Below are 164863 nucleotides of genomic sequence, written 5' to 3'. Positions count from 1 at the left end.
GAGCTTGCTTCAATATCGACAGGATTTGGCTGTCACTAAATTTTGATTTCTTCATGCAGAATCTCCTTGCACATACATTACGAGAAAATTCTACTTTTGGCATCAACTATTTTGTGGGCGGATTACCTATCAACACGTAAAACAAATACGATTGAGATTCAGTGTGATAAAGTTGTTTCATTGAAGAAGATGGAAGAAGAAACTAAGCCCTCTGATTCAATTAATTGAGAAAGGGATGCGACAATCAATAATTCTCCTCAGTTCTTTTGATTATGTCTTTTGGTTTTAAAACCCCATGACTTAGAAAGAATAAAAAAATCCAGGATTGCTGAGCTAAAATACTGACTATTGACACAGAGAATCATGTAGCATGACACTATAAAGCACTCAAATTATCAGAAAAGAAACCAAAATGACCAATAAAATTCGCGGTAAAGTAAAATGGTTTAATGAAGGCAAGGGCTTTGGCTTTATTGAAAGTAGTGGCAAGGATTATTTTGTCCATTTCAGTGCTATACAAAGTAGCGGTTTTAAAACCCTTCCCGAAGGGGCAACCGTTCTATTTAAAGTAGGCAAAGGACAAAAAGGGCCGCAAGCAGAGGACGTTGAACTCGTTAAATAATTAAATAACCAAATCAAGGAGGAAGGAAGGTGAACAAACGAATTGCTTTAGTAACGGGAGGAACTGGTGGCATTGGAACAGCCATATGTCAAGAAATGCAAAACCTCAATTATCAAGTGATTGCTTGCTACTTCAAACATGGCCATCACGAATTAGCAAGAGAATGGCAGAAAAAACAATCCATGCAAGGATTTGATATCGACATTGCCTATGCGGATATTTCTTCCTTCAATGATTGTGAAAAATTAACGGATTTGGTGATAGAGAAGTACGGCAAAATTGACGTTCTAGTTAATAATGCAGGCATTACTCATGATGCCAGCTTGAAAAAAATGACACCGGAACAATGGCAAGAAGTCATTAATGCTAATTTAAATAGCGTTTTTAATATGACGAAAACCGTATTATCCAACATGCTGGATAATGGTTATGGGCGTATTATCACAATCTCCTCCATTAATGGGCGCAAAGGGCAGTTCGGACAATGTAATTATGCCGCCAGTAAATCGGCGTTATATGGTTTTACCAAAAGCCTGGCGCAAGAAGTCGCAAAGAAAGGAATTACCGTGAACACGGTCTCCCCTGGCTACATTAATACGGAGATGCTTGCCGCGATGAGGGATGATGTTTTAGAAGCCATTGTCGCTCAAATTCCTGTGGGGCGATTAGGCAAACCTCAGGAAATTGCTCGGGTCGTTGCTTTTCTTGCTGATGAACAAAGTGGCTTTATCACGGGTGCTAACTTTGATATCAATGGTGGACAATACATGTAATTACTAAATGACCAAGAATACTTTTAAAGAAAAAATGACTTTTGGTTTATTAGCCCTTAATATTGTAGCCGCTATCCACATAAAGAGTCTGACCAGTGATGGAGGCGGCTTTATCGGATACCAAAAATGAGGCTGTTTCACCAATGTCCTCTATTGTAACCAGTTGATGCAAGGGCGCTTCCTTTGCTGCCTGTTCCATCAGCGTATCAAAATCAGCTAAACCTGAGGCTGCACGAGTGCTTATTGGCCCTGGAGAAATGGCATTGACTCGAATCTTTTTACTGCCAAGTTCCATGGCGAGATAGCGTACTGAGGTTTCCAAAGCCGCTTTAACAGGCCCCATGAGATTGTAATTTTTGACCACTTTTTCGGCACCATAATAACTCATGGTTATGATACTCCCTCCATCGACCATCAGTGGTTCAGCGGCTTTTGCCAATCGGATGAGCGAATGACAAGAAATATCCATCGCCATCATGAAGCCGTCTTTCGAGCAATCGACAACACGACCTTGTAAATCAGTTTTTGGTGCAAAGGCAATCGCATGGATAACAAAATCAAGACGACCCCAGCGGTCTTTTATTTTCTGAAATAGGGCATCAAATTGTTCCTTATCCGTCACGTCCAAAGGCATAACAATAGGAGATGACACTTTTTCAGCCAAAGGCTGTACATAGCCCCTGGTTTTCTCATTTTGATAGGTGATTGCCAATTCGCTGCCCGCTTCATGCAATGCTTTAGTACAACCCCATGCGATGGAGTACTCATTGGCAATTCCAACAATCAATCCTTTTTTATTCTCCATCAGCTTTTACTCCCGTTTGACGCTCAAGAAGTGACATGGCATGAATTGCCATCATGCGCTCTTCGTTAGCTGTAACAACCCGTGTTTCAAAAGGTTTAAGAAATTTCAAATGACGCAAGATAGTGTTTCGCACAAAGGCTGAGTTCTCACCAATACCGCCCGTAAACACGATGGCATCCATCCCACCCAGGGTTACTGCCATCATCCCCATGAATTGGGCAGCTTTAAGGCAGAAATAATCTAATGCAAATTGTGCCCTTGTATCCTCACTGTCTTGCAAGATTTTCACATCATTGCTTAAGCCTGATAAGCCAAGAAGTCCAGATTCATTATAAAGAAGACGCTCAACCTCATCGGTAGATAAGCCTAAATGACGCATCATAAACGTTACAGCGCCGGCATCAAGGTTCCCACAACGAGTTCCCATGGGTAATCCATCCAAGGCAGTCATGCCCATCGTCGTATCAATACTTACTCCATTACGCATCGCACACAAACTTGCTCCATTGCCAAGATGGGCCGCAATAAGCCGTCCCTCAACTAATGAAGGCTCATACCGCCGCAAGGTGTGAACAATCCATTCATACGATAATCCATGAAACCCATAACGACGAACACCTTGTTCCCTTATCTTTTGTGGCAATGCATACTCGGTGAACAAAGCCTTATGATGGGCATGAAACGCTGTATCAAAACAAGCAATTTGAAGTGCCTCTGGTTTCAGGGTACTGATGAATTCAATGGCTTTGAGATTATGGGGTTGGTGTAAAGGAGCCAATGGAGCTAATGCCCATAATTTCTGCATGACGTGTGGATTGACTATCACACTGTTTTTAAAGAGAGTCCCGCCATGGACAATGCGATGAGCAACTGCAGTCACCTGCCATTGTTCACTCAAAACCTCAATCCAGTTCAAAATAAGACGTAAGGCTTCTTCATGCGTACACTCATCAGAAAGGCTTTTTTTATCAACCTCTGTATTGCCGAGATTTGGTATTGCACCGATCGCTGTAAATGAAGGCTTGTTACCAATATCAGATACTTTCCCTTGAACCAACAGTTGTGGGTTTAATTGTCTTGAAAAAAGCTGAAATTTGACACTGGAAGAGCCTGCATTAATCACAAGGATACTGGCTTCTTGTACTTGGGTCATTTGATTCGTCCTTCCTTTCGAGCTGCCGCCAGTTTAACAGCCAGGGAGCAAGAGAAGAGCCTCGTTCTAAGTGAGTCGGCTCGGCTCACCAGAATGAATGGAACACGAGCACCCAAAACAATTCCGGCAGCATCCGCATGGCCTAAAAAAGTCAATTGCTTGGCCAAAATATTCCCGGACTCGATTTCAGGAACCAAAAGAATATCCGGATCGCCTGCCACAGAAGAAATAATCCCTTTTTCTTTGGCTGCCTCCTTGTTAATCGCATTATCAAAAGCCAAGGGACCGTCAAGAATGCCATCATTTATCTGTCCTCGGTCAGCCATTTTGCATAAAATAGAGGCATCGACAGTGGCTTGCATCTTAGGGTTGACGGTTTCGATGGCGGCAAGGATGGCTACTTTGGGCTTCTTGTCCTCGCCAAACAATACTCGCCAAAGATTAATGGCATTTTGGCAAATGTCCGCTTTGTCGGTGGCAGTAGGGGCAATATTAATCGCAGCATCTGTAATGATGAGTGGTTTGTGGTACGAAGGGATATCCATGACGTAGGCGTGACTCACACGATGTTGCGTGCGTAAGCCCGAGGCGGTGGGTACAATAGCCCCCATTAATTCATGAGTGCTTAATGAGCCTTTCATGATGGCATCAATCTCGCCGGAAGCTGCCAATTCGGCAGCCTTGCTTGCTGCGGCATCGCTGTGTTCTGTATCAATCGTTTCCCACTGTGATAAATCAATACTTGCTTCCAAAGCTGCAGTTTTCATCTTGACCAAAGGGCCAATTAAAATGGGAATAATGAGTCCTGCGTTTACCGCATCGTTCACCGCTTCCATGACACTCATACTAACCGGATGCACAATGGCCGTGCGAACAGCGCCCATACAGCGACACGCTTTGATTATCGCCTCGAAGCGATCGTGGTTATGTATTTCTATAGACGGTAAATGAGTTCGTGCAACCCGTACTTTTTTCGTTGGCGCAAGCACGGTTGCTAAGCCCTCGATGACCGTTTCTCCGTGCTGATTCACACCCTTGCAATTAAAAATCACACGGGGCTTATTGGCACCCTTATCCTTGACGATGATGGTGATGGTGAGCGTATCCCCTAAACGCACTGGCTTTTTAAATTGAATGTCCTGTTTAAGATAAATGGTGCCTGGACCAGGTATAATAGTACCAAGAAGTGTTGAAATCAGCGAGCCAGACCACATGCCATGACCCACAATACCATGAAAAATATCGCTTTGGGCAAACACCGGATCCATATGAGCAGGATTCACATCACCCGACATGGCAGCAAATAAATTGATGTCGTCTTGAGTGAGTGTTTTACTTAGACTCGCCTGCCGGCCTACCGTAAGCTCATCAAAAGTCACATTCTCAAGAAACTCCTTGTCCATTTTTCTTCCCTTTTATTTCTGCAGTACATAAGTACCTGGTGCAGCGGGTAGTGAGGCATTTATGACCAACGCAGGAACGCGTTTTTTGGTGGACTGTTGCACTAACCAATCATGCCATTCTTGCCACCAGGAGTCTTCTTGTTTTTCTGCAATCGCGAGCCAACTCTCAGGATTGAGATAAGCATCACCTTTCTTGCTCTCATGAACCCGATAAGAACGCCCCGGATGACCCGGTTCACTCACAATCCCTGCATTATGTCCGCCACCGGTGAGGACGAAGGTAATGTCACCCTCCGTCATCAGGTGGATTTTATAAACAGACTGCCAAGGCGCCACATGGTCTTTTTCAGTACTGACTGCAAAGACGGGCAACTGAATGTTTTCAGCAGCCACCGGCTTTCCTTCCACGGTATAACGGCCTTCTGCAAAATCATTGTTTAAAAACAGTTTTTCAAGGTATTCGCTGTGCATTTTATAAGGCATCCGCGTGGCATCCGCATTCCAAGCGGTTAAGTCAATCATCCCACGCCGCATCCCGTGCATGTAGTCTTGAACCATTTTGGACCAAATTAAATCGTAGGCACGCAACATTTGAAAGGAACCGGCCATTTGTTTGGTATCAAGATACCCTTGTTCTCCCATCATGTTTTTAAGGAAAGCCACTTGGCTTTCAGTAACAAAAAGCATTAATTCCCCGGCTTCAGTAAAATCCCCTTGGGCTGCAAGAAGGGTGAGGCTATTTAAGCGTTCATCCTTATCTCTACTCATCGCGGCCGCCGTAATCATGGCTAGTGTGCCACCTAAACAATAGCCCATCAGATTAATTTTTGTTTGAGGCAGAGTGGCTGATACCGCATCAATCGCAGCCATGGCGCCTTGGCGATAATAATCATCCATTCCTAAATCACGATCCTCTTTGTCGGGGTTACGCCAAGAAATGATGAATACGGTATGGCCTTGCCTTACGAGCCACTTCACCAAGGAATTATGAGGCGATAAATCCAAAATATAATATTTCATAATCCAGGCAGGGAGAACCAGTATGGGCTCTTTATACACGGTTTTAGTCAGAGCTTCGTATTGAATCAATTCGATTAAATGATTTTGAAACACCACTCGTCCTGGGGTAATCGCCACGTCTTTGCCCGGGATAAAATGTTCAGAGCCTGTAGGTGGTGCGCCCGTTAGCTTTTCTAAGGAGTCTTCCATAGCGATTTGGCTGCCTTGAATGAGATTAAGTCCCCCAGTGCGAATGGCTTCATGAAACAAATCAGGGTTAGACCAAACACAATTGGAAGGGGACAGGGCATCAAGATATTGGCGTGCCCAGAATGAAACGGTGCGTTCCACTTGGCTGGGTAGCCCAGGAACTTTGGTTGTGGCACGTCGCCACCAATCCTCTACCTGCAAAAATCCTTCCGCATATAAGCGCCAAGGCATAGGCTGCCAACTGTCTTTTTTGAAACGTACGTCTTTGCCACCAGCAGCACGATCGACACAAATGATATTATTAATGCAATCATTAGCATGAAAGACAGGATAAAAGGCCAGTTCCCATAATACTTCTGGAGATTGTGCCAATTGCCAAAGCCATGTGGAATAGGACGAGCCTAGCGCTGCAGGACTTATCCCCGCAGTCCATTTAGCAAGGTTTGCTTGAAATAACTGACCGAAAAAAGCAAAGGCATTATCAGTAGCGTCTGCATCACTGGGTGCACAACAAGAATCTAAACCTTCTGAAGATTCTTCCTGCTGAGTTAATAGGATTTTCTTGGGACAGCATTGCTTTTCTAGTCCATTCATGGCCTATATCCTTGGCATTATATAAGTAGATAATCAATCAGATACATACAATAATAGCAGAATATTTAACCTACCCATTCAGTTCAGGGGATATCTATTCTTGTATGGGGATGCTAAATAATGACACTTTGAGGAACTTTAGCTATTTCTTTCCTTGCTTGGTAGTAATGATCACTTTCTTGACTATGGACTATAGTCAATGGTTTATTAAGCCATTTAAATACCTTAAAGCAATTTATTGCAATAGCGGATTAATTATTTTAAGCAGATTATTACCACCTATCAAAAACAAGAGGAAGAAGTAGCCGAAAATATGATAGCAGGTGACAAGTGACTTTAGCTCGCAAATCAGGTATGCATCTTAGCCATCACTATGCAAAATGGTGAATTTATTTTACTCAATTGAAAGCGACATTAATTTTATATTTTTACAATTAATACTTTTATTCGTAATCAAAGTAAGTAATAGTCTTATATGGGTATGTTAAAAGCACGCTAAATAAAAGGAATTATAGATATGAAAATTGTTTATTTAATAATTAGCTTTATGATTCTTCTTTTGAATTCGGGCTGTGGAGGATTACGTCAAGTAAATGAAGATGCGAAAAATGTTAACTTGTATTTTTCCTATCCTACAGGAAATTGCCGTTTCTTAGGGATTATTAAAAATCCAAATGTACATGAAGTTATGGATATCCGCTCCTCTTTAAAAGATCTAGAAAAAGATGATAATAATTTTTTAAAAAATGAAGGCGCGAAGTTAGGAGCAAATGTTATCGTTCTTGTAACACATACACCAAGGGAATTTCATAAGAGATATGTAAGGGGATCAAAAAACTTAACAACTATTAATATCCATTCCGTAATAGCTAATGCATATTATTGTCCCTATGTGAAAATTGACCAATTACAACAAAGAAATTTAGAAATTAAGCAAACTCCATTATTTGAAAATGATGACCTGCAGATAAATTATTAAAAAATCCAGGGTCCTATCTGGTAACAGGACTACATTACTGTAGCCCCGTCCCATAAGAACGGAGCATGCGACTTTAGCCGCACTCCGCTCAAGCCTTCGCAAGGCCAACTTTGGTTGACCCAACCATCCAGTCTACTTCATTTGATGATAATAAGGAGGTTGATGCTTTATCCCTTGTTTCTAGCCGCTATAGTTTCAAGTAGCGCTGGCGCTTCTTAAAATATTCTGTATAGGCTGGAACATAGGGTGTTGCCTCTACCCTTATTTTGGTATGTCTTCTAATAGCAACAGAACTCATTAAAAATAAATCCATATAGGTGCTTTTGCTATCTTTATTTGGGTTTCTCGCAGTAAATATCCAATCTCGTGCACCCTGAGAGCGAAAGTACTTCTTTTCCCTCCATGCTGTACTTTTTCTCGGGCGTCTACGATGAACCAATCTCCACAAGGCTTGGTGTATTTGATGATCGATAAATCCAAACGTCTTTTTATCAGAATCGGTTTGGCCTTGTATTCCGGCAAGCCATTTATAAACCAGATATAACGGTCCATGTAACCAAACAATTCCATGCACAGGTATCTGATTTAACTGAGGCAACGAGTAATGTAAGGTTACCCTTCATCGGTAAAATAAATTTTAAACATAAGGCCATCTGTTACAAGGCCATTTTAATCCTTTCCTTATCTCTAGAAAAACTGCTTCATTTTATTTTTCATTGAGATAAATGATTATAATCCCGTTAAAAATAAAAACAGTAATAGCATCCGCCTCATACACATCCTTATTACGGTACCGTGCATCCATTTTTTAATTAAAAATCCCTGCCACACACTCTAATGCAACGTAAAGGAAACACCATGCAAAAAAATCGCTCCTAAGATGAGGAAAATGAATAGGGCGATGACAAATCGCAAATGCCTCTTTTTTCTAAAGAGAAACATGAGGCCAATTAACAGAATAACAAATACACCCAAAACGCCTATAAACCATGCATTGAGTTCCATTATTCATCCCTGAGTAGATTATAAAATCCCTTGTTATCCATTTTGGTGTATATGGCCACCATCACCACCAAAACCACCCTCATAAGCTCCTTCAGGATGAGTCTCGGCAGGGGTTGTTTTATTACAAGACATTAAACCGCATCCTAAAATGAGTAAGCCAATAAAAACAAAAATTGTTTTAAATCCGATAGGGTTCATTTACATCTCCATTTCCACAAATAAAAATCGTTGCATCGGTCATCATAACATACTGAATCCTATGATGTCCTGCTTAACGAAACCCTAAATGAATCTCTCCAGAGGCATGATAGGAAACAACCTCTTACCATTTTAACTGGTGTTTTTATTTTGAAAATTCAACAATCGCAAACCATTCGCAACAACAATGAGACTTGCTCCCATATCGGCAAAAACCGCCATCCAAAGTGTCGCCAACCCAGCCAAAGCCAAGATGAAAAAAACAACCTTGATAGCAATCGATAAACTGATATTTTGACGTAGCACCCGAGCTGTTTTATGACTTAAATCGATAAAAAAAGACAGCATCGCTAAATTATCGTTCATCAGGGCCACATCCGCTGTTTCAAGTGCGGTATCAGTCCCTTTTCCCATCGCGAAACTAATCGTTGCCTTTGCAAGTGCAGGGGCATCATTAATGCCATCACCAACCATACCCACGGTGTGGTAATGAGCCAACAGGGCGTTCATGGCATTCAGCTTCTCTGTAGGCAAGATATTGGCATTGACTTCATCAATTCCCACCTCTTTGGCAATAGCGGCAGCGGTGACGGCATTATCTCCAGTTAACATGGCTGTTTTGATGCCACGTTGATGCAAGGATTGGATGGCTAATTGGCTGGTTGAACGAAGGGTATCCGCTACTGCAAAAATAGCCAACACGGTTGTGTCATTACTTAAAATAACTGTGGTCTTTCCTTCTTGCTCTAACTGAGCAAGTTGTTTTTCGATACCGGAATTACACACCCCATTGTCTTCAGCCAGCTGATGATTCCCAACAAAATACTGCTCATTATTGACGCTCCCCATGACGCCCCGACCAGGAATTGCTTCAAACCGACTCACCGTCAATAACGACCCCGTTGGTTGTTCTTCTCGCCAGTATTCGACCAAAGCGTGGGCAACAGGATGTTCGGAGTGACTGTCTAAACTGGCTGCCAAGAGCAGTAAATCACCTTTGGTTTGCGTGCTTTCATAGGCAATAAAATCCGTGACCACCGGCTTTCCTTCAGTCAGTGTTCCCGTTTTATCCAGCGCAATGAGTTTTAACTGATAGCCGATTTCTAAATAACTTCCGCCCTTGATAAGAAGTCCGTGATGAGCTGCCGCTGCCAAGCCACTTACTACGGTCACAGGCGTTGAAATAACCAACGCACAAGGGCAAGCGATTACAAGCAAGGTGAGTGCCTTATACAGCCAATCATAAAAAGGATACCCCAATGCAATTGGTGGAATCAGAGCAACGGCTACTGCAATGAGCACCATGATTGGCGTGTAATATTTGGCGAACTCATCAACAAATCGCTGGGTTGGTGCCCGCTCTGCTTGTGCTTGTTCTATTGCTTTGCCAATTTTAGCCAACAGGGTATCGCCTGATTCTTTGGTCACCTTCACTTCAAAGGAGCCTCGCTCATTGAGCGTACCGGCAAACACACTGTCTCCTGTTTGTTTGCTCACAGGCATCGACTCACCAGTAATGGGCGCTTGATTAACGCTACTTTGGCCACTCACAATAACGCCGTCCAAGGCAATCCGCTCACCTGGCTTAACCAGGATAATTGCACCTGACTTGATGTTCTCGACCGCTAATTTTTGCCATTTTCCTTCCGTCGTTTTGACGGTTGCTTCATCCGGTGCAATCTGCATCAGGCTTCGAATGGCTAATCGTGCTTTATCCAATGAGTAGCGTTCAATACGCTCAGCCAATGCAAATAACACGGTGACCATCGCCGCTTCCGGCCATTCGCCGATGAGTATGGCACCTGTTATTGCAATCATCATCAAGCTGTTGATATTCAAGGCTTTCGTGCGCAGAGCAAGCCAACCCTTTTTGAAGGTAGGCGGTCCACTTATGGCCATAGCCACTAATGCCAATGCCGCTACCCAAACTGACTTCTCGGTCCCAAATAAATAGGAGAGCACTTCCGAGAAAAGAGCCAACAATCCAGCTACAGCAAGCCACCACCAAGAAAAATCATTGGCCTCTTTTGGGCTATCACTTTTAGTGCTGCTTTTGGTGCGAACACTCATGCCCAATGCTTCAATTTGTCTCTGGAGTGGCTCAATCGTATTTAAACGATGATGAATCGTCACTTCTTCGGCAATGAAGTTAAAATCCATCTTTTCGATTTCCGGAATTGTTTGTAATTGTCGCCTAATTAATTGCTCTTCAGCAGGACAATCAAGCCCTGCAACAAAAAAGGTCGTTAAGGTTAAAGGTGTTGTCATAATGATTTCCCACATTGACTGCAATGACGTATCTAAGCAGTGTTTATTTTCTTAGTGAGGTAATTTATTGATTACATTGCACTCAATACTCTCTCGAGTCGTTCCTTCACTTCAAGAGCAATATGATTTATCTCCGAATTGCTGACTAATTCCAATACTGCTTTAGGATCCATAAATTCAACATATACGTTGCCAAGGTTATCTTGACGTACGACTACATTACAAGGTAGAAGCAAACCTATAGAGGGTTCCTTAGCTAAAGCATGATGAGCAAATTGAGGATTGCATGCACCAAGAATTTGATAAGGAGGCATATCTTGATTTAACTTTTTTTTCAGCGTTGCTGATACATCTATAGTGGTCAGGACTCCAAATCCTTCTTTTTGAAGCCCTTCTGTAACTTTTTTTACTGTATCGTCAAAAGAATATAATACTTTTTTTCCAAATCCATATTTAATATGTTCCATTTTTTAATCCTCGATTTTTTATAAATTACTAAGATAATTCTAATTATTAACTCTAAAACACTCAGATATTACAAACTGTGTATCTCTCAGCATAAATTAGGTTTCCTCGCCTGATTTCTTCATCAATGGCTTTTTACGTCGCTCATGAAACACATAATACAAACCAGGCAATACCAACAAAGTCAGGAAAGTCGAAGAAATAATACCGCCAATCACCACCGTGGCTAAAGGCCGTTGCACTTCAGAGCCTGTACCGGTCGCTAATGCCATTGGTACAAAGCCCAAAGAAGCCACTAAGGCTGTCATTAATACCGGACGAAGACGCGCCAGTGAGCCTTGCAATACCGCGTCTTTTAAATACATTTTTTTTTGCTCGTGTAGTTTATTGATAAAAGTAATCATTACCAAGCCGTTTAGCACCGCAACTCCTGATAAGGCAATAAACCCGACTCCCGCGGAAATGGATAAGGGGATCCCCCGTAACCATAAGGCGAGTACACCGCCTGTTAATGCTAAAGGAATGCCGCTAAACACCAAAAGCGCATCTCTTACTCTACCAAAGCTCATAAACAGCAGTAGGAAAATGCCCAATAAGGTAATAGGCACTACAATTTGTAGTCGTTGAGAGGCCGATTGCAATTGTTCAAATTGCCCACCCCAGGTTATCCAATACCCACTGGGTATTTTGACATTTTGCTCAATGCGTTGTTTGGCCTCATTGACAAACGAACTTAAATCACGATTTCTTACGTTCGCACTGACGACCACGCGACGTTTACCGCTTTCGCGACTGATTTGATTAGGGCTCTCGCTTCTCACCATTTTCGCCACTTCATTCAGAGGAATGAAATGGCGCTCACCGTCTTTAGCAGGAGGCAAAGGAATAAAGATTTGTCGTAATACATTCGGATCGGAGCGCAATGATTCAGGTAGGCGTACAATTAAATCAAAACGTTTATCTCCCTCAAAAAGCTCCCCACCTTTTTTGCCGCCTGTAGCAATCACAATCGCATCTTGCACACTACCTATTTGTAAACCGTAACGGGCGAGCATATCGCGATTAATCGCAATGGTTAAAAGCGGCAAGCCACTGACTTGCTCGACCTTGACATCTGCAGCCCCGGGTACCTTTTTTAATTGCGCACTTATCGATTCAGCTATTTCTAGCAAGGTATCCATGTCATCGCCGAATACCTTCACCGCCACATCGCTTCGCACCCCAGAAATAAGTTCATTAAAACGCATTTGAATCGGCTGGGTAAACTCATAATTATTACCAGGAATTTGTTGTACCGCCTGTTCAATTTCCTGCACTAACTCTTGCTTGGTTTTTTTGGGATTGGGCCACTCTTTTCGAGGTTTTAAGATAATAAAAGTATCTGCCACGTTCGGTGGCATGGGATCGGTGGCTACCTCTGCCGTTCCAAGTTTTGCAAACACGTTTTTGACTTCAGGAAATTGCCGCACCCGTTCTTCCACCAAATCTTGCATGGCCAGGGCTTGAGTCAAACTGGTGCCTGGAATGCGCATCGCATGCATCGCAATATCGCCTTCATCCAGGCTTGGAATAAATTCCCCACCTAAGCGATAAGCAAGGAGCAAACTGATGACCACTAAAACCACTGCCGCACTAATGACCCATCGCCTTGCATGAAAACTACGGCGTAACACTTTAGCATAGACTTTTGACAGGTGATGCACGAGCCAATTTTCTTTTTCCTGGACACGTCCTCGAAGAAAAATTGCAACGGCTGCAGGAATAAACGTCAATGCAAAAAGCATGGAGGCCAACAAGGCGATGATGACGGTTTGAGCCATCGGTAAAAACATTTTTCCTTCCACACCCGTTAACGTTAAAATCGGCAAATAAACCACCGTAATAATGAACACGCCAAAGATGCTGGGCCTTATGACTTCGGTGGTCGCATAGGCAATCACTTTTAAGCGCTCTTCCAGATTTAAAACTCGCTGCAGTGCATGCTGTTGCTCACCTAAATGTTTAATGCAGTTTTCAACGATAATGACCGCACCATCCACAATCAAACCAAAATCAAGTGCTCCTAAACTCATTAAATTGGCACTGATTTGATTACTCACCATGCCGGTGATGGTGAGTAACATGGATAAAGGAATGACCATCGCCGTAATAAGGGCGGCCCTAATATTTCCCAAAAATAAAAATAAAATGACACAAACTAATAAGGCGCCTTCAAGAAGATTGTTCTTCACCGTATTAATCGTGGCATTCACCAGCAAGGTTCGATTATACACCGTGACTGCTTCAACACCTTGAGGCAAGGATTTGTTAATGTCTTTCATTTTGGCGGCCACGCGCTCAGAAACGGTTCGGCTGTTTTCTCCCATCAACATAAACACCGTGCCTAAAACCACTTCTTTACTGTTCTCTGTTGCAGCGCCTGTACGCAACTCTTTACCTAAAGCAACATCTGCCACATCACGGATACGAACCGGTGTGCCTTCAAAACTGGCAATCACAATATTTTCAATGTCCGGAATATTTTTTACTTGACCGGGCACGCGAATTAAGTTTTGCTCCCCATTGGTTTCAATGTAACCTGCGCCCACATTGGCATTATTGCGCGTAAGCGCTTCTACCACATCGTTCAAACTTAAACGATAGCGAACCAGTTTCATGGGATCGGGCGTAATATGAAATTGCTTTTCATAACCACCAATGGTATTGACCTCCGCAACGCCTTCCACATTTCGTAGTTGAGGCTTAATAATCCAATCCTGAATGGTACGAAGTTCAGTGGGATTGTAACGCTGGGACACAGGCACATTAGGTTTATTGGTGACAGTATACATAAAAATCTCACCAAGACCTGTCGATATGGGGCCTAGAGTGGTTTCCGCTTCGGGCGGTAGTTTATCCCTAACCTCTTGCAAACGTTCATTAATTAACTGACGCGCAAAATAAATATTCGTGCCGTCTTTAAAGACCACCGTGACTTGCGATAACCCATAACGCGACAAAGAACGCGTATAATCGAGATTAGGTAGCCCACTCATCGCTAACTCAATAGGAAAAGTAATGCGTTGCTCCACCTCAAAGGGCGAATAGCCTGAAGCTTGAGTATTAATTTGCACTTGCACGTTGGTAATATCAGGAACGGCATCAATGGGCAAACGTTGAAAGTTGTAGACGCCGAGCGCTGCAATCACCAAGGTGAATAAAAGAACAAACCAACGATGTTTTAGAGAAAAGCGAATAATTTTTTCAAGCATCTCAATCCTTAGTGCTCATGGCTCGCGCCTTCCTTGCCTAACTCAGCCTTCATAAAAAAGCTGTTTTTACTGACATAACGCTGGCCAGCATCAAGCCCTGACACCACTTCTGCCCATTGGTCGTCTTTTTCACCTAAAGTAACGGGTGTCGCTTCAAAATAATCCCCTTGCTGGACAAAAACCACCTCTTGTTTATCCATGCGCTGGATGGCCGAAAGAAGGACCGCCACTGGTACTTTTTTTTCTTTAATGGTAATGGCCGCATTCACATACATTCCTGGTAACCAGACTCGTGGTTCGTTAGATAAAACCGCACGTGCTAACGTGGTTTGACTGTCTTCGATGCCTAAAGGTGCAATGTAAGAAATCGTGCTGGTGGACTTTGGTTGTCCTTCATCGCCCGTGACAGTCACTTCCATCCCTTGCTTCACAAGAGGGGACTCTTTGCGATACAAGGTAAAATCGGCCCACACCGTGGCTAAATTGGCCACCTCATAAATGGGTTTGGTGTTTTGAGCCAACTCGCCATTCGTTGCATATTTTTGCACAATAGTCCCAGTCATTGGGGCAGTAATGCTGTAGTTTTGCAAACTCTCATTGCTTTCAATGGTGACTAATACGTCTCCTTTAGTGACTTCATCACCGAGATTTTTAGTCATTGATTTAATGATGCCCGAATAGCGTGCATAAATAGGAGTTAGGGTGTCGCGATTAGGAACAATTTTTCCGACCACCTTTAATTGGGTCTTAATGGTTTGGCTCTGAGCTGTAGCAATTTGAATGTCAGCCGCTTTTAGAATGCCTGATACTATTTTTACGCGACCTTCATAGCTTGAGTAACGCCAATTGTAACGTGTTCCATTAAGCTCTAATTGCACCGTCACATCAAAAGAATGAGGTTCTCGAATCACTTGATTGCTTTGTAAAAAATGCTCAACAGGAATAAAGGTAATCTCTTCTTTTTTGTCATTGAAGCGGAGCAATTGAACCGTTAAATGGGCCTTATCGGGTGAAATCAACTCTCCATTTTGATAAAGATAAGCACGAAAATGAGGAGGCATCCCTCGTTCAAATATTAACAGCTCAAGGGCTATGTTCCCTTCTTTTAGCAAACGTCCCCCATTGGGCCCTTTTTCCATGGTGTCTTGGTGATTGTTTTCCTCAACCGCATGAGTATCTCCACTTGCCCATAATGAAAAGGAACTTAAACCAAATAAAAGAATCAGTAATGGAATCGGGAGAATGAATAACTTTAGAAATTTCATTGACTCTCCTTAACAGGATTTAATCCTAAAAGCCCTACCAGCTGAATTAGTGCTTTATGATAATCCGCATGGGCTTGCTGGTAATGACGCTCTTCTTCATACAAGGTATTGAGTGCTGTGAATAACTCAATATACGTGTAACGCCCCATTTGATAACCCTCTTGCGCGAGTGTTATTGATTTACGTGCTAAAGGTAATAGTGAATCGGTGACTAAACTCGCTTCATAGTGACTTTGCTGGGCTTGTAAAAAGGCATTGTACACATTTTGACGCACATCAAGTCGCGTTCCTTGAAAGTCATGGGACGTTTGCGTGTATTGCGCCTCTGCAGTCAGGATTTTGCCTTGATTTCTATTGTAAACTGGCACTTCCGCAAAAGCGGACATCACGGCAGCATTACTGCCGTCATCAGAAAAATGACGGCCACCGAGTTGTATGTTTAAATCCGGCCAAACGGACTTTTTTACTGCCGTAATCGTCGCACGCTTGGCTTGCAATTGCAGTTGCATTTGCAGGAGCTGCGGGCTTTGAGGTAAGTGTTTTAATAATTTGGGCCAATTAAGTGAAATGCCCGGCAAGCCCTTATCCACCAAGGGTCTATCTATTCTTAGCCCGTCACCTAATGACCGAGCCAGTTTGGCTCGTTGGAACAACGCGTCACGTGCCGCTTTATTTTCCTGAATTCGAGCCTCACCCAACCGTATTTGGGCTAATCGCAAGTCCAATTCAGACCCAGCACCTGCCTTAACCCGTCGTTCAATGGCTGCCACAATGTCTAGATTCAGTCGAATTAGTTTTTTCGTCACGCGATGCCATTGCTCCGCATACAGCGCGTCCACGTAAGCTACCCCAACCGCCACATACAGGGTGGCCTTTTGCACTTTAATCTGGGCAAGAGATGCTAAGTAATCCGCATAAGTTGCTTTTTTTAGATACTGAAGGCGATGCCCCAAAGGAATGGGTTGAGTGGCGGAAAAAGTTGTTTCTGCTGCTTCATAACTACTATAACTACCTGAACCACCAAAATTTTCGGCAGTTAAAGTTAATTGCGGATTGGGATAAAGACCGCTTTGAATAAAAACCCCGCGCATCGCTTGGGCTCTATCGATTTCTGCTTGCAATTCAGGGTTATTTCGGTAAGCAATATCTAATGCTTGCTTAAACGTTAGTGGAGCAGCAGCCATCACTTCATTACAAAGGAAGTGTATTAATAGAATAATGGCTAAACCGATGTAACGCATCCCTCACCTTTTAAAAAATACCATGCCCAGTATCACTTATTTAGTGTATCCTGATTTGCTTTAAGAGAATACCCTCTGTACCCTATAGAATGGCAAAAATTAGCTTAATAATTCACTGGAATCATTGAATTTCTTTTATGCAGTGAATAATTAACAGCTCTATCCAGGTGATGATTCGATGCGGATTCTTTTTTTAGGTGATGTATTTCTCGTGTTGGCCAGTATAGTGGAGGCCAAACCATTGATTATTGGGGTAGACGACACGCCCCCTTTGCTATAAATGCCGATAAAGGCCATTTCTTTGGTTTTGATATAGAGCTTATGATCAAAGTAACATGATTTCAAAAAACCATTAGTGTATCCATGAAGAAAACACGTCTCTCTGGATTCAATAAATTTTGGTTAAATTCACTTTAATGGCGCCCAGGACCGTGCACATGGGGATGGTAACCTCCAAATCGTCCTTTTCTTGGCTCTTTATTTTGGCTTTCTTTGGAGTCGACCGACGCACAAGAAGAGCATAAAGAGATAACGAATAAGAGAATGAAAAAAAGACTTGTTTTTAATGAGCGTATATGGCACATAAATAGATACCTCCTGCCAAAAATATTTAAGTATTTAGGTTAAGTCAACGTTAATTAATAGAGATTTTAATGCTCATCACTATCTTTCTAGTTTCGCTTATTTTTCAATGACATTCCATAGCCATGCCCTATGAATGGTGCACGATAACAGTATTGTTTTTTGTGTGTAATGGACGTTTAATCAATATTTTATTCGTGAGTGATTTTACCAGTATTAGCATCTATCTTTAATTCAACTTTTTATCTTCTTTGCCAAATTACATTCTTCACAGTGTTATCCGCCGTAGCCTCAGCGCATTGATAATAACGGATACAGAAGAAAGCGCCATAGCAAGTGCAGCGATGATTGGACTTAATAGTAAGCCTGTGAATGGATACAAGATTCCTGCAGCCAAAGGTACACCCAAGATGTTATAAATAAAAGCAAAGAAGAGATTCTGGCGTATATTACTCATGGTCCCTTCTGATAAACGACGAGCCTTGACAATACCACGCAAATCCCCATGCAATAATGTAATACCAGCACTCTCAATAGCCACATCAGTCCCTGTTCCCATGGCAATACCAATATCAGCTCGTGCCAGTGCCGGTGCGTCATTCACCCCATCTCCTGCCATTGCAACAGTGAGTCCTTTATCCTTTAATTCACTTATAATACGGCTTTTATCCTCAGGCATGATTTCAGCCACTACCTTTTTTATGCCAAGTGTACCTGCCACAGCTTCTGCTGTTTTTTTACTATCCCCTGTCAGCATGTAAATTTCAATGCCACTTTGTTGAAGTGAGTGGATGGTTTCAGGGGTTGTTGATTTAATTGGATCTTCCACTACCAAAAGGGCTACTGTTTTATCATCGATAGCCATAAACATCACAGAGGCACCTTTGGCACGGAGCGCATCTGCTTTTGTAAAAAGAGAAGTATTATCGTTCCCATGCTCTTGCATTAATTTGATATTACCAATGGCAACACGATGACCATTTACTTTACCCACTACTCCTTTCCCAGTTGGGGCGTCAAAATTTTGGACTGGTTCAAGAGCCAACTGTTTTTCCTTTGCAGCCCTCACGATGGCTTTGGCAAGCGGATGTTCGCTTTGATGTTCAAGTGATGCCGCTAGCGCTAATGCCTCTTCCTCATTTAAGCCTTGATCAGATACAATCTGCGTCAATTTGGGGTGCCCTTCAGTGAGTGTTCCTGTTTTATCTACAACAAGCGTGTTCACCTTTTCCATTCGCTCAAGCGCTTCCGCGTTTTTAATCAATACACCAGTCTGAGCACCTTTCCCTACTCCTACCATGATAGACATCGGAGTTGCCAAGCCCAAGGCACAGGGACAAGCGATGATTAATACAGATACAGCAGCAATTAAGCCATAGCTAAGTGATGGTTGCGGCCCCAACAATGCCCACAAAATAAAAGAAAGCATGGCAATTAAAATCACGGCAGGCACAAACCATCCAGATACAGTATCTGCTAAACGTTGAATAGGGGCGCGGCTTCGTTGAGCATCACTCACCATCTGAACAATACGTGAAAGCATGGTGTCACTACCAACGTGAAGTGCTTTCATAACAAAACTACCCGTCTGGTTAATTGTCGCACCAATAACTTTAGCACCTGCTTCTTTAGTAACCGGAATAGGTTCTCCAGTCACCATAGATTCATCTACAAAACTTCGGCCTTCCTGTACCTCACCATCTACCGGTATCTTTTCACCAGGGCGAACACGCAGCAAATCGCCAACATTAATCTTATCCAGAGATACTTCCTCTTCACTCTCATCTTCTTTTATACGATGCGCACTGTCAGGTGCTAATTTCAATAAAGCACGGATAGCACTGCCTGTCTGCTCTCTTGCTTTTAATTCCAGCACTTGTCCTAATAAGACAAGGGTCGTAATAACAGCTGCGGCTTCAAAATACACAGCGACTACCCCTTCTGGACTTCGAAAAGTCATGGGAAATACCCCGGGCAGAAGTACTGCCACCATACTATAAACCCATGCTACCCCAATACCCATAGCTATTAGAGTAAACATATTCAATTGACGTGTTTTAAGAGTTTGCCAGCCACGTTGAAAAAATGGCCAACCACACCAAAACACAACAGGTGTAGCAAATAGCAGTTGAATCCAGTTTGAAACACTGGCAGATATAAAGTTTTGCAACAAATGTCCGCCCATCTCCAATACCACAACAGGTAAAGTAAGAATTACTGCCATCCAAAATCGACGCCTCATATCGAGGTATTCAGGATTTGTTTCTTCTTCGGCTGTCACTGTTTCCGGCTCTAAGGCCATACCACAAAGAGGGCAAATCCCGGGATTAGTCTGACGTACTTCAGGATGCATGGGGCAAGTATAGATGATTACACCCTCTGTTTTGGAGGAAGCATTGCGTGACTTCTGTACTCTATGTTCCTGATGACAACAAGCGTCCTCTTTTCCAGTATTTGTATGCTTTTGTTGATGATGGTCGTGTTTCATTGATCACCTATTCGTATTAGTAGTTTCACTTAAGCAGAGAACACGTTTCAATGCCCACCGCCATGGCCACCGTGGCCACCAGCACCGTGTCCCCCATAGCCTCCATCAACCTCCTGTGAACTATGCTTTCTCAACCCATCACAGGAGCTCAAAAAGAGTGTTGCCCCAACTAACCCAATAAAAACAATAAATGCCATAGTTATTTTAAAAATTGACATCTGATACTCCTTGAAAATAAATGTTGGTCCACTTATCCTTTTAAAGCCTTTACCAAATTGTGTTTTACTAACTCATCCACAACCAAATCACTCACATCAATGGCATTGGTTATATGATTTACCGTGTTACAAGTAATGATTTGCATACCTTCCATTTCCGATAATAGGGAATAGGCATCTTCTGCAAAAAGCGCATGCACACCAATGCAAGTCACTGACTTAACCCCTAAATCTTGCAAATGCTTCACCGTTTCCACCATGGTTCTGGCCGTGGAGATGATGTCATCGACTAATACTGGGGTAGAGGAGTGAAGCTTCGGAATATTGGGTACTGAAATAGCCACCTCTTTATCACCCCGTCTCTTTTTTTCCAAAATCACATAGGGAAAATCGCCCTTTTCTGCAATGTCGGCAACCCATTGCTCACTTTCCATATCAGGGCCTATAAGCACTGGTTTAATAACATGAGCCTTAATCCATCTCGCTATATTTGAAGTAGCATGTAAGACAAAAGTAGGAATGGAGTAGACTTCATCTAAAGAGTTATAACGATGCAAATGGGGGTCAATGGTTATGAGCCAATCAAATGAAGTAGAGAGTAACTCAGCAAAATAACGCGAGGTAATCCCTTCACCCTGATGAAAACGTTTATCTTGACGTAAATACGGAAGATAAGGGGCAATCAAACCAATTTTTTTAGCTCCTAATTCTTTGGCTGTTTTAGCAAAAAACAACAAAGGTAGTATTTTTTCATCGGGTCGGTTTAAGCTATCCACTACAATGAGGCTGTGATTTTTAACTTCCGAATTAATTTTTACGTACCACTCCGTGTCTGGAAAACGATGCAACGTGGCATCACCCACCTCCACTTGAAGCGCTTTTTTTAAGTGTCTACTGATTTCTGAAGCATCAAATAATGAAAATAAAATGGGCTTCAAGGCTTCTCTCCCAGAACAATGGTATTTTGTTTATCGCGAATAAAATCGCGAGCATAAGTCATCTCTCCTGAAGACTCTGAATGGATGGTGAACAAAGGCTGTCCTTTTTCAACTTGGTCGCCAATATGAACATGCAAATCAACCCCTGCTGATTTAGACTTAGGGGCCCCTGCAAGCTTGGCAATTTTTGCGAGCATTCGATTGTCAATGAGAGATACTTTACCTGCTTTCTCAGCACCAATAGGGTTAGTAAAACGTGCCGCCGTCAATTCCCGCATGCCTCCTTGTGCCTCACAAATCGCCTGAAATTTTTTAAACGCTTCGCCGCTATCTAATAATTGTTTGGCTATCGATTGACCTGAGCCAGGTTGTACTGTTGATGAAAATTCCAGTACTGCTCCTGCAAGAGTTAATGATTTTTCGCGCAAATCCTTTGGGGCATGAAGCAATCCTTGTAATACCGCCAACACATCGCGTGCTTCCAGGGAAGGGCCAATACCATTTCCTATCGGTTGTGCGCCATCAGTAATTAAAGTATGGACCACAAGGCCTAACTGTTTTCCTACTTCTTCAAGGGATTGCTTAAGAAGTAAAGCCCTGGACTTATTCCTGACTTTTGCGGTAGGTCCCACTGGAATATCAATAACGGCATGGGTTGCTCCTGTAGCAATTTTTTTAGAAAGGATTGAGGCGACCAATTGACCTTCACTATCTAACTCAAGAGCACGCTCCACCCGAATAAGCACATCATCGGCAGGGCTTAAGCTCACAGCACCTCCCCAAACGATACAACCGTTTTCCTTTTCAACCACGTGACACATAGCCTTTGGGCTCAGTGACACCGGTGCTAAAGTTTCCATTGTATCTGCAGTACCTGCTGGAGAAGTAATTGCCCGTGAAGAGGTTTTTGGGATAGTTAACCCAAAAGCAGCTACAATGGGAACCACAACAAGGGTGGTGCGATTTCCTGGCAAACCACCAACACAATGCTTGTCTACAATCAAAGGAGATGACCAGGATAAGCGATCGCCACTGTCAATCATGGCTTTTGTAAGTTTCATGATTTCAGTATTGCTTAAACGTTCTGCGGCACTGGCCGCTAAAAAAGCAGAAATTTGCAAATCAGAAAGACGACCACTTAAAACGTCATCCACGATGGCTTTGATTTGTTTAAAAGAGAGTTCATTACCATAAATCTTCGTATGCACATAACTTAATGATTCCAGAGGTTTAGGATGGGATAATTGGATTTCATCCCCTTCTTTAGCATTTAAAGAATCCCAGGCATAGTGTGACAAGCTGGCTTCCCCGGGCTTAAGCAGCTCTGAGGTAACGACATTAAGCGTTGCGATAATGGAGCGTTTTCCAAGGGTCACTTGAATACGTGTCTGCACTTCAAAGCCTTCTGCATGACACACATGACAATCCTCTCGCATGTAAATAATGGCTTCATGATACGTCTTGATGCCTAAATATTTTAAACGCAAGGCATGACCCACTTCTTTTGTCACGACAAATCCTCCACATGCTGGTAAGAAGGAATCATGCAGGTGAAACCAAATTGCTGTTCAATCTTGTCTTTGAGCGATTGTGCACTGTGAGGTTCACCATGAGTGATAAAGACTTTTTTGGGTGGCCGAATAAAGTGCTTTAGCCAACCTAACAGCTCCTGATAATCGGCATGCGCAGAAGTACTGCTCATGACAACGACCTTGGCACGTATAGGAATCATACTACCATGAATTTTGACCTCACGTTCCCCATTGACAATCCTGGCACCACGAGTGCCTCCTGCTTGAAAGCCGGTAAAAAGAAGGGTGCTCTTAGGATCAGGGGCAAAGGCTTTCAAATGATGCACAATACGACCACCTTGGGCCATCCCACTGGCGGCTATAATGATTTGAGGCATTTTATGACGATCGAGTTCTTTTGACTCCTCAGGGGTATTGATATAAGTAGCTGCGTTACATAAGCCATGGCATTGTTCCTCATTTAAACGATGATCCTCTTTATAAGTGCAGAGCAAATGGGTCGCATTGATGGCCATTGGGCTGTCTAAAAACACTGGAACGTCTTTGTGAATCTCTCCTTTTTGTTTCAGTTGATAAATAAAATAAAGAAGACTTTGCGCACGCCCTACGGCAAAGGCTGGAATGACGACAGAACCCCCTCGTTTGATGGTTGTATTAATCACTTGCCCCATTTGCGGCAACGGATCAGTTGCATCATGCAATCGGTCGCCATAAGTGGATTCCATGATCAGATAATCCGCTTCTTGAATGGGGGTTGGTGCCTTCATGACCGGATCATAAGGTCGACCAACATCCCCGCTAAACAAAAGGGAACACTTGCTTGTTTTTATTTTGATCATCGCGGCACCCACGATGTGTCCTGCACGATGAAATTCGAAGCTAAATCCATTAAATAATTGGTGCGGCGCATTAAAATCAACGGTTTCAAAATGTTTTAATGCCGTTCTCGCGTCTTTTTCGGTATAAAGAGGAAGCGCTGGCTTATGTTTCGAGAAACCATATTTATTGGCTAATCGTGCTTCTTCTTCCTGAAGATGACCACTATCCGGTAATAAAATAGCACACAATGCTTTTGTGCCGGGTGTTGCATAGATTTTTCCTTGAAATCCATTTTTTACTAATAGGGGCAAATAACCGGTGTGGTCAATATGCGCATGAGTGATAATCACAGCATCAATATCGCGCGGGTCAATAGGCAATGAAGCCCAGTTACGTAATCGTAATTCTTTATACCCTTGAAAAAGACCACAATCGATGAGAATTTTTTTAGAATCGATGGTCAAAAGGTATTTTGAACCAGTAACGGTTTGGGTTGCCCCTAAGAACGTTAATTTCATCTTGCCTCCATTAGACTTCCTTGTTTTTTCAAATCCACTTGCCAGCGCCACATCACATAAACCACGGGAATCACAATTAAAGTCAGCAATAGTGCTGAAAAAATCCCACCCACCATGGGAGCCGCGAGGCGTTTCATCACATCAGCACCAATACCTGTCGCCCACATCACCGGTAACAAACCCAGTATATTCGCAAGCCCTGCCATCGCCATAGGGCGAATACGCGATACGGCGCATTGCTGCACCGTTTGAATCAAGTCCGGCAAGGTTTTGAGTAATCCTTTTTCTTTTTGCTCGTTGTAATCAGAATCAAGGTAAGCGAGCATCACCGCACTCGTTTCAGCAGCCACTCCAGCAAGTGCAATCATCCCAACCCAGACCGCGATACTCATGTTGTACCCTAATAGAAGGAGCAGCAAAAATCCGCCAAGTAGAGCAAAGGGTACACCTAGCATCACCATCAATGTCTCAGTGATGGTGCGGAAGGTAAAGTAAAACAAAATAAAAATAATGGCTAAGGTGAGTGGTACAAAAATTTTAAGTCGTTCATACACGCGTTGCATGAATTCGTATTGACCTGACCAGGCAAGCGTGTAGCCCGGGGGTAATGTGACTTTTGCCTTGACCACTTGCTTTAACTCTTCCACGTAGCTTCCAATGTCTCGTCCGCTAATATCAATGAACACATAACCTGCTAACATCGCATTCTCATCGCGAACCATGGCAGGACCTGAACGAAAGGTTAAAGTCACCAATTGAGCAATAGGTATTTCAGCACCACTGGGTGTTTTCACTAAAATACGATTGATCTTATCCGGATCATCGCGTAATTCTCGCAAATAACGCACATTAACAGGATAACGTTCACGGCCTTCAATTGTGGTCGCTATGTTTTCACCACCCACGGCTGATTCGATGATACGATTGACATCCATAATGGTTAAACCATAGCGCGCAAGCTCGTCTCGATGGATGTCAAAATCAAGAAAATACCCTCCAGCCACCCGTTCCGCATACACCGTACTTGTCCCCGGTACTTCTTTGGCTACCATTTCGATTTCTTTGCCAATGGCTTCAATTTTTTTAATGTCAGGACCAAAAACTTTAATCCCTACAGCGGTTCGAATTCCTGTGGTGAGCATGTCATTACGCGCTTTAATGGGCATAGTCCAGGCATTGCTCACACCGGGAAATTGCAAGGCTTTGTCCATCTCAGCGACCAGGCTTTCATAGGTCACGCTTTTGCGCCAAAATTTCTTAGGCTTAAGTTCAACAATCACTTCCATCATGCTAAAAGGAGAAGGATCGGTTGACGTATTAGCCCGTCCCGTTTTTCCAAACACATAAGCCACTTCCGGGAATGATTTTAATTTCTTATCCATTTCCTGGAGCAGTTCTGTGGCTTGTGTGACCGATATGCCAGGTAAAGTAACAGGCATATATAAAATCGTACCTTCATACAGAGGCGGCATGAATTCTGAGCCAATGAGTTTATAGAGGGGAACCGTGGCTAATGCTGCTACCACAGCAATCGCTACTACAACACCACGGTAATGCAGTGCTAATTTCAAAACTGGTGCGTACATTTTTTGCATCACGCGGGTAATGGGATGTTTTTGCTCGGGGATGATACGCCCACGCACCAAAATAGGTAATAACATGGGGATTAAAGTAATGGCCAGCAAAGCACTCATAAAAATGGCTAAATTTTTTGTATAGGCCAAGGGTGAGAATAACCGTCCTTCTTGGGCCTCCAGGGTAAAAACCGGCATAAACGATATGGCAATAACCACTAATGATGCAAAAATGGCAGGGCCTACTTCTTTCGCTGAATCAATCAACACTTTGTTGCGATCGCCGGGACTTCCTTTTGCTTCCCAATCGGCTAACCGTTTGTGTGCGTTATCGACCATGATAATGGCCGCATCCACCATATCCCCAACCGCCACAATGATGCCGCCAATGGACATGATATTAAGGCCAATATTGAAAAAATAAATGGGAATAAACGAAATCAAAATAGCAAGCGGCAAAGTAATAATTGGAATCAAAGCGGAACGAAAATGCCCCAAGAAAACAATGATTAATAACCCAACCACCACAAGTTCTTCAATCAAATTCCAGTTGGCCGTTGAAATGGCTTCTCGAATCAGATTACTGCGGTCATACACATTGACCATTTTTATTCCTTCTGGAATGGCAGTAGCCAATTCTTTGAGCTTATCCTTGATTCGACCAATCACTTCCAAAACGTCTTCCCCAAAACGCATGATGACGATGCCACCAACGGTTTCGCCTTGACCATTTAAATCGACCACACCACGACGCATGTCTGAGCCTAGCTGCACGGTTGCCACATCTCGTAATAAAATCGGCGTCCCATTGGCATTCGTACCAATGGCTATTTTTTCAATATCATCTGTCGACGTGATATAGCCTCGTCCACGAACCATGTACTCTGTCCCTGAAAATTCAATGACACGCCCACCAGTATCATTATTGCTCATACGAATTTTTTCAATAATTTGGGGTACAGAAAGTTTATAGGAAAGTACTTTGACGGGATCTAAATTAATTTGATACTGCTTAACAAAACCACCCACGGTGGCGACCTCTGATACACCAGGTATAGCTCTTAACCAATAACTTAAATACCAATCTTGAAAAGTGCGTAAATCGGCCAGATTATGCTTCCCGCTTTCATCCACTAAGGCGTATTGATAAATCCAACCGACTGGTGTGGCATCAGGGCCTAATTGAGGGGTCACGCCTTCAGGCAGTTTTCCACTCAATTGGCTCATGTATTCTAAGACACGTGAGCGCGCCCAATAAATATCGGTTCCGTCCTTAAAAATGATATAAACGTAAGAAAAACCAAAATCAGAAAAACCGCGAACTGCTACAACGTTCGGTGCGGATAACAATGCCGTTACAATGGGGTAAGTGACTTGATCTTCCACCAGATCCGGTGCTCTGCCCATCCATGTGGTATACACAATCACTTGCGTATCTGAAATATCAGGCAAAGCATCCATGCGAGTATTTTTTAAACCCCACCAACCGCCCAAGGAGAACCCCACGACAAATAGCAACACGATAAATCGATTGTTTGCGCAGAATTCAATTATTTTCTCAACCATGTAAATCCTTTTATCGTATTAATGCTGCATACCACCCATCGCAGCCTTTAACTGACTTTCAGAGTCAATGAGGAAGTTAGCAGAGGTAATAATGTTATCTCCCTCTTTGATGCCTTGTACCACCTCGATCAAATCACCAGCACGCACACCCAATGTCACATTGCGCCACTCAATTTTTCCATCCCCATGATAAATAAACACCACGGCACGCTCACCCGTTATCAAAACAGCATTTTTGGACACTACAAGTCGCTTGCCTAAAGGAATTTTTAAGTCAATATTGGCGTACATCCCCGGTTTTAATTGATCCTTGGCATTATCCACCACAAAACGAACCTTGGCGGTACGAGTTTTCATATCGACCGTTGGATAAATAAAATCAAGTTTGGCTTTAAACAATTGATTAGGCAAATACGACAAGGTGACATCCGCTGTTTGATCGAGTTTAATATAAGGTAATTCATACTCATAAATGTCGCCTAAAATCCACAAACGAGATAAATCGGCTATGGTATACAGTTCATCTTCTGGTTTGATTCGCATGCCGACTAATGCCATTTTATGAGTAACCGTTCCATTAATTGGAGAATTAATGGTCATCGTATTGGTAATTTTACCGCTTTTTGTCAAATGCTCGATTTCCTTCTCAGAAATTCCCCACAGCAAAAGTCTTTGTTTGGCTGCCTCAAAAGACGCCTGAGAGCCTGATATAATTGAAGTGTTTTTGTTTTTACCAAGAATTTTTTTGGCTTGTAAAGCCAATAAATATTCTTGTTGAGTAGAAACCAGATCAGGACTATAAACAGTAAATAAAGCTTGATTTTTTTTGACTTTCTCTCCGGTAAAATTGACGAATAATTTTTCTATCCAACCATCAAAACGCACATGAATATGGGCAACCAACCGTTCATCTGCTTCAACATAACCCACCGTACGAATCGTTTTTTCAATCCATTGGCTTTTTACCGGCTCCGATGTAATGCCTATGGCTTGTAAGCGAACTGGGTCTATCATGATTAAATTGTCCGAGGTGGATTTTTTCATATCCATCTTGTCATGAGTACTTGTTGTTGATTGCGCAATACCTATTTGAACGGCGATCAATAACACAATAAATAAGACGATTGGCTTTCTAGACTTCATGTGAGCTTCCCTGTAATTTCTTCTATCTGCGTGATGGCTTTTTCGTGATTTGCCAACTCATTATGCAATTCAATTTCATTTTCTTGTAACGTCAGCAGGTTATTAAGCAAGGTTAAAAAATCCACTTTACCAACTCCATAATTGGCTTGTGATGAATTAAACGTTAGTGTGGCCAAAGGAATGATGGAGCCTTGGATCAATTCAATTAACTTTGCAGAACGCTGTTCCACTAAAAAAGCGTTTTTGACCTGGAAAAGAAGCGCTTGATAGGTGGTGTGCAAATCTTCTACTTCAGCATTGTAACGAGAAAGGGATTCTCGCAAGCCATTATTTTGCTTCTCCATAAAATACAAAGGAATAGTGGCTTTCAAGTTGACCATATATCCGTCATTATTCGTTACTGTGTTATGTAATTTTCCTCCTTCAATTTCAACATCAGGAAAATAATTCATTTTACTTAATTTAACCGTTTGGCGTCGTTGCTCAACGCTTCGTTCGCGTGCTTTTAATTGTGGAGAGCGCTGTTTGATGAGGTTATTGAGAAATGCCAAATTATGACGATGATGGGTTACAGATAACTGCGATGGGGTATGAATTGCAATATCCAAGGGTCGATTTAAAAGACGGTTAATATCCGCCTCAAGCGATTCCCGCTCTTGTTTTAAGATAACCAAACGCATATCCAGGCGAGCGATTTCGGTCTGTGCCCGAAAAATATCTTGTTGCGGAACTTTTCCCACGCTGTAATTCACTTGAGCACTTTTTTCAAGCTCTTGCAGAAGCAGTAGGGTTTTTTGCAGGATTTCAATTGATTTATTAACCGAATAAAGGTTGTAATAGATACGCTTTAATTGGGCAATAACAACCAGGCACGTGGCCTGGAAGTCCGCGGCAGCCCGTTTTGCCTTCTCGACTGCTATTTTCCCACGAACTGCCAGCTTCCCTGGAAATGGAATTTCCTGACTTGCACCAATCATTTGTAGCCGCATGGGATCAATATTCATCGGGGAACCAACACTGACTTTAGGATCAGGGAGTGAACGGGCTTGGGGTGCAACACGATTGGCAGCGATCCAGCGCGCATGAGCCGCCTTAATTTGTGGGTTATTTCCCTTAGCCTCTTCAATCAGCTTCTCTAAAACTGGTAATGGCGCAGCATGGCTTAAAGAGAAAACAGGGTAATTGATCAAGCTGGTAATCAGGATGACCCAGAAGCCTTTTTTAAAATTAAAACGCCTCATGAGGTGAATTCCTTAATTTAATCATTTTCTTCAATTCCAAAATCAGTAAAGGGATGGTTCCTAAGACTATCCAAAGCAAGCATTCAGATAAAGTCACTGGACTAATTCCAAAAAGACGTTGCAAAAAAGGGACATGATGAATGAAGATCTGCAACGCAAAACTAATGCTGACAATAAAAAACAAGCGCATGTTTGAAAACAGCCCTACTTGCCATATGGTCTTGGTTTGACTACGAGCCCCAAAGGCTCTTAATAATTCTGCAGTCACTAAAACAGAAAAAGCAGCGTCCTGAGCCTGTATCAAATCCGCATTGACTAAATATTCGTAAGCAAATACACCAAAGGTGACCAGTGCCGTTAAACAACCTATAAAAGATACCTGCTTGAAAAATGAAAAATTCATCAGAGATTGTTGTGATGATCTTGGCGGACGTTTAAGAATTCCAGGCTCAGCCGGATCGGTTGCCAAAGCCAATGCCGGCAAACCATCCGTCACTAAATTTATCCATAACAATTGGATTGGCAATAGTGGTAAGGGCCAGCCGATTAAAAGAACACTAAAAACAACCAGCAGTTCACCCATATTTCCCGCTAATAAATAAGCAAGCGTTTTGGCAATATTGTCATAAATTGTCCGCCCTTCTTCAATCCCATCGACAATAGAGGTAAAGTTATTATCCATGAGAATAATATCGGCAGATTCTTTAGTCACTTCAGTGCCTGTGAGCCCCATTGCGATACCAACCGAAGCTTCTTTTAGTGCCGGTGCATCGTTTACACCATCACCAGTCATTGCAACCACCATGTGATGTTTTTTCCAGGCACGAACGATTTTTAATTTATGTTCAGCAGTAACGCGAGCATAAACAGCAATCTGTTTCACACACGCCATAAAGTCATCATCAGACATCTTATCCAGTTCATTACCTGTCATCAGGCGATCGCCTGGATTCAGTATCTCTAATTCACGAGCAATTGCTTTGGCGGTATCGGGGTGATCGCCTGTGATCATGACTGGTTTAATGCCTGCCATTTTACAACGCTTAACCGATGCTTTTGCATCAGCATGCGGCGGATCCTGGAGTCCTATGAGTCCTAGTAAAACAAGATTATTTTCAATGTCTTCATCAGCAGCCTCCAATAATGAAGAATCGCATTGCCGTTGTGCAAAGGCCAAGATTCGCAATGCTTCACTGGCCATCAATTGACAGGATTGTTGCATACGGGCACGTTCTTTAGGGGTTAATTTTTTGATGCCCTCTCGAGTCAAAATATGGCTACAGCGTTCGAAAATCACTTCAGGTGCCCCTTTGACAAACGCAGTCAGTTGCTCTGCTTGCCTACGGATTATCGTCATACGTTTTCGTTCTGAATCGAAAGGCAATTCTCGTATGCGAGGAAAAGTCGACTCCAGAATATCACGCCAAATATCTCCTTTGGCAGCCGCTACTAATAGTGCAATTTCTGTTGGGTCCCCAACAGTGGATAGTTGTCCTTGTTGCAAACGAATTTCTGCATTGTTACACGCCGAAGCGGCGCTCAAAACAGTCTGTAACAAATTATCTTTGGCGACATCACTCTCTTGACCTTGGGAAATAAAATGACCATCCAAGTGATATCCTTCACCTATGATACTGTACACTTCCTCTGCGGTAATGAGTTTACGGGCTGTCATCTCACCCACTGTTAATGTCCCGGTTTTATCCGTACAAATGACTTGGAGACAACCCAGAGTTTCCACAGCTGACATACGCCTTACCAAGACAGCACGTCGTACCATGCGTTGAACACCTAAGGCTAAAGCAACAGTGACTACCGCAGGTAAACCCTCAGGAATAGCCGCTACAGCCAGACTAACGGAGCTCATAAACAATTCAAAAAATGGAATACGACGTAACCAACCGAGAATAAAAATCAGTAGGACAATGGAAAAACAAAGCCATAATAGCCGGGAACCCACATGATTAAGCCTTTTTTGTAATGGGGATTCATCACGAGAAGCCTCATTCAACATGGTCGCAATACGTCCCATTTCGGTACTCATACCGGTTGCGACTACAATGGCTCGACCTGTACCATTCGCCACGGATGTTCCCATAAAGACCATGTTTTTGCGCTCAGCCAGCGGTGTTTCAGCACTATAAAAATTGAGATTTTTTTCAATAGGCAATGATTCACCGGTTAAAGGGGCTTCCTCCGTCTTTAAGGAAGACAGCTCAAAAAGACGAGCATCAGCTGTAACTAAATCTCCTCCTTCAAAAAGAAGAATATCGCCTGGCACTATATCGGAAGTAGTGATTATCCTGGCATGACCATCCCGAATTACCCTGGCTTTAGGGGAAGCCAATTTTTGCAACGCTAAAATAGCACGATCAGCTCGAAATTCGATAATAAAGCCGATAATGGCATTCAAAACCACAATGGCAAAAATGGCAATGGCATCTACTGTTTCACCAAGTAAAAATGAAATGACTACAGCGCCTAAAAGAACCCAGGTGACTAAACTGTTTACTTGTTGGAAAAGAATTTTCAAAAAAGAAGTTTTTTTCTGTTTGACCAATACATTAGCGCCAGACTCTTCTAAGCGTCGTTGTGCTTCTTCCTCAGTTAAACCAACTGATAAATCAGTTTTAAGTACTTTGGCCACTTCTTGGGGCTTCTTGTCATGCCAAATCTGCGTCATTGTCCATCCTTTGAATCTGCTCACCTATTATTCATGTGAGTTTAATTTCCCTAAAAATTCAAACGCCTAAGTTGGTATTATAAGAGAATCAATACTCATGACAAACCCTTACAATTCAGTCTAAAGCCCCTGATGTTAACGACCACTGCCACCTCCATGGCCTTGCGCGACATGAATATTTTAATTCTTTGTACTATCGTTGGCAGCTCCACTGTTTGTACAAACAGCAAGTAATAAACAGCAGGCTAAAATAAACCAATGACTTTGTTTTATGATGATTTTTATCCATGATTTTAAAAGGAAATAATTAAAATATAGACTGTCATTCAATCACCAGTCAAAATAAATAGCTCTAATTGATTGAACGGATAACATCAAACTCTTCTTCCCAATCCAAAAGATAGACTAGATTATTTTGTGCATGATTACTATTTTTTGGGTGAAAACAGAGAGCTTTTTCTTTTTCCTCTTCGGCTCTTGCTTCAGGAAAATACTCCAAGATCTCCATATCACTCATGATAGTTCCATCGATAAATAGATTACCTAATAATAACTTAAAATAAAGTGAATTATCTTAAGCATATCTAATTTTTCTTATACTTTAATTCGCTAAACTGATTTAAGCAATTGAATGAGATGTTGTATAAACTCTAAAAAAAACAGTAATCATATAAAGCGGTTAATTGAAACCTAGGTAGTTAGTGTTTATCTACGATATAATGATACAGAACGGTTGAGTGTCCTTGGAGCCAAAATTATTGTGAAAAAATTTATCATTGCCCTCATTGGTTTGCTATTAAGCAATTCGTATTATGGAATTGCTATTGCTGGAAATTCACATCATCATGCGATGAAAAATCCCTCAAAAAATTCATCGAAGTCACAGCAAAGTGCTACCATGCGATTATCAATTCAGAGGATAATTGAAAAAAAGGATAAGAAACTAGTCTTCCTCAAGTTATCTAAAACAACAAATAATAACCCAGTTACCCTAAACGATCTTGTTGAGGCACATACACAAAAGATTCATTTATTGATTATTGATGACAATCTCATGGACTACAGCCATGTTCATCCAGTTGAAACAACGACACCCGGTGTTTACCAATTTGAGTGGCAGCCTATCCTCAAAAATGCTTCTTATCGTGCATGGGCCGATCTATTGCCTGCGAATACAAAAATTCAGGAATATATTATTGCTGATTTTCCATCTCCTAAAAACATTAAGGGATTAGGAGGTCATATTGATCACCAGCCTTTATTTGAAAGCACTGTTGATGGCTATCAGTTCAAATTATCTTTTGATAAAACACCATTACAAGTGGGGCAACCAGCCATGGGTAAAATAGATATTGTTGATGCCAAGGGAAACCCAGTTCATACGTTAGAACCAATTATGGGTGCCTATGCTCACATCGTTGGTTTTAATGAAGACTTTAAAACCGTTACCCACGTTCATCCTATGTGGAAAGAACCCCAAAATAAGGCTGAACGTGGAGGACCCGAATTACAATTTCATATTGAGCCCAATAAAGCGGGATTTATTAAATTGTTCACCCAAGTACAAATTAATGGGAAAACACTTTTTGCCCCGTTTGGAATCCCAGTAAAAAATACAATGCAATATTAGATCCGCAATACTGGATACATCACTTGAATCACGAATCCATTCATCTCATATTGAACAAATAAAACTGGAGAAACCATCCATTGGCATGGTGGGTTAATTTTCTGGTAGTTGATTGATTTTCAATTTCATTGAATAGATATCAGATGACTTATCTTTGTGGCTTAAAGGTAAAGGAACTCTTACTTTATAAAGTTCTCCCCCATTTACTAAAACAAAAGCCTGCCCCTTTGGCAAAGAAATAATATCCTCTACTCCAATCATAGGCACAGAAGAAGTTTGTACTCTGTCCTCATTGGTTGTATTAAAATAAACCCCATCTTCCCCATGAGGTGTATCATTAACCATAGAAACTTGGGTATGTCCAATAACTCCAACTTGAGGCAGCACTTTAACCAGTAAATTGGCTGTTTCTTCATTTTTAACACGCAGCATAATTAGGGTATTAAAATTTCCCTCGGATACTTCTGCTTTAGCCCTGGAACCCAGTGCAACTTCCATATCTTGAATAGTTTGAGCGTAAGCGGTCACTTGAAAACCAGCACCGCCCGCTTTATTGAGAATCTTCACAAAAGAATCCTGGATAATCTCTGACAGCTCATCACAATGCAGATTCAATATATAACGAGCATTGGGTTCCTTGTAAATTTTACCAGCTGTAGAAACCAGATCTGACAAAAAAGCTTTACCCACTGCTTGGGCAATATTAGGATTAGTTAAACTATCTAAACCAATATAAAGCACTTTCTTATTTTTAATCACATCCATCAGCTCAATGTCACCTGCTTTGGCCTTTGACGATAGAATTTTTGAAGCATTACTTTTATTGATTTCAGACAATACAGGGCCGACGCTGGCTGTGATTTTTTCATAGTAGTGTTTATCCATAATAGCTGCATCATAAAGGTCTATCAGGATTTGGTCGTGAAGCGCTTCGGCATTGTTGCTTTTGATGGTTTTGTTGATGTGGTCTTTGACATATTGAATGACTGCCTGGTGGCGTTCCATAGGGGATTTGGTTTTATTGTTTTTACCAATCTTGCTGTCATGTTCCTCTATAATAGCTTCAATCTCTTGATGATATTTGGGATAGTGATTGGGTAGAATGGTGTCGGCATATGTCATCAATAGTTGATCTAATCGACTGATATAAAAGGCTATGGATTGGTAGGTAATGGGTTGTTTCATTTCTTCAAGACAAATGGCAACGATATTAACATATTTCCATGCAAAGGCTGCAAATTGCTTCCCTTCACCTTCTGCGGATATTGCATCGGTGATTCGTGTAGCCACTTCACTGATTTGGTCGAAATTTTTGAGAGGATTATATCGTGCGGATTTCTCTGGAAAGCCTAAGTGAACGATTTTGAAATCTTCTGTTCTGCCTGATACCTTACAGGCAGCCATCATGTCTCTAACCAAGTCCTGGTCGCCTTTAGGGTCTACAACAATAACGGCATCACCGTTTCGGATGTCCTGGTTAATCAGAATACTGGCTAATCGAGTTTTGCCGACTCTGGTAGTACCAACCACAAAAGTATGACCTACACGTACATCTTGAGGAATGTAAACTGGTTTATCTTCTTCTCCAACTCCGTGAAGGAAAGGACTTCCTCCGACGGGAGGATCGGGTCTGAATGGATTTAACTTGGAGCGGTTGTTAAGCCATTTTGCTAATCGAGTGTGTTCATGGTTTTGGCAGAATTGTCTGGCCAGCTGATAGCTATAGCTCCTTTGCATGAACTTTTCATTTTTGACCTGTTTGATTTGATGCAGCTTTTGGGTATGGCTTGGTCGCCAGCGGAAACCTTTACCTAGAAATAGCCAGTTTTTGGATAAAGGAATTTCTGTGGTGGATAGGGCATAGGTTGGCATGGCTAAAAGTCTGTGCTGATATCGCTTAACCTTTATTGCTTGCCATGCTCTAAAGACACCAGGGATTGATAGTGTAATCGCTGCATATAGACTCATTGTTTGCGTAAGCAAGAACAGATGTGGTTGGCTATAAGCGAGTAGAGCCAAAGACAAACAGGTAATCGCTGACCAGGCTTCGGTTGGTTCCCGAAATAGGTTATTAATAGGATATTCGCTCATAACATTCTCCAAATCATCAGTGCATCAATAAATAAGAAAATAGCCAGTAGATACCAGCGGACTTTGAGGGCTGTTTTGAGTTGTTCGGATGAGAGTTGATTATTAATCTGTATGCGTGTGACCAGCTTTGGCCATAACAAAATCAAAGCCAGATAAAGTAGTCCATGTAAGCCTAGAAACAACGGTTGTATATTAGCGAATGTATGTTGCCAACGAGTAAGAATATTTGTATTGATAATCCAAGGAGCAATTATCAATAAACCAATGATTGGTAAAATGGCTTGAATCAGTACTATAATGAATGAACGGATGTAATGTTTAATCATAGGGATAGCTCCAAATGAGAAAGGTATTTCGCTTGTTGGCGGTAGTTCTTGATGCCCTTGTTGGCGTAGCCGAGGATAAACCTGCTAAACGCTATTTGACTGTTTATGAGGCTCAAGAAAAATTTGATAAGGGCTTGATTAGTATTCGTGAATACAATGAATCCCTTGAGTCTAAATAAGGTCTTCATCGAAGACCTCCTGATATCACTTTAACGCCTGTTTTAGCTACCTGCATACCTGATTGACTTACGTTATCGCTATGGCGTTCAGTACCGCTGACTAAATCCATAAGACCTGCACCAGCGTCACCGCCAAAATGACTAGATAATCTGAGTAACAAAACGGGTGCTACAAAGTAAAACATTACAGCCATATTCTTCATGGCCGAAATAGCATCGTTTTCCCCTAATGGATCAAGCACAGAGCGTTCGAGAAATCCGACCAGATGCCAGAGGTATTGAAGAAAGATAGCCATAACAAACAAGGCGCACAGACTGCCCAACGCTCTTGGACTATAGCAACTTAAGGACAATACCATTGGCGTTAAAATGATTAAAAAGAACATGAAAAACGCTTGCATGACGGGCAGGGTTTGCATGATTGCTTCTCTTTTTAATGGGGTGGATGTCCATGATTTTGTCCATTGTCCGACATTGACCAGGCTATGGGTAATGGCAGATGCGACCTTTCCATTGTTATTATCCATGAGGTTTTGCACAGAACTGGTCTGCATGTCTTTGCTTTCTTGCAAGAGCATTTTCGCAATAAAATCTTCTGCGCTGATGTCTGCTTTCCAGGCTTTTGGGTGTTTCACTTTATATTGGCGAACTCTATCGAGCATGGCGTAGTAATTTAGATGCTTGTTAAAAACACTGGCCTGATTAGAGACTTCAACCAGGTCAGTTTTGATTTTGTTCCACCATTGCTGACAGCTTGGATATCCATCTTCTGGCAATCGTTCGGGTGGAATATCGCCACGATTAGCTGCTTTTTCAAGATTGCGATTTGGGGCTTGATGAAAGGTAAATCCTGACACGGGTTGGCGAGCGTGAAGTTTGCTGTAATACATCTTTTGCAGAATTTTAGAACCCATCCAGTTTAAATCATCTTCACCACCATAGCGTTTGAGCATAGGATCTAACTCACTGGCTTCATGCTTTTCACTATTGAATTGAGTTCTTGCTTCAATAAAACATTGCCTATGAAAATCCAATGCTTGTTTGCGAACGCTTTGGGGTAGATAGGTTGATACCAAATCGCCTTGAATAGATTGCAAACTATCGGTGCAACCCGTTACCTTCATAAGGCTGTAAGTGAAGCTCGACATGAAATTCTGGATAATGGCAAAGCCTATAGGAATTTTGACCTGGTTAGTCAGTAGATCTGCAAAGGCTTCATCATAAGTTGTGCCGCTGTCGCCAATGACCGCAGTCGTTGGGTTCTTTAGTCCACATAGGGGTTTAAATTGTAAGGCTTTGGTTTCCAATGGTACGCAAGGATAGACAAATAAACTGCATATCAGGAAAGTGACTGCCAATTCATAAAGGAAATTATTTAAAGCATGTTCCACAGCATAAAAAGCGCCAGCTGGATTAAGCACATTTTTAAGAAAGCGATAGCCAATGGCCAAAAAGCCAAGATATAACAGCCCTGTTTGCCACAGGGCGTTAAATAGAACCTCATACTGTTGCCAGCCTAGATAGGTGGTGTAGAGGGATAAAGGGTTAAAGACGATCATGATTAAGCTCCTTTATTTTCTTTGACGTAGATTGCACCATTTTTTACTGTTGGCTGTTCATGATCCTGGCCTGGGATATTTTGGTTTTGTGCTTGGTGGCGAATGTCCATGATGGTTCCCAAAGTCTCATTCATCATTTTTTTGCGGACATCGTTTTCAAATGACAATGAGTGAATGTCATCATCCAGTTTTTTCAGTGCAAAAAGGACCATGTTCATAGCAGGTTTTAAGTTTTGTACTTCTTGTACTTGCAGTCCTGCTTGTAAAATACGACGCATCATTAAGGCTTTATCCAACATGTTTTGGACAGCAATTTCCTCAGCTAACTTCGAGACAGTGAGCATCTGTTCTTCACGAGGTAAATGTTGAATTGTGATAATGACTTCATCAGTAATCAGTAAATTGGAGGCGCTGACTTTATGCAGATTTTCTTCGGTCAGTGTCCATGTACCATTGACTAAATTCCATAAGGCTTTGGCAATGTTCTGACTACAGGTATTAGCGTTCGCACAGCTTTGCAATAAGGCTGATAAGCCTATCCCTGCTTTAGCATCGTGATTTTGTTTGTTTTCACTGCTGCTGACTTGAATATCACCTAGAACCTTAACTGCCCAATTGGCAGCATCAGTAGGCGTTGGCCAGCTTAGTGTCATAGGGATTTTAGTACTTGGTTTCTCCAAGGAATTTAAAGGTTTTCTCTCCAAAAGAATGTTGTACCCAGCAATGACTACATCATTAATCACCTTAATGGGGCGTTGGAATTTACCGCCAGCATTGCCTTTATCGCTGCCTATCCAGGGTAGACCGTATTCATCTCGTTTTTGGGCAATACTTTTTGACGTTTCGGTCACATCGACGTTTTCCTTCTTAGCCCGTTTGGCAGCATCGAGCCATCCCTGACTATCTGATACTGATAAGATGCCTTCCATAGGAGATTGGTTTTGTTCCAATGCTTGTTTGACTTCCTGACAATCTTTAACTTTGAGGGTAAATTCATTTTGCGCGCTAGATGCAGCATTTTGTAGAACATTGTATAAAGCAGGCATGGACTGTTGTAGCTTATAAAGCGGAAATCCTGCGACAGAGCCTTTCAAATTATCAATTACACCGCCAGGGATATTTAATGCTGATTTCTTTAAATCCTGAAAAGTATTGGTAATGGATACCACAGGATTAAAACCGCTACAGGAAAAGCCCATACGGCCATCTATATCTGCACCAATAACCAGTGTTTGATCTTTATTGACGGGTGGAATAAATAAATTAGATGTTCCTCCTAATTCGTAATAGTAATCAGATTGGCTAGGCATAAAGCTGCCAGCTTGGATCAGAGAGGGGATTAGTAAACTAAGTAGTAGTGATTTCTTCATGGCATCGTCCTATCGTTTTTGAGGTTGTTCTACTTTGGGAAAGGTTAAAAAGTTCACGAGTTTGCCTTCGTGCTGGATACAGCCGCGGTATTTACGCCAGAGGACAAATACATAATTACCATTACCCGCTTTGTCATCTTCTGTACCAAAGTCCTGTGCATCCCCTGGGTGAATATTTCGGTTAATGGGGTAGATTTCCTGCCAGATGACCTTGGTGTTTCTGGGGTCATAAATGGCATTAGCTACTACACAGTTTCTCCCACAGGAATTACGAGTTGATTTGGTGACATGTAAGGGATTTTTATTGGTGACGATATCCGCTGCGTGCATGGCCGCTACAACTGAGGCTCTATAGTTATAGGGCTGAGTCACTCGCATTAATCTTGGAATTTCAGAACCCCAATTTTGGGTGAATGTGCCAATGTCATGATTAATTAATAGGTATGGATGAGTTCCCATATACAACAACTCAGCGGCTTCTGTTCTATCCATGACTGCATCAGCTTCGGCAAGATAATAAGGAACACCAAAACCTGTTTCAGGTCTATGTGACAGGTAAGGGATACGATAGAAAGCAGCAGGGCTGCCAATAACATCAACGATACGGGTGCGTTCATCATTAATATGAAGATCGGTGGTTTGGCCGCTGTCATTGCCAAAACCTAATTCAGAACCAGTCGCAGCTTTATAAGCTTGTTGATACAGTGTTCTTGCTGCTTTATTTTCGTAAAGCGTTCGTGCCTCAAGCCAGGGATTTTCTTCTGGCTTATTGCTGACAGTAATGATTAGATCAGGCAAGAATTGCTCAACCGCGGGCGTGACTTCAAGCCTGGGCGGTAGACGGCCTACAGCCCAGGTACAAGAACCAATCACTTTATAATGGCTGTTTTGAAATAGCTTTTGCAAGACCCGTGTGGCTATGATGAAGGTGTTCACTGGGTGAGGAGGGCTAGTGCTTTCTAAAGCAAAGGACAAGTTAGTCATAAAAATAAGTCCTATTGTGAATAGCAGTTTTAGGTTGTTCGAGTTTTTTAGCCATGATTTCGGCTGCTTCAAGTACATCATGTTCTTTCTCCAGAAGGTGACGTTGAGCTTTTTCTGATTTTTCGGTCATTAACAGTGCTAGTAGGTAGCGAGGTGGAATGACGCGAAACAAACCCTGATAACGTGACCCTAATAAAACCGCTTCTGCATACAAGCCTTTTTGCGAATCAATATCTCTGATTAATGTTTCCTGCTGTGGTGTTAGGGATTTAAAGCGTTTTACGTCAGTGATTTCTTTTTCATCTAGTCCCAATAAAATCCAGGTTTCAATCAACGATAAAATTTTGGTGGCCTTTTCTGAATTCATGTCCGTGACGTTTTGGGTAATAGCAACCAGCCAAAGACCGAGCTTTCTTGCTACTTTGGCAATCAGTAAACAAACGGTCACAACAGAAGGGATTTGAAATTGCAAATGGGATTCATCAATAAAGAGAAAGGTTGGTCTGTTATCGTTTTGAGTAGCTTCTGCCATAGCCAGTATTCTTGGCAATAATGAAACCATTACCAAGGCCAGCTTTCCGGTATCATCCTTAATGGCTGAAATATCAACATGAAAAATATCAAAGTCACCTAAAGGCTCTGTCGACACATTAAAAAAACGAGATTTGGCACTGTTAATCACATAACTGTTAAGTCGATCGTGCATATCAAGGATGCGGTCTTTTTTGCGAGCAACTGTTTCTCTATCAAGTCGTCGTTTAAAAGCACTTACAATATGCTCAGTGAGCATTTGCGGTATGTCATTGTTAAAGGACGTTAAAATCGCATCACTTAACACTTCGATTAATAGAGTTTCATCAGCCAAAGTAAATTGTTCTTCTTCCAAAGCATTAGCCTCAGTAATCATGGTACGTAAAGCTAAAGCAAGCTCGGCCAGATAGGAGCGGTGACCATCACCACAGACCACGTCTTCTGAATTAGCAGGTTCTTGAAGGTTGCTCTTTAATTCCATGATTTTTTGAGCAATTAAGGTAGCCTGCTTTGTACTTAAATTATCTGTGATTTCGGGAATAGCTTTATATGCTTCACAAAATGGATTTAATGGGACTGCTTCATCTTTCTTATTGCTTAGTAATAACTGTTTGGTCTTTTTACCGTGCGCTTTGGCGTGAATGAGTATCCTGTCAAAAGAGTTCCCCATTTCAAAAAGCACTATTCGGGCATTTTTCATGGCTAATAAAGATTGAATCATCCAACCCGTTAAAACCGACTTGCCACCACCAGAGTTTGCAAAAATAGCGCAATGAGAATTTTGGCTAACAAAATCATGATGCAGTAAGTCAAAAAAAACAGGTTCACCCAAACGATTGAAAAAGGGGAAACAAGGTAAATGCCTTGCACCTTGGTTGCGTCCATAGACCGGAAGCAGTGCTGCCAGCTCAGTGGCATACATCAGACGATCAAAACATAAATATTTACGGGCATAGTGGGGATCAAAATTAAAGGGCAGAGCATTGAGCCAGGAATTTAGAGGATGGAGATCATAGTTGGAATGAATCAAGGGCATTTTGGCATCGTTGAAAATCGCGTGCAGATTTTTTTCTATGATTTGAGCTTGTTGCTCATCTTCAGCTTGATAGAAAATGGCCTGATTAACCCAGAACAATCGATTGCCCATACTTAACTCATTACGGGCTGTCCTAATATCATCTCGGACTTCCTGAGGTTTTAGACTGGTTCCTACGATTCCTTTTTCCAATCGCGTTAAATGGGAATCAAGATTTTCATCATGACTAAAGACGACTTGGATTGTGTAGATGCTTCCTTCTGGCAAGGTATCTAAAAGTGCGTATCGATGTTTGGGATTAGCTTGCTGTCTTTCTCGTGAGACTAATCCAATGATAGGCGCTTCTTTTAACCCGTCAACATACAGAATTCTTTGTTTGTTTCCTTCAAAAACAAACCCATCTTCATCGCTTACAGGTGGCGTAAAGAATACATTTTGCGCTAGGTTAAATCCTGCTGGTATGGGATTCGGATAAGGGTATTGTTCTAATATCTCGTCAGCTGATTTGGGATTAAACCAACGTATCCACCACTGGTAATAATCTTGCCCTTTGAGGCGTTTGATTTCCAGCCCTGGTGAGCGCAGTTTGGTTTCAATCTGACTAATGACTTCTTGATGTTCGAGAAGAATTTGCTCTCGGGGTAGATTGGTTTGGTGTAATTGTCTATAAAACAAAACTCTGATTCTTCGTCTTCGTCCACGGTAGGGTGCGCCTGTTTTGGGATCAATAAATAAGCCTTCGGGTCGGGTCATTTTATTGTAAAGATCGTGCAGGCGTTTTAAATAATCTTGCGTTAATGGACTGTCTCTAAATTGTTGGGGGATTTGGGTTTTAATATGAGTAATAACGGGATCAAGGCAATATTCGTCTTGAACAAACATCTGCATGACCCAAGGATCAACGGCATGTAGTGGAACTACGGATGCAAAGGTATCCCGAATTTTATGAAATACCGCTTGTAAATACTCAGAGGAGGCTGCTTCTGCCTGAATATCACCTAATTCAAATCCTGAGCCTAGACTTTTGCCATCGGCAAATAAAAAGACCTGCTCTTGTTCATTAAAATCAACAATAGTCAATCTATCGGCAAAAGAAGGTAAAGGATTGGCGTAACGCTTTTTAACAGCTTGTTCTTTTATAGCTTGGGGATTCATTTCTCCAAGCAACCAGTTAGATAATCGTTTCATCATGTCTCCTTAATACAGTTCTGATGCCAAGGCATACTGGTTTTGCTTGTAAAGGAAAAAGCGAGTCGTGTAGGCAGGCTTGATGATTTGTTCATCACCCAATTGCGCCACATGCGCAAAAACATGGATAGGCACTTCGGGGTTAGGCAGTTGCTTAAATTCTTCTCCCGAATCATCAAGACGCATCTGTTGGTAAACAGGCTTTTGTATTGGTTGTTGCAGGCTCTGCTGATACAATTGGCTGACTGTTAAGCCCTGCTCAGGAATGGCGTTTTGCGACATCCTGGCAGTGGAACAAGCGCTTAATGCCAGACTAGCGCAAAGCATTATCAAAGTTTTTTTGTTGATGGTAACCATAATCTAATACCCTCCCTTGGTGTTCTTTATCAATGGCTATGGTTTGGCTGAAATGTAAACTGAGTTGATTAGGGACAAACCCTGTATGGCCGCGGATACTTGCAGGAACAAAGACCATATCGAAGCTGCCCTGGATTCTTTTCTCAAGCCAGTCAGTAATCTTTTGGCTGCCTTCGTTGATTGCGCCACCAGCAGCAAAGTGTGCTAAGTCGCCTGTAGGTGTGGCAATGGCAGAACCTCCGTCTGCCTGATAACTCATTTGCCATTTAGATAGGGCATTTCCTGCACCTTGAATACCGCCAGCTGCCATGAAGGCTGTTAATACTCTAGGGGCATTGGTGATGTATTGTCCTTTGATACAAGGATTACCGAATTGCGTGGTCAGGTAACCAATGCTGTCGTTATTCACCAGCTCTGCGGAGCTTTTCATTTGTTCTTGGCCGACATTCACAAAATGCCCATCCTCAAAGACAAATAAGGCTGAGGTGACATAGGCACGAACACAGCTGATGTTATCGAGAAAGGAACCAACGCCAATCGAATAACCGCTGATTTTCATACCAGTGATTTCTTCGGGTAGTTGCATCCCATTGGCTGTCATTAAATCCCCTCGACTGACAATTGCTGTGAAGGGAAATAAAGGCTGCATGAGTTTGCCTTCAACAGGAACTTCGCCGATTAAAGCTGATAAGAGCGTGATTTTGCTGAAATCGCTGCCAGCTGGAATAGTATAGAATGGCGTTTTTGTTGGACCTTCTTCCTTGATAGGGGATTCATGTTCATTGAAGATTTTGCTTTCAGTTGGGGCTTTATCTAGCAAGGTATCTAAATCTTTGATTTGACCTGTTAAGGGCACTGGTTTTCCTTCCATTGGATAAGATTGTGATTGATGTTCAGTCAGTGCAGTCAGTTGTTCTTTAAGCGCTTGTAACTCATCTTGCAGTGTATGGCTGGCTTCTTGTTTGGGTTGTTTTAATTGTTTTTGCAGCGATTTATTCTCTTTGTGCATTTGATCTAATTTCTTTTCTGTTTCTAATAATCGCGCGGAAACATCACGAATATTGTCATTGAATTGGCTTGCTATAGCTTCGCCAAAATTATTAGGATTGGGCGTGTTGTTGTTAACCGGTGCGCTATGACGGCTATTAATAAGAATCATAATGACCGCAAAAACCACCGAGCCTGCCAGAATTTTAATGCCATTGTTTTTATTCATCGGCTGTACCTCGCTTGTTGAGTTAAAGCTGCTGCAAAAGGCTGATCAGAGACTAAAAAGACAGTGGTGCTTTGATGCTGGTTGCGTGCTGGCAATTCATTTTTGGGATAGAAGCTCGCGGTTTGCCAATGCCCCATCAGTTTGGTGAATGGCAGCTTTATAGGTTGATTCAGCAAATTTTTTAAATCGACTGCGGTGACGTAAAGATTGCCGCCACGCCATGAAGCCAGAGGATGAGCTTCAATGCTTGCACCATAAAACAAAGGGATGGTTTTATTGGTTTGCATAGGTGAGCGGTAAATTCCCTCTGGAATTTCTCTGACCCGTTCAGGCGAATACAAGGCTTGAATGGCAAAACGGGTTAATTGAATAGCGTTGTATTCATATTGACTGGCTCCTGCATTAAGGTTGATTTTGGGATCATCTATCAGAATCTCAATCGGCGTGGTGTTGATTGCTTTCTCATTGGCATTAAGATTAAGAATAACCACTTCGCCTTCAGGCAATAACTGGACAATCAAGCGAGAATCTTTGAATGATTCTTTGGCTTTAAGATACAAGCTACCTTTGACTTTCAGAATATCGAGGCTGGCACTGAGTTGTTGATCAATCACCTTAATGGCTTGGGGAAACTGGACTAACCGCTCTTTATTGATCGGTAATTCAATTGTTAAAGGAACTTTTTCCCAAACCAGGTGTTCACTTTGCAGGGCATGGCTTAGGTGCATCACAGCAAAGCACAGAGCGAATAAGCTAATTTTAATGAGTTTCATGGTGTTCCTCCGTGTCGACCAGTAAATCTTGTAAACGTTCTTCAGGACGGGTATAGCCATCCAGAGCTAATTGAAAAGGGTTGTGAAGACGCGACAGGTTGAGCTTGACCACACGAAGGTGATAAGCCACTACTTTGTCAGCAATGACCATGGCAGAGTTGTCTTTGAGCCTTTGCGTAATGCGTAGTATCAGCTTGACTTCCCAGGTATCGGGACCAATTTTTTTAATGTCTTGCGGTTCCATAAAGCGATAGAGACTTGCTACTTGAGTGCGGTCAAAGAGTTGAGCGTTTTTATAAGCTGCCAGGGTTTCACGAAGTAACTGCTCATGCCGTGATGTGAAGTAATAATGAAAGGCTTTAATGTTTAGGTTGAATTCTTCTTTGCCTTTATTAGACCAGCTGTAGAGTGTCGGCATTAAGGAAGTCACATATCCTTGCACGTATTCATTCGGTATTTCGCTTGCCTTCATTAAACCGCCATTAGCAGCCATATTAGGACTAAGCCAGAATTCATAGCGTTTGGGCATGATCATCAGGTTAATAATTAATGCTAAGATGATGATTGATAACACACCGATAAAAGCCAGTAATAAACGATTGTGATGTTGTAGGCTGTCGATTTTTTTCCAGTAGTTAAACATGCGGCTCTCCAACAGATTTATTCTTTTGCCAAGTTCCCTGGTAATGAATCCAAGGTGAATGTTTGAGCCTTAATCGCACCATCCACTGAATCGTTTTCTTCATCACATAACCATAGGGCTTACCTGCTTTGATGCGGGAAACTCCTTTAGGCCACACAGTAATAGACAGAATGAATCCAATCACAAAACCGATGCAGCCAGAGGCCAGCGGAAACTCAACCATTGCTCCTAAGAGAACGAAGAACAGGGTAGTTGCTGGGGTTGTGGTGATAACAATCCAAAATAATTCACGAAGACTTAAACCTTTCCAGGCTGGGAAGTCGTGTGACAGATGGCGCGAAGAAGGCTGACTCATATTTCACCTCCTATATTTTGAACTTGGTAATCATGGTGTAACCCACATAACCAGAAGCAATGCTAATGGCTAAATAGGTGATGCCCATTACGGCAAAAGTACCGAAGGCCACCATGGATCCTTCGTTCTTTTTAGACTCTTCAATACCGTGTTGTACCGTGGTAATGAATTTAATAAAGGTCACAACAGCGGTAATGAAGAGCAATAAACCCAGACCTTGTTTGACGTAATTCCCTGTCACGGTCATCATGCTTTTAGAGCCGTCCCCGATGTTGTCCGCGTCGGAAATTTTAGGGAACCAGTTATCTGCCAATAGCACAGGGGCATATAAGATATTTACTACTCCAAGGCAGATTGAGCGAAGCATTGTTTTCATGTTGTCTCCTTAACAAATAAAACTAAAATGAAGATCATCAGACCAATCACTAATCTGATGAGCCGAGAACCCAGACGCAGTAAGTATCCATGTTGTTGTTTTTCCTCTGCGTCCATCATGTGGTTGACAGACCACATCACCGCTAATATCACCAGGGCTATGGCAATAAAGCGGATACTGCCGGAAAAGACTTGTGCCGATATGTTATTGCTTGCTTGTTTAAAGGTGGTGGCAAACATTCTGGCTATTTCGTCTTTACTCATTAGGGTTTCCTCACAAAGTCCATTTCCAAGGCCTTGATCTTGCGTGGTGCAATGATTGGTTGATTGATGTAATCAATCAGGCCATTGCGAATATTCAGTAAATCTTCTCTTAAACCTGCATGATATTGGCCTTGGACATCTTCAAATCCTTCAATTTGTAATTGGATACGGGTATTGGGGGTTATCTGTGTTTGTGCTTCATCAAGCAGGGGCATGATGGCGTTAATCTGGTTAATGATGCGCACCAGCGTTTCATTTAAATCAGGGTTATTCGCCCAGCTGTGTAGGCTTATCATCATAAAGGTCAAACAAAGCAATCGTTTCATGGTTTCTCCCTATAAATACTTTTTAAAGCGACTGGCCGTCATGGCCACCATTAATCCCATCAATAAACTGATAGGAACAAAGACATAAGCAGGGGTGATGCTGACAGGCAGGGCAAGCCAGAGCATGAGTAAAATCACAAGTCCCTTTTTTAAATAGTGGTTAAGTCTGTGGAATAAATAAGAGGATTCACGGCCTAAGCAAGCGGTGCGTATTGCTCTTTGGTTAAGACCATCAACTAGACCTGCAACCATAGTCAGGGCAAATAAAGGCATGGCAGCGAATAAAATAATAAGTTTGATTAATAGACATTGACTGCTTAATAAAACCAGCTGGAAAAACTGTTGTGATTTTTCGAGTAAGTCTGCTGCAAATTCATTAATCGCTAATTTGTTTAAATAGGGAATAGTCAGCGTCCAGCTAGGTTTGGCATCTAAGGGTAGGGCTGCCAATAGTGAACCTTGATAAACAGGGGTGATGGCTTCTCGTTGAGTATTTACAAGGACATTGACCTTATCAAAGGCAAATGGATAGCCATGAAGCATCCATTGACTTACAGCCCAGATAAGCAACGCTAACCAACCCAAGAAAAGAACTAAAGTCAGCTGCATAGTCATTTGTCTGGAATATTGTTTTACTGCCATACAGCCCCCTCAGCAATGATTAAGGGGTAATGTTGTTCACGGATGTAATTCAGCAATGGATCAACATTGACGGGTAATAGTGGCAATTTAAACTTTTCTTGCAGAGCTACAATGGTTTCAAAGTCATTCACATTGGTGATGAACCCAGTGGCTTGCATGGATTTTAATTGCTCTTGATGTTGTTCTAACCATTTGATGGATTCTCTATCCGCGCCTATGACAAATAGAGCCATGTTTAACAGATTGGTATCCAATTTTTTGCGGCTTACTTTGCCAACAGTGGCTTTGCTCTTTGCTGGTACGCCAATAGGGCTAGACAGATTAAGTCTTAATGACGCATCACTTTGTGACAGCGTTAAAGGAATCACATTCATGCTATGAACATTTAAAGCGACCAACAGCAAGAGCAAAATCCTAATCATTAAAATCTCCCTAAATCGACGACTTGCGAAGTTTTGCCTTTTGCCAGTAAGAGCAAGGGTGTTTGTTTCTTGTCGAGTTTTAAGCCCTCATACTGTTGGCTACCTGGGTTCAAGGTGATTTGTTGACTGGTCACCAAATGGATAGGGATTTGATGTCTGTTAGCCCAAAGTTGGATAGCGCTATTGTCCATATCCAGAAAGAGAAGATTGAGCTTGGTGTTTGGTGTACGGCTAATAGCATCGACCAGTTGCAGTACAATGGTGGTTACAGCGTCATCGGCTCTTATAAAGAAATAGAGCGTTTCACTTTCTTTTAATTGAATGGGTTGATGTGCATAGGGAGAGTAAGGAGATGGATCAAAATCACCGACTACAGGCACATCTTTAAACAGTTGGTTATAGGCTTTGTAAAAGGCATTATTCCAGGCTATGTTTTGCGCGACCTTTTGGGCTTCTTGAAGGGCAGCAAGTTCGGCGAAATGAGCTCGTTCAGCGTCATTCTTGGCATTTAGTCCAAGAATATCAACGGGTGTCATACGTAGGTCTTTGTAGTAAATACCACTTCTGCTTTGTATTAATTGCAGATAGCGTTTTTCTTCTGCCTCACTTAATCCCCATGCTTTGGCTTCCTGTTTTTGTAAGTCGTTAAGTTGAAAATCTTTGTCTTCAATAACTTCATCATGAAATTCGGCCAGACCTGCTTTCGTCAACGCATTATCAGCACTGAGCATAGGTGGTGTGGCAATACCTGGGATATACAAACCGGCAATTGCCTGTTGACCCAGGAGTAACCCGATTGCCAGTGTGGACAGCTTAAGCATGGCTCACCTCTTGTTGACTTAGATGAACCCGCAGATGCGCATTGTCAGCATTTTCAAATTCTATGGTTTGCTTCGCAAAGTCGATCTCAAAGACAGTCCATCCTGCCAAGGAATCGCCTTTTTCCAACGCTTGGGTTTTGTAGTGGTAGGAAACAGAGGCAACAGAAACTTCTTGGATACTGTCTATGCTTAATACTTTAAACGGTAGTTGATTTGCAGGAAGCATTTTGACAGGTTGCTTTTTCTCATCCAGATGGCGTAATAAATCAGTAATGCCTTCAAGCTGTTTCTTAATTGCGATTTGTTCAGTTGTAAACATTTCACCTAATTGGTGTTCATCTTTATTTTGTATTTGTTGAATGAACGCTCCCAATTGTTTTATGTTTTTGGTAATAGGCGATAAATCCGGTTGTTCAACAGGTTGATTGAGTTGTTTTTGTATAGTGGTTAATCGCTCATCCAGCGTATTAAATTTATTGTTCTCAATAGAGGGTTGGCTTTTTAAACAAATGAATACGACCAACAATCCGTTTAACAAAAGAAGACTAAGCCATTTGGCATCAAAATACTTTTTCATCCTGCTCTCCTTGCTATCAGACTAAAATTGATTTCTCTTAACAGGTCATCCTGCTTGAGATTGAATAGATGCTGACCGACCAATACCGTCAATCCATCGGTAATCGTTAAAGGTCCTAAATTTCTACTAACCTGTGGTAGTGGTTGTTGAAATACTTGTTGTAGGCTTTCGCTTTGTTTTTCTTTTGGAGCAAGGTGATACCCTGAATAACGAAGCCAGTAATTCACTGCTTCTCCTATAGTTTGTATGGATGCAGGAAAATGAATCTGTTGAACAGTTTTCAATGGATTTATCTGAGCTGCCAAAGGTTGATTGTTGAGCGTGGCATAGCGACCGACTTGGGTTATATTAGCTGCCTGAGCATTTAGGCTACATAAAACAAAACTACAAAGCAGAAATTTTCTAAGCATGATTGCCTCCTGATTCTGTGGATTTATCCCTTAATTTTTGAGCCAGGGCATGTTGTTCCATTGCTTTTTGGATAAAGACCTCTTTACGTTCAACATCAATATGTTTGGGAGCATCTATACCTAATTTGATTAGTCCTTCCTTTTCAGAGATAAGAAGTACTTTGATTCTGCCTTTATCAATGTAAATTGCTTCGCCCATACGACGGATTAGAATTAGCATGATGTTTTCTCCTTAGCTTCTTTGAAGAGGTAGTCTTTCATTTGGTCGATATGAAGTTGGACGATTTTGGGATCGGTAGGGATATGCGGTTCAGTTTTTTGTTTTAACACTTCTTGACGGGCTTGGATGCCTTTTTGGATGTTGGTGCAGTACTCATAAAAAATCGGCAGACAAGGAGGAACAGCCAGCTTTTTCTTTATTTGTTCTAAAGCAAGTTTCAACACTTGATTGTCAAATTCTTTCAAGCCTTCTGACCATTCACGTTTTGAGACCTCGAGAAAATTAGTGTTGCTGTAAGTTGAGACCCACAGATAGCCATAAATTGCTGCAAGGCGCATAAACAGTGTATCCATTCTCTTATCGTACTCTGGAGTTGTCGAATGAGAGGACATTGCTTCCTGACTCTGGGGGTTCATCAAAGTCGAAATCGAAGTTTGCATCTTTGCAGGATTCAGTAAGGATATCTGTTGCTGATTTTTTTCGAGAACGCGCTTGATTGGCTTCATTTTGCTGCTCCTCTTGGGTTTTTAAGGTAAGTAATTCATCGTTCCAACATTTGCGTGAAAGCCAGGTGGCTGGGTATTTCCAGTTTGGCAGCCACTCGCCGAAAAACTCCATTTCCTCACGGTTATTAATTTGGGCTTGCAAGCCTGTTAGTATTTGTTCAATCAACTGTTCATCTGGTTGCAGATAACCAAACTCACGCCAGGCTTTAGTTCGGTCTTGTTTTAAAGGATAAAGAGACCAAAATTTTTCAAATTGCTGCTGTAAAAAAATAAAACGATCTTTGGAGTTATGAGGTGTGTCGGGTTTTGTGTTTTGCGCTGTGTTGGGTTTTTGATATTTTTTGTCGTAACTTGATGATTTAATATTATTTTTATCGTTCGGGTTTGTGCTGGGTTGAAGTGTCGGGTTTGTGTCGGGTTTATTTTGAACAGACAAATCCGAATTGGCTAATAAGCATTTTAAAATGAGTTGTTTACCAATAGATTTGATCTCCACTAACCCAGCGCGCTCAAGCGCATAGATGATACGGCGTAATTGCGGACGACTAGGGCTACCTGAATGTTCAAAACCTTGGTGGGGTTCAACATAGAGGGCTTCAGCAAGCTGTTGATAGCTGATTTTACGCTTAACACCTACCAGAAAGGTATTACGGTCCATATACGGACGAATCCCCAGCAAATAGGCTGATTGCTGGATATAAGGTAACCCCATCAGAGCTGATAATTCATCGGTATTAACAAACAAAAATCCCATTTTTCTATTTCATCCCTTCAAAAGCACCATCAAAAAACAGCGCTTGCACTATCAAATGATTTCAATTAGTATCAATCAATAACACGAAGTGTGTTGTTGATAACCCATTGTAAATAAGCACTTTTTAGTGTCAATGGGGTATTTCCGTTTGATAGCAAATGAACCTAAATGAACATGAAAAAAATTATTGGCAGTAGGATTGCACAGGCAAGAAGGGCGAATGGATTGACGATTAAGGTTTTGGCTGATAGGACAGGATTTGGGGCTGCCAGGATTGGGAATTGGGAGCAGGGAACCAGGAGTCCTGGGCCGGAAGAGGCTAAGAGCTTGTCTAAGGAATTGCAGGTTGCGGCTTCTTGGTTGCTTTGTTTGACAGATGACCCATTAGGTGAACGAGTTGAAAAGAGCATAATTGCCAACACAAAATACGAGTAAATGTTTTCACAAGAGCTTATTTTGAAAGATCAAGAACAAATATTTTAGTTTTATCAGAAATATCTTTATAACATTCATTGAGTTTATTTTTCATTTCTTGTAGAGATTGAGGACGTTTTCTTTTCCAAGCTTTTGGGAGTTTAGATGTGGTTTTATTTCCAAACCATAATACTAAATAAACACCAAATCCGTTGGCATGATAATCTGTTGAATAATTTTGTAGTTGATCTATTGCGGCAGACCATAGATCAGTATGCCATTGACCTTTTATTTCTATTGGCACATCTAATAAATTATAAGTACTAAGAAGATCACATCGTTTATCATCAGATCTAGCGCCCTCTACGTGCGCGCGTGCATTATATTTTTCAAGATGCGGTGTTAGTGCTGATGCTATTAGATCACGACAATAATTTTCTTTATGTGGGTTTTCGTTATCCCAATAAAATTTAAAATCACTTGTTTCACTACCTTTGAGTCTTAACTGTAATATTTCTAATTGGTCAATTAGTAAGGCTTGTAAATCCTTGTGTCCGGTGGGTTCTTTGCTCAGTAAGATATTTTGTACATCTTGTAATGAAAAATATTTTTTATAGCTTTCTGATTTATGCTTTTTATTCTCAGTTAACGCATGTTTAAGTTCATCGCAATATTGACATAAATCGTTTTTGTTAATGAGATCAGAAATTAAATCTTGTGCTTCTTGCGTTGTAATTAAAGAAAGTTCAGTTATACATCCTTTAATAAGTCTGGATGCATCCCACGGATGTTGATTTCCTTCCCAACTGCCAGTGGGGTATGGCACCGGTGGCCATATTGAACCAAATTTCAAAATAAAAAAATATAATTGCTGTGCATTCATCTTTGGCCAATAAGTTGAAATTTTCTTATCAACGAAGATAAACTCACTTAATACCCAAATACTTATTTTATCTTCTGAAGTATATTGATTGAGTATTTCAAAATGAGATTCAAAGTCCAGAAGAAAACAAGTGCTTATCCAAATATCCCGTTGAGGGCATTTATCAAATTCTTGCTTACTAATTTGTTCTCGAATTAACTTAATAACATCATTAGGTGAGTAACAAATAGCTATGGTAAGGACTGTTTTCAAGCTATCATAAGCTAATTTTTGGTAATTATTAAGCCATTTTAAAGCTACTTTTCCTGCTATATCCTGGAATAAACTGTCAGTTTGAATTCGATATAATCCAGGAACATATCTTTCTTCAGAATATAAATAAGGTTCTATCGTTTCATAAATAAAATTTTCTTTTGACAATGAGTCTTTGAAAAGAATAAATTCAAGCTCTTTTTGTACAGAAGAGGATATATCATTGCTTTTGAAGCTAGCTCCCCAATGACAAGCAGCTAGAGCTGAATGAGCAATATTTAATGGAATTTCGTCTAACTTTTCATTGCGAGATAAAATAATATCGCAGTATGCTAAAAGAATAGCCTCAAAGGGGGAAATCAAGTTTTGATTAATACGTAGTTGTATTATCTCATGGACGGTTGGTATGTTATTTTCTTCAATAGCTGAACAGATTCCATTTATTGCTAGTGGTAAGAGCTCTATACCTAAAAGTTCAACTACACGTTTTTTCGGTTCATTTCCCTGAATATCACTAAACCAACCTAAATAAGCTTTCGCTATTTGATTTAAGCCATTTATATGTTTTCCTGAAACTAACTGATCTCTAATTTCATGATATTGTTGGTGTCTTTCTATTACTTTTTTCTTTTGTCTACTACGATGAGCTGCTTGCTTTTTTTCATATTGTTCAATTTCTTTTTTTCCATTAGCTCTTTGCAGTTCTATATCATGTATATGTTTTTTTAAATTTATATTTAGAATGGCTTGATCCTGAGCATGTTTCAAAGCAGCACCAGTAAAAGGCTGATAGGCAAATATCCAACGAACTAGTTCTTTCCATTTTAATTCGTTATCCGACGTATGCAGTCCCATAATATTATCGAGATGAAATATTATGTCTTCCTCTATTACCCATAACCATGTATGACTTAAACAGAATATTAGCCAGAGTTTATCTGGCTTTGAGCTTTTAATTGCAACTGATTGAAGAGATCTACGATAATCAGTATTTTCAGACAAATATTTAGTAATTTCATCATACTCATTATGATGCCGAGAAGCATTTGTTTCAATTATGCTTAACCAAGTCCATAATTCTTGAGGTACAGGTTTAGAAATTCGTTTCATTCTCTCTTGAGTAAACTGTAATACTAATCTCTTTATTTTGTTTTGAATTTTTTCATTTTTTTCTGATGATGCTGAGCCTAATTCCTTCAGAAAAGATCGGATACATCCTTCAATTTGTTCAATAGACAATTGTTCGAATAATTTATAACCTAAAGCTATCAAAGATATTTGTTTATCTTCAGCTGATTTTTTTAATATTTCTAAGAAAATTTCTGAAATTTTGTCTGAATTATACAGTTTGGTAGCAACTCTAAATATATCTAAAATGAGATATAGAGAATTAATTTCGTCATGGTGATGTAATTTATCAGATATTATTATCCAATTGGGTTCTATCGTACATTTTTTTAAAGCTGTTACAACAGCTTCTCTTTCTACAAGAGTTACAGTTTGTTCTAATAAAATAGATATGAGCTCATCTTTTATACTATCAATAAAATTAGGAGATGCGGTATGTTCAATGGATTGAATAATTAAATAAGATAATTGAAACGGCGTATCTTTAGTATGTAAAATACTTAAAACATCGTCTCGCAACTCAGGTCTTAACAGACCGTCTCCCACGCTGATATGCCAATCTTCGGCTCGGAAATAGGGATCGTCCTTTGCAATTTTTTGTAAAGACTTCAGAAGAAATTTTAACTGTTCTGTAGTTAAAATTGTGGGATCACTATATTTTAAGAATCCGTAAGGATCTCGGTTAATAAAACTATTCCTTTCTGGCTGACAAAAAACTGCAAGCCAAGCATGGAGTCCTCTAAGAGCAGAAGGAACTATATATCTATCACCATAAAGCAACGCTTCTAGACGTCGTATAGATAATTTATTATTTAACTTATTGCCGAGCCATTTTGCAGCTAAAAATTCTGCTACTGTTCTATGGCATGGCACTAAAATATTATTAGAATCTGAACGGAATAACATTGTTGATAAGATATGTTGCATTAATTCATTAGAACTATTCTCATCGAAAAATTCTTCAATTTTAGGTGCAGATAAATCTTTATTATTAATAGATACGCCTATTTTTCCTGAAAGCAAAAGTTGAGCACAAATACAACCAGCTGTTTCAATTAGCTTATGGATATTTGGAGGTGTTTTAATAGATGCATGAATTTCACTATGTTCCTCAAGAAGAGTCAAACAAGCATTTTCATACAAATCTAATTTAGAGCTCGGCCATCCACCATTTTGTTGATGTGCTTTTAAAAATAATGACAAATTATTAGGATTTCTTAGTAAATCTACAACACCTCGTTTTTGAGCTTCTATAAAAAAGTCGTTACCATCTATTTCTTTACCTTCGTTGTTAATGAACTCTATAATTTCTCGGTCATTTAAGGATAATAAATGCCCAAGAATTGGTTTTTTATTCCATCTGTTTTGAATGATTTTACTATTTACCGCATCCTTCCAGTCAGCAGTGCGACATGCCAATATAAAGTTTGGGCTATGATGATGCGAGATTTTTGATAAAATATTATCGGATATAAGCTCTTTTTTATATACTGTTACCTCATCAATTCCATCAATGATAATTTTAGAGGGCTTAGAAACTGCTTCGATTGCTGGAGATAACATTATGGATACTGCATCATAACAGATAGAATTTGTTCTTTCTTTGAATTCTCTTAATAGAGTAGACTTCCCACTGCCAGGCTCACCTAGTAGGATTAAAGGACCATCCATAGCAAAAAAATCCGCATCAGAGCAAATTTTTTTCTTGTCTGAATCATCAATAATTTCTATTCGTCTTGGAATATAGTTCATTCAGTGCTCTCTGTCTTGGCTTTGTAGGCTCTTAATTTTGGGTATATTTTATCTATAACATGCTCATATCACCACCCAAGCGATGATTGAATAATATAATAGGTTTTGTCAGCTTTAACCAATGAATGTACCAATATAAAAAATAATGGGGGGAGTGTGCAAATTTAGCATATGTAATCGTTAAACTATTTTATGCAGGTAACTGAGAGTATTTTTGTCTATTATTAGAATGCTTCACATACATAGTAATAAAAGCACTAGCCACCAAAGTAAATACTAATATAGAAGGCGATGATGCAATACCTGTTTTTTTAACCAGTATTAAAGAAACTAACGGAGCAAGTCCAGCTGATAAACTTGCAGCAGTTGAATATAAAATTGATAAAACAGTGCATCGTAACTTAATCGGAAACATTTCAGCTAACATCACCGGTACTGTTGCATAATAAGCTCCAGCAGGAATTGCAATTAATGCTTGTCCTAATAAGAGCTCATAAATATCATGGTGCGATAAAACATAAAAAAATGGCTGGGAAAGAATCAATAAACCAACACTAGCAAAGATCACAATTTTTTCTCGATTGATTTTATCAGATAGTTTTCCAACTAAAGGAAATACAGCTAATAAAACAATTAATGAAAGTATATTTGATAGGATAATTTCATGATCCTGAAAATGACTATATAAATGGGCTTGCATAGGACCATAAATGTAAATCTGGAAAGTCGTTGTTACTCCTAGGCAACTTAAAACAAATACATAAAGAGATTGAATTTTATTGTCCTTGATGTAGTTGACTGATTCTGAAAGTAGACTCTTAAATTTAGGTTTTGGCCTGTCTGCATAGTACATGATGTACTCCATACTCTCAGGAATACACAACCGGATATACAAGCCAATGGAAGAACCTAGTAGTGCAAGGACAAAAGGTACACGCCAGACTAGCCAATCGTGTTCAGGATAGTGATTGGTAAAATAAGTAACTAATAATGCTACCAATGATGCTACGAGCATTCCTGACATGGCACCAAACGAAGCCCAGCTGCCCGAGTAGCCTTTTTTGGAGGCTTCTGCATTTTCAACCAGATAAGCTGAAGAATTTAGATATTCTGCACCACAGGAGAAGCTCTGAATAACTCTTAACACTAATAAGGTTATAACAGAAAAAGTACCTATGGTGCTGTGTGGGGGGATAAACCCGATAAGGGTTGTTGACACGCCCATCGTTAAGATGGACGCTGCAAGGATAATTTTTCTGCCATAGATATCGGATAATAAGCCCATTATCATAGCCCCAATAGGTCTGGCTAGATATCCAGCAAAGAAAGTAAGAAATACTAGAAATAAACCCTTTGAAGCATCACCAATTAGGTATTTGGCAATGTAGACTGAGAGTAGGCCGCAAATGGCCATATCAAAAGATTCTATTAAATTGCCTAGTGTGCCTGCCAGTATGATTCGGGTTTGATGCTTCATAGGATTATCCTTTACTTTGCATTGCCGATAGAGTGGTTAGTGAGTCCTGATCTTCTACTCGGTCTAAAAATAAAAATCCATTCAGGTGATCAATTTCATGCTGAAGAATACGGGCTTCCAAGCCGGAAGCTTTTTTGGTAATTCTATTTCCATCTATGTCAAAGCCTGAATATTCAATTTCCATGGCTCTTGGAACCTCTCCCATTAATTCACCGCAATTAAGGCATCCCTCGTAGCCAGTTTGAATTTCTTGGGACAGGATTTTTAATGCAGGATTAATTAATGCAGTATCGGGGATCGGGTATTCTGGTTTTCTCCGTTTGGTATAATTAGTACCAAATACAATAACTCGTTTGCTGATGCCAATTTGGGGAGCAGCTACCCCTACGGCACCTTTGTCAGCCATAATGCCGAACATAGTCTTAATCAGCTCTTTTAACCAACTGCTACCAAATTCTGATTCTTTAATTGGCTCAGCGGTTTGTCTTAAAATAGGATCGTTTTTATCCAGGAGTGTGTTCATAGTTCACCTGATTGTTGATGATTAATGTGAGTTTGGGCTTAGTCTTCATGCAGGACTGTTTGTCTGGTAAAGTTAAATACTCTTGAATTTGCCTTAACGCAAACTTGCCCATGGCTAACAGTTTTTCGCAATGAATGGAGCTTTTGTTTTGGATATAGGGATTTATTCGTTTTAATCCAAATGAAAAGATTGCTCTATGAGAATCATATTCAGTGGGGATGGAAATACCTGTGATGAGTCCAGGTTCTATCTGTTTGTATTTTGTAATTGCTTCTATACAGCCTATATGAGGAAGTTCGCTCCATAATTTCGGTTGATCCTGGCTGATGAACTCTGGTTGATAGCAACCATCAAATAGCCAGAGACTTTTCTCAATTAAATTTTGCTCTATAGCTGGGTTGGAGGACATGAAAAAGATCTGTCCTGCTTGATTGATGAGGGCAATGGAAGCATAGTCTGTTTCTACTTGCCCGAGTACGTCAGAGAACACTTTTCGCATGGTGATATAATGTTCAAAGAGAAAATCTTTTGCTTTAGGGTGAAGCCTTACTTCAACAGCTGTTACATCCATATCTACAAACTTCTTAAACGGCATGACTGTGCTTTTTTCTTTGTTCTTCGTAGGAAGAAATGGAACCAATGGCCAAGTCAATGATTTTTAGTAAATTATTTTCCGATGTGTCAATTGCACGTACTTCTTTGATTAATCCTAACACAAAATCGGCGTAATCGTCATTACTTCCATGAGAAACAGGGTATAAATGATGGCTTTGCTTCAAGATGTAATGAAGTAGTGTTTCATCGACTTCATTTTTCTTAGGAGCTGCATGTCCTTCCTCACCAAATAATAGCCAGCCTGGGTTTACATGAAGATGATGAGCTAATTGTTTAACTTTCTCATAATCAGGTAGAGCATCACCTCTTATATAGCGACGGCAGATTTGTTCTGATGCACCTGTAAATTCTGCTAGGGCTTTAATACAGATCCCATTAGGTGAACGAGATGCAGTATGTCCTTTATCTTTGAGGGTATGGATCAAGCGATTTGCAAACGATTGATAGGGTCCCTTACTCATAAAATTATCCTTTTAATCGAACGTCGTAAAAAAATTATCATATAAAACGGTATCATTCAATATCATATCGTATCTTAATTTAAATTTCTTAAAAATACATATTGATAATTATTTTAATATCGTTTTAATATTAGTTTCGATAAATGATACTTAATGTTCATTTTGCGCGATTTGGACTTTATTACACATGTTTTACAGGAGTATATCGCATGTTTTACGATCAAAAGATCACCATCTATAAGGGTATTATTCAGTATCTACTGGATTCAACCAATTATTCTCTACAACGAATCGCTAATTTATCAAACTCCCCAATTGCTCATTTGCAGTTAATCTACCAGCACAATCGTTTACCTAAAGAAAGTAAGGTTGAATTGAATTTGCTGAAGCTGTTTATCACAGTCATTGATATGGAACACAAGGGTGAATGGAAGGCTCGTTTACAACTTAAATAACAGAGGGATTTGGAGAATCAATGATGCAACCAGTTAATGATCTATTTACACAACAGATTCTGTTTATCAATGACGTAGAAGTCATTATCGGAAAGGACCGATTGACTTTACGCCGTTGGTGGAGTGAAGGGAAATTTCCCAAGCCAGTAAAATTACATGGCAGAACTTTAGCCTGGCATAAAGACGTGATTGATAACTGGATTAATCAATATGTCAGATAAATCCATTTTCATTGCCTGAAGTGGTCAATGACTGCTTTAGACAATGATTAATTTCTAAAGGTTTATAAGTAATACTTATCATCCCCTTTTTCTAAAATGACTTTAAAACCGCAAGTGTGAGAGATGTTGAGGAAGTTACTAAGCTTTACATCTTCTTGCTCACCGGAGCGAATTTTTTGAATTACAGTTGGAGAAAGCCCTGCTTTTTCGGCCAGTTTTCTCACGGTCATTTTGCCATTCTTCATGAGTGCTTTGATGATTTCAGATAATAGAAACTCATCATATTCTTTTTCAAATTGTTCACGAAAAAGAGGGTCCTGCATTTCTCGTTCAAAAGTAGATAAATGTTTCTTAGTCATAATAATCACCTGTTTTTACTCTACTGGTATATTGATCCATAACCTTTAAGGCTTTTTCCTTTTCGGTTAAAGGTAACTTATCCTGCTTCTTCCTAAAGGCATTAGTTAAAATTATTTTTCTGTCTTCAAAAAAGAAACATAAAAATCTATCTGGCTTAGGTTTGAAGGCATAAATTTTGTCTCCTTCATGTCTAAACTTGGTTTTATCGTGAATGATACCGGCATCGCCCATTCTCTTTAATAGCTTCAACAACTGAATGCGTTCGTCTTTATTCAAAGAATAATAATATTCTTGAGATTGGCTATGCTTCTTTTCGTCAAAGTACCATTCAATCGTAAACTTTTCGCCTTGATAGGCAATATATTCAATATCTCTATTCATTATAATTGTACCACTATAGTTGCACAAATTCAAATTTGTTTATTGTTAGTTCTTCTATCAGGCTACTCCATTTATCTAAAGCCTCTTTGCGCTGGTACAGCATTTCGTCTTTGTTATAAGTCGCCATGATCTTAGGCATTTTATGTCCAAGACATTTTTCTATAACTACTGGGTCGATTCGCAATGTTTCTCCAAGCTGAGTGGCAAAAGTGCGTCTGAGATCATGGGCAGTCCATTGTGGGATACCTACTCGTTTTTGTATGCGTTGAATAGCTTTAGATATCGATTTATCGCCTAGTGGGGAATCATCATCGACCCCAGCTAAAACAAAATTAGATAAGCTGATTTCTTTTATTTCCAACAGAAGTTTTTTAGTAAGCTCGCTCAGATGAATCTTCATGCTAAGTCCGATTTTATTATTCTCGGGAGGAATAATCCAAAGAGATTTCTCGAAATTAAATTCAGACCATTTTGCTAGTCTTAGTTCACCAGTCCTTGCACCAGTTAATAATATGATTTTAATGGCGTTTTTAATCTGAATTGACATCGAGTGATTATCACTATCCAAAAATAGCCATATTTTTTTTATTTCATCAAGATCGAGATTGCGATCACGAGGTTTTTCTACTCCACCTATGTCTCTTGCTCGAATATTTATGGCTGGATTAATTGTAATTTCTCCTCGACTTACCGCGTAATTAAATACTTGTTTCAAGGTACTAAGCACTTTATTGGCGTGAACAGGGGAGCCTCTTTGAACTATATTATCCAAGGCCTTTGCTATGTCTCGAGGCTGTATTTTTTCAATTTCTAATGTTCCTAATAGAGGGATAATGTCAGCATCAATTTGTTGTTTAATCTGTTGAGGTTGCTTACGGTGTTTAACAATATAATTGTTGTACCAATCAGAAATTAACGTTTTCACATTATTATTTTTTTGGAGCAATTTTTTTTGGATAATGTCTTCTGGGTCTTGGTCAGACTGCCTTATCTCCCATAAATCATTAAAGGCTTTTCTAGCTTCAGCAACACCCATTACTGGGAAATTACCAATAGTGAGCCATTTCTCTTTACCGCCAAATTTATAACGGTAGAACCAGGTTTTCGTACCTTTAGGAGAAACCCTTAAACAAAAGCCATTACCCTCAGTAATATGGTAACGATTTTTTTCGGCACTTAAATTTGCAATTTTGTTATGAGTAAACTTTTCCATAATTATGCTCTTATTAGGATATCAGAAATTGGCTACACTTCTGGCTACACTTTTTTGTTTGCTTGTATGAAATCAATTTATATCATTTGAAATATTGAAATGCAAATAATCCTTTATTTAAAAGGATGTTATGGTTATAATTGAATTTGTTTGAAATTAAATGAAATTGGTTGTCACTAGCATGGGGTGCTAGTGGTCGAAGGTTCAAATCCTTCCGTCCCGACCAAGCTCAGTAAGGGTTTTATAAAAATCTCCAAACCCCTTCAGAAATATTTGGTACCAGTTTTGGTACCGATTGTAAAATGATACCAAATCATTTTTTGAGGATGTGATTACTCATGAAAAAACAATTCTTCGATTTCAACGATTAGAATAGCCTTTTTAATCATTTATTTTATTTATTAATTGAGATTGAAGTAAGTCAAAAAGAAAACCTCAGTTAAACCATTCTTTCCGTAAACTACCATATAACATTTGAATTTTTTTGGAAGGATAAATTCGCCTAAAGATTCTTACATTTCCATTTTGACCGATCTTTTCTATATTTAAATAATGAAAGGAAAATAATCATGGCATTAGAAAAGAATAATATATATTGCAGAGATTTTATTTTTTCAATGTAGAGTGAAGAATATTTAGTATTAAAATTTAAATACAAGGAACGTATAATGAGCAAAGCTCGATCTTTTTCTGTTTACCTTCTAAAAGATGGATATGATGTCACCAATGCTTTAAAAGAAGATCATAAATTGCTTTCTAATATTACTGCAAATAAGTTACCTGAAAAATATAAACTTTATTTACTGGACAGTCATCCTTCCGAGCCCTGGTGGAAATCATACTTTGGAATAAATCAACATCTCGAGCAAGAGCTAAAGGGGGCTATTATTTTTATCCCTGTAGAAAATAGAAATTTTGCTCTAACTTTTGGTCATGTTGCACATAATTTTAAAGATACAGCTTATGAATATGATTTTGGTTTAAGAGTTACACTTAATTGTTTAGATCCATTAAAACTTAAAAGTTTAGACTCTCTCCAACCTAGCAATACCCTCAGACAAAGATCACAATTACCAATTGGTTCTGATTTAACTTACTTTGATTTCGATCAAAATAGTTCGATTTTGAAATCATTGACTGGTATGGTAAAAGATAAATATAAGTCATTATTTAAGCATGCAACGGGATCTAGTAACTTAAGAATCAGTTCAGACGTAAGTCCTGAGGGTTTACATGATCTTTGCACTAGCCTGTTACAGCTTTATAAGAGCGAAGAATTTATAAAAGAATTCCCAAATATACAAAATATAGCTCCTTTAAAAGATCCAGAAGAAATTGAGTTTTTAAATCAAAAGCTTATAGCCGCTATTAAAAACAAAGATGAGAATATAATACTTACAATCCCCGATATTATTAACTATACGGATGCACTATTTGCAGCTTTTAGTGGTGCTGGAAAGAGTTTGGTGTATTCAGATGTATTTATAAATCAATATTATGAATATCTTGGATTATCACAATTTGATGTAAATAATCTGAGTATTGATATTTTAAAAAAGCATCGTTTGGTCCTTACTAATGAGGATGGTACTCCACGAGGTGAACATCCAAGTATTTTAAAGTGTATATTATTTAATTTTACCCATGCTGATAAAACCTATCATCTATGTGAAGGAAATTGGTATTTAGTGAGTAATGATTTTCTCGAAAAGCTCACGGTGACTATTGATCCAATTTGTGCAGACACCACGCTTATTACTTATGATCATGACAATGAGGAAGCGTTTAATGCTGCATGTGAAAATTTTTCGATAAAAAGATTATGCCTAGATAGAAAAAATATTTCTTTACAGGGGCAGCACGAAGTTGAACCATGTGATATTTTAGAAATAATAGATAATCTCTTTATAATGTATCATGTTAAAAGAAATACGATTTCCGCCCAACTTAGTCATCTCTTTAATCAAGGTTTAAACTCTATCCAATTAATTTTTGATGAAGAAAAGGTCTTTGAAAACTTAAAGTTATTAATCATAGAAAAACTTCCGAAAGAAGAACTTCCTTATAAATCAGTTAAAGATCTGAAATTTAAAATTTCTTATCAAATCATTACTAAAAAAAATAAAAATGGAAAGACATCAAATTTGCCGTTGTTTTCTCGCATAAGCTTTTATAGAGCCATAAAAAGTTTACGACGTATGAGCATTGATACAGAGCTTTGTTTTATTACTGATGAACGAAAAATAACTTCTGAAAAGAAAAAGTTAAAACGTAAATCTATGAAGCAAGCATAGCCCTGGTAGGCGAAGCCGTAATCCCTGAATTCAAGGTTAATTACCATTTATTGCCATAAATTTACTTCCCGCATTACGTTCTGCTAATGCGTGCTAGACTTGCTGATAATGGATAGATGCTTCAAATTAATATTTTATTTTCATTTTAATATCAATTTATTCAATTGTGAGGTGGGACGGTGTGCTTTTCAGTCCAGCCTACGCTTGCTATTGCTTCGGTGGGTTATAGAGTCATTGCAATACCAATAAATTCTCATTCTGACGTATTTGTCAAAGAATTATCTCTAATCTCATTGAATTTAGAAATCGCCTGCTTTCCATATTTTATTGCTACCTCCAAAAATTCCCTATATGAAGTAATTTTTAATAATTCATTAGGAATTTTGACATTGTCTTTGGATAAAATATTAGATAAAGCAATATTAGATAATGGAAGAACAGGTAGAGGAATATTATTATTAATTCGAGCCCACGGTGTAAAAAGCACAAATAGAAGTTGTCCAAGATCATCATACTGGCTTTTTAGATTAAAGTAGTTTTGTTTACCTATCTCTGAAAGTGAATCAAACCAATCTGGTAAAAAAGGTTCCGAGTATGTGAAAAAAGGATCTAATTGACGATCCATTTCCCTAATCATATATCTATCAAACCATTGTTTTTCGAAATCATTTTGGAAATCCTCCCATGACCTTAGAAGGACATTCGTGTTTTTAACTGCTTGAAAGGCTCCCAATTGAAAACCTTTTTTGGAAATGATGTAACCTGTATTTGCCCCGTAATCATTCATAACAGTTCGAAAAGAATGTATAGTATCCTGAGGAATTTTCTTATTCCAAAATTTACACTCACATAAGACTGTAATTTTTCGATTGTTTATTAATTCTTCTCCATAAACATCGATTTCTACTTTATTTCTTGCAGTTTCAATCTTTTTTTCAGTTTCAACATTTATAAATCCACATTGATTCAATATTATTGCTACTTGAGCTTGCAAATCTTTCCAGCTCCTAGGATTTTTAGAAGTTATCAATGTTGTCCTCATGTGAGTAATTTTAATTGAGTTTTATCATATAAGTGTAGATTGTTTATTATCAAACAATCTACACTTGCTTGCTATGTAAAAACAATGTACTAACTGATGTAGTTATCCTATGGATAGGTGCTGTCTTGTTGAAGAATTTATTCAAAAAATAATTAATTCTTTATTTCATTTTTAGTAAATATTTCGAGTGGAAGTTTGCATTTGCTTTTTTTCTTCAAGCATACTCTCTAATTGAGGCATAAGATTTATAAAATTTTTTGGAAAATACACAAATTTAACATTATTATCGCGTTCAGTTCGCCTTAAGTCTTTCACCAGTTCATCAATCTGATATTTAAATTGTTCAACCTCAGGTTTTCTAGCCTTAGCTGAATCGATAGAAACGTGATAGTTATTTTCTGTATTTGTAAAAACAAAAACTACGGGGGCTACAGGAATAGAATTGTTTCCACGATGGATTTTAACATAATTTAAAGATTCAACTACTGCTTTATAATCAGAATGTAATGCAGAAAATAGCTTTCCTTCACTAGAAAAAGATTCTACTACATCCTTATATATTTCATTAAAATTATTATCTGCTATAAGAAATCCTGCTTTTCCTTTATTGCCTTTAACAAAAATATAAATTCTATTAATATTACCGTTCATAGTAGTTCCTTCTAACGGTCATAATATTATTATAGTATTTGTATTTGCATTGAATAAATGCTAACCATCTTTTATATGTAAGAAACAGTATAATTCAAACAACCATATAAAGGTTCAATAAAATCACAGACGCGCAATTATGCCGCGCTTGAAAAATTAAAAAATAATACATATCAAATATAAAAGAAGTAAGGAGTCTTTAACATAGAATGATCTACACACACACCTTTCGCTTGATAAAAATATGCATCATATCCATCTGATAAATAATGATTTTTTACAAAAATACATGGGGTTGGCAGCAAAAAATAGCGGTGAATGTATGGTGAATTAGGTGATGCAAGAAAGATCCAGTGTTTTTCTGAGATAAATATACCGCCTTCATCACTTATTCATCATGAGTTCACCATGAAATGAAGAGCATAGAAACTTTTATTAATGAGTTAATAGTGAGGTGACACCACCAAATGATAGTGGCATTCATTCTTCTAGATCATAAAACACATTGCTATTGCTGCACCGAATTGTTCCTAAATGCAGTTGATTCTGTTTAGTCACTTATACTTACTAAAATTCCAACATTTATATCTTTTCTGTGGATAACTTTTAAAGAAAATTTTTTAAAACAAACAATATATATATAAATAATAAAGTTCTGAGTTATGAGGTGGGTCGGCCTACACGATTATAGGCATGACGGGTTTTACAATGCATGTTGAAAACTCCTATATTTTAAAAGGCCAAAACTGTGGCGGGTTTGTGGCGGCTTGAGGGTTCGGCCTAGGGTCGGCCTGTTTTGGAAAAGATTGATGCCCTTCGGCTAAAAGGCATTTTAAAATAAGATGCCGTGTTGTGGATTTGATTTCAATCAAACCTGCACGTTCTAACGATTTAACCGCTCGCTTTACCTGTTGCTGGCTCGGGCTGCCTGTTTTTACACCTGCAATAGGGGCAACGTATAACGCCTCTCGCAGTGATTGATAACTTATTCTACGCTTTATCCCAACTATATGAGTTTCTCTGTCCATATAGGGACGAATGCCCATGAGATAAGCTAAACGTTGAATATAAGGTAATTCCATAAGCGCTTCAAGTTCTTGAGCATTTACAAATAAAAAATGCATTTTCATTCTTCCTAAAAAATTTTTTGATATTTTGATAGATGTACTTATTTTGATTCGGTATGCAAATTAATCCATTGTTCGATAACATCTGTTTGCCATACTAATACAGTGTCATTAAGCTTCGTTGGTTTAGGAAACTTACCGGCAGACCACCATCTTCTTAATGTCAGTCTATTTCGTCCAATAATTTGTTCTACGTCTTTAATAAAGAGTAATTTTTGTTTGAAGGGTTTATTTTTTGTATGTTCCATATAGTAACTCCATAATAGGCTGCAAACGTTTTGTTGTAGGATGCCGTTGATTTCCAAATTCTCGCTCGTTAACTTACTCGTTTTGTGTTAAGTTTAAGAGGTAAAACGCATTAAATTACACGTATCGTGCAATTAATATTGAATATAACACCTTTCGTGTAACAATCAAGTATCAATCAGAGTTTTTTCAATTTTGGTGAATTTATTGTAATGAGCATTAGAGAAAAGATTGGGAAACGTATTCATGAGGCACGTAAAGCCAAAGGCTTAACCAGGCAGGCTTTAGCTGATTTAACTGATGATATAAAACCCTCTCGCATAAATAATTGGGAGCACGGCACAAGGATGCCGGGACCCGAAGAAATTACGCAGTTAGCGCAAGCTTTAGAAGTATCCCCATCTTTTCTCATGGGGTTATCCGATAAACGAGATGGTGATTTTGGCATAAATTCTAGAATAGGGACATTAATACCATTACTCGACTCCAAACAAGCTAGGGATCCGAGCTCTCATATCCAAAGGATAAAAGAACAGTTTTACTCGGATAAAATAACTTTTGTTCTTGTTGGCTCAGAGATTGCCAATCAGATGGATGAAAATGCTTTTGCCTTAAAAATGCGAGATGACAGCATGATCCCAGAAATGAGAATTGATGACATACAAATAGTCGACCCTTCCGTTTCGCCCAATCCTGGTGATTTTGTTGTTGCCAAAATAAGTGGCAAACAGGACGTCATTATTTGTCAGTATAAAAAGCTATCCTATACTTCACCTGAGTTTGAATTACTTACCTTAAATGATAACTGGCCGAATATTACTGTTAATGAAAGTGAGCAAGCTGAAATAGTTGGTACAATTATTCAAATTATTCGGACGTATCGTCAGTAGGGCGGCATTTTCAATTATAAGTGTGACGGGATTTTACCTTGCATATTGAATATCCCTTGATTTTAGTAGGCCGGAAGTGTGGCGGGTTTATGATGGCTTTCTGCGACGGGTATATGGCGCCTTTCAGCTGATGACTCTAGCCGCACTCTAGCCGTGACTCTAGCCGCAAATTGCTCATTAGAGTGTGTTCGTCTTGTTATTTAGTTTAGAGATATTAAGAGAAAGGATCGCAGTATTCAATAAGTTGAGTTGTTGCAAATTTTGCAACAACTGTCCCTCAATTTTAACTCATTTTTGATGTCTACTGCTTTGCAAGCACTAGATGCTGTCCTTAAAAGCAAGCAATCTTTATGAAAATTTGCTTACTTTTGAGTATCACCCCTGATTTAGCGAAACAAATGGGTGGAATACTTATTTTAAAATAAACCCAGCAAACTTTATTGGGTTTATTTGTTAAAATAACGAAACTCAAACAACTAGAATTAAACATTAGAAATTACTGATTACTTACATGAACTATTTCCAAAATGGAAACAGTTGCTCCAGTCAAATATAAGTTCCTTTTAAAAAAAATTGTATCAGACAAATGCTAATCACTTATTTATAAGTGGAGAGGTTTTGTCTGATTAAGAAATTTTCAATTTGGCATAGGCAAGCATTTACTCTTTATTAGAGGTTATTAGAGATTAAAATCCACTATTAATTTTTTTCTTTAATAATCATTCAGATATATAAGTTTATTAATATTATAAAACAGAGTTTCCACGATTTTGGCTACACCAATGGGGTCAGGCCTTGAATATTGAATTTAAAGATTTTTATTAATCTTATAGTTGCAATTCAAAATTCAAGGCCTGACCTACAAGTGAAATAAAAAACATTTTATTCAATCTATTTGTAAGATGGTTGATGTAGGAAAGACTACACTTTATAAATATATTAATAAATAGGAATAATAGGAATGGATAAGATTCAAACTGAATCAGTAAAGCCTGGTACTTCTGAAACGACACCAATCCTTTTAGACCAAACATCCACTACTGCTTTATATTTTCATGCCGCTCTACATGATGGTGGCATAAGAGGACATTTTTATCGTTTTAAAAAAGCAAAAGATGAAAATCTTGAACGAATAACTGAAAAAGACTTCAAGTCACTTAAGCTTCATGAAGGCGTGCATATTGAATTAGGAAGTGAGCAAATAGGCAAACTATATTCCGAACTTGGAAAAAGAAGAGCAATACAGGCACAGAAAGGATTTGAGTACGGAGAAAATGAATATATTGTGATATCTAAAAATGATAAATCACCAATCACAGAGGAAAATTTAAGAGTAGTAATAGAACAAATTTTAGAACGAAATAATTCCGATGCGCTTTGGGATTTTCTTAAAGATTTTGATCAAGAAAAAGCCGATCAAATAACAGCTAATCATATATATTGCAAAAGAAAAAAAATAATAGATGAGCTAAAGGAAAGAATAGATAGAGATTACTCTGAAACTATAGGAGAGGAATCCTGGCAAAGGTGGATTTATAGGCATAACTGGTTATTTGGTGTTAACTACCAAACACCAATTGAAAAACAAAAGATCAATCTTGTTGGCAGCATGCCGGATTATTTATTTCCAACAATTGATAATTTTGTAGATATATTGGAAATTAAGCTACCTAAATTTGACGTTATTGAACAAGATAAAAGCCACCCTGGTTCTTGGATATGGTCCAAAGATAGTAATAAGGCTATTGGCCAAGTAGTTAATTATCTAAATGATATCGAACGTCTACGATATGAAATTGAGAAATTGATAAAGAAATATTCTGGAAAAGATATTATTTTTTTGAAGCCAAGAGCTTTTATTCTTATAGGAAAAAGTGATGATTGGCCACCAGAGAAAAAAGAAGGATTAAAAAAATTAAACTATGCTTTACATGGAATAGAAGTAATAACATATACTGATTTGATCAACAGGGGAGAGGTATTTATTAATGTACCACTTGATTTATAGATAATAGTAGATTTTTTTAGGTGTCCCAAGTACCCACACCAATGGGGTCAGGCCTTGAATTTTGAATTTAAAGGTTTTTATTAGTTATAGTTGCAATTCAAAATTTAAGGCCTGACCCTGAGGTATTCTCGACATGTTCCAATTCAATCGGAAATCCTAAAGCCTTCGTACAAAAACAATGGTTCAATTTTAGTTTTCATGGAATTTTTCCTCACTTAGCAATTATCACTGCTATTAGTACAGTAACTAGGACCATTGATTCACACTACTCCACTTTTTAGGCATCTCACTTTGATTAGTTAAAGCATCTGCCAGAGGATAAAGAAAAGATTGAATTCTATTTATAATATCCTGAAAGTGCATCGGTACATGTTCTTGGTTTAATCGTCTTGCAAAGGCAGTCCATTGAGTTTGTTTGGACTCTATAAATTGTTCTGAGAATGCTTCAATTTCAATAGGTAGCGTGGTGTTGCGGTTCTCAAACGTTAGGCGAATCGCCTCTGCGAGTTCAGTTCCATTGAAATCGAATTGCCTGGATAACATCCAAATATCATAAAAGTCTTTCATCCGACTATTAATGCTACCTAGTTTTATCATCGCTTCAAATTTTTCTGCAATGACTGTTTCTCGGCTATAGGCTAGAAGCTCTGGGGCTGGAAGATCAAGGATAGTTGGCATCAATGATTTTTCTGGAGTTGGATAAACAATATCACCAAAACCGATATCAATTTGCATATGAATTTTTGCCGTATCTAGATTACCTTTAAAGAGTACTCTTATCCCATGATAATCAGCATCTTCTTTAATTCGCTCTGCTTTTAACGAGGTTGCGTCAAAGCATAGTCCATCCTCTGTTGCGTCTACTGAAAGTATCTCTCTCATTTGTTGAATGACATTTTCCGTATCGTTACTTGTTTTCCCCAGCATATCAATATCCATGGTTGGTCTTGATTCCGGGGCATTCCATAGTCTTAGCATCAAAGCACCTTTTAAGATGAATCTATTTTTATGTTGAGACAACGACAGACGATAAAGAAATCGCTCCATTGCATAATATTGTAGGACTTCATTAAATGGTTTGTGGTTGGCTTTTGAATGATTTAATAAGCGTTGCCGGATCGACGCCGCGCTATTTTTTGGAGATTTCATATTATTGCTTCCAGGTAGGGTGTAATCGCCCGTTCGACTTTACAAATTTTGGCATATTTAAGGATCTTCTTCAGATCAAATTGTTTTCGTCCGCGGTAAAGCTTTATTGCTTCCAGTACAATGTCCATACCTATTTTGTTTCTATATTTAAAACAGTCAACAATTGTTTTTTCAGGAGAGTAAATTTTTATATTAATCTCATCAATTATGTGTACTTCAATTCCTGATTGGTAGGCTTGCTCTGAGAAGCGATAGGCTTGGGTAGGAGGATAATCAATAGAAGGGAGATGTGCTCCCCTCGGTACTGCCACTGAAATAATATGTGGAATTTGAGTTGTTAGCTCGTGATATGAGAGAGCAGATATGAGACAAATAACTGCATTAGGTACGCGAAGGCTTACTGCAACCAGATCCTGATTACTCAGTGGGGGCAGATTAGTGAGTCGAAAAAGCCCTCTACTAATTTGTTCTATAATGCCTTTATCCCTCAGAGAATAAAGCATATAACGGGTAATGCCATGCTTTATGGCATCGCTCATCTTTAGTTGCCCACCATGTTGATAGAAAATTTCTTCAGGATTTTTATTTGCCACAATCAGACAAATCCTCACCATTTATTTATAATTGATTAGATTATGTCTGATTTTTTGAGGTTAAGCAAATTGAGGTATCATTATAAATAGGTATAATTTATACCAATTTTATACCTATTCTATACTTATTTGCGTTATACAGGCTCAGAACTCCTTTGCTCTAATTCAATGGGGAAATGAAAGGCATTCGTTTGGGGTTGGATCAAATCCTTAATTAGGTTGGTCCATTGTTCAAGTGCTTCTTTTCTTTGTGGAAGCATTTCATTCTTATTATAAGTAGCCATAATCTTTGGCATTTTATGCCCCAAACATTTTTCAATTACTACTGGATCTATATTCAACGTCTGTCCCAATTGGGTTGCAAAGGTTCGCCGCAGATCATGTGCTGTCCAATGAGGAATGCCTACTCGGGCTTGAATTCTGCTAACTGCTCTGGCAATGGCTTTATCGGTTAATGGCTCTTCGTCATTAAGACCTGGAATGACAAAGGAGAACTCGCTCTCAGCTTTTAATAATTCAAATAAAGATTGAGTGGGCGGTGTTAAATGAATTTTCATAACCAACGCATTTTTGGTATGACTTGCTGGGATTATCCAGAGTGATTGCTCGAAATTAATTTCACTCCATTTTGCTAATCTTAATTCACTTGAGCGAACACCTGTGAGTAGGATAATTTTTAAAGCGGTGCGAATTTGCAATGACATACGGCTACTATCGCTGTCTAAGAAAAGCCATAAGGTTTTAATTTCCTCTAGGGTTAAAAACCGTTCGCGTGGCTTTTCAATACCACCAATATCACGAGATCGAATTGTTGCAGCAGGATTGATTGTCATTTCACCACGGCTCACTGCATAGTTGAATGCTTGTTTGAGCGTACTTAAAACTTTGTTTGCATGAATAGGGGAGCCACGGTTCACAATTTTATCTAATGCATTAGTAATATCTCGAGGTTGGATTTTTTCCAGTTCCATATCACCAAGCAAAGGAATAATATCCGCATCGATTTGTTGTTTTGCTTGTTTGGGTTGCTTGCGGTGTTTTTCAATGTAGTTGGTGTACCAAGAGAGAATTAAGGATTTTACTGTCTTTTTATATTTTTGTTTTTCTTGTTTGCTGTGCTCAATGGGATTAATGCCATTTTCCTTCATGGATTGAGCTTTTAAGAAGAGTTCTCGTGCTTGTTTGATGCTAATCGCGGGGTATTTACCTAGACTCATTTTGCAACGTTTGCCGTTAAGGGTAAATCGATAGAACCATGATTTGTTTCCGGTGGGTGTTACTCGAACTCCTAGACCCGTTGCTTCAATTTTTTCGACCCATTCTTTTTCTGCTTTAAGATTTTTAATGAAGGTGTCTGTAAATTTCATGGAGTTCCTCAAACTTTTTTTGGTACCAGTTTTGGTACCACTTTTTGTGTTCTTAAGTGAAATGAGTTGATATCAATTAAAATCTATAATATGGAAATAACATTGTATTTACAAGGACTAAATGAGTTTTTTGAAATGATTTGATACGGGTTAAAATCGAAAAAGAATAGAATGGGGTGCTAGTGGTCGAAGGTTCAAATCCTTCCGTCCCGACCAAGCCCAGTAAGGGTTTTAAAAGTTTTTCTCCCTCCTCGAAAGATTTTAATGGGTACTTTAGTGGGTACTTAGAATAAAATGTTGATTCCCATAACGGCCACAATCATGGCAGTAGAGCTTATATGCTTTAGATCTTAATATACTGCGACGATGACCTATTAAATCATGATGCACCTGACGCACCTAAGAAGATTTCTTGCGAACGCGCTTACTGTGACAGTGGCTACAACGGGCTTAGCGGTTATACGATATATCTAATAACAATGGTTGATATCCACTCAATTTTACTATGGAAAATCCAGGTAAATTTAAAATAAGATTGTACTTAGGCACTTTAATCTCCTTTTGATCGCTAAATCAAGAACTTAGTTTAGACTAATTTGATTAAAGTGCCCCCTTAATTGGTGTAGAGCCATTAGGCTTGCCTAAAATCTTCTGTTGTCCCATTTGACTTACTAAACCGCCACATTCTAACTACTTCATCTTTCCAGGAACATTGAATCAGATTTAAAGTTTGACTATCATGCACCATGTCTGATTAGAGGTGTAAAAATGCTGGAACTACTCGAAAAAAAGAACTTTTTTTTGCTTTGTGACATGCTTGACCATAAAGATTTAAATACACTGAAACTAGTCAGCCGTTTCTTAAATAAATCAGTTACAGAGTATAACCATTTATCAGGATTTCTAAAATTAATTGAGCAATACCAGCAGGAAAATCCGACAGTTTTAATCGATTTATTACAAAAAAAGCTAATTCATCCTGAACTGATTAGCAGCCTTATGGTACGTTTAATCGATACTTATCCTGAAACTAATACACCGCGTTTAACCTACCATGGATTAACCTTAGTTGATTCATTAAGTCCTCAATCTTTACTGGGTCTTCATCGCTCATCGGTTATGATTTACCCTTTTCCAGCGCCTAAAGTTGCAGCAATGATGATCTACTATGCAAAGGTCCAGGACGAAGAATATATTGTATTTATCAAAAGCAAGCGCCGTAGTGATGGAATTTCTAAAGAGTTAGCCTTGCCAGGCGGGAATTTAAATGTCATCGGGCCCTTTGGAGCGGAGCAAGGAGTAAGTCGTGTAGAGGATAAAATACGCGATGAAGCAGAAGAACAAATTATGAAAGGGAATTCTTCAGCTTATCAAACCCTGCAAACCAGTCCATCTAGAAATTCTTTACCCTTACAGCCAGAACGATATCATCAGAGTTTGAAAGACTGTGCCAAAACTGAAGGAGTTGAGGAAACTGGAATAAATATCACAGAGAGCATAAAGGAGAGTGCGCTGTTTGTTTGTCAAAAGGAATATCTTAGCCGAAGTCGACGCATGCATTTAATTTTACATTATTTTGTTACCGATTGTGGTTCTTTTGATCACGAAGAGGATTTGCCGAATCTTCTGCCACAAGATGAATACGAAGTTGAGTCAGCACAATGGATCAAGGTCGGTGATATTACAGTGTCCACTTGTCCTAAGGATTTTTCTGGTGTCACATTTCAACTGAGCTATCAAGATAACTCCATTGCAAAACCGCATCTTGATGGCTTAAACCAATCATTACGATTTATCAGGGATAAGGAAATACAGCGGCGCTCTAGGGGTTGTTATTCTGGAATGGAATCCTTGTATCACACAAGTAAACAAGCCGATTTTAAATTTTTAGAGCCCTTTGTTCATAATGGGGCTTGTGAGTTTGATGAAATTCAGACAGCAAATCATATCAAACTCTGCAATCAAATAGAGAACCTGGTGAAAATCAAAAAAGATTGTTCAGACAGTATGATAAAAAAAGGCTTAATAGGATTTGGACTTTTTGCCCTGGGTGCTGCAAGCGTTTTGATAACACAACATATACAAAACAATGGCCTCAATCTAGGAAGTCGGTCCTAATTAAATACTCTCCGAGTAATTTTACAGTAACTGGGTTTTCTTTTCTCTGGTGTAGACCTAATATATTCAAAAACTGAAATATCAACCTCACCGTTTAAAAAACAAGAAATAGTTTATGTTATTGGTGGCTGATTTATCAGAAATTAATTTTAAAACGCAATTCCAGAAATTCAGTGATGATTATTTCAGAGATAAAAAATCACCACCTATTCCCAAAAAGGAATGCGCTAAATGCCAATTTAGAACACTTCATGAAGATGAAACAAGTGTTTTTTTAATTGGCGCCTTATATTTTCATGCTATATTGCTTCAAAATTTCCTCTTCTTGTGACAGGTCCTTTGCCAAATAACCAACTGTGCTGAGGAAACCGGGTGGAAGCGGTATATAAGAGCTCACAGCAGCGGGATTTTCTGATTTAGCTATATCCACTCGATTTTGCTCTTCTTCCACAAGTCTTTTCTTAGTTAGTGAATTTTGAGAAAAAAAACCAAACTTAGATGATGTTGTTTGTGCCAAACTTTCTTGACTTACCTTTTTAGGGTTATGAGCGAGTATTTGTTCTAGATTAAATCTAGGAATAATGAGCTCTCCATCTCTCCAAGAAATAGCCCCACTCTTTATAACAGCTTGCTTATCTTCCATGCTCACTAGATTACCTTTAAAAATATAATTGGACATAAGAAAATCGCTTAGACGTATGTAATCGCTAGAAGAAAATTGTGAGTTAGTCTCACTTCTGTTATTAAATCCTTCGTTGGTCGGCATTTTAAAATCAGTTTCCCCAGAGGTTTGGTCTATTTTTCTTCTCTTTGCTGAGGGATTTTGAGTGTCACTGTACTTTTTTTGAAAGGTAGATCTTCTTTGCCAAAAAATTTCTTTTCCAGACACCATAACGGTTCCATCAGCGTAAATTGTAGCATTACGCAAGGCTTTTGTAGGCACTACTTCTCTATTGTTTTCAAAAAGATATTGACGTTTCAAAAAGGCCCCTTTACTAATCGGATTTTCGGTGCCGATTCTAAAGTACTGAAATACTTTTAATTCCCTAAGTTGTAAAACCGTTGGATTATCAGCATAATCCAATGGCCTCTTATGGGAGGCTCTATCGGAGTGTTGAATAATGGGTTTACCTCCAACTGTAATAGTCCCATCTGGGAATAAGAAGGCATTGCGCAAAGAATGTCTATTAATAAAAGATTTATTATCGCTGCCTTCAAAAACATAGTTACGTTTTAGAAACGCATCAACAGTAATTTGATAGCCTCGAATTTTAATTGTATCGTACAATGATAAATCATTAATTTTTATGTACGCTCCGTCAGCAGTCAGATGTTGCGGGTGTAAGGTTGAGTCATATCTAGGTGTATTGGACAGAAATAATTTTGTTTGCATAGAAATACTTAAATTGAGTTTTAAATTTGGACTCTTGTGTCATTCAAAACACTCTGTCCCCAAAAGTTTTTGCGGTAACCCTCTTCGGGTAAAGTGAGTGGCAGTACGCAATGCTTGTTTCCGGTCGTTTATACCATATTTCTCCTGCATATTGTTTATTGTAAATTTCTAATTTGGAAACATTTGCTTTCTTAAATACGGCATACGTCCCATTTATAATTTAATCAGTGCTTAATGAAATACATTTGATCCACCTTAAATGGCACGATGAGCTTCCTGTTATCTATGAAAAAAATGGGGTCAGGGCTTGAATTTTGCACACCAATGAGGGTCAGGCCTTGAATTTTGAATTAAGGTTTTTATTAGTTTATAGTTGCAATTCAAAATTCAAGGCCTGACCCTGAGGTACTATCATTCTTACGAATATATAGGTCTGAGTTTTTAGATATGATTTCAGCAATATATTGATTTAATTCATGAGGTGAGTAAATGAAAGCAATTGATATTGATTTGGTTTGAGCCTCATAAATTAAATCCTCGCGAGATGGATTCATTATTTTTTACTCCTTAAGAATTAGAGCTTCGTAGCTATATACCTGCAAAACTCACTATAGACATACTGATAATCTTATTTTAATAAATAATATGTCTATGACATGTCAGTTTTGGAATTAACTAATGCAGATTTAATACTCAAAAAATCATGCCGCCCCACTTACATTATAGCCAACTCAAAGCCTTTTTATAGAAAATAATTGGTAAACACCTTCTGTAACATTTACTTATGGAGGTAACTGGTTGATCATATAACTGATGATTTGTTAAGAGCTTTAGCTAATCAATTAGAAATAGAATCAAATCAATCAAGCTATCATAATTGCTTGTCTTGCATGCGCTGCAGAACAGTCTTTGCTTGGGTTCTGATGTTTTTTTGTTTTTCGGCCCCAAACTTATCCCACGTTGCAAACACATAAGCCATACGTTGATTTCCACGCAGTTTGCTTTCATTGCGCGCTAGAAAATCCCAATAAAGCGCATTAAATGGACAGGCCGTGTCACCAGTTATTTCATTGGGGCTGTATCTACATGTTTCGCAATAATTACTCATGCGTTGTATGTATTTTCCACTAGCAGCATAGGGTTTGCTTGCCATGATACCCCCATCACCAAATAATGCCATGCCAAGAGTATTAGGCATTTCCACCCATTCATATGCGTCCGAGTAAACCGCAAGATACCATTCCTGCACTTGGCGAACATCCAGACCTGCAAGCAATGCGAAGTTACCAGTAATCATAAGACGCTGAATATGATGAGAGTATGCATGGTCTCTTGTATGGCGAACTGCTTCGCTGATACACACCATATTTGTTTCTTCACCCCAATAAAAATCGGGTAACGATAATGTTGCATTAAAATAATTAAGATCTGCATAAGCTGGCATATGGTGCCAATAAATACCCCGCACATATTCTCTCCAGCCAAGGATCTGTCGTATAAATCCCTCCACTGCATTGAGCGGTGCTTTGTTTGCATGATATGCCTTTTCTGCTTTCTGGCATATTTCCAACGGTAATAATAAGCCAGCGTTAAGATAGGATGAAATCAGCGAATGGTACAGATAAGGCTCTCCCAACATCATTGCATCCTGATAATCGCCAAAATAGGGAAGTACTTTGTCGATAAAATGTTCCAGTTCCATCAGTGCTTGAGGACGTGTAACGGCATAGTGGAAGGGAGTAAGAGTACCAAAATGATGTGCAAATCGCTTTTCAACCAGTTTTAGAATTTCCTCGGTAATCTCTGATTTTTTATGGGTTAAACGTTTTGGAATAGTCATGCCAGATTGGGGTGGCTTACGGTTTTCTTTGTCATAATTCCACTCACCACCAACTGGTTTGCCATCTGGATCCATCAGTATGTGATATTTTTTACGCATCTCACGGTAGAAAAACTCCATGCGAAACTGCTTTTTATCCGCTGCCCATATACTAAATGCAGTGTGGTTGCATAAAAAGCGATCATCCTCTAAAATCTCAACGGGAATACCCAGCAAGCCTTCCCATTGGGCCATCATCTCAAGTACTCTCCATTCGCCTGGTTCGGTGAGAATGATTTTTTGCGGTTTGAGCTCGTTGGCTGCGCGGGCGATTTCACCATTAAAACTTCCCGTATTAGCCGGATCATCTAATGTAATGTATCGCACTTTAAAACCTTGCTCTTGAAGTGTCTCAGCAAAGTGGCGCATAGCGGTAAATAAAAAAGCAATTTTCTTTGGGTGATGTGGGACATAAGTGGCTTCTGTTATCACCTCACACAAAAAAATAACATCACTGTGTTTATCTGCTCCTTTTAAGCTTGCGAGCGATTCACTAAGCTGGTCAGCAAGAATAAGCCTAAGTATTGACAATTAATTAACCCCATGTAGCGATGACAAAGAATGGCTGAATAGAAGTATCTTACAACAAACCTGCATAAAAAGTTAAAAATCATGCAGCGTTAATCTTGTAGGCACTGAGAATTGAGATTTTTTTCAAAATAAATTTGGGTCATTTTTATAAAAGCTTGAGAAGCTGAGTCAAGTGTTTTATTTTTAGCAGTAATGATCTACCAATTTTGGTCAGCACATATATAGGGTCAGGCCTTGAATTTTGAATTTTATGGTTGTTATTGGCTCATAGGTGCAATGCAAAATTCAAGGCCTGACCCCTATGTGTTACAAAATTCAAGGCCTGACCCCTATGTGTTAGCGCTCCATCAGGATTCATCGCTTTATTGACTGGTTGGTTTACATCTGAAGTAGGTAGACAGCCTTGGGTAGTCTACGGGTTAGTGAAAACTCATGATGTTGTATCACAGGTCTCTCCGAAACAGGTTCTAAATGGATTTATGGTTATTATTATTACATATGGCCTAATTTTTGGTATCGGTTATTTGAGCTTTTTCTTTAGGATGATAAAAAAAGGGCCGGTTATGAAATCAAGAAAATTAGCCAATAACTCAGCACAACAAGAGAGGCATTATGGATAGCCCAACACTTACAGTATATATTCTCATCTTTACACTTTTAATTTATTTAATTCAAGACGGTCGAGCTTTAATGTTATGTGTGTTTGCGCCATTTAATACAAAAAAAACCGCGTAAGTTATTTAACGATATCCTGCCTAGCTGGGATGCAAATCAAACATGGCTTGTTTTTACAATTGCCGGGCTATATGGCGGTTTCCCAATTTTTTTTGGTCAATTAATGAGCCAACATTACTCATTCTTCTTTGTTCTGTTACTGTTGTTGATTTTACGCGGCGCATCTATTGAGTTTTATATCAAAAGCTCCAAATTTAAATATTTTTGGCTATTTTCGTTATCTATATCATCACTTCTGATTCTCGCCTGTCATATTGTTCTCTGCACTATTTTAATTAGTCCTTCTTATTTCTCAATAGTAGCATTATTCGTCATTGCAGCGTTTATTTTATGGTTTAACTTCACTCAAGCCTATTGTTTTTTATTTTTTCTTAATCATTACGACAGATTGAGCCTTGTGCTTGGTCTTTTCCTTACCTCAACAATTTTAATGAATGTGTTTGATGTTTCGGTTTGGCAAAATCATTTAACATCTTTAATCTTCTTATTTGGTGTGGCATTTTTAATAAGCTTTTTAACGCTGTCAATTTTTACTTATTCACCCAGATGGTTTAGTAAAATATTGTTATATTACCTTTTTGTAAGCAATGCATTTTTTATCATACAAAAGCTAATCCCCGACCTAATAATGCTAGATTATGGTGAACTAACAAGTATTACAAAAAATTCATCCTATCTAATGATTAACGCATTTTCAATTGTTCTTCTGCCTCTGGTTGCATTAGGTTTAGCGAAGATGAAAATTGTTTTTTCTAAAAACCATGATGAGATCTCATATTAATTATTTAAATGTGATTCAACAGCTTTTCAGATGGCATCCGCATTAAGTCGCTAATTTATAAAACGATAGGGTAAGAAGGAATAAAATGTTACGGCATTCATTAGAATCACAAATGCCACGATTCATCAAGTGTTTTATTGGTGGCTTTTCTATCAATTATTCCAGGCTGATTGGTTAAAAAAGCGTTTAAAGCCCATCTAATGACTGGAAATGCCAACTGTTCCCAAGGTATTTTGTTCTTCTTAAACAAAAGTACCTCACTACTCTCAACACTACTTTTAAACTCTGGCTTTGACATAGTGGCAGCATAAATAATATGAATTTGATTAATGCCTGTCAAAGAGTAGGTTCCGATAAGATGAGAAATATCTATTTCGACAAAGGCTTCTTCATAAGCCTCTCGCTGGGCACCTTCCTCTAAAGACTCACCATTTTCTAAAAAGCCAGCAGGATAAGTCCATAAACCCAACTGCGGTTCAATAGCACGCTTGCATAATAAAAATTTATCTTCAAACGTTGTCACTGCACCAACAACAATTTTGGGGTTTTCGTAATGAACAGTTTGACAGTAATTACAAACTTTTCTAACCCTTGTGTCATTGTGCGGGGTTGAAAAAACGATTGATTGATGTCCACATTGACTGCAAAATTCGGTGTTTGAATCGTGCTCTTTTATCATTTAAATTCAACCTTACAGTAGCCATTTTTTTTAAACCGATATGTTGCAAAAATTTTATAAACTCGATTCATCAGAGGTTTTAAAACAGGTAAAGATGCTATTTTAGCAAGATAACGCCAGCCTCGTAATTCCTTCCAAACAATAATAAATGCATCGAGGGATGTGTGCATGGTCCCATGTTCGTCTTCAACGTGAAAAAACATTAATCCGTTTCTAAGGCTAAATCCTCTTTGAGTTAAAGGATTTGAATCTAAAGTAATATCGCACCATGTAAATTTATCAGAAGGTGCAATTTTTTTATAGTAAGCAATCTCTTTACTGCATAGACTGCATTTACCATCATAAAAAACGGTTATCAAAAAATTTCTTCTTATATTCTAGTTGTATAAATCCTATTATAGCAAACTGCTCCTTGGGGGTTAAAAAATAATTTAACTGGGATTGTGACATTGCATAAAACTAACCACTAGCCTATTATTACAGCGGCATGTTATTAAAATTGTTTTTAATTATAAGGATAGTAAAATGAACTCTTTTAGAAAGTTATTTTTAGTGGCTATGGTTTCCTTATTTAGCTTGGTGGCAAATGCAGGTACTACTGTAGTTGACATCGCCGTGGGCAATAAGGACTTTTCAACTCTTGTTTCTTTATTGAAGAAAGCTGATTTAGTTAAAGCTTTAGAAGGCGCTGGTCCTTTTACAGTTTTTGCTCCAACTAATGAGGCATTTGCAGCCGTTCCTAAGGCCGATCTAGACGCACTTTTAGCTGATCCCGAAAAATTAAAGGCTGTATTGCTCTATCATGTGGTTAGTGGAGACATTACCTCTGATAAAATTAAACCAGGTATGGTTAAAACACTTAGTGGGCAGGATGTCGATATTACTGTTAAAGATGGGAAAGTATATGTAAATAATGCTGAAGTTGTAAAAGCGGATGTTAAGGCTTCAAACGGTGTTATTCATGTTGTTAATCAAGTATTGCTGCCCAAAGAGTAACTCCTGAAAGACGGCGCTCATTTAGGAGCGCCATTTTGATACAAGACTTAGCTTATATTGACTTGATTTTTCGCCAAACAACTATACATGACGCCTAAGTTACTCTTTTAATCAGAGTTATTTGCAATGCTTTGTTGGTAAGCGCTCAATAAAATGACCTGGTTAGGAATGCAAGCGATCTATTGATCCGCTTAAACTTCAGTGAACAATCAAGTGCGGTGGGCTACGCTACAAAGCTGTTTGACAATCAGAAAATAAGCTGTCAAATTTAACTTCGATAAAAAACAGAGGCATGAATCCAATGGAACTTTCCTTAGAAAAAATTTTAAATAATGAGCCGTTCAGCCTGAGCTTCCTTAAAATCTTGTTAGAAAATAGTTACGACTCAATCATAATAACCGATTGTACAGAAGATACATTGATCATTTATGCGAATAAAGCATTCAGCAGACTAACTGGATATGAATCTTCGGAAGTAATAGGAAAATCGCCAAAAATATTGCAAGGTTCAGATACCGATAGGAACGTTATTGCTGATTTAACTGATTCCTTAAAAAATAATTCTCCCTTCGAAGGTCAGGCAATTAATTATAGAAAAGATGGCACTTCTTTCATCATGAACTGGCGTGTACTGCCTTTGAAGATAGATAACCAAACAAAAGCTTGGATTGCCATACAGCGAGAAATAGGCTCTTCTGATGGCGTTGTTGTATAAATGGGTTTGGTAACTATTTTGGCATGGTTCAAAAACCAAATATTTTAGTGAACACTAAGCGTGAAAAATACTGCCCGAACGAGTTAGACTTCGGGCTTTAACTTGGCTAGGCAGCTTGAAGGAGTCCCCAAAGAATTCATTTTGTTAAGTACACTGCAACCAATCATGGCCTCTTATTTTTGTCTTTCAAAATCTCTGGTATGCATCGTATTGCCAGTATTTTTTGATAAAGCATTGCAATCTCAGATGGATTTCTCTTTCCACATTGCCTTTGTTCTTTGGAAACTTCTTTGGCATAATCAACTATTGAAATTCACAGGTCACGCATCCATAATTTTTCTTCCTAATGCATTAAACAAGCTACTCTCCATTCAATCCTAGGCACAGCGAGGAGAATGATGCGCTAGAAATATTTTAGTTTTAAACGAGATGATTTGAACGCGTATTTTTTTTTTGTCTGTTATCAAAGGATTTAATTTATGAAATTATCTATTGCCATAGTGGGCGCAGGTTTATCAGGATTAACAATTGCAAATGTTATTGGCGACCATGCTGAAGTTACTGTTTTTGAGAAAGCCAGGGGCGTTGGTGGGCGCATGTCTACCCGATACGCCGACGAATTTTATTTTGATAATGGTGCACAGTTTTTCACTGTACGCAACAAACATTTTAAACAATTTCTCGCTCCGCATTTTTCTTCTGGTTTGGTACAAGAATGGCAAGGGAAAGTTGTAACTTTTGAAAAGGGCAAGAAGATGACTGACCGGATATGGTTCGAGCCGCACTATGTCGTCACGCCTGGAATGAACAATCTTTGTAAAAAACTGGCTGAAGATATAAAGATTAATCTTAATTGTGATATTGCGCCTCTTGGTGAAAAAAGTAAGCAAGGCTGGGAGTTGTTCGATAAAAATGGAAGTGGATTGGGTTACTATGATTGGGTTATTTCAACAGCACCACCTGTGCAAACGATACATCTTTTTGATAAATTTTTGCCTCAGGACTCGATCTTAAACCAGAGTAAATTTTTGGCTTGTTATTCTCTCATGTTTGGATTTCATAAAAAATGGGGGCATTCATGGATGGCTGCAAATATTTTGAATAGTCCTTTGGAATGGATCGCCGTTAACTCCACTAAGCCAGGGCGCAACCACAATCTAACAACATTGGTTGTGCATTCCAGTAATAGGTGGGCACAAGCGCATGTAGATGATGATTTGGACAAAACAGAGTGTTTTTTACGTGATGAACTGCAGCAAATTTTAAAATTTGATATAAGCGATCCGGACTATTTTTCCTTGCATCGATGGCGCTATGCTTTGCTGGATAAGCTAAATGGTGACAAAACAAAAAATGAATCTTATTTTGATAAGGTCTTACAATTGGCATCTGTCGGTGATTGGTGCAGCAGGTCACGCATAGAAGATACGTGGCTTAATGCACATGAGCTGGCCCTTAGAATAGTTTGCAATTTAACTAAATAAATTTGAGAGCATTAAAGCCCGTGTCACAAAAATTATATAGACGTTAGTTTCATGGCTCTTCAAGATAACTCTATATCAACTGAACCCATGATGGGTATATGAAATATCATGAGTAGCACGCCGTAATGAAAAGCAGCAAAATAACAACTATCGTCGCGTTAAGACGCAAGTGAAAAAACCATAATGGAATAACTTTGTTGCGATAAAGTTCCAGATCAAGGATAAGCAGATACACCAATGGGGTCAGGCCTTGAACACCAATGGGGTCAGGCCTTGAATTTTGAATTTAAAGATATTTATTAATCTTTTAGTTTCAATTCAAAACTCAAGGCCTGACCCTACTTATTTTGTGCAGAATAGGATAAACCTGTGGTAAATCCCCCTGAGTTAGTTATCAATTATTAAGATCAACCAAATCTTTCTCTTTTAAAATTACCAATGGTATTAAAAAAAGACATAGGAACACTATATTTAGAACAATATTCATCACCAATCCGGATGCATATGAGCCCAATGAATCAGTAAGGAACCAAATTATTAAAGCTGACAACATAATCTTACGTATAGACTCATTAAATATTTTTGGATGAGAAAGGCAAAACATCATCCAGCCCCAACCAATCATGACACCTCCAAGGACGGCATTTAATGCTCGGGATGTTGAATCAAAGTCGATGTTTGAGGCATATGAGTTTAAGAGATTAAAAAGTTCTCTCCAAAAAAAGTCAGTCGTAGGGTAACTTGCAAGTAAGCTTGTTATACCAGTCATTATGGTAAAGATGCATGCTAATCTAAGCCAAAGAAGGTAAAAATTCATAGTGAAGTTGTCGATAAGTTGGTTATTTAAAATTAATTATAGTAGGAACTTGAAGCCAACAGCCATGTGGGTATATTTATTTATATTGTTTTTAAAGGATTAGGTGTCCCAAAACCCAATGTTTTTGCACATTAAATCGATTAATTAGACACGGATGTCTATTAACTCTTAAAAAGTGAAATTGTAGATCTTGCAATGTCAACAAATCCATCTCTCTAATTTATGAATTAGAAGATAACTGTTAATTTGGTATAATTAAATTTCAAACTGATTTATTGCTTCATCACGTTTCTTTAAATGCTCCTGAAGTAACTCTCCTTCTCCAGGTGAAATGGAATTATGGATAAGAAACTATTACCAAGACATGCTGCTGGCTCATTTGAATTAGAGGGGGTACTGGGGGTATTACAGGAATGTGTTCCTGTAATGATTTCTTGGAGATGTACAAGGTTGATAAGACCTATCGTGTTCAATCTCCCGAGAGTATTGACCCTGAACAGACAAATCCCAATGCAATGTGGGTTATCATGCCTATAAGTGATGTAGGCTCGCAGAGTCCAATAGTTTCACGCATTCTTTTACAAGGAAGTGAAATTCTTAAAGCAGCTTGGTTTGAAAAAGAGATTGATAAGGATGGAGTTATATCTTTGCTGCATTCTTGCAAGGAAGATCTTTTGGTTTGTGATCAAATTGCTAAAAGGGTAAGGGCCGAAGTAAATAAAATAACATTAAAGCTACAAACTCAAGGCGTAACTTCTGAAAAAGGTCGTGCTCTTAATCCATTTCCTCACGTGCAAAATTTAACAAGCGAGTGTGATAGCTTTTTAATAAAAGCGAAACGAGTTGTAAAGCATATATGTACGTTACCTTTTATTTTTTTGAACTTTCAAGAGAAGATAATAATTTCGACCATCTTATTGTTTCACTATCATCCGTGCTTGATAACGACTCTGTTTTCTTAAAAGAGTTTATTCTTCCAAACGCTCCTTATATTAGGCGAATCATCGAGTTACGAAATTTTCAAGAACATCCAAAAAAACACAAAAAAACAATAATTGAAAATTTCAGGTTGACTCCAAATAATAAAACTATTGTAGTTCCGCAATGGAATATAACAGGGGAAGAACCATATCCAATAACAGAGGAAATGGAGGCAATTGTAAATTCTTTACTGGAAGTGGCTGAAATAATGTTTATCAATGTCGTAATCCATAACATTAAGAAAGAAATTCCTTTTGTGATTGAGAGAATACCGGATGCTGATATAAATCTGGACGCTCCAATAAAATTTAGACTTTCGATTGATATAAATAAGATTTCCTTGCCCAAATAGGTACTTTTTTGATAGTCAAATTTTTTCGCTTATTCATTGATCTTGATTAATTGTTCGTAAATCTAAAAATAACCTAACTTAGAAATAACTACATATATAGGGTCACATATATAGGGTCACACATATATAGGGTCACACATATATAGGGTCACACATATATAGGGTCACACATATATAGGGTCACACATATATAGGGTCAGGCCTTGAATTTTGAATTTTATGGTTGTTATTGGCTCATAGGTGCAATGCAAAATTCAAGGCCTGACCCCTATGTGATCGGGAGTTTACGCGATGAGTAGGTAGCCTATTGAAATATAGGATTTTTTTTTTTCTATATGCTATTTTAAACGTTTATCAAAACCCCAAAAGGAAAAGAATAATGATTAGATTAAGGACGACTCTTATTGCCGTTTTGGCTGTGGCAAGTGCGCCAATAATAGCAAGTCCCCAACCCTTTGCTCAGGAAAAAGTCAAAACAAACCGTTACTGGTTCCCTAAAAAATTAGATTTAAGCCCCTTGCGGCAGCACAATGCCACTTCTAACCCGATGGGGGAACAATTTAATTATGCTGAAGCGTTCAATACACTAGACCTGCAGGAGGTTAAAAAAGACTTAGCCAATATGATGACCACTTCTCAAGAGTGGTGGCCAGCCGACTATGGTAATTATGGCCCGTTAATTATCCGCATGGCCTGGCACAGTGCTGGAACCTATCGCATCTATGATGGTCGGGGCGGAGCCGGCGGCGGCCAGCAACGATTTGCTCCGTTAAACAGTTGGCCGGATAATGCAAACTTGGATAAAGCTCGGCGGCTTTTGTGGCCTATTAAGCAAAAATATGGAGCTAAAATATCATGGGCGGATTTAATGATATTAGCGGGTAACGTCGCTATGGAGCAAATGGGGTTCAAAACACTAGGCTTTGCCGGTGGGCGCATTGACGATTGGGAACCTGAATTGGTCAATTGGGGTGTTGAAGGTAAATGGCTGGCCAGCAATCGAGAAACGAAAGACGGTAAACTGCAAGAACCATTTGCAGCAACGGTCATGGGACTTATCTATGTTAATCCTGAAGGCCCTAATGGCAAGCCAGACCCAGTCGCTGCTGCAAAAAATATCCGCATTACTTTTGGGCGTATGGCAATGAATGATGAAGAAACGGTTGCACTCATTGCCGGGGGGCACGCATTTGGAAAAGTTCATGGTGCTGCACCTGGTGCTAAACACGTTGGACCAGCCCCTGAAAACGCTCCTATTCAAGCACAACAATTTGGCTGGAAAAACTCATACAAAACTGGGAAAGGCCCGGATACAATCACCAGTGGCTTAGAAGGGGCTTGGACCGTGACCCCTGATAAATGGAGCCATAATTATTTACAAAATCTCTTCACTTTTAACTGGGTTCAAACTAAAAGCCCAGGCGGGCTAACCCAATGGAAGCCTGATAATAAAGCAGCTGAAAACTTAGTTCCCGATGCTTTTGATCCGAACAAAAGACATGCGCCCATGATGTTGACTACGGATCTGGCGTTAAAATTTGATCCGAAGTATAAGAAAATTGCTGAGCGCTTTAAAGATAATCCAAAAGAATTTGACGAAGCCTTTGCAAAAGCCTGGTTTAAGTTAACTCACCGCGATATGGGGCCTCGCTCCCGCTATCTTGGTTCTGAAGTGCCTAAAGAAATCTTTATCTGGCAAGACCCAGTGCCACCAGTGGATTATACTTTAGTGGATAGTAACGACGTCAAGGCGCTTAAAGTAGAAATCATGAAAACCGGTCTGACCATCCCTGAGCTAGTAAGAACGGCATGGGCATCGGCTTCCACCTTCCGAGGGACAGATATGCGCGGAGGGGCAAATGGTGCAAGACTTCGCTTAGAACCGCAAAAAAATTGGGCGGTTAACAATCCACAAGAGCTTGCAAAAGTGCTCTCAAAGCTGGAGGAAGTGCAGCAAAACTTCAACAAAGCACAAACCAATAATAAAAAAATATCTTTAGCCGACCTCATTGTCCTTGGTGGTGCGGTGGCAATTGAACAAGCAGCCAAAGACTCCGATCAAACCCTGGTTGTACCTTTTTATCCCGGCAGAACGGATGCTAGTCAGGAGCAAACCGATGTAGAGTCTTTTACCTGGTTAAAACCAGAAGCGGATGGCTTCCGTAACTATTACACCAGCGAAACCAAAACTTCACCAGAGGAAATGCTGGTTGACAAAGCCAGCATGCTCAATCTGACCATACCTGAAATGACTGTGTTGGTTGGGGGCATGCGCGTACTCAATGCAAACTACGATCAGTCAGAGTATGGAGTATTGACCAAGAAACCTGGCACTTTGAGCAATGATTTTTTTGTGAATTTATTGGATATGTCAACGGTATGGAAGCCCTCATCCTCCAAAGGCCAATTCGAAGGTCACGACCGCAAAACGGATAAGGTCAAATGGAAAGCTACCGCTGTGGATCTGGTTTTTGGCTCAGACTCAGAACTCAGAGCCGTTGCTGAAGTCTACGCGACTCAGGACAGTCAGAAAAAATTCCTCAAAGACTTTGTAAAGGCTTGGTCTAAAGTCATGACCTTAGATCGATATGATCTAAAAAACAAAGGCTAGTCACTGCATATATAGGGTCAGGCCTTGAGTTTTGAATTTTATGGTTTTTATTGGCTCATAGGTGCAATGCAAAATTCAAGGCCTGACCCCTATGTGGTAATACTATGTGGTATATAAAAAGTCAAAAAGCCTAGACCTAACCCCTATGTGTGACCCCCTATGTGGTAATATAACGAAATAAAATCGATAATTGTGACACTGTAAATACTAGGTAACTCAAATCTTTGCACCCACATAACTTTATTCGATGAGGTTAACTTATTCAATAAACGTATGTAAATTACCCCGATTTATTAGAGTTGTTGATTTTCCTGTGGGTGACGGAGTAGGGTAGTGAGTAAATAACCCCCCCCTTTTTTATTCGAAGGATGAGGACAAAGGAATGTCCCAAAATAATGTTTTTAAGTCATTATGAATTTGACGATATATAATTAAGAATGAACCTACATGGTCTTTGCGCTGGAGCCACCTTAACTTAAAGGTTACAGATGGAAAATGTTCGTAGATTTAAATTTTCAATAAGTTCGCAGCATTTAAGTAACTTATTTTCATTTTATCTTCATCGTTCAATTGTACTGAATCCAACCATTTACTTGCTTTCAAATTATCTTCATAAGGATAGTCAACTGAAAACATTATTCTATCTGTACTCACGGTAGAAATTGCATGCATCAAAGAAGGAGTATCAAAAAAACCGCTTGTTGTTAGGAAGATATTAGTATTGAGATACTCTGTAATTGTTTTTTTACATTCAATTTTTTCACGCCAACCTTCTTCCTTTAGTCGATGATCAAGTCGCCAAGCCCAAAATGCAAGCATTTCCCCCATGTGACCAATGATAATTTTAAGGTTAGGATACCTATCGAAAAGTCCTGATAGCATTAAGCGCAAAACATGTTCAGCTGTTTCAATATGAAATCCCCATGCTGAGCCATGTAATGCTGCGTAAGGTGAATATGTAGCTATTCTTTCTTCAGGGATTCCTCTAGGGTGTATATAAACTGGAATGTTATTGCTATGAATGTATCCCCAAAACTCATCAAAAGCTTTTTCATCAAGATATTTTGCCGGTGTATAGTTACTACTATCATAACCATTTATAAGGCAACCAACGATTTCTTTAGCACCTTGAATGCGTTCAAGTTCTTTGATTGCAAGTTCTGGTGCATAAGTAGGTAGGCATGCAAAGGCGCGAAATCTATCAGGGGATTTATTAACGCAGTCTATTAAATAATCATTCCACTTTTGGGCGCAAGATTCTAATTGCGCTGCTATCGCTAATGATTGTAATCCTGGAGTGGTTACAGAAAGCACTGAGAGGGCAATTCCAGCTTCATCCATACTCTCAATTCTTAGTTCATGAATATCTTTTAAACGAGCTAAGTTTTGACTAAATTCGAAATGGCTTTTGTGTTCTAAAATTAAATCTCGGCCTGGGACAACAATCGCCTCCTCTAAAGCAATCTTTTTCATTTTTAATCTCTTCCCTTGAGGATATAAAAATAAGTTTAGCCTAATTTAGGAGTACAATTAACAATTTTTATAGCGCTTTGTGTGTTCCCAGCAAATGCTCTGATGAATTTGCTGATATTTACGTTATTATTTATGCTTTTAAATTAATAATTAATTTCCGGGTAAACATCAGGATCGGACGCTGGGCTTACTGCCTAGCCTATGCTTACCAAAACAAAAAAACATTAATTGCTAAACCGGTATAGGAACAAAATAATCATCAGATATCGGGGCTAAAGTTATCTACCTTCTGATTCTCCGGTAATTTCTCAAGTATTTGATTAAACAGCTCCAGGTGTTTCTTAATCACATTTTTATAAAGCCTGGAAGTAGTCAATGCGCCAATATCAGTCTCAGTTAATTTCATTTCTTTTGGTCTGTCTTCAAGCTTATCTTGCATATCTAAAGCATAAATCAGTTTATTTACTGCTGCTATTTTTTGTTCAGCACTATAGCCAAATTTAAGCGTAATTATCTTTGTACGATGATGAGCTGCAAAATCGTGACTCCCTGCTTCGGACATGCGCTTAAAAACATAATCTTGCAAATCTGCTTTAAATTTTTCCTTTGCCTGGCTAGAAATAGAGGGTCGATCGGTTTGGGGTAGGGATGTCTGAGGTGGGCCTTCTGTCTGAGATGCGTTTACTCTGGCCTCTACAGCAAGCTCTTGAGAATCGTTTAGGTGGACATTAGTATCTTCCTGTTCTTTTTTCTGTTTCTTTCCAGTGGTTGAATCCTGCTCAACTCTTTCTTCTTTAGGTGAATGCACTTTATCTAGTAATCTTTTTGCAGCGTAAGCAAGATAGATGTTATAACTGGTCTCATCGTTATCAATAAACAACATTGCGTCCCGTTTTTCACAAGCCTCGTCACAACCTCGCAACCATTTCTCACTAAAAGCATCAAATTTATCAATTAGATTCTGATTGAGTTCAGCGGTCTTACGATCCCCTAACAAACGCGCTCTTATTCTTGATTCCAGCAATAATTGTTGCAGATCATGAGGGGTTGGTTGATCTGAGGAAATCTCCATTTTTCTTCCCATAAGCATTTGGTAAAATTTTATAAATTTATCATTTTGTGAGTATTGCATAATATTGGGTGGCGGAATAAAAACATAATTTAGCTTATTGTTTTCATCATAAAGCGGAATTCTTAAACTGTCTTCAAAGAGTGCTTTACCATTACCCTGCAATAATTTTTTGAGATATAAAACACAAAGGGCACCGGAATGGCTTTGATCCACCTGCTGTTGAGGGGGGCGGCCCTTATCAGAGAGCAAGTCTGCTCTAGGAGAGAAAAAGGTAGCCGCGTTTAATCCTTTATCTGTATGATCTAATATTTCCTTTGGAAGTTTGTCGAACCCCCATTCTACTGGTTTAATAATTTCATGTTTGGTAATTATAACGGCTTCAAAATGTACATTGCTCCTTTGGCTACGCACATTGTTTGTAAATACATATCCAACCATCTCATCTTCACCAAGGGACTTTTGGATATCGAGCATTTCATCGATTGCTTGCTCTTTTGTTAAGCAACAAGTGTGCATTTTAGAGGCAAAGTCTGATCTTAAACGTTTTATTCTTCCTTCTAATTTGGCTTTAGCTTGAGCAGATAAATTTGTTTGGCAAAAATTCTCAATCTCAAGTATTTGTTCTGATTTTAGATCTTCCTTTAATCTGTTATTTTCCAGAAATCCTTTAGATTTCAGAAAACTATAAAGCTCATTTAGCTCTTTAGTTAAAAGGTGTGCATGTGACTTTGACTTATCAGAATCACTGAATTCGCATATTTTTAAAAAATTATAGTATGGAAACGTTTTAGCGGTAACTGCATCAAGTTGAGCAGCAAAACCCTTGATATTAGCTTGTAGGACAGGCGTATTAAAATCTCCATTTCTTATCAAACGGATCCCAAGTTTGTTTCTATAATAAGCAAAAATCTCCCCCAGCTTTACATAATCAAGGGAGGTTTCATGCGCATCAAAACTCGGGATTGCTCCAATTGGCGAAGCCTGGAATTGTGCCTTTCGTTTAGATTTTTCTCTCATGATAACTCCGTGGAAAGAAATACTTTGGAATAAGATGATTTTTTGGATCATCCGAATTTTGGATTTATGATAATTAGTATAGTATTTCTAATCGAAGTTCGAGCAACACGTATGCACTATGAGCAAATATTGATGTTCAAAAATTTAAATGATGGCTGTGAATAAAATCAGTTTCAAAAAATGGAATACCTGAGGACGACACTATATTTGAGTTGGGCAAAAACTTGTTCTCCCATAAGTTTCTCTTAAAATTAAACAAAGCTTAGCAAGCGTAGGTTGATCTGAAGATTTTTTGATAATTCACTAAGATTGTTAGGCAAGGAACCAAATTAGAAAAGATCTATGAGGGCATTCAATTGCCTTTATTTTGAATTAAACTTAGTTCTAAAGTGATAATAACTCTAACATAAGGCATTAATTTTTATGGCTGAAGAATTCAAGACAACGAAAGAGATTCATTAAGGGGCGTCCTATTTATAAAGATGGGGATTTGCATTTGGTGAAAAAGATAATAGTTTCTCTCCGAAAAATTAATAAGAATCAGTTCTAGTCTGCTAAACTATCCCAAAGAAGATCTGGACTCAACCATAGGAGCATCCAGAATTTTTTTAAATTCGGGAACTAAAGAGAGCAATTCACGAATTTTTTTGAAATTATCATTTGTAGCGTTTTCAAATGTATCCAGAATGTTTAAAACATAAAAATTATCTTCTCTATCTCTATCATGGGCTTTAATTAAACCTTTAATTTCTCTAATTTTTTCAGAAATATGCTCTATGTCGTGAGAATCAATCTGCTCTACAATCGCTTTGATACTTTGCACTACATCAGGAGTTGTGTTGTCCTTATTGTTAAGTATAGGGCTATTCAGTACATTGAGGACAGCGAGAATATTCTGGTCCCGTTCGTTAGCGGGTATTTTTATAATATTCATGTGGCATTTTAGCTCCAATTGCTTTTTATGCTCAGTAGGAGCAGAGATTCGTTTAATATGTTCTTCCATACAATGTTCTAAAATTTCATTTCTTTCATATCTTGCTTTTTCAAGGGCACTTTTATCTCCCACTATGAGATGGGGATCTGCGCCATTTCTTAATAAACTATTTAATGCATTCGTATTATTAGTAGTTTCTATTAATATATTCAAAGGGGATATATAACCCCAATCTCCTTCAATAATTTGATTGACTGAATTTTTTTCAAAAACAGTTTTTCCATATAAATTGGCTAATTCGGTTTTATCTAAAACAGAATCAAAGTAATTGCTCAAACGTGCAAATTCAAAAGGATCAATTTCATTGAAATTCTTTTCTTCAACTGTTTTATAAAACGCATGTGCTTGCGCTTCTTTTGCATTATTTTTAATATCAATGTCACTGGGGTAATGAGTATATTGAGGACGGGTTTTTAAATCGAGAATGCTCACCCTGTCAAACTCAAAAAAAGTATTTATTTCTGGAGGCGCTCTAAAAAAAAGTTGTTTATAAATTTCTTTTGCTGCTTCAATTTGTCCGCTTTGACTTCTTAAATTGAATTCTCTGGGAATGGTTTCTTTCCCTGTTTGCTTGTCATAATTTGAATCAAATAGATATAAAGTCCCATTCTTGATTCCAGCAGAAACTACATGATTATGACAGTGAAGGGCCATTCCTTTTTCCAGGCTCTCCAATTGACCCAATAAAAAAGCAAGAGAATTGATGGTAAATTGTCCTTGATAAAATTTTTCCTCGCTTAATGTGTCTACATAAGTATGCCACATCTTTTGATGTCGACTAAAAAAATCAGGCACTGTTATTAATTCTTTTGGTAATTCGATATCGTCAATAGATAATGGCTCTTCAGATAAGAGCTGTTTTTCTCGAAGTATCTGCTCTCTTACGGCCAGTTTTGAATTAGCTACTTGTCGTTTTTCATGATTCAATTTTTCTCGATCCATTTGATACATTCTGGTTAGTGAAATGGCAACTTCAAATTTTGATTTTAACCCTTCACTTAATTGTTCAACGGAACAATCCCAATAAACAATGTCTGAGAATAATTCATAATATTTATTCTCTTTATTTTTTAGCCATAACTCTAACCAAATTGCAGACAGTCCATTACAATGGCCTTCGTTTAGGGCGTCAATAATAGCTGTAATATCCTCTTCCTTGTAGTCATCGGGTTTAAGCTGATTTTGTATTTTTAAATATACAATAAATTGATTTAAAATATGCGCTTGCCTCCAGGACGGCCCAAAAACTCGAGCGGCAGCTTCTCTGAATTGGGAGCTTTCAACATCAGCAACGCATTGATAGGGTATTTTACCCTCTTTATTTCTTATAGCATAACTGGCGGCGAAACCTCTTTCATAAGCTTGGCTTGCTCTCATGAGCGATAGATTTCCTGACTTTATCAGATGATGGAATAGTGTATTCCCCTCATCATCAACTAACTTGGGTAATTCTTTTATATGTTTATTTTTTGCTAGAATATCTTGAAGCTTGTCAGCATCTTGTTTTTTTATTAATTCAACAATTTCTTTATAAAGTTCCTCATGCGCCATAACTCGTACCAACCAGAAGGATAACACTCGCGAAATATATTTTTTAAATCGATGAGCATTTTTTAAACAAAAATTAATTTAAATATAGATAGACAACGCTCTATGTGCAAGTAACTAGCACCATCCCTTAATGTCCATGAAGAATTAATGGCATATGTTTATTGATGCTAAATGCTGTTATTTCCATTTTGGACTAAATTAATTTCTAAAATTACTCTTTCTCAGATTAGATTATTTAAATACAATCTGCCCGCTAATATTTATTCTTCGAAAACTTAGTCATTGAAAAGCTGTCACAGCTCAAGAATTATAGCGCAAGAAATGCCCTAACAACCTCACATCATCGAGAGTTTCAATTCAATATATAGATGAATTTAATAGATTTGGAGAAAAAACATGTTTTTTAAAAAAGAGACTAACGCATTATCAACTAAAGTTGAAATTCAGGGTAAATGGACTCCCTTTCCAACATACTATAATCTCCCCAACAAAAAAGTGTTACACGTCTTTAAGGATTATGAGAAAAAGAAAGTAATCCTTAAAATCTTTTTAGCTACAAATCTGGAGACAGCAATTTGTGAAAAGGATTTTGATGACTGTTTTTATCGCTTTAACTTATTGGGTATCTTTCAAGATGGTTCTATCTTAGTCAAATTAAACCAACAACTCATAAAAATTTCTGCTGAGGACTTGAGTATTATTTCATCCCAAGAATGCCCTTTTAGCCGAAATTTGGTAGGATTGCTAGATAATGATAATTTTTTTGTGATTGATTTCGTCGAGCATAAGCGCCCCTATTTTTTATTCATTTATGGCTGGCATGAAGATAAGTTTATCCCAGTACATCAAGAAGAACTGAAAACGCAACCTAAGAAGAATCTTGGGTATTATGATACGGGAGAATTTACCAATGTAACCTCTTTGGGACAAAATCGTTATTGCTGTCATATTCATAATTCGAATCCATTTGAATTTACGCTATTAATTCTAGAAATTAATTCCCAAACTAATAAAGTTAAAGAATTAAATCAAATTCAATTGGGAGCACCTGATACTCAGGGAGAAATATATCTTTTAGGAGGAAAGTATCTTGTCTTTCCTAATGGGTACCTGCTTACCTATTATCCACACCACGATGGTCTCCAAATATGGGATCCTGTAGCTGGATCGTGTATCAAACAATGGAATTGGGGTGACCTTGATCTACCAAATAATTTTAATCTTCGAAATATAAAGATGGCGGTTTTTCCGGATTCAATACACTTATTAATCCATATAAATAATAACTTATTTTTATTTAATACCCATAATTTAACAATGCAAATCATTAAGGACGCCGGTGAAGTAGAGAAATTCCTTGAACTTCATATATTGACAGGTGGTGACGCTATGGTGGCTTTTAGAAAAGGCGATGAACTTAATGTCTCATCCTTTGTTTTGCCGCAAATAAAACATGAGAGAGATGCCTTTGTCGACAGTCAACTTTTTTTTAGATTGGCAGCTCGTCGAGCAAATATCCCCAGAGAATTGGTTGATTTGATTCTTTTACAAACGATCACTCCCGATGCGAAACATCTATTAGCGACAAAGTTAACTGATATAACAGAAATCGAAAAAGAACAATGTTCACTAACAGAAAGCTACAAATATTAAAAGGATAATGACGTTTGGTATCTTAGCAAGTTGTTTGATACTCTGGCAGGACCATAGCATGAGCCGCATTGTGTAGTTCAGTCATTGCTTTAGCTGCTCTTTCTTCCACTGCTTCTTTAGAGACCTCATCAGGCAAAAGAAAGGTATTACTAACCCAGACGCCAAAATCTTGATTCATCTGCACATAAGGACGTAGTAACTGGTTATATTTATTAAAGGCATGAGCATAGTTATCTCTAGCTGCTTGTAATTCCCCTGCTAAAATATAAGCGCCCACTAAGGCTAAACTTGTTCCTTGGCCGGACAAAGGTGAGGCGCAATAACCAGAATCACCAAGGAGGGCAACTCTTCCTTTAGTCCACGACTTCATTTTTACTTGCATTATCGCATCAAAATAAAAATCATTACTTTGTTCCATAAGGTCAAGTATTTTATTTGATTCCCAGCCTAGATCCCTAAAGGTAGTGCGAAGAAATTCTTTCTGTTCCTGTTCATCGCGAATATCATTTAATTGGTGATTAGAACGAAACATAAAACCAGCATGCGCCCTAGTTGGGGTCCGATCGTTACTTAGATGGATAAGTTTTTGATCCAATTCAAAAAGAAGCTCACTCTTATTTAAATTAAGATAATTAGGTATGCTACATACACTAATATATGAACCAAGAGAAACCAAGTTATATTCTTCTTTAGAGAAAATCATTCGTCGGGTGGATGAATGTAAGCCATCAGCTCCTATTACTAAGTCGTAGTGTTCAGTAAGGCCGCCATTGAAGATAACTTTTAACCCGTCTTTTTGCTGTTCTATTTGCTCTACAGTTCGATCATAATAACAAGGAATGTCTTTAATTAACTGCATTAAGATCTCAATTAAGTCGCCGCGAACAAGCTCAACCTCATCTTCTTTTCTAAAACCAAACTTTGCCCCTTCTTCTTGATGCAGGATATCGCCCTGGACATTTACATAACAGCCATTTTGTAACTGAGTCCGTTTCGCATAAATCTCTTCATATATGCCCATCTTTTTAACTAAACTCGTGGCAATTCCACGAATGTCGATCGCGTAACCACCTTTTCTCATAGAAGAATTTTTTTCAATTAGTGTGGGTGAGAAGCCAAATTTTTTTAGCCAGTAGCATACAGCAGGGCCGGCGACACCGGCGCCAATTACTAGGATTTTTTGTATTTTGGACATGGGTTTTTCGTTAAACTATAATTTTGTATGATAATTGATCGTAGTGATAAAGACAATTCAAGGAATTTGTGCTTTCCAATATCTTCTTCGGCATTATCTTGTGCAGGAAGTAGCAAGAATAGGTCGGGCTAAGGCTCGACCTATTCTTAGTACATTAGCAATGTTTTCACCATAATCTTATCTATTTAAATAGCTATAAACATTTGCTAAGTCTGGCGGTAATTCATATTGTACTGGTTCTGATTTTAGCCATTTATTACTGAAAAAACTTAAATTGGATTTTACAAATTCATAAGCATTAGATACTGCCTTCTTACCGATCTCATAAATTCCCAAGGGGTTGGTGAGTTGTATCATACTATCAATAAAAATCGCATGAAAAATCGACTGCGCATCCGGCTTCTTATTTTTTCTTAATAAACGTTCCAGGCTGTTTTGAGCGGAATTGATAAACAGAATATTAAATACTCCTAAACCAATAGAGGAAAAACTTTCATCGAGTAAATTAACAATTAGAGACATTGTGTTAGTAGTTACTAAGAGCCCGGCTATATATCTAGTTAATTGCACGTACACCGCATTTTGGAATGCAATTTTAATTCTGCTACTCTCAATTTCAGATATAAGTCTGTAGGTATTAAATAGAAATAATAAGTCATGCTCTTCTTTTAACGAATTACTGATTATTTCATTAAGTGTTTGATAATAGGTTGCCATATCACCAGGCCAGAAGAAATCCAAAGTTCTTTCTCGTGGAGGAGGGTGCCTCAAAAAATTTGTCTTGTATTCACTTATAAATTGACGATTAGGCAAAAGTCTAAGAGCTGGAACAGTTTGCTCTAGAGCTTGGATCTGAGTTCCTAGTGGATTATTAGTTATTTCCCCTTTGAAACTTCTTAATTGCCAATTGAATTTGTTTTCTGTATCAATCTTGGCAAGAACCTCATTATCATCAATAAGAGTATTAATATCATTACTTGTCAGCAACTTGCTTACTAAATCTTCCCTAGTAACATTTTCGTGAGAGAGTTCGATTTTACTTGATAATTTAAGTGCATAATAATAGCCTTTTCGCCTTGATAAAGGGCAAGAAGAAAGCTTTCTCAGAGTTTCCTCATCGCTAATATAGAAGTAAATGTCTTTTTCCTCCTTATTCTGCTTAGGAACTTTTATTAAAAGAGCATTTTCTTCGGTTAGTGGTTCGAAAGAGATTGGGCATTTATTAGTGTATGGCATGGATTATTTCTTCTTATTAAAATTTTCCGAATTCTTAGTTAAACTCTTTACTCGAAGTTTCTCTATCTCTAGATATCGGGTGAGGCAGTCATTAGAGAATTTTAAATCCTTCCTTATTACAAAGATTAATTGTAGTAACACTGCTGCTGCTGTTGTGCAATAGTATATTCCTCTTCCTCATCGCTGTAATACGATTGGATTTCTGTAGGCTGGTTATGTCTATCCTTTTCTTTGTAATAAGCTCTTTCCAACAAACGAAATTGCTCACGTTCTATTTCTAATCTTGTTTGATCGCTCTGAGATTCTCTATGACGTTCATTATTTGTGTCGTTTTTTGTAGAAACATATAAATTCATCTGACTCAACATAGTTTGAGTGCTATCTGGGTACATCCCTGCTTCTTGTTGCAATGCAAATTTGGCTTCTAGAAACAATTCTTTCCATGCTATCAGAGCTTCTTTCATAAGAGGTAAGCGATCGTCTAATTTTGATAGTCTACTGATAATTTCAGTGGCTTTTAGATGTGACCGAGAGCCTAATTTCCAAACTCCAGCACGCAAAGCTGTATCATGGCTTAAGGCTAAAAGATACAAGAGATCAACTCCATTATACTTATCTAACGAAGTTAACTTATGATGTGCTATGAAATCTATAAAATCTTGCCCTAAGAGTATGTCTTTTCTTGTCGTTAAAAGAGAATGCTTGTATTGCGAAGAAAAAATAATAGGGGCAACAGCCTGATAATGAGCACTTTTTCCCGCTGATTTTTCATCCAGGGGAAATGAATGAGATATCAATTCATCCATGGAATTTGTCACATGGATCTGGGCATTTTTTTTATAGAAAAAAGGCATTTGTTTTCCTTTTAAAGAGCGAGAGTGAAATCTAGCATAAATACTCATTTACATAAAAATAGAATATTTGTATTTAGGTTATATAATATTTTTATAATCTTATTGCATGATCTATGAAGGCATGCGATTTCAAAAAGTTTTCAGCCCCGTGTTTCTATTTTTCTCAGCAAGCGTAGGTCTTGCTTATCCTGGAGCGGTTCGCATCTTATAAAGTTTTTTGGCTCAAAGGAAAGGGCCATTTATTAGAGCAACCCTTTTTTAGGGAAATCGTTGCCAGGAAACTCTTGCTGCTGGATTATATTTGAAATATGTTGTTGCTCAAGAAAAAAAGTTTTTTTAATGTAATTAGGATGTAAATCATTTCGTGAAAACTGAACCAATTGCAGCTCATATAAATTTAAAAGAAATTTAGGAGTGCAGTCATACCCCGATTCTACTTTTAAAATTATGTTTTGAAGTACTTGTTTTATTTCATTGCGATAATCCTCAGAGCAATTTGGAAAATATCCTATGGTTGTTGTGAGTACCTGTGAACCGTGCTTAGCAATTGCACCTATTTGAATAAGAGATTCTCGCAAATCCAGAATCTGCTCATTTAATTTCCACTTTATTCCTAAGCTTCCGTTTGCATTTAATGAAATGGATTCCATTTCCAACTCAATGCTAGGATTGTTAAGAATTTGGTTAACTATTGATTGCTCTGCTGTGGTATTAATTAAAGAGCTATGGCTTTGGGATTTAATAAAATGAAGAACATCAATATCTTCGTCTTCTATTCTTAAGATTTTCCTTAAAAGAGCTGGAGGTAGTTCATTAAGGACGTTGTCTAAATTCCTGTTATCCAAAATCAGAAGTTTGCATCGTTCAATAATTTCAATTTCTTCATTTTTGGGAGGATATTGCATTAGTTTGGTATACAAATAGGATTGCACAAGGCAATTATTCCAGCTGTTTTCATCGTATGAATCAATCACTCTTAATGCAGCGATAGTAGTATGGGGGTTAGTAATCGGAGCAAAAAAAGTGGGCTGCGAGGATTCTTCCTTCTCACTTACGAATTGTTTGGACTCTAGATTTTGAACTGCTTTGGTGAAATAGTTAAGTAATTCATTTTGGAAGTTAACAATAAATTGTCCTAATGCAGTACCTGGCTCATGGAAAATAACCAGTGTTTCACCAAAACTACCAAATAGTTTATTTGTTCGATTTAACCTCACTTTTACTTCATCGATTGCAGTAGTTTTCAAATCGATTTTTTGCAGTTTCGAACGGAATCCAAAAAAGGTGTTACTGCTTGTTTCTAACTGTGATTTCATAATTACTCAAATAAACTAAAAAATTCCATGTTTTCTCTTAATCTTTACTTAATGTAAAAGATTTATACTATTGGTAAATTAATTTTCATTCCAGCTTTTTTATGGTCACAATATCTTTTGGGCAAGCATTACTGTTATTGATGGATAAATATAAAGAAGACCCATCACATTGCAATATTTTGAAACAATACTATATTCAAGGCGTGGTTTCTTCAAGTGATTTAACATACATCCAAAAATTGTTTCAAAAGAGTCAATTAACAAAAGATTATACGATCTCATATAGTAATAAAGACATCGATGAAGATGCTTCTCGCCGTTATTTTGAAACCCATTTGGCTTTTGAAACGTTAGTAAATTCTCTAGACCAAATGAACAAGAAAGATATTTTACAATATAATAATGTACTTTATGATGCGTTACCTCAAGAAAGTCGAGATAAATTCAACGATTTTATCGATGGGAAGATTTCTCCCAAAACAGACGGTTTTGCTACGGAATACATGGACGCATTCCATAAAGTTCAGCATCATGAAAATTATCAGGGATTATCCGCAGAACAGAAAGAAAAAGTCTTATTAATTCTCCGGGTATCTTGGATAGGGGTGTTGCATGCTAGAAATCCTGAAGTTCCTGTGAATCTATATGGAACTGGGTTTTTCTCAGAAGAGAATAGAGGCCGAGTGGTTAAGGATAAACCGATCTCCAGTTCAACTTCAACGTCTCTTTCTGGAAAATCACCGTTCTTTTCAAATCATTTTGGCTTGATGAAAACCACCATGCCAGTACCACGTAATGATATTGCTTACGCAGAATCGGGATTTACTTTTATTAAACCATCGGACCAAAATACCTATAATCCAAAAGCTGCATGGCCTGAATTGAATTTTTCTAAGTTGGTTCATCCGTTTTCCTGCTCTATATCAGGAACAATATTATGCCAATTACGTCTAATGATAAAATTTCAGGACGAAAAGAAGCAGGTCTTTGATACCCAAGAAAAATTTACTAATTTTTTAAAGTGTTTTATGTCAAGTCTTTTATTCAATAGTGGGGGTCACGTTTTTAATGAATTTTTAGGTGTATTAGAATTATCGCAAGTGCGGGAAAAATTCACATTTATTGATGGGTTTGATCAAATTAATGCAACAAGTTTATTATTGAAGGGAAATGAAAAGGCTTTTGATAAAGCCTTAGTCGATACGCTCGAATATACCAAAGTATTGTTAGCCAAAAAAGCTATGCAGGAGGAACTGACATCTCCCTTGGTAAAGCTCAATTAGTCATGACTCGTTATAGTATTTATTCAGTTGACTGATTTCAAATTAATGTTAACAACTTTTTGTTGGATGATTAATGCAGGAAATTGGAAACATCTCCGTGGTCATGGAGATTAAGGTACTCTTAACGTGGTCTAGATGGAAATGCCCTTTATTGGTGTAGAGCCAATGTTAACTGATCCGAGGATATACGGAAATTACAGACATTATAAAAACCAAAAATTATATGAAGTTATTGGTCAAGCTCGTCATAGTCAAACAAGGGAAGAGATGATAGTGTACAAAGCACTTTATCATTGGGATCGGGGATTACCATCTTTGGGTACGACCTAGAGAATGTTTTTTGAGAATGTCATTTATAAAGTAAAAATGGTCCAACGATAGATTTCGCTCGTTCTTCAATGTTTCATGTTACACAACTCTTCGACCACATACCTAGTATATATAAACAATCGAAGTAATATACAGGGTCATTGATTTCAAGAAAATCCAATGTGTTGCAATCAAGGTCAAATTGAGGTAAAGTTGGGCAAAACTCATCATGACGACATAATTATGTTTTTAAAACGATTTCCTGAAAATTCACTTATTAAGAAAATCAAAATTAGCGGCCCTTTTATTAGCGTTTATGTACCTGAAGCTGAATTAGAAAATTTTCAAAAAAAATATAAAAAGCTATTAAGCCAATACTCAGTTTTATCGATTGGCGAAGGATTAATGCACGATTTTGCTCATTATACTCATAACAAACACTTATCATTTCTTTTTGGCAAAGAATCAAAGGAAGAGAAGAATGAACATTTTCATTTCATTTTACCTGCAACAGCTACTGAAGCTAACATAACAACATTTTTAAACTTTTTTGAAGATGAAGACTTAAGTAAAGGACAAAAAAAACAACTATTAAAAGAGTTTAATGATCATTCCAAAACAGTGACCCTAGAAACATTATCAGAGCAAATTAAATCTTATAAGTATATCCTATCTGCGTTGTTACAAGAGGATCCTTACCTTTCAAAAATGATGCCATTATTTACTGAAATGGTTCATAACGTAGGACCTTATTTGGGTGCTAATCCAGATGAACCGGTGGATATATCTCCATCGATTATGATCAAGGTCGGTAATCACCAAGTGTCTGCTCGTGATGCAGCCAATAATGTTACTGCATTATTCACCCACTTAGGGCTTTTATCTTCCTTTGAAGAGATTATTGACCGAATAAACAAAGGTGGGAAAGAAGCAGTTACACCTGAGACAATAAATACACTGAATGAACTCTTCAATTCTGCATCTAAAACTCCATTCCCTAAATTTAGTACATCACCTTATCTATTCAACGAATTGATAGCACATTTCCCCTTCATTGATGGGCATTTAAATAATCTATACGAAATGCTTAAACAACAATTCGCAAGTCGGTTAGAAACAGGAAAACTTATTTTTGTCCCACAAATAACTAATCTTCCTCCTGAGGATATTTCCTATAATGAAGCAATACTTTTCTTAAGTAAGCAGGGAAATATGGGATTAAAAATCATGGAGGTTATGGCTCGCTTGCAAGAAGGAAAAAAGAGTTCGAACCCCTACTGGATTAACAGTGGTACAAAACTTCAGGGTATAGTTGATGCCGTATTAAATCTTAAAAATAGAGAAGAGGACCTAGGAAAAATAGTTCAAAATCCCGAGTCCGAGCTTTACTTAGCGCTTAATAAACCACGTCTTTTACCTTTAACTTTCTTAGGAAGTTTTTCTGTAAACAAATCAAAATCAATGATGGAAGTTGAGGCTGAAATTTCAAGTTCACTTACATGCTGATAAGCATGTAAGCGGACATAGTAGCTTATTAGATTTTGGATAGTTGAATAATCATGCGAGGATTATTTTGCTCCTCATACTATGCTCATTTGAAATCTCGGAGGTTTTGAAGAAATTTTAATGAGTTTTTGAAATATTGATACGGGTTAAAATCGAAAAGTGATAGGGGAACAGGGAACTGCAATTCGCTATAATTAACGACGAAAGCTACTCAATGATTTTGAATGTATAATGAACCATCAAACCTAGCTATTGGTTATTTGTAAAAATAAGAGCGAAGTCCCGATTCGCCTTTCAAAATTTCTTTTACCTCATTCCAGGTGTTAGTTGAGGTAAATAAATTATAAAACCTATTTTCAAGAGGATAAATTAAAAATGGCTTTTGATTTTCCCATTTTTGCATGGAATTAAATAATTGAGTTTTATCATCCTGATTCCAGTTGTTGGTAAAAAATTTAATAAGCTCGATAAATTCAACCTTTAATTCTCCAATTTCTAAAAATTTTTGTTTTTTATCCTTCATTGATAGCTGAACAGCAGTAAATTTTGATACATAATCATCATAAATATGCTTAATGCGTTCGATCGCTTCATGATTATCCGCTCCTTGAGACGAATAAAACGCTTCATGCGTTTTGTTATAGTCAGGTGCGTTTAATAAAGGTGGAATGGATTCAGGAAATTTGGTTTCTCTTATCGAAGAACCGCGCAAGTCTTCACCTTCTAAATATTTTTCTAATAAAAAAGGAAAAATTTTCGGTGCAGCTTGAGCGGGAGCTTCTTTATATTCATTCACCTCATCTTCCAATTTGAGCATAATATCCTCAAATAAATGATAAACATCATCATTTTTTTTTAGAAAATCTAACTTCTCTAATTTTTTTTGATACCAGGCTAGCCTAGGTTCAGTCGAGAATTGTTTTATCTCTCGTTTTAGTTCGGTTAAATAGATTAGTTTAAAACAATCTAGATAATTTTGTGGCGCTGCTGAGATGGGTTCAAAAGGTTTGATTGGTTTACCCATTAAAACTCGATGAAGGTTATAAATTAAACTGGCTCGAATAAAGGGATCCTCTTTAATATCCATCACCGTTATGTCCCTTAAATCCAGGTTGGGAATTGAAAGCAGCGCCGAAACGCCAGGAGCTCTCAATTCTTTCATGCTAACATTATGATTGGCTCCCACAACTGCGATATATTTTTCGCGACTTTGGGAAATAATTTCAGCGGCGGTAGGATTCATTGACAAGGCACGTTTTTTTGAAAATTTAGTTTCATTTTTTTTGGCATAGCCAGTAATGCCATCATAAGCCTCAGTGCTATCGATAGGGATAACGTGTATACCAAGCATTTGCGCCATGACAATAATACCTAAACTGGAGTATGGGTTAGTTCTATAGCTATATAAAAAATCATCGGAATTTTTTCCTGCAATAATGCGATTGCTGAGATCCTGATTAATTAATTCGACTAATAATGCTTTGGGTAATAAGCCTGTTTGGAAAAATTTTTCATATAAAGCCGTTTGAGTATCGTAAAATCCTAACTCAACAAATAATTGTTTGATTCCAGAGGCTACAAGGCTAGGCATAGAAGTAACTAAAAATTTTTTATGTGAAACCTCAGAATGGGTCTCGCCAATGCAGACACCTTGATGTTCCGAAATTTTTTTTAGTAAATGTTCTTTTGCAGAGGAAGCCGAGTTACCGCTAATTTCAGTAATTTTATTATCAGACAAACTGTCAAAATCCAAATTTTGTAGATCATGCTTTGCTTTGCGAATTTTATTTCTTAGCTTAACTGTTACGGGTTCTTCGCATCGCTCAAAAACGATACCCGCTTTTTCATGGATAAATTTTTTTTCAAAAACAGTTTCTTCATCTAATGCAATGGGTCCATCTGCCTTTTTAAAATCTAATATAAGCGGTAAAAATTCAGAAATAAAAGCACTAATTTCATTTAAATTATGGCGAAAATAAATTGCATTGTGTTTGAAAACAATCGATTTTTCAGAATTATTTAAAAATCCAGCTTTTTGTAAATGAATCACTAAGGCACCAAAAATGCTTGAAGAAGGTTCAGAACCCGCTTTAATCACATAAAGATACCCTGTATTGTTTTCTGCGCGAGCTTTCAAATTATTACTCTTTTACCATGAATTGTATAATTATAATCCATTTTGGTTTTAAGAAAGCCGAAATAAACTAAACTGATTCAAAAATTGATTTCTGGAAACACTCCTTTTATAGGGATTAATTGGTAGCGAGATCATCCCCCAAAGGCTTATTTGCTTAGGAGAATTACATTCTATGCGGCAACAATTTTAGAGAAAAATTTAACTCTATCTTTCCCCTCATTCTCCAGAGAGCCGAAATATTCTATAATATTAAAACGCATTCCTTAAAAAGGATTTAACAATTAAACGGAATTTGAAGAACTGCTACACAATTAAAGAAAATTTTCTCAGTAAAGTGGGGAATATAAGCATATTTGCACCCATCCTGACGGCCTTTAAACAAAGCATTAACACAAGTTTATCCTATTCATTCGTTATATTTAAAGTTAGAGTATTAATTCAGGTTATATCCAGGATCGAGGTCTTATAATGAATCTAAGTACGAAAATGTTTTTAATCGCATTTTCAACTATTTTGATTATTATAGGTTCAATCACCTGGTTGTCTTATGAAATTGTGCTGAATGATTATGAAGCTATGGAGAAAAAAGATATTCAACAAGAGGTATTACGCACAAAAGAAGCATTAAAACGTATAGAAGAAAGCCTGGCGCTGATCACGATCGATTGGGCACATTGGGATGATGCATATGAATTTTTAGCAGGAAAAAATACATCATTTAAAAAAATTAATTTAATGAACAAAGTATCTTTTTTGGATACGCACAGTGATTTTATCTTATTTTTCGATAATAAAGGCCGTTATTTTGAAGGAAACGCTTTAGACAAAAAGCAGAAACAATTTGTCCCAGTTTCAAAAAATTTAATAGATTATATTTATAAAAATAGAATAATTCTCCAACATCAAAGCCCTCAAGATACCGTGACTGGCTTTATTCGCATCCCAGAAGGTTTGTTACTTTTGACTTCATATGCCGTAAGTGATAGTGGGACTACCCAAAAACCAAACGGGAATGTTATTTTAGCTTATTTTTTTGAAAAAAAAGATTTAGAGCGTTTAGCAAAAACATTACAAGTCCAGCTTAGGTTATATTATTTAGAAGATATAGCTGAGAACACAGAACTGCAAGAAATTTTCAACAAATTAAAGACTGTAGATGATTACTACATCGTTCCGCATGATGATAAAATTCTTTATTATTATTCTTTATTGAACGACATTAACAGTAAACCAATCGCCATTTTGAGAACCACCTTTCCTCGTAAAACTTTCTTAGAAGGGCTTAGCACCATTCATTTGTATATATTCATAGTTGCTCTTATTGGCCTGATAATTATGGGGCTTGTTTTTTTCTTATTAAAATTTTCTATCCTAAGAAGAATCAACTCGTTCAAAGATCAATTAAGCATAATTACTTCCAAACAAGATTTTTCAAAAACTATTGAGATGTCAGGTAGGGATGAAATTTATGAGATGGGCAAGGATTGCAATAAAATGCTTCAAGTTATCAACACCACCCAAGCCCAACTTAATCAATCCATTCATGAACTAACACGGAGCAATAATCTTATAAAACGTAACAATGAAGAGTTAAAAGAACGTGAACATGCAATGATGCTTATTAATAAAATCAATGAAAAATTACAGATGTGTCAAAATATATCCGAAGCTTATTCTTTAATCAATGAAACTGTCGATGAATTATTTACAGGTTGGAGAGGGGGGATTGTGATTGCAGATCCTACCTCTGGTGAGTTGAAAACCGTTACGGAGTGGGGCGATAAAAAAACATTAAAGCTATCTTTTCATTCTGATGAATGTTGGGCCATAAGGAGTGGAACAATCTATATTGTAGATAAATTCCGCACCCACCTTGATTGCCGTCATTATATCTCTAATGAGATTAGCAAATCTTTATGTATTCCCTTAATTGCTGTAGGTAAATTTATTGGTATATTAAATCTCAATTCGGAAAAAAATACTGCCGTATCGAATTATTATCATCAACAATTAGTCATTACGTTATCAGAAGTCATTGCTTTGTCTTTCGCAAATATAAATTTACGTGATTCATTACGCGATCAATCCATCCATGATCCGCTAACTGGTTTATTCAATCGTCGATATTTAGAAGAGCGGTTTCCTACAGAGATAGAGAGGGCCATTAGGAACAAAAGTATTTTTTCAGTGGGAATGATTGATATAGACTTCTTTAAAAACTTTAATGACCGATACGGTCATGCCGCAGGCGACGAGGTCTTAAAAAAACTTGCCGTATCATTAATGGAAAATTTTCGAGGTTATGATGTAATTTTTCGTTTCGGTGGAGAGGAATTTTTAGTCATTTTAATAGATAATTCTGTGAGTAAGGCCAGTGAACGAATGAATTTTTTCCGCGAACAAGTAAAAAAGACCTCAATTACATTTAAACATATCAACTTACCGCCTATAACCATTTCAATTGGTTTAGTCGAAGCGCCTACAGAAGGTACTTCTTTAGAAGAGATTGCGCGTAAAGCTGATATCGCCCTATATCATGCCAAAGAAAATGGACGAGATCGGGTCGAAATTTTTACTGAAAATAAATCAAAACCAATTGGTCCGAATTAAACACAGAATAGGTAAATTAAAGAAGAATTAGTATCAAAGAGTAGAGGAATTTTATAGGAGTTCTTATATTAAGTGAAATTTCAGATTTTTATGAGCTCTCTTGTTTAAAACATTTTTTAAATTTAATATTATTGGTGAATCCAAACATTTCCAAGAAAATTTTTTAAGGCTTATAATGATTAGAGGGTTTGATGGACCTCCTCAAAAAAAATAATTCCCTCCAAAAAGTTGATGTATTTCTTATTGAAGATGATTTAGGGATAAAAGACGCTCTTTCTTGGTTTATTAATTTATTAGGATACAGTATCGCTATGGTTAGTAATGGTGAGCATGCCCTAGAAGAATTAAAATATAATATCTCGCCCTCTGTAATTATTTTAGATTTAATGATGCCTGGAATGGATGGGTTTGCCTTTCGTGAAGAACAAGCAAAATCAGTTATTTTAAAAAATATCCCCACTATAATAATGTCAGCAAGTACAAAAACTGATGCGTTAGTAATGCAGGAAAATGAAGTTTTAATAAAAAAACCACTAAATACTCAAATTCTATTAACATACTTAAAAAAATATATAAATAATCATCAGAATTAAGTGAATAATATGAATCAAAATGCAACAGAAGAAGCTGTTTGTACTCCGACTTTTCTAAAGTCTAAAATAGTTACAGATTCAGGCATACCTGCGATTGGTCTGCTAAAATGGGGGACGCATTTTTGTAATTTTTATACAACACCTCAAGATTTGATGGAAGTGCTCATTCCATACTTTCAAAAGGGTCTTAATAACAATGAACTTTGCGTCTGGATAAATTCCGAAGATACGAATATTGTTTATAACCGATTGATTCAGGATATCCCTGACATAAAGACAAAAATAGATAAAGGGCAAATGCTTTTGTTTGAAAGAGAAGTTTGTTTTAGGAATGCTTGTGCTGAAACAGCCGAACCACTTCTCGCTAATATACTGGCATTAGAAAAAAATGCACTAAAACAAGGATATACTGGTTTACGCGTTGCCGGAGGACCTACTAATTTTTCCACCCCACAAGCAAAAAATGATTTTTTATGCTTCGAAAATAAAGTGTGTGCTACCTTGTATAATCACAAAATCATAGCCCTATGTTGTTATCGTACTTGTGAAAGTGATTCAAAAGTAATTTTTGATGTAATAAAAAGTCACCAATTCGCTTTGATTCTTCAAGATGGACAATGGGAAATGGTGGAGAATGCTTCATTAAAAGTGCTAAAAGAGGAATTACAGAAGCAAAATAATGAATTAGAAAATCAAGTTAAATTAAGAACTATGGAGTTGGAAAATGCTTTAAAGAGCCGCGAGCATTTTCTTTCAATTGCTTCTCATGAACTTAAAACCCCTATTACTGCTTTAAGCCTCTATGTAGATGGAATTCTTTCAATGGATAAAAAATATGTTATGGAGCATGTTGAGGAATTCATGAATCTCATAAGAAAGATTAAAGATCAGAGTCTATGTTTAGAGATTCTTATTAATAAGCTTTTAGATTTTACCTTGGTGTTAAACGAAAAAAATATACCTTTAGAGCTTCAGTATTTCGATTTATCGAATATGATTCAAAGGGTGGTTGAGAAATTTGCAGGAAAATGTCGTAGTGCAAAATGTGAGATAAAAACTAATGTTCCTTCTTCTCTAACTGTTTTTTTGGATCCTACTCGTATTGAGCAAGTTTTAACAAATCTCATTGATAATGCAATTAAATATGCTCCTGAACAACCCATTTCGATAAATTTGAGGCCAGATTTTAAAGGGATAATTTTAGAAATTAAGGATCAAGGTAAAGGTATCGCTAGATCGTATCAAGAGCTAGTATTTAAGCCTTATATGCAATTGCTTTCAAATAAAACTCAAAATGGCATGGGGCTGGGCTTATGGCTTGTTCAACAAATTGTTACTGCTCATAAGGGAAACATTTCTCTTGTAAGTGATATCGGCAGAGGATGTCATTTTATAATTAAATTACCTACAGAAGTGAGTTAGGTTTTACTACTGAGAAAAGTCTGATTTAATGCAAGGTAATTTCAAAATCACCACGTTTTCTCGGTATAGGTCCTTGCTCTGAGCGTTTTTAAAAACAAAATTTAAAATCTGATTGAATTGATTTGAAACCACTAAAGGATTTTATTAGTCTACTCTCTTCATGAAATTTGTTTGCAGAAAGGAAGCCTATTATGAGCAATCACTTAAAGTTCTACATCAATGGTCAATGGGTTCCCCCTGTTGTTCCAGCTACTCTTGACGTCATTAATCCCGCCACTGAAAAGGCTTACACTCAGATTGCTATAGGCTCTAAGGCGGATGTAGATAAGGCAGTTATTGCAGCTAAGACCGCATTCGAAACGTTCTCCAAAACGTCGCACAATTCTCGTATGGCACTTCTAATGAACATTCTTGAACTCTACAACGAACGCTTTGAGGATATAGCACAGGCGGTTTCCGACGAAATGGGGGCACCCATTGCATTTGCTCGCGATGCACAAGCCTTAGTGGGTCGTGTCCATCTGGAAGCCACTATTACTGCATTTAAGAATTATACCTTTAGTGAAAACCGTGGTAGAACCACCATTGTTAAGGAACCCATAGGTGTTTGTGCATTAATTACGCCATGGAATTGGCCGCTCAATCAAATAGTTTGTAAAGTTGCCCCAGCCCTTGCTGCTGGCTGTACTGTAATTCTAAAACCATCCGAAATTGCACCCATAAGCGGCATCATTTTTGCGGAGATTATGGATGCTGCCGGCGTGCCTAAAGGGGTTTTTAACCTGATTAATGGAACTGGGCAGGAGGTTGGTCAAGAGATGGCATCCCATCCTGATGTGGATATGGTCTCCTTCACCGGTTCAACCCGCGCCGGTATCATCGTTGCCAAAGTTGCAGCGGATACAGTCAAGCGTGTGACTCAAGAACTTGGCGGTAAATCGGCTAACATTATTTTGCCAGACGCTGATTTTGTAACTGCCGTCACTAAGGGAGTGCAAAATTGCTTCGGAAATAGCGGACAATCCTGCGATGCACCAACTCGTATGCTAGTACCCAAAGAGAGGCACGAAGAAGCATTGAATATCGCAAAAGTAGCAGCTGAAGCTTTTAGAACCGGTGATCCTAAAGACCCTGAATCTGATCTAGGTCCAGTGGTCAGTCAACTGCAATACGATAAAATCCAGGCTCTGATTCAATCAGGACTGGAGGAGGGTGCTACCCTTGTCACTGGTGGTTTAGGTCGTCCAGAACCTCTGAATCAGGGTTATTATATCCGTCCCACTGTATTTGGACACGTAACACCCGAAATGAAAATTGCTCGCGAGGAAATATTTGGACCAGTCTTGTCGATCATTTCTTATACGGATGAGGAGGATGCGATCCGTATTGCCAATGACACCATCTATGGACTTGCTGCCTATATCCAGTCAGAAAATATAGATCATGCCCGGGCTGTAGCCAGAGAATTACGGGTCGGTACAGTATCAATAAACTATCCGGACTGGGACGCCTTCTCATCATTTGGGGGCTATAAGCAGTCTGGTAATGGCCGGGAATACGCTGATTTTGGCATCCATGAATTTCTCGAGATTAAGAGTATAGTTGTTTAAAAACGATTGATCTTTTTGATTAAGCCTGTTTTCAGTAAAGGCAGTAGAGATAAAGCCAGCTAGTGAAGCAAAGTTTCAAGTTAGAATGTTTCCAAAGCAGAAGAATATGAGAAGTTGATTATGAAAAAGTTTTACCAAAGAAAAAATCTTCGGTAAAACTTATTTTCTAACTTTTCCTTAATATCAATAATATCAATGCAGGTGAATTTTACATGAGTACACATGCACATGGATCCTCTTTATTTTCTTGACCTGCTAATGCTATACCAGGATAGTCAGAAACTTGACCGGAAAGAAACTTAAGATTACTCACATCCACTGGTACATATTCAGTTGCTTTGATTTTGGGTCCTTGTCTGAAGAGGGTATATAAAGCGGGAGTAATCTCATTTTTGGTAATAGTACTCACTATGGATTCTTTCAATTTCACATGAAAAACAGCTGCCATCCGTTCAATCGTAGAGTGGTTTTCTTCTGCGGTTTCTAGGGCATAGCTTTGTGCTTCTTTTTGCGTGCGGAACAATTTCATTGTGCCTTGTTTGGGTATGGCATTTTTGATTTCATTTTCAGGAATGGCCTTTCGCTCTTTCCTATATGGATAACCTTTATCCCATAGATTTGAAGGTTCTGAAATCTCTACTTTTGCTCCAACAGCATAGTAATCGGATGTCGTGCTTAAAGTTCGTTCTCTTGGATAACCTGCATGGAGCTCATTTAAAAGTTCTGAACTTTGTTTGTGTAGGGATGTGGAAACCTTAGCTGTTTTTATTAGCTCGGGTGCATCAAGATTAGATAGAATCATTTTTTGCAATTCGACGGGTAATTTTTCAAAAGACATTACATTCTCCAATTTGTATAATTTAAGCAAAGACGATATAAAAAATACATCGATAGAGCATATTTTAGCCAGTCTAGTGTCACAGGAGAATGTATTCATTTTAAAACCATTTTTTTCCAAAATGGAAAGAGATAAGTAGATAGGGGTTCTTGAATTTGTCTTTTTGATTCCACCTTTTGACTGTCAGCCCGGACAAATCTTAGAAGATGAGGATGCATGGAAATGGGTTTCAGGGATAGGAGAGTATTGAGTTTCGAAATAAGCCTAGGCTTACTTATATTTTCTCGTATAAGCCCATGTTGCTGATAGGTCTCTACTATACTAAATAATAATGAATAGGACGGGGAGTTTTATCCATGGCAAAAGCAAAAGTTCAACACGGTAAAAACCCTTCCTTTCAAATAATGGTCTGTGGGACCACAAATTCGGGTAAAACAAAACTTTGTAATGCGTTGCGAGGCGAAAATTCACCGGGGAACATACACACATCGTCAATTGATACGTACAGTATATCTATTGATGATGGATCTCAACTTAGATTACTGGATTTCGCAGGCTCATACGATACTATCGCTCCATACATAACAAAACATTATATTGAACAATCACAAATTTGTGTGATTTGCATCGATAGACAAAATTCGCATTCATTTGAGGTTGCTAAAAAAGCGGTGCAAGAAATTCGTGAACTGGATCCTAACAACAGAATTCCTATTGTTATCGCACTTACTAAAGAAGATCAAAACTTGGGATTAGCTGACTACGAGATACTAATAAGAGATAGAGAACTTAAAGAATTTGAAGAACAATATGGCCTCGAAGGTTCTGTCAAAACCAGTGCCCTAGATGATAAGATGGGGGCAATCGAATTGCGAAAAAAACTTCTTGATCTTCGAGAGAACATTATTGCTAGGGAAGAAATGGGCATACCCGATATCTCCTCTATCGAGGAGTATTTCGCCGAGGAAGATTCTTTAGAAGAAGTAAAAAAAAGAATGGACAATATAAGCTCGCTTTTAAATAATGCTCATGTGGAGCTTACGGCCCAGCTTGCTACTCCGCAAAATGAATCTGATATTGCTGCTATTGAGAAATCAATTACGCGTGTACTTGAATTTTCACAGAAATTATCTGAAATAAAAAAAATTCCCAATCAAATGAATACAGCCTCAGATGTAGAGAAGAGAGATGCTATGCTCAAAGCTTATGAAAGAGCATTTAAGGAGTTTGCTCGCGAAGTTACTCCCGATTTCGCAGTCCAACCGAAAAATGTGAAGAATTTGTTTATAAGGGTGGTTCGTCTACTATTTGTCAGGAAATGGTACACGGATGAAGAAAAAACTGAGATACAACGCTTTAAACACCAAAATGATTTCAAAAACAGACTCCAGAGAGCAGAAGGAGTAGATAAGGAAAAAAATAGCCGCAAGGATGAGCAAAAAAAAGAAAATAATGACGATTCTGCATTAGATTCGAATGTACATCCTGAACAATAAGGTAAGCAAGAACAACACCTTTTTTTACCTGAATTTAGTACTGTCACAAAGGATGAACAAGACGATTAATTTTTGCGGTAAAGGATGTGTTCTAAAGGTTCATCTGCCTTTGTAGAAACTAAGTCAGGAGTATTATATTTTAGAGTAAATTCGCTCACCTTAAGCATATAACCTGTGCCGGACTCATTTTTTACCATCTCGATTTTTGCTTTTATATTGGCAATAGGGACTATATTGTCCTGTGTTTCACCTCTAACTTCTTTAGCACATTGTTCCATAGATTTTTCGAGCTCATTGTCATTTAGCTCTATCAAAGAAATACCATCACTACCCATTGCAAAAATTTGTTGAGGACTATACTCGTCAGCAGGATTTGCATAAGAGCACGTGAGGATTTTCAAATTAATCGTCGCATAAATTTTACCATTACCATCTTTTGACCAATTGATGTGGCCAGTCGTTCGACCACGTTCTATGCCTTGAATGTCACCTTCAACCAACTTGGTTGTATTAGTAAATTCCCGCAAGAGGCTGCCATGTAAAAATTGACCACCGAAATTATAAAGTTTATTTGCTCGTGAATGGGGGACACTAATTTTATCACCTGCAAAATTTTCTATAGCTTCCATCAGAATAGCATCTTTATGATCATCGATATTCCTCGGAATAATTGCAGCGCCATATATTGTTACTCCTCTTCGTACAAGATCTTTAATCACTGTAGAATTATCGCTCGTTACTTCGTCCTGGGTCGTTGTTTCTATATCATAAATAGCTTGTGACTCTTTAAGATCACTTTGGCTATAGGTGAATTCGCTGCAAGGAATTTCCCCTTGGGCATGAAAATAGGCCAATTCATAATGACTAATTAAGGTATCATGTGTTTTGACAAGCAGACGAAAGAGAGAAGAATTTTCCGGTATTGGAAATTGAACATCTTTTTTCTCTGCGACACTTCTATCATCCCTCTTTTCAATACCAATGTCTTGAGAAGTCCGGTAGCGATTACGGTCCAACCAGTTAGCAAAAGAAACTTTTTTAAGGTCTGCAGTAACGATAGTTAAATGTTCTAAAACCTGCAACGCCTCAGCCAATTCGCTGATATTCATTGGCTGACGATCCAGTGCTATCCTATTAAAAAAGTCATCAATTGCTGTTAAGCTACTGCCAGTTTTAAAAAACCTCTTTTCTTGACTGCTATTGATCATCCCTTTTAAAATGCTCCATTCCTTTGCAATATGGGCAAGTGCAGTTTGCTCTGTTTTCATATCATTGTTTCTCGTAAAAATTGATCATTATGCTTATTTTATGATATAAAAATTAAGTTTATATTAAGTTGAAGAGGTTCATCGCGGGGACAGAACATGAAAAAAACTTCTAACCTTATCTAATTTAAGGATATTTTCGACTTAAAGCATAATTATTCGAAGATTAAATAAAATTATATGGAAGTTTGAGGATTCGTTCGTTTATGCTGCGCTGAATTGCTATTTAAAGGGAGATAATATGTTTTTTAATCCAGCACCTAAAAAAAACCTTGAAGATGAAAAACTACGTTGCTTTTTCATTCCGATCGTCGAACAAATAAAATCCAGTGATTACCAGAAAATATATATCTGGAATTTAGCGAAAGAAACTAATATAACCCGCAAATTTTATTCCTCGCCCGAGGCACTTGCTCGTATGGAGTCAGGACGGCTAGGTTCAAACAATATATTATCGTGCTATAAAGTTTCACTGACCGAAACGCAATACCAACAATTAAGAACAATCAGCGGTAGAGACAATGTCTTTCTCGGTTCCTTTAATTTTAACTACTCTGATGTTGAAAGCCTGATCCGTTTTGTCCAAGGCCAGCAGCAAGAGCATGCGAATCCTTTCTATAAGCAAGAGACAACGTTAAATCAACCGGTTTGTGCTGCTTAACCCCTAGCAAGGATTTAAAAGAAAAATGAAGGAATGACTGAGGTTGGATTATCCACAATAGGTTCTAGTTGGTTTGTCACTGCATGAATTCGTGTAACCCAGTCAGCCACAGTCTGAACGAGTAATTCTTCTAAGGTGCTGGTTGGTGGGGTATCCATTTTGAAAATAAGGTGGTTGTTAATCAGAATATAACAAAGTAAACGGCAAGCCATGATGCGAATATCAGGGTTTTCGTTTTTAAGTAAGTTTTTTATTGGATCAATAAGTTGGCCTATCATTTCTTTGTCTATAGCTGAGATGAATTTGAGAAGACAACCCATTGCTGCAATGCGCGTTGTGGCGCATTCAAAAACCAGTGTACTTTTCACTGGAATTATTAGGGATTCCTGGGTGTTTTTATCCATAAAAGAGCTAAGTGCTGCTAAACAATCTAATCCTTGGTTACGTGTTATTGTATCTTGACTATCGAGTTTATTTTGTAAGTCACCAATAAGCTGTTTCAGGGGATCTTGGTCTATTCGGACAGCAAAAGCTATTAAACAGTGCCGTGCTGCATGACGTAAATTGGGATCGGGGTCATTGAGTTTGCTTAGTATGGGTTTGACAAGGTTTTCCAGTTTTTTTGCGTCAATTCGGGGGGCGGCTGCTAGTAAAAATTTTAACAGAGTCTTAGAATTGATAAGCTTAGTGTCATTGAGTTTTTTTTGCGCCAGATCGAATAGTTTTTCCAGAGTTTCTTTGTGCATACTTGCGGCAAGCTTTGCCAAACATTCGAATGCTACTTCGCGGACATGTCCATTTGTGTCATCCAGTTTGGTTTTTATTACCTCAATAAAATCTTCTGGAATTTCTTTCCCCTTCTTCGGGCATAATGCTACTAAATAATATAATGTTAAAATTCGAACATTATGATCGGGATCATTACTCATGCTTTTTATTGACTGGGTAATGGGCTGCAGCATTTCTGCTTTCATTCGGGGTGCAAGCGCTTTAATACATTGTATGGCGGCAGAACGAACAAAGGCTTCATGGTCATTGAGTTTATTTTTTATTGAATTAATTAAGTGTTCGTCTATCTCATTACTCGAAGAGTAAATCAGTTTTGCCAAACAGTCTAAGGCACTCGCTCTCACTTTTGGATTATCTTCATTCAGTGTTTCTTCCACTAAATTGACCACATCTTCTTGCATTTTTTTATCCATTGCAGGAGCAAGTTTGGGTAAATACCCTAAGGTAATACATCTTATATTCCATTTATCATCGTTTAGTTTTTTTTGAATAGACTCTAACAGCGTGAGACGTATTTCCGTGGTGATCAGGGAAGAAAATGCTGACAAACATTCTGCAGCCGCTATGGAAAGACTCAATGAAGGAGCCTCAAGTTGATTTTTCAAAGGTTCGATAAGAGATTCCAGTGCATTCTTGTCCATTTCAGGCGCTAGCTTAGCGAAACAATTTAGTGCCTCAGTACAAACATATTGAGAATTTTCTCTCCTTAAAGGGTTGCCAGCTTTCGCACCATTCATAATCTCTTTAATCGAATTAACCAGAGGTTCCACCATTTCTGGTTCTATTTTAGGTGCTAATGTTGCTAGATACCGTAATGCGGCTATAAACGGTCCTTTCTTTTCATCAAGGTGCTGTTTCACTGAGTTTACAAGAGGAGCTAATGTTTGTTTATCCAATTTGGTTACAAGTATGGCTAGCACTTCGTTTAGCCCACCACTAAGCCAACTCTCGTTATAGTCAAGTATGCTCTTTACAGGATCAACTAAAAGCATAAGATCTTTTTTATCCGCTTTGTGAGCCAAGCTCGATAAAAATGCAATGGAGCGGCAATTCATCTCGGGATCTGAGGGCGTTAGTTTGCTTTTTAACTCATCCATCAAGGCTTCCAGATCCTCTTTGCTCACTGATTCAATTAAAACGTTCCTTAAAAAAAATAGGTGAAAGAACTTGGGTGAAGATAATGTACTTGGGATATCTAATGAAGGAAGTGATACTTTATTCATCTCGGCGGTTAGCTTTATACCCTGCATCAGTTGCTGGAGGCTTAAATTAGGATCATTCAATTGAGTTGTCAGTTTCCTACCTAAATAGGCTAAATGTTCTGGATCACTTTCGGTTAATGTATCTTCAGAGATTAGTGTTCTTAATAACTTGATTTTAGCAGGATAAAATTCAATCCCTTCTTTGTCGAATAAAGCAAGTTCGATCGCTCTTTGCTGTCTTTTGGTTCGTCGCTTGGAACCGTTATTCGCGAGCCATGCGGCTAAAAAATCCTGTGGAGTGTTTATATGAGAATATAGGTAAGCCGATACTTCGAGAGGAGCTTTTTTAAAAAATTTAGAACCGAATAACAAAGAGTAACCTCCGATTTAATTTATAGAAGTGGATGCAGGATGACAAATTATATATAAACTATTTACCCTAAGTCTTGACAGCTAAAAACCTTTGATTCACCCAATGAGTCACTAATTTCCAAATGTATATTCATCAAAAGCTGGGCTTTGCAGCCCAGTATCTGTCGTTTATCGATATTAATTATATCTTTTTGCAGTAAGTGATCCCTTACCGAATATACTATTCGCCAACTCTTCATCCGTCATGCTTCCATCTTCACTTGGTGCATTGACTTTTACTTCAAATAATCCCGGTGAATAGGAGGAATTTGCAATAATTTTTCTCTCTTGATTCCCTTTAGTAAATTTTGATTCAAATAGATCGAGCATGGCCCTTGAGTTAACATCAAATGGATTATTATCATTTTTAACTACATAGTTAAATGCTTTATGAGTAGGGTTGGACTCAATAATTTTTTTAACTACAGCTATGGAGGGATGCTCAGGATCAGCACCGTGCTTAATTAATGCGCCAATTAGCCTTGAGTCACCGCCGCGTAATAGTAAATAAGCAATTGGATTCATCGAACAATATATAGGTATACCTGAATAGGTTTTAAGGTAGTAAGTACTATTAAAGTCAACATGATGTTTTTTTAATAGTGTGAGATTACTCAGTGTATTTTGGTGCGCATAACTATGGTGGATGGCAGCAAATACAGGGGACCAGCCTTTCAATGTGGTAATGAAGGATGCTAAATCGTTAGAGTGACTCAACTTTTGTTTTAAACCATAGGTATTTCCTGAAAGTAATAGTTTTTGCACCACTCCATAACCTCTAGAACTGAAAAGATGGTCCTTCATGAGTTTTGCTGCAGCATTAAATTGTTGGGATTGAGCAAAAAAAAGAGGGGTACAATTTTGAAAGGATTTATTTTGAGTATTAGCCCCATTTTCAAGAAGGCATTGGACCACCGCAACCGCCTCTAATGAATCACGATTAGAACTGGACAATTGATTATTGATTGCGCGGTGCAAGGGTAGTTTTTTCATGTTGTGATCAGGAATATCGGGATTAGCACCCATATCAATCAGTCTTTGGACCATTTCAACATCTTTACCGTACTCACAAGCCAAACCTAACATGGTATAGCCATGGTGATCAAAAGCGTTAGCAGCCATATTTACTAATTTAGAAGGATATTTTTCTGGCTGAAATGACCTGAATAATTCTGCCCAATTATCCTTATTGTGATAAGGAAAAAAAGACATGATTTCCTTTAATTGTTCGATTTGCTCAGTCGAAAGTTGTTCGTTGCTGTCAATATAATTTTTTGAATTATTAAAATAATAACGCTTCATGATAAGTCCCTGTTCTTGTTTTTATTAGTTTGCGGCCATTATATACACTACTTCAGAACTTTTGAATTTAAAGAACAGGGATTTCATACATCTTCTATGAAAAAATGCTATGTGTGGTACTTATGTTTTAGGAAGGACATAGCACTAACCCATCCTTTATCTGTTTCAACCCTTGTGCCACTTTTTCTTTACTTAAGGCATAACAAAGACGCACTACATTTTTCCCTTTATCTGGATTTAAATAAAAAGAACGTCCCGGAACCACGGCAACTTTGGCCTGTTCCAGTAGCATGCGGGTCATATCGGCATCATTTTTAAAGCCCATGCGTGAAAAATCAGCCATAATATAATAAGCGCCCTGGGGAACAGTTACTTCAAAACCAATGTCACGTAACTCACGTACAGTATGATCTCGTTTTTCCAAATAAGTTTGACACATCTCTTGATAATAATTGTCTTGTAATTTAAACGCATCGACCGCTGCATGTTGTAATGGGGTTGCAGGACACACATATACTAAATCTTGAATTAAAGCCATTTTGGCAATTACATGCGCGGGACCACTCGCATAACCTAACCGCCATCCTGTCATATTATAAGTTTTTGAACATCCTGAAATCGTGATGGTGCGCTCTTTAAAATTTTTTAAACGAGCAAAGGATATATGTTTGTGACCTGGGTAAGTAATATATTCATAAATTTCATCGGTGATAACCGCTAAATTATAGTGTTCTGCAATTTTGCCAATCGCTAATAATTCCTGCTCAGAAAACACCTTGCCACAGGGGTTACACGGTGTGCAAATGATAATCGCACGAGTTTTAGGGGTAATCGCTTGTTCAAGATCCTCCATTTGAATGCTAAAGTCATGTAAATTAATCGGTACTGCTCTAACATTCACTTGGTATAGCTCCAGAATATTTTTGTGGTAGCCATAAAAAGGTTCAAACAAAATAACTTCATCACCAGGATTAAACAAAGACATCACCGCACAAATAAATGCGCCAGTAGAGCCGTGGGTCACCAGAACTTCTGTTTCGGCATGAACTGGAATTTTATTAAATGTTTGAATTTTATCGGCAATAGCCTGCCGTAAATGGAACACCCCTTCACAAGCAGAGTACACATTTTTTTCTTGTTCAATCGCACGGATAGCTGCCTGTTTAATTACCGCTGGGGTTGGTAAATCACAAATACCTTGCCCTAAATTTATACCGCCAATTTTTTCACATTCTGTGCTTGCGGCACGAATACCCGATTGACGCAAGTTTTCACTCACTTGACTCGTTTTCAGCATGTTGTTAGTTCCTTTTTGATTCTCGTCCTGCAGAAAAGAAATCCCTCCTGGTTACCGTTTAACCGCCGCAACGGTACACATACTAAATTTGATCTAAAACAGGGGGGATGCGTGGACAGGATACCACTTAAAATTCTTACACCCAAGAAGTAGATAACCATTTGCTGAGTGGACGAACAAATAGTTATATTGAGTAAATTCCCGCGGTTAATCAGGCAATTCCCACGGTTTATATGTCATTCACACGCAGGCGGGAATCTATCCCTCAATCTTTGCGTGAGTATAAATGTTTCCCACAGTAGGATAAATTTGTTGTATTAATCGATTTAAGTTGTTTCCTTCATTAACCTCTATATTATTTACAAAACTACCGCATCATTTAAGGAAATCCATATGCGACAGTTATTAATTTCAATGTTTATTTTGTTTTTTTCTCAGAGTGCATTTTGTGCACCTGCTTTTGAACTTGTTCCTCTGGGGGTTTATGGTGGTTTGAAAGATGGAAATTTATCTGCTTACTTATTAAAGACGATCGAGAGTGAGGATTATGTGGCTCTTGACGGGGGGACGTTGGTGCATGGACTAGAAGTTGCAATTGAAAGACAATCAGTCCGCCATAAAAATATTGAAGATTTGCTGCAAAAACATATTCCTGTGTATCTCATTTCTCATGCCCATCTTGATCATCTTATGGGGCTGGTGATGGCACAACCCGAATTGCGAGAGGGGCAAACAATTATGTCTCGCGAAGAAACCATGCTGGCATTGCAGAAAAATATTTTTAATTGGTCGGTGTGGGGTAATTTTGGGGATAAAGGAGACATTCCGCATTTGAATTATCAACACTATCAAAATCTGCCCTTACTCCAGTGGATTGATATTCCTAAAACGGATCTGCAGGTAAAAGCGTTTCCTTTGAGTCATAGTGGGATGCCATCAAGTGCTTTTTTAATCCGTTACAATAATCAATATCTTTTATATTTTGGCGACACGGGAGCTGATAGCACGGAGCAATCGACCAACATGGAGAATATTTGGCACGAGATTGCACCACTTATAAGAAATAGGCAGCTTCATGGCATCATGCTCGAATGCTCATTTTTAAATTCCCAACCCAATAACAAATTATTCGGTCATTTAAAACCAAACTTATTCATGTCTGAATTGCGACAATTGGCGTCGATCGTTGATCCTCTAAATTTAAAAAATTCATTACGAGGACTTCCAGTTGTTGTAACTCACATCAAACCTCGATTTGGAGATGGTTCAAACTCTAAGGACGATGTAGGAAGGCAGATTTTAGAGGAGCTGTTTCAAGAAAATGATATTGGTGTAGAACTGATTAAACCGAAACAGGGTGTATTGTTAAATTTATAATGTAAATGCAATTTCGCCCAATAAAGGTAGGTTGGCTATAAATTCCCAAGATTTATAATGTCATTCCCGCGCAGGCGGGAATCTATCAATATTTAATTCTTTACCCTATTTGTTTTAATGGGGTTCCGCCTGCGCGGGAATGCCACTTACTTAAAAAAGTGACGATTCCTCAGGTTTATACATTGATTACATATATGAAAGGTTAGAGTGGGTAGTGCTCATAGGCTTATCTATTTGTTGCTCTTGCGATTCAGTTTTCCAGAACATATCTCTGGTTACAGCAGGTAAAACTGATTTTTTTAATGTTTTATCATCTTTATTAATAAGCAAATCAATTAATGTATGATTTGAACTTTCTTGTGGGCGGCGCAGAGCGGCATATTTGGCGGATAATCTAACTTTTTCATTTAGAGGTTTAATATGAGTAGAATAAAATTCTATGTGCTCTTCAACATTTTTTATGTTTGCACCGATTGATTTCAAATAGTTACTTAGACACAGATCTGCATCCAGCTCAAGAAACACTTTGATGTCCAATTTTGAACGTAATTGTTCATCTAAAAAAATATCAGCCCCAAAAATAATGATATCGCCTTGGACATTTTCGATGGCAGCTAATAATGAATTGCTGGATTTAAACTCTGAACTATCAATCAATAGGGTCTTATCTTTATTTAATAAAGAATAACATTGTTGGCTGAACGTCTTAAAATCACTACCTATAGGTCCACAAACCGCTAATATTGTCATTGTAACCACCATGCTGGATAAAAAAGTGGCAATTATACTGCTTTGGTAACCAATTTCAAATAATTGAATCAAAAAGTAGGTTTGGGTATTTCGATCAACAAAACTCAATGCAAATTTTGTGATGATAAAGTTGCAGTTTTTTAAGAAAAAAGGAAAATGAGAAAAAAATTCAACGAGACAATTTTATGATGTTAATCGTTTTTGGTGGGTTACCTGGCACGGGCAAAACGACAATTTCTAAAATTATTGCCCAGCGCTTAAAGGCAGTTTACTTACGAGTAGATACTATTGAGCAGGCGTTAATTAATCTGGATGACTATTCAGGTAAGTTGATAGTGGGCTCAGAGGGATATTTAATCAGTTATGCCGTTGCTCGTGAAAATTTGACCTTAGGATTAAATGTTGTGGCGGACTCGGTTAATCCTATCGCGATAACACGCCAAGCTTGGCAACAAGTAGCAAAACAAACGGACTCAGATCTTATCCAGATCGAATTAATTTGTTCCGATGAACAAGTTCATCAAAGTCGAGTAGAAGGACGCATTGCGGATATAAAAGGACACAAACTTCCTACATGGCAAGCCGTTCTGGATCGAAATTATGAACCCTGGGATAGCAAGCAAATTGTGATTGATACGTCAAAATACTTAATCGATGAATCGGTAGCTATCATCATGAATTTTATAACTTCTAGGGGGTAGAGCGCTAAGGAGTTTTTTTTATGGAAATTTCTAAGCGGTTCAGTACTGTTTGTTAAAAGAGGTGGATTAAAATACACCTCTTCGCAATTGCTTAATTAGCCAATAGTCCAGTGGATTTCACCAGGAAGAGAGCTCCACCAACTGCCTATAGTGGTAAGGAAATCAGCATGAACGTTGTTTGAACTCGAGTAGCTACCAGAAATAGCACCTGCATTCATAGCACATAAATCTTGTCGTGAAACGATACTTATTGTTTTATTATCACATTCGTATTCAAGGCGAATGTTAGGACCCGCGCTGTAAGTTTGTTGAAGTGTGAAAGAGGGAGCTTTTTCTCCATTTGCAATTATTCCTGGCGCTTGACCTATTATAATCTGACCGTTTATTAAATTCATTGCTCGCAAAGTACAGGTGTGACCGCTTTTATTAAAAACAGAAACATTCAAAGTGCCACAATTATTAGCGTGGGCAGAATAAATGCCGGTAATTAAGGAAATAGCGAGTAAAATTTTAGTTTTCATTAATTGATCTCAATTAAAATACGATCATCAAGCATACATAGGGTGATTTTTGAGATCAATGTGCGCCATATTTTGATCTTTAAATTCAAATTACCAGCGTTAGGACAATCAGAATGTAACAAAACGGCTATCTTTGATAGCCGCTTAAATTATTATCCAGTAATTATCCCAAACATTGTTGGTTAGCAAAAATCTCAGATTCCGAGCGAGTTTTATTCATACCGCCACTGGAATAGGCAAACTTATAATTGTCGATATAACATTGCAATGAGTTTTTAGTGTAATACTTTGTAGCTTCGTAATCACTTATTTTAGTGGCAACGTTTTTCGCATCCGAGCGGGTTTTATTCATGCCATCGCTTGCGTAAGCAAATTTATAGGCGGGTTTAAAAACCTTAAAGTAGGCGGCTGGGCAGGATTTACTTATTATGAAAGTGGCAAATTTTTCTGCTCCAGAGGATGTTTCATTTAAGCCATCAGAACTATACGACCATTTGTACGCTTCTTGAAAAACATCACTCTTTGTTCCGCAGGTAACATCATTGGGTATACTTATGACGGCTTCAATTTGATTGGATAGCTCTTCCGTCATTTGGCGTTGTTCTGGACTTAATGAATGCTCAGTATAATAAATTTGCTCTGCCAGCCTGTATATTTTTTCATATAAACTAGCACTGCTTGTTGATGCCATGGTTGTCATAGATAAAGAACCCAGTATTATAAATACTGATTTATTTATAATTTTCATTATTTCCACCTATGTTAAATTCAAAAAACCAAGCGAAGCTTAACAGGAAACGAATAGTTTTTTAACCCAAAGAGCGCAGAGAAAAGAAATAATTTTGAACGATTAATCATTTTATTTTTCCTTGTTTATATGCAAAGTCGCTTACAAAGCAGTTCATCTTTAACCGTTCCGATTGCTTCTCAAGGTTGACAAATATTGCTACAATGCACTGCTGCAGTTTGTATGACGATTTGAGAAGTATTCTTCTAAATATCGCCCCCTGTTTATTATCAAGAAGATAAGTATTATGGCATCAAGATCCTTTCCACTATCACTCGTGTCACTCATTATTATTTCATTATTGGGTTGCTGTATGGAAATCGATATTTCCTTACCCAGCTTCCCTAGTATTATGAAGTTCTTCGGAAGTACTGAGGCCCAAGTACAAAGTACCTTAAGCCTTAATTTTTTAGCCTTTTGTCTTTCTGGATTGTTATACGGGCCATTATCCGAATCTTTAGGAAGGCGTGGTTTAATGATTTTTGGAGCAACCTGTTTTTTAGTTGGAGCAGTAGGTTGTGTTTTTTCATTTTCAATATACCAATTGATGTTTTGGCGTTTTATTCAAGGTTTAGGCGCTAGTAGTACCGTAGTACTTGGATTTACCATGATCTCTGATCGATATAATGGTGCAATAGCTGCAAATTATATTGGTAAAATTAATGCCTATGTCACTATTTTTATGGCAGCAGCTCCGATTTTAGGCAGCACGCTGATCAATTATTTTACTTGGAGAGCTAATTTTACGTTTATTGCAATTATTGCTCTTATTTCATGGCTTTTTTTGGTATGGCAATTGCCTGAAACAAAAGAAGAAAAGCAGCCATTAAAGCTTTCGACTATATTTAATGATTATCGAACTGTGTGTGCGCATGGTAAGTTTTTAATTTATGCCAGCATGCCGAACATGTTAGTTACGGCTTATTTAACTTTTGTGGGTAGTGCTTCATTTTATTATATTAGTACGTGTAAATTATCCTATTTTCAATTCGCAATGCAGCAAGGATTAATTGTATTAATTTTTTCGCTTACCAGCTTTTATGCGAATAACATAATTAATCGAATAGGCAGCCGAAAAGCGGTCTACTTAGGGATGGTATGTTGCATCCTATCCATAGTACTGCTTACTTATTTTGCATTTCAATATCCAAGCTATCCACGATTGATTACATTTGCAATGTGCTGGATGGCGTTTGGTTGCGCATTCCCAATGAGCGTGACATTTGCCAAATCATTAGAAATTTTACCTGACCTCAAAGGAGTTTGTTCTTCGTTCATTATGTCTACCCGGTTATTGTTTTCTTCCGGGGCCGTCGCTTTAACAGGTCTTTTGTTCGATGGTTCGATGCGCCCGGTGGTTCTCGTTATTGATGGGGTCATCCTTTTGGGAGTGTGCATGTACATTATTATGGAGCGAATGGGTGAGGATGAAGTTCTATCCAAAGCTACCAGTGCCTTGATTTAGACTGCAGGCAAAATAACCTTTGCAATCAGATTTATTACAAATGAACTGAATCCTGCAAGCAACAATAATAATCCTAGTTTATTGCTGGGTAATTTGATTTAACCGTTGATGAAATAGTATAACCTCCGTGGGAGAGCTTTGGAGTTTTTACTTCGACTAAGAAAGTATGGCTGTGAGCAATCTGGCTGCTCTTGTTTTTACTATTGGTTTAATATCTACTATTAATTGAGTTAAAAAATCGTTTTGAACTGCTTGATAAAATATTGGGTTTTAAAATTTAATAAGGGAATGGGGGATTCTAATGTATCAATTTTTGTTACTACTGTGTCTTCCCCTCCTAAGTTATTCCAATTTATCGTTTGCTGAAGCTCCTTTGTCTAAGCCTTTGGCTCCTGTTTTTGATAATCTGGGTTCGTTTCATTTTAATGTTTCTACGAACAATAAATCAGCGCAAAAATTCTTTAACCAAGGAATGGTTCTTTTTTATGGTTTTGAATGGGGGGAGTCGGCTCGTTCTTTTAAAGAAGCTATGCGATTGGACCCTCAGTGTGGGATGTGTTATTGGGGATTTGCTTTGGCAACAGGTTCTAAAATTAATGCACCAATGACAGGGCATGAATATCAGGATGCAAAACAGGCAATTGAAAAGGCAGTTTCCCTCAAACAATACATGACGCCCCAGGAAAACGCTTATATTCTTGCTCTTATGGAGCGCTTTAAACATCAACCGCGACCGCAAGAAACTGAATCTTCGGGAACTTTTAGTTGTCATCGCTCCAGCACTAATTTTGATAAATCCTCTTCCACTGAAATGGCTGCTTATGCTGAAGCAATGGAAAAAATTATTGCTCATTATCCTACTGATCATAACGCAAAGGCATTATACGCTTATGCCCTTTTTGAGGTGATTGAATGGAAATTTTGGGGGATCGATGGCAAAGAAAATCCCAAAACAGTCCTGATTGTTAACGCTTTAAAAAATATCCTTGCGAATGAGCCGGAACATATTGGTGCGAATCATTATTTCATTCATGCAATTGAAAGTTCCAAAGAGCCCCAAAAAGCGATGGATAGTGCTAACAGGTTAACCACGTTAGTTCCTGGCTCAGAACATTTAGTCCATATGCCGGCACATATCTACTTCCTTACTGGAAAATATGCTCAAGGAAGTGAGTCCAATCTAAAGGCAATTGATGCATTCAATACGTATAATACTACATGTAGGCAACAAGGGTTCGCTCCTGAGATTAATTATCTTTATATGCATAACTATGATTTTTTAAGAACCACTGCCACCATGGAAGGGCGACAAAAATTAGCACTCTGGGCAGCACGAAAAATGCTTGCACCACCGTTTAATGACTGGTTAAAAAATGAAGCCTCTTTGCAATGGTTTATTCCTATTCCTTACTTTGTTCAGGCGCGTTTTGCTTTATGGGATGATTTACTTAAAGAGCCTAAACCGTCTAAAGAATATCAATATGCTTTGGGTATGTGGCATTACGCTCAAGGGATGGCTTTGTCCCATACACATCAAATAAAACAAGCACAACAGGAATTAACTGAGTTAAAGGCAATTATCGAGCAAGGTCCAAGTAAAAAAAACTTGGAAAAGAATGGAGTATCGCTTTTAAAAATTGCTGCCGCTGTTTTAACTGCTCGTTTAGAGGCTATACAGGGTAATAAGGAAGAGAGCATCAATCAATTGAAGATCGCTTCAGCAATTCAGCATGATATGGGCTACCATGAACCACCAGATTGGTATGTTCCAATAAAAGAGCTGTTAGGTGATGTTTATCTAAGATGGAACCGTCCTTTAGAGGCAATCAAAATGTATGAGGCTGATTTAAAACAATATCCGAATAATGGTTGGGCTCTTTGGGGTTTATCGAACAGCCTGAAAAAAATGGGACGCACAAAAGATGCGGAACAAGTAGAAAAAAAATTTCACGAAGCCTGGAGTGCCGCAGATGTAAAGACGCCACCTAATTTATTTTAATTTTTGATTAGGTTTTATTGTGAGTATGTATAGCGATAAAATAGTGAGCTGCTATTTCTTAGGATTTAATGCTATTTCATCTTCAGGAATTACAATTTGGTTTGTGATTTCGCTGATTCTTTTCTTATAATCTTGTGTCACTTGACTTACGGGACGGTTATATTCAAACTCAATCTCCCATTCTTCGCAGAACTCTGCTATGGCTTCCATGACCATGTTATAGATTTTATCCATTTCATCAAGGCCTGCTTCATCAAGCTCATTATAGTGTTCCTCATCAAAACATTTAGAGACTGTATAAGGTAAACTCGTAAGAAAAGTTGATGCATCAGTTATTGCGGTTTCAAGCTCCTCACTGCCTAGGTGGCATGTTTCAAGATCGTTTAATATTTTTTGTCCATTTCGCCATAGATTAACCATATTTCCATTTATAGCCAGCAATAAAGCTTTTTGCTCTTGAGTCATATCTTTGTTAAAAGTATTGTTAATTTCAAAATTTAATGCACCCAATACTTCTAGTGCTGCAATTAATTTTGTAGGTAATTCGCCGACTGCCTTTTCGCGTCTGTCTTTTAACATTTGATATTGTTCGCGTCCTGCATCCAAAATGCATTTATTGCCTTGTAACGTCATTATTAGATTTTTATAATCAATATTGGTTTCAAACCCATGCCTCTTAATTCTTTCCAATTGAGCCCGATTAGTTCGATATTCTATTAAGTTTTGTTTTACTTGTTGGTTGTTAATAACTGCGTTGATTTGAACCCATTCATCCACTTGTTGGGCTCCATGTAAACGGGGATTATAAGTTTTTGATTCACTGGGATAAGTGGTTAGCACGCAGTCAATCATCTGTGTCCATTTTTTTTGAATTCCAGATAACCGTTCAACTTGTGAAGAAAGCTGATTTAACCTGCTGACCCGATTAAAACAGTCCTCTGCATTTTGGGGCTCAGTTAAAATAATGCTCTTTATTTCTTCGTTTAGGTTCCTCAACCAAGAGGGATGAGAGACCTCTTGAATGAATTGTTTATCCTCATTAGAAAGGAATGGAATTTCCATTTTTCCCAACGACTCTTGCAAAAACTCAGACCACTTTAAAAAATCCGCATTTTTTTCAATGAGGGAATAAAAATCTTGGGGAAATCCTAGTTTTGTTAAATGAAGCGACGCTTGATCTAATGAATGACTCTCGGCGTTTGCTTTAATTTTTTCTTGGAGTCGAATTAATTTCTCCGGAGCATCTAGAGTGAGCTCATCTTCTAAACCTTGAGATAGGGAGTGGCCCAGTGCACCCATTTGTATTTCATAGAACGTATTAAAACTATTATAAATCTGCTCCTGTTTTAGTTTCTCTAAGCTATTTTCTATTGCACCCAATAAGTTATTAGAAAGAAAAGCGTAAATAGGTTTGGATCCAACAGACTGTTTAAAGTGGAGTAAATCGTCCATTACTTTAGATTTTGGAGCGATAGCTTGTTCTACTTCAATGTGCTTTTGAATTACAGTAAGGTAATGTACTTTGAGAATGGTGGCAATGAGATCCCGGCTGGAACGTAATGCAGATAAATCTGAGAGATTCGAATGCTGAAACTGCTCCTCACTTGGGAGCTGCATGTCTCGCTGTAGGTAATGATAAGTCTGCAGTTCCTGACGCAAAAATGCTTCAAGATCTCCCTGATTGTTTACATCAATCAATATCTGCGAAAGTCGTTCATCGCTAATTTGCCTAACAATCTCTTCTGAAAACTCCAGTTTCGTGAGAAATGCTGGCATTGCATCTAGGTTGATAGGGGGATATTGATTTGTAAAATCCCTTTTTAGATATGAGTAGCTGGAATAGATGGATTTAATTATTCTATCAAGCTCATCCGTATTGTCAGCCGCGACAGAAATAAATGCAGACATTTGACGGAAGAGGGTAAGAGGATTCACTTGCGATTGAGCACCAAATGACATTGCATCTTCAAATGATGCGATGGCTGCTGGATTGTATTGTGCTGAGTAGGCTTCGATACCTCCTATAAGTGCGATCTCAGCAAATTCGGCAAGCTGTTTGCAATAGGCGACTAATTCTTCTCGTGACCAAATAGTTAGATGAGTAACCCATCCCTCAAAGTCAAAATTTTCCGCAGCAATAAGAAAATCTTCTCTATCAAGAGTTTCTCTGAACCGATCATGTTGGTTAAGATCGATTGTTAGGTGGATATCTCGATAATGGGGAGCATCCCTTAACTGTTCCATGGTGCTTAATAGAGGATCTTTGCTAAATCGATACCTATTACATAAAGCTCTAAAGTGTTGCTGAGCCACTGTTTGAGATACTTTTGCCTTGATTAGGGTTTCACTTAAATGTTCCAGTGTTGAATTAATTGCTTCTAACTCTTCTTCAACTTTTTTAATGGGGGCGTCGGTCAAAGCTTTTTCAAAGCGGTGTATTTTAGCATCCAGGAACTTGATTATCTCTTGTTGTATTTCTTCAGCTTTAAATTGAGTATGAGACAATCGCAAGGTTTCATTAATTTCAAGAAGCATTTCTCTTTTAATGGAGAACTCTTCCCTTATTTGATTTTCTCTTTTTTGTTCGGGAATTCTCTCTTCAATCTTTTTGAAAATAGTTCTTGCCCTTTCCTCAGCTTTTTCTAATTTAAAAACATGATTTAATAGGCTAGTGTAATTTCCAAGATTTGCTTTGGTAGCTTCCTTGATCTCTTCATGCGTCTTGAGTGTCTGTTGAACTAAATCATCTAATTCTTGTTTTAGTCCCTCAATTTCCGAACCATTTTTATTCTTTAATCTTAAACGCAGTTCCTTTTCAAACTCGGCTACTTCATTTAAAAATGGCTCGTAGTGTTTATAAAACTCTGCTTTTTTGATAGAAAATAATTCTTCCTGTTGGTCGGATTTTTTGAAGTCTATTAATACCTTATCGATGGCCAAGATTTTATTAATGATGGGATTAATTTTCTCCAGTCTTTCTTTTAATAATTTATTTTGCTCTTCTAATAATTTATTTGCAGCTCGCAGGTAATGCTCTCTATTTAGTTTCATTGCTTTGAGTTTTTCAGTCTCCTGAGAAAAGTTATCCATGTCTTTTTCGAGTTGCAGTAATTGAGCGTCTGCTTCTTGCTTTAACTGTTCTGCCTCTTCACTCTGCTCACCAAACATTTCGTGTTTTAATTCACGAATTTTTACAGTGAGTTGAGAAAAACGTTCCAGAATAGTTAAAGAAGAACTGCCTAGTGCCTTTCGATAAAAATCTTCAAGTTTTTTAATCGCTTCATTCTGGGGAAAGGGTTTAAGCTTAAGCTCTTCCCATTGGGTAGTTTCTAGCATGTGGAGAATTTCTAAATTGCTGGTAATGGTAGAAATCAATGAGGCGTTTAACTCTGAAAGCAAACTGGTCTCATCTTCAAAACCGTCTACGATATCCCGAATTTTAATTTTTCTCTTTTTAGGAGCTACCTTTTCAATTTTTTGTCCCTTGGACAACCTGTTTTGCGGGATTTTTTCCAGGTCCTCTAATTGATGAAGGGCATTTAAAAGATTCACATAATCATGGGTTGTTGGGAGCTCTTGTTGAAATTCTTTACGGATAATTTGTTCTACCTCTTGCCATTTTTGTTTTAAGGGTTCGATACTAAGTTCAGTATCCAATCGCTCCTTAATGGATGCCATCTTTTCTTGTGCAAGAGACTGCATCGCAGCATAAGAGGTTTTCTTGCTGTACTCAAAGGATTTTATATCGGTATCAAGCTCAATTGCTCTCGCGAATTTGGGGCCTATTTCTTTTAAAGCTTCTGTAAAAATGGCTTTTTGCTTGGGAAGACGCTCATTTTCAGGGAGTGAGACAAGTGAGTTAATGTCTAATTCTAATTGAGAAAAAATTCTCCAAAGATCTTTCCAAAGCTCATTGACCTCATCCACCTCTAAATCTGAATTTTGATTTGGTCGTTCAGTTGGCATTAATGAAGTGAGAAAATTATTGGCAGTTGCGAGGGGAGAAAATCTTTTAACGAGTCCGTTGAATACCATTTGCTCAAACTTAGGTTGTTTGATTTTTTGAAATTGCGTATTTTTTAAGCTTCGTAATTCGTCGAGAAGAAGTCGAACCTCATCAACGATTTTAAATTGCTCTTCCTTCGACTGTGACATACTTCTTACCCGAAAATGAATTACTTATAATCATATAGTACAAACATTAAGTATTTATTAAGAGCGATACGTTTTTACGGTTTACTGTTCCAACTAACGGCCCATATTTACAGCAATTTCCATATTTCACTCGGTGCTTAAAGTATGTATAAAAGTCTACTGTTGAACTAGAAATTTCTTACCATCGAAAACTGTTTTCAACACTGCAATAAGGTTTTTGGATGAACCAATTTTAAAAAGTCCTCACCTTTGATTTTTAGCAGTTGATCATGGTTTCCCGCATTAAAGACAAGCCATTCTTTATGTGCAAGACTATCGGCCAGATAGACCTCCATATTATAAAGTTCACCTAAAAGGGGTATCGCGCCCACTTCGCAGTCAGTAAATTTGTTTTGAAATTCGAACTCTTTAGCAATTTCTGCTCGTTTTGCTCGGGTCTCTTTTTTGAATAGGTCTAAATTGAGACGGGTATTGGCTGGAATTGCAACCAATACAAATTTGCCATCCAATTTAACCACTACAGATTTAGCAAAATGATTTCCTTTAATATGGGCTGCCTGGGCACATTGGGATGCGGTATATGCTCTAGGATGACTGATGGTCTTATAGGGAATATTATGAGTGTGCATGTATTTTCTAATTGATGGGCTTAACATAGTGGGGCTCCAACAAGAATGGATATGATTAATTATAGAACAATTTCTCTGCCCTCGTTGCTTAAAAAAGGAGCTTATCTACCATCAGTTTTAAATTTGTGACACTATATTTAGCTTTCTCCTGTACTGAGATCACAGGTGATAGGTGTCTGCTAAAAACAAGGAATAGTAATGCGCAATGCCGGTCAACAAAATCAAAGTCCTTTTGATAAACTTGCTAATGAAATACTCTTAATGATTCTTAATGCTCAGAATGAAGATAAAAATTATCTTCTTAACCCTAAAGATATGCTGTCTGTTGCATTAAGCTGCCAACGCTTTAATGGGATAAGTTTAGATGCCAATTGCTTTTTTTCTCCTTACAAGTACAACGATTTTCGACAAAAAGCTTCAGATTATCACGAGTATAAGGAACAACGTCTTACCCAATTGAAAAATATTCAAAGAATGCGATATGAAAAGAATGGGGCATTTTATTGGAATAGAACCATTAGAAGTAGAATGGCCAGTGGATTAGGCTTACTACTAGCATCCCTGATCGCATTCCAGTTTGATATGGACTATGGAGCTTTTTTCCTAACCACTTTAGCTTTATCTACACTGGCGTTGATTATTAACGACCTTCTTTTTGGGTACTTAGAGCGTTCGTTAATTCCATCTGAAGTAAAAAATATTCCCCTTCAATTTTTTGAAGAGGAAATAGTAGGAAAATCTACTTCATTGAGCCAATAATTTGGAGTTTTGTTTTCGTTAATTGAGTTATTATTTTGAATAAGTCATTTGTAATAAATCTGTAAAAAAGTTTAATTTAAAATAAATCTTGATTGATTTTTAGACTAAAATACTTAAAAAATAGCTGGAGTGGTAGTGATGAGTGCAAAGCAAGAAGAACTTAAAAAAGAGATTCAACGATTACTTGATTTAAAGAAAAAACAGGAAGATCTGGGTGTTTTAAATCAAAATGACATGCAAGAGAAAATGAAACTCGAGAACAAGCATAAAGAGTTTTTGCAAATGAGCAGCCAGCAAATGGCAGAAGAATTGAAGAAAGGATTTATGAAAAAAATTGGAGTTGAGAGCGAAGACTCCAGACTTATTCTTGAAGACTATAAAAGAAAATACAGCGAGCAAAGTTGGTATAAAGAACCTGAAGAAAAAAATGGAAAACTCACTTTAAGTTTTCCTTCTGAGGAAGAAGTAGGTGTTTTCTTTGGAGCTCAAGCTAAAGCAAATCGCTCTTTTATTTTGGTTAATGAGAAAAATGAAGTGCTCGCTTATTCCAATGGAGATGGTACTTTATACAATGGAAATGGAAGTGTGTATGAAGGTGGAAAATTCCAATCATCGAATCAACCTCTTAGTGACTTTGTAATGCCTGAAAGAGAGGGCGCTTCAATGAGAATGGGCTCCTAATACAGCAGTCATAAGATCGAAAAGTCAAAAAAACAGGAACCGTGAGGGACACCCACCTTTCCATAAGGGGAGGGCCTGCGACACTTATGCCCACCTTCACTGAACTGTTCAATTAAAGGGTTCTGATAAACAGTATAAATAATACCACGATCGGTATTTTGTGGATTTAAGTTAAGTCCATGTCTTTGTGTCTTATTTTTCTAAAATTTAGGAAGTAAATTGGGCTTTGTTAAGATAGGCCGTTTGCTTTTTTGGTCAAATGATCTTATTTGTTTTTGTGATACGATTGTGTTAAAAACCAACTAATTGCTTTCATAATAAAAGTTCAATCTTTTATTACTAATAGAGATTTTCATGGACGAAAATACTAATAAATCCCTAACCCTTCATGTTTGGATAGTTTGTGCCTTGGGTTTGTTCATTGATGGTTATGATTTATATATCGCTTCAGTAGCTGAACCTTTTATTAATGCTGTGTATCATCCTTCCTCCTTTATGATTGGGCTTACTCAGGCTGCAGCTCCCCTTGGGGCAGTATTTGGCGCAATTATCGTGGGCCGATTGGCAGATATGGTGGGTAGGAAAAGCATGCTCATTATAAATCTGATTTTTTTTGTATTTGTCGCGATTTGTTCGGCCTTTGCTTGGAATATCACCTCTCTTTGTGTATTCCGATTCTTACTTGGTTTTGGGGTAGGTGCGGATTATCCTATTTGTGCAGCCTATTTGGCCGAAATGATCCCACCTCATAAAAATAACCAATTCATTGCAACGGCGATGTTTATCAATTGTCTTGCTTCCCCTGTAGGTGTCCTCGTTGCTTGGTTACTCTTTAAACTTCATCCACAATTGGATGTGTGGCGCTGGATATTTGCCTCGGGCGCGATTCCTGCTGTGGTAGGGTTGTTATTTAGAGCCAAATTACCTGAAAGCTTTTTATGGAAAGTTCATCAACGTTTAAAGCCGTATTCCAAACATACTATTCTTACAAACTACCAATTCATATTTTCTCCTCGAATGATAAAGATTACTGTGTGTCTTTGTCTGTGTTGGTTTTTATTAGATATTTCTTATTATGGAATAGGGTTATTTACCCCCTATGTTTTACAAGCATTTAACTTATCGAGCGAAGCGAGCTTTTTAAGCGCACAAACCGAAGTTTTGAAAAGCACTTTAGTGGTCAATATTTTTGTTTCGTTAGGCGCTTTTGCAGTCCTTTTTTTTGTAAATCACGTACCCCTGATTAAATTGCAAAAAACTGGATTCTTGTTTTCGTTTTTGGGCTTATTAATTCTTAGCATAAGTTACCTCTTTCCCAACACCAGTACGATTTTTGTCGGCTTCATCCTCTTCAATTTTTTTATAAATTTTGGACCAGGAATTTCAACTTATCTGCTGCCTGCAAAAATTTATAATCCTGAATTTAAAGCCACCGGTCATGGACTCGCGGCGGGGACAGGTAAGTTCGGAGCGTTCATCGGCACCGTATTTTTACCTGTATTTCAAGTTCGATTGGGTATCTATCTGACTCTAGCTATCCTGGCAAGCACCGTTCTGCTGGGCTGGTTATTAACAATATATTTAGAAAAGGAAGAAGCTAAATTGGTTACGTTATCAGAACCAATTACTGAAAATACAATGCTAACAACGTCGTAAGGAAAAATATGGATTATCTACTGAGTGAAGAACAATATGATTTCTGGAGCGCGCAGGGATTTATAGTAATACGGGATTTCTTATTTAGTGAGTTGAAGCAGCAACTGCAAACCTGGTGTGATGAATTAACCTCTTGGCCCGAAACACCAGGAAAATGGATGAAATATTTTGAGCAAAATGCGAAGGGGGAGCGCCAGCTTTGTCGCGTCGAAAATTTTATTGATTACCATCAAGGTATGTATGAGGTGGCTAATAGTGCACGTACTTTAAACTTGGTTTCTTCATTAATGGGAGAGAAAGCGGCTATTTTCAAAGAAAAAATTAATTATAAATTCCCAGGCGGAGGAGGATTTAAGCCGCACCAAGATGCTCCTGCTTTTATTAGTTTTAATCAACGATTTCACATTACCATGATGGTGGCTATAGATGACTGCACCTTAGAAAATGGGTGTTTGCAAGTAGTCCAGGGCGGTGCGAATAAACCTATGATTCTTCCTCAAGAGGTGGATGGATCCATCAGTAAAGAGATTGCTGAGACTTTTTCATGGTCTCCAATTGAATGTAGAACGGGGGACGTTATATTGTTTGATTCCTATTTACCCCATTATTCTGAGGCTAATCGTAGCAATAAACCTCGGCGTGCGCTGTTTATCACATTTAGCAAATTTGCTGAAGGTGGGATTAAACGGGACGCTTATTATCAGGATAAAAGAGACAAATTTCCTCCAGACTGTGAGCGTGATCCTAATAAAGATTATTCCGCAGGTGCTGCTATTTATAATGTGGCTAATCCGATTACCGCAACCGAAGTTATGTAAATGAACTCAATAAACCAAAAAATTGATAGGGCATTTCAGTATTTGGGTTGCGCCGAAGACATGGATTACATAGGAGAGTCTGTGTCGCAATTAGAACACGCTTTACAATGTGCTTATTTTGCGGAGCAAGCGGGGCATAATCTGGAAGTTATTCTTGCCTGCTTATTTCATGATATTGGACATTTTATTCCCGGTACCCAACAAAATATGATGGCTGATTTAGGCGTGGTGCATCATGAATGGCTCGGAGCCCAACTGGCCTATTCCCTTGGATTTTCTGCAAAAATTGCCTTGCTTATTGGCAATCATGTAAATGCGAAACGTTATTTAGCAGCCAAGAAAAAGGACTATTATGCACGATTATCTGCGGCAAGTAGGCAAACGCTCATCTTTCAAGGTGGAGTCATGTCGGATGATGAGATGCTTAATTTTGAAACGAATATTTATTTTAAAGATATATTGCGTGTACGGGTTAATGATGAAAAAGCCAAACAAATAGATTTGCAAGTCCCTGCCCTTACTTATTATCGCCCCTATTTGTATAAACATTTTGAAGCCACAATGCGTCCCACGGAGAATTTAGTGCTGCCTGATTTTGTTGATAATACATGGGTAGAGCAATTTAAAGCGTTGCTTGAAAATGACTGTAATGCTGTAAGTTACGGTCAGTTTTAAATATGATTCAATAATGTTCTTTATGAAAAAATATCGACCTATGGAGAAAAAAAAGTTAGAATAATCGAAATCTTTTAAGTCAATAGCCCTGGTTAGTTCAATGGCCAAGAAGGAACATGTACACGCAAACAACTCAAGAAAAAAGACAACTCTGGATTATTTTACTGATCGTCTTTATCAGTTTTATTGGTTCATCTATTGCTTATCCCATTTTGCCGCCTCTATTTTTACAATCGTCAGACCAGTTGATTATTTCTCCCGGGTGGAGTGAAAACAGCAGACGTATTTTACTCGGGCTAACTCTTGCAATTTTTCCGCTGGGACAATTCATTGGTTCCCCTATTTTGGGGCGAAGTTCAGATTTGTACGGCCGCAAAAAAATAATGATGATTAGTTTGGCGGGCAGCACACTGGGTTATCTCCTAACAGTCATCTCTTTTTGGACCAATTGCTTTTGGCTATTATTATTCAGTCGCTTTTTAACGGGATTCATGGAGGGGACTTTTGCTGTTGCAAGGGCACTCGCGTCGGAGCTAACTACCATCAACAAGTATGTGAGTTTTGGCCGGATCAACAGTATGGCCGGAGTAGGTTACATCATTGGACCAATTATTGGTGGACTATTATCCAACTCATCCATCGTCCCCTGGTTTTCGTGGTCTCTCCCTTTTACTTTTGCAGCAATGGCTTCAATTTCCACACTGGGACTTTCCTGGTGGAAATTACCTGACTATAAAATTTTGCACCAACTTGAAAAAGAAAGTATATGGAATAGACTCAACATTATCCGACAATTCAAATTATTATTTCAAAATCACCCACATTTGATACATTTGTTGGTTATAAGTACCCTGTTTACCTTTGCCGTAGATATCTTTTATGAATTTGGGCCAGTTTATCTAGCAGGAAAATGGGATATGTCCCCAGGCATGATTGCAGGGTATAATGCGGTATTATCAGCCGCACTTGCTTTAGGTGCTTCATGGCTCCCACAGCATCTTTCAAAACGTATGCCGATTCATAAAATTATAATTCTGGCGATGATGGCAACCACTTTGATTTTTGCTGCCATGATTGCTTTTCAATATCCTTCGATTATGATTCTTTTTTTTGGACTCCTTGGGTTTAGCATCACCAGTGTTACCACAACCATGACTATACATATCTCAAATCGATCCCATACTACCATTCAGGGCGAAGTTATGGGCGCACAATTAAGCTTGCGGACCTTAGGTGATGCTATTATTTGCTTTGCCGGCGGTTTGCTGATTGTTGTATCCATTATTTTGCCCATTGTTTTATGTTGTATTACTGCATTGGTTGCAAGCATTTTGTGTTTAGCCTACCTAAAACCCACAGTACAAAACCAGCAATCGTATAAGTAAATTATCTTACATCAGTAAGAATCCTAATATCATATCGCCCAAAACCAATGAATGAATTCTTTCTCATCCACCCTCTAGGTTAAATCAATGAACTCGACCCGATTGCGTCCTTGCGATTTTGCACGATACAGCGCTTCATCTGCAAAATTTAATAGGTAATTTAGGTTATCTTCTTTAGGAAGACAACAGGCTACACCCACACTAATCGTTATAAAAGGAGATATAACTGAATCAGGGTGTGGGAGTTTCAATTTTAATACAGCTTGTCGTAAAGACTCGGCGAACTTAAGTGAGCCGGCCATTTGCGTATCGGGTAAAATACAAGTGAATTCTTCACCACCATACCGTGCAAGCAAGTCAGTACTTCGGGTTACTCTATTTTTTAATGCTCGAGCGACATATTTCAAAGCGTCATCGCCAGCCAGGTGACCAAGGCTGTCGTTGTAACGCTTAAAGAAATCAATGTCCATCATAATAATGGATAAGGGTTTGGAATAACGCAATGCACGATTCCATTCCTGTTTAAGAAAGTCATCAAATCGACGACGATTGGCGATCCCGGTCAATCCATCCCGATAAGACATTTCTTGGAGCAATACCTGGAGTTTCTTTTTTTCAGTGATATCTTCCCCTACACCCACAAAATGTTGAATTTCTCCATGAGTATTAAAAACAGGGGCAATGCTCCACGATTGCCAGAGTGGCTTTCCATTATTTCGGTGGTAGAGAAGTTCGCCATTCCAGGGTCGGCCAGATTGAATCTTTTTCCATAAATCAGCTAATACATTTCTAGGTGTCATTTTTCCATGAAAAATTTCTGTTTTTTGGCCGTATAATTGTTCCCGAGAATAGCCTGTTAATTTGATGATTTGCGGATTGGCATAAATAATCGTTCTTTGTTTATCAACGATCAGGACGGATACAGGGCTTTGTTCAATAGCTGCTTGCATTTCCCGTAAACGATTTCGCTCTTGTATTGATTGAGTTATATCATGAAATGCAATCACAATCCCTTTGGTATTTTTTTTTAATCGAATGGGCGTAGTAATTATAGAAACAGGGAAGCATGATCCATCTTTACGCCAAAAATAATCTTCATCACTTATATAAGGTTTTTCGGTTTGTATCACTTCCATATTTTTACAATCCTCTATGGGATAGGGGATAAGACTATGGTAGGAATGATGAAATAGTTGATGGGCATTTTGACCCAGCATTTCAGCTTCTGTATAGCCTAAGATACTGCATGCTGCGTCATTCGCAAACTCAATCTTATTTTCTTTATTGATGACTAATAAACCCTCGCCCAGTGCAGATGTAATGTCACGTAAATACTGTTCACTTTGTTCCACCTCCTTTTTTGCTTGGTGTAAATCACGAGTTATCTTTGCATTTATTTGGAGTGACTCTTCTAACTCTTGAGTGCGTTTTCTTACTTTATCTTCAAGAATAATTGTGTTTTGAAATACTCCAAAATCTGTCCGTGGAGCATTCATATCTTGTTCAGCTCTATCAATCAATGCCTTAACAATTTTATTGAGGCGTTCAATTTCCGCTTGCAATTCTTTAGTATTATTAAGACTCTTCTCAGGCATCGTGATTTTCCCGTAATGCTCCTATTGCTAGCCCTGTTATGGTTTGATTTATATGAATGCCCTTAAATTGTTCTCCATAAGTGCTAAAGCCAACCACGTTATTGTTCCGAAAAATCTTTTCTACGTCCTCTTTCAATCCCTGACGTTGCATCTCCAAATTTCGCAGTATGCAATCACATGCTAGGACCAATTGTGGCTTGCCGATAGATGTTTGAATTTCTTGAAAGGTTTGCTCCACATTTTTTATTAGATCAATTCCATGAGCAGCCATAAAAACTAAACCGTTATCGATTGCGCAGTAAAATATTAAACTTCCATCTGGGTTAGCTTTTTGAATCGAGCGCACATAATCAACTCCGTTGATGCGTATCACCAAGGGTGTTAAAGAAAACTGCATGGGATCCAGTTCATTCACTGGAGTTTTTACGATGCGGGCATACTCTTCTACTGCTGGATAACCATTAATTTCATTGACAATACGTCGCTCGGGATCTGCTTGGGTCACGACCATCTTTTCATTTCCACAAACAAAATGCTGAGCTTTGAACAACTTAAAAGGATAAATTGTATTAACCAAGATAAGAACGACAGAATCTGTATGGAAGGCACCTTCCGCAAAAACCCATGTTTTCTCAAAACGAAGGTCATCGCCGGCGGAGCCACCAAAAAGCTCAATTTCCCCTAAAATATCTTGTAAAATATTAGTAACTTGTTCTTCGCGTTGCGATAATCCATCTACTAACAAAAAGGCAAAGCTGTTTTCAGAATTAGTAGAAGGAGCTCGCGCTTCAAGTTGTTGAAGCAAATTATTAACAAATACCTGTCCCTTATTATAATTTATATTTTTTAAATCGTTTAGATAACCCGCAACGGCTGTAAAACCATCGGATGCAAAGCTAACACCTGAAAGAGTATGATCTGTATAACCATTGGGTCCAATTTCACCCGCGGTTGTACATCCAATTACTTTCACATTCGGAAAGAGGGTATTTAATTCATTAGCTATGGCATTAAGATCATAAAAACTGGAGCAAAAAAAGAGAACAAGTTCCATATTAGGTTGACATACTGCAGCATGAAACTCTTTGACTGCGGTATGCGGTTCTTTTGCGGCTGACTGTCCAATACGAATGGATTGCTGGGTACTCATCTAACATACTCCATGTTTTGAGAGATGTAAGCTTGAAAATAGGCTCTAACTATCTTTTCTTAAAATATTAGCAATGATTCATTTAATTAAATATAGCATACGCGTAAACCATGAAGTTTAAACAGGAGAGAGCTATACTCGCGCTAATTGTAAGTCCAATAGGTCTCGGGTTCGGGTGAATCTTGGACAGTAGGGGGCTTTGATAAGAAGCCACATTGCAGCATACCCGTTATAGGCCAGCTTAATTGCTGATGCTCTATTACTTTGCCATGACATGAACTCAAAATAAGTTGTCCATTTCTATTAAAAATAGAAAAATTTTTGTCATCCGATAAATTGTGAATCCCTTCCCTAGATAAAGAAGTTATTCTGGGGTTGGTGATAAGTGCGGTATACATAAAATCCATACGATTTTCTGGCGATTCATCTGGCATCGATTCAAAATATTTTTGCGCGCAAAATGATAATGAAGCTGCGCTGCCTGCCAGTGTTTTAACGGATCCTTCTTCTCCAGAGGGTAAAATTCCTTTTTTCATAAGAAAATCGCCTTTATTATCTGCCAAATAGAAACTATTTTGTTCTTTACAAATATCCAAGGTCCCTAGTTTATAGACTCCATCTTTACAACCCGTGGGACCAAGGGCATCTGTTACCAGTATAATTTTGTTTTTAATGGTATTCTGTATCAGAGAAATAAATGAAGGTGATAGGTGTACTCCATCCGCAATAAGTTCCACGCCCGCAGGGCAACGCTCAGGATTTTCAAGTATCCATTGGACCACGTGGCTTTTTGCATCATTTAAAGTAAGTTTTCGTGTTTCTCGGCTACATGATTCTTGACAACCATTACCGAGATGCGTAAATCCACAAGCTCCTGCTGCAACAGCGCGCCCAATGAGTTCTTTATCGGGTGGATTGCAATGTCCGATAAATACTTTTACAAAAATGCCTTCTTGCTCCAGATTTTTTGTCTGTTTGATAAATTCTTCTGCGCCTGGTAAATCGGGTGCGAGGGTAATTTTCCATTGTTTTATATTCGGTGCTACGCTAATAATCTCTCTAAATTTTTCTATAGAAATACTGTCCTGCAGCGCCTCTTCAGCATGAGCTCCCTTGCAACTCTTGGCGATGAAGGGTCCTTCTAGATGAACTCCCACGATTTGAGTTTGACCTGCAATAGGAAAAAGTTCTTGTTTCAAAACAAAATCATTTATTTCTATCAATGATTTCTTTAAGGCGGATATTGGCATAGATACTAAAGTTGCCAATGCATAAGAAAGTCCCGTTTTTCCTAGTGCTTTAACAATGCACTCCAACGATTCATCACTCTTTTCATCATCTAAGTCAGCGAAATCAATACCCCCTTGACCATGGACATGCGCATCTAACAATCCTGGCATTAGGAAATAGGAGCCTTTAGAGTCAATTGTTTTTTCCTCTTGAAGAGGCGACAAATCCTCATCTACATTGAAGAGTACCTTTACACCATTATCGGTAACTTGCACATGTTTTAATTCCTTCATCCCTGAATCGTTATAAACATAGATATTTTTAATTAGCATTTCAGTCCCCTCTTGGGATTAACTCCAGTTAAGGATCTAAAGAGATTCTTTAGAACTTAACTCCTCAGGAAATGCCAAGAGTTCCCTTGCTCAATTAGCTAGAATCGTAAGTCGATAAATCAAATTTTTACTATTCATTGGCATCCTGCACATGATGCATTGTAACAAAATATAAGAATGAGATGAACGAGCGGTTGTGAGAAGCGTGCTTTTAGTAGCCATTCGTTTTATTATAAATTCTGGATTATATAGGTTATTACGCCTCGAACTCACGGAGAAAGTTTTTTATGTTTAGTCGCATTTTTGTTAGGGAAACACCTGAAGGAATGGCAAGTAAGGCTGCTCGAGCAATTCAAAAGAAAATAATGGAAAATAATGAGAAAAGGATACCTACGGTTTTAGGTCTTGCAACAGGGAGCACTCCCGAGCCTTTATATAAAGAGTTAATTCGACTACATCAAAAAGAACACTTAGATTTTTCATTAGTAATTACATTTAATTTAGATGAATATTGGGGTTTGGAGCCAAGCCATAATCAATCTTATAATTACTATATGCATGAACATTTTTTTAATCATGTGAATATTAAAAAAGAAAATATTCATATGCTTGATGGCACGGTGCCGCTTGAATTAATTGAGGAACATGCAAAAAAATTTGAAGAACAGATTAAAGAGGTGGGGGGCATAGACATTCAAATTTTAGGTTTGGGTTTAAACGGTCATATTGGTTTTAATGAGCCAGGATCTGCATTTAATTCTAAGACACGATTAATCCAGTTAGATGATAAGACTCGTGAAGCCAACCAACGATTTTTTAAGACTAAAGGTGAAGTACCAACACATGCTATAACGATGGGTATCGGAACAATCATCCAAAACGCTAAAGCATGTTATTTGTTAGCGACAGGTTTTGCCAAAGCAGACATAATTTCAAGGGTTTATGCTGCTTCTTCACCGAATGAAGAAATCCCGGCTACTGCTTTATTTGCTCATAAAAACGTTACGGTACTACTCGATAAAGAAGCGGCATCGAAGCTGCCGCATTCGCTAAACCCCTGCAAGTCATCATTATTATCTAAAAGTATTTATGCTCCTAAAACTCCTGTGGACCCTCAATTCGTTCCTGTTTCTGACGAATTTTTTCATACTAATTTTACCCAATAAAACATGGCCCTCTGGAATCTGAGATTAGCTGCTTTAAAATGTTCTTTAATTTTAAAGCGGCAAAATATGCACCTTAGATGAAGCAAAACCTTTCCCCTACTTAATTTAAAAGAGGATTTTGAATTTCTGTAGTGGCTGGTGGGGGTGAGTGAAAAATATATATAATAAGCAATAAGAGAAAAATCAGTGTAGAAATATAAAATACAATTTTAGCATTCGGTGTTGATGTAGGATCGGTTCCTTTAAATGCAATGTATCCTGAAACGATAGCTATAACTAAAAAAATAAAAGCAGCTGTTAACATTTTAATCTTTCCTTTTTCTGAGTAAAAAGTATTTATTGCCTTACTTTAGAATTAAATTCTTCATACCTTTTAAGTTCTATTTGTTTTAATTATAGATATCTTTGGCGGGGTTAGTATGTTCATAGCGGTTAACAAAAAAGGTTAGGACAAAACCAAGTCCTAACCTACGTTCATTATTATTAATTTATTAATAACCTACCTGCCCATTTTGAGGGCCCATTTGGTTCTTTTTATATTTTCCTTGTGCTTGGGCACCTTGATAATTTACTTGGCTTTTTTGATAACTGCTTTGACCACTTTGATAATTTACTTGGTTTTGGTAAGTACCTTGACCACTTTGGTAATTTACTTGGTTTTTATGGTAAGTACCTTGATCGTTCTGATAATTTATCTGCCCTTTTTGGTAAGTACCTTGACCATAATTAAGCTGGGTATTTTGATGACCTAGCTGATTACTTTGGTAATTAACTTGGGAATGTCTATATCTTTTTTGATAATTTACTTGACCACTTTGATAACCGACTTGGTTGCTTTGATACCTCATGTGGCGGTTATAATACTTACTATTTCCATATCCAACATAATTATTCTGATATCCGATATGTCTATTATAGTGTCTATAGCCGGAGTAATATCCTGTTCCAATTCCATATCCTAAATTGTTGGAATAATACCCTGCACCAGAATAATAATTAGGACTGTAACCATAACCATAAGAAGTATTATAGTAACGATAAGGGCTGTTATAGTAACCGCTATTCAAGCCTACCCCATAATAACTTCTTGTATACCCCGGTGAAACATAACCCGAAGAATAGGCATAATTAGTTCTATATCCAGGTGAATTCACCGTTTCCGTTGTAGTACAAGCACCTAGGCCAAGCATTGTTGAAGCAACACATACCAAATTGATAGTTTTATTCATTACAAACCTCCTTGTGATAAATGCCACTTTAGTGTAGTAGTTGATTTTAAATTAATCAAACTGGAGTGTTATCAATCATTTATATTATTAGTTGCGCAGGAGCTTATTTATATGATTCAACGTTTTATTACTTATAAATAATTATTCTGGAAAATTATGATTAAAAATGAAACGAATTGCGGGTAAATATTAGTTTGATCCTAGGATAACCCTCAGAAAAAAACGGGAGCGCTGATCTATATTATAATTAAAAGAGTACATAGGGAGAAGTCACTCGCTCCTATGGAACAGATAGGGAGATACAGCATGACTACTCCGGTTGATATTTTATATGTAGAGGATGATGAAGTTGATATTGAGACGATGCAACGTGAGTTTACCAAAATGAACAAGGCAGTTGAGATTGCTGTAGCAAAAAATGGGAAACAAGCACTGGATATGTTATATGGACGTCATGGTCAAAATAAGATCAAGCCAAATGTAATATTGCTTGATCTTAATATGCCTCAAATGAACGGCATCGATTTTTTGAAAAAGTTAAGGAAGGGTTTTGATTTTGGGGATATTAAGGTTTTTGTGCTTACTAGCCTTTATACTACGGAAGAAAAACTCATTACCCGAGATTTACATGTATCGGGTTGTATTATTAAACCCCTGCAGTATACGGATGCACTAAATATTTTGTGGTGTGCATCTGCAAGTGAAGAAATGTCAAAATTATTTTTTATGCAGTAAATAACCATATATTTCAGTATGGTTTCAAGTAATTAATTCTCATTATTCTTGAGTAAAAATAAAACATTGTAAATGTTCGTTATTCAATTCTATTTTGAGATTTAATAAAATTTTTTATTTGCGTAAAACAGTAATGAAGAAATGTTTCGTTGATTTTTATTTTAGAGGCACCTTCTTGGTGATTTATAAGTTCAAGTAGAGAAGTATGGGTAGCTGAATTTAGAAGATGTAGCGTCTCTTGGGTATCGATTCCATATCGGTCTGAATCTAACCTTCCATTTCCATGTAATAAGCAATTTCGAATTTTAGAAATATCAAGTAAGGCGCTCCAGTACACACCACCAACATCGTATCCTAGCTCTCTAAGGGCCATTTCAAATCGAGATATGCTGGCCTTTTTCTTAATTGAATAAGCCCTGCACTCAAGATACAAGCCCGCTTCGAGTTGGGAATACATTTGTAAAAAAGTTGATTCAATCAGGAGGTTTAGACATTCTTGAGAGAGTTCTAGAGCATTTGCTTCGTCTTTTGATAGTTGTTGGCTAATTAGCTTGGATTGGAGATGGCGTATGTCATTTTGGATGGATGCTGCTATTAATTCGTAAGTATTTAGTTGATAATTAATTATTTTTAAAAATTTAAATTGATTCATCAATCATTATCCAAGATTATAAAAGTCTATCTATTTTCTAAATAGAAACATAGCTGCAGATTGTAACAAAATAATATTAAATAATTCAGCTAAAACAAGGACGAAAATGATTTTAATGAGCTTTTGGAGTTTTTTAAAAGAGCTATTTAATAATTGGAGTGAAGACAGAGTTTCAAGTAAAGCTGCAGCACTTGCATATTATATGTTGTTTTCGCTTGCTCCCATTTTATTAATTTGTATCTCTATTGTGGGGATGGTCTTTGGAGAGGAAGCGTCTCGTAGCCAAATCTTGTCTCAAGCAAGCAGTTTAATAGGAAGAGAACCTGCATTACAAATTCAGGAAATAATTCAAAATGCGAATAAGCCCAACAATTCCTTTGTAACAAAAATAGCAAGCTTTATTATCCTTTTGTTTAGTGCCTCGGGAGTATTCACGGAAATTCAAGTGGGGTTAAATGAGATATGGGGAGTTAAAATTAATCCTAACAAAACATGGTTTACCAAGATAAAAAACCGTTTTTTTCCTTTTGTAATTGTTTTAGGAGTTGCATTTTTATTATTAGTCTCCCTAATTTTCAGTACCTTTTTAGCAATTTTAGGTAAGTATTTAAATTATATTGTAGGTACAAGTATTTTAATGGATTTTATAATCAGTCATGTGTTCTCTTTTGTTCTAATTACATTCTTATTTGCCATGACATTTAAAGTTCTGCCTGATGTGATTTTGAAATGGCGTGATGTGTGGTTAGGCGCTTTAATCACTTCGGTATTATTTAGTTGCGGTAAAATTCTAATTGAGTTTTACCTGATTCAATTTCATAAATTTTCTGTATTTGGAGCTGCCGGATCGTTAATTATTATCTTGATATGGATGTTTTACTCATCTCAAATTTTCTTTATTGGAGTAGAAATCACCAAAATACTCTTTATAAATGAGGGCAAAAAAATTGTAATTATGAGAAATGCCATTAAAGAAAATAAGTAAATTAATACGGATCCCACCGCGAAGTTGAACTAGGCTCCACCGTTTCATTTTTTGAGGTGGAGGGTGAAGGTATTTGTTCAAACAAAGAACCAAAATAAGGGATATCCTTTAAAGTTTCTCGAACTTCATTTGAATTTTTTGGCAATTTGCTGTAGCTGTGTTTTATCGGAGGTTCGTCATTAGTTATATTAAGCGCAGTAAAAAGACGATTTATTGCATCTTTTGCAATAAAGTAAGCGCTGCTTATTGCTAAGGCAGGTGGTAATAAAATAGAAACAACCCCTGCAGCAAGAATCGCCCCAGCCGCAATGGGTGCTGGGAGTAATAAAAGGAAGAGAAGGGTTGTGGATATTGAGGCAATTAGAGGTCCTTTGCCTGGATCTAACTCCTTATTCTGATTCGGGAACAGCCAATCCGTAAATTTCTCCGAGAGAGCGCCTGCTCCTAATAAAGTACCACCAAGAACAACAACGGGAAAAACAAGGGCAAACATGGCAAGCAACAATGCAACTAATGCAACACTGACGAGCGCAGTGAAGGGCAATAAAAGTACAACCAGTAGACCAGTTAGTGCGTTTTTCATCTTTATTTACCACGGCGGCGGTGTTTTTTATATTAACACAATGATTATTAAGCGATGCTTAAGTGCCCACCAGAAGGAGCATATATCGACTTATTAAGCTATACTTTTGGGTATGGAATATTGATAGAAAAAATGATTATGCAAAGTAAATTGGATTCTGAACGTTTAGTTACCGAAATACGTAAAAATCTTTCCGATTGGCAGCATTCGGCGATGCCTCCACAATATCGACAGGCAAAGGAAGAACTAATTGAAGGCATAAAATCGCGTGTCAATGAATTAGAAGGGGCTTTGTCGGATACAACCAAGTCCGAGCAAGCGCATAAATCTCTTTTAGATTTGCGTAGCAGTACAAACACAGCTCAATTATTAAGTAATGCGGTAATAACCACTTATGAACGAACTAAGGATGAAAAGATTGACCCCAAGGCTGTGCTCAACAATGCAACAGATTCAATTAGGATCGCATGGAATTTGGCCACCGGATTTGCTTTTGATGATTCCAAATCCCTGAAAGATAAAGCGATAGGTTTTGCAAAAGCTTGTGTTCAAGGCACTATAGGCATGTGTCAAGGTGCACTAAAGGGATTTGAAGAGGGCAAGGGTTTTTTTGATACTGCCGCGAAAATGTGGGCAGGAAGCTTCGACCAGGGTATGAAGGGATACAATAAATCACTTGCCATGAGTACGTTGGATGAGAAAGAGAGGGCCAAATTCATTATAGCGGATATTAGAGCAGAGCATCGAAAAGTGTTAGACGACCCTGATGCCAGCCCAATAAACGAAGCGAGAAAAAAGATCATCGAGGAAGAAGAAAAATATATTAAGACGTTGGAGGGAAATTTAACCCCAAACATTTCTAAAGAAGACCTCTCAAAAACAGTTCGATCCTTAGAGTTACTGCAATTGAGTAACGCTGCTACTTCCTTACAAAGCACCGGCTTATCATTCCTGCATCGCACGGTCCTTGGAGAAAAAGAAAACGTATCTCCTGATGTTCTAGAGAAATTAGGAAAAGATACTTTAAATGTCACTAAAAATTTGAATCGAATTCTTGATGATTCAACACAAAGTTTCCCATCAAAATTATGGACCATGACTAAAGCTTATGCTGGCGCAGCAGTAGAAGGGTTAAAGTCCTTCTATCAAGGCTTCGAGGGGGCTGATTTAAAAGAAAAATCCGTGAATGCCTTGGTGAGTGGTTTTTCCGGTTTTATGAGTAAATTTTCTGAATCTCTTGCTTCCAAAACAGAGTCTCCAGAATTCGATGATAATGAGATAGAGATGACTACTATGTCATCGACTCAACTGGGTAAGGTACAGGAACCTTTGTCAACAATATCGCTGAGTGAATTAGAATCTCCATCTGCTGAAACAATAACAAATGAAGACCCGAGTCCAGACCTGAAAACTCCGACTGTCTCCTAAGCAGGCTTTTAATATTATATATCTTACTATGGGGTTACTGAGCGCATGATGGGATTTTGTAATGAGATCAACGTCTCAGTTGATTGAATTTCTTCAATAAGCTGAATTTTATTGACTAAAAGTTGCTGTAAGGTCTCTATTGATTGACACATTACCTTAATAAAGATATTAAAATGATGGCCAATAGTGTAATAAGCTTCAATGACCTCCTCTAAATCTTCCAGTTTTTTTAAGACGGCCTGATAATCTTTCGCATGATTAAGAGTAATTCCAATGAAACAACAGACATCATATCCTAAACGTTTAGGGTTAACATGCACATGCACCCCTTCAATAATTCCTGCTTGACGCATTTTTTCTACTCGGACATGAATCGTAGCGGGGCTTACAGCATATTTTTTAGCTAATTCCGCATACGCAGTACGCGCATTTTTCATTAAGTCGTTAAGTATTTTTTGGTCCAGATTATCGATTTGATAATTTTCAAGGTCTTTCATGGCAATTTTTTAAATTATTTCTAATAATAATCCTATTTTAATGAATATTATTTTTCTTATCTAGGTTTATTTTAAATTTAGAACAAAAATACATAAAAAAAGCAATATAATATCAACTTTATTAATTTTAAAGGTAGTATTATGAAGCAGGCATTTATTGAAAAACAAAAACAAATAAGCTTTGTTAAGACTTCTTTTTCTCGCGAATTAGAACAAAGATTAGGTCTTATTGAAGTGCAGGGACCATTATTAACGTGTGTCGGGGATGGCGTACAAGATAATTTGTCAGGCACAGAGCAAGCAGTCTCTGTGAAAATTAAAGCCATGCCAGAACGTTCCTTTGAAATTGTTCATTCTTTAGCAAAATGGAAAAGGAAATTGCTCGCAGACTTTGGTTTTCAAGCTGAAGAAGGTATATATACTCATATGAGTGCCTTAAGACCTGATGAGGAAGTGTTAAGTGCAACCCATTCAGTTTTTGTAGACCAATGGGATTGGGAGCGGGTTATAAATGCTCATGATCGCGGTTTAAGTTATTTGAAAAAAACCGTTATTGAACTTTATGGAGCAATAAAGAAAACGGAAAAAATGGTGAGTGATTTTTATGGTTTAAAACCATTTCTCCCTGAATATATTCATTTTATTTATACAGAAGAGTTACTCGCTTTATATCCGCATTTATCCCCTAAAGAAAGAGAGCGGGCTATTACTAAGAAGTATGGAGCAGTTTTTTTAATTGGAATTGGCGGTGCACTATCTGATGGCAAGCCCCATGATTTACGCGCACCGGATTATGATGATTGGAGTACAGTGAATGAAGTGGGTTTCACTGGACTAAACGGTGATATTTTAGTTTGGAATCCAATACTTTCAGATGTTTTTGAAATTTCTTCGATGGGTATTCGAGTTAATGAGTCCACCTTAAAATATCAATTGGCATTAACTGGTTGCCAAAACCGGTTGGATTTTGATTGGCACCAGAAATTAATCTCTGGTTCTTTACCTCAAACGATTGGGGGCGGTATTGGTCAATCTCGTTTGGTAATGCTGTTATTACAGAAAAAACATATTGGACAGGTTCAATGTGGCGTTTGGCCCGAAGCGATAGAAATTTGAATATCGATTGAGGGTAGCAACCGTAATCTAAGATACTGCAAAGTACTTGGATTACGCTACAAGTTCATTCTAAAACTTTATATCCCAAAATATACTTATTTGTAATGCCGACATCCATTTAATCAACTATAATTTTTTAATTCTAGAGCTCCTTTTTAATGGATAAGTAAATGAAAACATTCACGCAATAAATCGATTAGCTCAAGTGCAATGGAAGGGGTCTGATTTATTAGCACAGTTTAAGAAGTCGAATGTAATAATACGTGATGTGATTATTAGACACGGTCAAACAAGCCTATAGACACTGGCGAGCCTCACGAACAATGCGCGGGCAAATTCCTGATGAGTTATGGGAGCAGGTCAAGGGATTATTGGGTGATTATACTCCTTCGAAAATCGGCAGTCATTTAGGGATTAGTCCAATCCAAATCAGGAAAAAATTATTGCCTGTAGAGAAAACGGACCTGAAATTTGTTGAGGTAAAAGGAAAACCTACGAGGAGGCTTGATTCAGAGTTTCTATCGAATAACGATGCGCTTGGTAGTGTTGAACTTCATCGTCCCTGTGGCAGTATACTGAAAATCAATGCAGTGCCTCTGAGTAGGGTATCAAAACTCATTCTGGATTTCTGGAGCAATGATGCTGCAGATTACCCCACAACATCGGTTGTTACTTGCTGTTGAACCCATTGATTTTAGAAAAGGCATCGATGGCTTGAAAGCCTTATTCCGACAAAAGTTTCTTGATGACCCCTTCAGCGGCGGCGTATTTGTTTTTACCAATCGCATGCGAATGTGAACCAAAGAACCATTGGCCGCTAGTTTCTCTAAGACTGGGAATACCAACAACGCACAACCAGCTAATTCTTCCATCAGTTGCCATTGGGTAGATGCCGGAATGGGAAAACCAAGAAGTGATAGAACGTATTCTTGCCGATGAAATGGCATGGCCATGTAGTACTTTTGTAACGCCAAGATTGCTTTAAAACTCGGATGATATTTTTCTTTATCGACATGGGCTGGGATGGTGGCTGAAAAGATTTCATTACATAAAGCACATCGTAGCTTCTCAGTCCAGTATTTATCAACAGAGGCCAGATTTTGCCCTTTGATGTTAATGAGGACGCCGGGATTGATGGAATAAAGTCTGCCGCCACTGCTATGTGGACATAGTTCACAGGCGCTCAGGAACTCTTACGGAATGGTGTGTTCCTGTACATTGATGTAGGCGGTATGCGGAAGGCGTCCATGTCCTTTAGGCTCTTTGGGCGCATGGCTCTCTTAATTTGATTGGCTCGGCGCAGGTTCTCCTGCAGCAGTGTTATTATGTTCTACCTTTGGAGATTGTCTTATTGGTTCGTGGTCTTATCTCTGTTGCCAAAGATAAACCGCTTTAAATTGGATACAGAGACTTTATGCTCGAGCAGTGCCCGCGGGATCCAAGAAGCCAGGTGAATACAACCAATGACAAACGGTTTTGTGCCCTCAGGTAGGTTGGATGAGTGCACCAATGCAACGATCTGCTCAACTTCTTCCTGAGATTTTTAATGACAATGGGTAATTCTTTTGCTGGTGTCATTAGCAACATTGCTCCTCTTAGGGGAGCAAGATTAGCTAGCAGTCTTAATAAAATCAATAGGTTGTGCTGAAAATAATGAATCAATGCTTTTTGGCTGCAAAGTCAGAAAGTATTTATAGTGTTCCATAAGTTAATCTGGATGGGGGAATATGTTGTAACGGTGTACTTTCATTTACTGTAATAACAATTTCCCTACGTGAAAAAATTGAATATGCTGATAATTTTTCATTATTTGTTACGTCTCGTCGTATTACCTTTAATGCCTCAATACAACGTGTAAATATATTAATGGTATCCTCCAGGTACTGATCCTGTTTTAATAAGCCAATATCTCGCAATAATTGCACGTGAATGTCATGATAAATTGGGGCGTGAAGCCCTTGCATATCAGCCAGCTTATTCGAAATGAGTTCCAATCTTTCAATAAAGCGTTGATATTCAAGATTTGCAATCTTTTTTTCTATATTCCAAAAATTAGCAGAGCACGTAGATATCCCGACTACAGGAATAAGAAGAAGCCAAGGTGTCAATATTGCAAGAGCCCCGTATAAGTCAACCTGCTCTCTATAATATCCTCTTGTTTCATAGTCAAGCACTTCTTTATGAGATTTTAAATATTGGTAGGCATCAACAGCACGATAAATAAAATATAATATAATAACTAGTGAACAACAAATAGATCCACCTGACATACTTATTGTTGCCGCCCTAAAACATGGATCAGCTTGTGGAGTGCGTCTTTGTAAGTCAGCTAAATAATCTTCCATCTGCTTAATCAAGCAATTCAAAACAAGCCTGTCATTATTTGAATGTTGGTAGTGATAAGTGATTGAAGATGAAGGAAAGGATTTCGAAATATTGCTCCTTGCTACTGTATTAAGCTTTGTGTCTGATTTTAAATTATCTTTGAACGCTCGCGGCATCTCCACTAATATGGAGTCCGGGATGATTTCTTGTCCTATCATTAAGACAAAGTCTTCGTCATTTTTATCACCACGATCTTCAACTATTTCTTTACCTTTTTCTGATTCAAAAGATCTTTGATCTGACTCGATAAAAGCATACCCCCTAGCTTCATAGGATAATATTTGATCTTTTGGTACGCTCACACTTTGCAGATATAATGCTCTTGGAATCATTCTTGGATTACATAAATAATTAGCTCTTACTAACTCGACCAGGCTAAGAGTTCCGCTATATCGTATATAAATACTTTTTACCATGGGATCATATTTGTCTTTTTGTTCTTCGAATAACTGAGCATAAGCACGTAAAAATTGTGCCCTCTCTCCGCTTTTAAGACAAAGCAAAATATGTTCTTGATCGCGGATAGGAAGTTGCCTATGCAACATAAAAGGTGTGATATTTTCATTATTGAAAAGATGTAGGTCTGCTCCATTTTTAAATAGTATTACTATGATCTGAATGTGCTTTTTTATAGACTCCTCATCTATTGGTTGTTCTTTCCTGCAATCCAGAAGTACCTGATAGCATTTATGCAATGCCGTATTACCGTCATCATCAGCTTGATTAATAAATTCATTATCTTTATCTGAAATGACATGATGAAATAAGATATCTATAATTTTAAGCTGACCAAGCCAAGCTGTTTTATGTAAAAGTGTAGATTTATATATGTCACATGCAAAAATCAAAGTTTGTTGCTCGTCCTTTTTTGCCTGATTTAGTAGCTTGATAAAAATATCGCAAAATGAATCTTTTGCTGCATACCAAAAAACCGTTCTTAATTCATGGTCTTTTGTATAAATCACTTTATTATTTTTCATTTCATTAAATAAAAAGTTAGATAGTTCCTCATCACCAGTTGCTAAGGCCAGATGTAAAAGCGTTTTATTCTCTTCATCACAAGCAAATAAAGAAGCGGGCGATCGCTCATTGATTAACCTAACCAGGTCTATCACATCCTCGAAGTTATTTTCTTTAATAGCTTTAATTAATGCATCAACGAAATAGCGTCTCGTGTACATCCATAACTTCCTTAATTGTATATAAAATGTTTAATGTATTTCAGTTTAATCGATAGATCAGAAAGCTCATAAGAAAAACATTGGTTAGTACTCTTTTAATTTCATATTATCTAGGGAGTAAAATGAAATTGAAGTATCAAAAATCAATCATATTATAAAACCAAACGCCCAAAGATATATAACTTCCTCAAATGAAAATTGGTTATATCCAGAGAAAGATATTAGATCTAGTTGCGATTTTATGAGAGGAATCTTATTGCCTCCAAAGAATCAGCTGCATAAATTTGACACAATATCCTTAAGTGCACGAGTTGACGATGGCTCCACTTACCACCAGGACGCATTTGCTAAAAGCGTCCCTCATTTTACCTGTAGTGTTCTGTAAATGAAGACTCTCTTTTCCCCATTCATCTTCGCATAGGAATTCATACTGGAGCTGTAGTGGGCGGAGTCATTGGCAAGAAAAAATTTGCCTATGATTTGTGGGGGAAAGCCATCAATATAGCAAGCCGTATGGAGTCTCATGGTGAGTCCGATCGAATTCATGTGAGTGAAGAAACTTATCAACTGCTGAAAGATCTTTTTGAATTTGAAAAAAGAGGAACCATTTTAGTCAAAGGAATAGGGGATATGCCCACCTATTTTTTAGTAAAGCCCAAACCCACCCAGTTATTTGAATAATTTCGATAATTTGTTGGTTCTTCTTATTAATCGTTACCCACTTATAAATTAAAGTACTAAAATTAAGTTATGGACACACGTCACCATTACTTATATGGACATAAATTACAATATCGCAAGAAGTTCAATTATTTTAAAAGAATATGTGAACAAATATGCTTATATAGGATTAAGCATTTCGATTTGTAGTATTTTAATCGCTTCGCTGGTTGTGTCTTATCAAATCACAGGATTTGTCAATCTAAATGGTTTTATTAGGGCGCAAACAACAAATCCTGCCATTTGGATTCTTGATTTAACTCCTTTTCTATTTGCTTATTGGGGGCAATCATTTTTCCATGGATTGGTGAACACCACAGAATCACTTGTTGCAGATAAAACGGAAGCTCTTCTATATAAAAGTAGCGATCTCGAATCAAAACTAAAATATAAAAGTGAACATGATTATTTCACACAATTACCTAATGCCTTCCTGTTTAGTGAGCAAATCAAACAAGCCATTAATAAAATGGAGGAGTTACATGAATTGGCGGTTATTATATTAAAATTAAATGATTTTAAGGTCATTCACGATAATTTCGGTGATTTTAATGCCAACAGTGTTTTAACCCAGTTTGTTAAAAAACTAAAAGACATGTTAATTAACCCTTTTATGCTGAAAGCGACTATGGGCATAAATACTATAGCTCGGATAGAAAGCGATGAATTTGCTTTATTGCTTCCTAGATTGAATGAACAGGTTAATTATAACACCTTATTGAAAAACATTGTTGAGATAACGACTCTTGATTTTATAGTAGATGGTATCCATGTAAATATTGGTACCACGGCCGGAGCTGCAATTTATCCTCGTGATGGAGATGATAACGTTTCTTTAATCAGTCATGCACGAACGGCAGTTTTTCATGCAAGAAAGAAAGAAAAGCCTTTTGCTATTTATAATGCAAATATGGAAGAGGACTTTACTACCAACCGAATTGTGATGAATGCCTTGAAGAAATCTATAGAAAACCAGGAGATGAAGATCTATTATCAACCTGCTGTGGAGCTGAAAACAGGTAGAATCATTGGTGCTGAAGTCATGGTGCGTTTTGTACATGAACAATATGGCTTACTCAGTTTGGAAAAATTTATGCCACTTATTGAGCGATCGAGTTTAACCCAGCAATTAACCTCGTTCATGTTAATAAATGTTACGAAACAATTAGCACTTTGGCATCAGGCAGGACATAAAATTTTTGCATCGGTTAATCTTTCTGTTCAGGATGCGGTTGATAAAAAATTACCAGAATTTGTAGAGAAATTACTTAAAGAAAATAAAATTGCTCCAGAGTATTTGACCTTAGAGTTTAATGAGCGGGCGTGTCTATCGGATCAGGAACAATCAATTGAAGTATTAAATCAATTAAGCAATTTAGGCGTGAAGCTATCAATACATGATTTTTGTAGTGGTTATTCTTCAATTCTTTATTTAGCCAATTTGCCAATTAATGAAATAAAAATTGATAAGTCACTTATTTTGAACATGATTAAAGACAAGAGGAAGTCTAAAATTGTTGAAGCGATTGTTAAATTAGCACAAACCTTAGAGCTAGAGGTAATGGCTGATGGAGTAGAAGATAAGGAAATTAGAGAACAGCTGAAGCAATATGGTTGTAAATATGGGCAAGGAACGTATTTCTCAAATCAACTGAGTCCTTATGAATTTATGGCTTTGTTACATTCAGGTATAAGATAAAGGTTCGTGAAATGAATGAGGAGGCTCTTTTATTCCTCCTCTGTTATCACTCATTCATTTATTTCAGTTGAAAATCCTGGCCTAGGGAGATCATTTGTCGACTTAGGACTGGTTTCCGTTTTTGGGGTATTAAAAATCCCTACTTTCCCTAACGCATCGCTTAAAGCATGAGGGTCTTTAATACTAATAGAAGGTTGAGCAAGCGCATCGGACTCAGGTAATGGAATAGATGATTCTGCATTTAGAGGTGGGTACGTTTTCGATATTCCATCTTTAGTTGCCGTTTTAGTTTGCAAAATTACATTGCTTAGTTGGATGGTATCTGCAAACTTTATAGCGCCTTCGACATATTCCACATTCGCAGACTCTAAAATTAACTTAACCCCTTTTCCTGAGAAAAAGTCATTTAAGGTCCCGTCAAACAAAAAGGGGGCTAACTCTTCTTTTTTGTGAGTACATAAATTTAAATCGCCCCTATAGGTTACTGTATCAAAATCTTCACTCTGTTTAATAATTTTTAATAATCCCAGGAGTTTATTTTTTACATCGTTATTATCGTATTCTTCAGGAAGAGATTCTTCTAGTTTTTTTAAGTCTCCCGACTTTAAGCCATCCTTTTTAATTAAAGCAAAACCATTAACCATGGACTGGACTTTTTCATGATAACTTGAGATGACCAGTTCCTTTTTGGGAGTAACTGCGTAAGAGATAAAAATTTTAGGGGACATATCATAACCTCCCTTATTTATCAGAAATAAGGATTCATTGTATTATTTATAATATAGACCATTTGTTCTATTTTAGATCAGTTGCGGTCTACTCGAGCAGGAAGCTGAGATTTCTGCAAGAGCATTGGTATAATATGCAATAAAAAAATCTTTGGCCTGGGAGGGTAATTCAAACCCCTTAGAATTACTGCATTTAAGGCCTGCACCTATACTTGCATTTTGAATGCTGTATTTGCTTTCGTTTAAAATTAATTCTGCATAATCCAAAGCATCTAAAACATGCTTATATTCAATTTGAGCTTCTTCCATTTTAGAATTATTTAGTAACCACAAGCAGTAATGAGATATTGCCTCCGCCAAAACCATATAACCATAACTGCCGTAATAGGGAAGCATCCGTTTGCTATTGGAGATTAGTTGTTGATAAAGAGTGTAGGATTCTTCAGTACTAGCTTGTTGTAATTTATGGTAAATGTATTCATTATAACGCTGAATTGCATGAACAGAACCGTATCGAATGGCAATTTTGAGCGATTCAACTTCGGAAAATCCAAAATCGTTCTTCATATTTTTTCTTATTTCTTGTGAGTAATGAAAAAAATAAGCACCTCGTACTAAATTAAACTGATTTAATTGGGGTTGGGAAAAAAACATCACCAAGGGTAAATTTTTTTGCTGTGCTAAAGCCACACCATAGGCGCACCATATTTTTCCCCAGTATTCAACTAATTCTTGATCCTTGCAAAATTCTTCGATGGAAGGGACGTGATAGGTAAGGCGGGCAATGGTTTCAATCTTCTGATTTTTAATTAGCGCAAGTTTTTGTTCACGATTTGCTTGATTAAACATATAGAGAAACACTCTATCTTGTATTGTTAATTTTAATGACATATTTAATGTCTTAAAATCAAAAAACCCATACATATTTAGTACCTGCTTTCATAGTTTTGTGAAGTTGACATAAAGTGACATTCACATGTTCTGGTTTGTTTCCTAACTGGACTCAGGGCTATAATACCATAAATGTGTATTGAATATCTTCATCTGGAAGCAGATTTGGTTTGGGAGATGAGGTCAAGGGAGTATCAAGGCCGCTAAAAATGCGGGGCTCGGAGCATTCTGCTCCGAGTTAATAACACTACTATTTTGCGGCAATTTCTTTCCACCAATTGGTTTTGGTCTCAGTGACCCAATGTCCTGCACGCATACGAGCAACAAATTCCTCAGCTTTTTCAGGAGTGGATGATTTTTGATCCAATTTAATGCACCAATCCCATTCGCCTGTTGTAGACCACATTTTTTCTACGCCATCCCATTTAGCCATAGCATTCATATCAGACATTGCTTTGTTACTTTTTACAAAAATTACACTATTCCATGCATTCATTATTACTATCCTTATAAAATTGTTTGTATACTTGAGTATGAAACTCAAGATTAAGAATATAATAATTCTCGAATTCTTTCCATTTATCCCAACATTTTTTATTGCTTGATTTTTATAGTAATTTTTCAAATATTAGCCACTGAAACAATGCGCTATAGCCTGGATGCGGGGAAAGGAGAATCTTGGTGTCTTTTGTCAAAGAAAAATTACTCGGGTTCTGCTTCGAGGTACCTCATTGCAAAAGGAGCAATTAACTTTACTGGATCATCAATTATACAATTGGGTTTTTTGCTATCCATACGCTTTTTTTGTTATCATCCAGCTTAAAATTCAATATTGATTAAAAAAATGTCTTATAAAAAATTCGATATCCTTTCGTGTGCCATTGAACACGATCAAGCTGCTGTTGCTGAGCAATGGGCAAAAACTTTCATTTATAATCCTAAGAATGATATTGCCGTTAATATGACGCAGTTATTACTATCCTGTTTAGCATCGGGTGATTTCAAAGTACGCCCTTATTTATCTAAAACATCGAAATTACAAGCTCCCTCGGATCAATTAACTATTGCTGATTATTTATCGCATGCCAGTCGTATTATTCTTGACTATAAAGGATTAACCGGAGCAAATAGGGAAGAATTATTAAATTATTTCCCTCCTGATGGAAAAAATGTTTTTTCCCGCTCAGCCACACATAATGTGCGTCGCGGTATGGGTGGTGAAATTGTCGAAGGAAAGGGTTTTTTGCTGGGTTTAATGGGACAATTACCCGGTCTTATCAAAACTCCCCAGGATTTTGGTATTAATATCGCTATGGGTGGCGAGGGGCAAGATAATTTTTATGGAAAAAAAATATCAGCTAATGGTTTCAGTGGTCATTTTTATTTTCACCGCAATGACACAGATTGTTTGCTCATGCTTGGTCTTGAACAAACAGCACCTGCCGCTTCCCCGTTAGAATTTTTAATGGGGGCAAAAAAGTATGCTAATAATGTACAACAAGACCATGATCAATTCGGTCAAGGACATTCATTAAAGGGCGCTTCAGATACGTATACTGCTGCTGGGTCTTTATATTTTAGTGATCCAGTATATCAAGCCAAACTTGTAAGCGAAAAAGGTGTTTTCCCACCGGATAAATACGGCGCAATGCAAGTTACGATTAACGATGAGAATTGGCCATCTGTCAAAAAAACTTTAGAGCAACTCCGGCTTCTGGCTGACGAAGATCATAAAAAAGATTTATTAGCGTTTCTGCTCTCCAAACCAAAAACTGCTGTAGCGACTGAAAATAATCCCTTAAGTTACATTACACTTGATTTTGATACTTATTTGAAACGTATTTATCAGGTGTTCATTATTGAGGGGCAAATGGATTTTGAGAGTCAATCTGCTCTCTCAAACCTACAGGCCAATTTGTTAATAACGATTAAAAAATTACAACAAGGTGATGTGGATAGTTATAAACCGTTGAAACATCAGATTGCAGAAATTAAGCAATTAAAAAATATTCCACTTCCGTACCAGAAAGCTATTGATCGCATTCAAAAGTTATTTAAATTGCAGCTTGGGATTGATCCGAAATTGAACCAAACACATCAGGAACTGTTGCTAAAAAATCAATACGATGATTTACAGGAAGAAAGCAAAGTTATCTTGGAAAAGCTATTGATTATGCAAAAGCATTTTAAGAAACAGCCCATTACCAAAGAGCAAGAAGCACTGGAATTTTTTCTTCAACAGATTGAGATCCAAATAAATGCCCTGCAAAATCCCTTCCCATCATCCTTAGAAGAGATATCTGATTTAAGTACAAGCTGGGTGTTATGCGATGAGCCAGTTTCTATCAGTATAGAGTCTATTGATAAGCTGAGAAAAATTACAGACCGGGCAAAAGAATTTACTCAACCTATCACTTTAACAACCAGCGATGAAATTTCATTTCCTCAACTGATATCCGGAATACAAAAAAATCTCTTACCCCTTGCTCAAATCAATCTAATTGATTACTCGAAATTAGATTTAAACGATCTGGCGAAACAATTTAATTTATATGTAGACTATTTAGCTGAAAACGCAGAGGCTCTTAATCATTGGGAACACAATTTTTCTCAAACAACAAATATTCTTGCTAATTACTCGAATAAAAAGACCGAGCTTAATGAGGGACATGCTTTTTTGCCCCAGTATCGTGAGAGTACCATCCTAAGACGTTTATATGCTTTAAATAGTACCGATCTTTGTTCTTTGCCGTTTAAACCGTACGAACATCCTGCTGCAGAATGTAGAATCCATCAACCTCATACTTACTGGAGCAAAATAAGTAACTTACTATCTGCGGGTACTGAGGTAGTTTTAATACTCCGAGATTTAAAAAAGCAACAAATAGCTAAAACCTCATGGGAGGAGATGAATGCTACAGTCACTTTATTTCAAGAAGCTGTTGAACGATTTAAAAAAGCAAATGAAGAATTAACAAAGCACTCCAGTAACATTCAGGAGCTTCCGGTCGAGGTTTTTGAAAGTCCATTTTTCTATCCTATTAGTGATGAGGAGCTGCACCAAATGAATGGTGTGCAACTTGTTACTCTATGTTTGGAAGAGTTAAATGCAGAAATGCCGAGTGCTTTGGTTCGACGAGTCACGAATAATCAAGAATTGTGGCTACGTATGGATAAAGCATTTCAAATTGAAGAGGTGGGTTTTAAAAAGCGTAAAGATAATATTGAACAGAAAATCATTAAATTACGTACGATTTACCATTTTGGAGAACAGGTTCGTCAGTTTAAAGAACATGTGGATCTAATTGACAAAGAGAGGTTTTTTACAGAGCTGCAAAAGTTAGCGCATGAAACTTCCTTTATTTTTGAGGCTCATAAAGCTGTTGAACAGGCTCAGTGTGAACTTGTAAATTTACGCGAATTCCTAACGCTTCTGCACGATTTTGCAA

General features: G+C 37.9%; 139 protein-coding genes and 5 pseudogenes (1 of these 144 only partly in view). 51 read left to right on the top strand and 93 right to left on the bottom strand.

Annotation, left to right across the window (positions count from 1 at the left end):
- Positions 1-412 precede the first annotated feature (412 nt).
- Both ACWTE2_RS11180 and phbB read left to right on the top strand, forming a co-directional pair.
- Positions 413-622 (top strand): cold-shock protein, encoded by a 210-nt coding sequence (locus ACWTE2_RS11180; protein ID WP_010652810.1) that lies wholly within the window; start codon positions 413-415, stop codon positions 620-622.
- A gap of 29 nt (positions 623-651) precedes the next feature.
- A complete protein-coding gene (gene phbB / locus ACWTE2_RS11175) occupies positions 652-1395 on the top strand; it encodes an acetoacetyl-CoA reductase (protein ID WP_014842623.1) in 744 nt (247 codons plus the stop codon).
- Positions 1396-1444: 49 nt separating this feature from the next.
- Here phbB and fabI read toward each other — a convergent pair whose 3' ends face one another.
- Genes fabI through ACWTE2_RS11155 form a run of 4 tightly spaced genes read right to left on the bottom strand, consistent with a single transcriptional unit; the run spans position 1445 to position 6559 of the window.
- Positions 1445-2200, bottom strand: a complete 756-nt coding sequence (gene fabI / locus ACWTE2_RS11170) for an enoyl-ACP reductase FabI (protein WP_014842622.1) — start codon at positions 2198-2200, stop codon at positions 1445-1447.
- Positions 2190-3353: an acetate/propionate family kinase gene (locus tag ACWTE2_RS11165; protein WP_014842621.1), complete on the bottom strand. Its 1164-nt coding sequence runs from the start codon at positions 3351-3353 to the stop codon at positions 2190-2192. Before ACWTE2_RS11165 ends, fabI begins: the two co-directional genes overlap by 11 nt.
- The gene (locus ACWTE2_RS11160) at positions 3350-4756 is read right to left on the bottom strand and encodes a bifunctional enoyl-CoA hydratase/phosphate acetyltransferase (protein WP_014842620.1); all 1407 of its coding nucleotides are present in this window, start codon (positions 4754-4756) and stop codon (positions 3350-3352) included. Before ACWTE2_RS11160 ends, ACWTE2_RS11165 begins: the two co-directional genes overlap by 4 nt.
- 12 nt (positions 4757-4768) lie before the next feature.
- Positions 4769-6559: a PHA/PHB synthase family protein gene (locus tag ACWTE2_RS11155; RefSeq protein WP_014842619.1), complete on the bottom strand. Its 1791-nt coding sequence runs from the start codon at positions 6557-6559 to the stop codon at positions 4769-4771.
- A gap of 517 nt (positions 6560-7076) precedes the next feature.
- On the opposite strand from ACWTE2_RS11155, the gene ACWTE2_RS11150 reads away from it, so the two are divergent.
- Positions 7077-7538 (top strand): DUF4156 domain-containing protein, encoded by a 462-nt coding sequence (locus ACWTE2_RS11150; protein WP_014842618.1) that lies wholly within the window; start codon positions 7077-7079, stop codon positions 7536-7538.
- A 187-nt stretch (positions 7539-7725) separates the two neighbouring features.
- Here ACWTE2_RS11150 and ACWTE2_RS11145 read toward each other — a convergent pair whose 3' ends face one another.
- From ACWTE2_RS11145 to ACWTE2_RS11065, 17 genes are all read right to left on the bottom strand, one after another.
- Positions 7726-8112 (bottom strand): group II intron maturase-specific domain-containing protein, encoded by a 387-nt coding sequence (locus tag ACWTE2_RS11145; protein ID WP_061393961.1) that lies wholly within the window; start codon positions 8110-8112, stop codon positions 7726-7728.
- A 464-nt stretch (positions 8113-8576) separates the two neighbouring features.
- The gene (locus ACWTE2_RS11140; RefSeq protein WP_014842616.1) at positions 8577-8741 is read right to left on the bottom strand and encodes a hypothetical protein; all 165 of its coding nucleotides are present in this window, start codon (positions 8739-8741) and stop codon (positions 8577-8579) included.
- A gap of 132 nt (positions 8742-8873) precedes the next feature.
- Positions 8874-11009, bottom strand: a complete 2136-nt coding sequence (locus tag ACWTE2_RS11135; RefSeq protein WP_014842615.1) for a heavy metal translocating P-type ATPase — start codon at positions 11007-11009, stop codon at positions 8874-8876.
- A 71-nt stretch (positions 11010-11080) separates the two neighbouring features.
- Entirely contained in the window at positions 11081-11476 is a 396-nt protein-coding gene (locus ACWTE2_RS11130) for a DUF302 domain-containing protein (protein WP_014842614.1), read from the bottom strand.
- Between the two features lie 96 nt (positions 11477-11572).
- A complete protein-coding gene (locus ACWTE2_RS11125) occupies positions 11573-14725 on the bottom strand; it encodes an efflux RND transporter permease subunit (RefSeq protein WP_014842613.1) in 3153 nt (1050 codons plus the stop codon).
- A gap of 8 nt (positions 14726-14733) precedes the next feature.
- Positions 14734-15990, bottom strand: coding sequence for an efflux RND transporter periplasmic adaptor subunit (locus ACWTE2_RS11120; RefSeq protein ID WP_014842612.1), 1257 nt, complete (start codon positions 15988-15990; stop codon positions 14734-14736).
- The gene (locus ACWTE2_RS11115) at positions 15987-17231 is read right to left on the bottom strand and encodes a TolC family protein (protein WP_014842611.1); all 1245 of its coding nucleotides are present in this window, start codon (positions 17229-17231) and stop codon (positions 15987-15989) included. The genes ACWTE2_RS11120 and ACWTE2_RS11115 overlap by 4 nt, the downstream gene beginning before the upstream one ends.
- Before the next feature lie 850 nt (positions 17232-18081).
- Positions 18082-20301, bottom strand: a complete 2220-nt coding sequence (gene copA / locus ACWTE2_RS11110) for a copper-transporting P-type ATPase (RefSeq protein WP_014842610.1) — start codon at positions 20299-20301, stop codon at positions 18082-18084.
- A 47-nt stretch (positions 20302-20348) separates the two neighbouring features.
- Complete coding sequence (locus ACWTE2_RS11105; RefSeq protein ID WP_014842609.1) at positions 20349-20519, bottom strand: hypothetical protein; 171 nt, start codon at positions 20517-20519, stop codon at positions 20349-20351.
- A 32-nt stretch (positions 20520-20551) separates the two neighbouring features.
- The gene (locus ACWTE2_RS11100; RefSeq protein ID WP_014842608.1) at positions 20552-21457 is read right to left on the bottom strand and encodes a ribose-phosphate pyrophosphokinase; all 906 of its coding nucleotides are present in this window, start codon (positions 21455-21457) and stop codon (positions 20552-20554) included.
- Positions 21454-22968 carry a thymidine phosphorylase family protein gene (locus tag ACWTE2_RS11095; RefSeq protein WP_014842607.1) on the bottom strand — a complete coding sequence of 505 codons (1515 nt, stop codon included), beginning with the start codon at positions 22966-22968 and terminating at the stop codon, positions 21454-21456. Before ACWTE2_RS11095 ends, ACWTE2_RS11100 begins: the two co-directional genes overlap by 4 nt.
- A complete protein-coding gene (locus ACWTE2_RS11090) occupies positions 22965-24326 on the bottom strand; it encodes an MBL fold metallo-hydrolase RNA specificity domain-containing protein (RefSeq protein ID WP_014842606.1) in 1362 nt (453 codons plus the stop codon). The genes ACWTE2_RS11095 and ACWTE2_RS11090 overlap by 4 nt, the downstream gene beginning before the upstream one ends.
- On the bottom strand, positions 24323-27466 hold the full coding sequence (locus ACWTE2_RS11085; RefSeq protein WP_010652852.1) for an efflux RND transporter permease subunit: 3144 nt from the start codon (positions 27464-27466) through the stop codon (positions 24323-24325). The genes ACWTE2_RS11090 and ACWTE2_RS11085 overlap by 4 nt, the downstream gene beginning before the upstream one ends.
- Positions 27467-27484: 18 nt before the next feature.
- Positions 27485-28609: an efflux RND transporter periplasmic adaptor subunit gene (locus ACWTE2_RS11080; protein WP_014842605.1), complete on the bottom strand. Its 1125-nt coding sequence runs from the start codon at positions 28607-28609 to the stop codon at positions 27485-27487.
- Entirely contained in the window at positions 28606-29850 is a 1245-nt protein-coding gene (locus tag ACWTE2_RS11075; protein ID WP_014842604.1) for a TolC family protein, read from the bottom strand. Before ACWTE2_RS11075 ends, ACWTE2_RS11080 begins: the two co-directional genes overlap by 4 nt.
- The gene (locus ACWTE2_RS11070; protein ID WP_014842603.1) at positions 29837-32533 is read right to left on the bottom strand and encodes a cation-translocating P-type ATPase; all 2697 of its coding nucleotides are present in this window, start codon (positions 32531-32533) and stop codon (positions 29837-29839) included. The genes ACWTE2_RS11075 and ACWTE2_RS11070 overlap by 14 nt, the downstream gene beginning before the upstream one ends.
- A gap of 352 nt (positions 32534-32885) precedes the next feature.
- Positions 32886-33050, bottom strand: a complete 165-nt coding sequence (locus ACWTE2_RS11065; RefSeq protein WP_154080663.1) for a hypothetical protein — start codon at positions 33048-33050, stop codon at positions 32886-32888.
- 243 nt (positions 33051-33293) lie between these two features.
- On the opposite strand from ACWTE2_RS11065, the gene ACWTE2_RS11060 reads away from it, so the two are divergent.
- Complete coding sequence (locus tag ACWTE2_RS11060; RefSeq protein WP_028389632.1) at positions 33294-34163, top strand: hypothetical protein; 870 nt, start codon at positions 33294-33296, stop codon at positions 34161-34163.
- A 93-nt stretch (positions 34164-34256) separates the two neighbouring features.
- Here ACWTE2_RS11060 and traD read toward each other — a convergent pair whose 3' ends face one another.
- Entirely contained in the window at positions 34257-36254 is a 1998-nt protein-coding gene (gene traD, locus ACWTE2_RS11055) for a type IV conjugative transfer system coupling protein TraD (protein ID WP_014842601.1), read from the bottom strand.
- A complete protein-coding gene (locus tag ACWTE2_RS11050) occupies positions 36251-36580 on the bottom strand; it encodes a hypothetical protein (protein WP_014842600.1) in 330 nt (109 codons plus the stop codon). Before ACWTE2_RS11050 ends, traD begins: the two co-directional genes overlap by 4 nt.
- Positions 36581-36594: 14 nt before the next feature.
- Between ACWTE2_RS11050 and ACWTE2_RS11045 the strand changes: the two genes are divergently transcribed.
- Complete coding sequence (locus ACWTE2_RS11045) at positions 36595-36759, top strand: hypothetical protein (protein ID WP_010652859.1); 165 nt, start codon at positions 36595-36597, stop codon at positions 36757-36759.
- 5 nt (positions 36760-36764) lie between these two features.
- Here the strand turns inward: ACWTE2_RS11045 and ACWTE2_RS11040 are convergent, their stop codons facing one another.
- The 20 genes from ACWTE2_RS11040 to ACWTE2_RS10945 are packed head-to-tail and all read right to left on the bottom strand — an operon-like array spanning position 36765 to position 52088.
- A complete protein-coding gene (locus ACWTE2_RS11040) occupies positions 36765-38318 on the bottom strand; it encodes a conjugal transfer protein TraG N-terminal domain-containing protein (RefSeq protein ID WP_014842598.1) in 1554 nt (517 codons plus the stop codon).
- Between the two features lie 2 nt (positions 38319-38320).
- Positions 38321-39688 (bottom strand): integrating conjugative element protein, encoded by a 1368-nt coding sequence (locus tag ACWTE2_RS11035; RefSeq protein ID WP_014842597.1) that lies wholly within the window; start codon positions 39686-39688, stop codon positions 38321-38323.
- A 9-nt stretch (positions 39689-39697) separates the two neighbouring features.
- Positions 39698-40672 (bottom strand): TIGR03756 family integrating conjugative element protein, encoded by a 975-nt coding sequence (locus tag ACWTE2_RS11030; protein ID WP_014842596.1) that lies wholly within the window; start codon positions 40670-40672, stop codon positions 39698-39700.
- Positions 40665-43427: a conjugative transfer ATPase gene (locus ACWTE2_RS11025; RefSeq protein WP_028389631.1), complete on the bottom strand. Its 2763-nt coding sequence runs from the start codon at positions 43425-43427 to the stop codon at positions 40665-40667. The genes ACWTE2_RS11030 and ACWTE2_RS11025 overlap by 8 nt, the downstream gene beginning before the upstream one ends.
- 9 nt (positions 43428-43436) lie before the next feature.
- Positions 43437-43784, bottom strand: a complete 348-nt coding sequence (locus ACWTE2_RS11020) for a hypothetical protein (RefSeq protein ID WP_010652864.1) — start codon at positions 43782-43784, stop codon at positions 43437-43439.
- A complete protein-coding gene (locus ACWTE2_RS11015; RefSeq protein ID WP_014842593.1) occupies positions 43741-45000 on the bottom strand; it encodes a TIGR03752 family integrating conjugative element protein in 1260 nt (419 codons plus the stop codon). Before ACWTE2_RS11015 ends, ACWTE2_RS11020 begins: the two co-directional genes overlap by 44 nt.
- Positions 44997-45773 carry a TIGR03749 family integrating conjugative element protein gene (locus tag ACWTE2_RS11010; protein ID WP_014842592.1) on the bottom strand — a complete coding sequence of 259 codons (777 nt, stop codon included), beginning with the start codon at positions 45771-45773 and terminating at the stop codon, positions 44997-44999. Before ACWTE2_RS11010 ends, ACWTE2_RS11015 begins: the two co-directional genes overlap by 4 nt.
- Positions 45760-46416, bottom strand: a complete 657-nt coding sequence (locus tag ACWTE2_RS11005) for a DUF2895 family protein (RefSeq protein WP_014842591.1) — start codon at positions 46414-46416, stop codon at positions 45760-45762. The genes ACWTE2_RS11010 and ACWTE2_RS11005 overlap by 14 nt, the downstream gene beginning before the upstream one ends.
- Complete coding sequence (locus ACWTE2_RS11000; RefSeq protein WP_010652868.1) at positions 46409-46771, bottom strand: TIGR03750 family conjugal transfer protein; 363 nt, start codon at positions 46769-46771, stop codon at positions 46409-46411. Before ACWTE2_RS11000 ends, ACWTE2_RS11005 begins: the two co-directional genes overlap by 8 nt.
- Before the next feature lie 10 nt (positions 46772-46781).
- Positions 46782-47147: a hypothetical protein gene (locus ACWTE2_RS10995; RefSeq protein WP_010652869.1), complete on the bottom strand. Its 366-nt coding sequence runs from the start codon at positions 47145-47147 to the stop codon at positions 46782-46784.
- Entirely contained in the window at positions 47144-47410 is a 267-nt protein-coding gene (locus tag ACWTE2_RS10990; protein ID WP_010652870.1) for a hypothetical protein, read from the bottom strand. Before ACWTE2_RS10990 ends, ACWTE2_RS10995 begins: the two co-directional genes overlap by 4 nt.
- Positions 47410-47736, bottom strand: a complete 327-nt coding sequence (locus tag ACWTE2_RS10985; RefSeq protein ID WP_014842590.1) for an RAQPRD family integrative conjugative element protein — start codon at positions 47734-47736, stop codon at positions 47410-47412. The genes ACWTE2_RS10990 and ACWTE2_RS10985 overlap by 1 nt, the downstream gene beginning before the upstream one ends.
- Positions 47737-47745: 9 nt before the next feature.
- Positions 47746-48378, bottom strand: coding sequence for a TIGR03747 family integrating conjugative element membrane protein (locus tag ACWTE2_RS10980; RefSeq protein ID WP_028389630.1), 633 nt, complete (start codon positions 48376-48378; stop codon positions 47746-47748).
- Positions 48369-48800 carry an integrating conjugative element protein gene (locus ACWTE2_RS10975; RefSeq protein ID WP_010652873.1) on the bottom strand — a complete coding sequence of 144 codons (432 nt, stop codon included), beginning with the start codon at positions 48798-48800 and terminating at the stop codon, positions 48369-48371. Before ACWTE2_RS10975 ends, ACWTE2_RS10980 begins: the two co-directional genes overlap by 10 nt.
- Positions 48800-49621: a TIGR03759 family integrating conjugative element protein gene (locus ACWTE2_RS10970; protein ID WP_010652874.1), complete on the bottom strand. Its 822-nt coding sequence runs from the start codon at positions 49619-49621 to the stop codon at positions 48800-48802. Before ACWTE2_RS10970 ends, ACWTE2_RS10975 begins: the two co-directional genes overlap by 1 nt.
- The gene (locus ACWTE2_RS10965) at positions 49614-50198 is read right to left on the bottom strand and encodes a hypothetical protein (RefSeq protein ID WP_014842588.1); all 585 of its coding nucleotides are present in this window, start codon (positions 50196-50198) and stop codon (positions 49614-49616) included. The genes ACWTE2_RS10970 and ACWTE2_RS10965 overlap by 8 nt, the downstream gene beginning before the upstream one ends.
- Positions 50195-50608, bottom strand: a complete 414-nt coding sequence (gene pilL2, locus ACWTE2_RS10960) for a PFGI-1 class ICE element type IV pilus protein PilL2 (RefSeq protein WP_010652876.1) — start codon at positions 50606-50608, stop codon at positions 50195-50197. The genes ACWTE2_RS10965 and pilL2 overlap by 4 nt, the downstream gene beginning before the upstream one ends.
- A complete protein-coding gene (locus ACWTE2_RS10955; protein ID WP_010652877.1) occupies positions 50601-50828 on the bottom strand; it encodes a carbon storage regulator in 228 nt (75 codons plus the stop codon). The genes pilL2 and ACWTE2_RS10955 overlap by 8 nt, the downstream gene beginning before the upstream one ends.
- Positions 50822-51181: a hypothetical protein gene (locus ACWTE2_RS10950; RefSeq protein ID WP_014842587.1), complete on the bottom strand. Its 360-nt coding sequence runs from the start codon at positions 51179-51181 to the stop codon at positions 50822-50824. The genes ACWTE2_RS10955 and ACWTE2_RS10950 overlap by 7 nt, the downstream gene beginning before the upstream one ends.
- 4 nt (positions 51182-51185) lie before the next feature.
- Complete coding sequence (locus ACWTE2_RS10945) at positions 51186-52088, bottom strand: hypothetical protein (protein WP_010652879.1); 903 nt, start codon at positions 52086-52088, stop codon at positions 51186-51188.
- Positions 52089-52256: 168 nt separating this feature from the next.
- Here ACWTE2_RS10945 and ACWTE2_RS10940 point away from each other — a divergent pair, with 168 nt between their 5' ends.
- On the top strand, positions 52257-52523 hold the full coding sequence (locus tag ACWTE2_RS10940; RefSeq protein WP_010652880.1) for a helix-turn-helix domain-containing protein: 267 nt from the start codon (positions 52257-52259) through the stop codon (positions 52521-52523).
- A gap of 16 nt (positions 52524-52539) precedes the next feature.
- Here the strand turns inward: ACWTE2_RS10940 and ACWTE2_RS10935 are convergent, their stop codons facing one another.
- From ACWTE2_RS10935 to ACWTE2_RS10915, 5 genes are all read right to left on the bottom strand, one after another.
- On the bottom strand, positions 52540-56517 hold the full coding sequence (locus tag ACWTE2_RS10935) for an NACHT domain-containing protein (RefSeq protein WP_010652881.1): 3978 nt from the start codon (positions 56515-56517) through the stop codon (positions 52540-52542).
- Positions 56518-56707: 190 nt separating this feature from the next.
- Positions 56708-57994 carry an MFS transporter gene (locus tag ACWTE2_RS10930; RefSeq protein WP_010652882.1) on the bottom strand — a complete coding sequence of 429 codons (1287 nt, stop codon included), beginning with the start codon at positions 57992-57994 and terminating at the stop codon, positions 56708-56710.
- Positions 57995-57998: 4 nt separating this feature from the next.
- A complete protein-coding gene (def, locus tag ACWTE2_RS10925; RefSeq protein ID WP_010652883.1) occupies positions 57999-58517 on the bottom strand; it encodes a peptide deformylase in 519 nt (172 codons plus the stop codon).
- Positions 58498-59112: a hypothetical protein gene (locus tag ACWTE2_RS10920; protein WP_028389628.1), complete on the bottom strand. Its 615-nt coding sequence runs from the start codon at positions 59110-59112 to the stop codon at positions 58498-58500. Before ACWTE2_RS10920 ends, def begins: the two co-directional genes overlap by 20 nt.
- Entirely contained in the window at positions 59102-59593 is a 492-nt protein-coding gene (locus ACWTE2_RS10915) for a helix-turn-helix domain-containing protein (RefSeq protein ID WP_010652885.1), read from the bottom strand. Before ACWTE2_RS10915 ends, ACWTE2_RS10920 begins: the two co-directional genes overlap by 11 nt.
- Before the next feature lie 209 nt (positions 59594-59802).
- On the opposite strand from ACWTE2_RS10915, the gene ACWTE2_RS10910 reads away from it, so the two are divergent.
- Together ACWTE2_RS10910 and ACWTE2_RS10905 are read left to right on the top strand one after the other, a co-directional pair.
- Entirely contained in the window at positions 59803-60048 is a 246-nt protein-coding gene (locus tag ACWTE2_RS10910; protein ID WP_010652886.1) for a hypothetical protein, read from the top strand.
- Between the two features lie 23 nt (positions 60049-60071).
- Complete coding sequence (locus ACWTE2_RS10905; protein WP_010652887.1) at positions 60072-60269, top strand: helix-turn-helix transcriptional regulator; 198 nt, start codon at positions 60072-60074, stop codon at positions 60267-60269.
- Positions 60270-60331: 62 nt separating this feature from the next.
- On the opposite strand, the gene ACWTE2_RS10900 is transcribed toward ACWTE2_RS10905, so the two are convergent.
- From ACWTE2_RS10900 to ACWTE2_RS10890, 3 genes are read right to left on the bottom strand one after another with little or no spacing between them, the layout of a single operon-like run.
- Positions 60332-60628, bottom strand: coding sequence for an AsnC family protein (locus tag ACWTE2_RS10900; RefSeq protein WP_010652888.1), 297 nt, complete (start codon positions 60626-60628; stop codon positions 60332-60334).
- Positions 60621-61010 (bottom strand): type II toxin-antitoxin system RelE/ParE family toxin, encoded by a 390-nt coding sequence (locus tag ACWTE2_RS10895; protein ID WP_010652889.1) that lies wholly within the window; start codon positions 61008-61010, stop codon positions 60621-60623. Before ACWTE2_RS10895 ends, ACWTE2_RS10900 begins: the two co-directional genes overlap by 8 nt.
- Before the next feature lie 13 nt (positions 61011-61023).
- Positions 61024-62223, bottom strand: a complete 1200-nt coding sequence (locus tag ACWTE2_RS10890) for a tyrosine-type recombinase/integrase (protein WP_010652890.1) — start codon at positions 62221-62223, stop codon at positions 61024-61026.
- Between the two features lie 668 nt (positions 62224-62891).
- Here ACWTE2_RS10890 and ACWTE2_RS10885 point away from each other — a divergent pair.
- Positions 62892-64517 carry a DUF6119 family protein gene (locus ACWTE2_RS10885; RefSeq protein WP_454785392.1) on the top strand — a complete coding sequence of 542 codons (1626 nt, stop codon included), beginning with the start codon at positions 62892-62894 and terminating at the stop codon, positions 64515-64517.
- 253 nt (positions 64518-64770) lie between these two features.
- Here the strand turns inward: ACWTE2_RS10885 and ACWTE2_RS10880 are convergent, their stop codons facing one another.
- The 4 genes from ACWTE2_RS10880 to ACWTE2_RS10865 form a co-directional block, all read right to left on the bottom strand.
- Positions 64771-65511 carry a restriction endonuclease gene (locus ACWTE2_RS10880; protein WP_454785391.1) on the bottom strand — a complete coding sequence of 247 codons (741 nt, stop codon included), beginning with the start codon at positions 65509-65511 and terminating at the stop codon, positions 64771-64773.
- Between the two features lie 219 nt (positions 65512-65730).
- A complete protein-coding gene (locus tag ACWTE2_RS10875; RefSeq protein WP_454785390.1) occupies positions 65731-66210 on the bottom strand; it encodes a hypothetical protein in 480 nt (159 codons plus the stop codon).
- A gap of 725 nt (positions 66211-66935) precedes the next feature.
- Complete coding sequence (locus tag ACWTE2_RS10870; RefSeq protein WP_454785389.1) at positions 66936-67334, bottom strand: protein LvrA; 399 nt, start codon at positions 67332-67334, stop codon at positions 66936-66938.
- 44 nt (positions 67335-67378) lie between these two features.
- Positions 67379-67585, bottom strand: coding sequence for a helix-turn-helix transcriptional regulator (locus ACWTE2_RS10865; protein ID WP_454785388.1), 207 nt, complete (start codon positions 67583-67585; stop codon positions 67379-67381).
- A gap of 210 nt (positions 67586-67795) precedes the next feature.
- On the opposite strand from ACWTE2_RS10865, the gene ACWTE2_RS10860 reads away from it, so the two are divergent.
- The 3 genes and pseudogenes from ACWTE2_RS10860 (at position 67796) to ACWTE2_RS10850 (ending at position 70481) form a co-directional block, all read left to right on the top strand.
- Positions 67796-68473 carry a LexA family protein gene (locus tag ACWTE2_RS10860; RefSeq protein WP_454785387.1) on the top strand — a complete coding sequence of 226 codons (678 nt, stop codon included), beginning with the start codon at positions 67796-67798 and terminating at the stop codon, positions 68471-68473.
- Positions 68474-69354: 881 nt separating this feature from the next.
- Positions 69355-69423 (top strand): annotated as a pseudogene (locus tag ACWTE2_RS10855) (hypothetical protein); the annotation flags it as partial.
- 11 nt (positions 69424-69434) lie between these two features.
- The gene (locus tag ACWTE2_RS10850; RefSeq protein ID WP_454785386.1) at positions 69435-70481 is read left to right on the top strand and encodes a Shedu anti-phage system protein SduA domain-containing protein; all 1047 of its coding nucleotides are present in this window, start codon (positions 69435-69437) and stop codon (positions 70479-70481) included.
- A gap of 246 nt (positions 70482-70727) precedes the next feature.
- On the opposite strand, the gene ACWTE2_RS10845 is transcribed toward ACWTE2_RS10850, so the two are convergent.
- From ACWTE2_RS10845 to ACWTE2_RS10830, 4 genes and pseudogenes are all read right to left on the bottom strand, one after another.
- Positions 70728-71630 (bottom strand): nucleotidyl transferase AbiEii/AbiGii toxin family protein, encoded by a 903-nt coding sequence (locus ACWTE2_RS10845; RefSeq protein WP_454785385.1) that lies wholly within the window; start codon positions 71628-71630, stop codon positions 70728-70730.
- Positions 71627-72223, bottom strand: a complete 597-nt coding sequence (locus tag ACWTE2_RS10840; RefSeq protein ID WP_454785384.1) for a type IV toxin-antitoxin system AbiEi family antitoxin domain-containing protein — start codon at positions 72221-72223, stop codon at positions 71627-71629. The genes ACWTE2_RS10845 and ACWTE2_RS10840 overlap by 4 nt, the downstream gene beginning before the upstream one ends.
- Before the next feature lie 134 nt (positions 72224-72357).
- The gene (locus ACWTE2_RS10835; RefSeq protein ID WP_454785383.1) at positions 72358-73590 is read right to left on the bottom strand and encodes a tyrosine-type recombinase/integrase; all 1233 of its coding nucleotides are present in this window, start codon (positions 73588-73590) and stop codon (positions 72358-72360) included.
- A 291-nt stretch (positions 73591-73881) separates the two neighbouring features.
- A pseudogene (locus ACWTE2_RS10830) lies at positions 73882-74139 on the bottom strand (transposase family protein); the annotation flags it as partial.
- A gap of 219 nt (positions 74140-74358) precedes the next feature.
- On the opposite strand from ACWTE2_RS10830, the gene ACWTE2_RS10825 reads away from it, so the two are divergent.
- Positions 74359-75708 carry an NUDIX hydrolase gene (locus ACWTE2_RS10825; RefSeq protein ID WP_454785382.1) on the top strand — a complete coding sequence of 450 codons (1350 nt, stop codon included), beginning with the start codon at positions 74359-74361 and terminating at the stop codon, positions 75706-75708.
- Positions 75709-75994: 286 nt separating this feature from the next.
- On the opposite strand, the gene ACWTE2_RS10820 is transcribed toward ACWTE2_RS10825, so the two are convergent.
- Positions 75995-77101 carry a hypothetical protein gene (locus ACWTE2_RS10820; protein ID WP_454785381.1) on the bottom strand — a complete coding sequence of 369 codons (1107 nt, stop codon included), beginning with the start codon at positions 77099-77101 and terminating at the stop codon, positions 75995-75997.
- 871 nt (positions 77102-77972) lie between these two features.
- Complete coding sequence (locus tag ACWTE2_RS10815) at positions 77973-79511, bottom strand: cryptochrome/photolyase family protein (RefSeq protein WP_454785380.1); 1539 nt, start codon at positions 79509-79511, stop codon at positions 77973-77975.
- 344 nt (positions 79512-79855) lie between these two features.
- On the opposite strand from ACWTE2_RS10815, the pseudogene ACWTE2_RS10810 reads away from it, so the two are divergent.
- Positions 79856-80131 (top strand): annotated as a pseudogene (locus tag ACWTE2_RS10810) (cytochrome ubiquinol oxidase subunit I); the annotation flags it as partial.
- Between the two features lie 77 nt (positions 80132-80208).
- Positions 80209-81027, top strand: a complete 819-nt coding sequence (locus tag ACWTE2_RS10805) for a cytochrome d ubiquinol oxidase subunit II (protein WP_454785379.1) — start codon at positions 80209-80211, stop codon at positions 81025-81027.
- 319 nt (positions 81028-81346) lie between these two features.
- Here the strand turns inward: ACWTE2_RS10805 and ACWTE2_RS10800 are convergent.
- Both ACWTE2_RS10800 and ACWTE2_RS10795 read right to left on the bottom strand, forming a co-directional pair.
- A pseudogene (locus ACWTE2_RS10800) lies at positions 81347-81706 on the bottom strand (NUDIX domain-containing protein); the annotation flags it as partial.
- On the bottom strand, positions 81703-82065 hold the full coding sequence (locus ACWTE2_RS10795) for a thiol-disulfide oxidoreductase DCC family protein (RefSeq protein ID WP_454785378.1): 363 nt from the start codon (positions 82063-82065) through the stop codon (positions 81703-81705). The gene ACWTE2_RS10795 and the pseudogene ACWTE2_RS10800, both read right to left, overlap by 4 nt.
- A gap of 166 nt (positions 82066-82231) precedes the next feature.
- Here ACWTE2_RS10795 and ACWTE2_RS10790 point away from each other — a divergent pair, with 166 nt between their 5' ends.
- The 6 genes from ACWTE2_RS10790 (at position 82232) to katG (ending at position 89662) form a co-directional block, all read left to right on the top strand.
- Positions 82232-82702 carry a fasciclin domain-containing protein gene (locus ACWTE2_RS10790; protein WP_454785377.1) on the top strand — a complete coding sequence of 157 codons (471 nt, stop codon included), beginning with the start codon at positions 82232-82234 and terminating at the stop codon, positions 82700-82702.
- A gap of 292 nt (positions 82703-82994) precedes the next feature.
- On the top strand, positions 82995-83417 hold the full coding sequence (locus ACWTE2_RS10785) for a PAS domain-containing protein (protein ID WP_454785376.1): 423 nt from the start codon (positions 82995-82997) through the stop codon (positions 83415-83417).
- A gap of 479 nt (positions 83418-83896) precedes the next feature.
- Positions 83897-84901 carry an NAD(P)/FAD-dependent oxidoreductase gene (locus ACWTE2_RS10780; RefSeq protein ID WP_454785375.1) on the top strand — a complete coding sequence of 335 codons (1005 nt, stop codon included), beginning with the start codon at positions 83897-83899 and terminating at the stop codon, positions 84899-84901.
- 1344 nt (positions 84902-86245) lie between these two features.
- Positions 86246-86680, top strand: coding sequence for a hypothetical protein (locus ACWTE2_RS10775; RefSeq protein WP_454785374.1), 435 nt, complete (start codon positions 86246-86248; stop codon positions 86678-86680).
- The gene (locus ACWTE2_RS10770; RefSeq protein WP_454785373.1) at positions 86653-87051 is read left to right on the top strand and encodes a hypothetical protein; all 399 of its coding nucleotides are present in this window, start codon (positions 86653-86655) and stop codon (positions 87049-87051) included. Before ACWTE2_RS10775 ends, ACWTE2_RS10770 begins: the two co-directional genes overlap by 28 nt.
- A gap of 379 nt (positions 87052-87430) precedes the next feature.
- Entirely contained in the window at positions 87431-89662 is a 2232-nt protein-coding gene (gene katG / locus ACWTE2_RS10765) for a catalase/peroxidase HPI (RefSeq protein ID WP_454785372.1), read from the top strand.
- A gap of 507 nt (positions 89663-90169) precedes the next feature.
- Here the strand turns inward: katG and ACWTE2_RS10760 are convergent.
- The 3 genes from ACWTE2_RS10760 to ACWTE2_RS10750 form a co-directional block, all read right to left on the bottom strand.
- Entirely contained in the window at positions 90170-91135 is a 966-nt protein-coding gene (locus ACWTE2_RS10760; RefSeq protein WP_454785371.1) for an amidohydrolase family protein, read from the bottom strand.
- A gap of 259 nt (positions 91136-91394) precedes the next feature.
- Complete coding sequence (locus ACWTE2_RS10755) at positions 91395-93224, bottom strand: hypothetical protein (RefSeq protein ID WP_454785370.1); 1830 nt, start codon at positions 93222-93224, stop codon at positions 91395-91397.
- Positions 93225-93783: 559 nt separating this feature from the next.
- Positions 93784-95769 (bottom strand): hypothetical protein, encoded by a 1986-nt coding sequence (locus tag ACWTE2_RS10750; RefSeq protein ID WP_454785369.1) that lies wholly within the window; start codon positions 95767-95769, stop codon positions 93784-93786.
- A 396-nt stretch (positions 95770-96165) separates the two neighbouring features.
- On the opposite strand from ACWTE2_RS10750, the gene ACWTE2_RS10745 reads away from it, so the two are divergent.
- Complete coding sequence (locus tag ACWTE2_RS10745; RefSeq protein WP_454785368.1) at positions 96166-97422, top strand: hypothetical protein; 1257 nt, start codon at positions 96166-96168, stop codon at positions 97420-97422.
- A 22-nt stretch (positions 97423-97444) separates the two neighbouring features.
- On the opposite strand, the gene ACWTE2_RS10740 is transcribed toward ACWTE2_RS10745, so the two are convergent.
- The 4 genes from ACWTE2_RS10740 to ACWTE2_RS10725 all read right to left on the bottom strand — a co-directional run bounded on the left by ACWTE2_RS10740 (position 97445) and on the right by ACWTE2_RS10725 (position 102023).
- Positions 97445-98617 (bottom strand): tetracycline destructase, encoded by a 1173-nt coding sequence (locus tag ACWTE2_RS10740; RefSeq protein ID WP_454785367.1) that lies wholly within the window; start codon positions 98615-98617, stop codon positions 97445-97447.
- Between the two features lie 177 nt (positions 98618-98794).
- Positions 98795-99853, bottom strand: coding sequence for a hypothetical protein (locus tag ACWTE2_RS10735; protein ID WP_454785366.1), 1059 nt, complete (start codon positions 99851-99853; stop codon positions 98795-98797).
- A gap of 125 nt (positions 99854-99978) precedes the next feature.
- Positions 99979-100707 carry a hypothetical protein gene (locus tag ACWTE2_RS10730; RefSeq protein ID WP_454785365.1) on the bottom strand — a complete coding sequence of 243 codons (729 nt, stop codon included), beginning with the start codon at positions 100705-100707 and terminating at the stop codon, positions 99979-99981.
- A 242-nt stretch (positions 100708-100949) separates the two neighbouring features.
- Positions 100950-102023 carry a hypothetical protein gene (locus ACWTE2_RS10725; RefSeq protein WP_454785364.1) on the bottom strand — a complete coding sequence of 358 codons (1074 nt, stop codon included), beginning with the start codon at positions 102021-102023 and terminating at the stop codon, positions 100950-100952.
- Between the two features lie 101 nt (positions 102024-102124).
- Between ACWTE2_RS10725 and ACWTE2_RS10720 the strand changes: the two genes are divergently transcribed.
- From ACWTE2_RS10720 to ACWTE2_RS10710, 3 genes are all read left to right on the top strand, one after another.
- Entirely contained in the window at positions 102125-103306 is a 1182-nt protein-coding gene (locus ACWTE2_RS10720; RefSeq protein WP_454785363.1) for a hypothetical protein, read from the top strand.
- 135 nt (positions 103307-103441) lie between these two features.
- Positions 103442-103636 carry a DUF1653 domain-containing protein gene (locus ACWTE2_RS10715; RefSeq protein WP_454785362.1) on the top strand — a complete coding sequence of 65 codons (195 nt, stop codon included), beginning with the start codon at positions 103442-103444 and terminating at the stop codon, positions 103634-103636.
- A 222-nt stretch (positions 103637-103858) separates the two neighbouring features.
- On the top strand, positions 103859-105121 hold the full coding sequence (locus ACWTE2_RS10710) for a hypothetical protein (protein WP_454785361.1): 1263 nt from the start codon (positions 103859-103861) through the stop codon (positions 105119-105121).
- Positions 105122-105377: 256 nt separating this feature from the next.
- Here ACWTE2_RS10710 and ACWTE2_RS10705 read toward each other — a convergent pair whose 3' ends face one another.
- Positions 105378-107258 (bottom strand): membrane-targeted effector domain-containing toxin, encoded by a 1881-nt coding sequence (locus ACWTE2_RS10705; RefSeq protein WP_454785360.1) that lies wholly within the window; start codon positions 107256-107258, stop codon positions 105378-105380.
- A 468-nt stretch (positions 107259-107726) separates the two neighbouring features.
- Here ACWTE2_RS10705 and ACWTE2_RS10700 point away from each other — a divergent pair, with 468 nt between their 5' ends.
- From ACWTE2_RS10700 to ACWTE2_RS10685, 4 genes are all read left to right on the top strand, one after another.
- Positions 107727-109868 (top strand): diguanylate cyclase, encoded by a 2142-nt coding sequence (locus ACWTE2_RS10700; protein ID WP_454785359.1) that lies wholly within the window; start codon positions 107727-107729, stop codon positions 109866-109868.
- Positions 109869-110059: 191 nt separating this feature from the next.
- Positions 110060-110461, top strand: coding sequence for a response regulator (locus ACWTE2_RS10695; RefSeq protein WP_454785358.1), 402 nt, complete (start codon positions 110060-110062; stop codon positions 110459-110461).
- Positions 110462-110470: 9 nt separating this feature from the next.
- Positions 110471-111883 carry an MEDS domain-containing protein gene (locus ACWTE2_RS10690; protein ID WP_454785357.1) on the top strand — a complete coding sequence of 471 codons (1413 nt, stop codon included), beginning with the start codon at positions 110471-110473 and terminating at the stop codon, positions 111881-111883.
- A 191-nt stretch (positions 111884-112074) separates the two neighbouring features.
- Positions 112075-113493 carry an aldehyde dehydrogenase family protein gene (locus ACWTE2_RS10685; RefSeq protein WP_454785356.1) on the top strand — a complete coding sequence of 473 codons (1419 nt, stop codon included), beginning with the start codon at positions 112075-112077 and terminating at the stop codon, positions 113491-113493.
- Positions 113494-113701: 208 nt separating this feature from the next.
- Here ACWTE2_RS10685 and ACWTE2_RS10680 read toward each other — a convergent pair whose 3' ends face one another.
- Complete coding sequence (locus ACWTE2_RS10680) at positions 113702-114331, bottom strand: F-box protein (protein WP_454785355.1); 630 nt, start codon at positions 114329-114331, stop codon at positions 113702-113704.
- Between the two features lie 356 nt (positions 114332-114687).
- Here ACWTE2_RS10680 and ACWTE2_RS10675 point away from each other — a divergent pair, with 356 nt between their 5' ends.
- Complete coding sequence (locus tag ACWTE2_RS10675; protein WP_454785354.1) at positions 114688-115827, top strand: GTPase domain-containing protein; 1140 nt, start codon at positions 114688-114690, stop codon at positions 115825-115827.
- A 65-nt stretch (positions 115828-115892) separates the two neighbouring features.
- Here ACWTE2_RS10675 and ACWTE2_RS10670 read toward each other — a convergent pair whose 3' ends face one another.
- Positions 115893-117095, bottom strand: a complete 1203-nt coding sequence (locus ACWTE2_RS10670; protein WP_454785353.1) for a hypothetical protein — start codon at positions 117093-117095, stop codon at positions 115893-115895.
- Positions 117096-117333: 238 nt separating this feature from the next.
- On the opposite strand from ACWTE2_RS10670, the gene ACWTE2_RS10665 reads away from it, so the two are divergent.
- Positions 117334-117753 (top strand): hypothetical protein, encoded by a 420-nt coding sequence (locus ACWTE2_RS10665; protein WP_454785352.1) that lies wholly within the window; start codon positions 117334-117336, stop codon positions 117751-117753.
- Positions 117754-117767: 14 nt separating this feature from the next.
- Here the strand turns inward: ACWTE2_RS10665 and ACWTE2_RS10660 are convergent, their stop codons facing one another.
- The 3 genes from ACWTE2_RS10660 to ACWTE2_RS10650 all read right to left on the bottom strand — a co-directional run bounded on the left by ACWTE2_RS10660 (position 117768) and on the right by ACWTE2_RS10650 (position 122754).
- On the bottom strand, positions 117768-120116 hold the full coding sequence (locus tag ACWTE2_RS10660) for a hypothetical protein (protein ID WP_454785351.1): 2349 nt from the start codon (positions 120114-120116) through the stop codon (positions 117768-117770).
- Between the two features lie 177 nt (positions 120117-120293).
- Positions 120294-121457 (bottom strand): ankyrin repeat domain-containing protein, encoded by a 1164-nt coding sequence (locus ACWTE2_RS10655; RefSeq protein WP_454785350.1) that lies wholly within the window; start codon positions 121455-121457, stop codon positions 120294-120296.
- A 127-nt stretch (positions 121458-121584) separates the two neighbouring features.
- On the bottom strand, positions 121585-122754 hold the full coding sequence (locus ACWTE2_RS10650; protein WP_454785349.1) for a pyridoxal phosphate-dependent aminotransferase: 1170 nt from the start codon (positions 122752-122754) through the stop codon (positions 121585-121587).
- 393 nt (positions 122755-123147) lie between these two features.
- Between ACWTE2_RS10650 and ACWTE2_RS10645 the strand changes: the two genes are divergently transcribed.
- A complete protein-coding gene (locus ACWTE2_RS10645; RefSeq protein WP_454785348.1) occupies positions 123148-124131 on the top strand; it encodes an MBL fold metallo-hydrolase in 984 nt (327 codons plus the stop codon).
- Between the two features lie 186 nt (positions 124132-124317).
- Here the strand turns inward: ACWTE2_RS10645 and ACWTE2_RS10640 are convergent, their stop codons facing one another.
- Entirely contained in the window at positions 124318-124881 is a 564-nt protein-coding gene (locus tag ACWTE2_RS10640; RefSeq protein WP_454785347.1) for a nucleoside/nucleotide kinase family protein, read from the bottom strand.
- A gap of 185 nt (positions 124882-125066) precedes the next feature.
- Here ACWTE2_RS10640 and ACWTE2_RS10635 point away from each other — a divergent pair, with 185 nt between their 5' ends.
- The gene (locus ACWTE2_RS10635) at positions 125067-125582 is read left to right on the top strand and encodes a P-loop nucleotide/nucleoside kinase family protein (RefSeq protein WP_454785346.1); all 516 of its coding nucleotides are present in this window, start codon (positions 125067-125069) and stop codon (positions 125580-125582) included.
- Positions 125583-125677: 95 nt separating this feature from the next.
- On the opposite strand, the gene ACWTE2_RS10630 is transcribed toward ACWTE2_RS10635, so the two are convergent.
- Both ACWTE2_RS10630 and ACWTE2_RS10625 read right to left on the bottom strand, forming a co-directional pair.
- Positions 125678-126103, bottom strand: coding sequence for a hypothetical protein (locus tag ACWTE2_RS10630; RefSeq protein ID WP_454785345.1), 426 nt, complete (start codon positions 126101-126103; stop codon positions 125678-125680).
- 163 nt (positions 126104-126266) lie between these two features.
- Complete coding sequence (locus ACWTE2_RS10625) at positions 126267-126851, bottom strand: hypothetical protein (RefSeq protein ID WP_454785344.1); 585 nt, start codon at positions 126849-126851, stop codon at positions 126267-126269.
- 286 nt (positions 126852-127137) lie between these two features.
- On the opposite strand from ACWTE2_RS10625, the gene ACWTE2_RS10620 reads away from it, so the two are divergent.
- Positions 127138-128355, top strand: a complete 1218-nt coding sequence (locus tag ACWTE2_RS10620) for a multidrug effflux MFS transporter (RefSeq protein ID WP_454785343.1) — start codon at positions 127138-127140, stop codon at positions 128353-128355.
- Between the two features lie 301 nt (positions 128356-128656).
- Entirely contained in the window at positions 128657-130354 is a 1698-nt protein-coding gene (locus ACWTE2_RS10615; RefSeq protein ID WP_454785342.1) for a tetratricopeptide repeat protein, read from the top strand.
- Between the two features lie 51 nt (positions 130355-130405).
- Here ACWTE2_RS10615 and ACWTE2_RS10610 read toward each other — a convergent pair whose 3' ends face one another.
- Both ACWTE2_RS10610 and ACWTE2_RS10605 read right to left on the bottom strand, forming a co-directional pair.
- Positions 130406-134509: a hypothetical protein gene (locus ACWTE2_RS10610; protein WP_454785341.1), complete on the bottom strand. Its 4104-nt coding sequence runs from the start codon at positions 134507-134509 to the stop codon at positions 130406-130408.
- Positions 134510-134706: 197 nt separating this feature from the next.
- The gene (locus tag ACWTE2_RS10605; protein WP_454785340.1) at positions 134707-135165 is read right to left on the bottom strand and encodes an aminoacyl-tRNA deacylase; all 459 of its coding nucleotides are present in this window, start codon (positions 135163-135165) and stop codon (positions 134707-134709) included.
- A gap of 171 nt (positions 135166-135336) precedes the next feature.
- Between ACWTE2_RS10605 and ACWTE2_RS10600 the strand changes: the two genes are divergently transcribed.
- The 6 genes from ACWTE2_RS10600 to ACWTE2_RS10575 all read left to right on the top strand — a co-directional run bounded on the left by ACWTE2_RS10600 (position 135337) and on the right by ACWTE2_RS10575 (position 141112).
- Complete coding sequence (locus ACWTE2_RS10600; protein WP_454785339.1) at positions 135337-135897, top strand: F-box protein; 561 nt, start codon at positions 135337-135339, stop codon at positions 135895-135897.
- Between the two features lie 138 nt (positions 135898-136035).
- Entirely contained in the window at positions 136036-136578 is a 543-nt protein-coding gene (locus tag ACWTE2_RS10595; protein ID WP_454785338.1) for a Dot/Icm T4SS effector CegC4, read from the top strand.
- 354 nt (positions 136579-136932) lie between these two features.
- Positions 136933-138234 carry an MFS transporter gene (locus ACWTE2_RS10590; RefSeq protein WP_454785337.1) on the top strand — a complete coding sequence of 434 codons (1302 nt, stop codon included), beginning with the start codon at positions 136933-136935 and terminating at the stop codon, positions 138232-138234.
- 8 nt (positions 138235-138242) lie between these two features.
- Positions 138243-139052 carry a phytanoyl-CoA dioxygenase family protein gene (locus ACWTE2_RS10585; protein WP_454785336.1) on the top strand — a complete coding sequence of 270 codons (810 nt, stop codon included), beginning with the start codon at positions 138243-138245 and terminating at the stop codon, positions 139050-139052.
- A complete protein-coding gene (locus ACWTE2_RS10580) occupies positions 139053-139727 on the top strand; it encodes an HD domain-containing protein (RefSeq protein WP_454785335.1) in 675 nt (224 codons plus the stop codon). It begins immediately after the preceding gene.
- Positions 139728-139843: 116 nt separating this feature from the next.
- The gene (locus ACWTE2_RS10575; RefSeq protein WP_454785334.1) at positions 139844-141112 is read left to right on the top strand and encodes an MFS transporter; all 1269 of its coding nucleotides are present in this window, start codon (positions 139844-139846) and stop codon (positions 141110-141112) included.
- Between the two features lie 74 nt (positions 141113-141186).
- Here ACWTE2_RS10575 and ACWTE2_RS10570 read toward each other — a convergent pair whose 3' ends face one another.
- From ACWTE2_RS10570 to ACWTE2_RS10560, 3 genes are all read right to left on the bottom strand, one after another.
- A complete protein-coding gene (locus tag ACWTE2_RS10570; protein WP_454785333.1) occupies positions 141187-142707 on the bottom strand; it encodes a sensor domain-containing diguanylate cyclase in 1521 nt (506 codons plus the stop codon).
- A complete protein-coding gene (nosP, locus tag ACWTE2_RS10565) occupies positions 142700-143857 on the bottom strand; it encodes a nitric oxide-sensing protein NosP (RefSeq protein ID WP_454785332.1) in 1158 nt (385 codons plus the stop codon). The genes ACWTE2_RS10570 and nosP overlap by 8 nt, the downstream gene beginning before the upstream one ends.
- A gap of 143 nt (positions 143858-144000) precedes the next feature.
- Positions 144001-145419: an N-acetylglucosamine-6-phosphate deacetylase gene (locus tag ACWTE2_RS10560; protein WP_454785331.1), complete on the bottom strand. Its 1419-nt coding sequence runs from the start codon at positions 145417-145419 to the stop codon at positions 144001-144003.
- 287 nt (positions 145420-145706) lie between these two features.
- On the opposite strand from ACWTE2_RS10560, the gene nagB reads away from it, so the two are divergent.
- Positions 145707-146585, top strand: coding sequence for a glucosamine-6-phosphate deaminase (nagB, locus tag ACWTE2_RS10555; RefSeq protein ID WP_454785330.1), 879 nt, complete (start codon positions 145707-145709; stop codon positions 146583-146585).
- A 100-nt stretch (positions 146586-146685) separates the two neighbouring features.
- Here the strand turns inward: nagB and ACWTE2_RS10550 are convergent, their stop codons facing one another.
- Both ACWTE2_RS10550 and ACWTE2_RS10545 read right to left on the bottom strand, forming a co-directional pair.
- Positions 146686-146889, bottom strand: a complete 204-nt coding sequence (locus ACWTE2_RS10550; RefSeq protein WP_182392778.1) for a DUF1328 family protein — start codon at positions 146887-146889, stop codon at positions 146686-146688.
- A 187-nt stretch (positions 146890-147076) separates the two neighbouring features.
- Positions 147077-147814: a hypothetical protein gene (locus tag ACWTE2_RS10545; RefSeq protein ID WP_454785329.1), complete on the bottom strand. Its 738-nt coding sequence runs from the start codon at positions 147812-147814 to the stop codon at positions 147077-147079.
- Between the two features lie 306 nt (positions 147815-148120).
- Here ACWTE2_RS10545 and ACWTE2_RS10540 point away from each other — a divergent pair, with 306 nt between their 5' ends.
- On the top strand, positions 148121-148549 hold the full coding sequence (locus tag ACWTE2_RS10540; protein WP_454785328.1) for a response regulator: 429 nt from the start codon (positions 148121-148123) through the stop codon (positions 148547-148549).
- A gap of 79 nt (positions 148550-148628) precedes the next feature.
- Here ACWTE2_RS10540 and ACWTE2_RS10535 read toward each other — a convergent pair whose 3' ends face one another.
- On the bottom strand, positions 148629-149201 hold the full coding sequence (locus tag ACWTE2_RS10535; RefSeq protein WP_182392781.1) for a hypothetical protein: 573 nt from the start codon (positions 149199-149201) through the stop codon (positions 148629-148631).
- A 106-nt stretch (positions 149202-149307) separates the two neighbouring features.
- Here ACWTE2_RS10535 and ACWTE2_RS10530 point away from each other — a divergent pair, with 106 nt between their 5' ends.
- Complete coding sequence (locus ACWTE2_RS10530; RefSeq protein ID WP_454785327.1) at positions 149308-150186, top strand: YihY/virulence factor BrkB family protein; 879 nt, start codon at positions 149308-149310, stop codon at positions 150184-150186.
- 1 nt (position 150187) lies between these two features.
- Here the strand turns inward: ACWTE2_RS10530 and ACWTE2_RS10525 are convergent, their stop codons facing one another.
- Entirely contained in the window at positions 150188-150769 is a 582-nt protein-coding gene (locus ACWTE2_RS10525) for a hypothetical protein (protein ID WP_454785326.1), read from the bottom strand.
- 54 nt (positions 150770-150823) lie between these two features.
- Here ACWTE2_RS10525 and ACWTE2_RS10520 point away from each other — a divergent pair, with 54 nt between their 5' ends.
- Positions 150824-152197, top strand: a complete 1374-nt coding sequence (locus tag ACWTE2_RS10520; RefSeq protein ID WP_454785325.1) for a hypothetical protein — start codon at positions 150824-150826, stop codon at positions 152195-152197.
- A 26-nt stretch (positions 152198-152223) separates the two neighbouring features.
- Here ACWTE2_RS10520 and asnC read toward each other — a convergent pair whose 3' ends face one another.
- Entirely contained in the window at positions 152224-152694 is a 471-nt protein-coding gene (gene asnC / locus ACWTE2_RS10515) for a transcriptional regulator AsnC (protein ID WP_454785324.1), read from the bottom strand.
- A gap of 141 nt (positions 152695-152835) precedes the next feature.
- Here asnC and asnA point away from each other — a divergent pair, with 141 nt between their 5' ends.
- The 3 genes from asnA to tnpB all read left to right on the top strand — a co-directional run bounded on the left by asnA (position 152836) and on the right by tnpB (position 154608).
- A complete protein-coding gene (asnA, locus tag ACWTE2_RS10510) occupies positions 152836-153810 on the top strand; it encodes an aspartate--ammonia ligase (protein ID WP_182392786.1) in 975 nt (324 codons plus the stop codon).
- 323 nt (positions 153811-154133) lie between these two features.
- Entirely contained in the window at positions 154134-154493 is a 360-nt protein-coding gene (locus ACWTE2_RS10505) for a hypothetical protein (RefSeq protein WP_454785323.1), read from the top strand.
- The gene (tnpB, locus tag ACWTE2_RS10500) at positions 154447-154608 is read left to right on the top strand and encodes an IS66 family insertion sequence element accessory protein TnpB (protein WP_454785322.1); all 162 of its coding nucleotides are present in this window, start codon (positions 154447-154449) and stop codon (positions 154606-154608) included. The genes ACWTE2_RS10505 and tnpB overlap by 47 nt, the downstream gene beginning before the upstream one ends.
- An 893-nt stretch (positions 154609-155501) precedes the next feature.
- Here the strand turns inward: tnpB and ACWTE2_RS10495 are convergent.
- A complete protein-coding gene (locus ACWTE2_RS10495) occupies positions 155502-157376 on the bottom strand; it encodes an ankyrin repeat domain-containing protein (RefSeq protein ID WP_454785321.1) in 1875 nt (624 codons plus the stop codon).
- A gap of 393 nt (positions 157377-157769) precedes the next feature.
- On the opposite strand from ACWTE2_RS10495, the pseudogene ACWTE2_RS10490 reads away from it, so the two are divergent.
- Positions 157770-158057, top strand: a pseudogene (locus ACWTE2_RS10490) (adenylate/guanylate cyclase domain-containing protein); the annotation flags it as partial.
- A 94-nt stretch (positions 158058-158151) separates the two neighbouring features.
- The gene (locus ACWTE2_RS10485) at positions 158152-159795 is read left to right on the top strand and encodes a putative bifunctional diguanylate cyclase/phosphodiesterase (RefSeq protein ID WP_454785320.1); all 1644 of its coding nucleotides are present in this window, start codon (positions 158152-158154) and stop codon (positions 159793-159795) included.
- A gap of 50 nt (positions 159796-159845) precedes the next feature.
- Here ACWTE2_RS10485 and ACWTE2_RS10480 read toward each other — a convergent pair whose 3' ends face one another.
- The 3 genes from ACWTE2_RS10480 to ACWTE2_RS10470 all read right to left on the bottom strand — a co-directional run bounded on the left by ACWTE2_RS10480 (position 159846) and on the right by ACWTE2_RS10470 (position 161910).
- A complete protein-coding gene (locus tag ACWTE2_RS10480; RefSeq protein ID WP_454785319.1) occupies positions 159846-160523 on the bottom strand; it encodes a hypothetical protein in 678 nt (225 codons plus the stop codon).
- A gap of 72 nt (positions 160524-160595) precedes the next feature.
- The gene (locus tag ACWTE2_RS10475; RefSeq protein ID WP_483099548.1) at positions 160596-161414 is read right to left on the bottom strand and encodes a DUF5630 domain-containing protein; all 819 of its coding nucleotides are present in this window, start codon (positions 161412-161414) and stop codon (positions 160596-160598) included.
- A 250-nt stretch (positions 161415-161664) separates the two neighbouring features.
- Positions 161665-161910: a hypothetical protein gene (locus ACWTE2_RS10470; protein ID WP_454785317.1), complete on the bottom strand. Its 246-nt coding sequence runs from the start codon at positions 161908-161910 to the stop codon at positions 161665-161667.
- 348 nt (positions 161911-162258) lie between these two features.
- Here ACWTE2_RS10470 and ACWTE2_RS10465 point away from each other — a divergent pair, with 348 nt between their 5' ends.
- Positions 162259-164863: the 5' portion of a LepB GTPase-activating domain-containing protein gene (locus tag ACWTE2_RS10465; RefSeq protein WP_454785316.1), read on the top strand. The gene runs 1067 nt beyond the window's last position; 2605 of the gene's 3672 nt are visible here — the first part of the coding sequence; its start codon is at positions 162259-162261; its stop codon lies beyond the right edge, outside the window.

It is taken from the genome of Legionella nigrisilvae (genome assembly GCF_977063395.2).
The sequence above is the reverse complement of the archived record's forward strand: the minus strand, read 5'-3'. Positions and strand labels throughout refer to the sequence as shown.

Bases quoted from the DNA above. Each gene is read 5' to 3' on its own strand.
- ACWTE2_RS11180 (WP_010652810.1), top strand. From the start codon at position 413: ATGACCAATAAAATTCGCGGTAAAGTAAAATGGTTTAATGAAGGCAAG.
- fabI (WP_014842622.1), bottom strand. From the start codon at position 2,200: ATGGAGAATAAAAAAGGATTGATTGTTGGAATTGCCAATGAGTACTCC.
- ACWTE2_RS11165 (WP_014842621.1), bottom strand. From the start codon at position 3,353: ATGACCCAAGTACAAGAAGCCAGTATCCTTGTGATTAATGCAGGCTCT.
- ACWTE2_RS11160 (WP_014842620.1), bottom strand. From the start codon at position 4,756: ATGGACAAGGAGTTTCTTGAGAATGTGACTTTTGATGAGCTTACGGTA.
- ACWTE2_RS11155 (WP_014842619.1), bottom strand. From the start codon at position 6,559: ATGAATGGACTAGAAAAGCAATGCTGTCCCAAGAAAATCCTATTAACT.
- ACWTE2_RS11150 (WP_014842618.1), top strand. From the start codon at position 7,077: ATGAAAATTGTTTATTTAATAATTAGCTTTATGATTCTTCTTTTGAAT.
- ACWTE2_RS11140 (WP_014842616.1), bottom strand. From the start codon at position 8,741: ATGAACCCTATCGGATTTAAAACAATTTTTGTTTTTATTGGCTTACTC.
- ACWTE2_RS11135 (WP_014842615.1), bottom strand. From the start codon at position 11,009: ATGACAACACCTTTAACCTTAACGACCTTTTTTGTTGCAGGGCTTGAT.
- ACWTE2_RS11130 (WP_014842614.1), bottom strand. From the start codon at position 11,476: ATGGAACATATTAAATATGGATTTGGAAAAAAAGTATTATATTCTTTT.
- ACWTE2_RS11125 (WP_014842613.1), bottom strand. From the start codon at position 14,725: ATGCTTGAAAAAATTATTCGCTTTTCTCTAAAACATCGTTGGTTTGTT.
- ACWTE2_RS11120 (WP_014842612.1), bottom strand. From the start codon at position 15,990: ATGAAATTTCTAAAGTTATTCATTCTCCCGATTCCATTACTGATTCTT.
- ACWTE2_RS11115 (WP_014842611.1), bottom strand. From the start codon at position 17,231: ATGCGTTACATCGGTTTAGCCATTATTCTATTAATACACTTCCTTTGT.
- copA (WP_014842610.1), bottom strand. From the start codon at position 20,301: ATGAAACACGACCATCATCAACAAAAGCATACAAATACTGGAAAAGAG.
- ACWTE2_RS11105 (WP_014842609.1), bottom strand. From the start codon at position 20,519: ATGTCAATTTTTAAAATAACTATGGCATTTATTGTTTTTATTGGGTTA.
- ACWTE2_RS11090 (WP_014842606.1), bottom strand. From the start codon at position 24,326: ATGAAATTAACGTTCTTAGGGGCAACCCAAACCGTTACTGGTTCAAAA.
- ACWTE2_RS11085 (WP_010652852.1), bottom strand. From the start codon at position 27,466: ATGGTTGAGAAAATAATTGAATTCTGCGCAAACAATCGATTTATCGTG.
- ACWTE2_RS11080 (WP_014842605.1), bottom strand. From the start codon at position 28,609: ATGAAGTCTAGAAAGCCAATCGTCTTATTTATTGTGTTATTGATCGCC.
- ACWTE2_RS11075 (WP_014842604.1), bottom strand. From the start codon at position 29,850: ATGAGGCGTTTTAATTTTAAAAAAGGCTTCTGGGTCATCCTGATTACC.
- ACWTE2_RS11070 (WP_014842603.1), bottom strand. From the start codon at position 32,533: ATGACGCAGATTTGGCATGACAAGAAGCCCCAAGAAGTGGCCAAAGTA.
- ACWTE2_RS11065 (WP_154080663.1), bottom strand. From the start codon at position 33,050: ATGAGTGATATGGAGATCTTGGAGTATTTTCCTGAAGCAAGAGCCGAA.
- traD (WP_014842601.1), bottom strand. From the start codon at position 36,254: ATGAGCGAATATCCTATTAATAACCTATTTCGGGAACCAACCGAAGCC.
- ACWTE2_RS11050 (WP_014842600.1), bottom strand. From the start codon at position 36,580: ATGATTAAACATTACATCCGTTCATTCATTATAGTACTGATTCAAGCC.
- ACWTE2_RS11045 (WP_010652859.1), top strand. From the start codon at position 36,595: ATGAGAAAGGTATTTCGCTTGTTGGCGGTAGTTCTTGATGCCCTTGTT.
- ACWTE2_RS11040 (WP_014842598.1), bottom strand. From the start codon at position 38,318: ATGATCGTCTTTAACCCTTTATCCCTCTACACCACCTATCTAGGCTGG.
- ACWTE2_RS11035 (WP_014842597.1), bottom strand. From the start codon at position 39,688: ATGAAGAAATCACTACTACTTAGTTTACTAATCCCCTCTCTGATCCAA.
- ACWTE2_RS11030 (WP_014842596.1), bottom strand. From the start codon at position 40,672: ATGACTAACTTGTCCTTTGCTTTAGAAAGCACTAGCCCTCCTCACCCA.
- ACWTE2_RS11025 (WP_028389631.1), bottom strand. From the start codon at position 43,427: ATGAAACGATTATCTAACTGGTTGCTTGGAGAAATGAATCCCCAAGCT.
- ACWTE2_RS11020 (WP_010652864.1), bottom strand. From the start codon at position 43,784: ATGGTTACCATCAACAAAAAAACTTTGATAATGCTTTGCGCTAGTCTG.
- ACWTE2_RS11015 (WP_014842593.1), bottom strand. From the start codon at position 45,000: ATGAATAAAAACAATGGCATTAAAATTCTGGCAGGCTCGGTGGTTTTT.
- ACWTE2_RS11010 (WP_014842592.1), bottom strand. From the start codon at position 45,773: ATGAAACTCATTAAAATTAGCTTATTCGCTCTGTGCTTTGCTGTGATG.
- ACWTE2_RS11005 (WP_014842591.1), bottom strand. From the start codon at position 46,416: ATGTTTAACTACTGGAAAAAAATCGACAGCCTACAACATCACAATCGT.
- ACWTE2_RS11000 (WP_010652868.1), bottom strand. From the start codon at position 46,771: ATGAGTCAGCCTTCTTCGCGCCATCTGTCACACGACTTCCCAGCCTGG.
- ACWTE2_RS10995 (WP_010652869.1), bottom strand. From the start codon at position 47,147: ATGAAAACAATGCTTCGCTCAATCTGCCTTGGAGTAGTAAATATCTTA.
- ACWTE2_RS10990 (WP_010652870.1), bottom strand. From the start codon at position 47,410: ATGAGTAAAGACGAAATAGCCAGAATGTTTGCCACCACCTTTAAACAA.
- ACWTE2_RS10985 (WP_014842590.1), bottom strand. From the start codon at position 47,736: ATGAAACGATTGCTTTGTTTGACCTTTATGATGATAAGCCTACACAGC.
- ACWTE2_RS10980 (WP_028389630.1), bottom strand. From the start codon at position 48,378: ATGGCAGTAAAACAATATTCCAGACAAATGACTATGCAGCTGACTTTA.
- ACWTE2_RS10975 (WP_010652873.1), bottom strand. From the start codon at position 48,800: ATGATTAGGATTTTGCTCTTGCTGTTGGTCGCTTTAAATGTTCATAGC.
- ACWTE2_RS10970 (WP_010652874.1), bottom strand. From the start codon at position 49,621: ATGCTTAAGCTGTCCACACTGGCAATCGGGTTACTCCTGGGTCAACAG.
- ACWTE2_RS10965 (WP_014842588.1), bottom strand. From the start codon at position 50,198: ATGAAAAAGTATTTTGATGCCAAATGGCTTAGTCTTCTTTTGTTAAAC.
- pilL2 (WP_010652876.1), bottom strand. From the start codon at position 50,608: ATGCTTAGAAAATTTCTGCTTTGTAGTTTTGTTTTATGTAGCCTAAAT.
- ACWTE2_RS10955 (WP_010652877.1), bottom strand. From the start codon at position 50,828: ATGCTAATTCTAATCCGTCGTATGGGCGAAGCAATTTACATTGATAAA.
- ACWTE2_RS10950 (WP_014842587.1), bottom strand. From the start codon at position 51,181: ATGGATACACTGTTTATGCGCCTTGCAGCAATTTATGGCTATCTGTGG.
- ACWTE2_RS10945 (WP_010652879.1), bottom strand. From the start codon at position 52,088: ATGGGATTTTTGTTTGTTAATACCGATGAATTATCAGCTCTGATGGGG.
- ACWTE2_RS10940 (WP_010652880.1), top strand. From the start codon at position 52,257: ATGAACATGAAAAAAATTATTGGCAGTAGGATTGCACAGGCAAGAAGG.
- ACWTE2_RS10935 (WP_010652881.1), bottom strand. From the start codon at position 56,517: ATGAACTATATTCCAAGACGAATAGAAATTATTGATGATTCAGACAAG.
- ACWTE2_RS10930 (WP_010652882.1), bottom strand. From the start codon at position 57,994: ATGAAGCATCAAACCCGAATCATACTGGCAGGCACACTAGGCAATTTA.
- def (WP_010652883.1), bottom strand. From the start codon at position 58,517: ATGAACACACTCCTGGATAAAAACGATCCTATTTTAAGACAAACCGCT.
- ACWTE2_RS10920 (WP_028389628.1), bottom strand. From the start codon at position 59,112: ATGCCGTTTAAGAAGTTTGTAGATATGGATGTAACAGCTGTTGAAGTA.
- ACWTE2_RS10915 (WP_010652885.1), bottom strand. From the start codon at position 59,593: ATGAGTAAGGGACCCTATCAATCGTTTGCAAATCGCTTGATCCATACC.
- ACWTE2_RS10910 (WP_010652886.1), top strand. From the start codon at position 59,803: ATGTTTTACGATCAAAAGATCACCATCTATAAGGGTATTATTCAGTAT.
- ACWTE2_RS10905 (WP_010652887.1), top strand. From the start codon at position 60,072: ATGCAACCAGTTAATGATCTATTTACACAACAGATTCTGTTTATCAAT.
- ACWTE2_RS10900 (WP_010652888.1), bottom strand. From the start codon at position 60,628: ATGACTAAGAAACATTTATCTACTTTTGAACGAGAAATGCAGGACCCT.
- ACWTE2_RS10895 (WP_010652889.1), bottom strand. From the start codon at position 61,010: ATGAATAGAGATATTGAATATATTGCCTATCAAGGCGAAAAGTTTACG.
- ACWTE2_RS10890 (WP_010652890.1), bottom strand. From the start codon at position 62,223: ATGGAAAAGTTTACTCATAACAAAATTGCAAATTTAAGTGCCGAAAAA.
- ACWTE2_RS10885 (WP_454785392.1), top strand. From the start codon at position 62,892: ATGAGCAAAGCTCGATCTTTTTCTGTTTACCTTCTAAAAGATGGATAT.
- ACWTE2_RS10875 (WP_454785390.1), bottom strand. From the start codon at position 66,210: ATGAACGGTAATATTAATAGAATTTATATTTTTGTTAAAGGCAATAAA.
- ACWTE2_RS10870 (WP_454785389.1), bottom strand. From the start codon at position 67,334: ATGCATTTTTTATTTGTAAATGCTCAAGAACTTGAAGCGCTTATGGAA.
- ACWTE2_RS10865 (WP_454785388.1), bottom strand. From the start codon at position 67,585: ATGGAACATACAAAAAATAAACCCTTCAAACAAAAATTACTCTTTATT.
- ACWTE2_RS10860 (WP_454785387.1), top strand. From the start codon at position 67,796: ATGAGCATTAGAGAAAAGATTGGGAAACGTATTCATGAGGCACGTAAA.
- ACWTE2_RS10850 (WP_454785386.1), top strand. From the start codon at position 69,435: ATGGATAAGATTCAAACTGAATCAGTAAAGCCTGGTACTTCTGAAACG.
- ACWTE2_RS10845 (WP_454785385.1), bottom strand. From the start codon at position 71,630: ATGAAATCTCCAAAAAATAGCGCGGCGTCGATCCGGCAACGCTTATTA.
- ACWTE2_RS10835 (WP_454785383.1), bottom strand. From the start codon at position 73,590: ATGAAATTTACAGACACCTTCATTAAAAATCTTAAAGCAGAAAAAGAA.
- ACWTE2_RS10825 (WP_454785382.1), top strand. From the start codon at position 74,359: ATGCTGGAACTACTCGAAAAAAAGAACTTTTTTTTGCTTTGTGACATG.
- ACWTE2_RS10820 (WP_454785381.1), bottom strand. From the start codon at position 77,101: ATGCAAACAAAATTATTTCTGTCCAATACACCTAGATATGACTCAACC.
- ACWTE2_RS10790 (WP_454785377.1), top strand. From the start codon at position 82,232: ATGAACTCTTTTAGAAAGTTATTTTTAGTGGCTATGGTTTCCTTATTT.
- ACWTE2_RS10785 (WP_454785376.1), top strand. From the start codon at position 82,995: ATGAATCCAATGGAACTTTCCTTAGAAAAAATTTTAAATAATGAGCCG.
- ACWTE2_RS10780 (WP_454785375.1), top strand. From the start codon at position 83,897: ATGAAATTATCTATTGCCATAGTGGGCGCAGGTTTATCAGGATTAACA.
- ACWTE2_RS10775 (WP_454785374.1), top strand. From the start codon at position 86,246: ATGCCTATAAGTGATGTAGGCTCGCAGAGTCCAATAGTTTCACGCATT.
- katG (WP_454785372.1), top strand. From the start codon at position 87,431: ATGATTAGATTAAGGACGACTCTTATTGCCGTTTTGGCTGTGGCAAGT.
- ACWTE2_RS10760 (WP_454785371.1), bottom strand. From the start codon at position 91,135: ATGAAAAAGATTGCTTTAGAGGAGGCGATTGTTGTCCCAGGCCGAGAT.
- ACWTE2_RS10755 (WP_454785370.1), bottom strand. From the start codon at position 93,224: ATGAGAGAAAAATCTAAACGAAAGGCACAATTCCAGGCTTCGCCAATT.
- ACWTE2_RS10750 (WP_454785369.1), bottom strand. From the start codon at position 95,769: ATGGCGCATGAGGAACTTTATAAAGAAATTGTTGAATTAATAAAAAAA.
- ACWTE2_RS10745 (WP_454785368.1), top strand. From the start codon at position 96,166: ATGTTTTTTAAAAAAGAGACTAACGCATTATCAACTAAAGTTGAAATT.
- ACWTE2_RS10740 (WP_454785367.1), bottom strand. From the start codon at position 98,617: ATGTCCAAAATACAAAAAATCCTAGTAATTGGCGCCGGTGTCGCCGGC.
- ACWTE2_RS10735 (WP_454785366.1), bottom strand. From the start codon at position 99,853: ATGCCATACACTAATAAATGCCCAATCTCTTTCGAACCACTAACCGAA.
- ACWTE2_RS10730 (WP_454785365.1), bottom strand. From the start codon at position 100,707: ATGCCTTTTTTCTATAAAAAAAATGCCCAGATCCATGTGACAAATTCC.
- ACWTE2_RS10725 (WP_454785364.1), bottom strand. From the start codon at position 102,023: ATGAAATCACAGTTAGAAACAAGCAGTAACACCTTTTTTGGATTCCGT.
- ACWTE2_RS10720 (WP_454785363.1), top strand. From the start codon at position 102,125: ATGGTCACAATATCTTTTGGGCAAGCATTACTGTTATTGATGGATAAA.
- ACWTE2_RS10715 (WP_454785362.1), top strand. From the start codon at position 103,442: ATGGAAATGCCCTTTATTGGTGTAGAGCCAATGTTAACTGATCCGAGG.
- ACWTE2_RS10710 (WP_454785361.1), top strand. From the start codon at position 103,859: ATGTTTTTAAAACGATTTCCTGAAAATTCACTTATTAAGAAAATCAAA.
- ACWTE2_RS10700 (WP_454785359.1), top strand. From the start codon at position 107,727: ATGAATCTAAGTACGAAAATGTTTTTAATCGCATTTTCAACTATTTTG.
- ACWTE2_RS10695 (WP_454785358.1), top strand. From the start codon at position 110,060: ATGGACCTCCTCAAAAAAAATAATTCCCTCCAAAAAGTTGATGTATTT.
- ACWTE2_RS10690 (WP_454785357.1), top strand. From the start codon at position 110,471: ATGAATCAAAATGCAACAGAAGAAGCTGTTTGTACTCCGACTTTTCTA.
- ACWTE2_RS10685 (WP_454785356.1), top strand. From the start codon at position 112,075: ATGAGCAATCACTTAAAGTTCTACATCAATGGTCAATGGGTTCCCCCT.
- ACWTE2_RS10680 (WP_454785355.1), bottom strand. From the start codon at position 114,331: ATGTCTTTTGAAAAATTACCCGTCGAATTGCAAAAAATGATTCTATCT.
- ACWTE2_RS10675 (WP_454785354.1), top strand. From the start codon at position 114,688: ATGGCAAAAGCAAAAGTTCAACACGGTAAAAACCCTTCCTTTCAAATA.
- ACWTE2_RS10670 (WP_454785353.1), bottom strand. From the start codon at position 117,095: ATGAAAACAGAGCAAACTGCACTTGCCCATATTGCAAAGGAATGGAGC.
- ACWTE2_RS10665 (WP_454785352.1), top strand. From the start codon at position 117,334: ATGTTTTTTAATCCAGCACCTAAAAAAAACCTTGAAGATGAAAAACTA.
- ACWTE2_RS10655 (WP_454785350.1), bottom strand. From the start codon at position 121,457: ATGAAGCGTTATTATTTTAATAATTCAAAAAATTATATTGACAGCAAC.
- ACWTE2_RS10650 (WP_454785349.1), bottom strand. From the start codon at position 122,754: ATGCTGAAAACGAGTCAAGTGAGTGAAAACTTGCGTCAATCGGGTATT.
- ACWTE2_RS10645 (WP_454785348.1), top strand. From the start codon at position 123,148: ATGCGACAGTTATTAATTTCAATGTTTATTTTGTTTTTTTCTCAGAGT.
- ACWTE2_RS10640 (WP_454785347.1), bottom strand. From the start codon at position 124,881: ATGACAATATTAGCGGTTTGTGGACCTATAGGTAGTGATTTTAAGACG.
- ACWTE2_RS10635 (WP_454785346.1), top strand. From the start codon at position 125,067: ATGATGTTAATCGTTTTTGGTGGGTTACCTGGCACGGGCAAAACGACA.
- ACWTE2_RS10630 (WP_454785345.1), bottom strand. From the start codon at position 126,103: ATGAAAACTAAAATTTTACTCGCTATTTCCTTAATTACCGGCATTTAT.
- ACWTE2_RS10625 (WP_454785344.1), bottom strand. From the start codon at position 126,851: ATGAAAATTATAAATAAATCAGTATTTATAATACTGGGTTCTTTATCT.
- ACWTE2_RS10620 (WP_454785343.1), top strand. From the start codon at position 127,138: ATGGCATCAAGATCCTTTCCACTATCACTCGTGTCACTCATTATTATT.
- ACWTE2_RS10615 (WP_454785342.1), top strand. From the start codon at position 128,657: ATGTATCAATTTTTGTTACTACTGTGTCTTCCCCTCCTAAGTTATTCC.
- ACWTE2_RS10610 (WP_454785341.1), bottom strand. From the start codon at position 134,509: ATGTCACAGTCGAAGGAAGAGCAATTTAAAATCGTTGATGAGGTTCGA.
- ACWTE2_RS10605 (WP_454785340.1), bottom strand. From the start codon at position 135,165: ATGTTAAGCCCATCAATTAGAAAATACATGCACACTCATAATATTCCC.
- ACWTE2_RS10600 (WP_454785339.1), top strand. From the start codon at position 135,337: ATGCGCAATGCCGGTCAACAAAATCAAAGTCCTTTTGATAAACTTGCT.
- ACWTE2_RS10595 (WP_454785338.1), top strand. From the start codon at position 136,036: ATGAGTGCAAAGCAAGAAGAACTTAAAAAAGAGATTCAACGATTACTT.
- ACWTE2_RS10590 (WP_454785337.1), top strand. From the start codon at position 136,933: ATGGACGAAAATACTAATAAATCCCTAACCCTTCATGTTTGGATAGTT.
- ACWTE2_RS10585 (WP_454785336.1), top strand. From the start codon at position 138,243: ATGGATTATCTACTGAGTGAAGAACAATATGATTTCTGGAGCGCGCAG.
- ACWTE2_RS10580 (WP_454785335.1), top strand. From the start codon at position 139,053: ATGAACTCAATAAACCAAAAAATTGATAGGGCATTTCAGTATTTGGGT.
- ACWTE2_RS10575 (WP_454785334.1), top strand. From the start codon at position 139,844: ATGTACACGCAAACAACTCAAGAAAAAAGACAACTCTGGATTATTTTA.
- ACWTE2_RS10570 (WP_454785333.1), bottom strand. From the start codon at position 142,707: ATGCCTGAGAAGAGTCTTAATAATACTAAAGAATTGCAAGCGGAAATT.
- nosP (WP_454785332.1), bottom strand. From the start codon at position 143,857: ATGAGTACCCAGCAATCCATTCGTATTGGACAGTCAGCCGCAAAAGAA.
- ACWTE2_RS10560 (WP_454785331.1), bottom strand. From the start codon at position 145,419: ATGCTAATTAAAAATATCTATGTTTATAACGATTCAGGGATGAAGGAA.
- nagB (WP_454785330.1), top strand. From the start codon at position 145,707: ATGTTTAGTCGCATTTTTGTTAGGGAAACACCTGAAGGAATGGCAAGT.
- ACWTE2_RS10550 (WP_182392778.1), bottom strand. From the start codon at position 146,889: ATGTTAACAGCTGCTTTTATTTTTTTAGTTATAGCTATCGTTTCAGGA.
- ACWTE2_RS10545 (WP_454785329.1), bottom strand. From the start codon at position 147,814: ATGAATAAAACTATCAATTTGGTATGTGTTGCTTCAACAATGCTTGGC.
- ACWTE2_RS10540 (WP_454785328.1), top strand. From the start codon at position 148,121: ATGACTACTCCGGTTGATATTTTATATGTAGAGGATGATGAAGTTGAT.
- ACWTE2_RS10535 (WP_182392781.1), bottom strand. From the start codon at position 149,201: ATGAATCAATTTAAATTTTTAAAAATAATTAATTATCAACTAAATACT.
- ACWTE2_RS10530 (WP_454785327.1), top strand. From the start codon at position 149,308: ATGATTTTAATGAGCTTTTGGAGTTTTTTAAAAGAGCTATTTAATAAT.
- ACWTE2_RS10525 (WP_454785326.1), bottom strand. From the start codon at position 150,769: ATGAAAAACGCACTAACTGGTCTACTGGTTGTACTTTTATTGCCCTTC.
- ACWTE2_RS10520 (WP_454785325.1), top strand. From the start codon at position 150,824: ATGCTTAAGTGCCCACCAGAAGGAGCATATATCGACTTATTAAGCTAT.
- asnC (WP_454785324.1), bottom strand. From the start codon at position 152,694: ATGAAAGACCTTGAAAATTATCAAATCGATAATCTGGACCAAAAAATA.
- asnA (WP_182392786.1), top strand. From the start codon at position 152,836: ATGAAGCAGGCATTTATTGAAAAACAAAAACAAATAAGCTTTGTTAAG.
- ACWTE2_RS10505 (WP_454785323.1), top strand. From the start codon at position 154,134: ATGCGCGGGCAAATTCCTGATGAGTTATGGGAGCAGGTCAAGGGATTA.
- tnpB (WP_454785322.1), top strand. From the start codon at position 154,447: ATGATGCTGCAGATTACCCCACAACATCGGTTGTTACTTGCTGTTGAA.
- ACWTE2_RS10495 (WP_454785321.1), bottom strand. From the start codon at position 157,376: ATGTACACGAGACGCTATTTCGTTGATGCATTAATTAAAGCTATTAAA.
- ACWTE2_RS10485 (WP_454785320.1), top strand. From the start codon at position 158,152: ATGGACATAAATTACAATATCGCAAGAAGTTCAATTATTTTAAAAGAA.
- ACWTE2_RS10480 (WP_454785319.1), bottom strand. From the start codon at position 160,523: ATGTCCCCTAAAATTTTTATCTCTTACGCAGTTACTCCCAAAAAGGAA.
- ACWTE2_RS10475 (WP_483099548.1), bottom strand. From the start codon at position 161,414: ATGTCATTAAAATTAACAATACAAGATAGAGTGTTTCTCTATATGTTT.
- ACWTE2_RS10470 (WP_454785317.1), bottom strand. From the start codon at position 161,910: ATGAATGCATGGAATAGTGTAATTTTTGTAAAAAGTAACAAAGCAATG.